At 66.8% G+C, this 221780-nt stretch carries 228 protein-coding genes, 1 tRNA gene, 1 pseudogene and 1 riboswitch (1 of these 231 running past the window's edge); of the genes and pseudogenes, 101 read left to right on the top strand and 129 right to left on the bottom strand.

From position 1 onward, the window contains the following. From GGR46_RS01150 to rplO, 3 genes are all read right to left on the bottom strand, one after another. Positions 1–359, bottom strand: partial view of an adenylate kinase gene (locus GGR46_RS01150; RefSeq protein WP_183993773.1) — the 5' portion only. The gene continues 295 nt to the left of window position 1, outside the view; 359 of the gene's 654 nt are visible here — the first part of the coding sequence; it begins with the start codon at positions 357–359; the stop codon falls past the left edge of the window. A gap of 33 nt (positions 360–392) precedes the next feature. Continuing rightward, on the bottom strand, positions 393–1754 hold the full coding sequence (gene secY / locus GGR46_RS01145; RefSeq protein WP_183993771.1) for a preprotein translocase subunit SecY: 1362 nt from the start codon (positions 1752–1754) through the stop codon (positions 393–395). 165 nt (positions 1755–1919) lie between these two features. Next, on the bottom strand, positions 1920–2471 hold the full coding sequence (rplO, locus tag GGR46_RS01140) for a 50S ribosomal protein L15 (RefSeq protein ID WP_183993769.1): 552 nt from the start codon (positions 2469–2471) through the stop codon (positions 1920–1922). Positions 2472–2659: 188 nt separating this feature from the next. Here rplO and GGR46_RS01135 point away from each other — a divergent pair, with 188 nt between their 5' ends. After that, on the top strand, positions 2660–4351 hold the full coding sequence (locus GGR46_RS01135) for a sensor histidine kinase (protein ID WP_183993767.1): 1692 nt from the start codon (positions 2660–2662) through the stop codon (positions 4349–4351). A gap of 30 nt (positions 4352–4381) precedes the next feature. Here GGR46_RS01135 and GGR46_RS01130 read toward each other — a convergent pair whose 3' ends face one another. From GGR46_RS01130 to rpsJ, 21 genes are all read right to left on the bottom strand, one after another. Beyond that, on the bottom strand, positions 4382–4768 hold the full coding sequence (locus GGR46_RS01130; protein WP_183993765.1) for a hypothetical protein: 387 nt from the start codon (positions 4766–4768) through the stop codon (positions 4382–4384). A 107-nt stretch (positions 4769–4875) separates the two neighbouring features. Further along, the gene (gene rpmD, locus GGR46_RS01125; protein WP_044333362.1) at positions 4876–5055 is read right to left on the bottom strand and encodes a 50S ribosomal protein L30; all 180 of its coding nucleotides are present in this window, start codon (positions 5053–5055) and stop codon (positions 4876–4878) included. Positions 5056–5061: 6 nt separating this feature from the next. Next, positions 5062–5796: a 30S ribosomal protein S5 gene (rpsE, locus tag GGR46_RS01120; RefSeq protein ID WP_246425864.1), complete on the bottom strand. Its 735-nt coding sequence runs from the start codon at positions 5794–5796 to the stop codon at positions 5062–5064. A 2-nt stretch (positions 5797–5798) separates the two neighbouring features. Then, entirely contained in the window at positions 5799–6158 is a 360-nt protein-coding gene (gene rplR / locus GGR46_RS01115; RefSeq protein ID WP_183996625.1) for a 50S ribosomal protein L18, read from the bottom strand. Further along, positions 6158–6691, bottom strand: coding sequence for a 50S ribosomal protein L6 (rplF, locus tag GGR46_RS01110; RefSeq protein ID WP_183993763.1), 534 nt, complete (start codon positions 6689–6691; stop codon positions 6158–6160). The genes rplR and rplF overlap by 1 nt, the downstream gene beginning before the upstream one ends. Beyond that, a complete protein-coding gene (rpsH, locus tag GGR46_RS01105) occupies positions 6691–7086 on the bottom strand; it encodes a 30S ribosomal protein S8 (RefSeq protein ID WP_086128654.1) in 396 nt (131 codons plus the stop codon). The genes rplF and rpsH overlap by 1 nt, the downstream gene beginning before the upstream one ends. Before the next feature lie 11 nt (positions 7087–7097). Beyond that, the gene (rpsN, locus tag GGR46_RS01100) at positions 7098–7403 is read right to left on the bottom strand and encodes a 30S ribosomal protein S14 (RefSeq protein WP_137861460.1); all 306 of its coding nucleotides are present in this window, start codon (positions 7401–7403) and stop codon (positions 7098–7100) included. Positions 7404–7422: 19 nt separating this feature from the next. Next, positions 7423–8004, bottom strand: a complete 582-nt coding sequence (gene rplE, locus GGR46_RS01095; RefSeq protein WP_183993761.1) for a 50S ribosomal protein L5 — start codon at positions 8002–8004, stop codon at positions 7423–7425. Next, complete coding sequence (rplX, locus tag GGR46_RS01090) at positions 7997–8314, bottom strand: 50S ribosomal protein L24 (protein WP_183993759.1); 318 nt, start codon at positions 8312–8314, stop codon at positions 7997–7999. Before rplX ends, rplE begins: the two co-directional genes overlap by 8 nt. Next, positions 8314–8682: a 50S ribosomal protein L14 gene (gene rplN, locus GGR46_RS01085; protein WP_086128650.1), complete on the bottom strand. Its 369-nt coding sequence runs from the start codon at positions 8680–8682 to the stop codon at positions 8314–8316. The genes rplX and rplN overlap by 1 nt, the downstream gene beginning before the upstream one ends. 62 nt (positions 8683–8744) lie before the next feature. Beyond that, a complete protein-coding gene (gene rpsQ, locus GGR46_RS01080) occupies positions 8745–9017 on the bottom strand; it encodes a 30S ribosomal protein S17 (RefSeq protein WP_183993757.1) in 273 nt (90 codons plus the stop codon). Positions 9018–9028: 11 nt separating this feature from the next. Beyond that, entirely contained in the window at positions 9029–9232 is a 204-nt protein-coding gene (rpmC, locus tag GGR46_RS01075) for a 50S ribosomal protein L29 (protein WP_183993755.1), read from the bottom strand. Positions 9233–9236: 4 nt separating this feature from the next. Then, positions 9237–9668 (bottom strand): 50S ribosomal protein L16, encoded by a 432-nt coding sequence (gene rplP, locus GGR46_RS01070; protein ID WP_086128647.1) that lies wholly within the window; start codon positions 9666–9668, stop codon positions 9237–9239. Positions 9669–9684: 16 nt separating this feature from the next. Next, positions 9685–10395: a 30S ribosomal protein S3 gene (gene rpsC, locus GGR46_RS01065; protein WP_183993753.1), complete on the bottom strand. Its 711-nt coding sequence runs from the start codon at positions 10393–10395 to the stop codon at positions 9685–9687. Then, a complete protein-coding gene (rplV, locus tag GGR46_RS01060) occupies positions 10395–10772 on the bottom strand; it encodes a 50S ribosomal protein L22 (RefSeq protein ID WP_116838638.1) in 378 nt (125 codons plus the stop codon). Before rplV ends, rpsC begins: the two co-directional genes overlap by 1 nt. After that, entirely contained in the window at positions 10772–11050 is a 279-nt protein-coding gene (rpsS, locus tag GGR46_RS01055; protein WP_086128644.1) for a 30S ribosomal protein S19, read from the bottom strand. The genes rplV and rpsS overlap by 1 nt, the downstream gene beginning before the upstream one ends. 3 nt (positions 11051–11053) lie before the next feature. Beyond that, positions 11054–11905 carry a 50S ribosomal protein L2 gene (gene rplB / locus GGR46_RS01050; protein ID WP_183993751.1) on the bottom strand — a complete coding sequence of 284 codons (852 nt, stop codon included), beginning with the start codon at positions 11903–11905 and terminating at the stop codon, positions 11054–11056. Beyond that, positions 11905–12225, bottom strand: a complete 321-nt coding sequence (locus GGR46_RS01045; RefSeq protein ID WP_183993750.1) for a 50S ribosomal protein L23 — start codon at positions 12223–12225, stop codon at positions 11905–11907. The genes rplB and GGR46_RS01045 overlap by 1 nt, the downstream gene beginning before the upstream one ends. Further along, a complete protein-coding gene (gene rplD, locus GGR46_RS01040) occupies positions 12218–12832 on the bottom strand; it encodes a 50S ribosomal protein L4 (RefSeq protein WP_183993748.1) in 615 nt (204 codons plus the stop codon). Before rplD ends, GGR46_RS01045 begins: the two co-directional genes overlap by 8 nt. After that, positions 12833–13591 (bottom strand): 50S ribosomal protein L3, encoded by a 759-nt coding sequence (gene rplC / locus GGR46_RS01035; protein WP_183993746.1) that lies wholly within the window; start codon positions 13589–13591, stop codon positions 12833–12835. A gap of 387 nt (positions 13592–13978) precedes the next feature. Then, complete coding sequence (gene rpsJ / locus GGR46_RS01030) at positions 13979–14290, bottom strand: 30S ribosomal protein S10 (protein ID WP_029936463.1); 312 nt, start codon at positions 14288–14290, stop codon at positions 13979–13981. A gap of 176 nt (positions 14291–14466) precedes the next feature. Between rpsJ and GGR46_RS01025 the strand changes: the two genes are divergently transcribed. Then, positions 14467–15414 carry a DUF4238 domain-containing protein gene (locus GGR46_RS01025; RefSeq protein ID WP_183993744.1) on the top strand — a complete coding sequence of 316 codons (948 nt, stop codon included), beginning with the start codon at positions 14467–14469 and terminating at the stop codon, positions 15412–15414. Positions 15415–15486: 72 nt separating this feature from the next. Here the strand turns inward: GGR46_RS01025 and tuf are convergent, their stop codons facing one another. The 4 genes from tuf to rpsL form a co-directional block, all read right to left on the bottom strand. After that, a complete protein-coding gene (gene tuf / locus GGR46_RS01020) occupies positions 15487–16683 on the bottom strand; it encodes an elongation factor Tu (protein WP_183993742.1) in 1197 nt (398 codons plus the stop codon). Positions 16684–16789: 106 nt separating this feature from the next. Then, positions 16790–18883 carry an elongation factor G gene (gene fusA, locus GGR46_RS01015; RefSeq protein WP_183993740.1) on the bottom strand — a complete coding sequence of 698 codons (2094 nt, stop codon included), beginning with the start codon at positions 18881–18883 and terminating at the stop codon, positions 16790–16792. Positions 18884–18984: 101 nt separating this feature from the next. Then, positions 18985–19455, bottom strand: a complete 471-nt coding sequence (rpsG, locus tag GGR46_RS01010) for a 30S ribosomal protein S7 (RefSeq protein ID WP_116838647.1) — start codon at positions 19453–19455, stop codon at positions 18985–18987. A 63-nt stretch (positions 19456–19518) separates the two neighbouring features. Next, positions 19519–19890: a 30S ribosomal protein S12 gene (rpsL, locus tag GGR46_RS01005; RefSeq protein WP_029936467.1), complete on the bottom strand. Its 372-nt coding sequence runs from the start codon at positions 19888–19890 to the stop codon at positions 19519–19521. Between the two features lie 268 nt (positions 19891–20158). Between rpsL and GGR46_RS01000 the strand changes: the two genes are divergently transcribed. Continuing rightward, positions 20159–20725 carry a hypothetical protein gene (locus GGR46_RS01000; RefSeq protein WP_183993738.1) on the top strand — a complete coding sequence of 189 codons (567 nt, stop codon included), beginning with the start codon at positions 20159–20161 and terminating at the stop codon, positions 20723–20725. Between the two features lie 5 nt (positions 20726–20730). Beyond that, positions 20731–21219 carry a bactofilin family protein gene (locus GGR46_RS00995; RefSeq protein ID WP_183993735.1) on the top strand — a complete coding sequence of 163 codons (489 nt, stop codon included), beginning with the start codon at positions 20731–20733 and terminating at the stop codon, positions 21217–21219. An 88-nt stretch (positions 21220–21307) separates the two neighbouring features. Here GGR46_RS00995 and GGR46_RS00990 read toward each other — a convergent pair whose 3' ends face one another. Then, the gene (locus tag GGR46_RS00990; protein WP_183993733.1) at positions 21308–21910 is read right to left on the bottom strand and encodes a DUF4142 domain-containing protein; all 603 of its coding nucleotides are present in this window, start codon (positions 21908–21910) and stop codon (positions 21308–21310) included. 101 nt (positions 21911–22011) lie between these two features. Between GGR46_RS00990 and GGR46_RS00985 the strand changes: the two genes are divergently transcribed. Then, positions 22012–22467: a GFA family protein gene (locus GGR46_RS00985; RefSeq protein WP_183993731.1), complete on the top strand. Its 456-nt coding sequence runs from the start codon at positions 22012–22014 to the stop codon at positions 22465–22467. On the opposite strand, the gene GGR46_RS00980 is transcribed toward GGR46_RS00985, so the two are convergent. The 8 genes from GGR46_RS00980 to GGR46_RS00945 form a co-directional block, all read right to left on the bottom strand. Then, positions 22464–23054, bottom strand: a complete 591-nt coding sequence (locus tag GGR46_RS00980; protein ID WP_183993729.1) for a hypothetical protein — start codon at positions 23052–23054, stop codon at positions 22464–22466. The two genes, GGR46_RS00985 and GGR46_RS00980, sit on opposite strands and share 4 nt — an antisense overlap. A 22-nt stretch (positions 23055–23076) precedes the next feature. Next, complete coding sequence (locus GGR46_RS00975) at positions 23077–23421, bottom strand: DUF3140 domain-containing protein (RefSeq protein ID WP_183993727.1); 345 nt, start codon at positions 23419–23421, stop codon at positions 23077–23079. Positions 23422–23463: 42 nt separating this feature from the next. Continuing rightward, positions 23464–24909, bottom strand: a complete 1446-nt coding sequence (locus GGR46_RS00970) for a hypothetical protein (RefSeq protein WP_183993725.1) — start codon at positions 24907–24909, stop codon at positions 23464–23466. A 3-nt stretch (positions 24910–24912) separates the two neighbouring features. Continuing rightward, a complete protein-coding gene (locus GGR46_RS00965) occupies positions 24913–25305 on the bottom strand; it encodes a hypothetical protein (protein ID WP_183993723.1) in 393 nt (130 codons plus the stop codon). Between the two features lie 63 nt (positions 25306–25368). Next, positions 25369–26766, bottom strand: a complete 1398-nt coding sequence (gene lpdA / locus GGR46_RS00960) for a dihydrolipoyl dehydrogenase (protein ID WP_183993721.1) — start codon at positions 26764–26766, stop codon at positions 25369–25371. A 64-nt stretch (positions 26767–26830) separates the two neighbouring features. After that, positions 26831–27223 carry an acyl-CoA thioesterase gene (locus GGR46_RS00955; RefSeq protein ID WP_183996623.1) on the bottom strand — a complete coding sequence of 131 codons (393 nt, stop codon included), beginning with the start codon at positions 27221–27223 and terminating at the stop codon, positions 26831–26833. Then, positions 27216–27440 (bottom strand): hypothetical protein, encoded by a 225-nt coding sequence (locus tag GGR46_RS00950; RefSeq protein ID WP_183993719.1) that lies wholly within the window; start codon positions 27438–27440, stop codon positions 27216–27218. The genes GGR46_RS00955 and GGR46_RS00950 overlap by 8 nt, the downstream gene beginning before the upstream one ends. 17 nt (positions 27441–27457) lie before the next feature. Next, positions 27458–28765: a pyruvate dehydrogenase complex dihydrolipoamide acetyltransferase gene (locus GGR46_RS00945; protein WP_183993717.1), complete on the bottom strand. Its 1308-nt coding sequence runs from the start codon at positions 28763–28765 to the stop codon at positions 27458–27460. A gap of 130 nt (positions 28766–28895) precedes the next feature. Here GGR46_RS00945 and GGR46_RS00940 point away from each other — a divergent pair, with 130 nt between their 5' ends. Together GGR46_RS00940 and GGR46_RS00935 are read left to right on the top strand one after the other, a co-directional pair. Further along, on the top strand, positions 28896–29351 hold the full coding sequence (locus GGR46_RS00940) for a universal stress protein (protein ID WP_183993715.1): 456 nt from the start codon (positions 28896–28898) through the stop codon (positions 29349–29351). 198 nt (positions 29352–29549) lie between these two features. Continuing rightward, positions 29550–30818 carry a M20/M25/M40 family metallo-hydrolase gene (locus GGR46_RS00935; protein WP_183993713.1) on the top strand — a complete coding sequence of 423 codons (1269 nt, stop codon included), beginning with the start codon at positions 29550–29552 and terminating at the stop codon, positions 30816–30818. A 286-nt stretch (positions 30819–31104) separates the two neighbouring features. Here the strand turns inward: GGR46_RS00935 and GGR46_RS00930 are convergent, their stop codons facing one another. The 3 genes from GGR46_RS00930 to GGR46_RS00920 form a co-directional block, all read right to left on the bottom strand. Further along, on the bottom strand, positions 31105–32115 hold the full coding sequence (locus GGR46_RS00930) for an RcnB family protein (protein WP_183993711.1): 1011 nt from the start codon (positions 32113–32115) through the stop codon (positions 31105–31107). A 115-nt stretch (positions 32116–32230) separates the two neighbouring features. Beyond that, on the bottom strand, positions 32231–32716 hold the full coding sequence (locus GGR46_RS00925; protein WP_183996621.1) for a GAF domain-containing protein: 486 nt from the start codon (positions 32714–32716) through the stop codon (positions 32231–32233). 39 nt (positions 32717–32755) lie between these two features. Beyond that, positions 32756–33562: a DUF2306 domain-containing protein gene (locus tag GGR46_RS00920; RefSeq protein ID WP_183993709.1), complete on the bottom strand. Its 807-nt coding sequence runs from the start codon at positions 33560–33562 to the stop codon at positions 32756–32758. A 54-nt stretch (positions 33563–33616) separates the two neighbouring features. Between GGR46_RS00920 and GGR46_RS00915 the strand changes: the two genes are divergently transcribed. Continuing rightward, positions 33617–34672 (top strand): AraC family transcriptional regulator, encoded by a 1056-nt coding sequence (locus GGR46_RS00915; RefSeq protein ID WP_183993707.1) that lies wholly within the window; start codon positions 33617–33619, stop codon positions 34670–34672. Here GGR46_RS00915 and arfB read toward each other — a convergent pair. From arfB to GGR46_RS00890, 5 genes are all read right to left on the bottom strand, one after another. Next, positions 34669–35070, bottom strand: coding sequence for an alternative ribosome rescue aminoacyl-tRNA hydrolase ArfB (arfB, locus tag GGR46_RS00910; RefSeq protein ID WP_343057918.1), 402 nt, complete (start codon positions 35068–35070; stop codon positions 34669–34671). The genes GGR46_RS00915 and arfB overlap by 4 nt on opposite strands. Beyond that, positions 35063–35713, bottom strand: a complete 651-nt coding sequence (locus GGR46_RS00905; protein WP_183993703.1) for an RluA family pseudouridine synthase — start codon at positions 35711–35713, stop codon at positions 35063–35065. The genes arfB and GGR46_RS00905 overlap by 8 nt, the downstream gene beginning before the upstream one ends. A gap of 54 nt (positions 35714–35767) precedes the next feature. Then, positions 35768–36478 (bottom strand): mannan-binding protein, encoded by a 711-nt coding sequence (locus tag GGR46_RS00900; protein WP_183993700.1) that lies wholly within the window; start codon positions 36476–36478, stop codon positions 35768–35770. 196 nt (positions 36479–36674) lie between these two features. After that, the gene (gene wrbA, locus GGR46_RS00895; RefSeq protein ID WP_183993698.1) at positions 36675–37301 is read right to left on the bottom strand and encodes an NAD(P)H:quinone oxidoreductase; all 627 of its coding nucleotides are present in this window, start codon (positions 37299–37301) and stop codon (positions 36675–36677) included. Positions 37302–37318: 17 nt separating this feature from the next. After that, positions 37319–38017 carry a pirin family protein gene (locus GGR46_RS00890; RefSeq protein WP_183993696.1) on the bottom strand — a complete coding sequence of 233 codons (699 nt, stop codon included), beginning with the start codon at positions 38015–38017 and terminating at the stop codon, positions 37319–37321. Between the two features lie 99 nt (positions 38018–38116). Here GGR46_RS00890 and GGR46_RS00885 point away from each other — a divergent pair, with 99 nt between their 5' ends. Further along, positions 38117–39031, top strand: a complete 915-nt coding sequence (locus GGR46_RS00885) for a LysR family transcriptional regulator (RefSeq protein WP_183993694.1) — start codon at positions 38117–38119, stop codon at positions 39029–39031. Positions 39032–39207: 176 nt separating this feature from the next. Then, the gene (ctrA, locus tag GGR46_RS00880; RefSeq protein WP_183993692.1) at positions 39208–39921 is read left to right on the top strand and encodes a response regulator transcription factor CtrA; all 714 of its coding nucleotides are present in this window, start codon (positions 39208–39210) and stop codon (positions 39919–39921) included. Positions 39922–39980: 59 nt separating this feature from the next. Here ctrA and GGR46_RS00875 read toward each other — a convergent pair whose 3' ends face one another. After that, a complete protein-coding gene (locus tag GGR46_RS00875; RefSeq protein WP_183993690.1) occupies positions 39981–40646 on the bottom strand; it encodes an HPP family protein in 666 nt (221 codons plus the stop codon). Between the two features lies 1 nt (position 40647). After that, complete coding sequence (locus GGR46_RS00870; protein ID WP_183993688.1) at positions 40648–42303, bottom strand: amidohydrolase; 1656 nt, start codon at positions 42301–42303, stop codon at positions 40648–40650. A gap of 126 nt (positions 42304–42429) precedes the next feature. Here GGR46_RS00870 and GGR46_RS00865 point away from each other — a divergent pair, with 126 nt between their 5' ends. Then, positions 42430–43674: a threonine ammonia-lyase gene (locus GGR46_RS00865; protein ID WP_183993686.1), complete on the top strand. Its 1245-nt coding sequence runs from the start codon at positions 42430–42432 to the stop codon at positions 43672–43674. Between the two features lie 611 nt (positions 43675–44285). After that, entirely contained in the window at positions 44286–45071 is a 786-nt protein-coding gene (locus tag GGR46_RS00860; protein WP_183993684.1) for an arginyltransferase, read from the top strand. A 24-nt stretch (positions 45072–45095) separates the two neighbouring features. Here GGR46_RS00860 and GGR46_RS00855 read toward each other — a convergent pair whose 3' ends face one another. From GGR46_RS00855 to GGR46_RS00845, 3 genes are read right to left on the bottom strand one after another with little or no spacing between them, the layout of a single operon-like run. Then, a complete protein-coding gene (locus GGR46_RS00855; RefSeq protein WP_183993682.1) occupies positions 45096–45449 on the bottom strand; it encodes a hypothetical protein in 354 nt (117 codons plus the stop codon). Continuing rightward, positions 45446–46060 carry a redoxin domain-containing protein gene (locus GGR46_RS00850; RefSeq protein WP_183993680.1) on the bottom strand — a complete coding sequence of 205 codons (615 nt, stop codon included), beginning with the start codon at positions 46058–46060 and terminating at the stop codon, positions 45446–45448. Before GGR46_RS00850 ends, GGR46_RS00855 begins: the two co-directional genes overlap by 4 nt. A gap of 14 nt (positions 46061–46074) precedes the next feature. Next, entirely contained in the window at positions 46075–48078 is a 2004-nt protein-coding gene (locus GGR46_RS00845; protein WP_246425863.1) for a protein-disulfide reductase DsbD family protein, read from the bottom strand. Between the two features lie 104 nt (positions 48079–48182). Between GGR46_RS00845 and GGR46_RS00840 the strand changes: the two genes are divergently transcribed. Continuing rightward, positions 48183–49838, top strand: a complete 1656-nt coding sequence (locus GGR46_RS00840) for an alkaline phosphatase family protein (protein WP_183993676.1) — start codon at positions 48183–48185, stop codon at positions 49836–49838. Further along, positions 49838–50188: a VOC family protein gene (locus GGR46_RS00835; protein ID WP_183993674.1), complete on the top strand. Its 351-nt coding sequence runs from the start codon at positions 49838–49840 to the stop codon at positions 50186–50188. Before GGR46_RS00840 ends, GGR46_RS00835 begins: the two co-directional genes overlap by 1 nt. Positions 50189–50340: 152 nt before the next feature. Here GGR46_RS00835 and GGR46_RS00830 read toward each other — a convergent pair whose 3' ends face one another. From GGR46_RS00830 to GGR46_RS00815, 4 genes are all read right to left on the bottom strand, one after another. Continuing rightward, positions 50341–51273, bottom strand: coding sequence for a right-handed parallel beta-helix repeat-containing protein (locus GGR46_RS00830; RefSeq protein WP_183993672.1), 933 nt, complete (start codon positions 51271–51273; stop codon positions 50341–50343). Positions 51274–51441: 168 nt separating this feature from the next. Continuing rightward, a complete protein-coding gene (gene mmsB, locus GGR46_RS00825) occupies positions 51442–52317 on the bottom strand; it encodes a 3-hydroxyisobutyrate dehydrogenase (protein WP_183993670.1) in 876 nt (291 codons plus the stop codon). A gap of 143 nt (positions 52318–52460) precedes the next feature. Beyond that, on the bottom strand, positions 52461–53234 hold the full coding sequence (locus tag GGR46_RS00820; RefSeq protein ID WP_183993668.1) for an enoyl-CoA hydratase: 774 nt from the start codon (positions 53232–53234) through the stop codon (positions 52461–52463). A gap of 10 nt (positions 53235–53244) precedes the next feature. Continuing rightward, on the bottom strand, positions 53245–54288 hold the full coding sequence (locus GGR46_RS00815) for an enoyl-CoA hydratase/isomerase family protein (protein WP_183993666.1): 1044 nt from the start codon (positions 54286–54288) through the stop codon (positions 53245–53247). Between the two features lie 73 nt (positions 54289–54361). On the opposite strand from GGR46_RS00815, the gene GGR46_RS00810 reads away from it, so the two are divergent. Continuing rightward, positions 54362–54568 (top strand): cold-shock protein, encoded by a 207-nt coding sequence (locus tag GGR46_RS00810; protein ID WP_183996619.1) that lies wholly within the window; start codon positions 54362–54364, stop codon positions 54566–54568. A gap of 8 nt (positions 54569–54576) precedes the next feature. Here GGR46_RS00810 and GGR46_RS00805 read toward each other — a convergent pair whose 3' ends face one another. The 5 genes from GGR46_RS00805 to GGR46_RS00785 all read right to left on the bottom strand — a co-directional run bounded on the left by GGR46_RS00805 (position 54577) and on the right by GGR46_RS00785 (position 59430). Continuing rightward, the gene (locus GGR46_RS00805; RefSeq protein WP_183993664.1) at positions 54577–55719 is read right to left on the bottom strand and encodes an acyl-CoA dehydrogenase family protein; all 1143 of its coding nucleotides are present in this window, start codon (positions 55717–55719) and stop codon (positions 54577–54579) included. Then, the gene (locus GGR46_RS00800) at positions 55716–56150 is read right to left on the bottom strand and encodes a hypothetical protein (RefSeq protein WP_183993662.1); all 435 of its coding nucleotides are present in this window, start codon (positions 56148–56150) and stop codon (positions 55716–55718) included. Before GGR46_RS00800 ends, GGR46_RS00805 begins: the two co-directional genes overlap by 4 nt. Next, the gene (locus tag GGR46_RS00795; protein ID WP_183993660.1) at positions 56147–57118 is read right to left on the bottom strand and encodes a polysaccharide deacetylase family protein; all 972 of its coding nucleotides are present in this window, start codon (positions 57116–57118) and stop codon (positions 56147–56149) included. The genes GGR46_RS00800 and GGR46_RS00795 overlap by 4 nt, the downstream gene beginning before the upstream one ends. 98 nt (positions 57119–57216) lie before the next feature. After that, entirely contained in the window at positions 57217–58713 is a 1497-nt protein-coding gene (locus GGR46_RS00790; protein ID WP_183993658.1) for a CoA-acylating methylmalonate-semialdehyde dehydrogenase, read from the bottom strand. Between the two features lie 102 nt (positions 58714–58815). Then, a complete protein-coding gene (locus GGR46_RS00785) occupies positions 58816–59430 on the bottom strand; it encodes an ATP-binding cassette domain-containing protein (RefSeq protein ID WP_183993657.1) in 615 nt (204 codons plus the stop codon). A 159-nt stretch (positions 59431–59589) separates the two neighbouring features. Here GGR46_RS00785 and GGR46_RS00780 point away from each other — a divergent pair, with 159 nt between their 5' ends. Then, positions 59590–60897 (top strand): methyl-accepting chemotaxis protein, encoded by a 1308-nt coding sequence (locus GGR46_RS00780; RefSeq protein ID WP_183993655.1) that lies wholly within the window; start codon positions 59590–59592, stop codon positions 60895–60897. A gap of 42 nt (positions 60898–60939) precedes the next feature. Here the strand turns inward: GGR46_RS00780 and GGR46_RS00775 are convergent, their stop codons facing one another. Beyond that, positions 60940–63954, bottom strand: a complete 3015-nt coding sequence (locus GGR46_RS00775; RefSeq protein ID WP_183993653.1) for a TonB-dependent receptor domain-containing protein — start codon at positions 63952–63954, stop codon at positions 60940–60942. A 471-nt stretch (positions 63955–64425) separates the two neighbouring features. Here GGR46_RS00775 and GGR46_RS00770 point away from each other — a divergent pair, with 471 nt between their 5' ends. The 3 genes from GGR46_RS00770 to GGR46_RS00760 all read left to right on the top strand — a co-directional run bounded on the left by GGR46_RS00770 (position 64426) and on the right by GGR46_RS00760 (position 73599). Then, positions 64426–67224: a TonB-dependent receptor gene (locus GGR46_RS00770; protein ID WP_183993651.1), complete on the top strand. Its 2799-nt coding sequence runs from the start codon at positions 64426–64428 to the stop codon at positions 67222–67224. Positions 67225–67449: 225 nt separating this feature from the next. Further along, the gene (locus GGR46_RS00765) at positions 67450–70413 is read left to right on the top strand and encodes a TonB-dependent receptor domain-containing protein (protein ID WP_183993649.1); all 2964 of its coding nucleotides are present in this window, start codon (positions 67450–67452) and stop codon (positions 70411–70413) included. Between the two features lie 93 nt (positions 70414–70506). After that, complete coding sequence (locus tag GGR46_RS00760; protein ID WP_246425862.1) at positions 70507–73599, top strand: glycoside hydrolase family 2 TIM barrel-domain containing protein; 3093 nt, start codon at positions 70507–70509, stop codon at positions 73597–73599. A 15-nt stretch (positions 73600–73614) separates the two neighbouring features. Here GGR46_RS00760 and GGR46_RS00755 read toward each other — a convergent pair whose 3' ends face one another. The 5 genes from GGR46_RS00755 to GGR46_RS00735 are packed head-to-tail and all read right to left on the bottom strand — an operon-like array spanning position 73615 to position 79220. After that, a complete protein-coding gene (locus GGR46_RS00755) occupies positions 73615–75126 on the bottom strand; it encodes a glycoside hydrolase family 27 protein (protein WP_183993645.1) in 1512 nt (503 codons plus the stop codon). A gap of 25 nt (positions 75127–75151) precedes the next feature. Further along, positions 75152–76564 (bottom strand): amino acid permease, encoded by a 1413-nt coding sequence (locus tag GGR46_RS00750; protein ID WP_183993643.1) that lies wholly within the window; start codon positions 76562–76564, stop codon positions 75152–75154. Positions 76565–76595: 31 nt separating this feature from the next. Further along, positions 76596–77294, bottom strand: coding sequence for a GntR family transcriptional regulator (locus GGR46_RS00745; protein ID WP_183993641.1), 699 nt, complete (start codon positions 77292–77294; stop codon positions 76596–76598). A 5-nt stretch (positions 77295–77299) separates the two neighbouring features. Then, positions 77300–78298, bottom strand: a complete 999-nt coding sequence (locus GGR46_RS00740; RefSeq protein WP_183993639.1) for a 4-hydroxyproline epimerase — start codon at positions 78296–78298, stop codon at positions 77300–77302. Between the two features lie 7 nt (positions 78299–78305). Then, positions 78306–79220 carry a dihydrodipicolinate synthase family protein gene (locus GGR46_RS00735; RefSeq protein ID WP_183996617.1) on the bottom strand — a complete coding sequence of 305 codons (915 nt, stop codon included), beginning with the start codon at positions 79218–79220 and terminating at the stop codon, positions 78306–78308. Between the two features lie 68 nt (positions 79221–79288). Here GGR46_RS00735 and GGR46_RS00730 point away from each other — a divergent pair, with 68 nt between their 5' ends. Together GGR46_RS00730 and GGR46_RS00725 are read left to right on the top strand one after the other, a co-directional pair. After that, positions 79289–80518 carry an NAD(P)/FAD-dependent oxidoreductase gene (locus GGR46_RS00730; RefSeq protein ID WP_343057913.1) on the top strand — a complete coding sequence of 410 codons (1230 nt, stop codon included), beginning with the start codon at positions 79289–79291 and terminating at the stop codon, positions 80516–80518. Then, a complete protein-coding gene (locus GGR46_RS00725) occupies positions 80515–81693 on the top strand; it encodes a M24 family metallopeptidase (RefSeq protein WP_183993635.1) in 1179 nt (392 codons plus the stop codon). The genes GGR46_RS00730 and GGR46_RS00725 overlap by 4 nt, the downstream gene beginning before the upstream one ends. A 48-nt stretch (positions 81694–81741) precedes the next feature. Here the strand turns inward: GGR46_RS00725 and GGR46_RS00720 are convergent, their stop codons facing one another. The 6 genes from GGR46_RS00720 to GGR46_RS00695 all read right to left on the bottom strand — a co-directional run bounded on the left by GGR46_RS00720 (position 81742) and on the right by GGR46_RS00695 (position 90993). Beyond that, positions 81742–83298 (bottom strand): family 43 glycosylhydrolase, encoded by a 1557-nt coding sequence (locus GGR46_RS00720; protein WP_183993633.1) that lies wholly within the window; start codon positions 83296–83298, stop codon positions 81742–81744. Between the two features lie 4 nt (positions 83299–83302). After that, on the bottom strand, positions 83303–85021 hold the full coding sequence (locus GGR46_RS00715) for a DUF885 domain-containing protein (protein WP_246425941.1): 1719 nt from the start codon (positions 85019–85021) through the stop codon (positions 83303–83305). Positions 85022–85071: 50 nt separating this feature from the next. Further along, the gene (locus tag GGR46_RS00710) at positions 85072–86067 is read right to left on the bottom strand and encodes an Ldh family oxidoreductase (protein ID WP_183996613.1); all 996 of its coding nucleotides are present in this window, start codon (positions 86065–86067) and stop codon (positions 85072–85074) included. Positions 86068–86090: 23 nt separating this feature from the next. After that, positions 86091–88439 carry a glycoside hydrolase family 127 protein gene (locus GGR46_RS00705; protein ID WP_183993631.1) on the bottom strand — a complete coding sequence of 783 codons (2349 nt, stop codon included), beginning with the start codon at positions 88437–88439 and terminating at the stop codon, positions 86091–86093. Between the two features lie 129 nt (positions 88440–88568). Next, positions 88569–90149 (bottom strand): aldehyde dehydrogenase (NADP(+)), encoded by a 1581-nt coding sequence (locus tag GGR46_RS00700; RefSeq protein ID WP_425506500.1) that lies wholly within the window; start codon positions 90147–90149, stop codon positions 88569–88571. A 124-nt stretch (positions 90150–90273) separates the two neighbouring features. Further along, positions 90274–90993 (bottom strand): FadR/GntR family transcriptional regulator, encoded by a 720-nt coding sequence (locus GGR46_RS00695; protein ID WP_183996609.1) that lies wholly within the window; start codon positions 90991–90993, stop codon positions 90274–90276. A 169-nt stretch (positions 90994–91162) separates the two neighbouring features. Between GGR46_RS00695 and GGR46_RS00690 the strand changes: the two genes are divergently transcribed. From GGR46_RS00690 to GGR46_RS00665, 6 genes are all read left to right on the top strand, one after another. Then, a complete protein-coding gene (locus GGR46_RS00690; RefSeq protein WP_183993629.1) occupies positions 91163–93535 on the top strand; it encodes a S9 family peptidase in 2373 nt (790 codons plus the stop codon). Positions 93536–93543: 8 nt separating this feature from the next. Beyond that, a complete protein-coding gene (locus GGR46_RS00685) occupies positions 93544–96273 on the top strand; it encodes a DUF5695 domain-containing protein (protein WP_183993627.1) in 2730 nt (909 codons plus the stop codon). A gap of 76 nt (positions 96274–96349) precedes the next feature. Beyond that, entirely contained in the window at positions 96350–98323 is a 1974-nt protein-coding gene (locus GGR46_RS00680; protein ID WP_343057910.1) for a glycoside hydrolase family 97 protein, read from the top strand. A 17-nt stretch (positions 98324–98340) separates the two neighbouring features. Then, positions 98341–99705 (top strand): peptide MFS transporter, encoded by a 1365-nt coding sequence (locus GGR46_RS00675; RefSeq protein ID WP_183993625.1) that lies wholly within the window; start codon positions 98341–98343, stop codon positions 99703–99705. A 5-nt stretch (positions 99706–99710) separates the two neighbouring features. After that, positions 99711–100607, top strand: coding sequence for a glycoside hydrolase (locus tag GGR46_RS00670; RefSeq protein WP_246425861.1), 897 nt, complete (start codon positions 99711–99713; stop codon positions 100605–100607). Between the two features lie 84 nt (positions 100608–100691). Next, on the top strand, positions 100692–101360 hold the full coding sequence (locus GGR46_RS00665) for an FCD domain-containing protein (RefSeq protein WP_183993622.1): 669 nt from the start codon (positions 100692–100694) through the stop codon (positions 101358–101360). Positions 101361–101609: 249 nt separating this feature from the next. Here the strand turns inward: GGR46_RS00665 and GGR46_RS00660 are convergent. Further along, positions 101610–101684: transfer RNA gene (locus tag GGR46_RS00660), tRNA-Val, on the bottom strand. A 100-nt stretch (positions 101685–101784) separates the two neighbouring features. Continuing rightward, positions 101785–102159, bottom strand: coding sequence for a cell cycle two-component system response regulator CpdR (cpdR, locus tag GGR46_RS00655; RefSeq protein WP_183993620.1), 375 nt, complete (start codon positions 102157–102159; stop codon positions 101785–101787). A gap of 74 nt (positions 102160–102233) precedes the next feature. Here cpdR and GGR46_RS00650 point away from each other — a divergent pair, with 74 nt between their 5' ends. Beyond that, positions 102234–103118 carry an N-formylglutamate amidohydrolase gene (locus tag GGR46_RS00650; RefSeq protein WP_183993617.1) on the top strand — a complete coding sequence of 295 codons (885 nt, stop codon included), beginning with the start codon at positions 102234–102236 and terminating at the stop codon, positions 103116–103118. 6 nt (positions 103119–103124) lie between these two features. On the opposite strand, the gene GGR46_RS00645 is transcribed toward GGR46_RS00650, so the two are convergent. The 4 genes from GGR46_RS00645 to GGR46_RS00630 all read right to left on the bottom strand — a co-directional run bounded on the left by GGR46_RS00645 (position 103125) and on the right by GGR46_RS00630 (position 106527). Next, positions 103125–103505, bottom strand: a complete 381-nt coding sequence (locus GGR46_RS00645) for a hypothetical protein (RefSeq protein ID WP_183993615.1) — start codon at positions 103503–103505, stop codon at positions 103125–103127. A 193-nt stretch (positions 103506–103698) separates the two neighbouring features. Further along, on the bottom strand, positions 103699–104244 hold the full coding sequence (locus tag GGR46_RS00640) for a cytochrome b (protein ID WP_343057907.1): 546 nt from the start codon (positions 104242–104244) through the stop codon (positions 103699–103701). Between the two features lie 2 nt (positions 104245–104246). Beyond that, positions 104247–105026 carry a SapC family protein gene (locus tag GGR46_RS00635; RefSeq protein WP_183993613.1) on the bottom strand — a complete coding sequence of 260 codons (780 nt, stop codon included), beginning with the start codon at positions 105024–105026 and terminating at the stop codon, positions 104247–104249. A 52-nt stretch (positions 105027–105078) separates the two neighbouring features. Next, entirely contained in the window at positions 105079–106527 is a 1449-nt protein-coding gene (locus GGR46_RS00630) for an FAD-binding oxidoreductase (RefSeq protein ID WP_183993611.1), read from the bottom strand. 73 nt (positions 106528–106600) lie between these two features. On the opposite strand from GGR46_RS00630, the gene GGR46_RS00625 reads away from it, so the two are divergent. From GGR46_RS00625 to GGR46_RS00605, 5 genes are all read left to right on the top strand, one after another. Then, a complete protein-coding gene (locus GGR46_RS00625) occupies positions 106601–107074 on the top strand; it encodes a hypothetical protein (RefSeq protein WP_183993609.1) in 474 nt (157 codons plus the stop codon). A 180-nt stretch (positions 107075–107254) separates the two neighbouring features. After that, a complete protein-coding gene (locus GGR46_RS00620; RefSeq protein WP_183993607.1) occupies positions 107255–108694 on the top strand; it encodes a DEAD/DEAH box helicase in 1440 nt (479 codons plus the stop codon). After that, positions 108691–109206 (top strand): thioredoxin family protein, encoded by a 516-nt coding sequence (locus GGR46_RS00615; RefSeq protein WP_183993605.1) that lies wholly within the window; start codon positions 108691–108693, stop codon positions 109204–109206. Before GGR46_RS00620 ends, GGR46_RS00615 begins: the two co-directional genes overlap by 4 nt. Then, on the top strand, positions 109203–109391 hold the full coding sequence (locus GGR46_RS00610) for a DUF1289 domain-containing protein (protein WP_183993603.1): 189 nt from the start codon (positions 109203–109205) through the stop codon (positions 109389–109391). The genes GGR46_RS00615 and GGR46_RS00610 overlap by 4 nt, the downstream gene beginning before the upstream one ends. Positions 109392–109517: 126 nt before the next feature. Further along, positions 109518–110471, top strand: coding sequence for an amidohydrolase family protein (locus tag GGR46_RS00605; protein ID WP_183993601.1), 954 nt, complete (start codon positions 109518–109520; stop codon positions 110469–110471). Positions 110472–110477: 6 nt separating this feature from the next. Here the strand turns inward: GGR46_RS00605 and GGR46_RS00600 are convergent, their stop codons facing one another. Next, a complete protein-coding gene (locus GGR46_RS00600) occupies positions 110478–111116 on the bottom strand; it encodes a glutathione S-transferase family protein (protein WP_183993599.1) in 639 nt (212 codons plus the stop codon). A gap of 163 nt (positions 111117–111279) precedes the next feature. Then, positions 111280–112125: a dienelactone hydrolase family protein gene (locus tag GGR46_RS00595; RefSeq protein ID WP_183993597.1), complete on the bottom strand. Its 846-nt coding sequence runs from the start codon at positions 112123–112125 to the stop codon at positions 111280–111282. A gap of 138 nt (positions 112126–112263) precedes the next feature. Between GGR46_RS00595 and GGR46_RS00590 the strand changes: the two genes are divergently transcribed. Beyond that, positions 112264–113073, top strand: coding sequence for an arylamine N-acetyltransferase family protein (locus tag GGR46_RS00590; RefSeq protein ID WP_183993595.1), 810 nt, complete (start codon positions 112264–112266; stop codon positions 113071–113073). Here GGR46_RS00590 and GGR46_RS00585 read toward each other — a convergent pair. The 4 genes from GGR46_RS00585 to GGR46_RS00570 all read right to left on the bottom strand — a co-directional run bounded on the left by GGR46_RS00585 (position 113070) and on the right by GGR46_RS00570 (position 116597). Further along, complete coding sequence (locus GGR46_RS00585) at positions 113070–113765, bottom strand: DUF1013 domain-containing protein (RefSeq protein ID WP_343057906.1); 696 nt, start codon at positions 113763–113765, stop codon at positions 113070–113072. The genes GGR46_RS00590 and GGR46_RS00585 overlap by 4 nt on opposite strands. A gap of 147 nt (positions 113766–113912) precedes the next feature. Beyond that, positions 113913–114935 (bottom strand): glycosyltransferase, encoded by a 1023-nt coding sequence (locus GGR46_RS00580; RefSeq protein WP_183993593.1) that lies wholly within the window; start codon positions 114933–114935, stop codon positions 113913–113915. Between the two features lie 20 nt (positions 114936–114955). Then, positions 114956–115834, bottom strand: a complete 879-nt coding sequence (locus GGR46_RS00575) for a UDP-2,3-diacylglucosamine diphosphatase (RefSeq protein WP_183993591.1) — start codon at positions 115832–115834, stop codon at positions 114956–114958. Between the two features lie 142 nt (positions 115835–115976). Then, positions 115977–116597 (bottom strand): glutathione S-transferase family protein, encoded by a 621-nt coding sequence (locus GGR46_RS00570; RefSeq protein ID WP_183993589.1) that lies wholly within the window; start codon positions 116595–116597, stop codon positions 115977–115979. A gap of 171 nt (positions 116598–116768) precedes the next feature. Between GGR46_RS00570 and GGR46_RS00565 the strand changes: the two genes are divergently transcribed. After that, positions 116769–117227: a hypothetical protein gene (locus tag GGR46_RS00565; RefSeq protein ID WP_183993587.1), complete on the top strand. Its 459-nt coding sequence runs from the start codon at positions 116769–116771 to the stop codon at positions 117225–117227. Here the strand turns inward: GGR46_RS00565 and GGR46_RS00560 are convergent. The 4 genes from GGR46_RS00560 to GGR46_RS00545 form a co-directional block, all read right to left on the bottom strand. After that, positions 117220–117810 (bottom strand): hypothetical protein, encoded by a 591-nt coding sequence (locus tag GGR46_RS00560; protein ID WP_183993585.1) that lies wholly within the window; start codon positions 117808–117810, stop codon positions 117220–117222. The genes GGR46_RS00565 and GGR46_RS00560 overlap by 8 nt on opposite strands. A gap of 50 nt (positions 117811–117860) precedes the next feature. Continuing rightward, entirely contained in the window at positions 117861–119567 is a 1707-nt protein-coding gene (locus GGR46_RS00555) for a flotillin family protein (protein WP_246425860.1), read from the bottom strand. A gap of 37 nt (positions 119568–119604) precedes the next feature. Beyond that, entirely contained in the window at positions 119605–120171 is a 567-nt protein-coding gene (locus GGR46_RS00550; RefSeq protein WP_221262604.1) for a YqiJ family protein, read from the bottom strand. A gap of 150 nt (positions 120172–120321) precedes the next feature. Next, a complete protein-coding gene (locus GGR46_RS00545; RefSeq protein WP_246425859.1) occupies positions 120322–121320 on the bottom strand; it encodes an NAD(P)H-quinone oxidoreductase in 999 nt (332 codons plus the stop codon). Positions 121321–121324: 4 nt separating this feature from the next. Here GGR46_RS00545 and GGR46_RS00540 point away from each other — a divergent pair, with 4 nt between their 5' ends. The 7 genes from GGR46_RS00540 to GGR46_RS00510 all read left to right on the top strand — a co-directional run bounded on the left by GGR46_RS00540 (position 121325) and on the right by GGR46_RS00510 (position 129723). Next, complete coding sequence (locus GGR46_RS00540; protein WP_425506496.1) at positions 121325–121594, top strand: DUF1192 domain-containing protein; 270 nt, start codon at positions 121325–121327, stop codon at positions 121592–121594. Between the two features lie 140 nt (positions 121595–121734). Beyond that, complete coding sequence (clpA, locus tag GGR46_RS00535; RefSeq protein ID WP_183993579.1) at positions 121735–124059, top strand: ATP-dependent Clp protease ATP-binding subunit ClpA; 2325 nt, start codon at positions 121735–121737, stop codon at positions 124057–124059. 321 nt (positions 124060–124380) lie between these two features. Then, a complete protein-coding gene (locus GGR46_RS00530) occupies positions 124381–125562 on the top strand; it encodes a hypothetical protein (protein WP_246425858.1) in 1182 nt (393 codons plus the stop codon). Positions 125563–125701: 139 nt separating this feature from the next. Next, the gene (locus tag GGR46_RS00525) at positions 125702–127387 is read left to right on the top strand and encodes a GGDEF domain-containing protein (protein ID WP_183993577.1); all 1686 of its coding nucleotides are present in this window, start codon (positions 125702–125704) and stop codon (positions 127385–127387) included. A gap of 41 nt (positions 127388–127428) precedes the next feature. Then, positions 127429–127635, top strand: a complete 207-nt coding sequence (locus tag GGR46_RS00520; RefSeq protein WP_183993575.1) for a hypothetical protein — start codon at positions 127429–127431, stop codon at positions 127633–127635. 31 nt (positions 127636–127666) lie between these two features. Beyond that, positions 127667–129364 carry a long-chain-fatty-acid--CoA ligase gene (locus GGR46_RS00515; RefSeq protein WP_183993573.1) on the top strand — a complete coding sequence of 566 codons (1698 nt, stop codon included), beginning with the start codon at positions 127667–127669 and terminating at the stop codon, positions 129362–129364. Beyond that, on the top strand, positions 129361–129723 hold the full coding sequence (locus GGR46_RS00510) for a plastocyanin/azurin family copper-binding protein (RefSeq protein WP_183993571.1): 363 nt from the start codon (positions 129361–129363) through the stop codon (positions 129721–129723). The genes GGR46_RS00515 and GGR46_RS00510 overlap by 4 nt, the downstream gene beginning before the upstream one ends. Before the next feature lie 147 nt (positions 129724–129870). Here GGR46_RS00510 and GGR46_RS00505 read toward each other — a convergent pair whose 3' ends face one another. Continuing rightward, positions 129871–131253 carry an NAD-dependent succinate-semialdehyde dehydrogenase gene (locus GGR46_RS00505; RefSeq protein WP_183993569.1) on the bottom strand — a complete coding sequence of 461 codons (1383 nt, stop codon included), beginning with the start codon at positions 131251–131253 and terminating at the stop codon, positions 129871–129873. A gap of 111 nt (positions 131254–131364) precedes the next feature. Between GGR46_RS00505 and GGR46_RS00500 the strand changes: the two genes are divergently transcribed. Together GGR46_RS00500 and GGR46_RS00495 are read left to right on the top strand one after the other, a co-directional pair. Continuing rightward, the gene (locus GGR46_RS00500; protein ID WP_086128559.1) at positions 131365–131610 is read left to right on the top strand and encodes an exodeoxyribonuclease VII small subunit; all 246 of its coding nucleotides are present in this window, start codon (positions 131365–131367) and stop codon (positions 131608–131610) included. A gap of 8 nt (positions 131611–131618) precedes the next feature. Continuing rightward, complete coding sequence (locus tag GGR46_RS00495) at positions 131619–132518, top strand: polyprenyl synthetase family protein (RefSeq protein ID WP_183993567.1); 900 nt, start codon at positions 131619–131621, stop codon at positions 132516–132518. A gap of 138 nt (positions 132519–132656) precedes the next feature. Here the strand turns inward: GGR46_RS00495 and GGR46_RS00490 are convergent, their stop codons facing one another. Further along, the gene (locus tag GGR46_RS00490; RefSeq protein WP_183993565.1) at positions 132657–133415 is read right to left on the bottom strand and encodes a hypothetical protein; all 759 of its coding nucleotides are present in this window, start codon (positions 133413–133415) and stop codon (positions 132657–132659) included. A gap of 107 nt (positions 133416–133522) precedes the next feature. Between GGR46_RS00490 and coaD the strand changes: the two genes are divergently transcribed. The 3 genes from coaD (at position 133523) to queA (ending at position 135866) form a co-directional block, all read left to right on the top strand. After that, complete coding sequence (gene coaD, locus GGR46_RS00485) at positions 133523–134032, top strand: pantetheine-phosphate adenylyltransferase (RefSeq protein WP_183993563.1); 510 nt, start codon at positions 133523–133525, stop codon at positions 134030–134032. Between the two features lie 93 nt (positions 134033–134125). Continuing rightward, entirely contained in the window at positions 134126–134833 is a 708-nt protein-coding gene (locus tag GGR46_RS00480) for a peptidylprolyl isomerase (protein WP_246425856.1), read from the top strand. A 4-nt stretch (positions 134834–134837) separates the two neighbouring features. Then, positions 134838–135866, top strand: a complete 1029-nt coding sequence (queA, locus tag GGR46_RS00475) for a tRNA preQ1(34) S-adenosylmethionine ribosyltransferase-isomerase QueA (RefSeq protein WP_183993559.1) — start codon at positions 134838–134840, stop codon at positions 135864–135866. A gap of 158 nt (positions 135867–136024) precedes the next feature. On the opposite strand, the gene GGR46_RS00470 is transcribed toward queA, so the two are convergent. Continuing rightward, positions 136025–136282 (bottom strand): RHS repeat domain-containing protein, encoded by a 258-nt coding sequence (locus tag GGR46_RS00470; protein ID WP_183993557.1) that lies wholly within the window; start codon positions 136280–136282, stop codon positions 136025–136027. A 172-nt stretch (positions 136283–136454) separates the two neighbouring features. Between GGR46_RS00470 and GGR46_RS00465 the strand changes: the two genes are divergently transcribed. From GGR46_RS00465 to GGR46_RS00430, 8 genes are all read left to right on the top strand, one after another. After that, positions 136455–136790, top strand: coding sequence for a hypothetical protein (locus GGR46_RS00465; protein WP_183993555.1), 336 nt, complete (start codon positions 136455–136457; stop codon positions 136788–136790). A gap of 109 nt (positions 136791–136899) precedes the next feature. Next, positions 136900–137979, top strand: coding sequence for an RHS repeat domain-containing protein (locus GGR46_RS25250; protein WP_246425855.1), 1080 nt, complete (start codon positions 136900–136902; stop codon positions 137977–137979). 94 nt (positions 137980–138073) lie between these two features. Beyond that, entirely contained in the window at positions 138074–138232 is a 159-nt protein-coding gene (locus tag GGR46_RS00455) for a hypothetical protein (protein ID WP_183993553.1), read from the top strand. Positions 138233–138336: 104 nt separating this feature from the next. Then, positions 138337–138858 (top strand): EF-hand domain-containing protein, encoded by a 522-nt coding sequence (locus GGR46_RS00450; RefSeq protein WP_183993551.1) that lies wholly within the window; start codon positions 138337–138339, stop codon positions 138856–138858. A 43-nt stretch (positions 138859–138901) separates the two neighbouring features. Then, positions 138902–139849: a cation diffusion facilitator family transporter gene (locus tag GGR46_RS00445; protein WP_183993549.1), complete on the top strand. Its 948-nt coding sequence runs from the start codon at positions 138902–138904 to the stop codon at positions 139847–139849. Continuing rightward, positions 139842–140489: an HAD hydrolase-like protein gene (locus GGR46_RS00440; protein ID WP_246425854.1), complete on the top strand. Its 648-nt coding sequence runs from the start codon at positions 139842–139844 to the stop codon at positions 140487–140489. Before GGR46_RS00445 ends, GGR46_RS00440 begins: the two co-directional genes overlap by 8 nt. A 59-nt stretch (positions 140490–140548) precedes the next feature. Continuing rightward, positions 140549–141619, top strand: coding sequence for a calcium:cation antiporter (locus tag GGR46_RS00435; protein WP_183993545.1), 1071 nt, complete (start codon positions 140549–140551; stop codon positions 141617–141619). 82 nt (positions 141620–141701) lie between these two features. Next, on the top strand, positions 141702–142634 hold the full coding sequence (locus GGR46_RS00430) for a bifunctional helix-turn-helix transcriptional regulator/GNAT family N-acetyltransferase (protein WP_183993543.1): 933 nt from the start codon (positions 141702–141704) through the stop codon (positions 142632–142634). Here the strand turns inward: GGR46_RS00430 and GGR46_RS00425 are convergent. Further along, positions 142603–142920, bottom strand: coding sequence for a cupin domain-containing protein (locus GGR46_RS00425; protein WP_183993541.1), 318 nt, complete (start codon positions 142918–142920; stop codon positions 142603–142605). The genes GGR46_RS00430 and GGR46_RS00425 overlap by 32 nt on opposite strands. A gap of 184 nt (positions 142921–143104) precedes the next feature. Between GGR46_RS00425 and tgt the strand changes: the two genes are divergently transcribed. The 3 genes from tgt to GGR46_RS00410 all read left to right on the top strand — a co-directional run bounded on the left by tgt (position 143105) and on the right by GGR46_RS00410 (position 146045). Then, on the top strand, positions 143105–144235 hold the full coding sequence (gene tgt, locus GGR46_RS00420; RefSeq protein ID WP_183993539.1) for a tRNA guanosine(34) transglycosylase Tgt: 1131 nt from the start codon (positions 143105–143107) through the stop codon (positions 144233–144235). Positions 144236–144256: 21 nt separating this feature from the next. Next, on the top strand, positions 144257–144886 hold the full coding sequence (locus GGR46_RS00415; RefSeq protein WP_183993537.1) for a cation efflux transmembrane domain-containing protein: 630 nt from the start codon (positions 144257–144259) through the stop codon (positions 144884–144886). 115 nt (positions 144887–145001) lie between these two features. Then, positions 145002–146045, top strand: a complete 1044-nt coding sequence (locus tag GGR46_RS00410; protein ID WP_246425853.1) for a cell wall hydrolase — start codon at positions 145002–145004, stop codon at positions 146043–146045. 149 nt (positions 146046–146194) lie between these two features. On the opposite strand, the gene GGR46_RS00405 is transcribed toward GGR46_RS00410, so the two are convergent. Next, a complete protein-coding gene (locus GGR46_RS00405) occupies positions 146195–146569 on the bottom strand; it encodes a hypothetical protein (protein ID WP_183993535.1) in 375 nt (124 codons plus the stop codon). Between the two features lie 261 nt (positions 146570–146830). Between GGR46_RS00405 and GGR46_RS00400 the strand changes: the two genes are divergently transcribed. Further along, a complete protein-coding gene (locus GGR46_RS00400) occupies positions 146831–147112 on the top strand; it encodes a TM2 domain-containing protein (protein WP_183993532.1) in 282 nt (93 codons plus the stop codon). A 64-nt stretch (positions 147113–147176) separates the two neighbouring features. Then, positions 147177–147989: a hypothetical protein gene (locus tag GGR46_RS00395; protein WP_183993530.1), complete on the top strand. Its 813-nt coding sequence runs from the start codon at positions 147177–147179 to the stop codon at positions 147987–147989. Positions 147990–148016: 27 nt separating this feature from the next. Here the strand turns inward: GGR46_RS00395 and recN are convergent, their stop codons facing one another. Together recN and GGR46_RS00385 are read right to left on the bottom strand one after the other, a co-directional pair. Next, positions 148017–149678 (bottom strand): DNA repair protein RecN, encoded by a 1662-nt coding sequence (gene recN, locus GGR46_RS00390; protein WP_183993528.1) that lies wholly within the window; start codon positions 149676–149678, stop codon positions 148017–148019. Positions 149679–149728: 50 nt separating this feature from the next. Next, the gene (locus GGR46_RS00385; protein WP_183993526.1) at positions 149729–150544 is read right to left on the bottom strand and encodes an outer membrane protein assembly factor BamD; all 816 of its coding nucleotides are present in this window, start codon (positions 150542–150544) and stop codon (positions 149729–149731) included. A gap of 242 nt (positions 150545–150786) precedes the next feature. On the opposite strand from GGR46_RS00385, the gene GGR46_RS00380 reads away from it, so the two are divergent. Next, positions 150787–151611 (top strand): cupin domain-containing protein, encoded by an 825-nt coding sequence (locus GGR46_RS00380; RefSeq protein ID WP_183993524.1) that lies wholly within the window; start codon positions 150787–150789, stop codon positions 151609–151611. 93 nt (positions 151612–151704) lie between these two features. Then, positions 151705–152226 carry a glycine zipper 2TM domain-containing protein gene (locus GGR46_RS00375; protein ID WP_183993522.1) on the top strand — a complete coding sequence of 174 codons (522 nt, stop codon included), beginning with the start codon at positions 151705–151707 and terminating at the stop codon, positions 152224–152226. A 73-nt stretch (positions 152227–152299) separates the two neighbouring features. Here GGR46_RS00375 and GGR46_RS00370 read toward each other — a convergent pair whose 3' ends face one another. Further along, positions 152300–152539, bottom strand: a complete 240-nt coding sequence (locus GGR46_RS00370) for a hypothetical protein (RefSeq protein ID WP_425506495.1) — start codon at positions 152537–152539, stop codon at positions 152300–152302. Between the two features lie 27 nt (positions 152540–152566). After that, the gene (locus tag GGR46_RS00365; protein ID WP_183993520.1) at positions 152567–153160 is read right to left on the bottom strand and encodes an SOUL family heme-binding protein; all 594 of its coding nucleotides are present in this window, start codon (positions 153158–153160) and stop codon (positions 152567–152569) included. Between the two features lie 147 nt (positions 153161–153307). On the opposite strand from GGR46_RS00365, the gene GGR46_RS00360 reads away from it, so the two are divergent. From GGR46_RS00360 to GGR46_RS00330, 7 genes are all read left to right on the top strand, one after another. Further along, positions 153308–154039 (top strand): hypothetical protein, encoded by a 732-nt coding sequence (locus tag GGR46_RS00360; RefSeq protein ID WP_183993518.1) that lies wholly within the window; start codon positions 153308–153310, stop codon positions 154037–154039. Between the two features lie 71 nt (positions 154040–154110). Then, complete coding sequence (crcB, locus tag GGR46_RS00355; protein ID WP_183993516.1) at positions 154111–154488, top strand: fluoride efflux transporter CrcB; 378 nt, start codon at positions 154111–154113, stop codon at positions 154486–154488. Continuing rightward, positions 154485–155819: an RluA family pseudouridine synthase gene (locus GGR46_RS00350; protein ID WP_183993513.1), complete on the top strand. Its 1335-nt coding sequence runs from the start codon at positions 154485–154487 to the stop codon at positions 155817–155819. The genes crcB and GGR46_RS00350 overlap by 4 nt, the downstream gene beginning before the upstream one ends. Beyond that, positions 155819–156421: an FMN-binding negative transcriptional regulator gene (locus GGR46_RS00345; protein WP_183993511.1), complete on the top strand. Its 603-nt coding sequence runs from the start codon at positions 155819–155821 to the stop codon at positions 156419–156421. The genes GGR46_RS00350 and GGR46_RS00345 overlap by 1 nt, the downstream gene beginning before the upstream one ends. Before the next feature lie 166 nt (positions 156422–156587). Beyond that, positions 156588–157247, top strand: coding sequence for an HAD-IA family hydrolase (locus tag GGR46_RS00340; protein WP_183993509.1), 660 nt, complete (start codon positions 156588–156590; stop codon positions 157245–157247). Further along, positions 157244–157477 carry a hypothetical protein gene (locus GGR46_RS00335; RefSeq protein ID WP_183993507.1) on the top strand — a complete coding sequence of 78 codons (234 nt, stop codon included), beginning with the start codon at positions 157244–157246 and terminating at the stop codon, positions 157475–157477. Before GGR46_RS00340 ends, GGR46_RS00335 begins: the two co-directional genes overlap by 4 nt. Further along, complete coding sequence (locus GGR46_RS00330; RefSeq protein WP_183993505.1) at positions 157474–158151, top strand: ATP12 family chaperone protein; 678 nt, start codon at positions 157474–157476, stop codon at positions 158149–158151. The genes GGR46_RS00335 and GGR46_RS00330 overlap by 4 nt, the downstream gene beginning before the upstream one ends. Before the next feature lie 153 nt (positions 158152–158304). Here the strand turns inward: GGR46_RS00330 and GGR46_RS00325 are convergent, their stop codons facing one another. The 5 genes from GGR46_RS00325 to fumC form a co-directional block, all read right to left on the bottom strand. Continuing rightward, the gene (locus GGR46_RS00325) at positions 158305–158643 is read right to left on the bottom strand and encodes a DUF1428 domain-containing protein (protein ID WP_183993503.1); all 339 of its coding nucleotides are present in this window, start codon (positions 158641–158643) and stop codon (positions 158305–158307) included. A gap of 2 nt (positions 158644–158645) precedes the next feature. Continuing rightward, positions 158646–159206: a hypothetical protein gene (locus GGR46_RS00320; protein WP_183993501.1), complete on the bottom strand. Its 561-nt coding sequence runs from the start codon at positions 159204–159206 to the stop codon at positions 158646–158648. A 23-nt stretch (positions 159207–159229) separates the two neighbouring features. Continuing rightward, positions 159230–159880, bottom strand: coding sequence for a guanylate kinase (gene gmk / locus GGR46_RS00315; RefSeq protein ID WP_183993499.1), 651 nt, complete (start codon positions 159878–159880; stop codon positions 159230–159232). Positions 159881–159962: 82 nt separating this feature from the next. After that, positions 159963–160157 carry a hypothetical protein gene (locus tag GGR46_RS00310; RefSeq protein ID WP_183993497.1) on the bottom strand — a complete coding sequence of 65 codons (195 nt, stop codon included), beginning with the start codon at positions 160155–160157 and terminating at the stop codon, positions 159963–159965. A gap of 205 nt (positions 160158–160362) precedes the next feature. Further along, positions 160363–161751, bottom strand: a complete 1389-nt coding sequence (gene fumC / locus GGR46_RS00305; protein ID WP_183993495.1) for a class II fumarate hydratase — start codon at positions 161749–161751, stop codon at positions 160363–160365. Positions 161752–161908: 157 nt separating this feature from the next. Between fumC and GGR46_RS00300 the strand changes: the two genes are divergently transcribed. Together GGR46_RS00300 and GGR46_RS00295 are read left to right on the top strand one after the other, a co-directional pair. Next, positions 161909–162589: a PilZ domain-containing protein gene (locus GGR46_RS00300; RefSeq protein WP_183993493.1), complete on the top strand. Its 681-nt coding sequence runs from the start codon at positions 161909–161911 to the stop codon at positions 162587–162589. A gap of 157 nt (positions 162590–162746) precedes the next feature. Beyond that, positions 162747–163016, top strand: a complete 270-nt coding sequence (locus GGR46_RS00295) for a hypothetical protein (protein ID WP_183993491.1) — start codon at positions 162747–162749, stop codon at positions 163014–163016. 36 nt (positions 163017–163052) lie between these two features. Here GGR46_RS00295 and GGR46_RS00290 read toward each other — a convergent pair whose 3' ends face one another. Further along, on the bottom strand, positions 163053–163538 hold the full coding sequence (locus GGR46_RS00290; protein ID WP_183993489.1) for an SspB family protein: 486 nt from the start codon (positions 163536–163538) through the stop codon (positions 163053–163055). Positions 163539–163611: 73 nt separating this feature from the next. Here GGR46_RS00290 and hisB point away from each other — a divergent pair, with 73 nt between their 5' ends. The 13 genes from hisB (at position 163612) to GGR46_RS00225 (ending at position 172103) form a co-directional block, all read left to right on the top strand. Beyond that, positions 163612–164199: an imidazoleglycerol-phosphate dehydratase HisB gene (hisB, locus tag GGR46_RS00285; protein WP_116838751.1), complete on the top strand. Its 588-nt coding sequence runs from the start codon at positions 163612–163614 to the stop codon at positions 164197–164199. A gap of 13 nt (positions 164200–164212) precedes the next feature. Further along, positions 164213–164815 carry an imidazole glycerol phosphate synthase subunit HisH gene (gene hisH, locus GGR46_RS00280; RefSeq protein ID WP_183993486.1) on the top strand — a complete coding sequence of 201 codons (603 nt, stop codon included), beginning with the start codon at positions 164213–164215 and terminating at the stop codon, positions 164813–164815. Positions 164816–164823: 8 nt separating this feature from the next. Then, entirely contained in the window at positions 164824–165552 is a 729-nt protein-coding gene (gene hisA / locus GGR46_RS00275) for a 1-(5-phosphoribosyl)-5-[(5-phosphoribosylamino)methylideneamino]imidazole-4-carboxamide isomerase (protein WP_183996586.1), read from the top strand. After that, complete coding sequence (gene hisF / locus GGR46_RS00270; RefSeq protein ID WP_183993484.1) at positions 165549–166307, top strand: imidazole glycerol phosphate synthase subunit HisF; 759 nt, start codon at positions 165549–165551, stop codon at positions 166305–166307. The genes hisA and hisF overlap by 4 nt, the downstream gene beginning before the upstream one ends. A 60-nt stretch (positions 166308–166367) precedes the next feature. Then, positions 166368–166766 (top strand): hypothetical protein, encoded by a 399-nt coding sequence (locus tag GGR46_RS00265; protein WP_221262517.1) that lies wholly within the window; start codon positions 166368–166370, stop codon positions 166764–166766. Beyond that, positions 166766–167755: a L,D-transpeptidase gene (locus GGR46_RS00260; protein WP_183993480.1), complete on the top strand. Its 990-nt coding sequence runs from the start codon at positions 166766–166768 to the stop codon at positions 167753–167755. Before GGR46_RS00265 ends, GGR46_RS00260 begins: the two co-directional genes overlap by 1 nt. A 134-nt stretch (positions 167756–167889) precedes the next feature. Continuing rightward, positions 167890–168141, top strand: coding sequence for a PEP-CTERM sorting domain-containing protein (locus GGR46_RS00255; RefSeq protein WP_183993478.1), 252 nt, complete (start codon positions 167890–167892; stop codon positions 168139–168141). Positions 168142–168177: 36 nt separating this feature from the next. Continuing rightward, complete coding sequence (locus tag GGR46_RS00250) at positions 168178–168381, top strand: hypothetical protein (protein WP_183993476.1); 204 nt, start codon at positions 168178–168180, stop codon at positions 168379–168381. A gap of 31 nt (positions 168382–168412) precedes the next feature. Beyond that, the gene (locus tag GGR46_RS00245; RefSeq protein ID WP_183993474.1) at positions 168413–168730 is read left to right on the top strand and encodes a phosphoribosyl-ATP diphosphatase; all 318 of its coding nucleotides are present in this window, start codon (positions 168413–168415) and stop codon (positions 168728–168730) included. A 125-nt stretch (positions 168731–168855) separates the two neighbouring features. Then, positions 168856–169233 (top strand): histidine triad nucleotide-binding protein, encoded by a 378-nt coding sequence (locus tag GGR46_RS00240; protein WP_183993472.1) that lies wholly within the window; start codon positions 168856–168858, stop codon positions 169231–169233. A gap of 26 nt (positions 169234–169259) precedes the next feature. Then, positions 169260–169976, top strand: coding sequence for an MgtC/SapB family protein (locus tag GGR46_RS00235; protein WP_183993470.1), 717 nt, complete (start codon positions 169260–169262; stop codon positions 169974–169976). Positions 169977–170029: 53 nt separating this feature from the next. Then, positions 170030–170359, top strand: coding sequence for an SMR family transporter (locus GGR46_RS00230; RefSeq protein WP_183993468.1), 330 nt, complete (start codon positions 170030–170032; stop codon positions 170357–170359). Between the two features lie 202 nt (positions 170360–170561). After that, positions 170562–172103, top strand: coding sequence for an amino acid permease (locus GGR46_RS00225; protein WP_183993466.1), 1542 nt, complete (start codon positions 170562–170564; stop codon positions 172101–172103). A gap of 105 nt (positions 172104–172208) precedes the next feature. Here the strand turns inward: GGR46_RS00225 and GGR46_RS00220 are convergent, their stop codons facing one another. Then, entirely contained in the window at positions 172209–173207 is a 999-nt protein-coding gene (locus tag GGR46_RS00220; protein ID WP_183993463.1) for an adenosine kinase, read from the bottom strand. Between the two features lie 56 nt (positions 173208–173263). Between GGR46_RS00220 and GGR46_RS00215 the strand changes: the two genes are divergently transcribed. From GGR46_RS00215 to GGR46_RS00205, 3 genes are read left to right on the top strand one after another with little or no spacing between them, the layout of a single operon-like run. Next, positions 173264–173959 carry an EI24 domain-containing protein gene (locus tag GGR46_RS00215; RefSeq protein WP_183993461.1) on the top strand — a complete coding sequence of 232 codons (696 nt, stop codon included), beginning with the start codon at positions 173264–173266 and terminating at the stop codon, positions 173957–173959. Continuing rightward, positions 173956–174363, top strand: a complete 408-nt coding sequence (locus GGR46_RS00210; RefSeq protein ID WP_183993459.1) for a hypothetical protein — start codon at positions 173956–173958, stop codon at positions 174361–174363. Before GGR46_RS00215 ends, GGR46_RS00210 begins: the two co-directional genes overlap by 4 nt. After that, positions 174360–175133, top strand: a complete 774-nt coding sequence (locus GGR46_RS00205) for a methyltransferase domain-containing protein (protein ID WP_183993457.1) — start codon at positions 174360–174362, stop codon at positions 175131–175133. The genes GGR46_RS00210 and GGR46_RS00205 overlap by 4 nt, the downstream gene beginning before the upstream one ends. Here the strand turns inward: GGR46_RS00205 and queG are convergent. Continuing rightward, positions 175130–176179 carry a tRNA epoxyqueuosine(34) reductase QueG gene (queG, locus tag GGR46_RS00200; RefSeq protein ID WP_343057899.1) on the bottom strand — a complete coding sequence of 350 codons (1050 nt, stop codon included), beginning with the start codon at positions 176177–176179 and terminating at the stop codon, positions 175130–175132. The two genes, GGR46_RS00205 and queG, sit on opposite strands and share 4 nt — an antisense overlap. A gap of 131 nt (positions 176180–176310) precedes the next feature. Between queG and GGR46_RS00195 the strand changes: the two genes are divergently transcribed. From GGR46_RS00195 to msrB, 4 genes are all read left to right on the top strand, one after another. Then, the gene (locus GGR46_RS00195) at positions 176311–177261 is read left to right on the top strand and encodes an ABC transporter ATP-binding protein (RefSeq protein ID WP_183993455.1); all 951 of its coding nucleotides are present in this window, start codon (positions 176311–176313) and stop codon (positions 177259–177261) included. Then, a complete protein-coding gene (locus GGR46_RS00190; protein WP_183993453.1) occupies positions 177258–178490 on the top strand; it encodes an ABC transporter permease in 1233 nt (410 codons plus the stop codon). Before GGR46_RS00195 ends, GGR46_RS00190 begins: the two co-directional genes overlap by 4 nt. Positions 178491–178731: 241 nt before the next feature. After that, positions 178732–179973 (top strand): cytochrome P450, encoded by a 1242-nt coding sequence (locus tag GGR46_RS00185; protein ID WP_183993451.1) that lies wholly within the window; start codon positions 178732–178734, stop codon positions 179971–179973. Positions 179974–180085: 112 nt separating this feature from the next. Continuing rightward, positions 180086–180568, top strand: coding sequence for a peptide-methionine (R)-S-oxide reductase MsrB (gene msrB / locus GGR46_RS00180; protein WP_183993449.1), 483 nt, complete (start codon positions 180086–180088; stop codon positions 180566–180568). A 59-nt stretch (positions 180569–180627) separates the two neighbouring features. Here the strand turns inward: msrB and GGR46_RS00175 are convergent, their stop codons facing one another. Next, positions 180628–181197: a CHAP domain-containing protein gene (locus tag GGR46_RS00175; RefSeq protein ID WP_183993447.1), complete on the bottom strand. Its 570-nt coding sequence runs from the start codon at positions 181195–181197 to the stop codon at positions 180628–180630. Positions 181198–181620: 423 nt separating this feature from the next. Here GGR46_RS00175 and GGR46_RS00170 point away from each other — a divergent pair, with 423 nt between their 5' ends. Next, positions 181621–182172, top strand: a complete 552-nt coding sequence (locus tag GGR46_RS00170) for a hypothetical protein (protein WP_183993445.1) — start codon at positions 181621–181623, stop codon at positions 182170–182172. A gap of 41 nt (positions 182173–182213) precedes the next feature. On the opposite strand, the gene GGR46_RS00165 is transcribed toward GGR46_RS00170, so the two are convergent. The 16 genes from GGR46_RS00165 to GGR46_RS00090 all read right to left on the bottom strand — a co-directional run bounded on the left by GGR46_RS00165 (position 182214) and on the right by GGR46_RS00090 (position 199496). Then, positions 182214–182948 carry an extensin-like domain-containing protein gene (locus GGR46_RS00165; protein ID WP_183993443.1) on the bottom strand — a complete coding sequence of 245 codons (735 nt, stop codon included), beginning with the start codon at positions 182946–182948 and terminating at the stop codon, positions 182214–182216. Further along, the gene (locus GGR46_RS00160; RefSeq protein WP_183993441.1) at positions 182945–183691 is read right to left on the bottom strand and encodes an NUDIX hydrolase; all 747 of its coding nucleotides are present in this window, start codon (positions 183689–183691) and stop codon (positions 182945–182947) included. Before GGR46_RS00160 ends, GGR46_RS00165 begins: the two co-directional genes overlap by 4 nt. A gap of 193 nt (positions 183692–183884) precedes the next feature. Further along, positions 183885–184931: an SMP-30/gluconolactonase/LRE family protein gene (locus tag GGR46_RS00155; RefSeq protein ID WP_246425852.1), complete on the bottom strand. Its 1047-nt coding sequence runs from the start codon at positions 184929–184931 to the stop codon at positions 183885–183887. A 28-nt stretch (positions 184932–184959) separates the two neighbouring features. Further along, positions 184960–186063, bottom strand: a complete 1104-nt coding sequence (locus GGR46_RS00150; protein WP_183993439.1) for a Gfo/Idh/MocA family protein — start codon at positions 186061–186063, stop codon at positions 184960–184962. Between the two features lie 193 nt (positions 186064–186256). After that, the gene (locus tag GGR46_RS00145; RefSeq protein ID WP_183993437.1) at positions 186257–187282 is read right to left on the bottom strand and encodes a sulfotransferase; all 1026 of its coding nucleotides are present in this window, start codon (positions 187280–187282) and stop codon (positions 186257–186259) included. After that, entirely contained in the window at positions 187266–187640 is a 375-nt protein-coding gene (locus tag GGR46_RS00140) for a hypothetical protein (protein WP_183993435.1), read from the bottom strand. The genes GGR46_RS00145 and GGR46_RS00140 overlap by 17 nt, the downstream gene beginning before the upstream one ends. Then, positions 187637–187843 (bottom strand): hypothetical protein, encoded by a 207-nt coding sequence (locus GGR46_RS00135; RefSeq protein ID WP_183993433.1) that lies wholly within the window; start codon positions 187841–187843, stop codon positions 187637–187639. The genes GGR46_RS00140 and GGR46_RS00135 overlap by 4 nt, the downstream gene beginning before the upstream one ends. Then, on the bottom strand, positions 187834–189204 hold the full coding sequence (locus GGR46_RS00130; protein ID WP_183993431.1) for an arylsulfotransferase family protein: 1371 nt from the start codon (positions 189202–189204) through the stop codon (positions 187834–187836). The genes GGR46_RS00135 and GGR46_RS00130 overlap by 10 nt, the downstream gene beginning before the upstream one ends. 88 nt (positions 189205–189292) lie before the next feature. Continuing rightward, positions 189293–190624: an ATP-binding protein gene (locus GGR46_RS00125; RefSeq protein WP_343057898.1), complete on the bottom strand. Its 1332-nt coding sequence runs from the start codon at positions 190622–190624 to the stop codon at positions 189293–189295. Then, positions 190621–191349 carry a response regulator gene (locus tag GGR46_RS00120; RefSeq protein WP_183993429.1) on the bottom strand — a complete coding sequence of 243 codons (729 nt, stop codon included), beginning with the start codon at positions 191347–191349 and terminating at the stop codon, positions 190621–190623. Before GGR46_RS00120 ends, GGR46_RS00125 begins: the two co-directional genes overlap by 4 nt. A 56-nt stretch (positions 191350–191405) precedes the next feature. Beyond that, positions 191406–191792, bottom strand: coding sequence for an OsmC family protein (locus GGR46_RS00115; protein ID WP_183993427.1), 387 nt, complete (start codon positions 191790–191792; stop codon positions 191406–191408). A 185-nt stretch (positions 191793–191977) separates the two neighbouring features. Next, positions 191978–193381, bottom strand: coding sequence for an efflux transporter outer membrane subunit (locus tag GGR46_RS00110; protein ID WP_425506494.1), 1404 nt, complete (start codon positions 193379–193381; stop codon positions 191978–191980). A 117-nt stretch (positions 193382–193498) separates the two neighbouring features. Next, entirely contained in the window at positions 193499–196693 is a 3195-nt protein-coding gene (locus GGR46_RS00105; protein ID WP_183993423.1) for an efflux RND transporter permease subunit, read from the bottom strand. A gap of 74 nt (positions 196694–196767) precedes the next feature. Continuing rightward, positions 196768–198042, bottom strand: coding sequence for an efflux RND transporter periplasmic adaptor subunit (locus GGR46_RS00100; RefSeq protein ID WP_183993420.1), 1275 nt, complete (start codon positions 198040–198042; stop codon positions 196768–196770). Then, a complete protein-coding gene (locus GGR46_RS00095; RefSeq protein ID WP_183993418.1) occupies positions 198039–198428 on the bottom strand; it encodes a hypothetical protein in 390 nt (129 codons plus the stop codon). The genes GGR46_RS00100 and GGR46_RS00095 overlap by 4 nt, the downstream gene beginning before the upstream one ends. Positions 198429–198884: 456 nt before the next feature. Continuing rightward, positions 198885–199496, bottom strand: a complete 612-nt coding sequence (locus GGR46_RS00090; RefSeq protein WP_183993415.1) for a TetR/AcrR family transcriptional regulator — start codon at positions 199494–199496, stop codon at positions 198885–198887. A gap of 239 nt (positions 199497–199735) precedes the next feature. Here GGR46_RS00090 and GGR46_RS00085 point away from each other — a divergent pair, with 239 nt between their 5' ends. Continuing rightward, on the top strand, positions 199736–201214 hold the full coding sequence (locus tag GGR46_RS00085) for a sensor histidine kinase (RefSeq protein ID WP_183993413.1): 1479 nt from the start codon (positions 199736–199738) through the stop codon (positions 201212–201214). Further along, positions 201211–201825 (top strand): response regulator transcription factor, encoded by a 615-nt coding sequence (locus GGR46_RS00080; protein ID WP_183993411.1) that lies wholly within the window; start codon positions 201211–201213, stop codon positions 201823–201825. The genes GGR46_RS00085 and GGR46_RS00080 overlap by 4 nt, the downstream gene beginning before the upstream one ends. On the opposite strand, the gene GGR46_RS00075 is transcribed toward GGR46_RS00080, so the two are convergent. Together GGR46_RS00075 and GGR46_RS00070 are read right to left on the bottom strand one after the other, a co-directional pair. After that, complete coding sequence (locus tag GGR46_RS00075; protein WP_246425851.1) at positions 201822–202394, bottom strand: TMEM165/GDT1 family protein; 573 nt, start codon at positions 202392–202394, stop codon at positions 201822–201824. The genes GGR46_RS00080 and GGR46_RS00075 overlap by 4 nt on opposite strands. A 10-nt stretch (positions 202395–202404) precedes the next feature. Beyond that, positions 202405–202587, bottom strand: a riboswitch (yybP-ykoY riboswitch). Positions 202588–202651: 64 nt separating this feature from the next. After that, positions 202652–203182, bottom strand: a complete 531-nt coding sequence (locus GGR46_RS00070; RefSeq protein WP_183993407.1) for an alpha/beta hydrolase — start codon at positions 203180–203182, stop codon at positions 202652–202654. Between the two features lie 230 nt (positions 203183–203412). Between GGR46_RS00070 and GGR46_RS00065 the strand changes: the two genes are divergently transcribed. The 6 genes from GGR46_RS00065 (at position 203413) to GGR46_RS00040 (ending at position 209748) form a co-directional block, all read left to right on the top strand. Continuing rightward, the gene (locus tag GGR46_RS00065; RefSeq protein WP_183993405.1) at positions 203413–203619 is read left to right on the top strand and encodes a hypothetical protein; all 207 of its coding nucleotides are present in this window, start codon (positions 203413–203415) and stop codon (positions 203617–203619) included. 373 nt (positions 203620–203992) lie between these two features. Further along, a complete protein-coding gene (locus tag GGR46_RS00060; protein WP_183993403.1) occupies positions 203993–207085 on the top strand; it encodes a TonB-dependent receptor plug domain-containing protein in 3093 nt (1030 codons plus the stop codon). 158 nt (positions 207086–207243) lie between these two features. Next, a complete protein-coding gene (locus tag GGR46_RS00055; protein ID WP_183993401.1) occupies positions 207244–207639 on the top strand; it encodes a TonB-dependent receptor plug domain-containing protein in 396 nt (131 codons plus the stop codon). A gap of 14 nt (positions 207640–207653) precedes the next feature. Further along, positions 207654–207956, top strand: coding sequence for a DUF3649 domain-containing protein (locus tag GGR46_RS00050; protein ID WP_183993399.1), 303 nt, complete (start codon positions 207654–207656; stop codon positions 207954–207956). Positions 207957–207988: 32 nt separating this feature from the next. After that, positions 207989–209428, top strand: a complete 1440-nt coding sequence (locus tag GGR46_RS00045) for a PepSY-associated TM helix domain-containing protein (RefSeq protein ID WP_183996578.1) — start codon at positions 207989–207991, stop codon at positions 209426–209428. Continuing rightward, positions 209425–209748 carry a DUF3325 family protein gene (locus tag GGR46_RS00040; RefSeq protein WP_183993397.1) on the top strand — a complete coding sequence of 108 codons (324 nt, stop codon included), beginning with the start codon at positions 209425–209427 and terminating at the stop codon, positions 209746–209748. The genes GGR46_RS00045 and GGR46_RS00040 overlap by 4 nt, the downstream gene beginning before the upstream one ends. On the opposite strand, the gene GGR46_RS00035 is transcribed toward GGR46_RS00040, so the two are convergent. From GGR46_RS00035 to GGR46_RS00025, 3 genes are read right to left on the bottom strand one after another with little or no spacing between them, the layout of a single operon-like run. Beyond that, positions 209745–211565 (bottom strand): response regulator, encoded by a 1821-nt coding sequence (locus GGR46_RS00035; protein WP_183993395.1) that lies wholly within the window; start codon positions 211563–211565, stop codon positions 209745–209747. The genes GGR46_RS00040 and GGR46_RS00035 overlap by 4 nt on opposite strands. After that, positions 211552–212427: a CheR family methyltransferase gene (locus tag GGR46_RS00030; RefSeq protein ID WP_183993393.1), complete on the bottom strand. Its 876-nt coding sequence runs from the start codon at positions 212425–212427 to the stop codon at positions 211552–211554. Before GGR46_RS00030 ends, GGR46_RS00035 begins: the two co-directional genes overlap by 14 nt. Next, positions 212424–215516 (bottom strand): response regulator, encoded by a 3093-nt coding sequence (locus GGR46_RS00025; protein WP_425506493.1) that lies wholly within the window; start codon positions 215514–215516, stop codon positions 212424–212426. The genes GGR46_RS00030 and GGR46_RS00025 overlap by 4 nt, the downstream gene beginning before the upstream one ends. 407 nt (positions 215517–215923) lie before the next feature. On the opposite strand from GGR46_RS00025, the gene GGR46_RS00020 reads away from it, so the two are divergent. After that, the gene (locus tag GGR46_RS00020) at positions 215924–217078 is read left to right on the top strand and encodes a tyrosine-type recombinase/integrase (protein WP_183993392.1); all 1155 of its coding nucleotides are present in this window, start codon (positions 215924–215926) and stop codon (positions 217076–217078) included. A 301-nt stretch (positions 217079–217379) separates the two neighbouring features. Here the strand turns inward: GGR46_RS00020 and GGR46_RS00015 are convergent, their stop codons facing one another. From GGR46_RS00015 to GGR46_RS00005, 3 genes and pseudogenes are all read right to left on the bottom strand, one after another. Next, entirely contained in the window at positions 217380–217814 is a 435-nt protein-coding gene (locus tag GGR46_RS00015; RefSeq protein ID WP_183993390.1) for a hypothetical protein, read from the bottom strand. 2 nt (positions 217815–217816) lie between these two features. Further along, entirely contained in the window at positions 217817–220498 is a 2682-nt protein-coding gene (locus tag GGR46_RS00010) for an RHS repeat domain-containing protein (RefSeq protein ID WP_183993387.1), read from the bottom strand. An 11-nt stretch (positions 220499–220509) separates the two neighbouring features. Further along, positions 220510–221780: pseudogene (locus GGR46_RS00005) on the bottom strand (hypothetical protein); the annotation flags it as partial.

Raw genomic sequence — 221780 nt, 5'->3', positions numbered from 1 at the left:
AGCGCATCTTCGTTCACTTCGAGCTCGATCACGAAATCGAGCTGGCGGCCGCGCTCGCTCAGCAGCACGTCGAGCGATTCCGCCTGGGCGGCGGTACGCGGATAGCCGTCGAAGATCGCGCCCTTCAGCGTGTCTTCCATGTCTAGCCGCTCGCCGATGATTCCCGAGACGATCGCGTCCGAGACCAGCTCACCGGCATCCATCACGGCCTTGGCCTGGATGCCCGTGGGCGTGCCCGCCTTGACTGCGGCGCGCAGCATGTCGCCCGTCGAGAGCTGGACCATGCCCCGCTCTTGCTCGAGGCGCTTGGCCTGGGTGCCCTTGCCGGCTCCCGGCGGGCCCAACAGGATGATGTTCACTAAGCCTGTCCCCTCTTAGGCTCTGGGCCGCGCTTAACGCGCGCGACCCTTCAGCTTGGCCTTCTTGATCAGGTCGCCATACTGGTGCGCCAGCAGGTGCGACTGGATCTGCGTCACCGTGTCCATCGTCACGTTGACGACGATGAGCAGGCTGGTGCCGCCCATCAGGAACGGAATGCTCATCGACGAGAACACCGCTTCGGGAACGAGGCAGATGATCGTCAGATAGGCAGCGCCGATCACGGTGATGCGGGTGAGCACGTAATCAAAGTACAGCTCGGTGTTCTTGCCCGGACGGATGCCCGGGATGAACCCGCCATAGCGCTTCAGATTCTCGGCGGTCTCCTCCGGGTTGAACACAACCGCGGTGTAGAAGAACGAGAAGAACACGATGCCGAGGCCGTACAGCGTCATGTAGATCGGCGAACCGTGGCGCAGCCACGTGTTCAAGTTGATGATCAGGTCGCTGTACCAGTTCTCGCCCGCGGTCATGTTGCCGGCGAACTGCGTGACGGTCAGCGGCAGCAGCAGCAGCGACGAGGCGAAGATCGGCGGGATCACGCCGGCGGTGTTCAGCTTGAGCGGCAGGTGGCTGCGCTCGGCCTGGACGCCGCGGGCGGTCTGGCGCTTCGGATACTGGATCAGGATGCGGCGCTGGGCACGCTCCATGAAGCAGATGAAGAGCACCAGGATGGCGACACCGAGGATGATCGTGATCAGGCGCAGCGGATCGATCGATCCGGTACGGCCGCTCTCGAACAGCTGGACGAGCGTGGTGGGCAGGCGGGCGACGATGCCCGCCATGATGATCAGCGAGATGCCGTTGCCGATGCCGCGATTGGTGATCTGCTCACCGATCCACATCAGGAACATGGTGCCGCCGACGAGGCTGATCACCGCGCCGATGCGGAAGATCATGCCCGGCTCCACCACGGGCTGCAGGCCCTGGCTGGCGCCGAAGGTCTCGAGGCCGACGGCGATGAAATAGCCCTGCACCGCGGTCAGCGCCACCGTGCCGTAGCGGGTGTACTGGTTGAGGCGCTTGCGGCCGCTCTCGCCTTCCTTCTTGATCGCGTTCAGCGTCGGCGACAGCGAGGTCGCCAGCTGCACCACGATCGAGGCGGTGATGTAGGGCATCACGCCGAGCGCGACGATCGACATGCGGTTGAGCGCGCCGCCGGTGAAGTTGTTGAAGAAATCGAGCACGCCACCCTGGGTCTGCTGCGCGAGCAGGTTCAGCTGGGTGGGATCGACGCCCGGCAGGGGCACGTAGCTCAGCATGCGGAAGACGATCAGCGCGCCGAGGGTGAACCACAGGCGCTTCTTGAGATCGGTAGCCTTGGCGAACTTCGCCAGGTTGATGCTGGAAGCAAGTTGATCGGAGGCGGAGGCCATATCGTATTAGGTCCCGGAAACAGAAACGGCGGATGAGCGTTTCCGCCCCCCGCCGTTCATATAGGGTGTCCAACCCTTAGGGCAATCTGTCCCCGGCGAGACGCTGGGGACAAGTCGCCGAACGGCGTCATGCTTGCCCCGGCGCAAGGCCGGGGACCGGCATGCTTACGCCTTGGCGGCGGCCTTCTTGGCTTCCTTGTCGGCCGCACGCGCCTTCTGGACGACGCGGTGCTTGGCCTTGGCCTTCTCGGCGGCCGGAACGATCTCGGGGATCGTCACGGTGCCACCGGCCTTCTCGATCGCCTCGCGGGCGGTCTTCGACACGCCGGCGACGGTGAAGTTCAGCTTGGCCGAGAACTCGCCCTTGGCGAGAACGCGAACGCCGTCCTTGCCGCCACGGGTCAGGCCCGCCGCGTTCAGCTCGGCCTGGGTGATGTCGGTCGCGGTCAGCTTGCCCGAATCGACAGCCTTCTGGATCGCGCCCAGGTTCACCTCGGCATAGTCCTTGGCGAAGATGTTGTTGAAGCCGCGCTTCGGGATGCGCATGTGGAGCGGCATCTGGCCGCCCTCGAACCCGTTGATCGACACGCCTTCACGGCTCTTCTGGCCCTTCACGCCGCGGCCGCCGGTCTTGCCCTTGCCCGAGCCGATGCCGCGTCCGACGCGGATCTTGCGGTGGCGGGCGCCCTGGTTGTCGGTGAGTTCGTTAAGCTTCATGATCGTGCACTCGCTTTCGCTTTTGTCGCGCGTTAAAAGGAAGCGGGGCCCATAGCGGGGTGGTGGCGCTTTGTCACCCCCCGTTTTCGCCGACAGCGCGTCAACCTTAACCCGTGCCGATCCCGGCCATACCATTCGTAGAAGATCGAACTGTCGCGCTTCCAACGGAGGAGTAACAGTCGAAGGCGATGAAGAGCATCCTGGCCATCCTGCGTCTGCCGTCGGCACGGATCGTCGTGGCCGGCGCGCTGTTCTTCGTCTTCATCGCCTGGGTGGCGGTGATCTGGCAGATCCGGGCGGATCACAGCATCGCCATGCAATCGGCGCTGCGGGAGAACCGCAGCCGCGTGGTCGCCTTCGAGCAATATGTGCGCCGCACGCTTGAGATGGCCGACCTCGCCACCCAGTACCTGGGCGAGCGCTATGGCGGGCAGATCGACCAGGGCGACAGCAGCGAACCCAGGCTCATCACCCTGCCCAGCTATTTCAGCCCGATGATCACCGGTGCGGAGATCGCCGACCGGAACGGCAATATCCGCTTCACCACCAAGCAGCGCGGGCCGGTCAATGTCCGCGACAAGCGCGTGTTCCGCGAGCTGCACGACGCCCCCGGGGTCGCCCGCGCCATCTCCAATCCCAGCGAACCGGAAGGATCGCAGGTTGCCGTGCTGCTGATCGCGCGCTCCTGGCGCGATGCGCGGGGCGATTTTGCCGGCGCCCTGGCGGTCGACATCCCGACGGACCGGTTCGTCGATTTCAATGCCGGCCTGCAATACCGGCCCGACGACCTGATCTCGATCATCTCGCTGCGGGGCATGACCCTGGCCCGGCGCGAGGGCCAGACGGTGAGCTGGGGACAGGACCTGAAGGGCAAGGCGGTGATGCTGCAGCAATTCGCCCATCCCAACGGCGAATATTGGGCACCGAGCGCGATCGACGGCAAGCGCCGGCTGTTCAGCCATGAGCGGCTCAGCACCTATCCGATCTTCGTCACCTCCGGCATCGGCGAGGACGATATCTTCGGACCGGCGCGGCAACGCGCGACCTGGTTCCTGTCCCTGGCGAGCGCATTGACCCTGGTGGTGGCAGCACTGCTCGCGCTCTATTTCCGTCACGTCCATAATTATCAGCAGGCGCAACACCGCTTCGACGTGATCCGCGACGAGTTCGCCCATAGCGCCCGAGTCGCTTCGCTCAGCGAAATGGCGGGCGGGCTGGCGCACGAGCTCAACCAGCCCCTGGCCGCGGCGTCCAACTTCCTCACCGTGGGCGAGTTCATGCTGAAGAACGATGGTCCGCGCGAGACCATCCAGGTGCAGCTCCACCAGGCCCGCAGCCAGATCACCCGCGCCGGCGAGATCATCCGCAGGATCCGCGACTATCTGGCGAAAGGCGATGCCGACCTGCGCATCGAGCCGATCGACGACGTCATCGACGACGCGATCGAGCTGGCGCGTGGTGCCAAGGTCGCCCCCTCGGCGCGTATCACCTATTCCGGCGTGCAGCCCCCTGCCCACGCGCTGATCGACCGCGTCCAGATCCAGCAGGTGCTGGTCAACCTGATCCGCAATGCCGAGGATGCGATGGCATCGCTACCGCCCGATCAGCGATCGATCCGGATCACCTGTTCGGTCGCGTCCGAGGATTTTCTGCGCATCTCGATCGAGGATAGCGGCCCGGGCATTCCCGATGCGGTGTTCGACAAGTTCAACATGCCCTTCATCTCGACCAAGGCGGCGCAGGGCCTGGGCATCGGCCTGTCGATCTGCCGCAGCATCATCGAAGTGCATGGCGGCGAGCTGAAGGCGGAGAATCTGCGGCGCGGCGCGCTGGTCAGCTTCACCATACCGCGCGATCCCACGCTGCGCGCGGTGGCTTGAGCTTCAATCCATTGCCCGTGGAGCCGTTCCTCAGCCGACCCAGTGCAGTTGTTCGAGAAAGGTTCTGAAACGGGGAAGGACCGCCTCGGGCGGCACCTCGCGGTGCCATTGCCGCTCGGGGACTGCCGTGTCGATGTAGCGAAACTCCACGCACCCTGTGGAGACCGGACGAACCCGGAGATAAGGCCCAGAAGCGGGAGCGGTGTCCGTCTGCTGGATGCAGAGATCGAACATCGAGGTCCAGCCGAAGAGCGCCGAGGATAGCGGCCCATTGGCAATCTCAGTCGCCAATATCTCCAGCCCTTCGAGTGCGCCCGCAAGGGCACCGTCATGCCCCTTGTCCCGATGCGTACGGTAGCGATCCACGATCGCTGGCCATGGCAGGCTGCCAGACGACGAGACTTCCTCGTTTTTCATTCCGCCAGGCTGGACCAGCGGTCGAAGCCCGGCAAGCGGCCAAACGAAAAGGGGCGACAGTCACCTGTCGCCCCTTCCCTGTTTGTCGCTGGTAGCGATCGAAAGCCTTAGCCCTCGAGCACCTTCACCATGTGCGGCAGCTTGCGGATCATACCCCGAACTTCGGGGGAGTCCTCGAGCTCCGAAACCTTGTGCATCTTGTTGAGGCCAAGGCCGATCAGCGTTGCGCGCTGATCCTTGGTGCGGCGGATCGGCGAGCCGATCTGCTGGATCTTGATCTTCGCCATGATCGATTACTCCGCGATAGCCGCAGCATCCGCCTCGGCGGTCTGCGAACCGCCGCGGCCGAGCAGGTCGGCGATCTTCTTGCCGCGCCGCTGGGCAACCGACTTCGGCGAAGTCTGCTCCACCAGCGCTTCGAACGTAGCGCGGATCATGTTGTAGGGGTTCGACGTGCCGACCGACTTGGTCACCACATCGGCCACACCGAGGCTCTCGAAGATGGCGCGCATCGGGCCACCCGCGATGATGCCGGTGCCCTGCGGCGCCGAGCGGAGCGTCACGCGGCCGGCACCGAAGTGGCCGTTGCCGTCATGATGCAGGGTGCGGCCTTCCTTGAGCGGAACGCGGACCATCGTCTTCTTGGCAGCGGCGGTCGCCTTCGAGATGGCTTCCGGCACTTCGCGTGCCTTGCCATGACCGAAGCCGACACGGCCCTTGCCGTCGCCCACGACGACCAGCGCAGCGAAGCCGAAGCGCTTACCGCCCTTGACCGTCTTCGAGACGCGGTTGATGTGGACCAGCTTCTCGATCAGCTCTTCGCCACCGTCCTCGGCGTTCTGGCCACGGCGGTCGTCGCGACGACCACGGTTGCCGTCACGGCCGCCACGGCCACGATCACCACCGCCACCGGGGCCACCACGGCCACGGCCGCGGCCACGACCCTGCTGCTCCTGGGGAGCTGCAGCGCCGGCGTCCTGGGCTTCGAAGCCCGCGCCTTCCGGCGCCTGGTTGTTTTCGTCAGCCATTCTCAGAACTCCAGCCCGCTCTCACGAGCGGCATCGGCCAGCGCCTTGACGCGACCATGATAGAGGAAGCCACCGCGGTCGAAGACGACCTGGGTGATGCCGGCGGCCTTGGCGGCCTCGGCAACACGCTTGCCGACTTCCTGTGCGGCCTCGATGGTCGCGCCGGTCTTGCCGCGCACGTCCTTCTCGAGGGTGGAAGCCGAAGCCACGGTCTTGCCGGCGACATCGTCGATCACCTGGGCATAGATGTGCTTGCCCGAGCGATGGACCGAAAGACGCGGACGACCACCGGCACGCGCACGAAGCGCAGTACGGTTGCGGCGACGACGCTTCGCGAAAAGCGAGAGACCCTTGGTGCTGATCACTTCTTCTTCCCTTCCTTACGGAAGATGAACTCGCCGTCGTACTTGATGCCCTTGCCCTTGTACGGCTCGGGCTTGCGCCAGCGGCGAATCTCGGCCGCAATCTGGCCGACCTTCTGCTTGTCGATCCCCGAGATCTCGACCGTGGTCTGATCGGGGGTCTTGATCTCGATGCCTTCCGGCACGTCGATGTTCACGTCGTGCGAATAGCCGAGCTGGAGCTTGAGCACCTTGCCCTGCGACGCAGCGCGATAGCCGACGCCGGTGATCAGGAGCTTCTTCGAGAAGCCCTCGGTCACGCCGGTGACGAGGTTCTGGACCAGCGTGCGCTGCATGCCCCAGAAGGCACGCGCCTGCTTGGTCTCGTTCGCCGGCTTCACGATGATGCCGCCGTCCTCGACGGTGTAGCTGATCTCGTCACGCAGGTTGAGCGACAGGGTGCCCTTCGGGCCCTTCACGCTCAGCACGCGGCCTTCGATCGAGGCGGTAACGCCTGCCGGCACGGTGACCGGCTTCTTGCCGATGCGGCTCATCAGAACACCTCCGCCAGCACTTCGCCACCAACGTTCTGCTCACGCGCTTCCGCGTCCGAGAGAACGCCACGCGGCGTCGAGACGATCGTGATGCCGAGGCCATTGCGCACGCGGGGAAGCTCCTGGCTGCCCGAGTAGACGCGGCGACCCGGCTTCGAGATGCGCGCGACGTGCTTGATCGCCGGCTGGCCCTCGAAATACTTCAGCTCGATGCGGATGCCGGCCGCGGGGCCCATCTGCTCTTCGCTGTAGCCACGGATATAACCCTCGCGCTGAAGAACGTCGAGGACGCGCGCACGCAGCTTGCTCGCCGGCGTAAGGACGGAGTCCTTGCGGGCGCGCTGGCCGTTGCGGATGCGGGTGAGCATATCACCCAGGGGATCGGTCACTGCCATCTTCGTGATCCTTACCAGCTCGACTTGGTAACGCCGGGGATGAGGCCCTTGTTGGCCAGATCACGCAGCATCACACGAGCGAGACGGAACTTGCGGTAGTAACCGCGGGGGCGACCGGTGAGCTCGCACCGGTTGCGAATGCGGGTCGGGTTGCCGTTGCGCGGCAGCTCGGCCATCTTGAGACGCGCGATGAGACGCTCGGTCTCATCGAGGCTCTCGTCATTCGCGATCGCCTTCAGCTTCGCATACTTGCCGGCGTACTTCTTCACCAGCAGCTTGCGACGCTCATTCTTGTTCACGGAACTCAGTTTCGCCATGACTTAAGTTCTCTTTCCTTTACGCGGCCTTGGCTTCGCCGTCCGCATCCTGCGGGAACGGGAAACCGAAGAGACGGAGAAGCTCGCGAGCTTCCTCGTCGGTCTTCGCGGTGGTGGTCACAATCACGTCCATGCCGCGGATGTTGTCGACCTTATCGTAGCTGATCTCCGGGAAGATCAGCTGCTCCTTGAGGCCGCAGGCATAGTTGCCACGGCCGTCGAACGACTTCGGGTTCAGACCACGGAAGTCGCGAACGCGCGGCAGCGCGATCGTGATGAAGCGGTCGAGGAACTCGTACATGCGCTCGCGGCGAAGGGTCACCTTCGCGCCGATCGGCATGCCCTCGCGCAGCTTGAACTGCGCGATCGACTTCTTCGCCTTGGTGATCACCGGCTTCTGGCCCGCGATCAGCTCCATTTCAGAAGCGGCCTGCTCGACCTTCTTCTTGTCCTGGGTCGCTTCGCCGACGCCCATGTTGAGCACGATCTTCTCGATCTTCGGCACTTCCATGACGTTCTTGTAACCGAACTTCTCGGTCATCGCCTTGGCGATGGTCTCGTCATAGAGCTTGCGCATGCGCGGCGTGTAGGAATCAGCCATTGATGACCTCCCCGGTCTTGACGGCGACGCGGACCTTCTTGCCGTCGCGCTCCTCGAAGCGGACGCGGGTCGGCTTGCCGTCCTTGGTCACGTGCGCGACCTTGGAGATCGCCAGCGGCGCTTCCGAACGCTCCAGGCCACCCTGCGGGTTGGTCTGGCTCGGCTTGCGGTGACGCACGGCGACGTTGACGCCCGAAACGACGACCTTGCCGTCCTTGGGCAGCGACTTGACGACTTCACCGGTCCGTCCCTTGTCCTTGCCGGACAGGACGATGACCTGGTCGCCCTTCTTGATCTTGGCAGCAGCCATCACAGCACCTCGGGGGCGAGCGAAATGATCTTCATGAAGCCCTTCGAGCGCAGCTCGCGGACCACCGGGCCAAAGATACGGGTGCCGATCGGCTCCTCGTTCTTGTTGACCAGGACGGCAGCGTTGCCGTCGAAGCGAATGACCGAGCCATCGGCGCGGCGGACGTCCTTGGCGGTGCGGACGATGACGGCGCGGTGCACGTCACCCTTCTTCACCTTGCCGCGGGGAGCAGCTTCCTTGATGCTGACGACGATGACGTCGCCCACGGACGCGAAGCGACGCTTCGATCCGCCCAGCACCTTGATGCACTGCACCCGCTTCGCGCCGCTGTTGTCTGCGACGTCGAGATTGGACTGCATCTGGATCATTGATCCGGTTCCTTCTCGTTAGGCCTACCGGGACAGGCGCCCGGCGGTTCCAGTTGAAAAATTTAGGCGGCGGCGTCCGACTTGGTCGGGGTCGCGTGGGTGTTCACCCGCTCGATCACCTTCCAGGTCTTGAGCTTGGAGATCGGCGCAGTCTCTTCGATGCGCACGGTCTCGCCGGCCTTGTACTCGTTCGCCTCGTCATGGGCGTGATACTTCTTCGAGCGGCGGATGATCTTGCCGTAGAGCGGGTGCTTCACCTTGCGCTCCACCAGCACGACCACGGTCTTGTCGCCCTTGTCGGAAACCACGTTCCCGGTCAGCACGCGCTTCGGCATGGTTTCGTCCTTTACTTGGCAGTCGAGCGCGAGCGCTCGTTCTGCAGCGTCTTGATGCGGGCGATGTCGCGACGGACCTCACGAACGCGGCTCGGCTTCTCGAGCTGGCTGGTCGCGGCCTGGAAGCGAAGGTTGAACGCCTCGCGCTTCAGGTTGCCGAGCTCTTCGCCCAGCTGGTCCTCGGTCTTCGCACGAAGATCGGTAGCCTTGGTCATTCTATCAACCCTCCAGGTGCGAGGTATCGCCGAGGCGAGCCACGACCTTGACCTTGATCGGCAGCTTCATCGCCGCACGCTCGAAAGCTTCAGCAGCGAGCGGGCCCGGCACGCCGTCCAGCTCGAACAGGATGCGGCCCGGCTTGACGCGGGCGACCCAGAATTCCGGCGAACCCTTGCCCGAGCCCATGCGGACTTCAGCAGGCTTCGACGAAACCGGCACGTCCGGGAAGATGCGGATCCAGAGACGGCCCTGGCGCTTGATGTGACGGGTGATCGCGCGGCGAGCCGCCTCGATCTGACGGGCGGTGATCCGCTCCGGCTCCATCGCCTTCAGGCCATACGACCCGAAGTTCAGCGCAGTGCCACCCTTGGCGTCGCCGTGGATGCGGCCCTTGAAGGCCTTGCGGAACTTGGTGCGCTTCGGTTGCAGCATTTCTCTGTCCTAACCCTTAGCGGCGGTGGTCGTCGCGCGCCGGGCGAACGCCCGTCGTCTGCGACTCCAGGTTGAGGCGATCGGTCGCCATCGGATCGTGACCCAGGATCTCACCCTTGAAGATCCAGACCTTCACGCCGCAGACGCCATAGGCGGTGTGCGCTTCGGCAGTGGCGTGATCGATGTTCGCGCGCAGCGTGTGCAGCGGAACGCGACCCTCGCGATACCATTCCGAGCGGGCGATCTCGGCGCCGCCGAGACGGCCGCCGCAGTTGATCCGGATGCCCTCGGCGCCGAGACGCATCGCCGACTGCACCGCGCGCTTCATGGCGCGGCGGAAGGCGATACGACGCTCGAGCTGATCGGCGATGCCCTGGGCGACGAGCTTGGCGTCGACTTCCGGCTTGCGGATCTCGACGATGTTCAGGCTCACGTCCGAGCTGGTCATCGCGCTCAGCGTCTTGCGCAGCTTCTCGATGTCGGTGCCCTTCTTGCCGATGATCACGCCGGGGCGCGCAGCATAGATGGACACGCGGCACAGCTTGGCCGGACGCTCGATCACCACCTTCGAGATCGCGGCCTGGGGCAGCGTCTTGATGATGTACTGGCGGATCTTGAGATCCTCCATGAGGAGCCGGCCATAGTCGGCGCCCTCGGCGAACCAGCGGCTGTCCCAGGTGCGGTTGACCTGGAGACGCAGGCCGATCGGGTTGCTCTTGTGACCCATTATGCTTCTTCCTGCTCGCGGACGACGATGCGAAGACGGCTGAACGGCTTCAGGATGCGGGTGGACTTGCCACGGCCGCGGGTCGCGAAGCGCTTCATCGTGATCGACTTGCCGACCGAAGCCTCGGCGACGACGAGCGCGTCGACGTCGAGGTTGTGGTTGTTCTCCGCATTGGCGATCGCCGAAGCGAGAACCTTGCGGGCGTCCACGGCCATCGCCTTGGTCGAGAACTGAAGGATGTTCAGCGCATCGCCGGCCTTCTTGCCGCGGATGAGGCCCGCGACCAGGTTCAGCTTCTGGGCCGAACCGCGGATCTGCGTGGCGACGGCAAGGGCTTCCTTGTCGCCAACCTTGCGGGGGGCTGCCTGCTTAGACATTAGCGCTTACCCTTCTTGTCGGCTGCGTGGCCGGGGAAGAAGCGGGTCGGCGCGAACTCGCCGAGCTTCATGCCAACCATGTCCTCGTTGACCGAGACCGGCACGAACTTGCGGCCATTGTAGACGCTGAACGTCAGGCCGACGAAATCCGGCAGGATCGTCGAGCGGCGCGACCAGGTCTTGATCGGACCGGCGCGGGTGCCCTGCTCCTGCGCGGTCTGCGCCTTCTTGAGCAGGTGGAGGTCCACGAACGGACCCTTCCAAACGGAGCGAGCCATGGGTTAGCCCTTCTTCTTCGCGTGACGGCTGCGGATGATCATCTTGTCCGTCGCCTTGTTGTGGCGGGTGCGCGCACCCTTGGTCGGCTTGCCCCACGGGGTGACCGGGTGACGGCCGCCCGAGGTACGGCCTTCACCACCGCCGTGCGGGTGGTCGACCGGGTTCTTCGCGACACCGCGGGTCAGCGGGCGGATGCCCTTCCAGCGGTTGCGGCCGGCCTTGCCGAGGTTGGTGTTCTGGTTGTCCGGGTTGGACACCGCACCGACCGTCGCCATGCAGTTGCCGTGGATGTAGCGCTGCTCGCCCGAGTTGAGGCGGACGATGACCATGCCGCGGTCACGACCGACGACCTGGACATAGGTGCCTGCCGAACGGGCGATCTGGCCGCCCTTGCCCGGCTTCATCTCCACATTGTGGACGATGGTGCCGACCGGCATCGACGAAAGCTCCATGGCGTTGCCCGGCTTCACGTCGGTCTTCTTGCCGGCGATCACCTTGTCGCCGACGGCGAGGCGCTGCGGCGCGATGATGTAGGCGACGCGATCCTTGCCGGCCTCGTCGGCGCCGTAGTTCACGAGCGCGATGAAGGCGGTGCGGTTCGGGTCATACTCGATCCGCTCGACGGTGCCCTCGACGTCCCACAGGCGGCGCTTGAAATCGATGATACGATAGCGCTGCTTGTGACCGCCGGCGATGCCGCGCGAGGTCACATGGCCCTTGTTGTTGCGGCCGCCGGTCTTGGTCTTGCCCTCGGTCAGAGCCTTGACCGGACGACCCTTGTACAGGGCCGAACGGTCGATCAGGATCAGGCCGCGGACGCCAGGCGACGTCGGATTATAATTCTTGAGTGCCATTACGAATTGACCCCCGAGGTCACGTCGATCTGCTCACCGTCGGCGAGGGTCACGATAGCCTTCTTCACGTCAGAGCGCTTGTAGGGGGCGCCCTTCCACTTCTTGGTCTTGCCCTTCTGGACGATCGTGTTGACGCCGGTGACCTTGACCTTCCAGATCGCCTCGACGGCGGCCTTGATCTCGGGCTTGGTGGCGTCGCCGGCGACCTTGAACACAACGGCGTTGTGCTCGGAGACGAGCGTCGACTTTTCGGTGATGTGCGGCGCGACAATCACGTCGTAATGACGGTTGTCGATCGCGGCTGCCTGCTTCTTAGCCATTGAAGCGCGCCTCCAGCTTCTCGACGGCAGCGCGGGTCAGGACCAGCGTGTCGTGCTTCAGGATGTCGTACACGTTGGCGCCCACCGCGGGGAGGACGTTCACGCCGATCAGGTTGCGGGCCGCGAGGAAGCCGTTGCCGGCCTCGCCGTCGATCACCAGCGCGGTCTTGCCGGTGCCGAGCTTGGCGAACTGCGCCTTGAGCTCTGCGGTCTTGGCGGTGCCGAAGGCGTCGAGGACGATCAGCGAGCCGGCCTTGGCGTGGCTGCTGAGGGCCATCTTCAGGCCGAGCGCGCGGATCTTCTTGTTCAGCGACGGATTGAAGTCGCGAACGCGAGCGCCGTGCGCCTTACCACCGCCGATGAACACCGGAGCGCGGCGATCGCCGTGACGGGCGGTACCGCCGCCCTTCTGGCGACCGAACTTCTTGCCCGAGCGGGCGACGTCAGCACGCTCGCGAGTGCCGCGCGCGGTAGCGCGACGCTTCTCGAGCTGCCAGGTGACGACGCGGTGCAGGATGTCGGCGCGCGGCTCGACAGCGAAGACGCCGTCGTTGAGCTCGATGTCGCCCGAAGCCTTGGCGTCGAGGGTTTGAACCTTGACCTTCACTTAGCCCTCCTGGCCTTCGGTCGCCTCGGGAGCCTCGGTCACTTCGGCCGGAGTCTCCGCGGGGGCGGTGTCGTTGTTGTTGGCGACCGACTTGATGCCGGCCGGGAACGGCGCGGTGTCGGGACGGGCGACCTTGACGGCGTCCTTGACGAACAGCCAGCCACCCTTCGAGCCAGGGACCGAGCCCTTGACGAAGATCAGGCCGCGCTCGACGTCGGTGCCGACGATCTCGAGATTCTGCTGGGTGCGGTACTTGTCACCCATGTGGCCGGCCATCTTCTTGTTCTTGAAGACCTTGCCCGGATCCTGGCGCTGACCGGTCGAACCGAGCGAGCGGTGCGAGACCGAGACGCCGTGGGTGGCGCGCAGACCGCCGAAGCCCCAACGCTTCATGCCGCCGGCAAAGCCCTTACCCTGGGTACGACCCTGGATGTCGACGAACTGGCCGGCAACATAGTGGTCGGCCGAGATCTCGGCGCCCACTTCGAGCAGGCCGTCCGCGTCGACGCGGAATTCATGGACGACAGCCTTGGGCTCGACTTCGGCCTTGCCGAAGTGGCCGCGCTGCGGCTTGGCGACATTCTTGCTCTTCGCCGTGCCGGCGCCGAGCTGGACGGCCGTATAGCCGTCACGATCCTTTTCGCGGACGGAGACGACCTGCACGCCTTCGAGAGCCAGGACGGTGACGGGCACGTGGCGGCCGTCGTCCTGGAACAGGCGGGTCATCCCCAACTTCTTCGCGATCACGCCAGTGCGCATGACCAGTTGCTCCTATGCATAGGCACCCGAGGGGGAATTCCCACAGGTGCGTGCTTCAGCCCGAAAATATGATGCGAGCCCCCGTCCGGGCTGAACCCCTTCCCGAAGGAAGAGGCGACGGGGGACGCAGTCCCGGTTCTCCGAAGAGGCCGGCGGTATCCCTATCGCGATGCGAGTGCGCCCGTGGCGCCCTCCGGTTCCTTGCGTTGGATCGGGATCGATCCGGTGGAGGAACCTGGCGAATCCCCCATGAGGGAATCGCGAATCTCGTGTGGAGGCGCGCCTTTACGTCAGCAGCGCTTCCCTGTCCACCCCCACACCTGCATTCCTGCGAAGTATGCGGCAGGACGAGAAAGACCCCCGCTTTCGCAGGGGCCTTCAACTGGCTCAGGCCAGCTTGATCTCGACGTCGACGCCGGCAGCGAGGTCGAGCTTCATCAGCGCGTCCACGGTCTGCGGAGTCGGCTGCACGATGTCGAGCATGCGCTTGTAGGTGCGCACCTCGAACTGCTCGCGCGACTTCTTGTCGATGTGGGGACCACGGTTGACCGTGAACTTCTCGATCTTCGTCGGAAGCGGAATCGGGCCACGGATGAGAGCGCCAGTGCGGCGCGCAGTGTCGGCGATGTCGCCGGTCGCCTGGTCGAGCACTCGATGATCGAACGCCTTCAGGCGAATACGGATATTCTGCGTTTCCATGTCCCTACCAATGCGAAAGAGCGGAGCCCGTTGCCGGGCTTCTATGCTGTGTTTGAACCGAAGGGGCGGCCCTTATAGACAGATGCGATTCGGATCAAGGGGCAGCAGAGAAGGAACTTCCTTTTATGCGGTCCGGATGCGTAATCTCTGGCAGCCTTTAGATCCCATGAGGCCATATGCCAGCCCCTCGCAAGCATCACTACCTCCCGCAGTTCTTTATCAAGCGCTGGGCGAATGCGGACGGGCGCGTGGTGGAGTATCGTCGGCCGCGGGACGATCTGATCCGAAAGCTCCGGTATCCGGCGGAGACAGGATACCTGATCGACTTATACGCGAATGAAGCTGAAGCAGACCCAGTTCGACGCCAGGCACTGGAGACCCTCTTCATGCAAAGGGTCGACGACGGAGCCGCCGAAGCGCTCCGCGAGATGTCACAGACGCAGAAGAAGCCCACCGACCCCGCCCTTCGAGATGCATGGTCGCGTTTCCTGATGTCGCTGATCCACCGCTCACCAAGGCGGGTTGAGTATCTGACCCAAAGAGTCAGGCAGTACGAAGAGGGCGAGCTCAATCCGAATTTGCGCGCCGAGTACACGGCACTCCGGGGGCCGGATGACCCCGAGGATTTCGACCAGTGGCTAGCCGAGCAAGGACCTCTGGCGCCAGAACTTCGCGTGCGCCTTATCAGACTGCTGATTGATAGCCCGCGCATCGGCGGAGCCCTGAATGCGATGCACTGGCGCATGCATAGCCTTGAGCATCCACGCTTCGGCTTGCTCAGCAGCGATCAGCCGCTCCTGCTGAGCAACGGACTGGGCCATGGTCAGAGCTTTGCCGTCCTGGCCACCTCCCCCACGCAGGTGTTTCTCGCCGCACGAGACCAGCGCGTGATCGATGGCTTTAGACGGCAACGTCCAAGTGCGCTTGAGACAGGCCTCAACGATGCCTGCGTACGACAGGCAGCCGAGATGGTTGTTGCCCATTCGGACACGCAACGCACCTTTGTGGATCGACGACTTCTAAAGACCGACCTGGCCCTGGATCCCAACACCGGCTTGCCGTCGTGGAACCCGCCAATCATCGATCTCCACGCGGCCGCTCCGCAACAGATCGTCCGGATTTGATAATCCCAAACGAAAAGGCCCGGCCTCCTTGCGGAGACCGGGCCCTTCGAACTCTACCCTAAAGGGTGAAGCTTACTTCTGGATCTCGGCGACGACGCCGGCACCCACGGTGCGGCCGCCTTCGCGGATCGTGAAGCGCTGGCCGACGTCCATGGCGATCGGCGCGATCAGCTTGATGCCGAGAGCGACGTTGTCGCCCGGCATCACCATCTCGGTGCCTTCCGGCAGCTCGATCGTGCCGGTCACGTCCGTGGTACGGAAGTAGAACTGCGGGCGATAGTTGGCGAAGAACGGCGTGTGACGGCCACCCTCGTCCTTCGACAGCACGTACACTTCCGACTTGAAGTCGGTGTGCGGCTTGATCGAACCCGGCTTGGCCAGAACCTGGCCACGCTCGACTTCGTCACGGCCAACGCCGCGGATCAGCGCGCCGATGTTGTCGCCTGCACGGCCTTCGTCGAGCAGCTTGCGGAACATTTCCACGCCGGTGACGGTGGTCTTGCGGACGTTCTCCTGGATGCCGACGATCTCGACTTCCTCGCCAACCTTGACGATGCCGGTCTCGACGCGGCCGGTCACCACGGTGCCGCGGCCCGAGATCGAGAACACGTCTTCGATCGGCATCATGAAGGGCTGATCGACCGGACGCTCCGGCTGCGGGATCGACTCGTCGACAGCGGCCATGAGGGCCAGGATCGCGTCCTTGCCGAGCTTCTCGTCGCTGTTGTTCAGAGCGGCGGTAGCCGAACCACGGATGATCGGAATGTTGTCGCCGTCGAACTCACGACGCGACAGCTCTTCGCGGATTTCCATTTCGACGAGCTCGAGGATTTCCTCGTCCTCGACCAGGTCGACCTTGTTCAGGAAGACGACCATGGTCGGCACGCCGACCTGGCGAGCGAGCAGGATGTGCTCCTTGGTCTGCGGCATCGGGCCGTCGGTGGCGGCGACCACGAGGATCGCGCCGTCCATCTGGGCAGCACCGGTGATCATGTTCTTCACATAGTCGGCGTGGCCCGGGCAATCGACGTGCGCGTAGTGACGCTTGTCGGTCTCGTACTCGACGTGCGCGGTCGAGATGGTGATGCCGCGCTCGCGCTCTTCCGGAGCCTTGTCGATGTTGGCGAAGTCGACGGCGGCGTTACCCGCAACGTTCTCTGCCAGAATCTTGGTGATAGCGGCCGTCAGCGAGGTCTTGCCGTGGTCGACGTGACCGATGGTGCCGATGTTGAGGTGCGGCTTGTTCCGCTCAAACTTTGCCTTCGCCATTGTTTTCCTACCTTCTGATCTCTGATTCCGCGCCGCCAGGGGATTCGCCGGAAGGCGGCCCCATAGCGGCTGTTTTCAAGTTATGCCAGCCCAAGCGCTATGCGCGTCAGGCGAGCTTCGCCTTCACTTCGTCTGCCACGTTCGGCGGCACTTCGTCATAGTGCGAGAACTGCATCGAGTACTGCGCACGACCCTGGGTGAACGAGCGGAGCGAGTTCACATAGCCGAACATGTTCGCCAGCGGCACCATGGCCTCGACCGTCTGCGCGTTGCCGCGCGAGTCGGTGCCCTGGATCTGGCCACGGCGGCTGTTGATGTCGCCGATGACGTCGCCGAGATAATCCTCGGGGGTCACGACTTCGACCTTCATGATCGGCTCGAGCAGCTTGATGCCCGACTTCTGGGCCGCTTCGCGCATCGCTGCACGAGCAGTGATTTCGAAGGCCAGGGCCGACGAGTCGACGTCGTGGTACGCACCGTCATACAGCAGCACTTCGAAGTCGATGATCGGGAAGCCGACCAGCGAACCCGTCATTGCGGTCTCGCGGAAGCCCTTCTCGATCGCCGGGATATATTCCTTCGGAATGTTGCCGCCCTTGACTTCGTCCTTGAAGACGAAGCCCGAACCGCGCTCGCCCGGGGTCAGCTTGACCTTGACGCGGCCGAACTGGCCGGTGCCGCCCGACTGCTTCTTGTGCGTGTAGTCGATGTCCACCGGCTTCGCGAGATACTCGCGATACGCCACCTGCGGCGCACCGACGTTCGCCTCGACCTTGAACTCGCGCTTCATGCGGTCGACCAGAATCTCGAGATGGAGCTCGCCCATGCCCTTGATGATGGTCTGGCCCGACTCGTGGTCGGTCGAAACGCGGAACGAGGGATCCTCGGCAGCCAGGCGGTTCAGGGCGATGCCCATCTTCTCCTGGTCGGCCTTGGTCTTCGGCTCCACCGACAGCTCGATGACCGGCTCCGGGAACTCCATGCGCTCCAGGATGATCGGGTTCGCGGTGTCGCACAGCGTGTCACCGGTCGTGGTCTCCTTCAGGCCCGCGATGGCGACGATGTCGCCGGCGCGTGCTTCTTCGATGTCCTCACGCGAGTTCGCGTGCATCAGGAGCATACGGCCGATCTTCTCCTTCTTGTCCTTCACCGAGTTCAGATACTGACCCTTGGTGAGGGTGCCCGAATAGATGCGGGCGAAGGTGAGCGAGCCGACGAACGGATCGTTCATGATCTTGAACGCGAGCAGCGACAGCGGCGCGGTGTCCGAGGCCGGACGCGAGTCCGGAGTCTCGCCGTCGAGCTTCACGCCCTGCACGTCCGGAATGTCCAGCGGCGAAGGCAGATAGTCGACAACGGCGTCGAGCAGCGGCTGCACGCCCTTGTTCTTGAACGCCGAGCCGCAAAGGATCGGCACGAACGACATGGCGAGCGTGCCCTTGCGGATCAGCTTCTTCAGGTCGGCAGTCGAGGGCTCGTTGCCTTCGAGATACGCTTCCATCAGCGCGTCGTCCTGCTCGACGGCCATCTCGATCAGGTCGCTGCGATACTTCGCGGCCTTTTCCTTCAGGTCGTCGGGGATCTCGGCATATTCGAACTTCGCGCCCAGCGACTCTTCGAGCCAGATGATCGCGCGGTTCTCGACCAGGTCGACCAGGCCCTTGAAGCCGCCTTCCTCGCCGATCGGCAGATACAGCACCGCCGGACGCGCGCCGAGGCGATCGACGATCGTATCGACGCAGAAATAGAAGTTCGCACCGGTGCGGTCGAGCTTGTTGACGAAGCACATGCGCGGCACGCCGTACTTGTCGGCCTGACGCCACACGGTCTCCGACTGCGGCTCCACGCCGGCAACGCCGTCGAAGCAGGCAACCGCACCGTCGAGCACGCGCAGCGAACGCTCGACTTCGATGGTGAAGTCGACGTGGCCGGGGGTGTCGATGATGTTGATCAGGTGCTCTTCACCCTTGCCCTCTTCAGCCTTCCACTTGCAGGTGGTCGCTGCGGACGTGATGGTGATGCCACGCTCCTGCTCCTGCTCCATCCAGTCCATCGTCGCGGTGCCTTCATGCACTTCGCCGATCTTGTAGGACTTGCCGGTGTAGTAGAGGATGCGCTCGGTCGTCGTCGTCTTGCCGGCGTCGATGTGCGCCATGATGCCGATATTGCGATAACGCTCGAGCGGATGGCTGCGGGCCATGACCTGGTTTCCTTAAGGATGTGGGGAGCCGGACGATCCAGCTCCCCGATATGTAGGAACGAAAATTTCCAGCGCCAGACGAGCCGGCGCTGGAGAAAGACTTACCAGCGGTAGTGGCTGAAGGCGCGGTTCGCCTCGGCCATACGGTGGGTGTCTTCACGCTTCTTCACCGCGTTGCCGCGGTTGTTCGAAGCGTCGAGCAGCTCGCCCGAGAGGCGCGCCGACATGGTGTTCTCGCTGCGGTTGCGCGCAGACGTGATCAGCCAGCGGATCGCGAGCGCCTGGGCACGCTCCGGACGGACTTCGACCGGAACCTGGTAGGTCGCACCGCCGACGCGGCGGCTGCGGACTTCGATGCCCGGCTTGATGTTGTTCAGCGCGTCATGGAACACACCGATCGGATCGCGCTTGGCGCGCGCTTCGACGGTTTCCATGGCCGAATAGACGATGCCCTCGGCAACGGACTTCTTACCGTCCAGCATGACCGAGTTCATGAACTTCGAAAGGACGATATCACCGAACTTGGGATCCGGCAGGATTTCGCGCTTTTCTGGGCGACGACGACGAGCCATCTTGAATTTCCTTCTAAACCTTCAGCGTGTCCGGAACCCGTCCGGGGCTTACTATGGCTGTGATTACTTCGGACGCTTGGCGCCGTACTTCGAACGCGACTGGCGACGATCCTTGACGCCCTGCGTATCGAGCACGCCGCGCAGGACGTGGTAGCGAACGCCGGGAAGATCGCGGACACGGCCGCCGCGGATCAGAACAACCGAGTGCTCCTGAAGGTTGTGACCTTCGCCCGGGATGTAGCTGATGACTTCGCGCTGGTTGGTCAGGCGGACCTTCGCAACCTTGCGGAGCGCCGAGTTCGGCTTCTTCGGAGTCGTCGTGTAGACGCGGGTGCAAACACCGCGCTTCTGCGGGTTCTGCTCCATCGCAGGGACCTTCGACTTGGCCTTCTGCGGTTCGCGGCCCTTGCGGACCAGCTGGTTAATCGTCGGCATGAAGCCCTTCACCTTTATGTTACCGGCTGGGCCGGCGGTTACTTTGCTGGAACCCTGTGTTTGAGAATACGAAAAGGCCCCGGGTGTACTCGACCCCCCGGGCCATTGCGTCTCCAGCAACGTTCAGCTCTTGCCCCAAAAGGAATCGCGACCGGACGTGCCGGTCCCTTGTGGGACGGGGGCGCCTATAGCGAGGGGGGCTTGGCGGGTCAACTGACTCGCCGGCGGGATAAGAGAGCGTCAACCAACGCCGGGCTAGAACGAATAGATGGTTCGTTACGCCCCCCGATTCAAGCCGCTCGCCGCGGCGCTGGCCGCACTCGCGGCAACCCTGCTGCTCGGCGCCTTCGGCCCGGCCCTGTCCGGCCCCGCCACGCTGCTCGGCTGGGAGGCGTTCGGGCTGGCGATCGTCGCCGGCGCCGGCTTCCTCGCCTGGCACTTCGCCCAGCTCACCGCCCTGCCCGCCGGGTCGCCGGCCAAGGCAGCGCTGCCGGCCGCGCTGATCCCGCTGATCGTCTTTCCGCACATCGGCACCGCCGCGCTGCTGGTGCCGACCACCCTCGCCGTCGCGCTGCTCCCGCGCGAGCGATTCGCCGCGCTGCCGGCACTCATCGGCGCACTCGCCGCGCTGGGTGCGGGGCCGGTGGCGGCGGGAGTCGCTGGCGGAACGATGCTCGCCGCCGCGTGGTTCTGCCGCGCCCGCAGCCCCGCAGCGAACGACAATCCCTCTCTGGAACGCATGCCGCGCTTTTGGCCCCGCTTTTGGTCGGTGCCCGTTTCCCTGCGTTATGCTAGGGATATCCCAAGGGATTCGGGTTCCGAATTTGGGGAGTAGCGTGAATGTTCAACGGTAATAATCGTGGTCGCGATCGTGACGAGCGTCCGGCAATGCCGCCGGCTCCGCCGCAGCAGGCCGGCAATGGCGGCAAGCGCGGCATGTTTTCGGTGATCGGTCCGGACGTGACCGTGACCGGCAATATCACGGCCAGCGCCGACCTCCACATCGACGGCCGTATCGAAGGCGACGTCAATTGCGGCAGCCTCGCCCAGGGCGCCGACAGCCAGGTGTTCGGCAACGTCACTGCCGAGACGGCCCGCCTCGCCGGCGCGATCGAGGGCACGGTGCGCGTCCGCCAGCTCACCATCGAGCGCTCGGCCAAGATCACCGGCGACGTCGAGTACGAGAACATCACCATCGAGAATGGTGGCCATATCGACGGCCGCCTGAAGCACATGAGCACCGTTCCGGCCGCGGCCCCGGTCGCACCCTCGGGCCCGCGCGCGGTCGAGGCGGCCCCCTCGCCCTTCGCGACGGCGGCGAACGAATAGGCTCCCGCCTTTTCGGCAAAACAGGAAGGGCGCGCTCTCCCACGAGAGCGTGCCCTTTCCTTATCCTCCCCCGCCAGGGGGAAGCGTTCTACAGCCCCCGGATCTTGTCCAGGTGCGACTGCACCACCGGCGCCACCTCGGCCGCGAAGGCCTTGAACTCGGGCACCGTGCCGCTCGCCGCATAGTCCTTCACCGCCGCCAGCGCCTTTTCGTGCGCGACGACCTGCTGGGCCTTGTAGGCGGTGTCGAAATCCGATCCCGTCGCCTGGCGCAGCGTGGCGAGGTTCGCTTCCTGCTCGGCGCTGAGCCTGGAATCCGGCTTGATCGCCGGCGTCGCCTTGCCGCCCGCCACCTTGAGCCTGGCGGTCGATCCGGCGTGGGCGGTCACCATCATCCCGCCAAAGTCCTTGAGCGCCTGCACGGTCGCCTTTTGCTGGGCCAGCTTGCCCGCCTCGATCTCATAGACGTCGCTCGCCCCAACGGTGTCGGCGAAGATCTGCCCGGTCATCGTCACCGCACCCGAAGTCATGTTGACGTCGGTGCCGCTCGCCGCATTGGCGTCGATGCTGTTCTCGGGAATGATCGTGTCGGTGGCGACGATATTGTCGACCGTGGTCACGGGCTCGCTGCCCCCGCAGGCGCTGAGCGCCACCGCCGGGCCGAGCCCGAGCGCGAAGAAGTATTTGTGCATGCAGCTATTCCCTCTCCTGTTTTGCAGAAAGGAACGCGGGCATAGGGGCACCGTTCCGGCCCATGCGGCAGGATGCGGCGAAACGAAGAGGGAGATGGGTGATGACCGACTGGACCGAAGCGCATGAGGGCGGATGCCGCTGCGGCGCACTGCGCTTCCGGCTGAACGGCGCGCCGATGCTCAGCAGCGCCTGCCACTGCACCGGCTGCCAGAAGATGAGCGGCAGCGCCTTCTCGCTGACGCTGACCGTGCCGGCGGATGCCTTCGCCCTGCTGCAGGGCGAGCCGGTGATCGGCGGCCTGCACGGCCCGGTCGCGCACCATTATCACTGCGACCATTGCAAGAGCTGGGTCTTCACCCGCGCCGAAGGGATCGACTGGTTCGTCAACATTCGCACGACCGCGCTCGACACCCCCGACGATCTGCCGCCCTTTCTCGAGACCTGGGCCAGCGAGAAGCTCCCCTGGGTCGAGACCCGGGCCACCCGCAGCTATCCGGGCGATCCGGACTGGAACGACTGGGAGACGCTGACGACGGAATATGCGGCGCAGGGCTAAACGCGTCCCTCACGGTGCAGCACGAGCGTGCGGCGAAGGGTACCTGCGAAACGATGGGCACCGCGATGACCTCCGCGCAGGTCGCGGCTCCATATCCGCACGGGTTTCGCATCGGGCACGGCGTTATGATGGACGACCAGATAGAAGCTGGTCGGCTTTCGGTGGACACGGAACGCGAAGCGATGACGTGCCTCGCGACGCTCGGTCTGCACCCGAACGATCTGATCATAGCGCAATAGCGCGTGCCGACTGACGGCCCGGCTGATCTCTATCCCCGAAGCCGTCATGGCGATGGCCGGGCGCCACGTCGCAAGGATGAACAGGGCGCGGACAGCATAGCCTAGCGCCAATGCCCCGAGCACCAGACCGAGCAGGAAGCCCGCCATGCCGTGGCCCACCCCCAGCCACGCGCTGCGCCCGGACAGCAACTGATCCGGATGAAGGTGGAAACTCCAGGCCATGTAGAAGCCGATGGCGGCGCAAATCGCGAAGAAGACCGCGCTGACGCTGGCTCTCGGCACCGAAAACCACAGCACCGTGACTGGCTGCCGCAGGCCCGTCGCCTTCAGCCTGCTCTCGATATCCATTCCGCCCCCATCGGCCCGTCGCTCAATCCTTGAGCGGATCATGCCCCCAGTTCATCAGCGAATAGCGCCAGCGCGAGGTGGGGATGCGATACTCCTCGTGCGGCCCCTGGGCACGGTGGCGGGCGACGAAGCCGATCACCTTGCGCATATGGGCATAGTCGCCGCCGTCGAGATCTTCCTTCCTGGTCCGCAATATCCCGACGATCCGCCGGCCCGACGCATGGCCGATGCTCTCTCCGCCGTCCCGCTTGAAGCCCACCTTGCGGCTCTCGTTCGTCTCCAGCCAATCCTCGATTTCCGCCGGCGCCATGTTCACCACCTGGTGGAACTTGCGCCATATCTCCTCATGGTCGTCGCGCTGCGGCAAGCCGTATCTCCGTTATCTTCATGGTTACCCATGCGTAACGGTTCAATCGCCAATGAGGTCCTCGTAATTATCGCCAATTGACGGAAGCAATATCCTGCCTCCAAGCGAAGTCACGCCGACCAGCAATATGAGCGCCAGAGCGATTCTCGCCGGCCGGCGCGGCACCGGGCGGGTAAGCAATAGTATCGCAGCCAGCCAGGCGGCCAGCATCGACCAGAGATGATAGCGCCAGTCGCTCGAGATGCTGACGACGAGGAAGCTCAGCTCCATCGCGGTCGCCGAGAGTGCCAGTGGCACGGCGAGCGCATGGGCCGGGCTCGCGGCGGGCCGGGCCAGCGCCAGCACGGCAAGCGCCGTCGCCAGCGCCAGGATCGGCGCGCCGAGCGGGCTGTCGATCAGCTCTCCGGCCAGCGCATCATAGGGCTCGACGATCCGCGCGGGCGAACCGAGGCCGAAATCATTGGGCTCCGATCCGGCCTCGGGCCGGGCCAGCGGAAGGTGCCAGGGCACCAGCCAGCGCATCGTCATGTTCCAGTGCGCGAGCCGGTGCGACGCATAGGCGCCGGGATGGGCGCGGATCGCCCCCGTCCAGCCCATGAATATCTCGCGAGTCGGGCGCCCGTCCAGATCGTCCTGGATGAAGCCGCAGCGCCGGCCGCTGGCGAAGACGTCCCAGAATACCGGCGTATAGCAGCGTTCGGCGTCCACCTTCTGCCAGGTACCGCGCGACAGCAGTGGCACCGCATCGGGGCCGGCGCGGTGCGCGATGCCCGCCATGTCGAAGATCGGCTGGGTCGCCTCCACACCACTGGCGTCGGCGCCGAGCAGGCCATGGTTGATCCGCGGCGCCATCGCCAGCACCGCCAGCGTGCCGACGGCGATGAGCGCGAACCGCGTCGGCCAGCGCCGCCACTCCCACGGGGCGAGCAGGCCGACCGCGAGGGGCGCCACCGCGAAGATTGCATTGGCACGGACCAGCACCGCATAGCCGAGCAGCAGGATCACTGCCGCCCGGTCGATCCCGCGCAGCTCCTGCCCCGTCAGCCGCCGCCATCCCACCAGCCCGGTCGCGGCCAGCATCGCGCTGGCCATCTGCCCGTCCTTGAGCACCGCGGCGTCCCAGGCGAGGAAGGGCGGCCACAGACCCAGCGCCAACGCCGCGATGGCGGATTTCCACGCGCCGACCCTCGCCAGCGCCGCGGCGATCAGCCCCAGTCCGCCCCAGTAGAGCAGCAGCTGCAGCGCGAACATCGGCGACTGGCCGTGCCAGCCCGCGCCACGGAACAGCGACCAGAGGCGGGCCATGATCGGCGGGTGCCAGTCATGATAGGAACCCGAGACGACCTGCTGATATTGCGAGACGCTGTCGTACAGCGCGACGCCCGGCCAGAAGAATGCCAGGCTGAGGATGCAGAGCAGCGCCGCGCCAAGCCCGAACCGGGCCGCGGGGGAGAGTCGCCGGAGCGCCGTTGCGCCCGGCTCAACCATGGGTCATCCGATCTTGCGACCGAACACCGGGCGCGGCTGGCCGTCGCCTTGCGGGAAGCTCGCCTGGGAGGGATCGGGCATTGGCTCGCCCGCGGCGGCCTTGCGCGCAAGATAGCGGGCGAGCGCGGCATCCGCATCGAAACTCGATTCCGCCGCTTCCTCCAGGTCGCCGCCCTTCGATTCGGACGGGCCGCGCGGCGTGATCGCCAGCTTGAGCAGCCGGAAGATCAGCGGAATGCAGAGGAGCAGCCCGACCGCGGCCAGGCCCAGCACCGTCGGCCCCAGCCCGGACGCCAGCACACCGTCGTTCCAGCCGTTGAAGCCGGTGAAATAGAAAAGCAGGCCGCCGACATAGACCAGCGGCAACAGCGACAGGACCAGCTTGAACATACGCACGCCGAATCTCCCACCAGTTCCGCGGAACATGGCAGGAGATCGGCAACAAAGGGTGAATGGCCCTTAGATGTGCAGCGCGCGGCCATAGGCGCCGAGCACGGCTTCGTGCATCGTCTCGCTGATCGTCGGGTGCGGGAACACCGTCTCCATCAGCTCGGCCTCGGTGGTCTCCAGCGTCTTGCCGATCGTGTAGCCCTGGATCATCTCGGTCACTTCCGCGCCGATCATGTGTGCGCCGAGCAGCTCGCCGGTCTTGGCGTCGAACACCGTCTTCACGAAGCCTTCCGCCTCGCCCAGCGCAATGGCCTTGCCGTTGCCGATGAAGGGGAAGTTGCCGACCTTCACTTCATAGCCGGCTTCCTTCGCCTTCGCCTCGGTGAGGCCGACCGACGCGATCTGCGGGTGGCAATAGGTGCAGCCCGGGATGTTGCGTACGTCCATCGCGTGCGGATGCTTGCCGGCAATCGCCTCGACCGCGATCACGCCCTCATGGCTCGCCTTGTGCGCGAGGAACGGCGGCGCGGTGACGTCGCCGATCGCATAGAGGCCCGGGATGTTGGTCTTGCACGCCGCGTCGGTGACGATGTGGCCGCGCTCGGTCTTCACGCCCAGCGTCTCCAGCCCGATATTCTCGGTGTTCGGCACGATGCCGACCGCGACGATGACGTGGCTGAACTCCTCGACGGTAACCTTGCCGTCCTTGCCCTTGATCGATGCCTTCACGCCCGAGCCGGTCACGTCGATCTTCTCGACGCCTGTCGCGGTGCGGATGTCCATGCCCTGCTTCTTGAACTGCTTCTCGAGGTGCGCGGAGACGTCCTTGTCCTCCACCGGCACGATCCGGTCGAGCATCTCGACGATGGTCACCTTGGCGCCCATGTCGTTGTAGAAGCTGGCGAACTCGACGCCGATCGCGCCCGAGCCGATGACCAGCAGCTTGGTCGGCATCTCCGGCGGGGTCATCGCCGTCCGGTACGTCCAGATGCGCTTGCCGTCGGCCTTGGCGAACGGCAGGTCGCGGGCGCGGGCGCCGGTGGCGACGATGATGTTCTTCGCCTCCAGGTCGGTCTTCTTGCCGTCCTCGGCGGTCACGGTCAGCTTGCCCGGCGCGGTCAGCACGCCGGTGCCCATGTGCACCGTGATCTTGTTCTTCTTCATCAGGTGCGTGACGCCCTGATTGAGCTGCTTGGCGACGCCGCGCGAGCGCTTCACCACCGCGTCCAGGTCGGCGCTGATCTTCTCGGCGACCAGGCCATAGTCCTTGGCGTGCTGCATATAGTGGAAGATCTCGGACGAGCGGAGCAGCGCCTTGGTGGGGATGCAGCCCCAGTTGAGGCAGATGCCGCCCAGCAGCTCGCGCTCGACGATCGCCGTCTTGAGGCCCAGCTGCGCGGCGCGGATCGCCGCCACATAACCGCCGGGGCCCGAACCGAGCACGATCACGTCATAGGAGTCAGCCAAGGGGGGAATCCTTCAATTGGAATGATGCGGATATAGGGCGTCAGCCCGGAATTTCATCGAGCGCCTAAATTGTATCAACAGGGCGCGGCCGCTTGTGCTCGTCCACCGCGACGAACACGAACTGGGCCTGGGTGACCAGGCAGCTCTCTTCGGAATGGCGGGCGCGGCGCCAGGACTGGACTTCGATCGTCATCGAGGTGCGGCCGACCTTGACGATGTCGGCGAACACCGAGACTTCGTCGCCCACCGCCACCGGCGCGTGGAACTTCATGCCCTCGACCGCGACAGTCACGGCCCGCCCGCGCGAATGCCGCGCGGCGACGAGGCCGGCGGCAAGGTCCATCTGGCCCATCAGCCAGCCGCCGAAGATGTCGCCATAGGCATTGGCATCTGCCGGCATCGTGCTCACGCGGATCGCCGGCTGCTGCTGCGGAGGAGTGGAGCCGCCCTCAACCATCGGCACGCGGCTCCGTACCAGCCAGCCTGGCCTTGTCCGCGGCGAAGGCCTTGCGGACCGGGCCGATGCCCATGATCACCACCGCGATCATGCAGGCATAGCCGACCAGCCAGATGTCACCGGTCGCGCGCGGATAGGACCAGGCTGCCGCCGCGGAGATCAACGCCGCGGCGACCAGCCCGATCGCGATATGCACCACTTCGATCAGCACGCGCATCGGCGCAGCCCTCCGGTTCAGGCGATCATCCCGAAGGGATTCTCGACCAGCTCCTTGAAGATCTTCATCATCTCGGCGCCGTCGGCACCGTCGATCGCACGGTGATCGAAGCTGCCGGTGGCCGACATCACGGTGGCGACGCCCAGCGCGTCATCGACGATGTACGGACGCTTCTCGCCCGCGCCGATCGCCATGATCATGCCCTGCGGCGGATTGATCACCGCTTCGAACTGCTTGATGCCGAACATGCCCATGTTCGAGAGCGACGCGGTGCCGCCCTGATATTCTTCCGGCTTCAGCTTGCCCTCGCGGGCACGGCCGGCAAGGTCCTTCATCTCCGCCGAGATCGCCGAGACCGCCTTGTTCGCCGCATCGCGGATGATCGGAGTGATCAGGCCGGTCGGCGTCGAGACCGCGACCGACACGTCGGCGCGGCTGTACTTGATCAGCTGCTCGCCGGTGTAGGTGACGTTGCACTTCGGCGCCTGGGCCAACGCCACGCCGAGCGCCTTGATCAGCAGGTCGTTGACCGACAGCTTCACGCCGCGCGCCTCGAGCGCCTTGTTGAGGTCGCCGCGCAGCTTGAGCAGCGCATCGAGGCGGATATCGACCGTGAGGTAGATGTGCGGGACGGTCTGCTTCGACTCGGTGAGGCGGCGGGCGATCGTCTTGCGGATGTTCGAGAGCTTCTCGGCCTCGTGCGGGATCGATTCGTCCCACCAGACCGGCTTGTGCTCGGCCGGGGCGGCAGCAGCGGCCGGAGCCGAAGCAGCGGGCGCGGCAGACGCGGCGGGAGCAGCGGCAGCCGGCGCGGCACCGGGCTTGGCGCCTTCCACATCGACCTTGACGATGCGGCCGTTCGGACCCGAGCCGGTCACGCCGGTCAGGTCGACGCCCTTCTCGGCGGCGATGCGCTTGGCGAGCGGGCTCGCCTTGACGCGGTCACCCGAAGCCGCAGCGGCCTGGGCGGGAGCCGGTGCCGGAGTCGGCGCAGGCGCGGCCTGAGTCGGGGCGGGAGCGGCTGTCGCGGGGGCAGCTGCCGGAGTCGGGGCCGGCGACGCAGCGGCGGTCGAGGCATCCTCGCCCTCGCCCGCGATGATCGCGATCACGGTGCCGACCTTCACATTGTCGGTGCCCTCGGCGACGAGGATCTTGGCGATCACGCCCTCGTCCACCGCCTCGAATTCCATGGTCGCCTTGTCGGTCTCGATCTCGGCCATGAGGTCGCCGGACTTTACCGTGTCGCCCTCCTTCACGAGCCACTTGGCGAGGGTACCCTCTTCCATGGTGGGGGAAAGCGCAGGCATCTTGATTTCGATCGACATGAAGGTTCCCGTCATTGGAGCCCGGAACAGGTTCGGGCCCTCTTTGCGCCGCCCCCGCCCCGGGTCAAGAGACGCGCTTGCAGGAAATGACGCTACGGGGCACGTAACGCACGACCAAGAGGACCAATCCATGCGCACCTATCTGGTGGTGATCGACGAGAGCCCCGAGGCCGAGATCGCACTCCGCTTCGCCGCGCGGCGCGCCGTGAAGACCGGCGGAAACGTCGAAATTCTCGCGCTGATTCCCAAGCCGGACTTCGTCCAGTGGGGCGGCGTGATGGCCACGATCGAGGAGGAAGCGCGCGAACGGGCCGAGGCGCTGGTCGCCCGTGCGGCCGGCACCCTGTTCACCGAGTCGGGCCTCCAGCCCTCGATCACGGTGCGCGAGGGCGACGGCCCGAAGATCGTCCGCGAGATGCTCGCCGCCAATCGCGAGATCGCCGCCCTGGTGCTCGGCGCCGCCGCCAGCGGCCCGCCGGGCCCGCTGGTGACGCACTTCGCCGGATCGGACGCCGGCAACCTGCCGGTACCCCTGATGATCATCCCCGGCGCGCTCGACATGGACGCGATCGACCGGCTGAGCTGACCTTTAATTCCTCCCCCAGCTTGACTGGGGGAGGGAGACCGCCGCCGAAGGCGGTGGTGGAGGGGCGGCGGTGCAGCCGCCGACTTCGCTGGCGGCCCCTCCACCATTCGCTGCGCGAATGGTCCCCCTCCCCGAGACAAGCTCGGGGAGGAATTGAGTTGGATTGACCCACCGCCCCTCCCCCGCCACTCTTCCCCCATGCGCATCCTCGCCCTAGCTCCGCTCGCCCTGCTCCTCCCCGTCGCCGCCCAGGCCCAGGAAAAGCCCGACCCCGCCCGGCTCAAGGCAGACGTCGAGAAGCTGGTGAGCTTCGGCACCCGGCACACGCTTTCCGATCCGGACAACCCCACCCGCGGCATCGGCGCCGCACGCCGCTGGTTCGGTGCCGAGCTCTCCAGGATCGGCGACCAGTGCAACTGCATCGAAGTCGCCAACATCGCCCGCACCTTCACCGGTGATCGCGCCCCGAACGGCGTGCAGATCGTCGACGTGCTCGGCTTCCAGGCCGGCACCGACCCCAAGCGCGTCGTCATCGTGATGGGCCATATCGACAGCCGCGTGACCGATGTGATGAACGCCACTTCGGACGCGCCCGGCGCCAATGACGACGGCTCGGGCACCGCACTGGTGCTCGAGGCCGCGCGGATCCTGTCGAAGGAGAAGTTCAGGGCGACGATCGTCTATGCCGCGCTGTCGGGCGAGGAGCAGGGCCTGTACGGCGGCCAGCTGCTCGCCGAGACCGCGAAGGAGCGCGGCTGGACGGTGACCGCCGTCCTCAACAACGACATCGTCGGCAACACCGTCGGCACCAATGGCCAGAAGGTCGCGGATCGGGTGCGCATCTTCTCCGAGACGTTCGGCGAGAATGACGAGCCCAAGGCGCTCAAGGGCCTGCGTGCCGATGGGGGCGAGGATGACGGCCCCTCGCGCGCGCTCGCCAAGGCGATCGACCAGGTCGCCGGCACCATCCCCGCCGGACTCGACGCCTTCCTCGTCCGCCGGCCCGATCGCTTCGGCCGTGGCGGCGATCACACGCCCTTCCTCAAGCTCGGCTATCCGGCGGTGCGCTTCTCGGTCGGCGTCGAGAATTACGACGCCCAGCACCAGGACCTCGTCCCGGGCAAGGGCGACACGGTCGACAAGATGGACTTCCCCTATCTCGCCAAGGTGACCGCGCTCAACGTCGCGACGATCCGCCGGCTCGCCTCGGCACCGGCGGCACCGGACAAGGTGACGATCGGCGGCGCGCTCGCCGCGGATACCTCGGTGAAGTGGTCCGCGGTGCCCGGCGCGGTGAAGTACCGCATCCACTGGCGCCGCGCCGACGCGCAGAACTGGACCGGCCAGCGCGACGTCACCGGCACCGAGACCAGCCTCAAGGGCGTGGTGGTCGACGACAGCTTCGTCGGCGTATCGGCGATCGGCGCAGATGGCAGCGAGAGCCTGGTGACCTTCGGCCGGCGCTGACGCTCGCTTCCTTCTTCTTTCCCCGGCGAAGGCCGGGGGCCAGACTAAGCGTGCGCGGCGAAGAAGCGCCAAGGCACGTGACTTTCAGGACTGGGCCCCGGCCTTCGCCGGGGAAAACCGATTGAAATGTAGGATTTCGCCTGCTCCACACTGATGGATGCAAGCCTTGCGCACCTCACACGTCCAGCGCCTTCGCCAAGTGCGCCCGTGCGGGAGGGAGAATCGGGGCCCCCGTATCGTATGTTTCGTAAACTTCCGCGCGGCGTTCAGCCGCGCGAATCGGCCCTTACCGGCAGCCGCAGACGCAGCACTTCACCACCGGCGCGCGGTAGCGCCGCACCGGTGCCTTGCGCACCACGCGGCGCGGGGCCGTGCGGACATAGGTGGCGCGGCTCTCGATCACTTCCTCGGTCACCGTGGTGGTGGTCGTGGTGACGCCGGGGACGACGATCACGGTCGTGCCGACCGGCGCACCGTAATAGGCCGCGCCCGCCTGATAGCTGCCGCCGCCATAATAGGCCTGGCCCGAGCCGTAATAGCCCTGGACCATTGCCGCCGGCGGTGCACCGATCGCACCGGCCGGCGGCAGACTCCCCCTGGAGTAACCGTCATAATAGTCGTTCGGGTCGACGGACTGGATCGGCTCACCATAGCCGGCGCCCGCGTTCGAATAGCTGTACGAACTGGAATAGCCGCCGCTCGAATCGGCCCAGGCATCGGCATCGGACCAGCCGATCCCGCTCACCGAATCCCACACGTCGCCGCCGTCATCGACGAGCACGGCGTCGTCATAATAGCGGACCCAGAAATAGCCCATCGGCGGCGCGGCAAGGCCCCAGCTCAGATAGTCGGGAATGCGGAAGCCGCTGCCCATCCAGTAATTGGGCAGGTGATGGCCGCGGCCGAGCCGCCGATAGCTGCCCCAGCCGCCTGGCGCCTGGGCCCCGGCATACCAGCGGCCATTGACCATCCCGCCCCAGCGATTGCCGTCATGCCGGGCAACCTGACCATGGCCACGCGGCGGCAGCGCCATCCAGCGGCCATTCTGCCAGACGCGCGGGCCGGCGGTCGGCACGCCCGCGACGGGCGGCGGGCCGGGGATGTGCGGATTATTGGGCGAAACGCGCGGAGGCATCGGCATCGGCACGTTGCGGCCACCGCCATAGGTGCCGCCGGGCGCCGGAATCGGGCCGCGGCTGCCGCCCCATGCGGGGCCGGGCGACGTCACCTGTGCGGCCGCCGGCAGGGTTGCCAGCAGCGCCGTGGCCATCAGGGCCGGCTTGATCAGGTGACGCATCGTTACACTCCTTCGCCATGTCGGAGCTCGCGTTGCTCCGATGGTTGACGAAGAATTAAACCCCGTGCGGCGCCGGCGCCACTTTTGCCTATGCTTAACGGAGTCCCAATCCGGGTCAGCCGACCAGACGGGGACCCAGGATCCGCATCAGCGCCTCGCAGCCCGCCGCGTCGCCGGCATCGAATCGTGCCGGATTGGGGCTGTCGAGGTCGAGCACCCCGATCAGCGCGCCCTGGACGACGATCGGCACGACCAGCTCGGAACGGCTGGCCGCATCGCATGCGATATGGCCCGGAAAGGCGTGGACGTCCTCGACCAGCTGGGTCTCTCGGGTCGTGGCGGCAGCACCACACACGCCCTTGCCGAACGGGATGCGGATGCAGGCGGCCTTGCCCTGGAACGGCCCGAGGACGAGCTCGTCGTTCAAATTGCGATAGAAACCGGCCCAGTTGAGATCAGGCAGATACTGCCAGATCAGCGCCGAGACATTGGCCATGTTGGCGATCGCGTCAGGCTCGTCGGCGGTGAGCGAATCGAGCGCGGCGGCGAGGTCGCGATAGAGCTCGGTCTTGTCGGTGGTTTCGATGTCGAAGGCGTACATGACCGCCATGTAGGCGATCCCGGGCCCGAGCGGGAGGGGTCAGTGCAGCATGCGGGGCAGCCACATCGCCATCACTGCGCCGAAGATGCCGACTCCGGCCGCGAGCGTCAGCGACCCGAACCCCACGGCGGTGGCGAAACGCGAGAGCGGCCCGCGCCGCTCGGCGGCAAGATAGAGCTCGAGCATGGCGAGCGGGGCGAGGTAGCAGCCGAACGCCCAGGCGCGAACGAAAGGACCGTCGAAATCCGGCCCGATGCCCACAGGTCCGCGATTGGCGAGGATCCAGAACATCAGGCCGACGCGGAAGAACCATACGCCGCTCGCCAGCACGAAGGTGCGCAGCGCCCAGCGGCGATGCTCGGCGAAGCGGCGGAGCCGGGCGAAGCGCCAGGCGATGATCGCCGCGCCGACGATCAGCAGCCCGTTCAGGCTGATCCCGATCCGCAGCGACGGCCCACCCGCCGTGCCGCGGGTCCACACCATGTAGAGCCCGCCCAGGCTGATCAGCAGCGCAGTCAGCATGTAGATTCGGCCGTTCCAGCGGTGCAGGCGCGGATGATGGCGGCGGATCCACGGCAGGAGCTGCGCCGGCCCGCCCAGCGTGATGACCGCAGCGAGCAACAGGTGCGCGGCGAGGACGATGTTGCCCGCCAGTCCGCCGGGGACATAGCCGCCGACCAGCACCTTGTTCCATCGCTCGAAATCGCCCGCCATCGCCGCGCGACCATAGAAGCCGGCGATATAGGCGACGAAGGCGAGCTGGCCGATCGTGGCGACCGCGAACCAGAAGATGACGGAACCCCTGAGCGCTTTCACGCTCCAAGCGGCGACTGTCTTATCGGCCATCTTCCCTCCCGGACTTGCCAGCGCAGGCCTACTCCGGCGAGACTGGCCGCGGACATGACCGCGCCGACCCGAAAGCATGATCCTGCGCGCCAGCCGGCACCGACCGTCTCGGCGGGCTATGCCGGCTATCTGTGGCGTTTCGCCGTGACGCGGGGTGCCGACGAAACCGAACTTGCGCTTCGATCGGGGATCGATGCGGCGGAACTCGCCGATCCCGACACCCGGGTGCCCTTCGCCCGCTACCAGGCACTGATGCGCGCGGCGAAGGAACAGTGCCGCATGCCAGCGCTCGCACTGCACCTTGGCGCCGGCAACGACTTCCGCGAATTCTCGGTGGTCGGGCTGATCTGCTACGCCGCCCCGACGATGGGCGAGGCACTGGCCGAGCTCAACCGCTATGGCCGGCTGGTCGCCGAGGTCGATCTGGCGATGGCGGGGCCGCGCTTCCGGATCGAGCAGCGTGACGGCGGCATGTGGCTCACCGATACCCGCGCCGATCCCGATGCCTTCCCGGAGATGACCGAGGCAACCTGGGCGCGCTTCATCGGCGAGACGCGCCGCCACTTCCCCGACGCCCCCTTCGCGCTGGCGGTCCATGTCACGCACGCGGCGCCCGCACATGCCGCCGAGTACGAGGCCGTGCTCGGCGCACCGGTGGTCTTCGGCAGCGCATACAACGCAATCCGGATCGATCCGTCCTGGCTCGGCATCGAACTGCACAATCCCAGCGTCTACGCCTTCGGTGTGCTGAGCGAGCGGGCCGACCGGCTGATGCGCGAGCTGGAGAGCGCGAAATCGATGCGCGGCCGGGTCGAGGCGGTGCTGATCCCGATGCTCCACAAGGGCGATGTGGCGATGGAGACGGTCGCCCGGAAGCTCGGGCTGAGCCAGCGCTCGCTCCAGCGCCGGCTGAAGGAGGAGGATGCGGGCTATGAGGCGCTGCTCGATGCGCTGCGCCACCGCATGGCGCTGAACTATCTGAGTGGCGGCAGGACTTCGGTGAACGAGACCGCTTATCTGATCGGCTTCTCCGACCCCAGCGCCTTCTCCCGCGCGTTCAAGCGCTGGACGGGCACCAGCCCGCGCAGCTGGATGGAGCGGGCAGATTAGTCCAGCCGCACCTTGCCGCGCCCGGCCTTGACCTGGCTCCGGCCCTTCTTCTCGTCCACCCGCCGGGCCTTGGCGGCCTTGCTCGGCTTGGTCTTGATGCGCCGGGCGTCGCGCTCATGCGCCTTCTCGATCAGCTCGATCACCCGCTCCCGGGCGTCGGCGCGATTGGCTTCCTGGGTGCGGAACTTGCGGGCGGTGATCACCAGCTCGCCGCCGCTGGTCAGCTTGGTGCCGGCCAGCGTCTTGAACTTCTGATAGGCATAGGGAGCGAGGCCGAGCTTGAACACGTCGATGCGCAACTGGACGGCGGTCGCCACCTTGTTGACGTTCTGCCCGCCGGGCCCGGTCGAGGCGAGGAACTTCTCCTCCACGATCGCCTCGTCGGGCAGCTCAGCCACGGCCGAAGCCCGCATTGTGAAAGCGCACCGGCAGCGGCGCGGTGGCGTGGATGTCGGGCTTGCCTTCGCGCGGCACGGTCAGCTCGACGGCGTGGAGCATCATCGCCGGGCCGCCGCGGCCATAGACCGGGTCGCCCAGCACCGGCAAACCCAGCCCCTCGGCGGCATGGACGCGGATCTGATGGGTACGGCCGGTCTCGGGATAGAAGGCGACCAGGCTCTTGCCGTCCTTGCGCTCCATCACCTTGTAGCGGGTGACCGAGGGCTTGCCCTTCGGATCGCCGGTCATTCGCCAGCCTTCCTCGCGAGTCGAGACCTTGGCGAGCGGCAGGTCGATGGTGCCGCTCTCCTGCTCGGGCACCCCGTCGAGGATGGCGAGGTAGCGCTTGGTGACGGCGCCCGCCTCGAAGGCCTGGGCGAAGCGCTTCATCGCCTTGGGATTGCGGGCGAGCAGCAGGCAGCCGCTGGTGTCGCGGTCGAGCCGGTGGACCGGCAGCGGCAGGCGCTGGAAGCCGAAGGTCAGTTGGTCGAGCAGGTCCTCGACGCTTTCGGTACGGTCCCGCGGCCGATCGACCGGCAGCCCCGCGGGCTTGTCGATAATCAGAGCTTCGCCATCGATGAAGAGCACGCGATCCTTGAACATCGCCCGCCCATGCCACCGCCGGCGCCGAAGCGCCAGCGGTGGTGGGTTTTCAGCTCAGCGCTGGAAGCGGATCGAGCAGACCGACTGACGGCCCTGCTCGGTGGTGTGCCAGTTGCCGGTCCATTCGGCGCGCATGTCGCGGGCCTTGTTGCGGCACTTGGTCTCGGCGTCGCGCTGGTTCCAGATCGGGCCGACCTCGATGTCGCGGATCACGCCGCCCGAGCCCCAGCCGCCACCGTCACCGGGACGGCCGCCGCCGGGACGATCCCAGCCACCGTCACCGGGACGACCACCGCCGGGACGATCCCAGCCGCCGCCACCCGGACGACCACCGCCCGGACGCCCCCAGCCGCCTTCGCCCCAGCCGCCGCTGTCGCCCCAGCCGTTCGAACGGCGCGGATCGACATCGGTGATGCGATAGAGCAGGCGCGGGCCGCCGGTGCGCGGAATGCCCGAGATCACGCCGCCGCGGATATCGAGGCGCACCCGGGCGCCGCGCGACGGATCATAGAGGTTGACCGCGTCGCGATTGCGGTTGGTCTCGTCGAAGCGGTGGATCAGCGTGCCGTCGTCGGCGAACTCGACCCAGCGGCCGGGACGCGTCTCGACAAAGGCGCCACCGCCCGAGTGGCGGACGCGGCCGGCATTGTTGCCGTCCACCCGCTGCATGGCGGCGGGCGCAACGGGATTCGGTGCCGGAGCGGCCGAGGCGGTGGCGCCCATCAGCGCGGCGGACAAGGCGATACAGGAAATTCGTGCGAGCATGGTTCATTCTCCCCTGGCTGCAACTCCGGGCCTTTTGACCCGATCGACACAGCTGCGCAACGATTCAGCAATGCGCATGGTTGCGTTGGGGCTTTCCGCTTGAACGGCTTTTGAACGCTCGGTTCAGCCAAACGAAAACGGCGGCCTGACCCGAAGGTCGGCCGCCGTCCCTGGAAACCGCGCCAGGAGGGGGAGTTTACGCGGTCTCGGTTTCGCGGTTGGGGACCGCGATCTTGTTGGCCAGCTCGGCAACCTTGCGGCCCTGATAGCGGGCGCCTTCCAGCTCGACTTCGCTCGGCTGACGGCTGCCGTCACCATCGGCGATGGTCGTCGCGCCATAGGGCGAACCGCCCTTCACTTCGTTGACGCCGCCCTGGCCCTGGAAGCCATAGTCGAGGCCCACAACGGTCAGGCCGAAGTGCAGCAGGTTGGTGATGATCGAGAAGAGCGTCGTCTCCTGGCCGCCATGCTGGGTGGCAGTCGAGGTGAAGGCGCCGCCGACCTTGCCGTTCAGCAGGCCCTGGTACCAGACGCCACCGGCGCGATCCCAGAAGCTCGCCATCTGGCTCGACATGCGACCGAAGCGGGTCGGCGAACCCACGAGGATGCCGTCATAATTGGCGAGCTCGTTGACGTCCTCGAGCACCGGATGGCTGTGATCGGCGACGAAACCGGCAGCCTGGGCGACTTCGAACGGCGCCGTTTCGGGAACGCGGCGGACATCCACCACGGCACCGGTGCTGCGGGCACCCTCGGCGACGGCATCGGCCATCTTCGCGAGGTGGCCATAGGACGAGTAATAGAGAACGAGGATCTTGGACATGGTAACTCCCTTCCGTGTTATTCGCTGTCGACCAGGACGATCTCTGCGTCCTCGATCGCGGTGATGGTGTAGGTCTTGCCACTGGTCAGCGCGGCGCCGTCGCGTGCGTCGACACGCTCGCCGTCGATCTCGATCGTGCCGACCGCGGGGACCAGATAGGCGTGGCGATTGGCGCCCACTTCATGGGTGACGCTCTCGCCGGCCTTCAGCGTCGCGCCGAGCACCCGGGCATCGGCCCGTATCGGCAGCGCGTCATTGTCGTCCGCGAAGCCGCTCGCCAGGGTAACGAACTTGCCCGAGCGATCGCCCTTGGGGAAAGGCTTGGCACCCCAGCTCGGCTGGCCACCCCGCTCGCGCGGCATGATCCAGATCTGGAAGAGCGTCGTCGTCTCCGGCTCGAGATTGTACTCGGCATGGCGCACGCCGCTGCCCGCGCTCATCACCTGAACGTCGCCGGCCCCGGTGCGGCCCTTGTTGCCCATCGAGTCCTGGTGCGTGATCGCACCCTGGCGGACATAGGTGATGATCTCCATGTCCTGGTGCGGATGCGGCGGAAAGCCGGCCCCGCCGGCGATCTCGTCGTCGTTCCAGACGCGGAGCGCGCCCCAGTTCATGCGGTTCGGGTCGTAATAGTCGGCGAAGCTGAAATGGTGCCGCGCGTTGAGCCAGCCATGATCCGCATGGCCGAGGCTCGCAAAGGGTCGTTTGTCGATCATGGGGTCTGAACCTCCTGTGTTGAGCAGGAAAATAGGGCGGCAGATCGCACCGTAAATGGAAACGTTGGAAACCGATCGTTTCCGTGTTACGCATCCGGCATGAAGCTACCGGATTTCGAGGCCTGGGCCGTCTTCGCCGCGGTGGTCGAGCACCGCTCCTTCTCTGGCGCAGCCGATGCGCTGGCGGTTTCCAAGGCGACCGTTTCCAAGGCGATCACCCGGCTCGAGGGCCGGCTGGGCACCACGCTGTTCCACCGCACCTCGCGCCGCCTCACGCTCACCGATAGCGGCCGCAGCCTGGCGGACCACGCCCAGCGCATCCTGAACGAAGGCACCGCCGCAGAGGAAGCCGCGTTCGAATCCGCGAGCGCGCCCGCGGGATTGGTGCGCGTGGCGGCACCGCTAACCTTCGGCATTCAGGCGGTGGCGCCGGCGCTGGCCGACTTCATGAAGCTCTATCCGGGGATCAAGGTGGAGCTGCGCCTGTCCGACGCGTTCGTCGACATCGTCGGCGAAGGGATCGACATCGCGCTGCGCATAGCCGAGCTGCCGGACAGCTCTCTGCGCGCGCGCCGGCTTGGCCCCGTGGTGTCGCACATCGTCGGTGCGCCCGACTATTTCGACAAGCACGGCCGCCCGCGCCATCCCGCCGACCTCGCCCATCATGCCTGCTTCGCCTACACCAACACCGCCAATCCGGACGTCTGGCGCTTCCGCAAGGCAGGCGGCGAGGAAGCGGCGGTACGCATTGACGGGCCGATCCGCACCGACAGCGGCGACGCGATGATCCCCGCCCTGTGTGCCGGGCTGGGCGTTGCCCGGCTGCCGGACTTCCTGATCGGGCAGGAACTCGCAAATGGTAAATTGGAAGCCGTGCTGGAGGACTGGTCGGTCAGTGCCGCCGGCCTGCATCTGTTAACCCCTCCGGGCACCTTGCGCCCGGCGCGGGTCGAGGCGCTGATCGAATTCCTCTCCGACCGCCTGCGCAAGACATGCGGAGAATTCCACCGATAGGACTCGACTCCGTAACGGTTCTGAGTCCCCGCATAGGTAGATTCCCTACGACTCGTGGATATAGGCCGGTTAGGAAGAAATTAACCTTTTGCCTTCAGACACGCTTAGGTTAATGAATCGTCCGAGGCATGCCTTTCATTGGGGCAAGGCAGCCTGCGGGCAAGGGGACTTTGACGATGCGCGTGCTGCTGATCGAAGACGAGCCGAGCACTGCCAAGGCGATCGAGCTGATGCTCACGACCGAGGGGTTCAACGTCTATACGACGGACCTCGGCGAGGAGGGCTTGGACCTGGCCAAGCTCTATGATTACGATATCATCCTGCTCGACCTGAACCTGCCCGACATGCACGGGTACGACGTTCTGAAGAAGGTCCGGGTCGCCCGCGTGCAGACGCCGGTGCTGATCCTGTCGGGCATCAACGAGATGGACTCCAAGGTGCGTTCGTTCGGCTTCGGTGCCGACGACTACGTGACCAAGCCCTTCCACCGCGAAGAGCTGATCGCGCGCATCCATGCGGTCGTCCGCCGTTCGAAGGGCCACAGCCAGTCGGTCATCCGCACCGGCAAGCTGGCGGTGAACCTCGACGCCAAGACGGTCGAGGTCGACGGTGCCCGCGTGCACCTGACCGGCAAGGAATATGCGATGCTGGAGCTGCTCTCGCTCCGCAAGGGCACGACGCTCACCAAGGAAATGTTCCTCAACCACCTTTATGGCGGCATGGACGAGCCCGAGCTCAAGATCATCGACGTGTTCATCTGCAAGCTGCGCAAGAAGCTGAGCATGGCCTGCGAGGGCGACAATTACATCGAGACCGTCTGGGGCCGCGGCTATGTGCTGCGCGAGCCGGACGGCGTCGAAGCGCACGAGCCGGTTTCGGCCGTCGCCTGACGCGACACGTTCTACGGGGGTAGAAGAGGCCGCGGTCCGCAAGGATCGCGGCCTTTCCTTTATCGGCGCCCCCGCCGCGCGATCGCATGCCGCTCCGCGGACTCGAGCAGCGCCGCCAGATCCTCGGGGCTGACGTCGAAGCTTTCATGCGCTTCCGCCAGCGCCGCATCGATATCCTCCGCCAGGATGCGGGGATGCGCCGGTGCCGGCACCGGGCGGTGCGGATAGCTGTGCCCCGAGAAGCGGTGGAAGGCGATGCCGGCCAGCACGAGCAGCAGCGCATTGAGCCCCATCGGCACCAGCGCGAAGCCGATCCCCTGGTCCAGCACCGCCGAGCCCAGCACGGCGAGCAGCGCGCAGGCGCCCCCGGGCGGGTGCAGGCAGCGCAGCAGCGACATCAGCACGATCGCCAGGCCGACCGCCAGTCCCGCAGCGATCGCGCCGTGCCCGAGCAGAGCGGCGACACCGAACCCGACCAGGGTCGAGATCGCACAGCCGCCGACCACCGGCCAAGGCTGGGCGAGCGGGCTAGCGGGCACGGCGAAGACCAGCACCGCCGAGGCGCCGATCGGGGCGGCGAGCAGCAAGGCGGCGTGGCTGCCGACCGATAGCGCCGCGACCGCGCCGGTAAGGCCTATACCCAGCGTCGCGCCGAGCGCGGCGACCAGCCGCTCACGCCAATTGGCCCCTGCGAGGAGGCGGAGCTTCAGCAAGGCAGCGGTCATCCTACTTCTTCACATAGACCCGCGCGCCGCCGACCCAGGTTTCGAGCACCTGGGTGCGGCGCAGATCGGCGGGCGCGGCGAGCAGCGGGTCGCGGTCGATAATGATGAAATCGGCACGCATGCCCGGTGCCAGGCGGCCGATCAGGGTCTCGGCGAAGCCCGCCCAGGCGGCACCGGTGGTGAAGCCCGCCCAGCCCTGCTCGCGGGTTACCGCCTCCTCGATCCGCCAGCCGCCGAAGGGCTGGCCGTTGGCGTCGGTGCGGGTGAAGCTCACGGCCCAGCCGGCCCAGGGATCGGGGCTCTCTACCGGATAGTCCGAACCGAAGGCGATGTGGGTGCCGTCCTTGAGCATCGTCTTCCAGGCATAGGCGCCGGCGAGCCGGTCCTTGCCCAGTCGCGCCTCAGCCATGTTCATGTCGCTGGTCTGGTGGACCGGCTGCATCGAGGCAATCACGCCGAGCTTGGCGAAGCGCGGCAGGTCCTTGGGATCGACGATCTGGGCATGCTCGATCCGCCAGCGGCGATCCTCCTTGTAGGTGTCCGACAGCACCTCGACCGCGTCGAGTACCTGCTGGTTCGCGCGGTCGCCGATCGCGTGGACGGCGATCTGGAAATTGTCCATCGCGCCCCGCGCCATCAGGTTGAGCAGCTGGTCGTCGGTGAGGAAGCCCAGGCCCTTGTTCCCCGGCGCGTCGCTATACTCGGCCTTGAGCCAGGCGCCGCGGCTGCCCAGCGCGCCATCGGCATAGAGCTTGATCCCGCCCATGCGCAGCTTGTCGCCATAGAGCCAGGGCGTCGGCCCCTGCCCCGCCACCTGCAGCGCGGTCTCGACGCCGTGCGCGTAGCTCATGATCCGCATGCGGAGCTGGCCGATATCGGCGATGCGGCGATAGGTGAGCCAGTCGTCGGTGGTGGTGCCCATGTCGGCGCTGGCGGTGATGCCGAGCGAGAGCAGCTTGTCCTGCGCGGCGAGGAAGGCGGCGTTCCTCTCCCGGGGCGTGGGCTTGGGGATGAACTTGTCGACCAGCCCCATGGCGCCGTCGACGAACACACCTGCCGGCGCGCCCTTGGCATCGCGCTCGATACGGCCGCCATTGGTGTCCTTGTTCGCGGCGGTGACGCCGGCGATCTGGATCGCGCGGCTGTTCGCCCAGGCGGCATGGCCGTCGACCCGCTCGAGCCAGACCGGGCGATCGCTCACTACCTTGTCGAGATCCGCAGCGGTCGGGAAGCGGCCGAGCTTCCACGTCTCCTGGTTCCAGCCGCCGCCGAGGATCCACTTGGTCGGATTGGCATCCGCATACGCCTTGATCTTCGCCAGCGCCTCGTCGAGCGAGGTGGTGGCCGACAGATCGAGCAGCATCAGCTGCGAACCCAGCCCCATGACATGGCCGTGCGCGTCGATCATGCCCGGCAACAGCGTCTTGCCGCCCATGTCGAGCTTCCACTCGACCTTTTTGGGCCGCTTGTCCTCACGCGTGAGGATCTGGGTGATCTTGCCGTCGCGGTTGAACAGGATGCCGGTGAAGCGGACCACGTCGCCCTTCTCGTCCAGCGTCATGCCGTTGACGTTGTCGATCAGCCCGTCCGCCAGCGCGGCCATGGGAGCGAGGAGGAGGGCGAGCGCGGCGACCGGCCGCAGGAGGCGCTTCAGCATGGCCGCAGGGCATAGGGCCTGTTCCCGCCGCACGCCAGATGGCGCGCCTTCATGCCCAACGAACATGGCTTTCCCCGCAGAAGCGTGGTTTCCCCTCGCCGCCAGATGGTCTAGGCGAACGGAATCATGGCCACCAAGACCCTCCCGGCGAACACGCCGCTCGCCGTTTCGATCGATGACGTTCGTGCCGCGCAGGCGCGCATTTCGGGTCAGATCGTGCGGACGCCGACGCTGGTGAGCAAGACGCTGTCGAACCTGACCGGCGCCACGGTGTATCTCAAGTTCGAGAACCTGCAGTTCACCGCCGCCTACAAGGAGCGCGGCGCGCTCAACACCTTGCTCCAGCTCGACGAGACGGCGCGCAGCAAGGGCGTGATCGCGGCATCGGCCGGCAACCACGCCCAGGGCCTCGCCTATCACGCCAATCGCCTCGGCATCCCCAGCACGATCGTGATGCCCAAGAACACGCCGATCGTGAAGGTGACGCAGACCGAGGGGCATGGCGCGCACGTGATCCTCGAAGGCGAGACCTTCGACGCAGCCTATGCGCACAGCCGCAAGCTGGAGGCCGAGCAGGGCTTCACCTTCGTCCATCCGTTCGACGATCCCCGCGTGATCGCCGGCCAGGGCACGGTCGCGCTCGAGATGCTCGAGGACGTGCCGGAGATCGACACGCTGGTGATCCCGATCGGCGGCGGCGGCCTGATCTCGGGCTGCGCGACGGTCGCCAAGTCCGAGGGACGCGACATCGAGGTGATCGGCGTGCAGGCCGAGCTCTACCCGTCGATGTACAACCGCGTGCACCACACCGAGATGCCCTGCGCCGGCGACACGCTGGCCGAGGGCATCGCGGTGAAGGAGCCCGGCGGCGTCACCTCCAAGCTGGTCGAGGCGCTGGTCGACGACATCGTGCTGGTCAGCGAACGCCGGCTGGAAGAGGCGGTGAGCCTGCTGCTCCAGATCGAGAAGACCGTGGTTGAAGGCGCCGGCGCCGCCGGCCTGGCCGCGCTGCTCTCCGAGCCCCAGCGCTTCAAGGGCAAGACCGTCGGCATCATCCTGTGCGGCGGCAATATCGACCCGCGCCTGCTCGCCTATGTGCTGCTGCGCGACCTCGCCCGCTCGGGCCGGATGGCACGCCTGCGCATCCGCCTGCAGGACCGGCCGGGCGCGCTCTACAAGGTGGCGCAGATCTTCGACCAGCTCTCGGTCAACATCCTCGAGCTGTCGCACCAGCGCATCTTCACCAACCTGCCGGCCAAGGGCCTGAGCCTGGACGTGGAGTGCGAGACGCGCGACCGCGACCATCTCGACCGGCTGATGACCGCGCTGCGCCGCGCCCAGTACGAGGTGCAGCTGGTCGAGCTGGCGTAGGACGATTTCCGGCGGCGCACGGCCGCGGAAGTTTACGAAGCATACGATACGGGGGGCTGTCTTCCCCTCCCATGCGGGTGCCCACGATAGGTGCGGAGCGCGCGCGAGGAAGGAATGGCCTGCATCCGCCAGTATGGAGCAGGCGAAATCCTACATTGCAACTCCCACCGCTCGTCACCCCGGCCTTGTGCCTGGTCCACCGGGAGGCAGTGCCGGATAAGAGCCTCAAGGACAGCCAGCGCGGCACAGTGGCCCCCGACACAAGGCCGGGGTGACAGGTTGGGTTGAGCGGGCCGCCATTCTTCCAAAACAGGGCGACTCGGCAGGAGTCCGCGAGTCGCGACAAACCGACGAAACGAATCGCACGTGCGACGAACCGAGTCGTCGCCGGATTCACACGATTCACCGCCTTCGATATGATCGACGCACCAGGCAAATCTCGCTTTATCGGCGGCGCATCGCGCGGCCCGATGGTTAACGCCCGTCCTCTCCGAGGAAGTGGTGAATCGTTAACTCTCTTTCATGGTAAAGCAGCTTTTCATCGTTCGAGAACCGCAGCATAGTCAGCCTCGTCAGGCCATGGGTACGGCCGGAGCAAAGGGGCATTTGGGGTGACTGCACTTTCCCGTTTTCCGCGGTTCTTCGTCACCAGCCCATCGCCCTGCCCCTATCTGCCGGGCCGCCAGGAGCGGAAGATCTTCACCGAGCTTTCGGGGCTGCACGCAGGCGAGCTGAACGACGCGCTGGGCCGCATCGGCTTTCGCCGCAGCCAGTCGGTCGCGTATAGGCCGAGTTGCGCGGGCTGCACCGCCTGCGTCTCGGTCCGGGTAGTCGCCGACGAGTTCAAGCCCAATGCCAGCCAGCGCAAGCTGCTGCGCCGCCATTCGGACCTGGAAATCACCGCCTGCAAGCCCTGGGCGACCGAGGAGCAGTTCGCCCTGCTCCATCGCTATCTGAGCGCCCGCCACCCGGGCGGCGGCATGGCGGCGATGGACGAGAGCGACTATGCCGACATGGTCGAGCAGTCGCCGGTCAGCTCCTATGTGATCGAATATCGCGAGCCGTCGGTGAACGGCGAGCGCGGCCGGCTGGTCGGCGCGTGCATCACCGACCAGCAGGCCGACGGCCTGTCGATGATCTACAGCTTCTTCCTGGCCGATGAGGAAAGCCGCCCGGGCCTGGGCAATTTCATCATCATGGAGCACATCCTGCGCAGCCAGGCCGCCGGCCTGCCCTATGTCTATCTGGGCTATTGGGTGAAGGGCAGCGAGCGGATGGCGTACAAGACGCGCTATCGCCCGATGGAAGCGCTCGGCCCCAATGGCTGGGCACTGCTGGAAGACGAGGACATGGCTGTTTCCATGCCGGTACCGCAGAGCGCCGCGGCCTTCGCCTGAGGGCGGCCTTTCAACGCGTCGCCGTCACCAGGTATCGCGGATGCAGTTGAAGATGCGGGCCGCACCCTCCCTGTCTACGGGTGCGCCCAGCTTCTGCTGGCACGCAGTCCGCAGGCGGGCGAGCTTGGCCGGATCCTGCCTAGCATAGCCCTGCAGCGCATCGATCATCCACTTGTTATCGGCGATCGCGCGGTCGTTCTCGGCCAGCAGCTTCCCGGGATCGACGGCCTGCTGAGCGTCCCCGGCAGCGAGCAGCGGAACCGATCGGGCAGCGACGTTCGACTGCGCCTGCGACGCGTGCCCATCACGCGCCGCAGGCTGGCAGGCGGCCAGGAAGGCGAAGCAGGCCAGGCCCGCGGCACGCGCGAGCGGGATCAACCGGCGTATTTCACGCTGCAGCCATAGGGGCGCGTCTCGGGCACCGAGACCGGCTTGCCGGCACGCATCTCGGCCAGCGCGGCGAGAACATGATTGCGGGCGCCGGCGATGTCCGCCGTGTCGGCGGTCGGCTTGTCGTCGATCCCGCCCTTGTAGGCGAGCTGGCCCTTGCCATCGATGATGTACAGGTGCGGCGTCGTCTTGGCGCCATAGCCCTTGCCGACCAGCCCCTTGGGATCGAGCAGATAGGCAGTGGGCTTCGCCTTGGCGCCAGCGACGAACTTCTGCGCCTCGGGCCCGGTCATATGGCCTTGCAGGCCGGGCGCGCCCGAGTTGATCGTCAGCCACACCACACCCTGCGCGGTGGCAGCCGCCTGGGTCTTCTGCATGTTGCCACTGCCATAATGCTTCTTCACGAAGGGGCAGCCGGGGTTGTTCCATTCGAGCACCACCGTCTTGCCGCGATAGGCGGAGAGATCGATGACCTTGCCGGTCATGTCGAAGGCGCGGAAATTGGGGACGTTGGCGGCGAGTTCCGGTTCGGCCATCAGCGGCGCGGCGGCGAGGCCGGCCGCGATGACCGCGGCGCCGACCAGCATGCGATGAATCATCTTCGCTCTCCTCTTCAGCCCCCGCTGGCGAGGCTCCGCAACATGTCCTGCGTGAGGATCTGGGGCAGGACCCGCGGCTCGGCCTCGCCGGGCTTGTACCACAGATAGAGCGGCACGCCCGCACGGTTGTGCTTCTCGATGAAGCGGCCGAGCTGCGGATCGCCATTGGTCCAGTCGCCGACCAGCACCGTGACCTTGCCATCGGCCAGAGCCTTCGCAACCGCATCGGTCTCGATCACCGCCTTCTCGTTGACCTTGCAGGTGAGGCACCAGTCGGCGGTGAAATAGGCGAAGACCGGCTTGCCCTGGGCGGTCAGCTCGGCGAGGCGGGCTTCGCTGAACGGCTCGGCGCCGGCCACCGCCTTGGCCTCGGCACCCGCCGGCGCGGCGCTGACAAAGGCGATTCCGCTGATAGCGATTAGCAATAGCGGCGCCGCGGGCAACCAGGCGAGCGCCTTGCCGCGGCGCTGCCGCAGGCCCGTCCACCACAGGCCGAGCGTGGCGAGCAGCGCGGCGGCGAGGCCGATCGTCATGCCGGCGACGCCTGCTTGCTTGCCCAGCACCCAGGCGAGCGCGAGCGCGGTGAGGAACATCGGCACCGAGAGGATGCGACGCAGCGTCTCCATCCAGGCGCCGGGCTTGGGCAGCAGGCGGCGGAAGGCGGGCACGAAGCCGAGCAGCAGGAAGGGCAGCGCGATGCCCAGGCCGAGGCCGCCGAACACGGCGAGCGCCGCCGGCCAGGGCAGCACCAGGGCCGCGCCGAGCGCCGCGCCCATGAACGGGCCGGTGCAGGGGGTCGCGACAAAGGCAGCGAGCGCGCCAGTGGCGAAGGCACCGCCGGTGCCCTTGGACGCGGCACGGTTGACGAAACCCGGCGCCGATAGCTCGAACAGGCCGGCAAGGTTGAACGAGATGCCGGTGACGAGCAGCAGCAGCACCAGGATCACGCGGGGATCCTGAAGCTGGAACGCCCAGCCGAGCGTCGCGCCGCCGGCCCGCAGCGCCAGCAGCCCGCCGCCGAGCGCGAGGCAGACCAGCACCACGCCGGCGGTATAGGCCAGTGCCTCGGCGCGGGGGCTGCCGCCCTCGGCATTGGCCTTGGCCAGGCTGAGCGCCTTGAGGCTGAGGATCGGGAAGACGCAGGGCATGATGTTGAGGATCAACCCGCCGAGCACCGCGCCGAGAAAGGCCAGGATCGCCCCGCTCCACGGCACCTGGGCCGGTGCCGCCGCGCTGGCCGCCGGCACGGTGCCGGACACGGCGCGGACCCAGAAGCCCTGCTTGCCGAACGCCAGCAGCCCCTCGACCGGCCCGGCCGCCTTGAGGCCCGTGGTGTCGACCAGCACGCGATCGCCGTCACGCGTCACCTTCTGGGGCGCGGCATAGTCGAACACGCCGTGCGTGGCGGGGAAGAAATAGCCCTCGCCTTCCGCCTTTGCGGCGGCGGGGAAAGGAACGGACAGGCGCAGCGCCTTGCCCTGGAGCTGGTACTTGCCCTCGGCGCCGAGCGGCCGGGGCAGCGCGGCACGCCAGGCATCGAACTGGGCGCGGCGATCGGAAGCGACGCTGCCGTCGCCGATCTGCAGCGTCGTCGACAGGTCGGCCTTGCCCGGCACGCAGATCGCATCGGTGCAGACGAGATAGCTGAGCTTGAGCCGGATCGGCAGGCTGCCGCTGGCATCCGCCGGGATCTTCAGCGTCACCAGCGGGGCGAAGGGGCCTTCATAGACATAGTTCATCAGTCCGGCGATCGTCAGCCGCTGCGGCACCGGATAGCGGAACTCGCCCACCGTGGCGCCCCTGGGCAGCGTCCATTCGGCGCGGGCCGGCAGGCCGGCATCGCCGGGATTGAGCCAATAGGCGTGCCAGCCCTTTTCGGGGATCGAGGCGAGCGCGAGAATCACCTCGCCGCCCGGGGCCGGGTGGTCGCTCTCGGCTATGAGACTGATCTGGACATGCTGTTGTCCGGGCGCCTGTGCAAAGGCGACTCCGGCAAACAACCAAAACATCAACGCCATCAATCCGAAACGAACCGCCGCCATGGAGCGTCCTTGCCGAGGAAGAGCTGTTGGCCCAATAGCATCCCGGCAGGATTTGCACACGCCGGAGGTCTCTTACCGCCATGAAACTGTTCCGCCCGCTTGCAGCCGCCGCTGCGCTGCTCGCTACCACCCCACTTTCGGCCCAGCAGGCGGCCCCCGCGCAGACCGTACCGTCGGATGCGCCGCGCGCCGCGCCCTCGCTGGTGGTGGTGATCTCGGTCGACCAGTTCTCGGCCGATCTGTTCGCGGAATATCGCGCCCAGTTCAGCTCGGGCTTCGCGCGGCTGATGACCGGCGCGGTCTTCCCCTCGGGCTATCAGAGCCATGCCGCGACCGAGACCTGCCCCGGCCACTCGACGATCCTGACCGGCGACCACCCGGCCAAGACCGGCATCATCGCCAATGACTGGACCGATTTCAGCGCCCCGCGCGAAGACAAGACCGTCTATTGCGCCGAGGACGAGAGCGTGCCCGGCAGCAATTCGAACAGCTACACCGTGTCGGACAAGCATCTGAAGGTGCCGACGCTTGGCGAGTGGATGAAGCTGGCCGATCCCGCCAGCCGCGTCGTCTCGGTAGCCGGCAAGGACCGCGCCGCGGTGATGATGGGCGGCCACAAGACCGACGAGATCTGGTGGTGGAACGGCAAGGCGTTCGTCTCCTATGCCGGCCGCGCCGAGCCGGCGATGGTCACGCGGATGAACGCGAACGTGACCCAGCGCATCGGCGAGGCACAGGAGCCGCTCGAGCTGCCGCCCTTCTGCCAGGCGCGCAGCCGCGCCTTCCAGCTCAACCCCAGTCGCAGCGTGGGCGCCGGCCGCTTCGCGCGTGCCGCGGGCAACAGCATCGCCTTCCGCGCCTCGCCCGAGTTCGACGAGGCGATCGTGGCGACCGCGGCAGGCCTGGCGACCGACATGAAGCTCGGCCAGTCGGGCCATACTGACCTGCTGATCGTCGGCGCCTCGGCCACCGACTATGTCGGCCACACGCTGGGCACCGAGGGCAGCGAGATGTGCCTGCAGCTGCTCTCGCTCGACCAGACGCTGGGCAAGCTGTTCGCGGTGCTCGACAAGACCGGTATCGACTATGCCGTGGTGCTGACCGCCGACCATGGCGGCCATGACTTCCCCGAGCGCAACCGCGAGCACGCCGCGCCGATGGCCGCGCGCGTCGCCAAGGAACTCAGCGCGAAGGCGATCGGCAAGGACATCGGCTCGGCGCTGAACCTCAAGGGTCCGGTGCTGGTCGGCGGCAATTCGGGCGACGTCTATTTCGCCCCCGAACTGAGCAAGGCGGACCGCGTCCGCGTGCAGGCCGAGGCGATCAAGCGCTACATGGCCAATCCGCAGGTCGAGGCGGTGTTCACCCGCGCCCAGATCGAGGCGACGCCGATCGTGCACACTCCGCCCGAGACCTGGACCCTGCTCGAGCGCGCCCGCGCCTCGTACGACAAGCAGCGTTCGGGCGACCTGGTGATCGCGCTCAAGCCGCGTGTCACCCCGATCGCCGGCACCGAGGGCGGCTCGATCGCCACCCATGGCAGCTTCTGGGACTATGACCGCCGCGTGCCGATCCTGTTCTGGCGCAAGGGCATGACCGGCTTCGAGCAGCCGCTGTCGGTGGAGACGGTGGACATCGCCCCGACGCTGGCCGCGATGATCCATGTGCCGGTGCCGGTCGAGATCGACGGCCGCTGCCTCGACCTGGATGCCGGCCAGGGCGACAGCTGCAAGTGATGCGGCTCGAAGTCCGCCGGATCATCGTCTTCACGACGAGCTTCGCCGCGATGCGCGATTTCTATCGCGACGTTCTGGGGCTGACGCTCGTCGAGGAGGAAGATGGCTGGGCGGATTTCGACGCGGGCCCGATCCGGCTGGCGATCCACGCCGGCCGGGGCGGCGGCAACGATGGCGGCGATGCGGGGCCGCACAAGGTGACCTTCTTCGCCGCGGACGTGGAGGCGGTGCGTGCCGAACTGATCGCGCGCGGCGTTGCCATGGGCAAGGTCAACCGGTTCGACCAGACCGCGATCTGCGACGGGCACGACCCGGACGGCAATCGCTTCCAGATTTCGAACAGGGGCTAAACTCCTTCTCCCCTTGTGGGAGAAGGAATGGGCCCGCTCGCGAAGCGAGTGGGAAGGATGAGGGGGAGTAGGACCAACACCCCTGTCCCCCTCACCCTTCCGCCGACTACGTCGGCTCCCTCCCTCTCCCACAAGGGAAGAGGGAAATGAGATTACCGCCGCCGTTCGAAGATGCGGATGCCGGGACCGAGGTCGTTCTGGCCGAGCGTGCCGATCTGGCCGGTGAAGTCCGCGACGAAGGCCGGGCTCGGCGGTGCGCCGGGGGCCAAGGTGGCGGTGTTGCCTTCGATGCGCAGGCCGGTCGACGGATAGGTCCGGCCCTCGGCCGCGACCACGATCAGGCCCGAGCTGTTCTCCTTGCGCGGGCCCTGGACGAAGGTGTTGCCGGTGATCGAACCGGTCCCGCCCTCGGACAGGTCGATCATGTAGTTGGTCTTGTTGCCCTTGGAATCGTCGAAGCTGGTGCCGGTGATCGTCACCCGGCGTGCGCGCAGCTTGACGTAATGGCCGCCGGTGCCGCGCTCGAAGCGCGAATTGCTGACGATCACGTCGCCGTCCACCGCCAGATAGATCGAGTGGCTGCAATTCTCGGTCTCGCACTGGCCGAGGCCGGCGAAGGTCGTGTGATCGATGGTGATGCGGCGCACCGTCTCGTGGCCGCCGCCGAGAATGCCTTCCTGGCTGTCGAGGAACATCGAATTGGTGACGGTCAGGTCACCCATCTCGATGCGGATGCCGGCACCGTTGCCGTCGGGCACCGCGAAGCCACGGAAGACGATGCCATCCACCGCCGAGCCGCGGCCGCGCAGCACGAAGGCGGCCTTTTCCTCGCAAACCTGGTTCTCGAAGATCGCGGTGCCGGGCTGAACCGCCTTGAAGGTGATCTTACCGCCGGTCTGCACGGTGCATTCGCGATAGGTGCCCGGCGCGATCAGGATGGTGGCTGTGCCGTCCCGGACGGCGTTCACCGCATCGTCCAGGTGCGCGAAGCCCTGGCCGGTCTCGGCAATGACAAAGGGCGCGGTCCGCTGCGCCGTGGCGGGCGCGGCGATGAGGGCGAGGGCGACAAGGATCGGCAGGCGCATGCGGAGGGTATGCGCGCGGAGGCGTTAAATCTCCCCTTACCGTCGTCCCGGCCCTACAGCCGTCATCCCGACGCCCCATCACCGTCATCCCGGCGAAAGCCGGGATCTCAGGCGACGGCGCAGGACAGGAGCCGCATGAGATCCCGGCTTTCGCCGGGATGACGGCTACTATTTGAACGTCTTGATGATGCCCGAGAAGTCGAGCCCCGCGCCTTCGCCGTCGACGAAGGCCTGGTAGAGTTCCTCCGCCCGCGTGCCCATCGGCACCTGCGCGCCGACGCTCGCCGCCGCTTCCAGTGCGAGCTTCAGGTCCTTGAGCATCAGCGGCGCCGCGAACCCGCCCTGATAGTCGCGGTCGGCCGGGCTTTCGGGGCCGACGCCGGGGACCGGGCAATAGCTCGTCATCGACCAGCTCTGACCCGAGCTGACCGAGGCGATGTCGTAGAAGCGCTGGGCGTCGAGGCCGAGCTTCTCGGCGAGCGCGAAGGCCTCGCAGGTAGCGACCATCGTCGCGCCGAGGATCATGTTGTTGCAGATCTTCGCCCCCTGCCCCGCGCCGCTGGCGCCGGCGTGGATCACCGCCTTGCCCATGTCGGCGAGGAACGGCTCGGCCCGGCCGAACCCCTGCTCGGTGCCGCCGACCATGAAGGTGAGCGTGCCGGCATTGGCCGCGGCGATGCCGCCCGAAACCGGCGCATCGACCGCGATGAGACCCCGCTCGGTGGCGGCCTGGGCGACGCGGCGGGCGGTGTCGACGTCGATCGTCGAGCAATCGATCAGGATCGCGCCGGGCGCGGCGTGATCGAGCAGCACGTCGGTATAGGTCGCTTCGACATGCCGGCCGGCGGGCAGCATGGTGATCACCGCCTCGGCGCCGTCCACGGCTTCCACCGCACTGGCCGCCGGCAGGCAACCCGCGGCCCTGGCCTTGTCGAGCGCATCCTGGCTCAGGTCGAAGGCGCGGACGTCATGCCCCTTCTTCGCCAGGTTCGCGGCCATGCCACCGCCCATATTGCCCAGGCCGATAAATGCTATGCGTGCCACGTTCCGTAATCCTCTCTTCTATCGTCACCCCGGCCCTTGTCGTCATCCCGGCGAAAGCCGGGGTCTCAGGCCGTATCGCGCCACCGCCTGAGATCCCGGCTTTCGCCGGGATGACGGTTGTGCCTTCGGATGACGTTATTGCTTCACTTCCCCGTCCAGTTCCCCGGGCGCTTCTCGACGAATGCCGTCATGCCTTCCTTCTGGTCCGCCGTGCCGAACAGCGCGTGGAAGAGCCGGCGCTCGAAGGCGACGCCCTGAGCCAGGCTGGTTTCGAAGGCGGCGTTGACCATCTCCTTGTTGGCCAGCACTGCAAGCGGCGCCATGCCGGCGATCGCCTGTGCTGTCTTCACCGCTTCCTCGACCAGCTCGCCGGCGGGCAGGATGCGGCTGACGAGGCCAGCGCGCTCGGCCTCCTGGGCGTCCATCATCCGGCCGGTGAGGCACATCTCCATCGCCTTGGCCTTGCCGACCGCGCGGGTGAGCCGCTGCGAGCCGCCCATGCCGGGCGAGACCGCGAGCTTGATCTCGGGCTGGCCGAACTTGGCATTGTCGCCCGCCAGGATGAAGTCGCACATCATCGCCAGCTCGCAGCCGCCGCCCAGCGCATAGCCGGACACCGCGGCGATGATCGGCTTGCGGGTGCGGGTGAACACGTCCCAGCCGGCGAAGAAGTCATGGCCGTACATGTCGGCAAAGCCCTGGGCCTGCATCTCCTTGATGTCGGCCCCGGCGGCGAACGCCTTCTCGCTGCCGGTGATCACCGCGCAGCCCTGCGACGGATCGGCGTCGAACGCCTTCATCGCGTCGAGCAGCTCGGAGAGGATCTGGCTGTTGAGCGCGTTGAGCGCCTGGGGGCGGTTCAGCGTGACGAGCGTCGCGGCGCCGCGCTGTTCGACTAGGATGGTTTCGTAGCTCATGGGCTTCCTTTCAGGCCGGGGTCCATGCCTCGCCAGCGGGCAGAGGCGCGAAAATCTGGGCGATGCTCTCTTCGCTGACGCCTTCGAGCGTAGCGGGGTTCCATTGCGGGGCGTTGTCCTTGTCGACGATCAGCGCGCGGACGCCCTCGATGAAGTCATGGCTCTGCGCGACACGGGCGCCGATGGCGAATTCCTGTGCCATCTCCTCGGCGAAGCTGGCCCTGGCGCGGCCTTCGCGGACCAGGCGAAGCGAGATCTTCATCGACTGGGGCGACTTGGTGCGCAGCGTGGCGAGCTGGGCGGCGGCCCATTCGCCGCCATCGGCTTCGAGCGCGGCGAACACGCCCTCGACGGTGTCGGCGGCGAAGAGACGGTCGATATCGGCACGGTGCTCTGCGATGCGCGGCTCCGGTGCCGTGCCCGATAGCTCGGCGAGAATTGCTTCGACCGATGCCGGATCGGCCAGAATGCGCGCCTTGACGTCTCCCAGCGCCTCGGCCGGGAGATAGTGGCTGGCGAGACCGAGCGCGAGACACTCGGCACCGTCGAGCCGATGCCCGGTGAGCGCGAGATACTCGCCCATCCGGCCAGGCAGGCGCGAGAGGTACCAGCCGCCGCCGACATCGGGGAACAGGCCGATGCCGGTTTCGGGCATGGCGAACTTGGTGTTCTCGGTCGCGATCCGGTATTTCGCGGGCTGCGAGATGCCGACGCCGCCGCCCATGGTGATGCCGTCCATGAACGCCACCACGGGCTTGGCACAGGTGAACAGCGCGTGGTTGAGCTGATACTCGACGCGGAAGAAGTCCCGTGCCTCCTGGCCGTCGCCGGCACCGCTCTCGGCGATCATGCGGATGTCGCCGCCGGCGCAGAAGCCCCTGCCCTCGGCATGATCGATCAGCACGATCTCGACGGCGGGATCGGCGTGCCATGCCGCCAGCGCGTCGAGCATCGCCCGGCACATGCCGGTGTTGAGCGCATGGATCGCCTTGGGCCGATTGAGGCGGATGCGACCGGCCTTGCCTTGCACCTGGATGATGACGTCAGCGTCCATTTCCGTCCTTCATTCGATTGCCCGCCCGGATGCGGGGCCATAGCGTGGCCGCCACACGAGGGAGATGGATGCCATGACGGGTACCGGCACGACGAAATGGTACAATGTGCACAAGGGCATCGGCTTCATCCGCCCCGACGGGAGCGACGAGGACGTCATCGTCAGTGCCTCGACCCTGCGCGCCGCGGGCCTCGCGACGCTCGCCGAGGGCCAGCGCCTCGAATTCGATGCCCAGATGGGCAATCGCGGGCTGGAGGCCTTTTCGATCAGGCTGGCCTGATAGCGGCATCACTGGCGGGTAAGCTCCCGGCCGACGATCATCCGCATGACCTGGTTGGTGCCCTCGAGGATCGAGTGGACGCGCAGGTCGCGCCAGAAGCGCTCGATCGGATAGTCCATCAGATAACCATAACCGCCGTGCAGCTGGAGCGCACGATCGACCACCGAGCTGCCGGTGTCGGTGGCGAAGCGCTTGGCCATGGCGGCAAACTTGGTCTTGTCGGGTGCGCCGGCGGTGACCTTGGCTGCGGCGAGATAGAGCAGCGCGCGGGCGGCCTCCAGCTCGGTCGCCATGTCGGCGAGAACGAACTGGGTGTTCTGGAAGTCCGCGATCGGCTTGCCGAACTGCTGGCGATCCTTGGTGTACTTCACCGCCTCGTCGAGGCAGCGCTGGGCGCCGCCGAGCGAGCAGGCGCCGATGTTGAGGCGGCCGCCGTCGAGGCCCATCATCGCGAAGCGGAAGCCCTCGCCTTCGCCGCCGACGCGATTTTCGACCGGCACGCGGACATTGTCGAAGGTCACCTGACGGGTAGGCTGCGAGTGCCAGCCCAGCTTGCGCTCATTGGCGCCGAACGAAACGCCCGGCATGTCCTTCTCGATCACCAGGCAGGAGATGCCCTTGGGGCTTTCCTCGCCGGTGCGGACCATCGTGACGTAGATCTCGTTCTCGCCGGCGCCCGAGATGAACTGCTTCGAGCCGTTGACGACATAATGGTCGCCGTCCAGCACCGCGCGGGTCTTGAGCGCGGCGGCGTCCGAGCCCGAGCTGGGCTCGGTGAGGCAGTAGCTGGCGATCCGCTCCATCGTGATCAGCGAGGGGAGATACTTGTCCTTCACCGCCTGCGACCCGAAGCTGTCGATCATCCAGCTCGCCATGTTGTGGATCGAGATAAAGGCGCTGGTCGACGGGCAGCCATAGGCCATCGCCTCCATGATCAGCGCCGCCTCGAGCCGGCCGAGGCCGATGCCGCCGCTCTCCTCGGACACGTAGATCGAGGCGAAGCCGAGTTCGGCCGCCGCGCGGATCGTGTCGCGCGGGAAGATATGCTTCTCGTCCCACTCGGCCGCGTGCGGGGTGATCGCATCGGCGGTGAACTGGCGCGCCATCTCCTGGATCTGGAGCTGCTCGTCGGTGAGATCGAACTGGGTCATTGAACGGGATGCCTCTCACATTTTTGCTTGCCCGACGCGCCAAAATCCACGCGCCGGAAGAAGGCGAGATCGCCTAGATTGCCCTTGAAAACGGGTCCGAAGAAATGGTTCTGCCGATGGCCTCGGTCCTCCGCGACATAGCCCGCGAACTGACCGTTCTGGCTGATCCGATCGACCTGCACGCCATCGCGCTCGAACAGCCGCTCGCGGCCATTGCCGGTCTGGGCGAACATGCCGCTATACACGCCCCAGCGCTCGCTCGGGCCGCGATAGCGATAGACGGTGAAGTCCGGCCCCCATTCGGCGATCACGTCACCATCGAGCCCGACATCGACCCAGGCGATGCCCGCGCAGAAGCCGCCGTCCGCGAGCTTGACCGGCCGCTCCGGATTCTGCGCCAGCAGGAGGGCCAGGATGGTCGGCAGAATCACTTCCCCGCCCCCTCGTGCAGCACCCGTTCGGCGAAGAGCGGGTCGGCGATCTTGAGGTCGTTGCGGTCGTAATAGCGCGGCGCGGGGAGCTTCTTCTCCCAGGCCATTTGCTCGCTGAGCGTGCCGTTGGTCCAGGGCACGTCGGGCAGGCTCAGGTAGATCGGATCGGCATAGGCCAAGTCTGGGGTGATTATCTCCCACCCGTCGCGGCGCAGCGCGTCGATCAGGTCGCCGATGAACAGGGCGGCGATGTCGGTCTCATGGAGCAGCATGACGTGCGCCGGCGAGCGACCGATCGTCTTCACCGCGAGCTGGTCGGCGAAATCGGCGGCCTGGACATGGCTTTCGACATAGAGGTCGCGCAGGCCCTGCATGTCCATCGGCTTGCCCGCCTTCTTCGCGGCGATGGTGAGGCCCTCGATGTGCCAGTCCGACGCCTCGGCGGTGACATGGCCGTTGCGGATGCCGCGCGCGGCGAGCCCGGCACGGACGGCGGCGACCTTGGCCTTGTCCGGCCCGCCCTCGTCGAGGAAGGGGAAGCGCAGCCAGGCGCGGTGGCCGGGCTGCCGGGCCAGCCAGGCCTCGGCCTTGTCGACCTGATCGAGGAATTCCTCGGCGGTGACCTTGGAGAGGTGCGGGTGCAGCCAGGTGTGGTTGGCGAGGACGTTGCCCGCGGCGACATAGGCGCGGATGCGGCGCATCGCGGCCTTGCCGGCGGCGCCATTGTCGATCCGGCCGGGATTGAGGAACAGCGCGACTTGGCTGACCCCGCGCGAGCGCAGCACCGCGATCAGCTTGGCCGTGCGCTCGTCCTCGCTGAGGAAGGCGCCGGCACCGCGCGGCACGTCGTCGAAGCTGAAGGCGATGCGCTTGGCCGCGGCCTGGACCGGTGCCGCTCCGGCGTTCGACACGGGATCGGCGCGCACGACGAGCATCAAGGCGGCGATGAAGAGCAGCAGCCGGATCATCCCTGTTCCCCCATTTGCGGACGCGCCAACCTAGCCGATCCGAGGCCCGCTTGTCCCGCCATCTGGTGCGGTGCGGGCGTCCCGGATCGGCGCGTTGCTCAGCCCATCGTCGGGATGACGAAGGCGCTGTCGCCGGTGCCGCCGCCATCGGGCCAGCGCTGGGTGACGGTCTTCACCTTGGTCCAGAACTTCACGCCTTCCATGCCGTGCTGGTTGGTGTCACCGAAGGCCGAGCGCTTCCAGCCGCCGAAGGTGTGATAGGCGACCGGCACCGGGATCGGCACGTTGATGCCGACCATGCCGACATTGACGCGCGCCGCGAACTCGCGGGCTGCGTGACCATTACGCGTGAAGATGGCGACGCCGTTGCCATACTGGTGATCGCTCGGCAGCTTGAGCGCGGTCTCGAAGTCCGGCGCGCGGACGATCTGGAGGACCGGGCCGAAAATCTCTTCCTTGTACGCCTGCATGTCCGGCGTGACGCGGTCGAACAGCGACGGCCCGATGAAGAAGCCCTGCTCGTGGCCCTGGAGCTGGAAGCCGCGGCCATCGACGACCAGCTCGGCGCCTTCATCGACGCCGGTCTGGATCCAGTTCTCGACGCGCTGCTTGTGCGCGGCGTTCACGACCGGGCCGTAATGCGCATCGGCATCGGTGGAGACGCCGACCCGGAGCGCCTCGATCGCCGGGATCAGCTTTTCGCGCAGGGCGTCGGCGGTCTTGTCGCCGACGGGGACGACCACGGGGAGCGCCATGCAGCGCTCGCCCGCCGAGCCGAAAGCGGCGCCCGAGAGATCGGCGACGACCTGGTCGAGATCGGCATCGGGCATGACGATGCCGTGATTCTTGGCGCCGCCCATCGCCTGGACGCGCTTCCCGGCCTCGACGCCGCGGCGATAGACATAGTGCGCGATATCGGACGAACCGACGAAGCTGACAGCCGAAATCGCCGGGTGATCGAGGATCGCGTCGACCATCTCCTTGTCGCCGTGCACGACCTGGAGGATCCCTTCGGGCGCGCCGGCTTCGAGCATCAGCTCGGCAAGACGCACCGGCACGCTGGGGTCGCGCTCGGACGGCTTGAGGATGAACGCATTGCCACAGGCGATGGCGACGCCGAACATCCACATCGGGATCATCGCCGGGAAGTTGAACGGGGTAATGCCCGCGCCGATGCCGAGCGGCTGGCGCATCGAATAGACGTCAATGCCGGGGCCGGCGCCCTGGGTGTACTCGCCCTTGAGGACGTGCGGGATGCCGCAGGCGAACTCGATCACCTCGAGGCCGCGCTGAATGTCGCCCTTGGCATCGGCGATCACCTTGCCGTGCTCGGAGCTGAGCAGATGGGCCAGCTCGTCCATGTTCTTCTCGACCAGCGCCTTGAAGGCGAACATCACGCGGGCGCGGCGCTGCGGGTTGGTCGCGGCCCAGCCGGGCTGGGCGGCCTGGGCGGCGGCGATCGCCTTGTCGAGATCGGCCTGGGTGCCGAGCTGGACCTGGGCCTGGACCTGGCCGGTGTTCGGGTTGAACACTTCGCCCTGGCGGGCACCGGCGCCGCCCGAATGGCCGACGATGACATGGTCGATGTTACGCATATCGCTCTCCTGCCGCGGACTCTGCGGCCCGACTCACTGTGTAATTTAATTACGCACTGACACAAGAAACGGTCGCTGTCACGCGCCGCTCGTCAGGCTTTGTCAGGCCTTGGCGAAGCCGATCGGCACGGGGAGCAGACGACCACTATCATCACCGATCACCATTACCTCGACGCCGAACGCATCGCGCAGCTTCTGGTGCCCTAGCGCTTCGCGCGCGGGTCCGAAGGCGAGCATGCGGCCCTGGCCGAGCAGGATCACATCATCGGCGGTGCGGGCGGCGAGGACGGGGTCGGCCAGGGTGAGGATGACGCCCATCCCCTGCCCCGCGGCGGCGCGCAGTTGGGCGATACGGGCGAACTGGGTGGCCGGATCGAGACCGCTCAGCGGGTCTTCGACGAGCAGCCAGTCCGGGCCGGCGGCGATCGCGGCGGCGAGGTCCGGAGCCTTTGCGAACAGGCCGCGCCGAGGCTCGACCAATGCGACAGCCTTGCTGCGCTCGGCCTTGGTGAACCGGCCGATCAGCCGGCCGCCCAGGCGAACCTGCCCGGCATCGGCGTCCGCCTGGCCGGCGAGCGCGCGCAGCAGCAGCGCCTTGCCCGATCCGCCGGCACCGAGAATCGCGATCACCCTACCCGGTTCGAGCTTCGCCTCGACACCCTCCACGACCCGGCGATTGCCGGTGCCGAGGGCCAGATTGTCGATGCCGAACTTCATCCCCCAGCCCTAGGCATCGCCATGTGACAGGGCGGTGACAGCCGGAAGCGCGATTTTAGCCAACAATCGTGCGTAACCCGCGAAAAAATGCGCTTTGTCTCGGTACTGTAACGCTGGGCTAAGCGCGCATTTACCAAGTGCATCCTATCCGGCGTGGCAATGTCCCCTGCCGATCCCCCGCTTGCCCCGCGCGGCACCTGGCTCACCGAGCGCGAGCTCGATCCGCCGCTGTTGACGCTCACCGACACGATGTGGCGGGCCGCGGAGATGTTCGGCGGCGATCCGGAACTGCGGCTGGTCGCGATCGTCGACGAGAAGCAGCGCCCGCTCGGCGCGATCTTCGAGAAGGACGTGCGTCGGCTGCTGCTCAACCCCTTCGGCCACGCGCTGATGCGCAACCCCAGCTATGGCGCGGCGGTGTCACGCTATGTCCGCACCTGTCCCGTCGCCGAGCTGACCGACGACCTCGGCCGGCTGATGGAGGCCTATCGTGCGTCGGGCGGCAGCGAGGGGATGATCCTGACGCGGGGCGGCCGGGTGCAGGCGACGGTGAACAACCGCCGGCTGGTCCATCTCGCCGCCGAGCGCGAAGTCGCGACGGCACGCGCCCAGGTGGAGCGGGCGGCGCGGATCGAGGCGGCGAGCAAGCGGTTCGAGGCGCAGGTCGAAGCGCTGTCGCGCGACATGGGCGAGCTCTCGACCGAACTCGAGACCGGCGCGGTGGCGACGGCGGACCGGGCGAGTGGCCTGGGCGACCGCGCGATCGCAGTTGCGACGGCGGCCTCGCAGACCACAGACAACATGGCCGAGATCGCCGCACGCGGACGCGAACTGGCCGGCGCTCTCTCGGGCATCGCCCACAACACCAGCGATGCGCGCCAGGCGGCGGCCGCGGTCTCCCAGCTGGTCGAGACCGGCAGCGAGCGCACGCGCGACCTGCTCTATTCGGCCCAGTCGATCGATTCGGTGATCGGGCTGATCAGCGACATCGCCCGGCAGGTGAATTTGCTCGCCCTCAACGCGACGATCGAGGCGGCGCGCGCCGGCGAGGCCGGCCGCGGCTTCACCGTGGTGGCGAACGAAGTGAAGCAGCTCTCGACCCAGACCGGCATCGCGGCGAACAAGATCACCGCGCATGTCCGCGAGATCCGCGGCGGGATCGACGAGGTGGCCGCCGGGCACAACCGGGTGGAGCTGGCGATCGGCGCGATGGCGACGCTGGCCGATGCGGTGGAAAGCGCGGTGGCCCGGCAGGAAGAAGCGACGCGAACGATCGCCCGCAATGTCGACGAGGCAGTGCATGCCAGCACCGGCATCCAGCGCGACGTGGAGGCGATCGGCGGCACTTCGCGCGACGCATCGGCCCAGGCGCGGGCGATGCGCGAAGTGGCGGGCCGGCTCCATCACGGCGCCGACGCGCTGTCCGACCAGGTCCATGCGTTCCTGGCCGAACTGCGGGTCGCCTGATAGACGGACTTCGATCCTCCCCCGGCAGGGGGAGGATTTTAGTCAGCGCGTGAAGCGCAGGTTGATGAAGCCGGTGCGGCCCATCACGTCATAGACGCCGGCCTGCCAGCCCTCGTCCCCGAAATAGGCACCGCCCGCCTCGGCACCCGGATAGCGCGGCGGCTGGGTGTTGAAGATGTTGCTGAAGCCGCCGCCGATCGAGATGTTCTTCCGGAGCTGATAGGATACGCTCAGATCGTGGTAGAAGATCGCGGGCGTCTTGTACGGCCGATAGAGCTCCTCGGTGATCGTGGTGGTCTGCTTCATCCCCGAGAAGTAGCGCGCGGTCCAGCCGACCCACAGCTTGTCCTTGGCATAGGTGAGCGAGGCCCGGCCCTTGAGCTCGGGGAAGCCGAACACGCCGAAGGTGTCGGTGACGTTGTCGGGATTCTCCGGGTCCGGTGTGTACTTGTTCTCGATCAGGCGGGAGAAGACGCTGTTGATGCCTACCCGGCCGCTGCCGAGACCGAGATCCGCCAGATCGAAGGAGTAATCCACCTCCACGTCGACGCCGCTGGTGCGGCGCTGCGACAGGTTGATGTTCTGCTTCACCACCGAGAGGAGGTTGTGCGTCACCGGATCGCGAACGACGAGCGCGCAATAGGGGTTGTTGAGCGTCGGTGCGTCCATGCACTTGTTGATGATCGTCTGCGGCTCGACCGACGAGATCACGTCGCGCATCCGGATGCGGTAATAGTCCACCGTCAGCGTGAAGTTCTTGAGGAAGGTCGGCTGGAACACGGCGCCCAGCGTGAGCGTCTTCGCCTTCTCGACGTTCAGCTCGGGATTGCCCTTCTTGATGACGTCCAGATAGAGCCAGTAATCGTTCTTGTTCACCGGCATCACCGCGGCGCAATTGGCGGCGGTGTACTGGGTTTTGTCCGCACGGTTCGGCAGGTTGTAATAGTTGCACGGATCGCTGAGCCACTGGCCGCTGATCGACGAGGCGGTGAACACCTCGCTGATGTTCGGCGCGCGCACCGCGGTGCCATAGGTCGCGCGGAAGCGCAGGTCCGGCACGGGCGCCCATTGCACGCCGTACTTCTCCGCCGTGGTCTTGCCCGCGGTGGAATAGTCCGCGATCCGCACCGCGCTCTCCACCGACAGGCGGTGGATAAGCGGCAGGTCCTTGAGCAACGGCACGCTCAGCTCGCCGAAGATCTCGCTGACGTCGATCCGGCCCTTGAGCGGGTTCTCGACCACGCCGTAATCCGCCACGTAGGCGGGGTTGTTCGGGTCATATTCGGCCCGCGCACCGATATTGTTGGCCTCGCTGCGATATTCCGCGCCGAGCGCCACCTGGACCTCGCCGCCGGGCAGGTTGAACAGGCCGCCGGTGACGTAACCCGACACCACATATTGCTCGAGCGAGGTCGAGGACTTGCTGGTGTCGTACTGGAGATAGTTCTTCACCGCACTGGTGAGCGGCTTGAACGGATTGAGCGCCACGCAGCGCGGATCGTCGTTGGTCGGATCGGCATCGGCATTGACCGCGCAGATCGGCGCGCCGCCCGGGCCCGCCACCGCGTCGAGCGCGCGCATGTAGCGCTCGTTCGAGGTGTTGTTGCGATCCTGGATCGTCTCGGTGGTCTTGCCATAGGAGAAATGCGTCTCCCACGACCAGTCATGCCCGAAGAACAGGCCCGGCAGCTCGCCTTCGAAGCCGGTGACGACCTGGTACATCTTGCGCTGATAATCGGAGCGCGACTTGCCCAGTTCGGGATATTGGCGGACGAACGTCAGTCCGTTGGCGCCGAAGGGCTGGCCGCCATTGGCCGCGATCATCTCCGCCGTGATGAACGGGTTGCCGTCCCAGATCTTGTTGCCGCCGCCTTCGTACCACAGGCCGTATTCGCCGTGCGACTTGTTGGTCGCATAGTCCGCCTCGAGGAAGAAGCGGATGCCGTCGGTGAGCTGGTAGCCGAAGGTGCCATGGGTGATGAACCGCTCGTTCGGCACCGACAGCAGCCAATTGTCGTACCGGCCGCCGAACTCAGATCCGCTGTTGGTCTCCAGGCTGCCGACGACCGAGTTCAGCGTGAGGTCGAGCGAGTTGGGCAGGATGCCCGCCGAGCCCAGCCGCGGCGCGCGCATCGTGCCGTCGTCGTTGAACACATAGGGCTTCGAGCCGAGCAGCACGACCGCGCGGGGCGAATAGCTGAAGCTGTGCCGGTCATCGAGGATCGTGTTGATCCTGGTGCCGGCCGGGCGATACCACCAGGGATTGCCGTAGCGGGTCGAGGGACGGTCCTGGCCGCCGACGACGCCGTTCGACTGGCCGTAATAGGCGAACAGGGTGACGTTGCCCCGGTTCTCGTTGAAGTTGGTGCCCCACAGGACGTCCGCGTCATAGCCCGGCGTGTCGCCATAGGTGGAGTTGGTGTAGCTCACCTTGGCCTCGAGGCCCTTGAAGTCCTTCTTCAGGATGAAGTTGGCGACGCCGGCAACCGCGTCCGCGCCATATTGGGCCGAAGCGCCGCCGGTGATGATCTCGACGCGCTCGACCAGGCCGTTGGGGATGGTGCTGATGTCGACGCCCGACGTGCCCGGCGCGCCCGGCACGTGGCGGCGGCCATTGATCAGCACGAGCGTGCGCTTGCTGCCCAGGCCGCGCAGATCGAGCAGGTTGAGCCCGGGATGGCCGCTGTCGAGCGAATCCTTGTCGCGATTGGCGTTAGAGGTCTGGTCGCTCTGGCTGATCACCAGCGCCGGCATCTGGTTGACGAGATCGGCGATCTGCCGGCTGCCCGAATTGCGGATCGTCTCGGCCGAGATCACCGTGGTCGGCGTGGCACTCGCGGCACCCTTGTGGCGGATGCGCGTGCCGGTGACGACGATACCCTTGTCCTCGCGGGCCTCTTCCTCGGCCGCAGCCGACTGCCCTTCCTGGTCCTGCGCGACGGCCGCTCCCGTATCGGCCGAAGCTCCGGTCTGCGCCGAAGCGGCAGGGATGCTCGCGCTTGCCAGGACGAAAGCAAGCGCGCTTACACCGGATAATGAATTGAACTTCTGGATCATATCGTCCCCCTCCAATGCATATCGCCACCGTTGTGGTATACGATATACGGAATAGACTATCACCAGCGGACGGGCTGTCTAGAGGCTTTAGCCATCGCGCCTGGCCGGGATGGCCCGCGGAAGAAGCGGCTCGCGCTTCGCGCGTGTCGCAGGCGCAAGGGATCGCCGGACCGGGACAGCCCAGGCGGCATCTGGACGGTAGCGATACGAGGCTCCGGCGCTGGCGCCCGAATGCGCCCTGCCCGCTTTTCAACCGCACGCCCGGCAGCCCTTCGACATCAAACCGATTCGGTGCTTCGCCTGGGCCTTCGCCGCGAATTGCTGCACTGCACACGCGACGAACCGTGCCTGCCGGGCCGCAAGCCGTTAAAACCGATATGTTTCTTTTCCTTGACAGGCTGGTCCGTCTAGATACCGTATACGATCATACAGTGAGGTGTTCGAACAAGGCACGATCTGGGGGGAGTAACCATGGGACTGAAAACACGTAAGACCTGCTTCACCGCCGCCAAGGCAATCGCCTTCGCAACCGTTTCCCTGACTGCCCTGGGCGCGACCCAGGCATGGGCTCAGGAGGCCGAGCAGCAGGAGAAGCAATCGGCCGAGAAGGCCGATCAAATCATCGTCACCGGCATTCGCGGCAGCGTCAATTCCGCCAACAACAAGAAGCGCAAGTCGAAGCAGATCGTGGACGCGGTCGTGGCCGAGGACGTCGGCAAGCTGCCCGACAACAACGTGCCCGAAGCGCTGGCCCGCGTTCCCGGCGTCCAGATCGACCGCGCGCACGGCGAAGGCTCGTCCGTCACGATCCGCGGCCTGTCCGACGTCCAGACCACGATCAACGGCACCGAGGCGAGCTCGGCAGGATCGCGCTCGCTCAACCTCTCGGACATTCCGGCCGAGCTGCTCAAGTCGGTCGAAGTCTACAAGACGCGCAGCGCCGACCAGATCGAGGGCGGCATCGCCGGCACCGTCAATGTCGAGCTTCGCCGCCCGTTGGACCTCCAGAAGGGCCTGACCGTCGCCGGCAGCTTCCGCGAGACCTTCTCGGATCTCGGCGACACCAAGAGCCCCTATGCCAGCCTGTTGCTGGCGGCGCGCTTCGATACCGGCATCGGCGAGATGGGCTTCCTGCTCAACGGGTCGTACACGAAGAACAACTATTTCGAGAATTACGTCGTCAGCGAATCGCCGCAGCAGATCGGCTTCTTCCTGGGTAGCCCCTCGAACCTGGCACTCCCCGTCGACAAGCGGAACACGATCATCCCCTACGCCATCAACTATGGCGTCGAAGAGGGATCGATCGAGCGGCCGTCGCTGAACGCCTCGTGGCAGTGGCGCGCGAACGAGCATCTCGATTTCGTGCTCGAAGGCTCGTACCTCGGCGCCAAGTCGATCGATGAGCGGAACAATCTGCGCATCCAGACCAACAACGATCAGGGCACGTTCACCAACCTGGTCACCAACTCGGACGGGACGATCCGTTCGGTGACGATCAACAACACCGGCGCCCAGGGCGTACCGGGCGGACCGCTCAACCTCTACATCAAGGCGGATTCCGACACCTACAACACCAATTTCGAGACACACTGGCGCTCGGACAAGGTGCAGATCAATTTCGGCGCCCAGTACAACTGGACCAACCGGCACGAATATTTCACCCAGAGCCAGTATCGCTTCTCGGGCGGCACCGTGGCGAATGTCGATTTCAACTCGCCCAACATCCCCGGCGGCGGCCCCTTCGTCACCTTCCCCGGGGTCAACATGAACGACCCGGCCGCCTACAAGCTCTACCAGGTCCACGACCAGCGCGGCGACAACAACGACACGCTGTTCGCGTCGAACGTCGACATCACGGTGGAGACCAGCACCACGGGCCTGCTGCGTTCCGCCCAGTTCGGTACGCGCTTCACCAAGCGTACGGCGTATCGCGACTATGGCTATCGTGACGCCTTCTTCTTCACCACCGCGACGGCGCCGACGATGAACGCGGTGGGCGCGGCGACCGGGATCGGCGTCGATTCCACCACCCCGGAAATCTCGGGCGCGCCGACCTGGTATCATCTCGGCGGTGCCAGCCTGTACGATAACTTCGATGCGATGCGGAAGTATCTCATCGGCAACGGCGCCGACCTCACGGGCCGCAACTGGACCACGCCCGAGCCGGTCACCACCGATCCTGGCGAGAGCTTCGCGGAGACGGAGCGCACCTTCGCGGCCTATGGCCAGCTCAACTACGCCTTCGACCTGTCCTTCCCGATCGATGGCACGATCGGCCTGCGCTATGTGAACACCTGGGGTTCGGCGGTGAGCCAGCGCTCCAGCTGGAAGGCCTTCCTGCCCAACGGTACGCCCGACTACGGCCAGGGGGTCGCCTATTCGCCGACCGGCAGCAAGGCGAACTATACCGACCTGTTGCCCAGCGCCACGGCGATCCTGCACTTCACGCCGAAGCTCCAGCTGCGCCTATCCTACACGCACAACGTCTCGCGCCCGCAGTTCTACGACATGCGCTCGGCGATCAACATCCTCGACGCGACGACTTCGGGCCGGATCTATGCGGGCAATCCCGACCTCAAGCCTGTCCAGGAAGACAATTACGACGCCTCGCTCGAATATTATTTCGGCAAGGGCGGCCTGATCTCGCTGGGCACGTTCCTGAAGAACCAGACCGGCTTCATGTACTATACCGAGCTGCGTGAGGCGGTTCCCGGGCTGGCCCCCAATCCGCTCGCCGCCGACGGCCTGTACATCGTCGGCAAGCCGCGCAACGCGGGCCCCGGCAAGATCTTCGGCATCGAGGCCCAGGCGAACACCTTCTTCGATTTCCTGCCCGGCTTCGCGAAGCATTTCGGCATGAACGTGAACTTCACCTACATCCCGGAGGGCCGGCTCGAGCTCTACAAGGACGGCAGCACCCCCGATGTGCCGGGCGTCTTCGACGCGCCGTACACCTCGAAATATTCGGGGAACGTCGCTCTCTACTACGACACGCCGGTGTTCAGCGCCCGCGTGGCCTACAATTATCGCTCGAAGTACAAGACCTACGCCGACTATGTGAACCCGGCCTATTCGGTCTACATGCGCGAAACCTCGCGGCTCGATGCGGCGATCAACTACACGCCGTTCAAGTTCGTCACGTTCAGCGTCGAGGCGACCAACCTGCTGCACAACAACGCCAACACCTATTTCGGCGCCTTCCAGTCGTTCCCGACCGGTGTTCGCCAGCAGGCACGCACCATCCAGACGAGCGCACGCTTCCGCTTCTAAAATCCCTTCCTGGGGTCAACTTCGACGGGTCGCGGCCATGCCGCGGCCCGTTTTCTTTTGCGGGCAGCCCCCCCCCCCCGTGACACGCCGCTCTCCCTCCCCGAGTGCGGCAGCAAGGACACAGGTTTCCACGATCGGATTTAATATAGTATATTATATTTGACAGCGCGGCCGACGCATGTTGCAATCCAGACACAAATTAAAACTCTGACTGGAGAGACGGCCATGACGACTCGTGCACATCGCAGGAGCGGCAGTCGGTTGGCATTGAGCGCGCTGCTCGGATCGCTGCTGTCGACCACCGCTTACGCCCAGGTTGCCACCACCCCGGACGCCGCGGCGCCGGAGACCACCGAAACCACCGCGCCGGACAGCGCGATCACGGTGACCGGCACGCGCATCCGCCGCCCCGACCTGCAGAGCAACAGCCCGCTGACGATGGTGGGCAGTGAAGAAATCAGGAACCAGGGCGCGACTGCGGTCGAGAGCGTGCTCAACCGGCTTCCGCAGTTCACTGCCGACGCCAACGACAATGTCTCGAACGGTTCGGACGGCACCGCGAACATCAACCTGCGCAACCTCGGCTCGAACCGGGTGCTGACCCTGATCAACGGCCAGCGCATGCTGCCGTCGCAGGCGGTCGACATCAACTTCGTGCCGTCCGCGCTGATCGAGCGGATCGACGTGGTGACCGGCGGCGCCTCGGCGGTCTATGGCTCGGACGCGCTCTCGGGCGTCGTCAACTTCATCCTGCGCGACCATCTCGACGGCTTCCGCCTCGATGCCCAGACCGGCTTCACCCAGCACAACAACAACAATCGCGACGTCCGCTCGATCATCGCGAACCAGAAGTACAATGTGCCGCCGACCAGCGTGGTCGATGGCGGCAAGCAGGACATCAACGCGGCGTTCGGCAAGAACTTCGCCGGCGGTCGCGGCAACATCACCGTCTATGGCGGCTATCGCCACGCCGATCCCGTGCTCCAGTCGAGCCGCGACGTCTCGGCCTGCGCGCTGCAGGCCGCCGATGCGCGCGGCACCCGGCTGAACTGCGGCGGATCGAGCAACACGCCGTTCGGCAGCTTCACTCCGCTGGGCGGCCCCAACCAGGGCGTGAGCCTGACCAATTCGCGCGACGGCACCAAGACCTGGGTGCCCTATGACTCGACCTATGCGTACAATTACGCGCCGACCAACTATTTCCAGCGCTCGGACGAACGCTACACCGCCGGCGCCTTCGCCAAGTTCAAGTTCGCGCCCGAAGCCGAGCTCTATGGCAGCTTCATGTACATGAACGACCATACCTTCTCGCAGGCGGCGCCTTCGGCACTGTTCCTCGGGACGCCGTTCACGCTGCCGTGCAACCAGCCGCTGATGAGCGCGAGCCAGCTGGCGGCGCTATGCGGCACGGCGGCCGGCACCGCGGCGACGCAGGACACGCTGATCGGCTACCGCCTGGGCGGCAACGGCACGCTGCCGCGCCGCGACGACCTGCGCCACAAGGACTATCGCTACACCGCTGGCCTGCGCGGCGATATCGGCCACGGCTTCAGCTACGACGCGACCTTTGTCCGCTCGCTCGTCCGCTACGACGAGACCTATATGAACAACGTGGACAACGCCAAGGCGCAGCGCGCGCTCGACGTCGTCCTCGTCAACGGCACGCCGACCTGCCGCTCGGTGGTCAACGGCACCGATCCGGACTGCAAGCCGATCAACGTGTTCCAGGCCAACGGCCTGACCGGCGACCAGGCCTCCTATCTCTACAGCCCGAGCAAGACCGGCGCCCGCAACACCCAGACGATCTACAATGTGAGCGTCAACGGCGATCTTGGTACCTTCGGCATCCGCAGCCCCTGGGCGGAGAACGGCGCTGCGGTCGCGTTCGGCTTCGAGCATCGCAAGGAAACGCTGCGCTTCACCGCCGACGATATCGCGGAACAGGGCGGCGCGACGGACTCCGACGGCACGATCAGCGTCGTCGAAGGGTTCGGCGAGCTCGAAGTGCCGCTGCTCCAGAACCTGCCCTTCGCGCACGCACTGACGCTGAACGGCGGCGCGCGCTACTCGTCCTATACCAACAAGCAGAACTCGACCGGGCTCGGCTCGAAGTACAACGCCTTCACCTACAAGGGCGAGCTGACCTGGGCGCCGATCCGCGACGTGCGCCTGCGCGCCAGCTACAACCACGCGATCCGCGCGCCCAATATCGGCGAGCTGTTCGCCTCGCGCTCGATCGGCAACGTCGCGGCGCAGGATCCCTGCTCCGGCGCGACCCCGACCGCAACCGCGGCCGTCTGCGCGCTCACCGGCGTGACGGCGGCGCAATATGGCCGGATCATCGCCTGCCCGTCGGACGTCTGCTCGGCACAGGGCGGCGGCAATCTCGCGCTGAAGCCGGAACAGGGCGACACCTGGACGCTCGGCATGGTCATCACGCCGCGGATCGTCCGCAACCTCTCGCTGTCGGTCGATTACTACAACATCAAGGTGAAGAACTACATCTCCACCGTCGATCCGTCGCTGACGATCAGCCAGTGCGTCGCCACCAGCGATCCCTATTATTGCAGCCTGTTCAAGCGCGATCCGCGCTCGGGCGCGATCTTCGGCACCGACGGCTACGTCATCTCGACCACGCTCAACACTGGCTATCTGAAGACCTCGGGCATCGACGTCACCGCCGATTACACGCTGGGCATCGGTTCGCTCGGCAAGCTCAGCTTCAACATGGTAGGCACCTGGCTGGCCGAGCAGGTCTCCGAGCCGCTGCCGGGCCTCGGCAATTACGATTGCAAGGGCCAGTTCGGCTATACCTGCGGCCAGCCCTCGCCCGAATGGCGCCATGTGCTCCGCACGACCTGGCAGCTGCCGGAAAGCGCCTCGGTCTCGCTCGCCTGGCGCTATTATGGCGGCACGACGCTATCCAGCCTGTCGAGCAATTCGTTCCTGTCCGGAACGCCGAGCGTGGTGAACGCCAAGATCCCGGCCTATAACTATTTCGACCTCACCGTCGGCTTCTCGGTGACAGACCGGTTCCAGTTCCGGGCTGGCGTCAACAACCTGCTCGACAAGGATCCTCCCGCCATCGCCGCGGGCATCCTGTCCGCCTTCGGCAACGGCAATACCTATCCGGGCATCTACGACCCGCTCGGCCGGACGATTTTCTTCGGCACGACGATAAACTTCTGACGGGTTCGCCCCTAGGATCGCGGCTCCGGAACCCCTGGTTTCCGGAGCCGCATTGTTTTCCAAGCCACCGATATGACCGCCGGGAGCTACCGCATGATCCACCGCTCGCTCCTCTTCGCGTCCGTGGCGATGCTCGCCGCGCCGGCACCCGCCCAGACCGCCGCGCCCGCGGAGTGGGAACGGCCGGAGATCATCCGCGAAGGCGCGCGGCCGATGCACGCCACCTTCGCCGGGTTCGACACCCGCGCCGGCGCGCTGCGCGGCGATGTGCGCCGCTCGCGATACCATCTCTCGCTGGACGGCGCTTGGAAGCTCAAGCTGTCGCCGAACCCGGAAAGCCGGCCCGTCGGCTTCGAGCAGCCGGGCTTCGACGTCTCCGGCTGGGGAACGATGCAGGTGCCCGGCATCCTGCAGGCCAGCGGCCATGGCGGCCCGGTATTCGTCGGCAGCGGCTATCCCTTCCCGCGCAACCAGCCCTGGATCGATCACAGCTTCAACGAAGTGGCGTCGTACCGGCGCGACTTCGTCGTGCCCGCGCATTTCGCCGGGCGCCGGCTGCTGCTCAACATCGGCGCGGCGGGCGCGGCCTATTATCTCTGGGTCAACGGCAAGCGGATCGGCTATTCTGAGGACTCCAAGCTTCCCGCCGAGTTCGACATCACCGCCGCCGCCCGGCCGGGGCACAATGACATCGCCATCGAGCTCTATCGCTATGCCGATGGCAGCTATCTCGAGGACCAGGACTTCTGGCGGGTCAACGGGATCGAGCGGAGCGTGACGCTCTACGCGGCACCGCAGACGCATATCCGCGACCTCGACATCCGCGCCGGGCTGGATCGCAGCTATCGCGACGGCCTGCTCAACCTGGCGATCGCCACCGAAGGCACCGCGGCGGTCCGCACGCGCGTCACCCTGCTCGATCGCGGACGGACAGTGTTGACCCGCGAGGGGAGTCCGGATGGCGAAGGGGCCGTGCGGATCGAAGGGTCGGTCGCGAACGTGCGGCAATGGAGCGCGGAGGATCCCGCACTCTACACGCTGCTCGTCGAGCTGATCGATGCCAACGGCAAACTCCTCGAGGCGACCAGCAGCCGGATCGGCTTCCGCACGGTGGAGATCATCGAGGGCGAGCTGCGGGTGAACGGACGGCGGGTGATGATCCGCGGGGTCAACCGGCACGAGCATGATCCCCACACCGTCCGCATCGTCTCCGACGCGACATTGCGGCGCGACCTCGAGCTGATGAAGGCGGCCAACGTCAACGCCGTGCGCCTCTCGCACTATCCGAACGACGAGCGGATCTATGCGCTGGCGGACGAGATCGGCCTGTACCTGATGGACGAGGCCAATATCGAGAGCCATGGCTATCTCAGCCTGTCGCAGGAGCATGGCAACGCGTCGGAGTATCTGCTCGGCACCAAGCCCGAATGGCGCGCCGCGCATCTCGACCGGGTCAGCCGCATGGTGGAGCGCGACAAGAACCATCCGTCGATCATCTTCTGGTCGCTGGGCAACGAGACCGGGGTCGGGTCGAATTTCGAAGCCGCGGCGAAGTGGGTGAAGGCACGCGATCCCAGCCGGCTGGTGAGCTTCCTCGGCTGGAGCATGAGCGGCTGGCGCCACCCGGTGAACGCCTATGTCGATATCTTCGCGCCGATGTACGACGATATCGAGAAGCTGGTCGATTATGCCGAGCGGCCCGAATTCACCCAGCCGCTGATCCTGTGCGAATATGCCCATGCGATGGGCAACAGCCTGGGCAATTTCCAGGACTATTGGGACGTCATCCGCGCCCATCGCAAGCTGCAGGGCGGCTTCGTGTGGGACTGGGTCGACCAGACACTGATCCGCAAGGACGCCGAGGGACGCAGCTACTGGGCGCAGGGTCCCGATTTCGAGAACAAGGGCGGCGACGACAGCCCGGTCGGCGACGGCGTGATCCAGTCGGACCGCACGCCCGATCCCGAATATTTCGAGCTGGCCAAGGTCTATTCCCCGATCGTCTTCGAGCAGCAGCGGCCGGGCTTCGTCGTGGTCAATCGCCACGACCATATCGACCTGTCCCGCTTTACCCTCGATTGGCAGATGCTCGAGGACGGCGTGGAAGTGGCACATGGCGCGATCCCGACGCCGCAGGTCGGGCCCGGTGAACAGGCCTCACTCGAACTCAGGCTGCCTTCGGCACGCACGCCGGGCGCCGAGCGCATCCTGGTGCTGCGTGCCCGGGCCAAGGCGGGCGCCATTCCGCTGGTCCCGGCCGGGCAGGTGGTCGGCTGGGAGCAGTTCCCGCTATCCGAGCCGCGTGCCCTCCCCGCCCCCGCATCGCTCGTCGCGCCCACCGATAGCGGAGAGGTGCTACGCCTCGCCTCGGCCAATGCGGTGCTGGAGATCGACAAGGCGACCGGCCTGGTTCGCCGCTATGCGCGTGACGGGAAGACCCTGCTCAGCGGCGGCGCGCCCGATTTCTGGCGGGCACCAAACGACAACGACATCGGTATCGGCATCCCCAAGTCGCATGCCGCCTGGCAGCAGTTCAGCACCAGCCGCCGCCTCGATGCGCTCCGCGTCGACGGCAATGCCATCGTCGTCACGCACGACATGGGCGTGGGCTCGGTGAAGTTCGAGACACGCTGGACGATGGACGCCGGCGGCACGGTGCGGGTGGACGCCGCCTTCACGCCGCTGCGCGACGACCTGCCCGATCCGCCGCGCGTCGGCCTGGCCTTCCGAACCCCCGCGGCGCTCGACCATGTCCGCTGGTACGGTCGCGGGCCGCACGAGACCTATGCCGATCGCAAGACCAGCGGGCTGATCGCACGCTGGCAGGGCCTGCTCGCCGACCAGTATCACGACTATGCCCGGCCGCAGGAAAGCGGCACCAAGCAGGACGTCCGCTGGTTCGAGATCAACGACGCGCGCGGCGCCGGCCTGCGCCTGACCGGGGATCGGCCGCTGGCGATCAACGCGCTCGCCTTTCCCTATGCCGACCTGATGCCCAAGCCGCCGGGCAAGTCGCACAGCTCGGACATCCGCCCGCACGGCGAGGGTACGCTGTTGGTCGATGCCGCCCAGTCGGGCGTGGGCGGCGACACGGGCTGGAGCCTGGATGGCAGGCCGCACGTCAAATATCGCGTGCCGCTCGCGCCGATCCGCTGGACGTTCACGCTGGGACCGGCGGACCGATAGGGAGCCGGCGGCTCCCTACTTCCCCTCGACCCGCAGCATCACCACGCCGTGCGACGGCACGTCGAAGCCGAGTGCGTCGGCGGTGTGGGTGCCGCCCGTCCAGAGATTGCGCACGGCGCTGATCGCAGAGAACCCTGCATCGGCAGCCGTCGCGCTCATCCGCGCGGCGGCGTCACCGCGGTTGAACAGCGCCAGCGCGACCGAACCATCGGCGAGCGGCTTGGCCCAGATCTCGAGCGTGCCGTCCTTGCGGACCGCCTTGCCCTGGATGCCGCGCGCGTCCTGGTCGACCGCGATCACCTCGCGATTCTCCAGTAGCTTGAGCATCGCAGGCGGGGTCTGGCGCAGGTCGTGGCCCATCAGCAGCGGCGCGGCCGACATCGCCCACAACGTCATGTGCGTGCGATATTCGTCCTCGGACATGCCGCCATTGCCGATCTCCAGCATGTCCGGATCGTTGAAGCCGTTGGAGCCGGCATATTCGGCCTTGCCGTTCTTGTCGAAACCGATCTGGGCCATCGTCTTGTAGTCGTCGGTGATGTCGCCGGTGGTGCGCCACAGATGCCCGCCGACCAGCCGCCCCCAGCTGCCGACGTCGAACCGGCCATATTCGCACAGCGAGAAGATGATCGGGCGGCCGGTGGCCTCCAGCGCGGCGCCCATCTCGGCATAACTGCGCTTCACCGTGTCGGCGCTGTCGTAGAAATATTCGCCGGAGCACAGGTCGTACTTCAGATAATCGAAGCCCCAGTCGGCATAGCTCTGCGCATCCTGGCGGACATGGCCGTAGCTGCCTTCGTAGCCGGCGCAGGTGCGCGGCCCCTGCGAGCTGTAGATGCCGATCTTCAGCCCCTTGGCGTGCACATAGTCGGTGAGCGCCTTCATGTCGGGGAACTTGGCGTTCGGGCGGATGCGGCCGTCCGCATCCCGGGTGCCCTGCCAGCCATCGTCGATGTTGATGTAGCGATAGCCGGCGTCGCGCAGCCCGGTCGAGACCATCGCATCGGCCATGGCGCGGATCGTCGCGTCGTCGATCTTCTCGCCGAACTTGTTCCAGCTGCTCCAGCCCATCGGCGGAGTCGGCGCGAGCGGGAGCTGCGCCACTTCCTTCCAGGCCGGCAGCGCCTGGGCGCGGAAGGCGCGCGCCTCCGCCTCGCGGACCGTGCCGCGGCGGCCGCCTTCCGCGATGTCCGAGAACCACATCTTCCCGCCCAGTTGCACGCCCTTGGCCGTGCGGCGCAACGTCCAGGTCTGCACGGGATGCTCGCGATCGTTGAGGTTCTTCACTTCGAAGGTCAGCACGCCCTTGTCGAGCCGCGCATTCTGCATCGTCACCGGGCCGTACCACAAAGTGGTCACGGCGCCGGTGATCCGCGTGCCCTCGCTGGCCACCTGGACCATGGTCACGCCGGGCCGGGGATCGGCATGGTCGAAGATCCAGACCCCGTCATAGGGCGTCTTGGCCAGCGCCATGCCGGTGGGGGTCAGCGATGTCGCGAGGGCGAGCGCCCACAGCTTGCGGCTCATGATGCAGTTCCTTGTCGAGGGGCGCTCAGGCGGCCGCGTTGCGGCGCACGATGCTGGTACGCCGGCCAAAGGCGAAATAGACGATCAGCCCGATCGCGTTCCACAGCACGCAATAGGTCAGCGTCGAGCTCGGCAGGCTGAACAGCAGGTAGATGCAGCCCAGGATCGCCAGCGTGCCGACCACATAGGGCGCCGGGCAGCGGAACAGCCGCGGCATTTCCGGCGCGGTGCGCCGCAGCACCATCATCGATGCGCCGACCGCGATGAACGCGATCAGCGTGCCGGCATTGGCGAGCTCGGCGATCTTGTCGAGCGGGAACAGCCCGGCGACCACCGCGATGCCGACACCAGTCAGCAGGGTGATGAGCGTCGGCGCGCCGGTGCGCGGCGAGACCGCCGCCAGGCGGCGCGGCAGCAGCCCGTCGCGCGCCATCACGAAGAAGATGCGGCTCTGTCCGTACATCATCACCAGGATGACCGAGGGCAGCGCGATCACAGCGGCCAGGGCGATCAGGTGGCCGGCGAGCGGCTGGCCCAGGCTGCGCAGCACCAGCGCGAGCGGCTCGGGCGAGTTGGCGAGCTGCTGGAACGGCAGCGCGCCGACTGCGGCGATCGCCACCGCCATGTAGATCACGGTGCACACCAGCATCGAACCGACGATGCCGATGGTCAGGTCGCGGCCGGGGCGCTTGGCTTCCTCGGCCGAAGTCGCGACGGCATCGAAGCCGTAGAAGGCGAAGAACACGATCGCGGCAGCGGCCATCACCCCACGCTTCTCGCCGCCGAGCTCCGTGGAGCCGAAGCCATAAGGCATGAACGGATGGAGATTGTCGGCGTTGAACGCCGGCAGCGCGAAAGTGACGAAGACGCCTAGCGCGACGAGCTTGATGATCACCAGGATGATGTTGAGCGTGGCGCTCTCGCGCGTGCCGGCGATCAGCATGCCCATGACGGTCAGCGCCACCGCGACGGCGGGCAGGTTGACGATGCCGCCGCCATGTGGACCGACGAGCAGAGCCGCTGGCAGGTGTATTCCCGCCGACTGTATCCAGCCGACCAGATAGCCCGACCAGCCGACCGCGACGGTGGAGCAGGCGAGCGAATATTCGAGGACGAGGCTCCAGCCGACGATCCAGGCGATGGTCTCGCCCAGCGCGGCATAGCTGAAGGTATAGGCGCTACCGGCAGCCGGGATCATCGTCGCCAGCTCGGCATAGGCAAGCGCGGCGCAGGCGCAGACCGCACCCGCGATGGCAAAGGCGAGGATTACGGCCGGGCCGGCCCGTTCCGCGCCCACGCCGGTCAGCGTGTAGATGCCGGTGCCGACGATCGCGCCGACCCCCAGCGCGATCAGGTGCGGCCAGCTCAGCGTCTTGGCCAGTGCGTGGCCCTCCGCATGCTGCGTGACGGATGCTAGCGACTTGCGTGGGCCAAACATGGCGATTCCCCCTCGTTCTATCGTTATCGTGTCATGCCCCCGAGCCGAACTGCAGCCGCAGATCGTCGAGCGTGCGTTGAAGATGCTCGGTCAACATCGACACGAGCTTGTCGGTATCGCGGGCGATCCAGGCATCGAGCAGCTCGCGATGCTCCGCATGGGCGCGCGTCTCGCGGCCGGCGGGCTGGAGATGCGCGATGACGTAGCGCTCGGCCAGGATGGACAGGCGCTCGATCAGCTGGGTGGTCAGCAGCCGCCCGCCCGGGCGCACCAGCGCGGTGTGGAAGTCGCGGTTGCAGACCGCCACTTCGGCGAGATTGGTCGCGGCGGCGCCGTCGAGCCGCTGGAATGCCTCGACGACCATTTCGTGGTCCGCCTCGGTCGCGCGCTCGGCGGCAAAGGCGGCGGCGCGGGGCTCGATGCTGATCCGCAGCGCATAGATTTCCTCCACGCGGTCGGCGGACATCGGCTGGACGAAATAGCCGCGATTGGCGTGGCTGGTCAGCAGGCCTTCGTGCTCGAGACGCGCCAGCGCCTCACGCAGCGGGATCTTGCTGACCCCCAGTTCGGTGGCGAGTGCGTCCTGACGGATCGGCGCATTGTCGACCATGCGGCCGGTGACGATCTGCTCGCGCACGATCTCGAACACCCGTTCCGCCAGCGTGCGCACGACGATGCCGCTCGTTCCCCGCCCCTGGCGCGCGCCTGCTTCGCCGGGAAACGAACTCATCCGCGTCACTTTACCTGGAAACCTTCCCAGAACGGGTCCGCGCGATCGATCCAGATCGTGTTGAAGCCGGTGGCGATGGCCGAACCCTCGATCGAAGGAACGATCGCCTTCTGCTCGCCGAGCGCCGTCTCCGCCTCGACCCGGCCGATGAAGCGGCTGCCGATATAGCTTTCGTGGACGAAGCGGTCGCCGACCTTGAGCACGCCCTTGTCGAACAGATGGGCCAGGCGCGCCGAGGTGCCGGTGCCGCACGGACTGCGGTCGATCGCCTTGTCGCCATAGAACACCGCGTTGCGGCCATCGGCGCCCTCACCCTTCGGCTTGTCGGCCCAGAGGATGTGGCTGACGCCGCGAATGGTCGAATCGAGCGGGTGGACCGGCTCGAACTTCGCCCGCACCGCTTCGCGGACACGGCCGCTCAGATCGATGATCCGCGACGCACCGAGATCGTCCAGGCCGGTGTAGCGACCCTGCGGCTCAATGATCGCATAGTAATTTCCGCCATAGGAGACGTCGATCGACAGCGGGCCGATGCCCTCGACATCGACTTCGATCCCCTTGGCCGCGACATAGGCCGGAACATTGACGATCCGGACTGCGGTAACCTTGTCGCCTTCCTGCGTGTACGCGATGTCGATCACGCCGGCGGGCACTTCGACCTTGAGCTTGCCGGGGACGGCAGGCTGGATCAGGCCATGTTCGAGCCCGAAGGTGATGATGCCGATCGTGCCGTGCCCGCACATCGGCAGGCAGCCCGAGGTCTCGATGAACAGGATGCCGATGTCGCAATCCGCCTGTGTCGGCGGATACAGGAACCCGCCGGACATCATGTCGTGCCCGCGGGGCTCGAAGCACAGTCCGGTGCGGATCCAGTCGAAACGGGCCAGGAAATCCTGGCGCCGTTCCGACATTGATCCTCCCTTTAGCAGCGGGGCGCCGCCGGCGACCAGGCGGACCGGGTTACCAGCGGTGTGCCCGTCGATGCAGAAGAAGGTGTGGCGCATCCTGGGCTCAGGCCGCCTTTGCGACGCCGAGCGTCGGGCGGGTGGCGGCGGCCTTCTCGACCATCGCGATCACTTCCGCACGGCGTGCGCCTTCGAGCGGGTAGCGCGGCGGCAGCACGCGCTCGGAACCGCGGCCCATCACCTGCTCGGCGAGCTTGATCGACTGGACCAGGTCATGCTCCGCATCGAGGTGGAGGAGCGGCATGAACCAGCGATAGATTTCGAGCGCCTTGGCATAGTCGCCACGCTCGAACGCCGCGACCAGCTCGACCGACTCCTTCGGGAAGGCGTTGGTGAGGCCCGAGACCCAGCCCTGCGCGCCGAGGAACAGCCCCTCCAGCGCCACGTCGTCCAGGCCGGCGAACAGCACGTAGCGATCGCCGAACGCATTGCGGAAATCGGTGAAGCGGCGCGTGTCCGGAGCCGATTCCTTGACCGCGACGATGTTCTCGACGCCGCGGAGCGCCTCGAGCACTTCCTGGTCGATCACGGTGCGATAGGCCGGCGGGTTGTTGTAGAGCATGATCGGCAGCGCCGTCTTCTCGGCCACGCCCTTGAAGTGCGCGACCAGCTCGGCGGCCTTGGGCACATAGACCATCGGCGGCAGCAGCATCAGGCCGTCGGCCCCGGCCTTCTCGGCAGCCTGCGCATAGCGCGCCGCGCGGCGCGTGTCGTATTCCGAAACGCCGGTGATCACCGGCACGCGGCCATCCACGACCTCGACGATCGCCGAGAGCACGCTGACCTTCTCTTCATATTCGAGCGAATTATTCTCGCCCACCGTACCGAGTGCGATTACTCCGGTAACGCCGTCGCGGACCAGATCGTCCACAACCCGCTGCGTGTCGGCGAGATCAATCGAGAGATCCTCGCGCAGCTGCGTCGTCACCGCAGGAAAAACACCCTTCCATCCGATCGTCATCACTTACCCCAATCCTTGAAGTCGGATAACGTATACGATACTGGTTTGTGCGTTGCAAGAGGTTGAGCGTGAAGAGCATTACTATCATCGGGGGCGGAATCGTCGGGCTCTCCTGTGCTTCGGCACTGTTGCGGGCCGGGCATCGGGTGGTGGTGCTCGAGGCATCACATGCCCGCAATGCGGCATCCTGGGGCAATGCCGGCCACATCGCGACCGAGCAGGTGGCGCCGCTCGCGTCGATCGCGTCGCTGAAATCCGCCTGGCGCCGGCGCTTTGCCGCGGGCGGCGCGCTCGACCTGCCGCTCACCGCGATCGGCGAATGGCTGCCCTTCGCTATACGCTTCATGTCAGCCGCCCGACCCAGCCGGTTCGAAGCAGGTAGTGCTGCGCTGCGTGCCCTGCTCGGCGAAGCGATACCCGCCTGGCAGCGCGCGCCCTGGGCCAGCCCGGACCTGGTGAAGGCCGATGGGCATCTCGTCGCCTGGGAGACGGACGCGTCCGCCGCAGCGGGCAAGCGATCCTGGACCGGCAGCGACACCGGCACCGCGCGGCTCCACGATGCCGGATCACAGGACCTGGCCGCGCTGCGTGCGCTGAGCCGCGCGCCCATAGCGGGTGCAGTGCAGTTCGAGGGCACGGGGCAGGTCACCGATCTCGACCGGCTCGCGCAGGCGCTCGAGGAAGAGATATTGGCACTGGGCGGCGTGATCGTACACGAGCCCGGCGCACTCACCGTCCGCGATGGAAAGGCAGAGGTCCCGGGGCATGACGGCGACCTGGTGCTCGTCGCCGCCGGCGCGCGCAGCCGGGCGCTGGTCGAGCCCGCCGGCCACCGCGCCCCGATCATCGCCGAGCGCGGTTATCATATCCGCGCGCAGGTGCAGGATTGGCCGATCCCGGTGCCGGTGGTGTTCGAGGACCGCTCGATGATCGTCACGCCCTATGGCGATACCGTGCAGGCGGCGAGCTTCGTCGAGCTGGGCGAGATCGATGCGCCCGCCGACCCGCGCAAATGGGAGCGACTCGAGGCGCATGTCGCCGAACTCGGCCTGCCGATGCAGGGCCCGTACACGCGCTGGATGGGCGCGCGCCCCACCTTGCCGGACTATCTCCCGGCGATCGGGCGGTCGCGCCGGGCATCCAATCTGCTCTATGCCTTCGGCCACCAGCATCTGGGGCTGACCCTGGCGCCGATCACCGCCGAGCTGGTGACGGCCCTGGCCGGCGAGGCCGAACCCCATATCGACATCACGCCGTTCGACCTCGAGCGATTCGGCGGCAAAGGAGGACGCAAATGACCATCGGTGGATCGACGATCGAAGCGGAGCTCGCCTCGCTCGCGGCCTGGGCCGCGCCGGCGCCGCGCATCACCGTCGAGGAGCGGCTGGGCCGCATAGAGCGCGCCCGCGAGCGGCTCGACGCGATCGGCGCCGACGCGGTGCTGGTGAACGCCGGCCCGAGCCTGCGCTATTTCACCGGCGTCGCCTGGTCGCCGACCGAGCGGCTGGTGGCCTTGCTGCTGCCCCGGAACGGCCGCCCGCTGGTGATCTGCCCGGCGTTCGAGCGCGGCTCGCTGGAGGCCGAGCTGGTCGTGGATGCCGACCTGCTGCTCTGGCAGGAGGACGAAAATCCGATCGACCTGATCGTGGATGCCCTGCCGCGCGATTCGGTGCTCGCGATCGATCCGCTGCTCCCCTTCCTCTGGTCCGAGCAGCTTCGCGCAGCGTTCCGCCCCGTTTCCGGCGCGCCGGTGATCGACGCGCTGCGCATGATCAAGTCGCCGACCGAGCTCGCCTTGATGCAGCAGGCCAAGTCGATGACGCTGGAGGTGCACCGCCGCGCCGCGCGCATCCTGGCGCCGGGGATGCACGCCAGCACGGTCAAGGACTTCATCAACAAGGCGCACCGTGCGCTGGGCGCCGCCGGTTCGACCTTCTGCGCGGTCCAGTTCGGCACCGCGACCGCCTATCCGCACGGCCTGCCCTTCGATCAGGCGCTCGAAGAAGACCAGCTCGTGCTGATCGATACCGGCTGCACGGTCGACGGCTATCATTCGGACATCACCCGCACCTATGGCTTCGGCCGGGTCGATGACGAAGTCCGCGCGACCTGGGATCTGGAGAAGGAAGCCCAGGCCGCCGCGTTCGACGCGTGCCGGCCGGGCGAGTCGTGCGAGAGCGTGGACTATGCCGCCCGCGCGGTGCTCGAGCGGGGTGGCCTGGGCCCGGACTATCGCCTGCCCGGCCTGCCGCACCGCACCGGCCACGGCATCGGCCTGGCGATCCACGAGCCCGCCTATCTGGTGCGCGGCGACCGCACCCCGCTGGCGCCGGGCATGTGCTTCTCGAACGAGCCGATGATCGTCGTGCCCGAGCGCTACGGCATCCGCCTGGAGGATCACATGTACGTCACCGAGACCGGCTCCGCCTGGTTCACCGAGCCGCAGGTGGCGATCGACCGGCCCTTCGCCTGATCGAACAACGCGCACCGTCGGCGATCGGGCCGACGGTGCGCCTTTTCGTTACTTGCCGCAGTCCGCCGGAGCGCCGGCCGGCGCGGAGACGGGCTTCCGGGCACCCGGCGCCAGCGCTTCCCATTCCTGCACGCCGACCCCGGCATAGGTGCCGCCCGCACTGGATGCATCGAACACCGCGCGCAGGCAGCGCGTGGTCACCGGGGCGAAGCGGACGTCCTGGAACGCGCCCGGCGTCGTGCCATAGCCGCTCGCGCCCGGCACCGGCTTCCAGCCGCCGCTCCAATATTCGAGGTGCCAGGCCGCTGGCGGCGCCACGCCGACGCCCGATCCCGCCGGCTGGTCGGCAAAGAAATAGATGCGCGATCCGTTGAGCGTCACCGGCTTGTCCCAGCGATACTCGATCCAGGGCTGTTTCGGGTTGTTGCCGTTCCAAGTGCCCCACATCTCGGGCGGCAGCGGATTGGCGCGCACCTTGCCGTCGTTGATCGCGGCGATCCAATATTGCAGCGGCACCTGGTTCGACGACGACGCCCAGGCCGATCTCGCCACATTGCGCGTCGCCACGGGCGCGGGCTGCGGCGCGCGGGTCGGCACCACCGGCCGCATCGCCGCGGGCGAGACGCTGTCGTCCCATTCGACCGGGTCGATCGCGACGCTGCGCCGGAAATGCCCGCCGCCCACCGCATCGGCGGTGTGGTAGGCCATGTACCACTTGCCCTTGAACTCGACGATTCCGGCATGCGAGGTGGTCGAGGAGACCGGACGCAGCGCGACGCCGCGATAGGTCCAGGGTCCGAGCGGCGAGGTCGCCGTGCCCCAGGCCTGGCAGGCATGATAGACCGCCGGGGTGCAGGCGCTGTCGGGGCCCGCCTTGTTGCCCGCATAGAGCATGTAATAGATGCCCTTGCGCTTGAAGATCCACGGCGCCTCGAAGAAGCCGGTCAACCCCTGGATCCGCGTCTCGGGACCCTTGGGCGTGATCATGTCGCGCTCCAGCTCCATGCCGCGCATCTGCCCGAACGTGCCCCAATAGAGGTAGACCCGCCCGTCATCGTCGACCAGCACCGTGGGATCGATGTTCTGGATGTCGTTCGGAACCGGGATCTTCTGCGAGACGATCGGCCCGGCGGGGTGTGCGTCCTTCCAGGGTCCGTTCACGCTGTCCGCCACCGCGACGCCGATCGCGAACCGGTCCTTCGCGTCGCTGTCGCGCTCGAGCACCGGCGCGTAGAAATAGAAGCGCCCGTCCGGCCCCTTCACGATCTGCCCGGCATAGGCCCGCGCCGGCTCGGCCCAGGCGAACACGTTCTCGGGCCGGATGAAGCCCGGCTTATGCTGCCAGACGTGCGAAGCCGGGTCGCGCGTCGACAGCAGCTGCCATTCGGGCATGATGAAGTCGTTGACCTCCGGATCGGCCACGTCCCGTCCGGTGAGGATGTAGAGCGTGTCGCCATCGACCAGAGGCGCCGGATCGGTGGTGTAATAGCGCCCGTCCGCAAGGATCGGATTGCCCTTCGAGGTCACCGTCTCCGGCGCCTCCACGCCTTGCGCGCAGGCAGCACCGGGCAGCGCCAGCAGCGCGGCGAAAGCCATCATTCGCATCAGGTCATTCCTCGTCGGGATAGGGGCCCTTGCCGCCGTCGGCGATGAGCTTGTCGATACGCCGGTCGATCTCGGGAACCGGCACCGATCCGAGCGCGAGCACGGCGTCGTGGAAGGCACGCAGGTTGAACTTCCCGCCCAGCGCCTTCTCGGCGCGCGTCCGGGCGTTCAGGATCGCCAGTTCGCCGGTGTAATAGCTCAGCGCCTGGCCGGGCCAGGCGATGTAGCGATCCACCTCGGTCTCGATCTCGTGATCGGCCAGCGCGGTGTTGTCGTGCAGATATTGCTGCGCCTGCTCGCGGGTCCAGCCCTGGGCGTGGATGCCGGTGTCGACCACCAGCCGCGCCGCGCGCCACATCTGGTAGCTGAGCATGCCGAACAGCTCGTAGGGCGTTTCGTACATCCCCATTTCTTCGCCCAGCGCCTCCGAATAGAGCGCCCAGCCCTCGCCATAGACCGAGAGATAGGTGTCGCGGCGGAACGCCGGCAGGTCCTTGTTCTCGGCGGCGAGCGGCATCTGGAAGGCGTGGCCCGGCGCGCTTTCGTGCAGCGTCAGGGCCGGGAGCGAATAGAGCGCCCGCGCCGGCAGGTTGTAGGTGTTGATCAGGTAGACGCCCGGCCCGCCCCGGCCGCTGGTGTAGAAGGGGGCGATGTCGTCCGGCACTGGGATGATCGCGAAGCGGCTGCGCGGCAGCCGGCCGAAATATTTGGACGCCTTGCCGTCGAACTTCTTGGCGATCCACGCACCGCGATCGAGCAGGTCCTGCGGCGTCTTGGCGTAGAATTGCGGATCGGTGCGCAGGAACTTGAGGAAGGCGGGGAAATCGCCCTTGAACCCGACCTGCTGCATCACGTCGTGCATGCGGGCGCGGATCTTGGCGACCTCGGCCAGGCCGATCGCATGGACCTGCTCGGGCGTCTGGTCGAGCGTCGTATATTCGGCGACCTTCGAGCGATAATAGGCGTGCCCGTCCGGCAGGTCATAGGCGGCGAGAACGGTGCGTGCGCCCGGGATATATTCCTCGCGCAGGAAGCGCAGCAGCTTGGCATGGGCCGGCACCACGGCATCGCGGATTGCCGCTTCGCCCTCAACCCGCAGCTTCGCCTGGACGTCCGCCGGCATCCCCGCGGGGAATTTGGTGAAGGGTGTGAAGAAGGGCGAGTCGGCGGGAGTCTTCGCGTCGACGACCTTGGCGACCCCGGCGTCGCGCCCCTTCAGGGTGATCTGCGGCGGCGTGAACCCGCGCTTGAGGCCCGCACGCATGTTCTCGATCTGCTGGTCGAAATAGCGCGGCATGTCGCGCAGCGTCGCCAGGTAGCGGCGATAATCCGCCTCGCGCACGAAGTCGCCGCGTCCGGCTTCTACAAGGTCGCCCCAGAAGCTGCTGTCCGCGTTGAGCGGCTTTTCATAGTCGCGGAACTTCTGCTCGTTGAGCAGCGCCTCGATCTGGCCCTTGTAGACCGCGTAGTTGACCTGCTCGGCCGGCGAGAGGGTGGCGGGCTTGATCCGGTTCAGCGCGGCCAGCGTCGCGGTCCAGCGTGCCAGCCGTGCCGCCTGTGCGGCGGGGCCGACATCGGGCAGGCCCGGCTTGTCGTTCTTCGGGCTGTCCTCGCTCGGCCCCTGCTGGCGCTGCCGCCAGGCATATTCCTCGGTGTAGAGCTTGCGGAACTGGGCATCGGCGGCGCCCTTGGGGATGCCTGCATCCGCCGCCGTCGTCGCCATCACCGCCACACCCGCCAGCATCCAAGCCGCGCTACGCCATCCCGCCACGATCACTCTCCGATTGCCATGATGTCCGCATATAGTCCCGCGGGGATGGTGACACCCTCGCTCAGGCTGCGCGCCCGCGCGGCATAGCGCCGCTGCGAGGGCAGCCGGGCGCCCTGCCCCTCGATTGCAGCGAACATCGCTTCCGCACGCTCGAGATGCGCCTGCACCGCCTCGCCGAGAAAGCCCGCGGGGTCGATCGCCAGGATCAGCTCGCCCCCGATCGGCGATCCGCCGCGCCCCTGGTCGGCCGCGATCGATTCGGCGCTGGTCATGTCCGCGATCAGCGGCCCGGCGAGCAGCTCGACCATCGCTGCCAGGGCCGAGCCCTTGTGCCCGCCGAACGTGCGCATCGCACCGTTCAGCACCGCCTCGGCATCGGTGGTCCCGCGTCCCTCCGCGTCATAGCCCCAGTCCTCGGGAACCGCCCGGCCCTCGCGGCGGTGCAGCTCGATCTCGCCGCGCGCGACGGCGCTGGTGGCGAAGTCGAACACGAACGGATCGCGCCCCGGCCGGGGCCAGCCGAATGCGATCGGATTGGTCCCGAACACCGGCTTCGTCCCGCCCGCCGGCGCCACCCAGGCATGGCTGGGGGTGAAGGCCAGGGCGACCAGCCCCTGCTCCGCCAGCATCTCCACCTCGGGCCACAGCGCCGCGAAGTGCACGACATGGTTCAGCGCCAGCGCGGCGATGCCATTGGCGCGCGCCTTCTCGACCAGAAGCGGCATGCCGCGTTCGAAGGCGAGCTGGGCAAAGCCGCCGCCGCCGTCCACGCGCACCAGCCCGGCCTTGGGTTCGCTCACCTGCGGCACCGCATCGGGCACCACCACGCCGGCGCGGATGCTGCGATCGGCGACGAGCAGCCGATAGATGCCGTGGCTGGCGCAGCCGTCACGCTCGCCCGAGACCATCGTCTCGGCAACCGCATCGGCATGATCGCCGGCCAGCCCCGCCGCGCGCAGCTTGGCGCGGGCGAGTTCCCGCAAGCTGTCGAGCGTCATCGCGACGCCGGCCGGCGCCTCGCTCAATTCGCCGCCGCCGGCTTGGCGGTGAACAGCCGCACCCCGAAGATCGGGCCCGCGGTGCTGCGGTCCTTGGGCACGATCCGCACGCGCACCTTCTGCTTGCCGCGGGTCAGCGCCTCCGGAACCGCATATTCGACGTCGAAGAACTTGCCCGGCGCGTCATGGTCGAGCTTCTGCGTCGCCACCTTGGTGTTGTCGATCAGGATGTCGAACGTCCGCCCGCGCTCGTCACCCCAATAGCTGGCCTGCAGCATCAACGGTCCCGGCTTCACCGCCATGTCGAACTCGAGGAAACCGCCCGAGCGCACGTCGCGGCCCTGGCGGCCGCGATAGGTGACCGGCCAGGACATTTCGGAGGTCAGGCTGTGGTCGCGCTCCGGCTGCATCTCGCCCAGGTGCATGACGTCGACCGAACGCGCCGCGATGTCGCGCAGGCGGGCCTGCTCGGCATTGTAGGCGGCCTCCTCGACCTTCCACGCCGCCTCGCTGAAGCGCTTGAAATAGACGGCGCTGCGGCGGTTGTACTGGCGATAGAAAGGCACGAAGTCGAGGTTCGACGGCCGCACCACGCCCTTGGTCGCATAGCGTCCCGCGGCGGCATCCGTGGGGACGAAACCGGCGATCAGGTCGGCGCCGACCAGCGCCGGATCGGCCTGCTCCCACTTGGTCTCGCGCGATCCCAGATCGGCGGCGAGCACCATCGGGCCGCGCAGCACCGCGATCGTGCTGTCGTCGCCCGGCGCCGCTTCGATCCGCAGGTCGAGCGGCAGGGTGATCTGCACAGTGTCGCCGGGCTGCCAGCGGCGATCGACGATCGCATAGCCGCGCGCGAACACCGGGGTGACCGGCTTGCCGTTGACGGTGACTTCCGCCTTGCCGTTTGCCCAGCCCGGCACGCGCAGCGACAGCGGGAACTTGCCGGCCTTGATCTTGGCGAAGCTCAGTGTCGAAGTCGGCGTGAAGGGATAGCTGGTCTCGAGCTTCACCGATCCGCCGCGCTTCGCCAGGCGCGCCTCGGCGGGGATGTAGAGATTGACGATCAGGCCGCCGGCATCGTCTTCCCAGAAGATCGACTCGCCGTGCTTGGCATGGCTCTCCATGCCCGAGCCGACGCAGCACCAGAAGGCGTCGTCGTCGGTGCTCGAAAAGCCGCGCTCGGCGCCACTCATCAGCGGGGTCATATAGGTGAAGCCGCCGGTCGCCGGGTCCTGCGCCGACATCACGTGGTTGAGATGCGCGCGCTCATAATAGTCGAACAGCGCGCCGTCCTGGTCCCACGCATAGAGGTGCCGGGTGAGCTTGAGCATGTTGTAGGTGTTGCAATGCTCGCAGGTCACTTCGGTGATGTGCTGCGACGTGGTGTCCGGCTCGAAGAAATACTCGCGATCGGCATTGCCGCCGATGACGTAGCTGTGGTGGTGCACCACGCGATCCCAGAAGAAGGTCGCCGCGGTCCGCCGCTTCTCGTTGCCGGTGATGTCGTAGAGCCGCGCCAGGCCGATCAGCTTGGGCACCTGGGTGTTGGCGTGGAAATTGGCGAGCTTGTCCTCGCGGTTGGAAAGCGGATCGAGCACGCGGTTGTCGTAGATCAGCTCGGCCATCTTGAGCCAGCGCGGGTTGCCGGTGCGCTGGTGCATCTCGGCATAGCTCTCGTTGAGCCCGCCATATTCGCAGCCCAGCACTTCCTGCACCTGCGCCGGGGTCAGCGCCAGGAATACGCGCTCGAAATAGCCGCCCAGCCCTTCGACGACGACGAGCGCCTTCTTGTTGCCCCAGGCGCCGTGGACGTCGAGCAGGCCCGCGAACAGCTTGTGTACCGTGTAGAGCGGCGACCACGAGCCGTTGAGATCGAATCCCCCCGACTTGATCTCGCCCTTGGTCAGCTCGGCGAAGATCTCCTCGCCATCGACGACGGTGCCGTCCTTCCGCTTGCGGCCGAGCGCGCCGACATAGCCGGTGCCGCGCTTCGCCTGCGCCTCGGCGAGTTCGTCGACGATATAGTCGGCGCGACGGCGCATCTCGGCGTCGCCGGTCTGCTGCCACATCAGCACCAGCGCGGTGAGGTAGTGGCCCAGCGTATGGCCGGCGATCGTGTCGCTCTCCCACCCCCCATAGATCGCCGCCTTGGGCTCGAGGCCGGCATATTTGCGGAAATTGTGGAGGAACCGGTCCGGGCTCAGCCGGAGCAGATATTTGTGGTTGACCTCGACCGCGGTCGCGAAATCCGACGGAAGCAGGCGCACGTCGCCCAGCGGCAGCGGCTGCACCTTGGCCGGCGCGCGCACCGCGGCGGCAACCGCCCGTGCGGCCGAGCCGGCGCCGAAGCTCAGCGCCGCGGCGCCGATCATGAGTTCCCGTCGCGAGGTTGAAATCGACCGCATCACGCTCTCCAATGGATATGGTATACGATTACGCCTGGTAATCGGGGGCGTCAATCCTCGCGGCAGGCTGTCCGGGTCTGCCGCGAGGAAAGCGCCTCAGGCCTTGGTCATCGCGCCGTCGACACGACGCGCGACCTTGTAGGGATTGTCTTGCCGCAGGGCGTCCGGCAGCAGCCGGTCCGGCAGGTTCTGGTAGCACACGGGCCGCAGGAACCGGTCGATCGCCAGCGCACCGACCGAGGTGGTCCGGCTGTCGCTGGTCGCCGGGAAGGGCCCGCCATGCACCATCGCGTGGCTCACCTCGACGCCGGTCGGCCAGCCATTGGCGAGGATGCGCCCGGCCTTGCCGGCGAGCAGCGGGATCAGCGGCGCGACCAGTGCCTCGTCCGCCTCGTCGAACAGCAAGGTAGCGGTCAGCTGGCCCTCCAGCCCCGCGATCAGCCCCGCGATCTCCGCAGCATCCTTGATCCGCACGATAATCGACGAAGAACCGAACACTTCATGCGAAAGCGCTCTGTCCGCTTCGAACGCATCCGCGTCGGCGACGAACAATGCACCCTGCGCCTGGTTGACACCCTCGCCCACCAGGCCGCGCGCGACCATCTTCACCGCCGAATGCGACGCGAGTGCATCGACGCCCTTGCGGAAATTGGCGTGGATTGCCGGGCTCAGCATCTGCTGGGCGGGGCTGGCGCCCAGTGCGGTTGCCGCCGAGGCGATGAAGGCGTCGAGGTCGCTGCCTTCGAAGGCGATGACCAGCCCGGGATTGGTGCAGAACTGCCCGGCGCCCATCGTCAGCGACTGGATGAAGGCCGCGCCCAGCGTCTCGCCGCGCGAACGGGCGGCCTCGGGGAACAGGATCACCGGGTTGATGCTGGACATCTCCGCATAGACCGGAATCGGCTCCTCGCGCCCCGCCGCGATGCGCACGAGCGCGAGCCCGCCGCCGCGCGAGCCGGTGAATCCCACCGCCTTGATCCGCGGGTCCGCCACCAGTGCGCCGCCGAGTTCGTTGGTCGTGCCCGGCAGATAGGAGAAGACGCCGGGATGCAGCCCGCAGGCCTTCACCGCCTGCTGGATCGCCCGCGCGACCAGCTCGCCGGTGCCCGGATGCGCCGGATGGCCCTTGACCACGACCGGGCACCCCGCCGCGAAGGCCGAGGCCGTGTCGCCACCCGCCACCGAGAAGGCGAGCGGGAAATTCGAAGCGCCGAACACCGCGACCGGCCCCAGCGCGACATTGCGGCGGCGCAGATCGGGGCGCGGGATCGCGCGTTCCGGAAGCGCGGTGTCGATGGTCACGTCGAGCCAGGCGCCTTCGCGCACCACGCTCGCGAACAGCCTGAGCTGGCCGATCGTGCGCCCGCGCTCGCCTTCCAGCCGCGGACGCGGCAGGCCGGTCTCCGCCATCGCACGATCGGTCAGGGCGTCGCCGATCGCGGCGATGCCGTCGGCGACCGCGTCGAGGAACTGGGCGCGGGCCTCGGGCGCCAGCTCGCTGAAGCTGTCAAAGGCCTGGGCCGCGAGCGCGCATGCCGCATCAACATCAGCCGGCCCGGCCTCGGCAAAGGCGGGGGCGATCGTCTCGCCGGTCGCCGGATTCACCGCATCGAAGGTGCCGCCACTCGCCGGATGCGCATCCGCCCCGATCAAAATGGCTCCGGTAATCTCGACCACAATACTCTCCTTAGCCCGACCGTATACGATTCTTATCTTTGCAATAGGACCCCGACACCGTCAACCCGCTCGTTGGAAGCTTGGCGTGCAACCGGAAGAATACAGCACTGGCCAGAGCGGACGATCAGTCGCCCTCGCCACCCCGCAGCGAAACCTCGGTATCGGCGAGGGCAAGCCGGACCAACTCGGTCATCGCGCCGCGCGACCCCGCAACGTCACGCGCGGCGATCGCATCCAGCAAGGAGCGATGGTCGGGGATGGGGTCGCGCGGCAACTCGCGATCACGCTGCTTGTAGATCGTCGTCCAGGCGATCGCCGCCATGATCGAGCTCGCCAGCGCGATCATTGCATCATTCTGCGTCGCCTCGAGCATGATCATGTGGAAACGCTGGTCGGCGAAGCGCCCCTTCTCGGTCGCGAGTCCGTGCAGCGCCATCTCCGCGAGCGCGGTGCGCATTTCCACCACCTGCGCATCCGATCGCCGCTCCGCCGCGAACGACGCCGCAGTGGGCTCCACCACCATGCGCAGTTCGAAGAGATCGCGGACGAACTTCAGGCTCGGCTCCGACTCGAACTGCCAGGCGAGGAGGTCGGGATCGAGCAGACTCCATTGCCTTCGCGGCGCAACGCGCGTGCCTGCCTTGGGCCAGCTTTCCACCAGCCCCTTGGCCGCGAGCATGCGCAGCGCCTCGCGCAGGGCCGAGCGGGAGATGCCGATCTGGTCGGCATATTGGATCTCGCTGGGGAAGACATGCCCCTCCGGCAGCACGCCCGAGAGAATCTGGACCGCAAGCTGCTGGGCGAGGGACCCCTTGAACCGCTGCGCGCTCTTGCTCTGTATCAGCGCGCCGGTCCGGATGTGCGAGTGGGATGGTGGCGAAGCCACGTCTTTGCTCTCCTTGGTCGGGAAACCTATCCCAACCCGGAATGATTGCAAGCGTCGTACATTATACGGTATAATTTTTGTTGAGGCAGCCGACCATGCTGGTTATGCATCGGGTCCGGGAGGCGACATGCATAACAGACAATTTGCTGCACGATTGCTGGCGGGGACGCTGCTGGCCATCACGGTCACGGCGAACGCGGACCCTACACCGAATCCGACTCCGAGCCCCGCGCCGGCCGTCACCGAACGCTATGCGCGCGCGGATCGCTATCTGCGGCCGCAGATCGACAAGCTGATCGTGAACGCGAACCTGGACGCCGGCTTCACCCAGGACGGATCGGGCATCCTTTACCGGCTCGGCAACCAGGGCAAGCGCGACATCATCTATCGCAACCTCGCCACCGGCGAAGTGCGCAGCGTCGTCAATGAAGCGAAGCTCGCCCAGCTGCTCGCCGCGGCCACCGGCAAGGAAGTCGATTCCGCCGCGCTGTGGCTGCAGGGGCTCGACTACAACACCAAGGACTCCACGCTCAGCTTCGGCCTGGCCGACAAGCGCTGGACCCTCACCACCGCCCAGACGCTGGTCGAGGCCGCCAAGGGCGACCCCGAAGGCGAAGGCGCCGTGTCGCCAGATGGCCGGTTCGAAGTCATCGCCCGCGACTTCAACCTGTTCGCGCGCGACCGCAAATCGGGCCGCGAGACCGCGCTGACCACGGACGGCACCCGCGAACAGCCCTATGGCCGCAGCATCCCGCAGCTCGCCGACATATTGAAGGCCGGCACCGAGGAGCCGGACATGCCGGTATCGGTGAGCTGGTCCCCCGACAGCCGCCAGATCCTCACCTGGCGGCTCGACACACGCGGGGTCGAGAAGCTCTCGATCACCCAGGAGAACCCGCCGGGCAGCTTCTATCCGCGCAGCTTCAAATATGTGTATCCGCTCGCCGGCGCGGCCAAGCTGCCCCAGGCGACACGGCTCGCGATTGATGTCGAGGCGGCGATCCGCGACGGCAAGGCCAAGCCCGTGCCGCTGGACATCCCGTCGGAATCGATCCTCTACCCTTCGCCGCCGGATCTCGGCTGGTCGGGCAACAAGGCCCGCGTGCAGTGGACCGAGCGTGGCTATGGCCAGCTTGTCGTCTACGAGGCCGATCCGAAGACCGGCAAGGCGGTGGTCACCGCGCGCGAGGCGGTGAAGCCGCTCGTCACCGTGACGTCGAGCTTCCTGCGTTCGGCGCCCGAACTCGGCGGCGAGCTCAGCGTGTCCGAACGTACCGGCTGGGCGCAGCTCTATCTCGTCCGCCCCCAGGATCCGGATGGCGGCATCGCGATCACCCGCGGCGAATGGGAAGTGCTGGGCGTCGACCATATCGACGGCGCGCAGAAGACCATGCTCATCACCGGCGTAGGCCGCGAGCATGACCGCAATCCCTATTACCAGTCGCTGTACCGCATCGCGATGGACGGGACGCCGGCGAAGCTGCTGACGCCGGAACCGCTGGACCATCAGGTCCAGGTCTCGCCCGACGGCAAATGGTTCCTCGACGCGATGTCGAGCCCGACCGTGCCGACCCGCACCGTGCTGCGCGACGCGACGGACGGCCGGATCGTCGCCGAGCTCGCCCGCGCCGATGCCAGCGCGCTGTTCGCGACCGGTTATACCGCGCCCGAACCCTTCCAGGGCGTCGCCGCCGACGGCAAGACCCCGCTCTACGGCATGATCTGGCGCCCGGCGAACTTCGATCCGAAGCGCAGCTATCCGATCATCGACGCGGTCTATACCGGCCCGACGACGACCAACGTGCCCACCGACTGGCGCGGCACGCTCACCGCCGGTGCCGGCAGCGTCGCGCAGATCGGCGCGATCGTGGTCAGCATCGACGGCACCGGCACCTCGCGCCGCGGCCAGGCCTTCCGCCTGCCCGCCTACCAGAATCTCGGCGAAGTCGGCCTGGATGATCACATCGCGATGATCCGTCAGATCGCGGCGAAGTATCCGTACGTCGATGCCACCCGTGTGGGCGTCTATGGCGGATCGGCCGGCGGCTATGACGCCGCGCGCTTCGTCCTGCGCCGCCCCAACTTCTTCAAGGTCGCCGTCGCCTCGTCGGGCAATCACGACCTGCGGCTCGACAAGGCCTGGTGGCCCGAAGTCTCGATGGGCAATCCCGATCCGGCAGTGTGGGAGCGCAACTCCAACATGTCGGTGGCGAAGAACCTCACCGGCAAGCTGCTGCTCATCCATGGCGACATCGACGACAATGTCCCCGTCACCGAGAGCCTGCGCCTGGCCAATGCGCTGATCACCGAAGGGCGCGACGTCGACCTGGTGATCCTGCCCAATACCACCCACCGCGTCGCCCAGCCCTTCTTCTGGCGCAAGCTTCGCGACTATTTCACCCGCAACCTTCTGGACGAGAAGCCGCCGGTGCTGCCACTGCCTGAACCGGCGCCGGCACCCGCCCCTGCCACGCCGGCGATCGGCGCAGCCACGAAATGAGACCCGCCATGCCCAAGATCCGCACCCTTGCGCCCGCCGCGCTCCTCCTCGCCGGCCTGTCCTCCACTGCGCTGATCGCGCAGGAGCAGCCCAAGCCGGTCTATGCGCCGATCCAGAAGACCGCCCACAAGGTCGGCAGCTTCGAAGTCGAGCTGCGCGCCGACACCCAGACGCTGGCGCGCCTCTCGCCCGCCGCGGAGCCGGCCTTCAGCTTCGTGCCCACCGCACGCGAGCCCGAGCGCGCCGGTGACGGCTACAACCATATCGGCGACCTCAACCTGCGCGTTCGCGCGCCTGGTGGCGAATGGCGCGACTTCGCCTCGGCCCATGCCCGCAAGCCGATCCGCCTGCTGCCGGCATCGGGCAAGGTGATCGCCGCGGCGGACATCACTGCGAGCATGGGCGCCGACGCGCCGTTCAGGGTCGAGCGCCGCTGGGTGAACGAGGCCGGCCTGCTCGGCCTGCGCTTCCGGATCACCAACACCAGCAAGGCACCGCTCGAGATCGGCGCGCTCGGCCTGCCGATGGTGTTCGACAACATCATCACCGATCGCAACCTCGACCAGGCGCATGCCGAGGCGAGCTTCGTCGATCCCTATATCGGCCGCGACGCCGGCTATCTGCAGGTCACCCGCCTCAACGGCGCCGGCCCGGCCCTGCTGGTGCTCCCCGAGCAGGGCAGCCCGCTCGAGGCCTATGCCCCGCTCAAGAACCCGCGCGAGGCCAAGGGCTCGATCTTCACCGACAAGAGCCAGCGCGGCCAGACCTCCGAGGGCTTTTACGACTGGACGATCCACACCATCGGCTATGCTGATCGCGAGTGGAAGGATGCGGGCGAGCAGTGGAACGCTCCCACCGGCCGCACCCTGGCGCCCGGCCAGACCATCGAGGTCGGCGTCCGCATGACCCAGTCTCCCTCGATCCGCGCGATCGAGGACACGCTGGTCGCCAACAAGCGCCCGGTCGCCATCGGCATCCCCGGCTATGTCGTGCCGCAGGACCAGACCGCGACCCTGTTCGTCAAGGCGCCGAGCGCGATCCGCAAGATCGAGAGCTGGCCCGCCGGCGCGGTCGAGGCCATCCCGGCCGGCACCCAGAAGGGCTGGGCCCGCCTCAGCGTCCACGGCAAGCAATGGGGTCAGGCGCGCCTGACCCTCACCTATGCCGACGGCCAGGTGCAGACGGTCAGCTATTTCGTCACCAAGCCGCTCGAGCAGACCATGGCGGATCTCGGTCGCTTCTCGACCACCAAGCAGTGGTTCGAGGGCAAGGGCGATCCGTTCGGCCGCTCGCCGGCGATCCTGACCTATGACAACGAGACCAAGAAGATCGTCGACGAGGATCCGCGCGTCTGGGTCGCCGGGATGAGCGACGAGGGCGGCGGCGGCTCCTGGGTCGCGGCGATGTCGAAGCAGATCGACAATCCCGATCCCGCCGAGATCGCCAAGCTCGAGCAGCTGGTCAACGAGACCGTGGTCGGCAACCTCCAGGTCGCCGACGGTCCCCAGGCAGGCGCGGTCAAGAAGAGCCTGTTCTATTACGACCCGGTCAAGTTCCCGAACCTCTACAAGGACCGGGAGAAGTGGCAGTCCTGGACCTCGTGGAAGGAGAAGGACGCCAACGACCTCGGCCGTGCCTACAACTACCCGCACGTCGCGATCGGCCATTGGGTACTCTACCGCACCGCCCGCAACCATCCGGGAATGGTCACCCGCCACGACTGGCGCTGGTATCTCGACAAGGCGTACGTCACCACCGTCGCCATGATGCGCGACGCGCCCTATTATGCCGAATTCGGCCTGATGGAGGGCGATGTGTTCGTCGACATCCTCAAGGACCTGAAGAGCGAGGGCCTGACCGCCGAGGCGACCGAGATGGAGCGGCTGATGAAGCAGCGCGCCGATCACTGGCGCTCGCTCAAATATCCGTTCGGGTCGGAAATGCCGTGGGATTCCACCGGCCAGCCCGAAGTTTATGCCTGGATGCGCTATTTCGGCTACCAGCCCCAGGCCGACGTCACCAAGGAAGTGATCCTCGGCTATGACCCGACGATCCCGAGCTGGGGCTATAACGGCAATGCCCGCCGCTATTGGGACTTCCTCTATGGCGGGAAATATTCGCGGATCGAGCGGCAGATCCACCATTACGGATCGACGCTCAACGCCGTGCCGCTGTTCGCCGCCTATCGCCAGAACCCCAAGGACCTGCACCTGCTGCGCGTCGCCTATGGCGGCATGATGGGCGGGGTCACCAACATCGCCCAGGACGGGTTCAGCTCGGCTGCCTTCCACTCCTGGCCCGACATGATGAAGTGGGATCCGATCAGCGGCGACTACGGCATGGGCTTCTACGGCCATGCCGTCACCGCGGGCACCTATCTGGTCAACGATCCCACCCTGGGCTGGCTCGGCTTCGGCGGCGACCTGACGCTGGGCAAGGACGGCGTGCAGATCGCGCCCAAGGACGGTGCGCGATCGCGGCTGTTCGTCGCCCCGGCCGGCGCCTGGATCACGCTCGATGCGGGCAAGATCGCCAACGTCACCTACACGCCGGTCAGCGGCGCGATCAACGTGACGCTCGATCCGGCGACGCCGACCACGCCAGCCGCACGCCTGCGGATCGAGACCACCACCACCGGCGCCCGTCCGCTCGTGCCCTCCACCGGTACGCTCGAGCGTGACGCCTATACGATCCCGCTCGGCACCGCGCCGACGATCGTCAAGCTCAGCCCGCGCTGAGCCCGTGCATGGCCGTGTTCCCGCTCTCGTCCGGGGAACACGGCCATGCCGGCCAAAATCCTGGGGAACCGAGAGCGTGAACAACTGGATCATGACTGCGGCGACGTGCCTGCCGATCGCGCTGTGCACACCGGCCATGGCGAGCGACGCCGTCACCCTGTCCTCGCCGGACAGCCGCAATACCGTGACCGTCACGCTCGATGCGCAGGGTCGCCCGACCTATAGCGTGACGCGCGACGGCAAGCCGATCCTCGCTCCCTCGCCCATCGGCCTGAGGCTGGACAGCGGCCTGGTCGGCATCGGGATGGCGATCACCGGCGAGGAGCGCGCGACCGCCGATAGCCGCTATCCGCTGGTCGCGGGCAAGGCCGCTGAGGCCCGCGACCACTACAACGCGCTGACCCTGCATCTCGCCGAGACCACGGGTGCGAAGCGCAGGATGGACCTGGTCCTGCGCGCCTATGACGACGGCGTGGCGTTCCGCACCGTACTGCCGGTCCAGGACGCGACCGCCGCCGCGCTGGTCCGCGGCGAGGAGACCGAGTTCCGCTTCCCCAAGGCGTTCAAATGCTGGGGCTTCAACGTCGGCCGCTTCGACAGCGCGCACGAGGGCGAGTACGACCCGGTCGACACGACGAAGATCCGCCCGCACAACCTGTTCGATCTGCCCTTCCTCTGCGAGACCGGCGCCGCGGCCTTCGCGCTGACCGAGGCCGATCTCCTCGACTTCTCGGGCATGTACCTGACTGCGCGGGCGGATGCCGGCCTCGGCCTTCGCGCCAAGCTCTCGCCGGTGCTGGACGACAAGCGGGTGGCGGTGCGCACCCATGTCGGCGCGCCGATCGTCACGCCGTGGCGCGTGGTGATGCTCGCCGACCGCGCGGGCACGCTCAACGAGTCGACGCTGGTCACCAATCTCGCGGCGCCCTCGCGCGTGGCGGACACCAGCTGGATCCGCCCGGGCAAGTCGACCTGGGACTGGTGGAACGGCCCGACCGTCGCCGCCGTCGAGAGGCCGGGAAGCAACACCGCCACGGCGCGCGCCTTCATCGATCTCGCCGCCGCAAACGGGCTCGAATATGCCACGATCGACGAGGGCTGGTATGCCGGCGCGGGCGGGGGCGGTCTCGTCCGGCCCGGCGCCGACGTCACCCGTCCGGGCAAGGAATTCGATCTCGAGCAGGTCGTCGCCTATGCCCGCGAGAAGGGCGTCCGCCTCTGGCTCTGGGTGAACTGGCAGGCACTCGACGCGCAAATGGAAGAGGCGCTCGCGCTCTATTCCCGCCTGGGCATCGCCGGCATCAAGGTCGACTTCATGGACCGGGACGATCAGGGCATCGTCAACTGGTACGCCAAGCTGCTGGACGCTGCGGCGCGCCACAAGCTGATGGTCAATCTGCACGGCGCCTATGTCCCGCGCGGACTCAACCGCACCTATCCCAATTTCATCACCCAGGAAGGCGTGCTCGGGGCCGAGTACAACAAATGGACCTACCGCATCACCGCGGGGCACAATGTGATGCTGGCCTATACGCGCAACCTGCTCGGGCCGATGGACTATACGCCGGGCGGCTTCCGCAACGTCTCGCCCGCCGATTTCCAGATCCGCAACGAGCTGCCCTTCGTGCAGACCACCCGTGCACACGGGCTCGCCCTGTACGTGGTCTATGAGAGCCCGCTGGCGGAAGTATCGGACAGCCCCGACACCTATGCGGCCAATGGCCAGGGCCTCGACTTCATCCGCGAAGTGCCGACGCGCTGGGACGAGACCCGGTTCCTCGCCGGCGAGGTGGGCGAGTACATCGCGATCGCACGCCGCAAGGGGGAGCGCTGGTATGTCGGCGTGCTCAACGGCGATGCCGCGCATAAGGTGACGCTGCCGCTCGCCCAGCTGGGCGGGACGCACTACCGTGCCCGTATCTGGGCAGACGGCGCGAAGCCGGACGCGGTCGCCTTCTCCGAGCGGCAGGTCGGCGGCAGCCTGACCCTGCAGCTGCCCGCCACCGGCGGCGCCACGCTGACGCTCGACCCCGCGCCGGCGAAGCGCTGACACCTGGAGACGCACGAATGACGAATGAAGCGCAGGCGCGGAAGAGCGGGATCGCCGCGCACCCCAGGGGGCTCGCCTATCTGGCCTTCACCGAGCTGTGGGAGCGCTTCTCCTATTACGGCATGACCGCGCTGCTCGCGCTGTACCTGGCCAAGCAACTGCTGCTGCCGGGCCATGCCGAGAATGTCCTCGGCCTGGCTGCGCTCCGCGAGCTGTTCGAGGTGCACGGGCCGATCTCGAACCAGGCTTTCGCGTCGCTCATCTATGGCTGGTACGCGGGCCTCGTCTATTTCACACCGATCCTGGGCGGCTTCATCGCCGATCGCTGGCTCGGCGCACGCCGCACCGTGATCCTCGGCGCGCTGCTGATGAGCGCGGGCCATCTCGCCATGTCGTTCGACGCGAGCTTCCTGATCGCGCTGGTGCTGCTGATCTTCGGCTCGGGCTGCCTCAAGGGCAACATCTCCGCCCAGGTCGGCGCGCTCTATCCCAAGGAAGCGGAATCGCAGCGGGCACGCGGCTTCACCGTCTTCTCGACTGCGATCAACATAGGCTCGGTGCTCGGCCCGCTAACCACCGGCGGCGTCGCGGCGCTCTATGGCTGGCACGCCGGCTTCGCCCTGGCCGCCGGGCTGATGCTGCTCGCGCTCGGCATCTATCTGGCCGGCCAGCGTCATCTTCCGCAGCCGACCGCGCCCAAGGCGAAGCGCGAGCCCCTGCCCCCGCTGACCGCCGAGGAGCGCGGCCGCACCTGGACGCTGATCGGCCTGGTCGCGCTCACCATCCCGGCGAACATCGCCTATCCGATGATCTGGAACATCGGCATCGTCTGGATCGACCAGCATGTCGACCTGGCCTCGCCCTTCGGCGCCGTGCCCGCCAGCTGGTTCAACTCGATCGACGCCTTTGCCAGCATCGTCGTGGCCGCCCCGCTGGTCGCCCTCTGGGCCTGGCAGGCGAAGCGCGGCACCGAGCCCAACAGCATCACCAAGATCGGGATCGGATCGGCGATCGTCGGCGCATCGGCGCTGCTGCTCGCCATCGGCTGCCTGTTCGCCGACCCGCAGGGCCGGGTGAGCGTTCTCTGGGTCCTTGCCGGCTATTTCGGAATGGGCATCGCCTTCATGTGGTTCTGGCCGATCCTGCTCGGCCTGATCTCCCAGGCCGCTCCTCCCAAGGTGAACGCCACGCTGATGGGCGGCGCCTTCCTGTCGCTGTTCGTCGGCACGGTGACGATGGGCTGGGTCGGCAGCTTCTACGACCAGATGAGCAACCTGAGCTTCTGGCTGCTCGACGCCGCGATCGGCTTTGCCGGCGCAGCGGCCATCCTCCTGCTGCGCCGGCCGATCGCCCGCCTGCTCACGCCCCGGCCCCAGGACTGAAAGAGATGATGCGTCCACCTTTCGCCCGTGCGAAGGCGATCCTCGCCCCGCTCGCCGCCGCAGCAACCCTGGCGGCCTGCGCAACGACGCCGCACATCGGCCCGCCCCCGCCCACGCTCAAGCTCGATCCCTTCTATGTGAAGAACGTGAATGCCGACGGCATTCCCATCTCGGCCTCCGCGGCGGTTCCGGACGAGGCGATGCAGGTCGCGCGGCGGATGATGGTCGCGATGCTCGAGCGGCGCCCCGACCTCGCCCGCGCGCTCGTCCAGTCCGGGCAGCGCGTGATGATCATGGGCGTGAACGAGCAGACCCTCGACGTGCCGGAGCAGCGCGACTGGAAGAAGCCCGACCGCGACGATCCCCGCCTCACCCGCTGCGAGCGCAAGCTCTATGACGACCGCATCGGCCGGCTGAGCGACCGTGAATATTGGGCGCGCCGCGCCCGCGGCATGGGCGGCCTGCTCACCAGCGCCGCGACCGAGAATCTGCTCGCCATCCCGGGCACCAAATATTTCGGCGAGACGATCCTCGTCCACGAATTCTCGCACGCGATCCTCTCCGCCGCCGAGACCGCCGACCCCGCCTTCTACGCCCAGGTCGAGGCTGCCTATGCCGCCGCGAAGGAGAAGGGCCTGTGGACCGGCGAATATGGCGCGACCACGGTGCAGGAATATTGGGCCGAGGGCACCCAGTTCTGGTTCAATTCGAACAAATTGGCGGTCATCGACGGCAAGATGATCCTGTCCGATGCCGACCTGAGCGCCCATGATCCCACGCTCGCGAAACTGCTGCGGGCAGTCTATGGCGACCGGCATCATCTGCCCGGCGACCCCTTCTACAAGCATCCCGCACGCGTACCGCCGGGACCGCTACCGAAGAGTACCGCAGAAGTCTGTTGATGGCCGGCCAACGGGCCTTCGCGGCCTATCGCGATAAACTATAATATACGCTATCGGGAAGGTTCGCCCTCGTGGAGAAGCCTGGTGACCATTGTCGTTCGAACCCTTTCGCAGCGTATTTTCGACGTGATCCGCGAGCGGATCATCGCGGGAGCGCTGGCGGAACGCGAACCGGTTCGCCAGGACGCGCTGGCCGCCGAGCTCGGCGTCAGCAAGATTCCGCTGCGCGAGGCGCTGGCCCGTCTCGAGCATGAGGGCCTGCTGACTGGCGAGGCCAATCGCGGCTGGTTCGTCCGCCCGATGTCCGCCGACCAGGCCGAGGAAATCTACCAGCTGCGGCTCTCGATCGAGCCTGCCGCCGCCGCCTATGCATGCAAATACGCCGACGAGGCCGACAAGCAGGCGGCGATCAAGGCGTTCGAGCTGCTGGACGCGGCCGCGCACGAAGATCCCAGCAATGTCGCCGTGCGGAACCGGGAATTCCACGTCGCGCTGGTGCGCCCGGGCGGGCGGCTGCTGACGACGCAGCTCGTCGAGCGGCTCGAAGTGCTGGCCGAGCGCTATGTGCTCGCGCATCTCCAGCCCGCAGGCCGCGGAGATCGTGCGCATCTGGAGCACAAGGCACTGCTCGATACCTGGCTGGCCGGCGACGGAAAGCAGCTCAAGGTCCTGCTCAAGAGCCACATCTCCAGCACGCTGTCGGACCTGCGCACCTATTTCGCGTCCGTGGATCCCAACCGCCCGACGAAATGAACCCAGCGGGCCTCTCCTGACGTTATTGCCCGATCCCGCCTCCGACGGTGCCACGGATCGATTTTGCGCCTCTGAGGCCCTTCCAGGCCGAAATTTCGGAGCCGCCCGATCGTCACCCGATCCCATGCTCGCATGCGCCCTCACATGCGGTGCCGCGGGCTGCCTAGCGCGCGGAATCTGCATCGGCCGGCGCTTGCCACCCGGACAACAAAAAAGCCGCCAAGTCACTGACCTGGCGGCTTTTCTATATGGTGGGCGCGGCAAGGATTGAACTTGCGACCCCTGCGATGTCAACACAGTGCTCTACCACTGAGCTACGCGCCCGTTGGCCTGTCGGCCGAAACGGGAAGCGGGCCTCTAGCGGGACTTTTCGAACCGCGCAAGCACGCTTCTTCAGTTTTTTGCGGTACCGCCAGCAAAGCCCTCAATTAAATCCGGCATTCTCCGCTTCGAACAGCCGGTCGACCTCCAGAACCAGGTCGCGCAGATGGAATGGCTTGGAGAGAACCTTCGCCTGCGGCACCTGCTTGCCGGCCTTGAGCGTGACCGCCGCGAAGCCGGTGATGAACATCACCCGCATGTCCGGCGCGATCTCGCTTGCCTTCTGGGCCAGCTCGATGCCGTCCATCTCGGGCATCACGATGTCGGTGAGCAGCAGGTCGAAGCGCTCGTTCTCGAGCAGCGGCATAGCCGCGGTCCCGCGATCGACCGCGCTGACCGCATAGCCCGACCGCTCGAGCGCCCGCGTAAGGTATTCCCGCATCACGCGGTCATCCTCGGCCAGCAGAATTCGGATCATGTTTCCCCACTCGAAATCGACAGGCCTATTCCTATACCGAAAGGCCTTAAGATTTTCCGTTCCTATCCTATCCCATGGCATTGCGGCGCCGCAATGGCCGCCTTAGTCATGACGTCGTGCCCGGAGAATCCTTCGTCCGCCATGGCCCCTTGGAGCCACTGAGCCCGGTAGTGCTTTCCGTGCCGCATGCCGGGCGCGATTATTCGCCGGCGCTGCAGGCGCTGCTCCGCGTGCCGCTGGATGCCCTGCGCGGGCTCGAGGACCGACATGCCGATGCCATCGCCCTCGCCGCCCGGCGCGACGAGACCCTGTTCGTCGCCACCCGCCCGCGGGCCTGGATCGATCTCAACCGCGCCGAGCAGGATCGCGACCCCCGGCTCGACGACGGCGCCTGGATGCACGGCGCCCCGCTCTCGGCCAAGATCCGCTCGGGACTGGGGCTGGTACCGCGCCGGGTGAGCAATGCCGGCGACATCTGGAAGCGCAGGCTGGGCGCCGACGAGGTGCAGCAACGCATCCTTGCCGATCACCGCCCCTGGCACGCGGCGATCGGCGCGGCGCTGGCGGCGGCACGGGCGCGATTCGGCGTGGCCGTGCTGCTCGACGTCCATTCCATGCCACCGCTGGGCAGCCCGGAGACGGCGGCGCGGCTAGTGCCCGGCGACCGGTTCGGCAAAGCGTCCGCGGCACGCTTCCTGGGCCGGATCGAAGGCGTGGCGCGTGCCCATGGCATCCGCACCGCCGCCAACACCCCCTATTCGGGCGGACATATCCTGGAACGCCACGGCGAGCCGCGCCGCGGCGTGCACGCGATCCAGCTCGAGTTCGACCGGTCGCTCTATCTCGATTCGGCGCTCGACCAGCGCGGGCCGGGCCTGGCGATCGCAGTACGCCTGCTGCGCGACATCATCGACGCGGTGGCCGACGAGGCGCTGCCGGGGGCCATCGCGGCGGAATAGCTCGATCTAGGCCTTGCCTGCTCGCCGCGTCAGAATCTGCTCGATGAACACCGGAATGGCGATGTTGTGGGCACGACCGATCCGGACAATGCTTTCCTCCAGCGCCTGGGGCGAGGCGTGGAGAACCTCTTCGAGCAGCGCTTCGAACATCGCCTGCGTGACCTTGGTGCTGCCTGGCAGCATGGACTGCTGGAGCAACGTATGCGCGATGACCTCCAGCGCTGCCCGTCGATAGGGATCGGCCAGCAGGACATCCAAGTCTTCCTGGCGGATCACGAAGGAGAAATCAGCGCTGACGAAACCGGAATCGACGGGCAGCGAATATAGCAGCGCCTCCGCCAGCGTATCGACATGCGGCTCATATCCGTCACCCAGCAACCGGCTCATGCACACTCCCTCGACGGCACATAAAAAAACCACCTCGTGGTTACCCACGAGGTGGCCAAGGTTCAGGGAGGAGACACGCCCGAGGGCGTGCCGTACAGCCTCACGAAAGGGGGGACATGAAGCCGTACAAGGCAGATATAAGTGAGGGGCCAGATAGTTCAAGGGGCTGCGTGAAACCGTTTTCCACGCGCGATCAGCCGTTGCGGCGAAGCCCCGGGAGCATGCGCACGAGCACCTTGTCGCGCAGCAGGAAATGGTGGCGCAGCGCCGCTGCGATATGGATCAGCACCAGCGCGGTCATCAGATAGCCGAGCAGTTCGTGCGCCTCATGCGCATTGTGCGCGATCGTGGGCGTGGCGGGCAGCACCGGGATCTCGAACAGGCCGAACCAGTTGATCGGCCGCGGGCGCTCGGGATTGGAGGAAAGCAGCCAGCCGCTCACCGGCAGGATCAGCAGCAGCGCATAGAGGATGAGGTGGACCGTGTGGGCGGTCGCCTTCTCCCAGGCCGACAGCAGCTCGGGCAGATGCGGCGGCTTGTGGGTCAGCCGCCAGGCGATGCGGCCAAGCGTGAGCACCAGCACGGCGATGCCCAGCGATTTGTGGATCGGCATCACGCCCCACGCCCGCGGTATCGCGTCGTGGAACAGGCCGATGATCAGGTTGAGGAGGACGAGCGCGGCGATCGACCAGTGGAAGGCGATCGCCCCCCGGCTGTACCGATCGCCGCGCTCGATCACATTCAGGCGTTCGACACGAGCTGCGGCTCGGGCATCTTGCCCTGGCGCAGCTGGCGACCGAAGATGTCGCGCATCAGGCCCAGCGAGAAGAGGTGGGCGTAGATGAGCGGCAGCATGCCGTTCTGGACGATCTTGCGCAGCTGGTCGCCACGCAGCTCGTTGAGCTTGTTCTCGTCGATCATCATGAAGCCGCGATAGACGAAGGGCTGCGCCGAGCCTTCCGGCTGGATCGTGACTTCACCGTCGATCAGCAGGTCGAGCTCCTTGAGCTCCTTCATGAACTGCGCGGTGCGGGCGCCGGCCTGCTCGAACTGCTCGTTGAACTGCAGGATGTTCTTGGTGGTCTCGCTCGGCTCGCCATTGACGAACAGGGCATCGCCCTCGTCGAACGCGCCGATCGTCTCCGAGGTCGGATCGAAGCAGAGCGACAGCTCGTCCGTGTCCGGGCGCAGGCGCGCCAGCAGGTACGGATAGCGGCGGATATAGGCCGGAACGTAGAAGTTCGGCTCGTTGAGCGTGCCGTCCTCGTCGAAGAAGGTGTTCACGCCTTCGTTCAGCGCCATCAGCGCCAGCGGAACCGGCTCTTCGCCCTGCGAGAAGACGATCGGCAGGTAACGCTGCACCAGCGGGAATTCCTCCACGGTGACCGGCACCGCGTGCTGCTTGGCGAGGAACGGCGCCTTGTCGGCGGCGCGGATCTTGAATTCGGCGTGCTGCTGGCTCGAGAGCGGCAGAAGCTCATTGTAAAACAGAGGCAGCGACTGCTGCGGGGCGGAAGCCATCCTAAATCTCCTGGGAACAAAATGCTGATGTCTGGAATCCCGGGGCGAGGGTCTATGGGGTGTCAGCCTCCGGCGCAAGGCTTACAAGCTTGCCGGGATTGAGGATTCCACGAGGATCCAGTGCCATTTTGATCGCCTTTAGTGCCGCGATGCGCGACGGCGGGCTCAGCCGTTCCAGTTCGGCACGCTTCATCTGGCCAATTCCATGCTCGGCGGAGATCGATCCGCCCTCGGCCACCACCAGGTCATAGACGAAATAGCTGATCTCGGGCCCGTCGCCGGCATACCAGCTGTCGCGGTCCGCCCCGTCGGGCGCGCGGACGTGGAAATGGACATTGCCGTCGCCGAGATGCCCGAAGGCCGTGGCGGTGGTGCCGGGGAAGCGCCGCTCGGCCGCCGCCGCCGCCTCGATCATGAAGCGCGGCATCTTGTCGACCGGCACCGAGATGTCGTGCTGCATCGCCGGCCCCAGCGCCCGCTCGGTCTCGGAGATCGAATCACGGATCTTCCAGAAGCTCTCGACCTGCGCCTCGCTGGTGGAGATCACCGCATCCTGGGCCAGTCCCGCCTCGAACACCGGTACGAGCAGCCGCTCCAGCAGCGCCGCAGGCGCCTCGGCACCGGGCTCGGTCGCGACCGATTCGATCAGCACCTGCCAGGCATGTTCTCCCGCCAGCGGCGCCCGGATGCCGGGAATGTGCGCGACGACATGGCCGACGATCTCGCCCGGGATGATCTCGAAGCTTTCGATGCTGATGGTGCGCGCTTCCATCATCCGCAGGATCTTCAGCGCATCCTCGGGGTTCGCCACACCAACCCAGGCCGCGGCGCGTTCCAGGATCGCGGGGTAGAGCCGCAGCGTCGCGGCGGTGACGATGCCGATCGTCCCCTCGGCGCCGATCATCAGCTGGGTGAGGTCGTAGCCGCGATTGTCCTTCTTGAGCGGCGACAGCCCGTCATGGACCGAGCCGTCGGGCAGCACCACTTCCACCCCCGCGACGAGATGGCGCATATTGCCGAAGCGCAGAACCTGGGTGCCGCCCGCATTGGTGGAGACCAGCCCGCCGATCGTCGCACTTCCCTTGGCGCCCAGCGTCAGTGGGAAGCGGCGCCCGTGCTCGCCCGCGGCCTCGTGGAGATTGGCCAGGATCACCCCCGCCTCCACCACGGCGAGATTGGCGGCCGGATCGATCGAGCGGATGCGGTTCATCCGGCGGGTGGAGAGCAGCAGGGCCGATCCGTCGGCCGGCGGGGTGGCACCGCCGACCATGCCGGTGTTGCCGCCCTGGGGCACGATCTTCACGCCAAGCTCGCCGGCCAGCCGAACGATCTCCGCCACCTCCGCGGTCGATCCCGGCGAAAGGAGCGCCGGCGCGCTGCCGTGGTAACGGCCCCGCCAGTCCGATTCCCAGGGTGCGATTTCCTGGGGGTCCGTGGTGACCGCCTTGGAACCGAAGCGCTCCAAAACGGTATCGACGAGCTTCTGCTGTGCTGGTGTCATGGTATTTTTGGGCTAGCACGCAGGCCGCCAGTTCATCCACTGTTCAAACCTGGGTCGTACATAACCGCAAGAAATGCCGAATCCGTTCCTGGTAACCTCCAGCCTGTTGCTCCTCGCCGCCGCGCCTGCCGCGGCGCCCGTTGGCGCGCCCGACTGGACCGGAGCGCGCTTCATGCTGCAGGACCAGCAACAGCAGCAGCGCGTGGTGATTCAGGTGCCGCGCGTCACCATCACCAGCAGCGCCACGATCATCGTCCGCCGCGCCCCCCATCTGGTCGAGAAGAAAGCCAAGGACTGCGTGAAGGTGCAGGACATCTCCGGCTTCGCGGGCGTGAACACGCAGGACAGCGTCGACCTTGTGCTGCGCGACGGATCGCTGCTGCGCGCCAAGCTGGGCCGCAAGTGCCAGGCGCTGGGCTTCTACAACGGCTTCTATGTGAAGATGAACAAGGACCAGAAGATCTGCGCCGGGCGCGACTCGATCCGCACCCGCGCCGGCCGCTCCTGCGACGTCGAGGACTTCAGGAAGCTCGCGGTGGAGCGCTGAGGCGCACGCCCCAAAATGCGCAGAAACCGGCTTTCCAAAGCCATCCCACGCATTTCCCTGTCCGATTCCCGGGCACAAGCTGCGCACAGACACGCCTCCAAGCTTGACTTTCCCCGATAAATCCGCAAGCGCGTGAAGGCTTCGGCGTGGGTCTGCCACGCCGATTTTCCGGAAAATTGCATGAGCTTTGCCGATCTCGGCCTTTCTGACGAACTTCTGCGTGCAGTGACCGATGCGGGCTATACCGAGCCCACACCGATCCAGCAGCAGTCGATCCCCCCCGTGCTGATGGGCAAGGACCTTATCGGCATCGCCCAGACGGGCACGGGCAAGACCGCCGCCTTCGTCCTCCCGATGATCGACATTCTCGGCGAAGGGCGCACCCGCGCGCTGATGCCGCGCTCGCTCATCCTCGAGCCGACCCGCGAGCTCGCCGCCCAGGTGGCCGAGAATTTCGAGAAGTACGGCACCCACCACAAGCTCTCCATGGCCCTGCTGATCGGCGGCGTGCAGATGGGCGACCAGGTGAAGGCGCTGGAAAAGGGCGTCGACGTGCTGATCGCCACGCCGGGCCGGCTGATGGACCTGTTCGGCCGCGGCAAGATCCTGCTGAACGGCTGCAGCCTGCTCGTCATCGACGAGGCGGACCGGATGCTCGACATGGGGTTCATCCCCGACATCGAGGAAATCTGCACCAAGCTGCCCAAGGAGCGGCAGACGCTGCTCTTCTCGGCGACGATGCCCCCGGTGATCAAGAAGCTGGCGGACAAGTTCCTCAACGATCCCAAGCGCGTGGAAGTCGCCCGCCCGGCGACGACCAACACCAACATCACGCAGTTCCTCATCGAGACTTCGACGATGAAGAAGCGCGAAGTGCTGCGTGCCCTGATCGAGGCCGAGAACGTCCAGACCGGCATCATCTTCTGCAACCGCAAGACCACGGTGCGCGAGCTCAACAAGAGCCTGCAGCGCCACGGCATCCGCTCGGCCGAGATCCATGGCGACATGGACCAGCCGGCGCGCATCGCCGAGCTCGAGCGGTTCAAGCGGGGCGATGTGAACATCCTCGTCGCCTCCGACGTCGCCGCGCGCGGGCTCGACATCAAGGGCGTCAGCCACGTCTATAATTTCGACGCTCCCTGGCATCCGGACGACTATGTCCACCGCATCGGCCGCACCGGCCGCGCGGGCGCCAAGGGCACCGCCTATACGCTGGTGACCAAGGAAGACGCCGAGAACATCGCGAACATCGAGAAGCTCACCGGCCACAAGATCAACCGGGTGAAGCTGAAGGGCGCGCCCACCGCGTCCGAGGACGAGCACGAGGAAGCGCCCCGCGGCCGCAAGCGCAAGGCCGACGAGGACAAGGGTGCGGAGCGCCCCGAGCGCAGCCCGCGCGGCAAGGCCAGGAAGGCCGAGCCGGAGCGGGACGAGGATCGCCGCGAGGAGCCGTTCCGCGAACCGCGTGGCCGTGAGGAGCCGTATCGCGAGACCCGCCGCGACGAGCAGCCGCGCCGCGATCGTGGCAGCCGCCGTCGCGACGAGCGGGACGACGGTCCGGATGTGGGCTGGAACGGCCCGATCCCCGACTTCCTGAACTACACGCTCGCCGCCGAATGATCCGCCGCACCGGGCTGGCTCTGGCGCTGATGGCGGCCATGCTGCCCGGTGCCGCGCTGGCCCAGCAGGCAGCACCCCGGCTCAAGGCACGCACGCTCGGCCAGCTCTCGCTGCCCTTGCCCGCGCCCTATGACTCGAGCCGCGACGCCCGCAAGGACGTGGACGCCGCGCTCTCTCAGGCGAAGAAGGCGGGCAAGCCGCTGCTGATCGACTTCGGCGCCAACTGGTGCGTCGATTGCCGCGTGTTGGCCGGCGTGCTCGAGCTGCCCGACATGCGTGACTGGGTCGCGCGCAACTTCGTGCTGGTCCAGGTCGATATCGGCCAGTTCGATCGCAATCTCGACCTGCCCCGCCGCTTCGGCGGCCCCAGGCTCGAAGCAGTGCCGGCGATCCTGGTGGTCGATCCGCGCACGGGCAAGCTGCGCAACGGCAAGGACATACTCGGCCTGGGCGACGCCCGGATCATGCAGCCGCAGGAAATGGCCGACTGGCTCGCCCGCTGGACGCGATGATCGAGTACGTCCCCATTATCGAGAGCCCCTGCGTCAGCATCTGCGTGATGGACGAGGCGACCGGCTGGTGCATCGGCTGCGGCCGTACCCTTGATGAGATCGCCCGCTGGGGCGAAACGAACCAGGCCGACCGCGACGCGGTGACGGCCCTGCTGCCGGCGCGGATGGAAAAGCTCGGGCAGTAGCCAGTCCGGGCACCGAATTGTGACGAACGCGCCGCCAGCGGGACCAGTGACATGGACAGCGGCCCGCCTGGATTGCGATCCCGAAAGCGGCTCCGGCGGACACGGAGCGCTCAGGGAGGACTCGTCATGCGTATCGGCCGCAGGGAATTCATCAAGCTCGGCGGAGCCAGCGCCGCCTATGTCCTGGCGGGCGGCGCCGTCGCCGCGCCGACCGGGCGCGCGATCATCGACGTCCATATGCACGCCTATCCGGCGACGATGCAGCTCTCCACTCCGGTCACCAATCCGATCACCGGCGCGGTAAGCCCGATCCGCACCGGCGCGGACCATCTCGCCGCCTGTATCGCCGAGATGAAGAAGCACAATGTCGTGAAGGGCGTGGTCAGCGGCGGCGACGGCGACCGGATTCAGGCCGCGATCGACTGGCACGATCGTGCCCCGGACCGGTTCGTCGCCGGCGCAGGCATCCGCGGCTCGGCGGACACGCCGCTGCCGCCGCTCGACCAGCTCCGCAAGGCGTTTGCGGACGGCAAGCTCAAGGTGCTCGGCGAGATTACCTCGCAATATGCCGGCTTCTCGCTCAGCGATCCCCGGTACGAGCCCTATCTGGCGCTGGCCGAGGAATTCGACGCGCCGGTCGCGCTCCACACCGGCACCATGCCCGCGGGGACCAGCTTCGATCCCTGCTGCACTACTGCGCGGGCGCGCCTCGGCAATCCCGAGCTGGTCGAGGAAGCGCTCAACCGCCATCCCAAGCTGCGCCTCAACATCATGCATGGCGGCTGGCCGTATCTCGACGACACGATCGCGATGCTGATGCTCTATCCGAACGTGAACATCGATACCGGCGCGGTCGACTGGCTGCTGCCCCGCCCCGCCTTCCATGCCTGGCTGCGCACCCTGGTCGAATCGGGTTTCTCAAAGCGCATCATGTTCGGGTCGGATCATATGTACTGGCCCGACGCGATCGGCCTCGCCATCGACGGGATCGAGAGCGCCGGCTTCCTCACCGAAACGCAGAAGCAGGACATTCTGCACGACAACGCCATGCGCTTCTACAAGCTGGCGCCGGGCGGGTAGCAGCAGTCAGGCCGGGGCCTTGGCCGCTTCCAGTTCCGCCGCCAGCGCGTCGTCCTTCGCGCCCGCACGCTGGAACGCCTCGCGGCTGCTCAGCCGGCCGAAATAGTCGAGGAACGCCGGGCGCTTCGGCAAGGTGCCGAACATCGTGCCCCAGCCGATCGCCGAGCCGACATAGATGTCCGCCGCGGTGAAGCGGTCGCCGGCGATGTACGGATGCGCCGACACGGCCTTCTCCAGCACGTCGACCGCCAGGTCGTAATTGCCATAGCCGAACATCCGGCCCTGATCGGCCGAGGGCTCGAACTTGGCGAAATTGTTGGTCACCGCCTGCTCGACCGGTCCCGCCGCGAAGAACAGCCAGCGATAATAGTCGGCGCGCTCCCCGGCGGTCGGCGCCAGATCGGCCTCGGGAAAGGCCTCCGCCAGATAGGCGCAGATCGCTGCGCATTCGGTGACGACCCGGCCGTCATGGACGATCGCCGGCACCTTCCCCATCGGATTGATGCCGAGATAGTCCTCGCCCTTCATCGTCGTGCCGTACTCGACGACACGCGTCTCATAGGATGCGCCCGCTTCCTCCAGCGCCCAGCGGGCGATCCGCCCGCGCGACTGGGGATGGGTGTAGAAGATCAGTTCGTTTGCCATGGCCTGCCTCCGAATCGACGGAACATAAAGTGAACTTCATGCCCCGCGCCGTCAAGCTCCCCCAATCGTCACCTCGGCGAAAGCCGGGGTCTCAGGCGAAGGCGCGGGCGGCGGGACAAGAGCCGCACGAGATCCCGGCTTTCGCCGGGATGACGGTTGCAGGTCAGAGCACCTTGAACGTCGCCAGCAGCCGGTCCCAGGCACGATTGGCCTCCGCGGCATTGTAGACTTGGCTGTCCGGCGGGCACCATCCGTGCATCGTGCCCTTGTAGACTTCGATCTCGGCCGACTGCCTGCTCGCGGCAAAGGCGGCCTTGAGCTTGTCCTTGTCGTCCGGCGAGCGACTGTCGTCATTCTCGGCGATCGCGATCAGCCAGTGCGCCTTCATCGTCGGCACCAGCGCGAGCAGCCCCTCGGCCGCGAGCCCGCCGCCATGGAAAGTCGCGCCGCCATGCACGCGCGCGGGCGCCGCCGCGGCGGTGTACATTACCATCGGCCCGCCCATGCAATAGCCGGTGCTGCCGATGCCGCGCTTCCTGTCGACTTCCTTCTGGTCGTCGATCCAGGCGATGAACGCCTTGGCGTCGCGCGTGGTGGCGTCCGGCGTCAGCAACGCGCGCCACGGCCCGACCTTGGCCTTGAGCGCATCGTCGAAGCCCTGGCCGGGCGTGACGAAGGGTGTCTTGGTCGAGCGGTAGAACTGGTTGACGGTCAGCACCGCATAACCCGACTGGGCGAGCCGGTCGGCCATCTGGCGGAAGGCGGGGCGCAGGCCGAAGATGTCGGGCCAGACGATGACCGCCGGATGCTTGCCCTTGGCCGGCGCGACGAAATAGGCGTCGCAGCTGCCGTCCGGCGTGGTGATGGTGACGTCGTGTCCCTTGATCTCCGCCGCATTGGCCGGAACCGGCAGCAACGCCAGCGCGCCCGCCGCAGCGGCCCCCGCGCCGAACTCGCGCCGTGTCATCAGGAAGCTCTCGTTATCGGCGGCGGTCAGCTCGTCACACATGGGATCCCTCCACGTTTGCGCACGCGCCCGGGTTCCCGAGTCGCGGTCAGGAAGCTACACGCCCTGCCCCATCCTGCCGAGGGTCTCGACATCACCCCTCACGATCCCCATTCCTCTCTCGTCGAGAGGGGGCGTTGCATGGATCTACAGGCCTATTTCACGCGGATCGGCCATGACGGCGCACTGGCGCCCGACCGCGCGACGCTGACCGCACTGATGCGCGCGCATCTCGCGGCGATGCCTTTCGAGAATCTCGACGTGCAGCTCGGCCGCCCGGTCTCGCTCGATCCCGACGCGATCTTCGACAAGCTGGTGACCCGGCGCCGCGGCGGCTGGTGCTATGAGCAGAACGGGCTGTTCGGACGGGTGCTCGCCGCGCTCGGCTATGACGTGCGCCGGATCTCGGCCGGCGTGATGCGGCACGTGATCGGCGAGGCGTCGCTCGGCAACCATCTCGCGCTGCTGGTAACGCTGGAAGGCCGGTCCTGGCTGGTCGATGTCGGCTTTGGCGGCACCCAGGCCGGGCCGCTTCCGCTCGCGCCGGGCGAGGATGCACAGGCGCCCTATGTCGTCGCGGTACGGGAAACCGAGGGCTGGTGGCGCTTCGAGGAGCGCTATGGCGAGGGGAAGCCGTTCAGCTACGACTTCACCACCGCCCCCGCCGACGAGGCGTTGTTCGCCCGGCGCTGTGCCGAGCTCCAGGCTGATCCCGAATCGCCCTTCGTCCAGAACCTCGTCGTCCAGCAGCGCCGCGGCGACACGCACCGCACCCTGCGCGGACGGGTCCTGATCACGCGCGGGCCCGCGGGCGAGACACGCGAACTCCTCCAGAACGCAGAAGCGCTGATCGAGCGGCTCGACCAGCGCTTCGGTTTGACGGTGCCAGAGGCGGCAGGGCTATGGGACGCGATCTGCGCCCGCCACGCCGCACTGTTCCCCGACGATTAGTCGTTGCTGGGGGTGCTGGTGCGGAACAGCGTTTCCGCGGTGTGCTCCACCGGTGCGGCAGGTGCGTCCTCGCCCGCATCGGCCTCACGGCTCGCGGCCAGACGCTCGGCGCGCAGCTGCTCGATCAGCGCCTCACGATCGCCTTCCAGGCGCGTGTCTGTCGGTGCTTCAATGCCGGCGGCCTTGGCGGCCTTGGCGACCAGCGCATCGAGCTCGCGCTGCGAAGTGAGGCCCAGCGTCACCGGGTCCTTCGGCACGATGTTGGCGATGTTCCAGTGGCTGCGGTCGCGAATCGCGGCAATGGTGGTACGGGTGGTGCCGATCAGCTTGCCGATCGCGCCGTCCGAGATCTCCGGATGGTTGCGCAGGATCCAGGCGATGCCGTCCGGCTTGTCCTGGCGCTTCGAGACCGGCGTGTAGCGCGGGCCCTTGGTGCGCCGGACCTGCTCGGGACCCTTGAGCATCTTCAGGACGTAGTTCGGGTTGGCCTGACCCTTCTCGATCTCGTCCATCGTCAGCTCGTGCGCACGGACCGGATCGCGGCCGGTGAGCTTGGTCGCGGCGGTGTCGTCGGCGATCGCCTGGACCTCGAGGATGTGCAGACCACAGAACTCAGCGATCTGGTCGAACGAGAGCGAAGTGTTGTCGACCAGCCAGGAAGCGGTCGCATGCGGCATCAGCGGCTGGGCCACTTTCAGTCTCCAGAAATAGAAAGGGCCACCCTTCACGGGTGGCCTGTCACGGGCTCGACTTAATGCGATGCGGGACGAAGAGCAAGAAAAAGGGGTCGGTGATCCGGCGAAACAACCACCATATCCGTCATCCCGCCCCGCGGCGGGTCACGCCGCCGCCCGATCCCCGTACAGCGGATAGAGCGCGTTGAGGAACTGGCGTGCGCTCGCCTCCCAAGTGAAGGTACGCCCATAGGCGGCGCAGGCGCTGCGATCCTTGGTCAGCGCCTCGCCGATCGCCTTGGTCAGGTCCTCGTCGGTCGCACCGGTTTCCGGCGTGAGCACGTCGATCGGACCGGTGACCGGATAGCCGGCGACGGGCACGCCGCAGGCCAGGGCCTCGATCATCACCAGGCCGAACGTGTCGGTCTTGCTCGGGAAGACGAAGACGTCCGCCGCGGCATAGGCGGAGGCGAGCTCGGGTCCGAACATCGGCCCGAGGAACCGGGCTTCCGGGAAGCGCGCCTTGAGTGAGGCACGGGCCGGGCCGTCCCCCACCACCACCTTGGTGCCCGAGTGGCCGGACTTCAGGAACGCCTCGATATTCTTCTCGATCGCGACGCGGCCGACATAGAGCTGCACGGGACCTTCCAGGTCCTGCATCGCCGGATGCGGGGCGATGCCGGGATGGAAATTGGTCAGGTCCACGCCGCGGCCCCAATGCTTCACATGGGACAGGCCATGATCGGTCAGCGACTGGCGAATCGAGGGGGTGGAGGCCAGGATCGCCTGGCTCGGGGCATGAAACCACTTGATGTAACGCCAGATCCACTCGGCCGGCACACCCGAGCGCGCCGATACATAATCCGGGAACTGCGTGTGGTAGGCCGTGGTGAAAGGCATGTCGTTGCGGATGCACCAGCGCCGCGCGGCGACACAGAGCGGCCCCTCGGTGGCGAGGTGGATCGCGGTCGGCCCGAATTCCTCGAGCATCGCGCCGACGCTGGCGACGCGGGCCAGCGCCAGCCGGATCTCCGGATAGGTCGGGCACGGCAGCGAATAGAACAGGTCGGGCGAGATCACCTTGACCAGATGGCCCTGTTTTTCGAGCACGTTGCGCACCGATTGCAGGGTACGCACGACTCCATTCACCTGGGGCTCCCAGGCGTCCGTCACGATAGCTATCCGCACCGGTCCGACCTCCGTTGCCGTCACGCAGCCGCCAGTCTGACCCCGGACGCTAGTTCGCTTTCGCGCTTCGCCATCTCTTCGGCCCAATGGAGAATTTCCATCGTACCGTCGTAATGCTCAACGAGCGCGGTGCAACCCTCCACCCAGTCGCCGTCATTGTAATAGGCGATGCCTTCGATGTCGCGCATCTCGGCCGTGTGGATATGTCCGGCGATCACGCCGTCGACTCCCCGCGCACCGGCTTCGTGCGCGACGATCTCTTCGAACTTCGAGATGAACTCGACGGCGTTCTTCACCTTGGCCTTGGCGTATTTGCTCAGCGACCAATAGGGCATGTCCATCCAGCGGCGGACGCGGTTCACCAGCCGGTTCAGGCCCATCATCATCTCGTAGGCGGCATCGCCCAGATGCGCGAGCCAGCGGTGCGACATGGTGATCGCGTCGAACTCGTCGCCATGCAGCACCAGCAGACGGCGGCCATCGGCGGTGGTGTGGATCGCCTGGCGGCGGATATGGACGCCACCGAAGTTCAGGCCGGAGAACTGGCGGAACATCTCGTCGTGATTGCCCGGGATGTAGATGATCTCGGTGCCGCGCTTGGCGCGCTTGAGGAAACGCCAGACGATGTCGTTGTGCGAATCGGGCCAGTAGAAGCGCTTCTTCAGCGCCCAGCCGTCCAGGATGTCGCCGACCAGGTACATCAGGTCGCAATCGACATGGTCGAGGAAGTCGATCAGCATCTCGGCATTGCAGCCGCGCGTGCCGAGATGGACGTCTGAGATCCACACGGTGCGATAGCGCTTGCGCTCCGTGACCGCCTTTTCGGGGATCGACGGAGTCGATGCGTGGAAGTCCGCGACATGCTGCGCGTCGAACGGAAGCCTCGTGATCGTGGCCATTTAACCAGCCCTGCAACTGCCCTTGCCTGGCTCGGCTAAATGGCCGCGTAATGTGACATTTCGAATCGTTTCCGCTTCACGCGGATGTCACAGAAATATGCATAATAGGGCGCTTCCCCCTGACGAATCAGGTGGTTAGCTTTCATGCGGTGATCGGAATATGTCCCGGCTGGGCCGCCACCCGGTCGATCCAGGCGCGAACGGCCGGATAGGGATTCAGACTGAACCCGCCATCCTCGGCGACATGGGTATAAGCGTAGAGTGCGATGTCGGCGAGCGTCAGCCGATCGATCACGAACCAGTCGCGCTTCTCGAGATGCTCGTCCATCAGCGCCAGCGCAGCCTCGCCGGCCGCCTGCTTGCCCGGCAGGTTGGCGCGCTGGACCGGGTTCAGATTGTCGAGGCCGAACCATTTCGCCCAGAAACGCAGCGTCGCGACATTGGGCTCGTGGTTGTACTGTTCCCAGAACAGCCAGCGCAGCATGTCGGCCCGCTCGAACCGGTCGTGCGGGATCAGGTCGCTGCCATCGGCCAGATAGAAGCAGGCCGCATTGCTCTCGGGCAGGAAGTCGTCGGTGCCCACCTGCAGCGTCGGGATCCGGCCATTGGCGTTGACCTGGGAGAGGAACTCCGGCGTGCGCGTCTCGCCCTTCATGATGTCGTATTCGCGCCGCTCGAGCTTCAGCCCCAGATGCGCGGCGGTCAGCCGGATCTTGTAGCAATTGCCCGAGGCGGCATATTCGTGAAGCACCAGCGCGGCCATTCGTCCCTCCCTGATCGATGCGCCCATTCGGTCGGCGATGCGGCCGGGGTCAAACAAATAGCGCGACCCTATCCATAAGTACACCTTATCGATGTCCGGCAATCCGGCCACGCATCGGCCCTCAGCCGGCCGCCGCCTCTATAAGCAAGATGGGAACAACGGAGACCCCGCGTGCACGATCTCGACATCCTCCATCAGGAACATCGCGAGCTGCTTCGGCTCACCGAGGCCGTGATGGAGGCCGCCGGCGAGATCACGCCCAGCTTCGACAAGATCGCCGCCGCGCGCCATGCGCTCGGCCAGGCCGGCAGCCGGCACGTGATGAGCAAGCTGGCCATCGTCACCCGTACGCTGCAGGACAGCGCCGATCCCCGGCATCGCGCGCTCGGCCGGCGCTTCACCGACGAGCTGATGGCACTGCGCCAGAGCGCTAGCGAGCATTACGGCACCTGGACCATGGCACGCGTGAAGGAAGACCCGCGCGAGTTCCGCATGGCGGTGCGCAGCCAGTATCGCGCCCTGAAGGCGCGGATTCTGTGGGAAGAGAAGGAAGTGCTCCCGGTCGTCGGGACGCTGCTCGCCGCGGCCGCACCGGGCGCCGCACCGGGGCACGCCGCCGGGATCAGATGAACCCGTTCTCCGCCCGCCAGCGGACCGTGCGGCGGTGCCAGAGCCAGATCGCCAGCCCCACGCCGGCCAGGAACAGCCAGCCCCAGAGATGCTTCCACCAGGGGATCATGCTGGTCGCGCGCAGGTCTCGCCCATTGGCCTTGTCGAGCGCGGCATGGCCGATATCGTTGAGCGGCGCGGCGACCACGCCCCAATCCGAGCTGAAGAACAGCACATGGCCATATTCGGCCGTGTACCAGAAGGGCATGCCCAGGAAGGTGGTCTCGCGCACCGAATAGCCGAATTTGGGCGCGCTCATATTGGCATAGGAAGGGGCAGGCTGCCCCAGCCCGTACTGAGCGCGCTTCATCGCGATATATTGCTCGGCCTTGTTCGGCACGCGCTGGATATGGACGCCGTAATCGTCGATCGCCGCGATCATGTCGCCCAGTTCCGGCGGCACCTTCACTTCGGCCAGCTCGTCGACCGTCGGGCGGCTGGCGGCCACCCAATAGCGATCCGAGAATATCAGCGCGCCGAGCAGCGCCAGCGCGAGCGCACCACACACGAGCGCGAGCGCCCATTCCTTCCGCAGAACTTCCATCGTCTCCCCCCCCCAAAGGTGACTGCGCGCCGGCCCGATCCGGTTGGGCCTTAGCGTGCCTTTCGTTGCGCCGCGCCCGACGGCTTGTCGTCGCCGTCGTCATCCTGAACCGGCGCCGCGGCGATGCCCTTGGTGCCGAGATCGGCCGCCCCCGCGACCAGCCCGTCCAGCGTGCCGCCATCGAAGCCCAACTCGCGCATCAGCCCGTCGATCACCGGCGCCTGGGCACGGTAGCGCAGCGCCGCGGCGACCGCCGAATTGGCGAGGTTGCGATCCCCCTCCCCGCCGTCATTGGCGACCCCGCCCGCGCCGCCGCCGCGCCCTGTGAGCCCATCGACCTGCACGATCTTGATCGAATCGATCGCCTCGAGCGGCTTGGACGCCTCGCGGATCACTTCCGGCAGCACCTTGAGCAGTGCCAGCTTGGTCTGCAGCGACATGGTCTCGGACGAGAGCAGGTTCGCCGCCTCGTTGATCGCGCGCTGGCCGGCGGCTTCCACTTCGAAGCGCACCCGGTCGGCTTCGGCCTTGAGCTTGGCGGCCTCCGCCTCGCCCTCGGCCTGCAGACGCGCGGCCTCGGCGCGGTCGGACGCGGCCTGCTTCTCGGCATCGGCCTGCACCTTGATGCCGATCGCGGCGCGCTCGGCCTCACGGGAGGCATCGATCAGTTCGATCCGCTTCTGGCGCTCGGCGACCTCGGCTTCGCGCGCGGTGCCGACGCGTTCCTCGGCGACCACCGCCTCGGCACGCGCCTTGTCCGCCTCGGCCCGGGCCTGGCTTTCCTCGCGGCTCTTGTTCTGGACCGCGATCTGCTGCTCCTGGCGGGCGAGCTCGAGCGCCTGGTCCTGCGCGATCTTGGCCTCCTGCACCGCGCGATCGGCCTCGATCTGCTGGCTGTCGACCAGCTTCTTGGCCTCGATCTTCGCCTGCTCGGCTTCCTGCTGGCGCAGCGACTGCTCGCGCGCCACTTCGGCGCCCTGCACGGCACGGCGCATCTCGACTTCGCGCTCCTGTTCCAGCCGGGCGAACTCGGTGTCGCGGCTGATCAGGAACGACGCGCGCTGCGCTTCGAGATTCTTGGTCTCGATCTGCACGCGAGTATCCTGCTCGATGTCGTTGCGCGCCTTCTTGCGCAGCTCGATCTGCTCGGTGAGCTTGGTCAGGCCCTCGGCGTCGAACGCGTTGTTGGCGTTGAAATGCTCGATCGAGGTCTGGTCGAGACCGGTGAGCGAGACCGATTCCAGCTCCAACCCGTTCATCGCCAGGTCGACCGACGAGACCTGCTGCACCTTCTGGACGAAATCGGCGCGCTGCTCGTGGAGCTGGGCCATCGTCATGCCGGCGGCGACCGATCGTAGCGCGTCGACGAACTTGCCTTCGACCAGCTCCTTGAGCGCATCGGGATTCATCGTGCGCATGCCGAGCGTCTGCGCGGCGATCGCAATCGCCTGGGCGTCGGGACGGACGCGGACATAGAACTCCGCCTTCACGTCGATGCGCAGCCGGTCGAGCGTGATCAGCGCGTCCATGTTCTTGCGTTCCACCGCGAGGCGGACCGTGTTCATGTTCACCGGCATCGTCTCATGGAACACCGGCAGCACCAGCGCGCCGCCGTTGATCACCACCTTCTCGCCGCCGAAACCCGTGCGCACGAAGCCGATCTCCTTGGAGGCGCGCTTGTAGAGCCGCGCGAGGGTGAGGCCGAGGATCAGCAGCGCGATCAGCGCGATGCCCGAATAGACGAGATAGGGGATCATCGACGTCGCTCCTTGGGGCACAATCTCGTTCATCGGTTCAGCCATCCAGTCGGGGTAAATGGAAATCGCCGCGCGAGATCGCGCGGAAGCACTCGCCCTCGCGGCGGACGAGCAGCACGCGCTCGCCTTCCTCGAAGACCTGGCCGGCATTGTCGGGCTCGACCATGATGTAGTGGACCTGGCCGTGGTGATCCTCGGCCCGGGCGCGCGCCGGCGAGCCGATGCTGGCCCGGCCGGTGACGATGCGCGCGGTGGTGCCGACCAGCACCTCGAGCGGCACGGCGGTGGTGAAGTCGCGCGGCAGGATCGGCGCGAGCAGCCGCGCGGCGAGCCCGGTGACCGGCAGTGCGGCGATGCCGACCGCCGGCACCGCGGCCAGCGTCGGAAGCGGCCCGGCGGCCCAGTCGCGCAGCAGCTGCTGGAGCGCGAGCCCGCCGATCCCGAAGATCGCCAGGAAGATCACGATCAGCATCAGCAGCGGCAGGCGGCCGACGCCGAGCCAGGACAGGAAATCGAAATGGAGGTCGCCGTGGAGGTCGGCATGAAGATCCGCGTCCATGTCATGTCCGACGCCGACAGCCTGCACGATGCCGATGAGCAACATCAGCACCACAGCTACGACGAACGCGAAATTCCCCTCTGCGAGAAGGAACGCTAGCACCCTGGATCCCCCGATTCGAGGCGGGAGCCTAAATGCTGGGCATCCGTTCCACTAGCGAAATCGGAATCTTTTCAGGGAGCTGCGGTGCGGCACTCAGTCGATCGTCAGCACGATCTTCCCGACATGCTCGCCCGATTCCATCCGGGCATGCGCGCCCGCCGCGTCGGCGAGCGGGAAGGTCGCGTCGATCACCGGTTTCAGCTTCCCCTCGGCCACCAGCGGCCACACCGTCCGGTGCAGCTCGTCGGCGAGGAGCGACTTGAACTCCAGCGAGCGCGGGCGGAGCGTCGAGCCGGTGAGGACCAGCCGCTTGCGCATGATCTCGAAGATCGGGATCGTCGCCTGCATGCCGCGCTGGACGGCGATCGAGACGTGACGCCCCTCCTCGGCCAGGCACTGGAGGTTGCGCGGCACATAGTCGCCGCCGACCATGTCGAGCACGATGTTCACGCCCTTGCCCGCGGTGATCTCCATCACCCGGGCTACGAAATCCTCGGTCTTGTAGTTGATCGCGTGATCCGCGCCGATCCGCTTCGCAGCCTCGCACTTGTCGTCCGATCCGGCGGTGACGATGATCGTCAGCCCGAACAGGTTTGCGAGGTGAATCGCCATCGTGCCGATGCCCGAAGTGCCGCCATGGACCAGGATCGATTCGCCTTCCATCGCATAGGCGCGCTCGAACACGTTGCTCCATACGGTGAACAGCGTCTCGGGGATCGCCGCCGCCTCGATCATCGTGATCGCCGGCGGCACCGGCAGGCACTGGCCATAGGGCGCGACCGCATATTCGGCATAGGCCCCGCCCGCGATCAGCGCGCAGACCGGCGTGCCCAGCGCCTCACGCGGGACGTCCTCGCCCACCGCGACGACCTTGCCGGCGATCTCCATGCCGAGGATCGAGGGCGCGCCCGGCGGCGGCGGATACTGCCCCTTGCGCTGCATCACCTCGGGCCGGTTCACGCCGGCGGCGGCAACCTTGACCAGCACCTCGCCCCGGCCCGGCTTCGGCACGGGGCGCGAGACCGGCACCAGCACCTCGGGCCCGCCAGGTGCCTCGGGATCGATTGCCAGCATCGTTTCCGGAAGACCCATCGCCATGTCGCTTTCGAACGCAGGAGAAACCGGTGGCCTTATTGACATCGGCCCTGCCAGGGTCAACGCTGCCCCGATGGACGCCGACGAAAATCTTCCGCGTCGCAAGGACGACCTTGTCGCCCAGCTGGCGAAGCAGGACCTCGATCCCCTTTCGGTTGAGGAACTTACCGAACGAATCGCATTGCTCGAGGCCGAGATAGATCGGACTCGAAGCAAAATTTCACGGTCCATTAATCACCGCGCAAGCGCAGACGCTCTATTTAAGAAATGAGCGTTACGGCACCGGAGATGGGGCGCAACGCCATTCTACTCCGGTGCGGGGCCGCGGCGCTTGATGCGGGGCCCATGCCTCCCGACATAAGGGGAGACAGGGGCCGTGTATCCTTTCCGGCCCACAGGAGTTGTACCTGAATGCCTAGTTTCGCCTCCGCCCTGGAATCGACGCTGCACAAGGCTCTCGAAGCAGCAAGCTCGCGTCGCCACGAATATGCCACCCTCGAGCATCTGCTGCTCGCACTCGTCGACGACGAGCATGCCAGCAAGGTGATGAGCGCGTGCGGCGTGGATCTGGGCGAACTCAAGAATACCGTGGCGCATTATCTCGACACCGAGCTCGAGGCGCTGAAGGTCGAGCAGGCCACCGATCCGTCGCCGACCAGCGGCTTCCAGCGCGTCGTCCAGCGCGCCATCCTCCACGTCCAGTCCTCGGGCCGCGACGAAGTGACCGGCGCGAACGTGCTCGTCGCCCTGTTCAGCGAGCGCGAGAGCTACGCCGTCTATTTCCTGCAGCAGCAGGACATGAGCCGTCTCGACGCGGTGAGCTACATTTCGCACGGCGTCGGCAAGGGCGGCACCGGCAGCACCGAATCGACCACGCCGAAGGGCGCGGCCGACGAGGACAAGGCAGCCAAGCAGGAGCCCAAGTCGGGCAAGGGCGAGAGCGCGCTCAAGCAGTTCACCGTCGACCTCAACGAGAAGGCCAAGGCCGGCAAGGTCGACCCGCTGATCGGCCGCGCCGCCGAAGTCGATCGCACGATCCAGATCCTGTGCCGCCGCTCGAAGAACAACCCGCTCTATGTGGGCGATCCGGGCGTGGGCAAGACCGCCATTGCCGAGGGCCTGGCCCGCAAGATCGTCGAGGGCGAAGTGCCCGACGTGCTCAAGGAAGCGGTGATCTACTCGCTCGACATGGGCGCGCTGCTCGCCGGCACCCGCTATCGCGGTGACTTCGAGGAGCGCCTCAAGCAGGTCGTCAACGAGCTCGAGAAGCTGCCCCACGCAGTCCTTTTCATCGACGAGATCCACACCGTGATCGGTGCCGGCGCTACCAGCGGCGGCGCGATGGACGCGTCGAACCTGCTCAAGCCGGCGCTGTCGGGCGGCTCGATCCGCTGCATCGGCTCGACCACCTACAAGGAGTTCCGCAACCACTTCGAGAAGGACCGGGCGCTGCTCCGTCGCTTCCAGAAGATCGACGTGAACGAGCCGACGGTCGAGGACACGATCAAGATCATCACCGGCCTGCGCACCGCGTTCGAGGAGCATCACCACCTCAAATACACCCCCGACGCGATCAAGTCGGCGGTGGAGCTGTCGGCGCGCTACATCAACGACCGCAAGCTGCCGGACAAGGCGATCGACGTGATCGACGAGGCCGGCGCGATGCAGATGCTGGTGCCGCCGTCGAAGCGGAAGAAGACGATCACGGTCAAGGAGATCGAGGCGGTCATCGCGACGATGGCGCGCATCCCTCCGAAGAGCGTGTCGACCGACGACACCAAGACGCTCGCCAATCTCGAAACCGATCTCAAGCGGGTCGTGTTCGGCCAGGACAAGGCGATCGAGGTGCTCAGCTCGGCGATCAAGCTCAGCCGTGCGGGCCTGCGCGATCCGGACAAGCCGATCGGCAACTATCTGTTCTCCGGCCCGACCGGCGTCGGCAAGACCGAGGTGGCGAAGCAGCTTTCCGAGCTGCTCGGCATCCCGCTCCAGCGCTTCGACATGTCGGAATATATGGAGCGTCACTCGGTCAGCCGTCTGATCGGTGCCCCTCCGGGCTATGTCGGCTATGATCAGGGCGGGCTCCTGACGGACGCGGTCGACCAGCAGCCGCATTCGGTGCTCCTGCTCGACGAGATCGAGAAGGCGCATCCGGACCTGTTCAACATCCTCCTGCAGGTGATGGACAACGGCAAGCTGACCGATCACCACGGCAAGACGGTCGATTTCAGGAACGTGATCCTGATCATGACCACCAATGCCGGCGCGTCGGACATGACCAAGGAGTCGATCGGCTTCGGCGAGATCAGCCGCGACGACGTCCAGGAAGAAGCGGTGAAGAAGCTCTTCACCCCCGAATTCCGCAACCGTCTCGATGCGATCGTGCCGTTCGATTACCTGCCCACGCAGGTGGTCAGCCGGGTGGTGGACAAGTTCATCCTCCAGCTCGAGCTGCAGCTGGCGGACCGCGGCGTCCACATCCAGCTCGACGAGGCGGCCAAGGCCTGGCTCACCGAGAAGGGGTACGACAAGCTCTATGGCGCGCGTCCGATGGGCCGCCTGATCCAGGAGAAGGTCAAGCAGCCGCTCGCCGAGGAGCTCCTGTTCGGCAAGCTCGTCCATGGCGGCGAGGTCAATGTGAAGCTCAAGGACAATGCCCTGAACTTCCAGATCACGCCGGCCGCGCCCAAGCCCAAGAAGGGCAAGAAGACGGAAGCCGCCAAGGCCTCCAAGTAAGGCGCGTCAGCCCTGAACAACCGATCGGGCCGGGAGGAAACTCCCGGCCCGTTTCGTTTGCGCCGCAGCCCCGCGCCGTCGCGCGCTTCGCCCTTGGTCGCCGCGACGACGGGCTTCGTCGTGCAGCGGATGATCCCCTCCCGCCATCCATTTAGCGCGCTCCTGCCGTCATGCCGGCGGGTCGGGCCAGCCGAACCGGGAGCATGGCGGCGGCCATGACTATGTGTTATATGCAAATAACACACCCTTGCAATTTCGTTCCGATGTCGTAAAGGGACGCTCGCTTCGGGTCGCAGCCATGGTTTTCCAGGGAGAATCCGAATGCGACCGATGAAGAAGATACTGGGTGCGGGAACGGCGCTGGCGGGCATGCTCGCAGCCGGCCTGGTCGTCGCGCAGACCAGCAACGATACCGCGCCCGAGGCGCGCTATGTGATGGACGTCGGCACCCATGCCGGAATGATGGGCCAGGGCGATCGGCGCGAAGTGATGCTGCGCCTCGGCTCGCGCCTGCCCGCCACCGGCGGTGCGCCCAAGGCCGATCACTTCCTGCCCGAGGGCATGCGCATGGGCGCGTCGGTGCCGCTGATCACGCCCGAGGCGAGCAAGGGCGGAACCGATACCCAGCCGTTCGAGCGGCCCAAGGGCCGGTTGCTGATCTTCTGGGGCTGCGGGGCGCATGCCGGCCCGGGCCAGCCGGTGATCATCGACTTCGCCAAGGTCGCCAAGGGCCAGGTGCCGCCCGACCTGTTCTCCGCGAGCATCGCCTCCGAGGTCGGCCCGCGCCAGTCCAACAGCCGCACCTATGGCGACTGGCCGAACGGCAAGTCGAACGCGCAGGTGCGCGACAATTCCTCGCTGATCGGCCAGCACCGCATCGCCGGCAACTACAGCCCGGAGATCAGCTTCGCGATCAACCAGGACTTCATGGCGGCGCCCCGGGTGAAGGCCGGCAGCGCCGGCGACGGCTCGATCCCGCTCAACTGGGGCGCGGTGCCGGCGGCGACCGGCTATTATGCCTGGGCGATGGGCAGTGGCGATCGCGGCGGGAATGGCGACATCGTCTGGTGGGCCTCGTCCGCTTCGCGCCAGTTCGGCGGCGATCTGTGGAACTGGCTCTCGCCGGGCGCGGTCAGCCGGCTGATCGGCCAGAAGGTGGTGATGCCGCCGAGCCAGACCAGCTGCGCCATACCCGCCGAGGCGAAGGCCGCCGCGGGCGAGATGATGATGGGCTTCCTCACCGCCTATGGCCCCGAGGCGAACTATGCCTTCCCCGAACGGCCCAAGGATCCGAAGGTCGCCTGGCACCCGAAATGGACCGCCAAGGTCCGCTACCGGTCGCAGGGCACCTTCATGCCCGGCATGCCCGACATGGGCGATGCGATGCGCGGCCAGCTGCCGGGCACCGAGGGGGATCGACCCGAGCAGCCCAAGCCCAAGCCCTGCAAGCCCAAGCTGGGCGGTCTTCTCAAGCGTGCCGCGGGTCTGGGCAGCGGCTGCTGAACCGGAATAGTATCGAAGGGGCGGCGGCGTTCTTGCCGCCCCTTCATTTTGCGCGATAAGCCGCTGGCGCACTTCATAAAGCCGATCCGATCGGGGTTATCTTTACGGGTTGTTTGTCATGTTGGCGTAGGCCTGCTGCATGCTGGCGTTGCGTCTCCTGCGGCTGTCCGTCCTCATCGGTGCGTTGATCGCGCTGCTGGGCACCGCCATGCCCGCGCAAGCCCAGGGCAATGTCGGACGCGAACTGCCCGTCTGCGTGCTGCGCGACACGGGCGGGATGAACCCGGCCGAACTGATCGGCCACCCCGAGCGCTTCGATTGCACCACCCGGCAATACAAGCTCGGCCCCGGTGATTTCTGGGTCATCTCCCGGGACATCGACCAGAGCTCCCGCCCCGGCAGCCGGCTGTTCGTGCGCTTCGCCAGCCTGTGGCAGCAGGGCATGGCGATGCACACCCTCTATGCTGACGGGCTGATCTTCACCCAGCGCACCGACGCGCGCGGCATCACCCCCTGGATCCAGCTCGGCGCGATCGGCGAGATCCAGATCGAGCGGCGCGAGGCGCGGGTCGAGCGCCTGCTCTGGCACGTCCAGGGTTCGGCCAACATGCGCGGTGTCATGCTCGGCACGCGGCTGGTCACCGGCACGGAGAGCCAGCGCGCCACCATCGCGCTCACCGCGCTCTATGCGGCGTTCGGGGGACTGTGCCTCGGGCTGCTCGTCTACAATCTCGCGCTATGGGGGGCGCTGCGCCACCGGTTCCAGCTCTATTATTGCATCATGGCACTGGGCCTGCTCGGCTATGTCTTCTCCTCCTCGGGCGCACTCGCCTGGGCCTTTCCGGACATCGCCAACAACGATCGCCTGCGCATCAACTATCTCCTGCTCGGCTGCACCGGCGCGAGCGCGCTGATCTTCGCCCGCAGCTTCTTCGAGGAGCAGGTGTTCGCCGGCTGGCTCGGCCGCTTCACCTATGTCGTCGCCGGCGCGCTGGTCGGCGTCGGGCTGCTGGTCTTCTGCTTCGCCCCGCTCAACGTCCAGATCGTCGACGCCGCCTTCAGCACCGTCTTCCTGCTGCTGGGTGCGGTGGTCGGGCCGACGCTGTGGCGCGCCTGGCGGGTGCGCTCCAACTATCTCTGGCTGTTCGCGATCGGCTGGGGCGCGCCGATCCTCACCTCGCTGCTGCGGACGCTGGCCAATTTCCACCTCATCGAGTGGAACTTCTGGCTCGACAATTCGACCCTGCTCTCGATGGCGCTCGAGGCGCTGATGTCGAGCCTGGCCATCGCCTATCGCATCAAGCTGCTGCGCGACGAGCGTGACGACGCGATCGCCAGCGAAGTGATGGCGCGCCGCCTGGCCGACACCGATCCGCTCACCGGCCTGCTCAACCGCCGCGCCTTCCTCGCCCAGGCGATCGGCCGGCCCGGCGAGCAGCAACTGCTCATCGCCGACATCGACCATTTCAAGCGGGTCAACGAGACGCTCGGCCATGACGGCGGCGACGAGGTGCTGCGCCTGTTCGCCCGCACCCTGCGCCACGCCGCCCCTCCCGGCACGCTGGTCGCGCGGATGGGCGGCGAGGAATTCGCGATCCTGGCCTCGGTCGATGCCGCCCCGGAGCCCGAGCAGTTGCTGGCCAAGCTGCGCGCCACGCGCATGCCCTTCGACCTCAAGGTCACCGCCAGCATCGGCGCCTGCACCGGCCCGCTGACCAGCGAGATCGACTGGAAGTCGCTCTACCGCGGCGCCGACATCGCGCTGTTCGAAGCCAAGTCCGCCGGCCGCGACCGCGCGCGCTCGGCGCATCGCGAAGCCGCCTGATCCGCTTGCCCGGCGGCCCGGCAGGGCCTATGGGATTCACCATGTCGGGACGAGCGAAGAAGATTGCCTTCGGGGCGCTTGCGGCACTCGCGCTGCTCGCCTTCGCCTCCCCCAATCGCCGCGCCGACATCGCCGTCCACATGCACCGCGTCGACGATCTCACCCCACAGCGGATCGAGGCTGTCGTCGATATCGGCGTCTTCGCGATTTCCGTGCTCGTCACCTGGAGCAAGCGGCTTACGACTTGACCCCCGAAAAGGCTTGCTTACACCAGTGTCAATGACTGACCCCGAACAGATCTGGCGTACCGCGTACAATCATCCCGGCGCCTGGGACACCGAGTTCCCGCCCGAATCCATGGTCGATCTGTTCGAGGCGAGCGCCCGCGCCCACCCCCAGGCGCCGCTGCTCGATTTCATGGGCCGGCACTACAGCTATGGTGAGACACTGGACGGCGCCAACCGCGTGGCCTGCGGCCTCAAGGCTTTGGGCTATGGCCCTGGCGACCGGATCGGGCTCTTCCTGCCCAACGTGCCGCACTATGTCGCCGCCTATTATGGCATTCTCAAGCTCGGCGCGACGGTGGTCAATTTCTCGCCGCTCTACACAGTCGAGGAGCTGAGCCACCAGGTCGAGGATTCGGGCACCCGCGCACTGTTCACCATCTCGGCCACGGCGCTGCTGCCCACCGCGCTGAAAGTGCTCGACCAGAGCGGGCTCGAGCGGCTCGTGGTCGGCTCGGTCGCCGGTGCGCTGCCCGCCGCCAAGTCCTTCTTCTACCGCCTGTTCAAGAGCTCGGAAGTCACCGAGCGCCCGCAGGACGAACGCATCCTCGCCTTCTCGAAGCTGATCGCCAACAACGGCCTGTGCGACGCACCGAAGATCGATCCCGAAAAGGACGTCGCGCTGATCCAGTATACCGGGGGCACCACCGGGACGCCCAAGGGTGCGGTGCTGACCCACCAGAATCTCTCGGCCAATGCCCGCCAGGTCGCCCGGCTCGATCCCGAGGTGGCGACCGCGAAGGACCGTGTGCTGGGCGTCCTCCCCTTCTTCCACGTCTTCGCCAATACCTGCGTGCTCAACCGCACCGTGGTGACCGGCGGCGAGATCGTGATGCTGCCGCGCTTCAACGCCAAGCAGGCGCTCGCCGAGCTCCGCCGCACCCAGCCGCGCGCCCTGCCCGGCGTGCCGACCATGTACCAGGCGCTGCTCGACGCGCCGGGCATGAAGCCGTCCGACTTCGCCTCGCTGCGCTACTGCATCTCTGGCGGCGCCCCCCTTCCCGCTCAGCTCAAGGAGGAATGGGAGAAGATCACCGGCGCGCGCGTGATCGAAGGCTATGGCCTGTCGGAAAGCTCGGGCGTGGTGTGCACCAATCCCTATGTCGGGCTGAACAAGCCCGGCACGATCGGCCAGCCGCTCCAGGGCACCCGCGTGAAGCTGGTCGACAAGGAAGACCCCACCCGTCCCCCGCCCGAGGGCGAGCCCGGCGAGATCGTCGTCCATGGCCCGCAGATCATGCAGGGCTACTGGAACCGTCCCGATGCCGATGCCGAGGTGTTCGTCACCGTCGAGGGCGAGCCGCACTGGCTGCGCACCGGCGATGTCGGGCTGATCGACGAGGACGGCTACATCAAGATCGTCGACCGGCTGAAGGACATGATCGCGGTCGGCGGCTTCAAGGTCTTCCCGAGCCAGATCGAGGCGGTGCTCTACCAGCATCCGGCGGTGAAGGAGGCGCTCGTGATCGGCCTGCCCGACGCCTATCATGGCGAGCTGCCCCACGCCTATGTCACGCTCGACGAAGGATCGCAGGCCAGCGGCCCCGAGATCTGCGCCTGGCTCAACGGCAAGCTCGGCAAGCACGAGCGCGTGTCCGAAGTCGTGGTCCGTGACAGCCTGCCCAAGACGATGATCGGCAAGCTCAGCCGCAAGGACCTGATCAACGAAGTGATGGCGGAGCGTCAGGGGTGAAGGCGCTGCTCGCCCTCGCCCTTCTCGCGGCCGCACCGGCAGCGCCCGAGCAGCGGATCGACGTCGCGCTCTCCAACTTCAAGTTCACCCCCTCGACGATCGCGCTGGTCCATGGCCAGAGCTATGTGCTGCACCTGACCAGCAGCGGCGGCCACAGCTTCGCGGCGAAGGACTTCTTCGCGGCGGCCACGATGCCGGCGGCCGACCGGGCCAAGCTCAAGGACGGCAAGATCGAGCTGGACGGCGAGTCGGCCGTCGACCTCCACTTCACCGCGCCCAGGGCGGGCAGCTACCCGATCAAATGCACCCACCTGCTCCATGCGAGCTTCGGGATGACGGGGAAGTTCGTGGTTTCGTAACAGTGAAATCCTCCCCCGGAGGGGGAGGGGGACCAGCGAAGCTGGTGGAGGGGGCCTGCCGCAGGCGATTCGCTTGCGGCTCTCCCTCTCCACCACGACGCTGCGCGTCGCGGTCCCCCTCTCCCTCCGGGAGAGGATTGGGAAGCATCAATCCCCCGCCACCACGTCCTTGCCGAACATCACCGCCTTCAGGTTCATGAACTCGTGCATGCCCCATGGCCCCAGCTCGCGGCCATGACCCGACAGCTTCACGCCGCCGAACGGCGCCTCGGGCGTCGAGGCGAGCAGCGAATTGACCGCGGTCATGCCGGCCTGGATGTCGCGCGCGAACCGCTCGATCTCGGCCTCGTCCGTCGTCCAGACCGCCGAGCCGAGTCCGTAGGGCACGTCATTGGCCAGCGCGATCGCCGCATCGATATCGGCGACCTTGTAGACCGCCGCGACGGGTCCGAAGACCTCTTCCTTGGCGACGTCGCTCTCCGGATCCATGTCAGTCAGCACGCCCGGCGTCATCCAGGCGCCCTCGCGCTCGATCTTCTCGGCACCGAAACGCAGCGTCGCGCCCTCGCTGACGGCACGCGCCACCTGCTCCAGCACCGTGTCGCGCTGGGCGACGCTGGAGAGCGGGCCCATGCCGGTCTCCTTGTCCATCGGGTCGCCGACCTTCAGCGCCTTCATCCCTGCCTCGAACTTCTCGAGGAACGCGTCATAGACGTCGGCATGGACGATCATCCGCTTGGCGCAGATGCAGCTCTGCCCGGCATTCTGGGTACGTGCGGTCACCGCGGTCTTCGCTGCCAGGTCGAGATCGGCCGAAGGCATCACGATCAGCGGGTCCGAGCCGCCCAGTTCGAGCACCACCTTCTTGAGCGCCCGCCCCGCGGCCTGGGCGACCTGCGCGCCGGCGCCTTCGCTGCCGGTCAGCGTCACCGCCACGACCCGCTTGTCGGCGATGATCGCCGAGACCTTGTCGGACTTGATCGCCAGGTTCTGGAACAGCCCGTCGGGTGCGCCGGCGGCACCCATCATCTGCTGGATCAGCGCCGCGCAGCCCTGCACGTTCGAGGCGTGCTTCAGCAGCGCGACATTGCCCGCCATGATCGTCGGCGCGAGGAAGCGGACGACCTGCCAATAGGGGAAATTCCACGGCATCACCGCCAGTACCGGCCCCATCGGCAGCCAGCGCGCCACGGCATGGCCGCTCGCGGTCTGCACGGTCGTCGCCTCCAGATAGGACGGGCCGGCCTTGGCATAGTGGCGGAAGCCGCTGATGCACTTCTCGACCTCGGCAATCGCGCTCGCCAGCGTCTTGCCCATCTCCTTCGTCGCGGTCTCGGCAAGGTGCTGCTTGTTGGCCTCCCAGGCGTCGGCGATCTTCGTCAGCAGCTCGGTGCGGCGCTCCAGCGACGAATCGCGCCACGAGCGGAAACAGACCTCGGCGCGGGCCAGCGCCATCTCGATCCCGTCGGCGTCCAGTTCCGGATAGGTGGCGACCGTCTCTCCGGTGGCGGGATTGATGCTGGTGAACATGCGCGTGTCTCCTTCGACCGAGATAACGCGCAGCTAGGAAGCGCGATGCCCGGTTGCAATCATACCATGGCAGGTTGCCTTCCGGCCCAACCCCGGCGCATAGCGACACGCATGGCAGAAGAAGCGGACGTCACCGCGCTTTCCTTCGAGGAAGCGCTCAAGGAACTGGAGCGCATCGTCGCGCGGCTGGAGAGCGGCGAGGCCCAGCTCCAGGAAGCAATCGACCTGTACGAGCGCGGCGACCGGCTGCGCCGGCAATGTGCCGCGCGGCTCGACGCGGCGCAGGCGCGCATCGAGGCGATCCGCACCGATGCCGAGGGCCGCGCCGCCGGCACCGCCCCCTTCGCCGCCGGCTGAGTTCCGACATGGCGCAAGCCTCCCTCGCGCTGCAGGCGGCGCTCAAGCAGGTCTCGGCGGAGATGGACCGCCAGTTCGACCTGTTGCTCGCCGTGCCCAGCGATCCCCGCAAGGGGTTGTACGAGGCGATGCGCCACGCCGCGATCGGCGGAGGCAAGCGGCTGCGGCCGTTGCTCGTCTCCGCCACGGCCCAGCTGTTCGGCGTCGATCGCACCTGCATCGCCCGCACCGCGCTCGCGCTCGAATGCATCCATGTCTATTCGCTGATTCACGACGACTTGCCGGCGATGGATGATGACGACATGCGCCGCGGCAAGCCGACGGTGCACAGGGCGTTCGACGAGGCGACGGCGATCCTGGCCGGCGATTGCCTGCACGCGCTCGCCTTCGAAGTGATCGCCGACGAGCGGACCCATCCCGATCCCTTCGTGCGTATCGAACTGTCCGGCACGCTCGCCCAGGCCGCCGGTCCCGCCGGCATGGCGGGCGGGCAGATGATGGACCTGGAAGCCGAGAAGGCGAGCTTCGACCTCGCCACCGTCACCCGCCTTCAGGCGATGAAGACCGGCGCGCTGATCAGCTGCGCGGTGGAGAGCGGCGCGATCCTCGGCCGCATCCCGCTGGAAGGGCGCACCGGCCTGCGCGGCTATGCCCGCGACGTCGGCCTCGCCTTCCAGATCGCCGACGACATCCTCGATACCGAGGGCGACGAGGCGCTGGTCGGCAAGAAGCTCCACAAGGACGGCGAGGCAGGCAAGGAGACCTTCCTCTCGCTGCTCGGCGTCGAGCGCGCGAAGGAACAGGCGCGGATGCTGGTCGACCAGGCGATCACCCATCTCAAGCCCTATGGCATCGAGGCCGACCTCCTCCGCGACATCGCCCGCTACACGCTGGAACGCGATCGCTAGAACCTGCCGGCGCAATCCCGCCCCAAATCGTCATCCCGACGCAAGTCGGGATCTCAGGCGAAGGCGCGGGACAGGAGTCGCACGAAATCCCGGCTTTCGTCGGGATGACGGGAAGGTATGAGATGCCGGCTGCCTTCGCTAACCCCGCTCCATCCGCCGCACCCGGAACGCCGTGGGATTGCCGCCTTCCCGCACGATCGTGCCTGCAGCCGTGTAGCTCTGCGCCTCGGCCAGCTTCTCCAGCGCCACGCTGCCTTGTGCGACCGGCAGCATCACGCCCTGAAACCCCGCCGGCCGCGCATACCAGGCGCCGGCGATGTTGAGCAGGGTCGCGCTGGTCTCCTCCGGCGCGGGCAGGTTCGCCCTCGCCTCCTGCGCCTTCTCCACATAGATGGGTCCAAACCCGCCCCCGCCCCGCACCCGCCGCGGCGCGTCGAACAGCTGGTCGATCCGCTCGGCCTGCAGGGTCTCGATATAGATGATCGTGTTGTTGTCGCCCTGCACCGAGAGCCTGGCGTGCGAGGCCTGCTTGCGCACGATCGGCCCGGCGAGCGAGACGAGGAAGCTGCGCACCGAGGCGGAGATCTGCCCCACATTGCCGCCGCTGGCATTCATCACCGTCTCCAGCGCCACCGCCACGGTCTGCAGGAACCCACCCAGCAGTGCGCGCTGCTCGTACAGGTCGAGCATGGTCTTGCCGAGGTCGAACCAGGCATGGAGGCTGGCGATCTCGACGCGGACCAGCTCCAAGCCATAGCGGCTCTGCCCCGCCCGGGTCTCCTGGGCAAAGGCATTGGCCAGCCGCTCGATCGCGGTGCCCGAAGTCCTTGCATCGGCCGCATCGAAATAGCCGATCTCGAGCACCAGCACCGCGTTGTTGCGCACATCGTCGATCATGCCCGCAGGCTGGCCGAAAGCCTGTCGTGCCGCAAGCGCGCAGCGCCACCCTTGACTTGGCTTCGCACCCGCAGCACGTCCGGGGAGATCTTGCGACGAGGTACAGAATGACCACCCGCACCGGCGTCTATCCCGGCACCTTCGATCCCATCACGCTTGGCCATATGGACATCATCCGCCGCGGCGCGAAGCTGTGCGACCGGCTGGTGATCGGCGTGACCACCAACCCTTCCAAGAACCCGATGTTCACCGTCGAGGAACGGATGGAGATGGTGAAACGCGAAGTCGAGGGGATCGCGGGCGAGATCCATGTCGTCAGCTTCGATTCGCTGCTGATGGACTTTGCCGAGCGCGAGGGCGCCAGCATGATCGTCCGCGGCCTGCGCGCCGTCGCCGACTTCGAGTACGAATATCAGATGGCGGGGATGAACCAGCAGCTGAACGACCGGATCGAGACGGTCTTCCTGATGGCCGATGTCTCGCTCCAGCCGATCGCCAGCCGGCTGGTCAAGGAGATCGCCCTCTATGGCGGCGACATCCGCAAGTTCGTCTCGCCGGCGGTCAATGACGAGATGGTCGCCCGCATCGCCACGATCGGTCGCAAAGGGAGTGGTTGACGCCCCGCTATTGGGCTAGACGGTCCGATCGAGGGTGTATTCCGAGTGGGGAATTTGATGCGTTTGCTTGCCGCTGTGGCCGCTTCGGCCTTGATGATGATTGCTACCCCCGCGCTGGCCCAGGGTGGTGGCGGAAAGGCTCCCAAGCCGGCTGCCGAGCCGCTCAAGGGCGTGAGCGCGGCCGATGTGAACAGCATCTACCCCGCCGTGGTCCCCGCCGATCCGGCCGAGACCTGGGTGCTCGACCTGTCGACCGGCGGCCGGGTGCTGATTCGCCTGCGCCCCGATGCCGCGCCCAAGATGGTCGAGCGCATCAAGACGCTCACCCGCCGCCATTTCTATGACGGCCTGAGCTTCCACCGCGTGGTCGACGATCCCTATTACATGGCGCAGGGCGGCGACCCCAAGGGTGACGGCACCGGCGATTCGGACCTGCCCAACGTGCCGGCAGAGTTCAACAACCTGCCCCACACCCGTGGCACCGTCGCCGCCGCCCGCCGCGGCGCGCCCGACAATGCCACGCCGGCGCAGAAGGCCGATGCCGAGAACAGCGCGAACAGCCAGTTCTACATCATGATGATGCCGAAGCTGGCCTTCGACCACGACTATACCGTGTTCGGCCGCGTCGTCGGCGGCATGGAGTGGGTCGACAAGATCCAGCGCGGCGAGCCGCCGGCGAACCCGACGCGGATCGTCCACGCCTATATCCAGTCCGACAATCCCCCGCCCTATTCGAACCTGCCGGCCGCCGCTCCCAAGGCGCTGCCGCCGGGCGAGGTGAAGGCGACGCTGCCGCAATAATCCGGTGAACGTCGACCTTTTCGATTTCGAGCTGCCGAACGACCGGATCGCGCTGCGCCCTGCGGCCCCGCGCGATTCGGCCCGTTTGCTCGTGCTCGACGGCCCCGAGGCCACGCGCGACCTCCATGTCCGCGACCTGCCCGGCCAGCTGCGCGCCGGCGATTGCCTGGTGTTCAACGACACCCGCGTGATCCCCGCCCAGCTAGAGGGCGTGCGCGGAGAGGCGAAGATCGGGGCCACGCTCCACAAGCGCGAGGGGCCGCGCCGCTGGCGCGCCTTCATCCGCAACGCCAAGCGGCTGCGCGACGGCGACACGATCGATTTCGGCCAGAGCGTGACGGCCATCGCCGGCGACCGGGCCGAGGACGGCAGCTTCGCGCTCGACTTCCAGGGCGACGAGCCGGTCGAGCTGCTGCTCGAGCGCTGCGGCCGCATGCCGCTGCCGCCCTATATCGCCTCCAAGCGCCCGACCGACGCGCGCGACGCGGACGATTACCAGACGATGTTCGCGAACGAGCCCGGCGCCGTCGCCGCGCCCACCGCAGCGCTGCACTTCACGCCGGAACTGCTGGCGGCGCTCGACGCGGCCGGCGTGGCCCACACCACGCTGACGCTCCATGTCGGCGCGGGCACCTTCCTGCCGGTCAAGGCCGAGGACACGGCGGACCACAAGATGCACGCCGAATGGGGCCGCATCGACCAGGCCACCGCCGACCGCCTCAACGCCGTCCGCGCCGCCGGCGGCCGGGTAATCGCAGTGGGCACCACCAGCCTGCGCCTGATCGAAAGCGCTGCAGGCGAAGACAAGATCATCCGCCCCTTCGAGGGCGACACCGCGATCTTCATCACCCCGGGCTATCGCTTCAAGGGGATCGACGGGCTGGTCACCAACTTCCACCTGCCGCGCTCGACGCTGTTCATGCTGGTGTCGGCGCTGATGGGGCTCGACCGGATGCAAGCGGCGTATGCGCATGCGATCGCCGAGGGGTATCGGTTCTATTCCTACGGGGATGGCTCGCTGCTTCTGCCGTGAAAGTGGCTTGCGCCCATGGGACGCCATCGAGATCCGTACCCGCCATTACCGCTTCACCTATGCGAAGGTCGACAAGATCGGCCTCTCTTGCACGCCCGTTACCGGATTCAGGCGGGGTGCCAGGGGCATCACCAAGGCCGGAGCCGCGAAGAGGCGGACTAGCGAAGCGGGATTACGGTCAAGCCCTTGAGCGGCACGACAATCGCGATCGGATGGCTCTCTACCGTCACATTCTGGCGATTCCCTGCCGGATCATAGCGATAGTCGGACTTTGTCTTGAGCCTCGCATCTTCCTGGACAGTCACCTTCACCAGGCGACCCAACACATCATACTCGTAGACGGTCTTTTCCTCGACCGATTGAGCATGAACCGCTGCCGGCAAAAGACACAAGGCCATCGACAATGAGAATTTCATGGCCACCTCCGATTCCGCCCAACGCATTGCGAGCCCGCACACGCTATCACACTCTACCCGGGGAACAATTCATCCCGCAGAGTGTCAAATATTTCTTTTACGAAACGATTTTTCATACCCCTGTCGCATTCGCTTTGCTAGCATCGAAGGAACAGACAACGAGGACGGCGAGATGAAGAAAACCCTGCTGAACGCCGCCGCCGCGGCCCTACTCCTTCTCCCGCTTGGGACTGCAACCGCCTCCGATCAAAAGCCGGGAAAGGTGACATCTGTGCAGCAGACACTGAACCGCTTTTTCTTCTACACAAATGGAACGCGGACGGCTCGGCCTTCTTGCGATTGCTGCGGCAGATGGGAGATTGACGCCAATACAGCAGCTGGGCAGGCTCAAATCTCGATCGTGCTCACAGCCTATGCGACGCAGCGCACCCTGGAGGTTGCAGGCACGGGCAGTTGCGTAGGCGGCGCAAACGACACCGAAGGCGTGAACATTTTGATTGCGACCTAGGGTAACGCCAGCGGCCCGCTACATCGCACAGCGCCCCATCCAGCGCGCCGACCGCAGAGAGCTTCGAGGAGCGGTTCACCGAAAGGGAACCGCCCCCAGAGAGACGATCATGACCAGGATACTGATATACGCGGCTGCGTTGGCTTTGGGTCTTTGCTCGATATTGTCGCAGCCCGCCAAGGCCGCGACCGTCAACGCAACGTCGGTACAGCCAACGCTGATCGGGGCAGTCGTGGCAGGCAAGGCCTATCGCATCACTGCCAGCGGCATCGCGAACCTGTGCACCGGCTGCAACGGCGGGCAGGGCCTCACCTTTGCCGCCAATGGCAGGCCAACGGGACCGTTTGCCGCGCCCTATGCCCCCTTCTACCCCAATGGTCTCGACTATGATCCCTCCCAGGGATCGACTGCATATGGCATTGGCGGCCCACAGAAACTCTACGGCGCGCTTCTCGGAACGTTCAATGCCGGCGCGTCAGGCCCCGGCGACTATTTCACCATTGGGGCTTCATTTGCTTTCGTCGCGAGCACATCCGGCAATCTATATGCGAAGATCAATGATTGCTGTGATGGAGATAATGCGGGCGGTTATACTGTAACGATCAAGGAAATAGTCAGCGTCAGCGGATCGACCGCGCCGACATTTCTCGGAAACGTCGTGGCCGGAAGAGCGTACCGCATCACCGCCAGCGGCGTCGCGAACCTCTGCGTGAGTTGCAACGGCGGGCAGGGCCTGACCTTCATTGCCGACGGAAGGCCGACCGCTCCCTTCGCAGCCCCCTATGCGCCATTTTATCCTAACGGCCTGGATTATGACCCGTCCCAAGGGCCAGCGGCCTACGGCGTTGGCGGACCGCAAAGGCTCTACGGCCTGCTGCTGGGGACGTTTACTCCGAGCCCCCAAAGCTATGCCGATTATTTTCCGATCAGTGACAGCTATTTGTTCACGGCAAGCACGTCCGGCCCCCTTTACGGCATGATCAACGATTGCTGTTACGGAGACAATTCGGGCGCATATGCAGTCGAACTCGTCGAATCCGGTGAAACGACTTCATTTACCTATGACGCCCTCGGCCGTCTTGTTCAGACAAGTCATTCCGGGGGAAGTCCGAATGGCGTCACCAGCATCTACAGCTTCGACAAGGCGGGCAACCGAACTCACGTAACCGTCACCGGGCCCCAGCCGTAGAGCGCGCGTGTTGTCAGCGCCCGCCGCCTGGGGCGTCGCGCCCGCGGATTCGACGCGGTAACGCCCCGCCTGGGGCCGCCGCCTGCTGCATACGATGCCCAATACCCGCTTCGTCGAGATACTCGGCCAGGGCCATGGCACGATGTTCAATCGCTGCAGCGGCATGCTGGCGATGGCCTTCCCCCACGATCCGGCCGCGCCGCTCGATCTGGATTGCACGACAAAGGCGACCGGACCGATCTTCCGGGAATAGACGTGGCGAAGATCGGACATGCGGCGCCGCACCTTCGCCACAGATTGCAGCTTGGGTGACGGCGCGGTAGCGGTCCTCTTCACTGCCGAGTCGGAAGGATTTCCATGCGTTTGCTGCTTGCCCTTGCGACGTTGATCGCGACGCCCGCCTTTGCGCAGGGCCAGCTCTCGATACCGACGCCGCAACAGGATGGTGCGCAGATCGGCGTCAGCACCCGCCAGCAGCCCGCCTTCACCGTGATCGTCGAGCCGGCCGCGATGATGATCGCCGCGTTCGACGCGGACGGCGACGGCAAGGTCACCCGCGCCGAGTTCGATGCCGGGCTCAGGCGCAGCTTCGACGCGATCGATACCCGGCACCAGGGCTGGCTCGGCTATATCGCCTATTCGGACTGGCAGGAGCGCTGGATGGGTGACCGCAACACCGTGCCCAGCCCGTTCGAAGTGGACCGCGACGGCGACAACAAGATCAGCTTCGCCGAGATCGCGGAGCGCTTCGACCTGCTCTTCACCCGCTTCGATGCCGACAAGAACGGCGTGCTCGAGCGCAAGGAGCTCGTCACCATCCGTCCGCAGGTGAGCGGCCCGGGCACGGGCAAGGGCAAGAAGGGCCGCCGCCCGAATTGATGTCCTAGCATCACATGCCGCGACCCGGCTAAGAGCGGAAACGATGGCCGCGCATCACGACCATAATCACAGCCACCATGGCCACGGCCATCACGGCCACAGCCACGCGCCCGCGGACTTCGGGCGCGCCTTTGCCATTGGCACCGCGCTGAACCTGGCGTTCGTCGCGATCGAGGGCGCGGCGGGCTTCCTCACCCATTCGATGGCGCTGCTGGCGGATGCGGGGCACAACCTCTCCGACGTGCTCGGGCTGTTGATCGCCTGGGGCGGCGCCGAGTTGGCCAAGCGCCCGGCCTCGCCGCGCTTCACCTATGGCCTGCGCGGCTCCTCGATCCTCGCCGCGCTGGCCAATGCCGTGCTGCTGTTCGTCGCGGTGGGCGCGATCCTGCTCGAGACGATCCAGCGCCTCCAGGAGCCGCGCGACGTACCGGGCATGACGGTGATGCTGGTCGCCGGCGCCGGCATCGTCGTCAACCTGTCGACCGCCCTGCTCTTCGCCCGTGGGCGCAAGGGCGACGTCAACATCCGCGGCGCCTATCTCCACATGGCGGCGGACGCGGCGGTCTCGGCCGGCGTGGTGATCGGCGGCGGGCTGATCCTGCTCACGGGCGCCGACTGGATCGATCCGGTGATCAGCCTGCTCATCGTTGCCGTGATCCTGTGGAGCAGCTGGGGACTGTTCACCGAATCGCTGACCATGGCGCTGCAGGCGGTGCCGAAGGGAATCGATTCGGAAGCGGTGGAGGCCGCGCTCGCCGCACTGCCCGGCGTCAGTCGCGTCCATGATCTCCATATCTGGCCGATGAGCACCACCGAGGCGGCGCTCACCGCGCATCTGGTCATGCCGGGCGGCCATCCGGGCGATGCTTTCCTCATCGCGCTGCAACATCGGCTGGCGCACGACTTCAGGATCGATCATACGACCGTCCAGATCGAATTGGGGGACGGGGCCGAATGTCGGATGCATGGGAATGGACACGCGCATGACTAGTGCGTCGCCCATCCGCCTGGTTATCTTCGATTTCGACGGCACGCTCAGCGACAGCGGCGACTGGTTCCTGTCGGTCGTCGACGAGTTGGCGCGCAAGTTCCGGTTCCGCACCGTCCGGCCGGACGAAGTCGACATGCTGCGCCACAAGAGCTCGCGCGAAGTGATCGAGTTCCTCGGCATCTCGAAGTGGAAGCTGCCGCTGATCGCGCGCTATCTGCGCCGGCTGGTCGGCCGCAACGCGCACGAGATCGAGCTGTTTCCCGGCACCCCGGACCTGCTCGAGCAGATCGCCGCGACCGGCGTGAAGATCGCGCTGGTCACCTCCAACGCCGAGGACAACGCGCGCAAGATCCTGGGCCCGGTGCACGCCGCGCGGATCGACTGCTTCGCCTGCGGCTCCTCGCTGTTCGGCAAGGCGCCCAAGTTCCGCCGCGTGCTCAAGAAGATGGGCGTGAGGCCCCACGAGGTGCTGGCGATCGGCGACGAGACCCGCGACGTCGATGCGGCGCGCGAAGTCGGCATGCGCGCCGGATCGGTGCTGTGGGGCTATGCGGCCGAGGAACTGCTCACCGCGATGCAGCCCGACGTGATGTTCCGCACGCCGCAGGACATCATCGAGTATGTCGCCGCGCATCGATAGGGCATCGCGCGGACCAAGCGAGCGTTGAACTCGCCTGCCCGACCTGTAGAGTGACGGGCATGGAGCGATTGCGTTGGACCTGGATCTGGCTTCCCCCCTTTGCGGGCGCGGCCAGCCTGTTGTTCGGAGGCGCGGCCTCCATTCCGACATTGCTGCTCGGCATCGTCCTGATCGTCACCGTGCTCGCCGCGGTCCATCATGCCGAGCTGATCGCGCACAAGGTGGGCGAGCCATTCGGCACCTTCCTGCTCGCGCTCGCCGTGACGGTGATCGAGGTCGGGCTGATCCTCACGCTGATGCTGCAGGGCAAGGCGGGCGCCGAGACGCTGGCGCGCGACACGGTCTTCTCCGCGGTGATGATCATCCTCAACGGGCTGCTCGGCGCGTTCATCCTGGTCGGCGCGCTGCGCCATCATGAGCAGAGCTTCCAGCAGGTCGGCGTCAGCGCCTCGCTCGCTACGCTCTGCACCCTCACCGTGCTGACCCTGGTCCTGCCCAATTTCGCGGCGGCCGAGCGCGGCCCCTATTATGCGCCGTCGCAACTCGCCTTCGTCGCGATCGTGTCGCTGCTGCTCTACCTGACCTTCGTGATGGTCCAGACGGTGCGGCACCGCGGCTATTTCCTCCCGCCAGGCGGGGAAGCCGCCGAGGAGGAACATGCCGCACCGCCGACGAACCGCCAGACGCTGATCTCGGGCGTGCTGCTAATCGCCTGCCTGGTCGAAGTGGTGCTGCTCGCCAAGGCGCTGGCGCCGGCGATCGAGGATGGCGTCGCCGGTGCGGGCCTGCCGCATGCGGTGGTCGGCGTGGTGATCGCGGCCCTGGTACTGCTGCCCGAGAGCGTCGCGGCAGTGCGCGCGGCGATGGCCAACCGGCTCCAGACCAGCCTGAACCTGGCCCTCGGCTCGGCGCTGGCGACGATCGGCCTGACCATTCCGGCAGTGGCGATGCTCTCGCTGGTCCAGGGCCTGCCGCTGGCGCTCGGCCTCGATTCCAAGGGCATCGTGCTGCTGTCGCTGACCCTGCTGGTCACCACCCAGTCGCTCGCCACCGCGCGGACGACGGTGCTGCAGGGCGTGGTCCATCTCGTCATCTTCGGGGTGTTCGTCTTCATCACTCTGGTCCCCTAAGCTCGCTAAGGTGGCGCCGGCGAATGCTTCATCGCACCGATATACTTGACTCAATCAACTATATCGGTGCACCTTCCTGCCCATGGAACATGCCGTCGATCAATTCCGCGCCTTCAACCGGGCGCATACGCGCTTCGCCGCGGTGCTCGCTCCACACTATATGGACTCGGAAATGGGCGTCGCCGAAGCACGGCTGCTCTACGAGATCGCCCGGCGCCAGCCCGTGCTGGCGAGCGAACTTCAGGAGACACTCGGACTGGATGCCGGCTATGTCAGCCGGGCGGCCAAGCGCTTCGAGGATCGCGGCTGGATCGCCCGCGAGCGCGACGCGCAGGACGCCCGCCAGCGCCCGATCGCCCTGCTTCCCGCCGGCCAGGCGACCTTCGACGCGCTCGACGAGGCGACCCGTGCGCACAGCCGCCGCCAGCTCGAATCGCTCGGCCCGGGCGGCGGCGCGCTGCTCGGTCACTATCTCGAATCGGCGCGGGCACTGATCGAGGGCGGCGCGGATGCCTGGTCGATCCGCACGCTACGCCCCGGCGACATGGGCGCGATCGCGAGCCGCCAGTCGATCCTCTATGCCGAGCATTTCGGCTGGGGCCGGCCCATGGAGCTGCTCCTCAACGACGTCACCACTCGCTTCCTGCGCGACTTCCAGCCGGAGCGCGAGCAATGCTGGGTCGCCGAGCGCGGCGGCGAGATGCTCGGATCGGTGATGCTCGCCGATGGTGGCGACCGCGTCGCCAAGCTGCGCCTGCTCTATGTCGAGTCCTGGGCGCGCGGGCTGGGCATCGGCGAGGCGCTGGTCCAGCATTGCATCCAATTCGCCCGTGAGGCCGGCTATCAGCGGCTCGAGTTGTGGACGCACACCATATTGACGAGCGCGCGGCGGATCTATGCGGCGCATGGCTTCGAGCTGGTCTCGACCGAGGAGCATGACCGGTTCGGCGAGCCGATCATGGGGGAGACCTGGTCGCTCGATCTCAATCCAGATGCACCGCCAGCCACACCGTAGGACGATCCTTCGCCGTCCAGGTGACCCAGTGCTTCCGGCCCTTCTCGATCAGCAGGTGATCGCCGGGGCGTAGCTCGACCTCGGCCGAGCCCTCGACCCGCAGCCCCGCCGCGCCCTCCACCAGCAGCACCCATTCATCCCAGTCCTGCACCATCGGTTCGTCCTCGGGCGTTACCTGACCCTGAGAGACGATGCGCTCGATGCGGATGCCGGGGCGATGCAGCAGCTCGGTGAAGACTTCGCCCGCGCTGGCATCGGGCAGGTCGGCGAGGAGATTGGCGGTCATTCCTGTTCCTAATTTCCCTCTCCCGTTGGGAGAGGGAGGGAGCCGACGCAGTCGGCGGAAGGGTGAGGATCGAGAGGCAGAGCCACCCTCACCCTTCCCACTCGCTACGCTCGCGGGCCCCTTCCCTCTCCCAATGGGAGAGGGAGAGTGGACTTCGCGCCTCTCTCGCGCCAAGGCAACTCCCATGCCCCGCTTCGAGTTCACCATCCACGCCACCGACGGCAAGGCGCGCCTCGGCACCATCGCCATGCAGCGCGGCGAGATCCGCACGCCCGCCTTCATGCCCGTCGGCACCGCCGCCACCGTCAAGGCGATGAAGCCGCAGGACGTCCGTGCCGCCGGCGCCGACATCATCCTCGGCAACACCTATCACCTGATGCTGCGCCCCGGCGCCGAGCGCGTCGCCCGGCTCGGCGGCCTGCACAAGTTCATGGGCTGGGATCGCCCGATCCTGACCGATTCGGGCGGCTACCAGGTGATGAGTCTGGCCGACCTGACCACGCGCAGCGAGGAAGGCGTCGCTTTCAAGTCGCACCTCGACGGCTCGCGCCACATGCTGAGCCCCGAGCGCTCGATCGAGATCCAGCGCCTGCTCGGCAGCTCGATCACCATGGCGTTCGACGAGCTCGTCCCCACCACCTCGACCCGCGAGGTCCAGGCCGCAGCGATGGAGCGATCGATGCGCTGGGCGAAGCGCAGCCGCGACGCCTTCTTCGCCGCCGAGGAGCATGCCGCGCACAACGCGATCTTCGGCATCCAGCAGGGTGCGCTCGACGAAGGGCTGCGCAAGGCCAGCGCCGACGCACTGCTCGACGTCGGCTTCGACGGCTATGCCGTGGGCGGCCTGGCGGTCGGCGAAGGCCAGGAAGCGATGTTCGGGGTGCTCGACTTCGCACCGGGCCAGCTCGATCCCGCCAAGCCGCGCTACCTGATGGGCGTGGGCAAGCCCGACGACATCGTCGGTGCGGTGGAGCGTGGCATCGACATGTTCGATTGCGTGCTGCCCACCCGCAGCGGGCGCACCGGCCAGGCCTTTACCCGCACTGGCCCGATCAACATCCGCAACGCCAGGTTCGCCGAGGACCAGGGCCCGCTCGACCCGGCCTGCCCCTGCCCGACCTGCGCCAACTGGAGCCGTGCCTATCTCCACCATCTCGTCCGTGCCGGCGAGATCCTGGGCGCGATGCTGATGACCGAGCATAATATCTGGTTCTACCAGGTGCTGATGCAGGACCTGCGCGACGCCATCGCCGCGGGCCGGCTGACCGAATTCGCGAACGGCTTCCGCGCTTCCTATTACAGCACGAAGGCCTAGGCTGGCCGCAGGAGGTTCGAGATGGCCGAACATTGCTGCTCCGCCAAGAGCAAGGAACTCGAGCGGCTCGCCGTCCAGGCCGAGCAACGCCGCGTGCTCACCATCGTTCTGGTGATCAACGCCGCGATGTTCTTCCTCGAATTCGGGGCAGGCGTGATCGCCGGCTCCGCGGCGCTGATGGCCGATGCGGTCGACATGCTCGGCGACGCGCTGGTCTATGGGCTCAGCCTCTATGCGCTGGCGCGCAGTGATCGGTGGAAGGGCGGCGCGGCGCTGGCCAAGGGTGTGTTCATCCTTGCCTTCGGGATAGGCATCCTGATCGACATCGCGATCAAGCTGCAAAGCGGCATTCCGCCTTCCTCCACGCTGATGCTCGGTTTCGGCACGCTTGCGCTGGCCGCCAATCTGCTCTGCCTACGCCTGTTGTGGCGCTTCCGCGCGCAGGATGTGAACATGGCCAGCACCTTCGAATGTTCGCGCAACGACGTGGTGTCGAACATCGGCGTGCTCGTGGCGGCGGGCGGCGTGGCGCTGTTCGCATCGCCCTGGCCCGATATTCTGGTGGGCGCCGCCATCGCTGCCCTGTTCCTGCGCTCGGCATTCAGCGTGATCCGCAGCGCATTGCCCGCGCTGCGCACCGCTCAGGGTTAAAATTACCTTTACCATCAAGTGTTTCGCTGCGGGACACGGTGGAATCCGGGGGCGAAGCTCGTCCTGAAATACGCTATGCCGCGCACGGGCAAGGGGCCCATGGGGTGGCGTAACTTTGTTCTGGCGGCGTTTCTCGAAGATGCAGGCGCGGGGGTTCGCCGCGGCGATCGTCGCGTCGCTGATCGGCGCCGGCTTCTCCGCACAGGCACTCGCCCCCGCCCAGCCGCGCAAGGCCGAGCCGAAACCGGTCGCGGTCGGCTATGAGGCCGAGGATCATTTCCCCGGTGCCGCCTTCTACTATGCCGTCGATGACGATGCCGCGGTCGGCGCCGGCACGACCGGCACCACCACCCTGCCCGATCTGCCGATTCCCGCCGATGCGGTCGACACGGTGGACGGATCGATCCAGCCGGCCCAGCCCTTCCGCCTCGCCGGCACCGGGCTCGACAAGTCGCGCGCGCTCCAGTGCCTGACCACGGCGATCTATTACGAGGCGGCGAACGAGCCGACCGACGGGCAGCGCGCGGTGGCGCAGGTGATCCTCAACCGCGTGCGCCATCCCGCCTTTCCCGCAACGGTATGTGGAGTCGTGTTCCAGGGATCGGAGAAGCGCGGCTGCCAGTTCAGCTTCGCCTGTGACGGCGCGATGGCGCGCGCGCCGATGCGCTCGGCCTGGGACCGCGCCGCGAAGGTCGCCGCCGCCGCGCTTTCGGGCCAGGTGTTCGGCGCGGTGGGCGAGGCCACGCACTATCACACCTATGCCGTCACCCCGTCCTGGAACCGCAGCCTGGTGATGACCGGCGTGTTCGGCGCGCATTTCTTCCATCGCTGGAAGGGCTGGTGGGGCACCGCCGCCGCCTTCCGCCAGGCCTATCGCGGCGGCGAGCCGCTGCCCGAGCCGCATGCACGGGTGGACCTGGCCGAGCTGGCCGCACCGGTGGTGCCGATGCCGGTGCCGATGCCCGCGCCGGTGGCCGTCCCCGGCAAGAGCGCCGCACCCATCGCCACCCCGCGCGAGACCATCCAGCCGGCCTATGCCCAGAGCGGCACGCCGATCGGCGGCTATGTGCCCAGGGCCGCGCCGAGCGCCTCGCCGATGGACCAGGGCGAATCGCAGATCCTCGACAAGTGGAAGGACAGCGGCAAACCGCTGCGGTGAGGGGCTGGCCGTATCGATCCTCCCCGCCAGGGGGAGGATTCTCGAATGCCGCTACACCTCCCCCAGACAGCAACGGGCCCCGCATTGCGGCGGGGCCCGTCCTGGTCAGGTTCCCCAAAGGGGGCGGAAAGGGAACCCGTCAGCTTGTCTTACCAGCGACCGGGACGGCCAGGGCGATTGTCGCGATCGTGCTTCTCGACGCGGACCCGTGCCGACAGGGCATCGAAGCGGCGATCCAGGTCACGGCGCTCGGCGAGCGTCAGGCCCGGACGCGAGCGGCGATACTGGGCCTCGAGCCGCGACAGGCTGTTGAGATCGGCACGGAGGCGCGCCGCCTCGCCCCGGGTCAGCGCGCCCGAGCGGACGCCCTGGTCGATCCGGAGATCGAGATTGGCCTGGCGCGAATTGATGCTCTGCCATGCCTGGAAGGCGGGCGCCGGGTGCGGCGCGGCCATCGCGGCGGTCATCGGAACGGCCGAGACGGCGATGCCAAGTCCGGCGAGCATCAGGGTGAACTTCTTCATGTCTACGCTCCTCTTCAAAAAACCGGGCCGTCCCTGCGGCCTGAACCCGGTTATGGGCATGGCCTGTCGCAGCCTTGTCCCCGGACCCGTGCTTTTGTGTCGCAAGCTGTGACGACGCGGAGAGTTCCGTTCATCTTCGAGGGATGGAGTCCCCCATGCGATGACCCGAAGCGGCGCAATTGGCCGGCAACGGGCCGGGGGAATCGATTGACGGGCGCGCGGCGGCCCCTAGATTCCGGGGACGAAACGAAGAGGACCATGATGACGATCTCGGTTGCCGAAATGAGCCTGGTCGAGCAGCGCGTGGCCAATGACGGGCCGAACATCGTGGTGGCCTATCTGTTCTGGTTCTTCCTGTGGTTCGTCAGCGCGCACCGTTTCTATCTGGGCCGCCCGGTTTCGGCGATCCTGCAGATCCTGTCCTATTTCATCCTGATCGGCTTCGTCTGGGTGTTGATCGACATCTTCCTGATCCCCGGCATGATCCGCGAGAAGCAGAACGAGATCCGCGACAACATGATGCGCGTCCTGACCAAGGGCTGACCTCGCCGCGTTGACTGCGCGATTACCTGCGATATTCTGCAGATGACCAAGGGGGAGCAGTCGCATGCCGTATCGTCACGCACACTGGTTCCTGCTCGCGATATTCCCGCTCGCCGCGCTCGCCTTCTGGCCCGGCTATCTCGCCACGATCGGCACCGCTCCGCTGCAGATGCACGCGCACGGCGTGACCGCGACGCTGTGGCTGCTGCTCCTGATCGCGCAGAGCTGGACGATCCATACGGGCCACAATGCGCTGCACCGCGCGCTCGGGGCTTGGAGCCTGGCGCTGTTCCCGCTGTTCCTTGCCGGGGGATCGATGATCTTCCTCGGCATGGCGCAACGCTATGTCGAGGCGCCGTCGCCCTTCTATCCGATGTACGCGCCGGGCCTGGCCTGGATCGATATCCTCTCGGTCGCCGCCTTCGCCTGGTGCTATTATGCGGCGCTGCGCACGCGGCGGCAGGTCCAGCTCCATGCGCGCTACATGCTGGCGACGGTGCTCTTCCTGCTGCCCCCGATCCTCGGCCGGCTCGCCCCGATCCTGCCGCCGCTGGGCATCGGCGGGCCGGAGGATTTCTGGAAGCTCGGCATCGGCTTCCAGCTCGGCAATGCGATCACCGCGGCGATCGCCTTCGGCCTGGCGCTGCGCAGCGGACGCCATGGCCGCCCGTTCTTCCTTGCCGGTGCGGCGATCGTGCTCGGCGGGTTGCTCTTCCAGTTTCTCGGGCCGCTTCCGGCATGGCGGCAGCTGTTCGCCCAGTTCGCCGGGCTGCCACCGATGCCGCTTGCCCTGGCGGCGGGGCTGGCCGGCGCGGGGATCGGCTATGCCGGCTGGATTGGCGGGCGCCGCCCGATCGCACGTGAGATGGCCGCCTAGCTTCCATTCCCATTCAAGGGAGGGCGTTCAGGCCGCGATCAGCCGCTCGGCCTGGGCCCTTGCCTCGTCGGTGATCTCGGCGCCCGAGAGCATGCGGGCGATCTCCTCGCGGCGCTGGGCGGCATCGAGCGGGGTGACGCCGGTGCGGGTTACCGTGCCGTCATGGCTCTTGGCGATGAGCAGGTGCTGCGCGCCCCGCGCCGCGACCTGCGGGCTGTGCGTCACCACCAGCAGCTGCGCGCTGTCCGCCAGCCGGGCGAGCCGCTCGCCGATCGCGCTGGCGACCGCGCCGCCGACGCCGCGATCGATCTCGTCGAAGATCAGCGTACGCGCCCCACCCTCTTCTGCCAGCGCCACCTTCATCGCCAGGATGAAGCGCGACAGCTCGCCGCCCGAGGCGATCTTGACCAGCGGCGCGAAGGGCGCACCGGGATTGGTCGAGACTTCGAACTCGACCCGGTCCATGCCGAAGCTCGACCAGTTCGCTTCTTCCTGCGGATCCACCACCGTGCGGAAACGCGCGGCGTCCAGCTTGAGCGGCTTCAATTCGGTCGCCACCGCCGCATCCAGCCGGGCCGCGGCCAGGGTGCGGTTCGCGGAAAGGGTCTTCGCGGCTTCGGCATAGACGCGGTGCGTCTCCACCACCGCCGCTTCGAGCCTGGCGATCCCTGCCCCGCCGCTCTGGACCCGTTCCAGCCGGCCCGAAAGTTCCTCGAGCAGCGCGGGCAGTTCGTCGGGCTGGACGCGATGCTTGCGGGCGATGCCGCGCAGCTCGAACAGCCGCGCCTCGTCCGCCTCCAGCGCGGCGGGATCGAAGGCGAGCGCCTCGGCCGCACTGTCGACCTTGTCCTGCGCCTCGGCCGCCTCGGTGATCGCACGGTCGATCGCGGCGAGCGCCTCGGCCAGCGCCTCGTGATCCTCGGCGATGCGCTCGAGCACCCGCGCCGCCTGGCGGAGCTGGCTCAGCCCGCCTTCCGAACCGTCGAGCAGCTCGGCGATGCCCTGCAGCTCGCTGGCGATCTTCTCGCCGCGCTGCATGCTCGCCCGGCGCTCTGCCAGCGCTTCCTCCTCGCCGGCCTCGGGCGCGAGCGCGCGCAGCTCGGCGACGGCATGTTCCAGCCATTCGCGGTCGCGCTCGGCAACGTCCTGCTCGGCCCGCGCCACCGCCAGCGCCGCCTCGGCATCGCGCCACGCCCGGTGCGCGATCGCCACCGGCCCCGGATCGCAGCGCCCGAACGCGTCGAGCAGCGCCCGGTGGCCGCGCGAATTGAGCATGCCGCGATCGTCGTGCTGGCCGTGGATCTCGACCAGATGGGGCGCCAGCTCGCGCAGCAGGCCTGCCGAGGCCGGCTGGTCGTTGAGGAAGGCGCGGCTGCCGCCATCGGCCTTGACGATGCGCCGCACGATCAGCGGCTCGCCCGGCTCCAGCTCGAGCCCGTTCTGGTGGAAGATATTGGCGATCTCGCTGTCCCGCGCCGGCGGCTCGAAGCTGGCGGTGACCACCGCCTGCGTGGCGCCATTGCGGACCAGCCCGGTCTCGCCCCGCGCGCCGAGCGCCAGGCCGAGCGCGTCGAGCAGGATCGACTTGCCCGCTCCGGTCTCGCCGGTGAGCACGCCCAGACCGGCGCCGAACTCCAGGTCCAGCGCCTCGATCAGGACAACGTCGCGTATGGCCAGCGCGGTCAGCATGCGCCGCCTCTATCGCAGGAACTTAACGGGAACGAAAGCCCGGACGAGCATCAGCTCGCGGGCTTGGCCGCCGTCTGGGCCTGCTGGAGCTTGCCCTTGTTCTCCTGCATCAGCTTGTAGGCGTGCTCGTACCAGTCGGTGCCGGGATAGTTGGCGCCGAGCACCGCCGCGGCCTTGTTCGCTTCCTCGGGCACGCCGAGCGCGAGATAGGCTTCGGTCAGGCGCATCAGCGCCTCGGGCGCGTGGGTGGTGGTCTGGTACTGGTCGACCACCGTGCGGAAGCGCAGCGTCGCCGCCAGCCACTGGCCGCGGGTCTCGTAGAAGCGGCCGATCTCCATTTCCTTGCCGGCGAGGTGATCGCGGACAAGGTCGATCTTCAGGCGCGCATCGGCGGCGTACTTGGTGTTCGGATAGCGGCGGGTGAGCTCGCCCAGCGAATCGAGCGCCTGCTGGGTGATCTTCTGGTCGCGCTGCACGTCGCTGATCTGCTCGTAATAGCTCAGGCCGATCAGGTAATAGGCATAGGGCGCGTCGCGGTTGCCCGGGTGGACGGCGAGGAAGCGCTGCGCCGACGAGATGGATTCGGTGTAGTCGCGGTTCAGATAATAGCTGAACGCGCCCATCAGCTGCGCGCGGCGCGCCCAGACCGAATAGGGGTGCTGGCGCTCGACTTCGTCGAACAGCGCCGCGGCCAGCTTGTACTGGTGCTGGTCGAGCTTCTGCTTGGCAGTGGAATAGAGCGTGCCGACGTCGCGCGCGACATAGGGAAGGTCCTTGCCACCGCTCTTCTTGGCGCAACCGGCCATCGAGAGGGCGAGGACCGGAAGCAGGGAGAGCGCGAGCGCGCGAGTGGTGGAAGTACGCATGGGCGGGGGTCTTAGCGCGGTCGCGTGGCTTCAAACAATCCTTTTCGCGGCCTCTTTGTGTCATTGCCGCACCAGCCCGCTCCCCCACCCGGCCTCCCACAAGATACTGCCGATGGGAGGCCGGGTGGGGGAGCGGGCTGGTGCGGCCAATCAACAAGAACGCACCGCCAATCAGCAATTGCGGCGGGAGCCACGAGGGGGCATGCGCGTTTGACCCCCGAACCGTTTTCACGAGGTATTTTGTGACCGCTACCCTGCTTGCCACCCACCGCGTCGAGAAGCCCTGGGGCCGTCACACCCTGTGGCCGGGCTTTGCCGATCCCGCCGCCGATGGCGAGCCGGTGGGCGAGATCTGGTTCCAGACGCCGGGCAACAGCACCCCCGACCTGCTGATCAAATATCTCTTCACCAGCGAGAAGCTGTCGGTGCAGGTCCACCCGACCGACGAGCAGGCGCATGCCGCCGGGCTGCCGCGCGGCAAGGACGAATGCTGGGTGATCCTGGCGGCCGAACCCGATTCGACGATCGCGCTGGGCACCAAGGAACCCACGGATCGCGAGACCCTGCGCGCCGCCGCGCTCGACGGCTCGATCGAGCATCTGCTCGACTGGAAGCCGGTCAAGGCCGGCGACTTCTTCTATTCGGGCTCGGGCACGATCCACGCGATCGGCGCGGGGATCACCCTGGTCGAAGTGCAGCAGAACAGCGAGACCACCTATCGCCTCTATGACTATGGCCGCCCGCGCGAGCTGCACCTCGATGCCGGCATCGAGGTGTCCGAGCCGGTGCCCTATGTGCCGCACCCGATGCCGGGCCGCGTCGCCGACGACCGGGTGATCCTGGTCGAAGGCCCGAAGTTCGTGCTCGAGCGCTGGGAAGGCGGCAAGCGCAACCTGACCGTGCCCGCGGGCGTCACCGGCTGGCTGATCCCGCTGCGCGGCGAAGGCGTGGTCGACGGCGTCGCCTTCCAGGCCGGCGAATGCGTGACGATCGAGGGCAGCGCCGAGCTGCATGCCGAGGCGGGCAGCGACCTGCTCTTCGCCTATCCCGGCGACACGCGCATCTGACGCATGGCTGGTGCGTGAACGGGAGGTAGTTTTCCGTTCACGCAACCCGTCCCGTTCCGGTACGTTGGTCTTCTGGAAACAAGGAGAGACTCCATGCGTATCCTTCTAGCCGCAGTCATCGCCAGCGCCGGCCTCGCCGCCGTTCCGGCCGTCGCCGCCTCCGGCGCGCCGCTCGCGATCGCGGCCACCAGCGCGGGTGTGACGCAGGACTGGCGCGATCGTGACCGCCACGACCGCCGCGACCGCTATGATCGCCGCGATCAGCGCAACGACCGCGAGTGGCGCCGCGATTATCGCCGCTATCGCAACTACGACTATAACCGCCTGCCCCCGGGCGAGCGTTACTACAACCCGTCGGACTATTATCGCGACGGCCGCTATTATCGCGAGCGCCGCCTGAGCCGGAACGACCGCGTCTATCGCGGCAATGACGGCCGCTATTATTGCCGCCGCTCGGACGGCACGACCGGCCTGATCGTGGGCGGCGTCGCCGGCGGCCTGCTCGGCAATTCGCTGTCGAACGGTCGCAACGCCACGCTCGGCACGCTGCTCGGCGCGGCCGCAGGTGCGGCGATCGGCTCGTCGGTCGACCGCGGCGACGTCCGCTGCCGCTAAGGGCTCACGCCCAAAAGCTTGCCACGCAGGCAGAGAGGGGCCCGGTGGAAACGCCGGGCCCTTTTCGTTGGGATCAGAAGATGAAGCCGCCCAGCCACAGGCGGAGGAAGCCGACGCCGGCCACGACGATGTTGAGGTTGCGCCCGGCATTCGAGTCCGAAAGCGCACCCAGCGCCAGCCCGACCACGGCGATCGGGATCACCAGATAGTTGAGCCACCCGAGCAGGGGGATCAGCGCGATCAGCATGAGCGGCAGGGCGATGATCCCGACAAGGATCGAGAGCAGGTTCAGCATGCCGTCGTCATATCCCATCGTAAGTGTGTTATCAACATATAACAGTCAGGCGGCGAGCGGGATCATCACCTCGGTGCGGCGCAGGCGCGCGGGCGTGAAGGGCGAGTTGTAGAAGGCATGCTCCACCGGCCCCGCGGCGCGCAGGCCGTGGGCGCCGATCCAGGCGCGCAGCTCCGCCTCATAGGCGTCGAGCGCGCCTTCGCTGTCCACGCCGTTGAAGCGCAGCGCGGCGATCCGGCGAGCGGGCAGCGAACGCAGGCGGACGCCGTCGCGCGGATCGGGCAAGGTATCGATACTCGCATGCGGCGGCATCACGAAGCGGGTGCGCCAGCCGCGCCCGTCCTCATCGCCGTCGGACAGCACCGGCACGGTCATCGGCAGGCGCCCGCCGGCGCGGTCCTTGCCGAAGACATAATCGGCGAGCCGGGTGAAGCCGACCGAGAGCGCCGCCTGGCGCAGCCCCGGCACTACCGCTTCGGCGACGAGCAGCCGCGGATAATCGCGCACGCTGAACGCGCCGTCGCGCGCCACCGTATCGAATTCCGCTTCGTCCTCGGGCTTGAAGAGCAGGGCATATCCGATGCCCGCGGCAATGGCGACAGCGACGCCGGCACCGACCAACTTCCCGTTCAGATGCATGCCTACCCCTTTACTCCACGAGGCAATACGCACCGATCCGTCCGGGGTTCCGTTCATGGTTAACGCGGGAACGGGCGGGAATCCACCCTTTCCCAAAGCCTTCCTTAACCTTCCTCGGGCATGAGAAAGCGCCAAAGGAGCGTGTGAATGGCCCGCAATTACTTCCTGATGCTTGCCCTGCCCCTCGCACTCGCGGGATGCGGCAGCCGTGGCAGCCTGGGGGACGTCGCCGACACGGAGAGCGGCAACGCCGCCGATCCGGCGCTGGCCAGCGCGCTGCAGGACCAGATCATGGTCGACCCCCAGCTCGGCCGCCAGGCCAATGGCGACGCGATCCGTCCCCCCGGCCAGCCCTATTCGGGCGGCGTGCCGAACGACAATGTCGCGGCGAATGGCAGCAAGGTCGACAATGGCCAGCTGCTCAAGACCCCGGCCCCGACCCAGACGACCAAGGAGTGCACCCAGTGCGCCGCGGCGCGCGAGTCCGTGACGCTGGGCGGCCTCGCCGCGCGCCAGAAGGATCCGAAGAGCAACCAGTGCGCCGCCTCGCTGCAATATGCCGCGGGCTGGGCGCAGCGCCTGCCCAGGGACCTGCCGCTCTATCCCCAGGCCCGCGTCACCGAAGCCGCGGGCAGCACCGCCGGCGCCTGCCAGCTGCGCGTGGTGAGCTTCTCCTCGCCCCAGCCGATGCAGGTGATGCTCGACTGGTACTACACCAGGGCGGTCCGCGCCGGGTACACCGGCGAGCACCAGGTCGACGGCAAGGAGCATATCCTCGGCGGCACCCGCGACAAGGATGGCGGGGCGTACGTCCTGTTCCTGACCGCCCGCTCCGACGGCGGGACCGACATCGACATGGTCGCGAACAACGGGATCTAAACTCCTCCCCGTTCCGAGGAGGAATTAACGAGAAGGTTCCCCTCTCCCCGATTCCGCGCTAACCGCTCGGGATGCCAGCCCTTCTCCTCGTCATGCTCGGCGGCGCCTTCGGTTCCGCGGCGCGCTACCTGACCGGCAAGCTCACGCTCGCCTGGTTCGGGCCCGACTATCCCTGGGGTACGCTCGCCGTGAACCTGATCGGCGGCTTCCTGATGGGCATGCTCGCGGGCACCCTCGCCAGGATCGGCCAGGGCGGCGAGCCATGGCGCCTGCTGATCGGCGTCGGCGTGCTCGGCGGCTACACCACTTTCTCCGCCTTCACCCTCGACCTGATGAACATGGTCGAGCGGGGCGACTGGGGCCTCGGCCTCGGCTATATCTTCGCTTCGGTCCTCGGTTCGGCGCTCGCGCTGTTCGCGGGCCTCAGCCTATTGCGAGCAATTCCATGACCCCCCCGAAAGCCCAGGACGCCGTCCGCCAGTTCACCGTAAAGCCCGATGACGACGGCATCCGGCTGGATCGCTGGTTCAAGCGGCATCTGCCCGACACCAGCTTCAACCTGGTCTCGCGCTGGGCGCGCACCGGCCAGCTTCGCGTCGACGGCGCGCGCGCCAAGCCCGGCGACCATGTCAGCGAGGGTCAGGTGATCCGCGTGCCCCCGGCCGAGGCGCCGTCGCCCGACAAGCCCGCCCGTCCGAAGCGCGTGCGCGTCGTCAATCTGAGCGCGGAGCAGATCGATTTCGCCCGCTCGATGGTGATCCACCAGGACGATGCGGCATTCGTGCTCAACAAGCCCCCGGGCCTGGCGACGCAGGGCGGCACCAAGACCACCGAGCATGTCGACGAGCTGCTCGACGCGCTCCAGTACGACATGGAGAGCCGTCCCAAGCTGGTCCACCGGCTCGACAAGGATACGTCGGGCGCGCTGCTCATCGCCCGCACCGCCCGCGCGGCAGCCGCCTTCTCGAAGAGCTTCTCGAGCCGCACCGCGCGCAAGGTCTATTGGGCGCTGGTCGTCGGCATGCCGAGCATCGAGGACGGCATGATCGAGCTGCCGATCGGCAAGCAGCCGGGCACCGGCGGCGAGAAGATGCAGGTCGACGAGAAGGAGGGCTCGCCCGCCCGCACCCGCTACCGGGTGATCGCCCGCGCCGGCAATCACGCCGCCTGGGTTGAGCTCCAACCTTTCACCGGGCGCACCCACCAGCTGCGCGTCCACATGGCGGCGATCGGCTTCCCGATCGTCGGCGACGGGAAGTATGGCGGGCCCGAAGCCTTTCTGACCGGCGGCATCAGTCGCAAGATGCACCTCCACGCCCGCCGCCTCCGCGTCGATCATCCCGATGGCGATCGGATCGACGTACGCGCGGCGCTGCCGCACCATTTCGCCGAATCGCTGCGCACGCTCGGCTTCGAAGAGGCTGAGGGCGACGCGCTTCCGCTCGACGACGGTCCCCCGCCGATGACCAAGGAGCAGCTCAAGGCCAATGCCCGCGCGCATGCCAAGTCGGTGCGCAAGGAGCGCCGCGGCGAACGGCGCGGTCGCGGCGAAGGCCCGATCGGCGACAAGCCCGCACCGCGCAGCGGTGGCAAGCCGAGCACGCGCAAGGCGCCGGCAACCGCCGCCGCCAAGCCCGGTGCCCGCAAGCCCGTCGGTGCCAAACCGGGCGGCGCGCGGCCCGGCACCGCGAAGCCCGGCGGCAAGCCGGCGCCGCGCGGCGCTGCCCGTCCCGGCCCGCGCACCGGCGGAGACAAGCCCCGCGCGCCCCGGGGCCGCTGATGCACCCGCATCCGGCCTTCCGCTGGGAGGACCGCCCGGCGATCCGCGATCTCGTGCGTGAGACCGGCTTCGGCGCGCTGTTTGCCGCGACGCCCGACGGGCCACGCGTCGCGCACGTGCCCGTGGTGTGGCTGGACGACGACACGCTCGGCTTCCACCTCGCCCGCGGCAACGGCCTCGCCCGGCACCTCGACGGCGCCACCGGCCTGTTCAACCTGCAGGGGCCGGACGCCTATGTCAGCCCCGACTGGTACGGCACCGGCCCGGACGAAGTACCGACCTGGAACTATGTCGCGGTCGAGCTCGAGGGCCGGGTGAGCCGCACCGACGAGGCCGGGCTGGTCGCGATCCTCGATGCGATCAGCCACGAGCAGGAACGTCGCCTCGCCCCCAAGCCCGAATGGACGCTGGGCAAGGTCGATCCCGCCAAGACAGCGAAGCTGCTGACTGCGATCATCGGCTTCCGGCTCGATATCCAGGCCTGGCGCGGTACGCTCAAGCTCGGCCAGAACAAGCCTGACGCCGCGCGCCTCTCCGCGGCCGACGCGCTGGAGACGCAGGGCCGCCGCGCGATGGCCGCGCTGATGCGGGGGGCGAAATGAACGCACCCCGTCAAGTTCCTCCCCGAGCTTGTCTCGGGGAGGGGGACCATTCGCGCAGCGAATGGTGGAGGGGCCGCCGCAATGCGGCGGTAACCCGCCGCGCCCCTCCACCACCGCCTTCGGCGGCGGTCCCCCTCCCCCAGCAAGCTGTGGGAGGAATTTGAGCATGAACCGCCTCGCCGTATTCGATTGCGATGGCACGCTCGTCGATTCGCAGATCAACATCTGCCGCGCGATGGAGGCGACCTTCGATGCGCACCGCCTCGCCCCGCCCGACCGCAATGCCATCCGCCGGATCGTCGGGCTCAGTCTCGTCCCCGCGATCGCGCGGCTGCTGCCCGAGGCCGAGCCTGCGCTGCACGAAGCGATGGCGGAGGAGTACAAGCGCGCCTTCCACGCGATGCGCGCCTCCGCCGCGCTCGATCCCGAACCGCTCTATGACGGCATCATCGAGACGATCGAGGCGCTCGACGCTGCCGGCTGGCTGCTCGGCGTCGCCACCGGCAAGTCCGATCGCGGGCTTCGCCTGATCCTCGAGCATCACGGCCTGCACAGCCGCTTCGTCACGCTGCAGACCGCCGATCGCCACCCCTCCAAGCCCCACCCCGCGATGCTCGAGCTCGCCATTGCCGAGGCCGGCGCCGCGCCCGAGACCACCGCGATGATCGGCGACACCAGCTTCGACATGGCGATGGCGCGGGCCGCTGGCACCCATGCCGTTGGTGTGCTATGGGGATACCACACGTCCGAGGAGCTGCTCGGCGCCGGCGCCCACCATGTCGCCGATCATGCCAGCCAGCTCTTCGCGCATCTGGAGCGGATATGACCGAGGCCGAACAGCTGGCACGCAAGCGCTATTACATCATCGTCGCGGTCAACATGCTCGGCACCGCCGGCGCCGTGCTCGGCCTGCTCGTCGCGGGACGCGCACCGAATTACGGCGTCACCGTCTTCGGGGGTGCCATCCTGCTCGCATCGCTCTATTTCATGGCGGTGGTGCCGCGCTTCCTCGCCCGGCGCTGGAAGACCCCCGTGGAGGCCACACCCGAAGCATGAAGCGTTTCTGGAAGGAAGTCAGCGTCGAGAACGGCCAGGTGGCGCTCGACGGCAAGCCGGTGCGTACCCCCGATCGGGCGCCGCTCGCCCTGCCCACCCCCGCGCTGGCCGAGGGGGTGGCGGAAGAATGGCGCGCCGTGGGCGAGACGCTCGATCCACGCGCGATGAAGCTCACCGGGCTCGCCAATGCCGCGATCGACAAGATTTCTGCCGATCCCGCACCCTTCGCCCAGGGCCTGGCCGCCTATGGCGAAAGCGATCTGCTCTATTATCGCGCCGAGGATCCCGAGCCGCTGGTGCTGCGCCAGGCCGAGGCCTGGGACCCGCTGCTCGACTGGGCACGCAGCCGCTACGACGTGCATTTCGAGACCGCGACCGGCGTGATCCACAAGGCCCAGCCCGAGGCGACGATCGCCCGGCTGGCCGAGGCGGTGCACGCGCTCGACCCCTTCCACATCGCGGGCCTCTCCCCGGTGGTGACGATCAGCGGCTCGCTGGTCGGCGCGCTGGCGCTGCTGGAGGGCGCGATTCCCGCAGAGGGGCTGTGGCAGGCCGCGCATGTCGACGAGCTGTGGCAGGCCGAGCAATGGGGCGAGGACGAGCTTGCCCTGGCCGCACGGGACAATCGCCGGACGGACTTCCTGGCGGGGGTCAGATTCCTGGGGCTGCTGTAATTAATTCCTCCCCGAGCTTGTCTCGGGGAGGGGGACCATTCGCGCAGCGAATGGTGGAGGGGCCGCCGCAATGCGGCGGTAACCCGCCGCGCCCCTCCACCACCGCCTTCGGCGGCGGTCCCCCTCCCCCAGCAAGCTGGGGGAGGAACTAAGTTAAAGCGGCGCGAAACACCCCAGAATCAGCCGCTTCGCATCGAAGGGAATCTCCCCCTCCACCTCCAGGCTGCCATCGACATGCATCGCCGCCTCCGCGGCATCGAGCGTCGCCTTGTCGGGCCAGACCTGCCAGGAGATAACGATCTTCTCCCCCGGCTCAGCCGCCACCGCCTTGCGGAAGTCGGTCACCGAGCCATCGGGCACGAAATCCTCCCAGGCCTCGGTGATTTCCAGACAGCCATGCGCCTTGAAGATCGCCGCACCCCGCTCGGCCCATGCCCGATAGGCATCGCGCTTCGCCTCCGGCACCGGGATCACCAGCGCGCAGATGTACATGGTCAGATCCGCGTCACGATCGGCCGCGGCAATGCCCAGGCGAGCACCGCGCCCGCCGCGATCCAGCTCGCCACGTCGCTCAGCCACAAATAGAAGAAATAGCCGAACGGCGCGTGGTTGAAGATCGGCTGGCCGAGATCGGAATAGGCGGTCACCGCCACGGCCGTGATCGCCACCAGCTTCAGCCGGTCGGCAAAGCCGAGGGTGGCCGCCACCATGCGCAGCGCGAAGCCGGCGACCAACACACAGACGATGGCGAGGATCAGGCCACCGACCAGCGCGCTCGCATCGAACGCCGCGAAGCCGTGCTGGTTGAACAGGATCATCGCCACCGGCCCCTGGCCGTAGAGCGCGGTGCCCGCCGGCGTATAGGGCCAGGGCACCGGATAGGCGCCGCTGCCGAGAGGGCCGAGATGCTGGGCCAGCGCCGCGTGCAGCGCCGCGCTGGCGGCATCGTCGGTCTTGGAAAGCGCGAGCAGGCTGAGCGGCGTGCCCCAGAAGATGAAGCCCACCAACCACATGGCGAGCCCACCGAGCGCGCCGCCGAGGAACAGTCTAGCCATCATAACCCTCCCCTTTGGGAAGGTTACTTCATCAACCCGCGGATGAATCCGATCAAGCCCGTCTGGCGCGAGCGCTTGAGCCGCTCGGCGTTCAGGATCGTGTGGACCGAGCGATAGCATTGCTCGACATCGTCGTTGACCAGCACATAGTCATAGCCATCCCAGTGGCTGACCTCCGCCGCCGCGCGGCTCATGCGCGCGTCGATCACTTCGATCGAATCGGTGTTGCGGTTGACCAGGCGCTGGCGCAGCTCGACGAAGGACGGCGGCAGGATGAAGACGCGGACCACGTCGCCGCCGGCGAGCTGGAACAGTTGCTGCGCGCCCTGCCAGTCGATGTCGAACAGCACGTCGCGGCCCGAATCGAGGATTTCCTCCACCGTCGAGCGCAGCGTGCCGTAGCGATGGTTGAACACGTGCGCCCATTCCAGGAACTCGTGGTTGTTCGCGATCTCGCGGAAGCGCTCCAGGTCGACGAAGTGATAGTCGACGCCGTCCACTTCGCCCGGGCGCATCGGCCGGGTGGTGACGGAAACGGACATCTGGAGGTGCTCGTCGGCGGCCAGCAGCTTGCGCGCGATCGTCGACTTGCCGGCGCCCGAAGGCGAGGAAAGCACGAACAGCACGCCTCTGCGCTTGAAGCCGTGCGGATCGGTCTCGGTGGAATGGGGCATGGGTGCCTTTGGCGTGGGAGTCCCCTCCCCGTCAAGCTAGGACCGGCACCCAATGCCCTTCCGTTTCGGGAATCCGTGGCGCTCAGGCCGCGGTTTCACGTCCACGGGTGAAATGATGATAGGCATAAGCCGCGCCGCCGATCACGATCGCGGCGGGCACGATCTTCTTCGCCGCCTTCCAGGTCAGCACCCCGGCGATTGCGCCGAGCGCCCCGCCCTCACCGTCCGCACGGTCGATGCGATTGCCGATCCAGCCTGCGATTGCGTCCCCGATCATGGTTGCTCCTGCGTAAGTGGTTACGAAGGAAGAAAGATCGGGAAGCCCCTAAGTTCCTCCCCGAGCTTGTCTCGGGGAGGGGGACCGCCGCCGAAGGCGGTGGTGGAGGGGCAGATACGAAAAGACCGTCGCTTTCGCGACGGCCCCTCCACCACTCGCTGCGCGAGCGGTCCCCCTCCCCCAGCGAGCTGGGGGAGGAATTTGTTTACCGCCCGATCATCGTCTCGGGGCGAACATACTGGTCGAACGTCGCCTCATCGACCAGGCCCAGCGCCAGCCCGCTCTCCTTGAGCGTCAGGCCCTTTTCGTGCGCGTTCTTGGCGATCTTGGCGGCATTGTCATAGCCGATCGCCGGCGCCAGCGCGGTCACCAGCATCAGCGAGCGGTCGACCAGCGCCTTGATCTGGCTCTCGTTCGCCTCGATCCCGTCGACGCAGCGCTCGGCGAAGCTCGTCATGCCGATGGACAGCAGCGAGATCGAGCGCAGCACGTTCGCGCCGATCAGCGGCATGAACACGTTGAGCTCGAAATGGCCCTGCATGCCGCCGACGGTCACCGCCTGGTTGTTGCCGATCACCTGCGCCGCGACCATCGTCAGCGATTCGCACTGGGTCGGGTTGACCTTGCCCGGCATGATCGAGCTGCCCGGCTCGTTCGCCGGCAGCGACAGTTCGCCCAGGCCCGAGCGCGGGCCCGAACCGAGGAAGCGGATGTCGTTGGCGATCTTGTTGAGCGCCACCGCCAGCGTGTTCAGCGCGCCCGAGAAGAAGACCAGCCCGTCCTTGGCGGCCAGCTGCTCGAACTTGTTCGGCGCCGGCTCGAACTGGGTGCCGGCAATGTCGGTGATCGCCGCCGACATGTCCTCGGCCCAGCCTTCCGGCGCGTTGAGCCCGGTGCCGACCGCGGTGCCGCCGATCGCCAGCTTGCGCAGGTTGCCGTTCAGCGCGCCTTCGATCCGGGCCTTGCAGCTGATCAGCTGCGCCGCATAGCCGCCGAATTCCTGGCCGAGCGTCAGCGGCGTCGCGTCCTGGGTGTGCGTGCGGCCGATCTTGATGATGTGATCCCAGGCCTCGGCCTTGGCGGTCAGCGAGGCGGTCAGCTGGTCGAGCGCCGGGATCAGCGTCTTGTACGTCGCGATCACTGCCGCGACGTGCAGCGCGGTCGGGAAGCTGTCGTTCGACGACTGGCTCATGTTGACGTGGTCGTTCGGGTGGACCGGCGACTTGCCGCCCTTGGTGCCCGCCAGCACGAAGTTCGCGCGGCCGGCGATCACTTCGTTGACGTTCATGTTGGTCTGGGTACCCGAGCCGGTCTGCCAGATCACCAGCGGGAACTGGTCGTCGAGGTCGCCAGCGACGATTTCCTGCGCCGCCGCCTCGATCGCATCAGCGATTTTCGAATCCATCCCATGCTTCCGGTTCACCCGCGCCGCCGCCTGCTTCACGATCGCCTGGGCATGGACGATGCCGAGCGGCATGCGCTCCATCGCGCCGAACGGGAAATTCTCGATCGAACGCTGGGTCTGGGCGCCCCAATAGGCGTCGGCGGGAACTTCGATCGCGCCGATCGAATCGGTTTCGGTCCGGGTGGTCACATCAGGCCTTTCATTCTGGATCCGCCTCTCGCGGAGTCGGGGCGGCTCTACCGCCTTGCCCCCCGCGATTCCAGCACCCCTGCGCAGGTGTCTGGCAAGGTGAGAATTTTGAGCGGCGTTAACCAACTATGCGTGCCTGGCTTCTTACAATGGAATCATGCACGCCGGCGCACATCTTCCATCTTCCAGCGGATCGCAGGAGCGCGCGCCGCGCAAGAACCTGTTCCTGGCGGCTGCGATCGAAGCCGATGCGCTGAAGGTGCCGGTGCGCATCCGCAACCTTTCCGAAGGCGGCGCGATGCTCGACGGCTCCGTGCTGCCGCGTACCGGCACCCCGCTGATACTGCGCCGTGCCGAGATCGAAGTCCCCGCCCGAGTCGTCTGGCAGGGCGAGGGCCGCTGCGGCGTCGCCTTCGATCACAGCGCCGTTACCGTCGACGAATGGATTTCGGGCAACCGCATCGCGACCTTCGACGGCTATCGCGGCCAGGCCCGGGTCGATGCGATCCAGGAAGCCGTGCGCGGCGGCGCGGCGCTCCCCGCCGAACCTGCCCCGCACCCGGCGGCACCGGCCATGGCCGATCTCGGCGAGCGGCTCGTCGAGGAGGTGTTCCTCGTCCGCGAGCTGCTGAACAGCCTGGGCGAACGGCTGGTCGAGGACCCCCACGTCATCGCCCGGCATCTCGAAGCGTTGCAGAATCTCGACCGCGCCAGCCAGATCCTCGAGCATCTCGGCTCGATCCTCGGCGCCGAGGATCCCGGCGCCGCGGCCCAGGCCGTCGTGATGCAGGACCTGCGCGCCCGCCTGCTCCGCCCGTCCAGCGCCAACGACGGCTAGGCAATCCCCCTCCCGATACTATCGGCAGGCATCCCCGTTTCGGGGCTAAATCTCCTCCGCGCGCGATTGCCCGGACCGGCATCGCCAACTTAGTCTGCCCGCACGGAAACAAGGGTCGCATCCGTCGGAGAATACAGGCTTTTCGAGGAGAACCGTCATGTCCAGACTCTCGATGCGTCGCACGCTGATCGCGATGGCGGCCACTGCCGCGCTGCCCGCTCTCGCTGCCGCGGCGCCGGGCGGCGAGACCATCTACGTCCACCAATATTTCAGCGACGACAGCTATACCGAACAGGTCGGCCGCGAGCTCGACCGATGCACGCAGCAGGGCGTGCAGGCCGGTACACTGTTCGGCACCTGGACACCCTATGTGATCGACACGCCCACGGCGATCTGCCGCGACGGCAACAAATATCCGCTCGAATGAGGCATTGGGGGCGGTGCGCCGGCACGGCGCGCCGCCTCACTTCTTCCGCTTGAAATCCACCGAGACGACGTTCGAGCCGTCCTCGACCGGCTTTGCCGCCGGCCCGTCATTCTCCGCTTCCTCGTGCTGCGGATCGGGCTCGTCGCCATTCTCGGCCGCCTGGAAGCGCAGTTCGAAGTTCACCGCCGGATCGTGGAAGCCGGTGATCGCCGAGAAGGGGATGTGGAGCATCGCCGGGATCTGGTTGAAGCTCAGCCCCACCGAGAACATCGCCTCGTCGACCTTCAGGTCCCAGAATCGGTGCTGCAGGACGATCGTCATCTCGTCCGGGAACCGGTCGATCAGGCGCTGCGGGATGTCGACCCCGGGCGCATGCGTCTTGAAGGTGATGTAGAAATGATGCCCGCCGGGCAGGTTGCCCGTCTCGGCAACCGAGCCGAGCACGCGGCCGACGACTGCGCGCAGGGCCTCCTGCACGATCTCGTCATAGGGAATCAAGCTATCGGGCACGTTGCCAGTCATGCCCCTTGGGTAGCGCACGGAGCCGCACGGTCAAGATTGCATGCGCGGCAACCATCGCTATTGGGGAGCGATCATGCGCACCGCCACCGTAAGCCGCAAGACGAGCGAGACCGCCGTCGACGTCACCGTCAACCTGGACGGCACCGGCGCCTATTCCGTTTCGACCGGGATCGGCTTCTTCGATCACATGCTCGAGCAGCTCAGCCGCCATTCGCTGATCGACATGGACGTGAAGACGGTGGGCGACCTCCATATCGACCAGCACCATACGGTGGAGGACACCGGCCTGGCGATCGGCGAGGCGATCCTCAAGGCGCTCGGCGACAAGAAGGGCATCCGCCGCTACGCCGACGCCCTGTCGCCGATGGACGAGACGCTCACCCGCGTCGCGATCGACATCTCCGGCCGTCCCTATCTCGTCTGGAAGACCGAGTTCTCACAGAAGCGCCTGGGCGAGATGGACACCGAGATGTTCGAGCACTGGTTCCACAGCTTCGCGCAGACCGCGGGCGTGACGCTCCACATCGAGACGCTCTACGGCACCAACAACCACCATATCGCCGAGGCGGCGTTCAAGGGCCTGGCCCGGGCGCTGCGCGAGGCGGTCGAGATCGACCCGCGCAAGGCGGACGTGGTGCCGAGCACCAAGGGCGTGCTGTGACCACGGTGCGGCAATGACCATCGCCCTGATCGATTACGGCGCCGGCAACCTCTACTCGGTCCACAACGCCCTGAAGGCCGCCGGCGCGACCGGCATCGCCGTCACCGCCGATCCGGAAGCCGTCCTCAAGGCCGACCGCATCGTCCTGCCTGGCGTCGGTGCGTTCGGCGCCTGTGCCGCGGGCCTGCGCGCCATCCCGGGCATGGTCGAGGCGCTGAACAGCCGCGTCCGCCAGCAGGCCGCGCCCTTTCTCGGAGTCTGTGTCGGCATGCAGCTGATGGCCGATGCCGGCGAGGAAATGGGCACGCACCCCGGCCTGGGCTGGATCCCCGGCACCGTCCGCGCGATCGCGCCGGCTCCCGGCGTCCACGTCCCGCACATGGGCTGGAACGACGTGATCCCCGTCCAGCCCCACCCGCTGATCGAAACCGGGGAAGCCTATTTCCTGCACAGCTTCGCCTTCACCGGCGAGCATGTGCTGGCCACCACCGACCATGGCGGCCCGATCACCGCGGCGATCGGCCGCGACACCATGATCGGCGTCCAGTTCCACCCCGAAAAGAGCCAGCGCTACGGCATCGCGCTGGTCGAAAGGTTCCTCCAGTGGCGTCCGTAGACAATGGCCTGATCATCTTCCCCGCGATCGACCTCAAGGGCGGCCAGGTCGTCCGGCTGGCCGAAGGCGACATGGACCGCGCCACCGTCTATGGCGACAACCCCGCTGCCCAGGCCGAGCTGTTCGCCAATGCCGGCGCCGAATGGCTGCACGTGGTCGACCTGGACGGCGCGTTTGCCGGCGAATCGGTCAACGGCGCGGCGGTCGCCGCGATCCTCGAGAGCGGCTTTGGCGGGCACATCCAGCTCGGCGGCGGCATCCGGAACCGCGAATCGATCGACCGCTGGCTCGATCTCGGCGTGCAGCGCGTGGTGATCGGCACCGCTGCGCTCGAGAATCCGGACTTGGTCCGCGAAGCCGCCCGCGACAATCCCGGCCGCATCGTCGTCGCCGTCGACGCGCGCGACGGCCTGGTCGCCACCCGCGGCTGGGCCGATGTGTCCGACGTCGCGGTGGTCGACCTCGCCCGCCGCTTCGAGGATGCGGGCGTCGCCGCGCTGCTGTTCACCGATGTCGGCCGTGACGGGCTTTTGAAGGGCTGCAACGTCGAGGCGACCGTCGCCCTCGCCCGCGCCGTCGCGATCCCGGTCATCGCGAGCGGCGGCGTGACCGACATCGCCGACATCCATGCGCTCCGCCCGCATGTCGAGGACGGCGTCGAAGGCGTGATCACCGGCCGCGCGCTGTACGACGGCCGTCTCGACCTCGCCTGGGCGATCGAGGTGGGCCGGGCATGACCGTCCGCGCCCGCGTCATCCCCTGCCTCGACGTCGCCAATGGCCGCGTGGTCAAGGGCGTCAACTTCGTCGACCTGATCGATGCCGGCGATCCCGTCGAGCAGGCCCGCGCCTATGACGCCGCCGGCGCCGACGAGCTCTGCTTCCTCGACATCACCGCCAGCCACGAGGCGCGCGGCACCATCCTCGACGTGGTGCGCCGCACCGCCGAGGTCTGCTTCATGCCGCTAACCGTCGGCGGCGGCGTGCGCAGCGTCGAGGATGCCCGCGCGCTCCTGCTCGCCGGCGCGGACAAGGTCGCGGTCAACTCCGCCGCCGTCTCGCGCCCCGAAGTCGTCGCCGAGATCGCCGAGAAGATGGGCAGCCAGTGCGTCGTCGCCTCGGTCGATGCGCGCCGCACCGCCAATGGCTGGGAAGTCTTCACCCATGGCGGCCGCAAGCCGACCGGCATCGACGCGGTCACCCACGCCATCGCCCTCGCCCATCTCGGCGCCGGCGAACTGCTCATCACCTCGATGGACCGCGACGGCACCAAGGACGGCTATGACCTCGAGCTGATCCGCACGATCGCCGACCAGGTGACCGTGCCCGTGGTCGCCTCGGGCGGCGTCGGCAATCTCCAGCATCTGGTCGACGGCATCACCCAGGGCCATGCCAGCGCCGTGCTCGCTGCCTCGATCTTCCATTTCGGCGAGGCGAGCATCGCCGACGCGCATGCCGCGCTGGCAGCGGCGGGGATACCGGTCCGGTCTTAATTCGTTAGCATTCCCGGCTACACTCGTGCCGCCCGCCACGGGCGCATGAGGAGAAGCCGCTTGCTCAAGCCCCTGTTGCTCACCGCCGCCGCCCTGGCCCTGGTCGCACCCGCCATCGCCCAGAGAGGCCCTCGCACCGAGCGCGTGGAGTTCGCGCCGCGTCACTCGTTCAAGATAATCACCGGTACCATCAAGGGGCATGACGCCGTGCGCTACCTTCTCGCCGCGCGCGGCGGGCAGAAGCTGAAGGTCAGGCTTCAGACCGGCAACCCCTCCAACTATTTCAACGTCACCGCGCCCGGTGCCCAGGCCGCGGTGTTCGTCGGCTCGAGCAGCGGCAACAGCTTCACCTTCACCATCCCCTCCAAAGGCGACTATGCGATCGACGTCTATCTGATGCGCGACGCCGCGCGACGGCTTGAAAACGCCCATTACACGCTGACCGTAGAGCTGTTCTGATGCGGGCAACCCTGCTTGTCGCCCTGATCGCGCTTGGCTGGACAGGTCCCGCCTTGGCCCAGGGTTCCAAGGCCAGCTCGGCCGTCGAGCTCGCCCGCGACATCGACCGGCTCAAGCCCGGCGAGTGGGTCTGGGCACCCGAAGTCGCGCCGGCCGGGCCGATCCTGGTCTATGTCGACCTCTCCGCTCAGCGTGCCACCGTGTACCGCAACGGCGTGCGCATCGCGGCGAGCACCGTCTCCTCGGGCAAGGCGGGGCACGAGACACCCACCGGCGTGTTCACCGTGCTCCAGAAGGACGCCAAGCACCGCTCGAGCAAATACAACAACGCGCCGATGCCCTTCACCCAGCGGCTCACCTGGGACGGGATCGCGCTCCATGCCGGCGGGCTTCCCGGCTATCCGGAGAGCCATGGCTGCGTGCACCTGCCCTATGACTTCGCCAGGGCGCTGTTCGCCGCGACCAGCCTGGGCGTGACGGTGGTGGTGCAGGGCAATGCCGCCGATCACATCGACACCACCGAGGCCAGCCTGCTCGCCCCGCTCGATGCCAAGGGCCGGCCGACCAATGTCGAGCCGCTCGACAGCGAGGAATATCGCTGGCGGCCGGAGCTTTCGCGCGACGGGCCGCTCACCATCATCGTCTCGAAGGGCGACCAGCGCATCGTCGTGCTGCGCGGCGGGGTCGAGATCGGCCGCAGCGCCGCGCATATCGCCGATGACGATCCCGGATCACACGTCATCACCCTCACCCGCGGCGCGGACGGCAGGGACAATTGGATCTATGTCGGCCTGCCCGGGCACAGCGAGGATGCCGGCCGCACGCTCGACGAGGCGACACGCAACCGCGTGCGCGTGCCGCGTGCCTTCTACGAGGCGGTGAAGGCCACGCTCCAGCCCGGCGCCACCATCCTCGTCACCCAATCCTCGGTCGGCGCCGCGCCGGGGAAGAAGATCACGATCCTGGACGCGATCACGCCGGCTCCGTAACGAGTCGGCGGGTTTTACAGCCGTCGCCTTTGCGCGCGCCCGTTTAACCATCGCAAGGCGCCGAATTCTGCCGGTTTCGGCATATCGGCCAGCACCTTGCTTAACCCTCTGTCACCATAAAGAGGGAAATTGTCATGATCCGTAGCTTTGTCCTTCCCGTGGCATTGAGCCTTGCCGCGGTCTCCGCCGTCCCCGCCTTTGCGATGGACACGCCGCCCGCCGATCCCGGCACGCCCGGCGGCACCAGCAGTGGCGGCAGCACCGCCAGCAGCAGCGGTGGCGGCTCGGGCAGCCCGACCTCGATTCCCGAGCCGGGCATGATCGGCCTGTTCGCGCTCGGCACGATGGGGGTGATCGCCGCCCGCCGCATGCGTCGCCGCAATTAACGATTTGTCGGGGCGTTGCGGATAAGCTCCCGGGCCATGCGCAACGCCCTGCTTCCTCTGCTGCTGCTCGCCGCAGTCCCGGCCCTCGCCGCCGACGAGCCGCCGCACACCGGCCGCGCGGGCAGCCGCTCGATGCCCGAGCTTTCGGACCTGGCGCTCGCCGCCTGCGCCGCCGGCGGCATCTGGTTCGTCCGCCGCCAGCTGCGCGCCCGCTTCCGCAAGTCCGCACCCAAGGATTGACAGGCGGGCCCGGCGCCTGCAGCCGGAAACCATGGCCGATCCGCTCGACATCCTCGAACAGACGATCCGCGCCCGCCGCACGGCGAGCCCGGACAGCTCCTATGTCGCCAAGCTGACGCATCGCGGCCGGGCCAAGATCGCGCAGAAGCTGGGCGAGGAAGCAACCGAGACGGTGATCGCCGCGATCCAGGACGATCGCGAGGAACTGACCAAGGAAGCTGCCGACCTGGTCTTCCACCTGCTCGTGCTGCTCGCCGATGCCGGCCTGGGGCTGGACGACGTCCGCGCCGAACTCGCCCGCCGCGAGGGGGTGTCGGGCATCGAGGAAAAGGCGAGCCGCCCCTCCTGACCGTCATCCCGGCGCCCCCGGGCCTGATCCGGGGCGGGATCTCAGGCCGTATCGCATCCCCGCACGAGATCCCGGCTTCCGCCAGGAGGACGGTTTGCTATTTGGGTCGGGAAAAGGAGCCGCGCATGCCCATCGACGCCACTCAGCCGTACGACGACCAGAACATCTTCGCGAAGATCCTGCGCGGCGAGATCCCGTCGAAGAAGGTGTTCGAGGACGAGTTCGCCCTCGCCTTCCACGACATCAATCCGCAGGCGCCGCACCATATCCTGGTGATCCCCAAGGGAGCCTATGTCTCGTGGGACGATTTCTCGGCCAGGGCGAGCGAGGCGGAGATCGCCGGCTTCGTCCGTGCCGTAGGGCATGTAGCCCGCGAGTCCGGCTTCGTCGCGCCGGGCTACCGCCTGCTCGCCAATACCGGCATGGACGCGCACCAGGAGGTGCCGCACCTCCATGTCCACATCTTCGCCGGCCGTCCGCTCGGCCCGATGCTGGCGCGCTAGCCCAAGTCTCCGGTCCGGGGGCCGTCATGCATTTCCTGCACACTTTCCACCTGGCGTCCTATCTCGACACGCTGGTCAGCTATGCGCTGGCCCTCGTGCTGGGCGCGCTGATCGGTGCCGAACGCCAATATCGCCAGCGTACCGCCGGCCTGCGCACCAATGCGCTGGTCGCCCTGGGTGCCGCGGCGTTCGTCGATCTCGCCCAGCGGCTGGCCGGCGATGTCGAGGCGGTCCGGGTGATCTCCTACACGGTCTCCGGCATCGGCTTCCTCGGTGCGGGCGTGATCATGAAGGAGGGCATGAACGTCCGCGGCCTCAACACCGCGGCGACGCTCTGGTGTTCGGCCGCGGTGGGCGCCTGTGCCGGCACCGACATGGCCGCCGAAGCCGCGACGCTGACCATCTTCGTGGTGGTCGGCAACACGCTGCTTCGGCCCATCGTCAACGCGATCAATCGCATCCCGCTGGCTGGCGGCGCGCTGGAGGCGACCTATTCGGTCACCCTCACCGCGAATCCTGCCAACGCGCCCGCCTTGCGCGACACGCTCGTCGATCACCTGGAACTGATGCGCTATCCCGTCGCCGATACCGAGATCGTCGAGCGTGCGGAAGACCTAGTGGAGATTCGGGCGACACTGGTCAGCACCGGCGCGGTCGATGCCGATCTCGACGCGATCGTGGCGCATCTCGCGAAGACCCGCACGGTGGTGCATGCGAGCTGGGAAGTGCAGACACACGACTGACGGCCGGCCCGACGCGCTTGCAAAATGCCCCGTGGCCTGCTTGCCGCAATGGCATGCGCTATCTCAACCTCGCCATCGCGATCGTCGCCGAGGTCACCGCGACCTCGTTCATGAAGCAGTCCGAGGGATTCACCCGGCTGGTCCCCTCGGCGATCACGATCCTCGGCTATGCGATCGCCTTCTATTTCCTCTCGCTCACCCTGCGCGAGATACCGACCGGCATCGCCTATGCGATCTGGTCGGGCGTCGGCATCGTGCTGATCGCGACGATCGCCTGGCTGTTCCAGGGCCAGAAGCTCGACCTGCCCGCCATGCTGGGCATGGCGCTGATCATCGCCGGGGTGCTGGTGATGAACCTCTTCTCCAGGGCCGCCGCGCACTGATCCCCCGGGGCCGTGCAGGAAAGCGGCCATGGCGCCCCGGCCAGGTACGTTTCCACGCGCAGGAGCCCCACGGCTCGACGCATTCATGCGCTAAAGCCACGCTTGGGGCCACTAAAGCATTGCCTCCCCCGGTTTTGCGGCTAGGCTCCGCGCTTTCATCCAAACGGGGCGGCGGGAAAAACCGCCGTAGAGGGGACCTTCAATGATCTTCGGGCGCGTAAAGCCACTCGATGCCATCCTCGCCACCGCCGAAAAGAAATCGCTCCACCGTTCGCTGGGGGCTTTTCAGCTCACCATGCTCGGCATCGGCGCGGTGATCGGCACCGGCATTTTCGTTCTCACCGCCGAAGCCGCGCAAAAGGCCGGGCCGGGCATGATGATCTCGTTCATCATCGCCGGCGTCGTCTGCGCCTTCGCGGCACTCTGCTACGCCGAAATGGCGTCGATGGTCCCGGTCTCGGGTTCCGCCTACACCTATAGCTATGCCGTGATGGGCGAGTTGATCGCCTGGATGGTCGGCTGGGCCCTCATCCTCGAATATGCCGTGGCCGCGGGAGCGGTCTCGGTGGGCTGGTCCGGCTATGTGATCGGCCTGATCGAGCACAGCTTCGGCCTCAACATACCGGATACGCTGGTGGCAGGCCCCTTTGACGGCGGCCTGATCAACCTGCCCGCGATGCTGATCGCCGGCCTCGTCACCTGGCTGCTGGTCATCGGCACCAAGGAGAGCGCCACGGTCAACGCGATCCTGGTCACGATCAAGATCGCCGCGCTCACCCTGTTCATCGTGCTGGCCGTGCCGGTGATGAACGGCGCGCAGTTCTCGCCCTTCGCGCCCACCGGCTTTGTCGGCATCTCGATGGCAGCAGCATCGATCTTCTTCGCCTATGTCGGCTTCGACGCGGTCTCGACCGCGGCCGAGGAGACCAAGAACCCGCAGCGCAACATGCCGATCGGCCTGATCGGCTCGCTCGCCATCTGCACCATCTTCTACCTGCTCGTCGCCGCTGGCGTGATCGGCGCCCCGGGCCTCAGCACCCAGCCGGTGATGGACGCCGCCGGCCATGCCCTCGAGCCGGGCAGCCGCGAACTCGCCGCCCAGTGCGCCACTCGCGCCGCCGAAGGCTTCAAGGACGTGGTCTGCTCGAAGGAAGCACTCGCCTTCACCCTGCGTGAAATCGGCTGGCCGCAGATCGGCAGCCTGCTCGGCCTCGCCGCCGGCCTGGCGCTGCCCTCGGTCATCCTGATGATGATGTTCGGCCAGACCCGCATCTTCTTCGTGATGAGCCGCGACGGCCTGCTCCCCGCCGCCTTCTCGAAGATCCACCCGCAGTACAACACGCCGCACGTGATCACGATCATCACCGGTGTGGCGGTGGCGCTGTTCGCGGCGTTCTTCCCGGTCGGCCAGCTCGCCAACATCTCCAACTCGGGCACGCTGTTCGCATTCGCCGCGGTGTCGATCGCTGTGATGGTGATCCGCAAGACCGACCCGACCCGCAAGCGCCCGTTCAAGACGCCTTTGGTGTTCATCACCGCGCCAATCGCGATCCTGGGCTGCCTCTATCTGTTCATCAGCCTCGATCACAAGAGCATCATCCTCTTCCTGATCTGGGCAGTGATCGGCCTGCTGGTGTATTTCGGCTACAGCCGCTCGCGCAGCCATGTCGGCCGCGGCATCGTCGATGTGCCCGAGCACCAGGCCTATGAGGAACTGGACCCGCCGGTCCCCGGCACCCATTAAGGGCGCCGGTTTCCAGGCAAGGAAAAAGGGCCGGGGGAGCGATCCCCCGGCCCTTTTTCTATCTCAAATCCTCCCCGAACTTTGCTCGGGGAGGAATTATAAGATTCAGCCCAGCTTCTCTGCCGCCAGCGCCTTGAGGTCCACCTCGGCGCGCGCGCCGTAATGCTGGATGATCTCGGCGGCGCACAGCGCGCCCAGGCGCAGCGAGTCCTTCACCGAGCGGCCCTGGGCCTGGCCGTGCAGGAAGCCCGCGGCGAAGCTGTCGCCCGCGCCGGTGGTGTCGACCAGCTTGGCGATCGGCTCGGCCGGAACCTCGACGCGCTCATCGCCGACCAGCGCCATCGCGCCCTGCTCGCTGCGGGTGACGACCAGTACCGGCACCTGGCCATGGACGTGCTGCACCGCCGTCTCGAAATCCTCCTTGCCGCACAGGGCAAGCAGCTCATTCTCGTTGGCGAACAGGATGTCGATCAGCCCGTCCGCGATCAGCTTGCGGAAATCGTCGCCGTGGCGCGAGATGCAGAACACGTCCGAGAGGGTGAAGGCGACCTTGCGGCCATTCGCCCGGGCGATCTCGATCGCCTTGCGCATCGCGGCGCGCGGCTCTTCCGGATCCCACAGATAGCCTTCGAGATACAGGATCGCGCCGCTGGCGATCAGCGTCTCGTCGAGCGCCGAGGCCGGCAGGAACTGCGAGGCACCGAGGAAGGTGTTCATCGTGCGCTGGCCGTCCGGCGTCACGAAGATCAGGCAGCGCGCGGTGGTCGGCTGGCCGGGGCGCACTTCGGTGTCGAAATGGACGCCGGCGGCGCGCAGGTCGTGTGCGAAAACTTCGCCGAGCTGGTCGTCGGCGACCTGGCCGATGAAGGCGGTCTTGCTGCCGAGCGCGGCGAGGCCGGCGACGGTGTTGCTCGCCGAGCCGCCCGAAACCTCGCGGCCCGGGCCCATCTTGGCATAGAGCGCATCGGCTTCCTCGGGCGAGAACATCAGCTGCATGGAGCCCTTGGCGACGCCGATCTCCTCGATGAAGCTGTCCTCGGCCTGGGCGAGGATGTCGACGATCGCATTGCCGATGGCGACGACGTCATAGGTCGGGCTGGTCAAATTCGTAGCTCCAATAGGTTGCGCGCACGCCGTAGAGACGGGCAATAGAGGATGCAATGATTCAGGCCTTCTTCCTGTCGCTGGGGCAGCTGTTCGACCGGCCGATACTCGCCGTCTTCGTCAAATCCGTCCTGCTCACCCTGGTGCTGTTCGCCGCCGCCAGTGTCGGCCTGTGGTTCGGCATGCATGCGCTCGCCGACCGGACCTCCGCCTGGCTCGGCGGCTGGAGCGGATCAGAGGCGTTCGCCGACATCACCACGATACTGATCGTCATCCTCTTCCACTGGCTGATGTTCCGCGCGATCGCCGTCGCGGTGATCGGCATCTTCGCCGACGAAGTCGTCGCCGCGGTGGAGAAGAAACATTATCCCGCCGCCCATGCCCAGGCGATCGACGTGCCGCTCGGTCGCTCGATCGCGATGGGCCTGGGCTCGGCGGTGCGGCTGATCGCGATCAACCTGCTGTTGTCGCCGCTCTACCTGATCCTGCTGGTCACCGGCGTCGGCACCGCCCTCGCCTTCTTCCTGGTCAACGCCTGGCTGCTCGGCCGTGACCTTGGCGACATGGTCGCCGCCCGCCACATGCCGCGCGGAGACCTGCGCGGCTGGCGCCGGCGGACCAGCATCGGCCGCTTCACGCTCGGCGCCGTCGGCACCGGGCTTCTGCTCGTCCCGCTCCTGAACCTGGTCGCCCCGGTGCTGGGAGCCGCAATGGCCACCCATGTATTTCACCGCGGGAGGCGGGCATCATGAAGAAACTCATCCTTATAAGCACCCTGGCGCTGGGCGCCTGTGGCGAGGGCGGCGTGATCCCGCCGCCGCGCGCCGGCTATGTGCCGGTGCCGAGCGCACGGCCCACGCCGAGCGCCCGTCCCACGCCGGGTCCCGCCACCCCGCTGCCCGGCGGCCTCGCCGCGGTGCAGGGCGCCACCGCCCCGCGCCTGATCGCGCGCTTCGGCAAGCCCCAGCTCGACGTCAGCGAGGGCACGGCGCGCAAGCTGCAATTCTCCGGCCCGATCTGCGTGCTCGACACCTATCTCTATCCGCAGAGCCGCGGCGAGGCGGTGGTCACCCATGTCGACGCCCGCCAGCGCGACGGCCGGCCGATCGACGAGGCGAGCTGCGTGGCGTCGCTCAGCGGGGCACGGGCGCGGTGAGCGACGCCGTGCACCCGGCCGCCGTGGCTGGTTACACGGCTTCCGCTGATACCTATGTCTCCGGCCGGCCCGGCTATCCCGCCGAGGTAGGCGACTGGCTACGCGAGACGCTGGCACTGGGTCCCGGCCGCACCGCGCTCGAGGTGGGCGCCGGCACCGGCAAATTCCTCCCCCGCCTGGTCGAAACCAACGCGCGCGTGATCGCGCTGGAGCCAGTCGATGCGATGCGCGCCGCGCTAGCCCAACGCAATCCGGAGGTGACCGCGATCGCCGGCACTGCGCAGGAGATCCCCCTCGCCGATGCCAGCGTCGATTCGGTGATCTGCGCCCAGGCCTTCCACTGGTTCGCCACCACCGCCGCGCTCGCCGAGATGCGCCGCGTGCTCCGCATCGGCGGCACGCTCGGCCTGATCTGGAATGTGCGGGACGAAAGCATGCCGTGGATGGCCGCGCTGGAGGCCCTGGTCGAACCCTATGCCGGCGATGCCCCCCGCTATCGCAGCGGTGCCTGGCGTGCGGTGTTCCCCGCCCCCGGTTTCGAGCCGCTGCCCGAACGGCGCGTGCCGCACCCCCATGTCGGCGACCCCGAGAAGGTGATCGTCGATCGCACCCTCTCGGTCAGTTTCGTCGCCGCCCTGCCGCCCGCCGAGCAGCAGCGGATCGCCGCCAGAGTCCGCGCCCTGATCGCCGCCACGCCCGAACTCGTCGGCCGCGACACCATCAGCTTCCCCTATGAGACGCGGATGTACGCCTGGCGCCGGACCAGCTAGCCGTCCGCCAGCCTCCCCAGCGCCCATCCCGCCGCTTCGCGCACCGTCTCGTCCGGATCCTCCAGCAGCGCCCGCACCGGCGCCACCAGGGCGGGGTCCCCACTGTTCCCCGCCGCGATCAGGCAATTGCGCATCATCCGGTCGCGCCCGATCCGCTTGATCGGCGAGCCCGAGAACACCTCGCGGAACCCCGCATCGTCCAGGGCCAGCAGGTCGGCCAGCGCCGGCGCGGTCAGCTCAGCGCGCGGCACGAACGCCAGGTTCGCCTGGGCCGCATGGGCGAACTTGTTCCACGGGCACACCGCCAGGCAATCGTCGCAGCCATAGATGCGGTTGCCGATGCCTTCGCGGAACTCCTCCGGGATCGGCCCCTTGTGCTCGATCGTCAGGTACGAGATGCAGCGCCGCGCATCGAGCTGGTACGGCGCCGGGAAGGCATCGGTCGGGCATGCCGTCTGGCACGCGTCGCAGCTGCCGCAAGTGGTGCGCACCCGCGCATCGGGCACCAGCTCCGCCGTCGTGTAGATCGCCGCGAGGAACAGCCAGCTGCCATGGCTGCGGCTCACCAGGTTGGTGTGCTTGCCCTGCCAGCCCAGCCCCGCCGCCTCGGCGAGCGGCTTCTCCATCACCGGCGCGGTATCGACGAACACCTTCAGGTCGGTCCCCGGCGCTTCGGCGACCAGCCAGCGCGCCAGCTCCTTCAGTCGCCGCTTGACGACATCGTGATAGTCCTGGCCCTGGGCATAGGTGGAGATCCGCCCGATCTCGCCATGCCCGGCCAGCGCCAGCGGGTCGCGCGCCGGCGCATAGCTCATCCCCAGCGAGATCACCGACTTCACTTCGGGCCACAGCCCCGCCGGGCTCTCGCGGTGATGCGCCCGCTCCTCCATCCACAGCATCGAGCCGTGGCGCCCGTCCTCCAGCCATTGCCGCAGTCGCTCGGCGGTCTTCGGCGCCGCATCCGCGCGCGCGATCCCGCACGCCCCGAACCCGATTTCGGCGGCTTTGGCCTTTATTAGTGCTTCCAGTGGCTTGTGCTGTTCCACGCAGGCCCGCTACCACGTTATTCGGTTCGCGGCACCAGCCCGCTCCCCCACCCGGCCTCCCAACGGCATTATTCTGTGGGAGGCCGGGTGGGGGAGCGGGCTGGTGCCGTCCTCGGCGCAGCCGAGGCACCATGAAAGGGGATTCTCATTTGACGAGCGAATTGGCCGTAAGCGCCCGGGGGCTGGTCAAATATTTCGGGGACAGGCGGGTGGTCGACGGCGTCGACATCGCCGTGCCCAAGGGTCTCGTCTATGGCGTGCTCGGCCCCAACGGCGCCGGCAAGACCACGACGTTGCGCATGCTGCTCGGCATCATCGAGCCGGACGAAGGCGACCGGAACATGCTCGGCCATGCCCATCCGCGCGACGCCAGCGACCTGGTCGGCTATCTGCCCGAGGAGCGCGGCCTCTATCCCAACATGAAGTGTCGCGAGGCGATCGCCTTCATGGGTGCGCTCCGCGGCCTGCCCTGGTCGGTCGGGCGCAAGCGCGCCGACACGCTGATGGACAATGCCGGCCTCGGCCACGCCAAGGACGAGAAGATCCGCAAGCTTTCCAAGGGCATGGCGCAGCTCGTCCAGCTGCTAGGCTCGGTGGTGCACCAGCCGCAATTGCTGGTGCTCGACGAACCCTTTTCCGGCCTCGATCCGGTCAACCAGGAGAAGCTCGAGAAGCTGATCCGGGCCGAGCGCGATCGCGGCGCCACCATCCTCTTCTCCACGCACGTCATGGCGCATGCGGAGCGCCTCTGCGATCACCTGTCGATCATCGCGGGCGGCAAGGTCCGCTTCGAAGGCACGGTGAACCAGGCCCGCGCGCTGCTGCCGATGAAGGCGCACTACACGCCGCACCACAATGTCGAGGGCGCCGTCAGCCTGCTTCCCGCCGACGCCGTCCGCGAAGGCGATGGCTGGCGCTTCACTTTGCCGGCAAACGGCATCGAGGCGCTGCTCGTGAAGCTGATCGACGGCGGCTACGGCGTCTCCGGCCTGTCGATCGAGCGGCCCGGCCTGCACGACGCGTTCGTCAAGATCGTCGGCGCCGATGCCCTGAAGGACCAGGAAACGGAGGAAGCGGCATGAGCAAGTTCGCGCGCATGCTGCGCCAGGCGCTGACCGTCGCCCGCCGCGACTTCACCGCCACCGTCTTCACCCCCACCTTCCTGCTCTTCCTGCTCGCGCCGGTGCTGATGATCGGCTTCGGAGCGGTCGGCGGGATCGGCGCCCAGTCGATCGTCGGCGACGATTCGCAGATGAAGATGGTGGTGATCGCCCCGCCCGAACAGGCACCGACCCTGATCGAGACCGACAAGCAGCTGCGCCAGCTCTTCCCCCGGAAGAGCGAGATCATGCCGCCGCCGCTCACCATCGAAGCACCGACCGGCGATCCGGCAGCGCAGGCCCGTGCCTATTTCGACAGCGACAAGTTCGATGCCGCCGCCGTGCTCTACGGCCCGCTCGACAAGCCCGAGGTCCTCTATGCCCGCCGCGGCTGGACCGAGGCGCAGTTCCTCACCCAGCTCGCCGAGCAGAGCCTGCGCGCCCAGAAGCTGGGCAAGGCCGAACCGCTCGCCACCGTCACCCAGACGGTGGTGCGTCGCGGCCAGGGCTCGCCCACCGGGCGCGGCCAGGCCGCCTCGATCGGCGTGTTCGCGATCTTCTTCCTCACCCTGTTCCTTTCGGGGCAGGCCGTCGGCACCATGGCCGAGGAGCGCTCGAACAAGGTGATCGAGATCCTCGCCGCCGCCGTCCCGCTGGAAAGCGTGTTCTTCGGCAAGCTGATCGGCATGTTCGGCGCCGCGGTGCTGTTCGTGCTGTTCTGGGCGACGATCATCATCAACGCGACCCGGCTGCTGCCGCCTGAAATCGCCGGCAGCTTCCCCAGCCTCGTCGCGGCGATGGGGGCGCCCACCTATGCGCTGCTGTTCATCGCCTATTTCACCATGTCCTACATGCTGCTCGGCGCGATGTTCCTCAGCATCGGCGCGCTGACTTCCACCCAGCGCGAGCTGCAGATGCTCTCGCTGCCGATCACCATCTTCCAGATGATGATGTTCGGCCTGGCGCTGGGCGCAGCGAATCGCTCCGGCACCTGGGTCGAGACGGTGGCGCAGGTCTTCCCGTTCAGCTCGCCCTTCGCGATGATCGGGCTGGCGGGCAGCTCGCCGGCGATCTGGCCGCATCTGCTCGCGCTCGCCTGGCAGGTGCTGTGGGTGGCGATCATCATCACCGTCGGCGCCCGGGTGTTCCGCCGCGGCGTACTCAAGTCCGGCAGCCCCAAGCGCCGCGCGAAGATCGAGGCGACTCAATAAATCCTCCCCCGGAGGGGGAGGGGAACCAGCCGCAGGCTGGTGGAGGGGTATTCTCCACGGGCTATGTCGCTTGTGGCGCGCTACCCCTCCACCACCGGCTTCGCCGGCGGTCCCCCTCCCCCTCCGGGGGAGGATTTTGGAGAGATGCGTCCGACACCACCGGGAAGCCCCCTATCACCTCTCACTATTGACACGACTGTCAATTAGGTATTCCCTCCCCGCAGAATACAGGAGAGGCAGCATGGCTACGCTTGCGACCGAAACCGCGGCATCCGGCAGCTTGAGCGTCGATCCGCTCGACGTCAGCCGTCCCGAGCTCTACCGCGACGACACTTGGCACGAGCCCTTCCGCGAGCTGCGCGCCCGTGGCGGTATCCACTATACCGAGAACAGCGCCTTCGGCCCCTTCTGGTCGATCACCACCTACAAGCCGCTCGTCCAGGTCGAGTCGCTGCCCGAGATCTTCTCGTCCGAAGCCGGCGGCATCACCATCGCCGACATGGCGGAGGGCGACATCAAGATGCCGATGTTCATCGCGATGGACCGGCCCAAGCACACCGATCAGCGCCGCACCGTCGCCCCCGCCTTCACGCCCAGCGAGATGGTGCGGATGAGCGACAATATCCGGATGCGCACCGCCGAGATCCTCGATTCGCTGCCGGTCGGCCAGGAGTTCGACTGGGTCGACCAGGTCTCGATCGAGCTGACCACCCAGATGCTGGCGCTGCTGTTCGACTTTCCCTGGGAAGAGCGCCGCAAGCTCACCTATTGGTCCGACTGGGCCGGCGACATCGAGATCGCCAAGGACCCGGTCCGCAAGGAGGAGCGCCGCCAGATCCTGTTCGAGTGCGCCGCCTATTTCGGCAATCTCTGGCAGGGCAAGGTCGGCAAGGAGCCGACGCCCGACCTGATCTCGATGATGATCCATTCGGATGCGATGAGCCACATGGACCAGATGGAGTTCCTCGGGAACCTCATCCTCCTCATCGTCGGCGGCAACGATACCACCCGCAATTCGATGAGCGCCTATGCCTGGGGGCTCAACCAGTTCCCCGACGAACGCGCCAAGCTCGAGGCCAATCCCGGGCTGATCCACAATGCCACGCAGGAGATCATCCGCTGGCAGACCCCGCTCTCGCACATGCGCCGCACCGCGACCCAGGATACCGAGCTGGACGGCCACAAGATCCGCGAGGGCGACAAGCTCGGCCTCTGGTACATCTCGGCGAACCGCGACGAGAGCGTCTTCCAGGATGCCGACAGCATCATCGTCGATCGCGAGAATGCGCGGCGGCATCTCGCCTTCGGCCACGGCATCCACCGCTGCGTCGGCGCCCGCCTCGCCGAGCTGCAGATCGGCGTGCTGATGGAGGAAATGGCCAAGCGCCGGCTGCGCGTGAACGTCACCGGCGAACCCGAGCGCGTCGCCGCCTGCTTCGTCCATGGCTACAAGAAGCTCCCGGTCGAGCTGAGCCACTATTGAGCTCCCACTCCCATACCCGTCATCCCCGCGCAGGCGGGAATGGCGAAGTAAGGGAGCCCCACCCTACCAACGGATACTGGACGGTCGCCCCGTCCCTCCCCACATCCCACCCATGGAAACCAACCGCCGCAGCTTCCTCACGATCGCCGGTCTCGGCGCCCTTACCGCCGCATGCGGGGGCGCGCCTGCCGAGGCCGCGCAGAAATTCCCCTTCGCGCTCAGCGATGCCGAGTGGCGCAAGCGGCTCAGCCCCGCCGCCTATCGCGTGCTGCGCCAAGGCGCGACCGAGTACGCGTTCTCGAGTCCGCTCAACAAGGAGCACCGCGCCGGCACCTTCACCTGCGCCGGCTGCGCGCTGCCTTTGTTCAGCTCGACCACCAAGTTCGACAGCGGCACCGGCTGGCCGAGCTTCTGGCAGCCCTTGCCCAGTGCCGTGGCCACCGATGCGGATAACTCGCTCGGCATGAGCCGCACCGAAGTCCGCTGCCGCCGCTGCGGCGGGCATCTCGGCCATGTCTTCGACGACGGCCCCCGCCCCACCGGCAAGCGCTATTGCATGAACGGCGTGGCACTGGCGTTCGTGCCCAAGGCCTAGACGCGAAAAGGCCCGGCAAAACCGGGCCTTTCCAAATCCAGTCCTGACCGTCGAACCGATCAGCCCGCGTCGGGCGTCTCGTTCTTGGCTTCGGCCATCAGGTCGCTGAGGTCGAGGTCGAGCGACGGCTTGAAATCGTCTTCGCTGAAGTCGCGCGGTGCGCCGCCCGAATAGATGAAGCCGTTGACCGGATAGACCGAGGTGCCGAGGCCACCGACCGGTGCGAACCACACCTTCACTTCGCTCCAGTCGCCGTTCGGCGACACGTCGATGGCGCGGACGTTGCGCTCGATGCCGCCGGCGCGCGACCAGTTGGCGTGGGTGAGCAGCACTTCGCGGTCGCTGACGACCTGGCTGACCATCGCGACGTGACCGAGCGGCATCTTCGAGGTGCGCTGGAACGACATGACGGCGCCGATCTTCGGGGCCTCGCCGCGCTGGTAGCGACCGGCGGCCTGGTTCCACCAGGTCCAGGCATTGCCATGGATGTTCACGCCGGAGATCTCACGAGCGTAAGGCGCGCACTGCCAGAAGGTACGGCCCTTGGCCGAAGCCGCCTGGGGAGCGGCCATCATCAGCGTGCAAACAGCCATCAGCGCGAAACGCGCTGCAAAAACGCGGAAATTCATGGACCCCCCGGTCAGGAAGCAGTCAGGTGTTGAGTGCGACTGACCAAACTATAGGCGTGAAGTACACCCCCGCGGCTCGCCGATCCGACGAACCGTTGCGACGAGCCGATGACCTGCAAAAAACCCCGCTGCCTGGGGAACCTTTGCCCGGAAACTACGTACGCCCCGGCCCGGAAACCCCTTCCGTTCCTCCGGAGTAACCCGGACCCGGACACGCCACGAATGGGCAATATCCCTCCCCAAGCCCATCACCCGCCAAGGTTTTCCACAGAAGGGACTTCGGTTCATCGCAACCATGTTGCGCCGCGGAATCACATAAGTTCCTATGATGAACGGGGAACGACGACAGGTTAAGCAACCCGTTAACCATATGGGCGCAGTATCTGTCCCGGAGGGTAATTATTGGGGTGGGAGTATTGAGCCATGGGAGCAAGAGCTAAGCCGGCCGAAGGCGCGATGACGCTGGCAGAAATGAAGGAATTCGCGGGATTCACCGCAGCGACCCAGCGCTATGTGCGCCGCTCGCTCGATATCGGCCTGGAGCGGGACGACGCCATGGTGCGCTGGTCGCGCGACGTAGTCGAGGCCGCCAGCATCCGCGCCCAGGCGCATATCTACGAGCGCCTCGAGGAAGTCCGCGCCCTGATGCCCGACGACAGCGACCTCGACTCGATCGAGCCGTTCATGGCCCCGCTCGTCGCCATCGCCGCCTTCGACCTCAGCCAGGGCCGCCTGACCAGCTTCTCGGCCTTCCGCTTCCTCTACGAGCGGCTGATCGGCGCCGAAGTGCGCCCGTGGCTCCCCTCGGCCTTCTGCGCCGCGGCCGCGCTGCCGCACCTCCATCCCGAGCTGCGCCGCAAGCTGCTCCAGTCGATCAGCGAAGCCGCGGCGACCGCCTCGGGCTGGTCGAACCGCCAGCCGAGCTTCTACCCGGCCTGGGTGGAAAAGGTCGACTCGGCCGCCCTGCCGAACTGACGACTAGAACTCCTCCCTCGCGAAGCGGGGGAGGGGACCCCTCACCTACACGCCCGCCACCCCATCTCGCCCCGCTCCGCTTCGTCGAGGTGCAGGTGATCGCGGTGCGCTGCATTGTAGTCCGGCGAGAGCACGGTCGAGAACAGCCGGCATGCGCCGCCGCGCACCTCGCGCAGGAACGCGGCCTTCTCCCCGCCCTCACCCCAGTCCTTGAGCACGCTGATCCGCGTCCCATCGGCCAGGCGGAACCCCGCCACGTCTATCGCGTCCGCCGTCGCATGCTCGCTCCAGTCCCCGGCGCTGCGCCCGTACATCCGCCGGCACGAATAGCTGCCGAGATGCTCGATCTGCGTCACCGCCGCCCCGAAATGCTTCCGCGCCGCCGGCTGGACCACCTCCCATTCCCATAGCGACAGCGCCGCCGCCACCGGGCAGGACGTGCCCAGGTTCACCGGGCTGAACCCGATCCCCCGCGATCCGCCCGGCGCGAGCCGCACGCCATCGGCATAGCCGCACTGCGCATCCTCGCCCGCCACCCTGGCCAGCACCGTGTAGCGCACCCCCGCCGAGCGAAGCAGCGCGCGGCACTCGGCGAAATCGTCGGTCAGGCCGGCGAGCTTGCGCCCGGTGAAGAGGCCGATCGGCTGGCCCAGGTCGAGCCGCGTCCAGGGCAAATCCTGCGGCCACCCGCGCAGCGCCGCCCAGGCCAGCAACCCCGCGCCGAGCAGCACCGCGAACAGGACCGTCGCCAGGATCGCCCGGCGCAGGTCCTTCACGCGCGGATCGCCTCGTCGAGCCGCTGCGAGGTGACCGGATAGCCGAGATCGTCGGGGATGCAGAGATGCCGCTCGCCGCCCCGCTCCTCGATCCACGGCGTGATGGTGCGCACCGGGTGTGCGCGGGCATCCGCCACCACATCCTCGAACGAACCGAACAGCGCCAGCCGCTCGAGGTTGCGCCGGGTCGGGAAGATGATGTGCGCCTCGCCCCGGTCCGCCGCCTCGAGCACCGCCCGCGCGCTCGCCCAGAACACGCGGACATTCTCGTTGCCGTCCACCAGCGGCTCGGCCCCCTCGGGCGCGCGGACCAGGTAGAAGCGCGTGTCGAACACCTTGTGGTGCACCCCCGCCGGCAGCCAGCGCGCGAACGGCACCAGCGCGTCGAGCGCGAGCGCGGCGCCCGCCTCTTCGAGCAGTTCCCCCATCGGCTCGCCGGCATAGAGCCGATCGCGCAGCGCGGTCATCGCGCCGGCCGGATCGAGCCCGACTGCGACTCCCGCTTCCTCCAGCGTCTCGCGGATCGCCGCGATCCGCGCCGCCTGTTCCTCGGTCTCGCCGCCGCCGTGCAGCCCGGCCAACACGAAGTCGCCGGGATCGACGCGCCCGCCCGGAAACACCAGCGCCCCGCCCGCGAACGACATCGCCGCGGCACGCTCGACCATCAGCAGTTCGGGTGCCCCGCCGGGCACGTCGCGGATCACGATCACGGTCGCGGCGGGAATCGCGGGTTCGTCGGTCATGGAACGGGTGTAGGTGGTGCGCCGAGCGATGGCCAAATCAATTCCTCCCCGAGCTTGTCTCGGGGAGGGGGACCGCCGCCGAAGGCGGTGGTGGAGGGGCGGCGCGGCACGCGCCGGTGCCTGGCGCGCCCCTCCACCATTCGCTGTGCGAATGGTCCCCCTCCCCCAGCAAGCGGGGGGAGGAATTAGGGTGCTACCACCCGGAAACCTTCAGCCGCAGCTTCACCACCATGTCCGACGAGGTGACGAACAGCGTCTTCCCGTCCTCGCCGAAGCAGCAGTTCGCCGCCGCCTTGCCGGTACCGATCACGCCCAGCTTCTTGCCCGCCGGCGAAATCACCCAGATCCCGCCCGGCCCGCTGGCGAACAGATGCCCGCTCTTTGCCACCTTCATCCCGTCGGGCAGGCCCGGCAGCTTTTGCGCCACCTCGGCCGAGAAATCGACGAACGGCACCAGCTCCGAACTCGCGGACCCGTCCGCCGCCAGCTCGCAGATGAAAATCTTCGCATTGTCGGGATCGGACTGGCTGACATAGAGCCGGTCGAACCCCGGCGAGATACCGATCCCGTTCGGCCGCTTCAGGCTCTTGTCGATCAGCGACACGTCGCTGCCATCGGCATTCACCCGGTACACCCCGTTGAAGGGAAGCTGCTTGAGCGGCGATTCATCGCCCTCGCTCAGGCCGTAAGGCGGATCGGTGAAGTAGATGATCCCGCCCCGCCCGACCACCAGGTCGTTGCAGCTGCTGAACTTCTTGCCCTCATATTCGCCGACGACGATCGTCTTCTTCTTCGTCGCCAGGTTCACCCGCGCGATTGCCCGGGTGCCCGAATCCGCCATCAGCAGGTCGCCCTTCGCATCGACGAGCATCCCGTTGGATCCCGCCTCGCGCACCCCGGCCGGGATCGGCCCGGCCAGGCCCGAAGGCACCAGGAACGGCTTCGCCCCCTCGCCCGCCTTCCAGCGATAGGCGATGTTCTCCGGCACGTCGGAGAAGAGCAGATAGCCGCCCTTCTTCGCCCAGGCCGGCCCCTCGGCCCATTTGAAGCCGCGAGCGATCACTTCGATCGGGCTCTTCGCATCGATCAGCGCGTCGAGCGCGGGATCGAGCCGGGTGATGCCCCCCACCGTCTCGCCAAGCGCCACGCCGGGCAGGAAGGGCAGCGCCGCCATGCCGCCCAGCAATGCGCGGCGGGTCGTCTCGATCATGTGCAGTTTCTCCGTGGAGCGCGGGGTCATGGCAGCGTCATCGCGAATAACCCGGCGATCATGCAAGCTTGATCGTCCGCCCCTCGCGCGCCGAGCGATAGATCGCCTCGATCAGCCGCATGTCGCGCAGTCCCTCCTCGCCCGAAGCGCGCAGCGGGATGCCGGTTTGCACGACCTCGGCGAGGTGATCGAGCTGGGCGACGAACTGGTTCTTGGCCGGCGGGGGCAGCGTCACTTGCTCGGTGCTGCCGCCCTGGCGCGTCCACATCTGGTGCCCGGTATAGTTGGTGGCCGGCTCCATCCCCACCCAGCCCTTGGTGCCCGTCACGCGGAAGGCATTGTGGTTGGAGGAATAGCTCGACACGCAATTGGCGATCACGCCCGAGGGGAAGCGCATCTGCCAGTCGATCCGGTCCTCGACCGTCTTGAACCGCGGATCGCTCTTGTCGGTATATTCCATCGCGCTGACCGCGACCGGTTCCTCGCCCGCCAGGTAGCGCGCGGCGTTCAGGCTGTAGATGCCGATGTCCATCATCGATCCGCCGCCGGAGAAGGGCCGGTCGAGCCGCCACTGGTTGGGCTGGGCATAGAAGCCATGCTCGGACGTGATCAAAGTCGGGCGGCCGATGAACCCGGTTTTCACCAGCTCGACCGCGTGGAGATTGTGCTGCTCGAAATGGCAGCGATAGCCGATCATCAGCTTGCGATTGGCCTTCTTCGCCGCCGCGATCATCGCCTCGCATTCGGCGACGGAGGTCGCCATCGGCTTCTCGCACAGCACGTGCTTGCCGGCCTGGCTGGCGCGAATCGCATATTCGGCATGCATGCTGTTGGGCAGCACGACATAGACCAGGTCGATGTCGGGATTGTCCCTGATCCGGTCGTAATTCTTGTAGTTGTACCAGTGGGTCTTCGGGATGCCGTATTCGGCGCCGAACTTCTCCAGCTTGGCAGGGGTGCCGCTCACCAGCGCCTTGAGCTCGGCGAACTCGCAATCCTTGATCCGCGGCATGATCTGGTTGGTCGCATAGCTGCCCAGCCCGACGATCGCATAGCCCAGCTTGCGCTTGCCCTGCGCGCAGGCCGGCAGGCCGATCGCGCCGGTGACCAGCCCCGCGCCGATCGTGCCCAGCACGTCGCGCCGCGTTCCGATGATCTTCATTGCCCGGTTCCCTCTCCGACTGGCGCCGGCGCGTATCCCGCCGCTCGACGCGTTAGCGCTATCATGGATGGGGTGGGCCGACTAGGCAGCTACGACTTTGGTCTAACCTACTCCCTCTCCCCTTCAGGGGAGAGGGGCATGAGGGAAAGCGCATCTTACGCCCCTCTCCCCGCAAGCGGAGAGAGGGAGAATTTCAATCGAACGCCCCCCGGAACCGCGCCTGCAGCCGCGCATGCGTCTCCGCCGTCAGCCCCAGCAACGCCGGATCGGCCTCTGCCTGCCGCGCATCCGGCGCCCGCAGCGCCGCTGCATCGATCGGCGCCTCGGCCAGCGCCGCCAGCCGGGGCGCGTAGTGGCGTGGCCGGGCGCACAGTGCGTCATAGTCGAGGAACAGCTGGCGCGCCTGCACCCCGGCCGGCGCGGCGAGCAGTGCGCGGTGGACGCTGTCCCACAGCTTCAGCCAGTAATCGACCCGCGTCGCGTCCTCGCCCGGCCCCGGCGCGCCTTCGAACAGGAAGGGCCGTTGGTCGGCGCCGAACTCGTGATGGCCGAGCCAGGTCATGAAGCGGCGGCGAAACGGGTCGTCGCTCGCCAGCGCCACCGCGCGGCGGTGCTGCGACAGGAGCGACAGCGCCTGCTGCAAGGGATCGCGGAATGGATGTATCAGAAGCGCGTCCGGAAAGCTCGCCGCCAGCTCCGCCAGGCGCAGGATATTGTTATTGTTCTTCGATAGATAGCGGGTTCCACCGTGGCGGATCAGCACCAGGCACACATAGTCGCGGAAGTTGGCGAGCGTCTCCGGATCGGGTGCCACGGGCGCCAGTCCGTCGCGGCGCAGGTAGCGATTTCCCTCCATTGCGCGCCAGAAAACCTCCTCGATCGCCTCCGGACTGTCGAGATCATGGGTCAAACCGTCGGCATGGCCACGTTCGCGCGCCTCGACATGCCTCTTGCCGCCCAGCCGCGCCCAGCTGTTAGGCGCAAGTGGAAACGGAAGGTCGCGGTAGGATGGTGCGGCGAAATCGCCGCTCGCGTGCAGCAGCCGGGTGAGGATCGAGGTGCCCGCCCGCGCCAGCCCGGCGATGAACACCGGGCGCCGGATTTCCGTCTCCGCGATCCTCCTGCGCTGGGCGGCACGCTCGATGTCGAAGGTCGCTTCGAGCAGCGCGGGGGAACCCAAAGCGATGCGATGGAGGAGCTTGTCAGCCCCGCTGTACACGCGGGATCACCTGCCAGCGCAGCACGGCATAGCCGAGCGTGAACGGCATCAGTGCCAACTTCGCCGTCCACTCCGTCCGGATGGAGACAATTTCCGGCCACCAGGCGTCCACTGCCAGCACCACGAGCAGCGGCGAAGCGGTCGCGACGAGCAGCCCCCCCGCCCGCATGCTCCGCGCGAACATCCGCCCCGAAAGGATCCGCAGCGCCCGCTCCTTCCCCCAGTCGGACACGCCCTTGCGGGCGAGCAGCCGCATGGCGTGCTGGCCGCAGGCGGCAAGCTCCTGGAAAGCCGGGACAAGCGGCAGCGCGCGGGCCAGCTCGAGCACCGCGATGATCGCCAGGAAGGTCAGGATCACCGGGCGCGCCCGCGGATGCGGCGGACCAGTCGCTTGACCGGGTACCAGACGACCGAGACGATCGCGAGCAGGATGGACCCAATCAGCCCGAAGGCGACGCCGACCGCACCGAGGCCAAGCCCCGGCCCGGTATAGGCCTGGGCGGCGAGCGGTGCCGAGAGCGCGAGGACAAGCGACAGGAATCGAAGGATTTTCACAGGCATTTTGCGTTCACCGTAGCTTGAATGGCCGGGCCATCGGTGGTGGTGGGATCGAGATAGCGTGCCCAGCTAAGGGCCATGCGCCGCTCGGCGGAATCGGCGGAGATGTAGCGCCAGCGCACCGCGCCTTCGGGCGACATGCGGAGGAGACGCCCCTGCTCGGTCTCCTCGATCATCGCGTCGCCCCCTGGCAGCGGGGTGCCGCGGCCCTGGGCGCGGGTAGCGATCTTGTTGACAGCGAAGCCCTTCTCCCAGGGCGAGCCGGTCTCGCCGCTGGAAAGATCGTGGACGAGCAGGCGGTTGTGCCCGTTCACCCGTTCGTCGGGATAGCCCATCAGCGTGTTGTTATCGAACACCGAGATACGGTGGTCGTCGAGGATGCTGACGTCGTGCTGGAAGCGCCACGGGCCGATCTTCCACCACAGGATCCTGCCCGTGGCCGGCCGGTAGAGCGCGATCAGCGAGAGGTTGCGAATGCTGAGGAACAGATCGCCCTTCTTCCACATCTTCCCATCCGCCATCGCCGGCTGGATGTCGTTGAGATGGAAGGGATCCTGCACATAGGGCCGCCCCCGCCACAGCCGGGCGAGGCCGTTGCGCTCGAGGATCTCGGCGATGCGGTCGACCTTGAGCAGCTGCCCCTCGGGCGAGACCTGGGCCACGGCATCGTCCCAGAAATCGGCCTTCACCCCCGGCTCGCGCGGGACCGGGTAGCGATAGGGCACCCAGATATTCCCGTCGGGGCCGAGCTCGGTCGAGTGGCTGAAGATGCCGTCGACGGTCCAGAGCAGCTTGCCGCAGGCGTCGTAGCGCGCGAGCGGCGAGCTGTCGTGCAGCACCAGACTGCCGTCGCCGAGCAGCAGCGGATGCATCAGCCGGTTGCGCGCGGCGCTCTTGTCGCGGTGCACATCGGTCAGCGCCGAGGCGAATTGGGAGCGCGCATTGGCTGCGTCCACATCGGGCACGAACAGGTGCACCACCGCCCCGTCCGAGAGGCGGACGAGCTGGACGACCGAGCGCTTGCGCTTCGGATCGAAGGGCGAGATCAGTGCATAGCCGCTGTCGGTGAAGCTGCCGTCGCGGGTGAATCCGCCGGGCAGCTTCTCGTACCCGCCGCCGAAATAGGGCGCGTTGCTGCGGAACAGATGCTGGATCGTGTCGGGCACCCGCGCCAGCGCGATCGCGGCGCGGCCGACGGCGCCGGACTTCTCCCAGCCATCGACGACCGCCCCGGTGCCGATCGCGGTGAGGGGTACCAGCAGCAGCACCAGGGCAAGGCTCCACAGCGGCACCGGTCGCGCGAGCACCCGCTCGAACGCACTGCCTTCCCGGTCTTCGCTGTCGATAATCCCGTCTCGCTGCATGCATCCTCACTGAAGATGCAGAGTTCGACGGGATGAATGTCGGCGGGATTTCGGTTCGTAGCCGGGAGGTTTCCGCTTTGTGGCCGTACTAGACGGGCAAGGTCACAAGTGCGGAGAGTCCGCCCTCTTCCCGGTTGCGGATGACGAGATCTCCGCCATGTGCCCGCGCGACTGCCCGAGCACTGGCCAACCCCAGTCCAATCCCGCCGGTATCGCGGTTGCGGGAGCGTTCTCCGCGGAAGAAGGGTTCGAAAACCCGGTCGAGATCTTCCGGAGGAACGCCTGGACCGTCGTCCCGCACCTCGATAAGCGCCTGTCCGTCGGCTTCGGCGAGCGAGACCTCGGCGCTGCCGGCATATTTGATCGCGTTGAGGATCAGGTTGTTGAGCATCGCCTTGAGCGCCGGCGAATTGCCCTCGACCACCACCGCCCCCCCGGGCGCCAGCGTGACCGGCTCGCCATGGTCGCTCATGTCGTCGGTCACCGTCTCGGCGAGCGAGCGCAGGTCGAGCGGCTTGCGCACGCCCTGCTTGGTAGTGTCGCGCAGATAGCTGAGCGTCGCGGAGATCATCGCCTCCATGTCGCGGATATCGCCCTCGCAGGCCTGGCGCAGGTCGTCGGGTGCCGCCTCGAGCCGCAGCCCCAGCCGCATCAGCGGCGTGCGCAGGTCGTGCGCCACCGCCCCGACCACGGTGGCCCGATCGTCGACATAGCGGTTGAGCCGCGCCTGCATCCGGTTGAACGCGGCGGCGGCATCGGCGATCTCGGACGGTCCCTCGATCGCGATCGGCGCGGCCCGCGGATCGCGGCCCAGCCGCTCGGCCGCCTCGGCAAAGGCACCGATCGGCTTGGCGATCCGGCGCGCCAGCGCCCAGGCGAAGGGCGCCACCGCCGCCGCCGAGACGATCAGCCACCACAGCACGAACCACCGCCACGGCTCGAAGCCGGTCACGGTGGTGACGATGACCCATCGGCCGTCATCGGCGCGATAGGCGGCGGTGAAGTCGCCGGTAATGATCACGTCGCGCGCCGCCTGCACGCTGGCAGGCGACATCGGCCGCGGCACGCTGGCGCGGTCGTAGCTCTTCTCGCGGGTCAGGAAGGGCGTGGGGAAGGTGATCAGCACCCGCTCGACCGGCACGCCCATCGCCTTGGCCATCGCGATCTCGGTACGCTCGCCGCGCGGGTTCCAGGGCTGTTCGGTGAAATGCTCCTCGCGGCTGACCGAGAAATCGTCGTCGCCGGGCTTGCCGCGCAGCGCATCGACCGCCTGCCCCACCGTGTAGAGCTTGGCGGTCGGGGTCTGGACCGCGATCAGCAGCGCGAAGTTCATCAGCTGCGTCACCGCGACGCAGACGACCATCAGCGCGAAGACGCGCAGGAACAGGGGAGACCCGGCTCCCCCGCGGCGGAATGTCACGCCCGCACGACCTTGGGAACGAACAGATAGCCTTCGTTGCGCACGGTGCGGATGATCTCGTCCCCGCCCGAGCGCAACTTGCGGCGCAGGCGGCTGACCTGCACGTCGATCGCGCGGTCATAGGCATCCGAATCCGGCCCGCGGGCGGCGGCGAGCAGCGCCTCGCGGCTCAGCACGCGGCGCGGCCGCTCGATGAACACGCGCAGCACCGCGAACTCGCCGTCGGTGAGCCCGACCAGCACGCCATTCGGATCGAACAGCTCATGGCTGCCCAGATCGATCCGCCAGCCCTCGAAGGTGTAGACGTCGCCACTCTCGCTGGTGGCCGCCACAGCGCCGCGCTTGCGCAGCGCCGCGCGCACCGTGGCGAGGATCTCGCGCGGGCTGCAAGGCTTGGGAAGATAATGGCCGGCGCCGACCTCGAGGCCCAGGATGCGATCCTGCTCCTCGCCCAGCGCGCTCAGGAAGATGATCTCCGGCCCATCGGTGCGCGCGATGCGGCGGCAGGCGGAAAGACCGTCCTCGCCAGGCATCATGATGTCCATGATCACCAGATCGACGGGCGTGCGCGACAGGATCTGGTCCATGTCGCGCGTGTTCGATGCAGTCTCGACCTTGTAGCCGCGCGAACCCAGGCTGTTGGCCAGGAGCATGCGGATGTCACGGTCGTCGTCTACGACGAGCAAGGTCGCCGAATCGTCCTGCGGAGTCGCGGAAGCAAGCATATTTCAGCTTCTACGCCAAATTGCGTCTGCAGTGTTGCTTTAGTTTGTAACAAAACTCACCCGAGCCGAGTCTCGATCGGGACTCCGCGCTTCAGGGTGAGCGTGACCGGCGTCTTTTCGGCGATTTCGGCGAGGCGGGCATTCTGCTCGGCGTCGGTGCCGCTGATCGTCAGGATACGTTCGATGTTGAGCGTTTCGCCCTGGCCGTGGAGGAACAGCGCGACTTCGATAGTCTCGACCGCCCATTGCTTGCGCTCGGCATACATCCGCAGCGTGATCGCGGTGCACGAGCCGAGCGAAGCCAGCAGCAGCTCATAGGGTGCCGGCCCGGTATCGCCGCCGCCGCGCTCGGCGGGTTCGTCGGCGACGAGCTGGTTCGTGCCGAAATCGATCTGGGTGGCATAGGGGGCGTCGCGCCCGATCCTGGCGATGGCTTTGGTCATGCCCCGGAGACTAGCCGCTCCGCCGAACCTCGCCCAGTGCCCATTTGGGTGATCCCCTCACCTCTCATCATGCTGACGTCATCCCCGCGCAGGCGGGGATCCAGTGTCACAGGCGCTGTCCTTCCTGGCTCTGGATCCCCGCCTGCGCGGAGATGACGAAGACGTGAGATAGTTGAGTGAGAATCTCAGCTCTTCTGCCAGCCGCCGCCCAGCGCGCGGAACAGGTCGACCTGCGTCTCCGCGATGAAGGCGTCCGCCCGGGCCAGGTCGGCCTCGGCATCGGCGAAGGTCCGCTCGGCATCGAGCAGCGCCAGCGAGTCGATATCGCCTTCGCGCTGACGGGCGCGGGCGATGTTGACCGCCGCCTCCGCCTCGTTGCGCGCTGCCTGGAGCGCGGTGCGCCGTTCGAGCGCGTGGCCATAGGCGGAAAGCGCGGTCTCGGTTTCCTGCAGCGCGTTGAGCACGGTGCCGTCGAACGTGGCGAGCGCGCCCTTGGTATCCGCTTCGGCGCCGGCAACGCGGGCGCGGGCCGGACCCGGGTTCACCGCCCAGTTGAGCAGCCCGCCGACCAGCCAGCGCAGCGGCCCGGCGCCGAACACGTCCCCGAAATCGGTGCCGGTCGAGCCGCCCGAAGCGCCGAGCGTAATGCGCGGATAGAGGTCCGCGGTCGCCACGCCGATCCGCGCGGTGGCGGCGGCAAGCCGGCGCTCGGCCGCGCGGATGTCCGGCCGGCGGGCGAGCAATGCGGCACCATCGCCGACCGGGATCGGCTGGCTGAGGCGCAGCGTCGTGTTGCGCTCGCCCACCACCGCCGGCAGCTCGGCCGGGGTGCGGCCGGTGAGCGTGGCGAGGCGGAACAACGCGGCGTCACGCGCCGCCTTGAGTGTCGGCACATCGGCTTCGCGCTGGTTGCGCAGCGCACCGATGCGGGCGGTGTCGAGCCGGGTGGCGAGACCGACGCCGCGGCGGCGCTCGGTCAGCTCGATCGACTGGTCGAGCAGCTTGACGATATGCTCGGCCACGCCCAGCCGCTCGGCCGAGGAAGTGGCATCGGCATAGGCGCGCGCCGTCTCGGCGGCGACGATCACGCGGACCGCGTCCGCATCGGCTTCCGCCGCGCCGACATCGCCGCGTGCGGCTTCGGTGCCGCGGCTCAGCCGGCCGAACAGGTCGGCCTCGTAGCTGACGCTCAGCCCGGCATCGATCTGCCAGTCGTTCAGCGGCATGCTGGGCTGGCGCTGCCCCTCCGGCAGGCGGCCATAGTTCGCGCCGGCACCCAGGGTCGCCTGGGGCTGCTGGTTGGCCTTGGCGCCGCGCAGGGTGGCGCGGGCCTTCTCGATCCGCGCCACGGCGACGCGGATATCGGTGTTGGCGGCGAGCGCGTCGGAGACGAGCTGGTCGAGCACCGGATCATTGTAGAGCCGCCACCAGTCGCCCTGCACTGGCTCGGCGGTGACCGCCGGGTTGGCGGCGACGAAATTGCCGGCCGCGGTCTGCGGCGGGGTCGGCGCGATATATTTCGGACCGGCGGCGCAGGCGGCGAGCGCCAGGGCCGAAGCGGTTGCGAGGAAAATACGCATCTCGTGCATTCCTTTCTGACGACCCTCACCCTTCCCACCGCCTGCGGCGGCGGGCCCCTTCCCTCTCCCGACGGGAGAGGGAGGGAGGCGCCGAAGGCGCCGGAAGGGTGAGGGCGACGTCATTGGTTATTCAGCCGGCACCAGCTCGGGTGCATGACCATCTTCGTCATGCGCCTTCCGGTTGCCGCGCATCTTGGCGATGCGGTCCCCGAGTGCGCGGCACACGACGTAGAAGGTCGGCGTGAAGAGCAGGCCGAAGGCAGTCACGCCCATCATCCCGAAGAACACCGCGGTACCGAGCGCCTGGCGGAGCTCCGCACCCGCGCCGCTCGCGATCAGCAGCGGCACGGCGCCGAGGATGAAGGCGAACGAGGTCATCAGGATCGGACGCAGACGGTCCTGCGCGGCACGTACCGCAGCCTCGATCGGCGACAGTCCGTCCTGCTCCTCGGCCTGCTTGGCGAACTCGACCACGAGGATCGCGTTCTTCGCTGCCAGTGCAATCAGCACGACCAGGCCGATCTGGGTGAGGACGTTGTTGTCCATGCCCCTGAGGTTCACGCCGGCCATCGCCGCGAGCAGACACATCGGCACGATCAGGATGATCGCCAGCGGCATGGTCAGGCTCTCATATTGCGCCGCCAGCACCAGGAAGACGAACACCACGGCCAGGGCGAAGACGAGACCCGCGGTGCTGCCGGCCATCTTCTGCTGGAAGGCAATGCCGGTCCATTCGGCGTCATAGCCCGGAGGCAGCTCGCTCGCGAGCTTCTCCATCGTGTCGAGCGAAGCGCCCGAGCTGTAGCCCGGAGCCGTATCGCCATCCACTTCGACCGCCGGGAACAGGTTGTAGCGCGTCACGCGGTACGGACCGGTCTTGTTCTCGAAGGTCGACACCGAACCGATCGGCACCATCGCGCCGCTGTTCGAGCGGGTCTTGAGGTTGGCGATATCCGCCTCGGTCGAACGGAACGGCGCGTCAGCCTGCGCAGTCACACGATAGGTGCGGCCGAGCATGTTGAAGTCGTTCACGAAGGCCGAGCCGAGATAGACGTTCAGCGCCTCGAACACCCGCTCCGGCGGCACGCCCAGCATGTCCGCCTTGCGACGGTCGATATCGGCGAACACGCGCGGCGTGGCAGTGTTGTAGAAGGTGTAGATCTGCTTCAGGCTGGGGGTCTGGTTGGCCTTGCCGATCAAGCCGAACGCGGTCTTGCCCAGCTCGTCATAGCCATGCTCGGCGCGGTCCTCGACCATCATCCGATAGCCACCGGCCGAACCGATGCCCTGGATAACGGGCGGCGGGACGACGAGCAGCATCGCTTCGTTGATATCGGCGGTGCGCTTGCGTGCCTCGTTCATGATGTCGGCGATGTTGACGCCGAGCTTCTTGCGCTCCTCGAAGGAGAGCAGCGGCACGTACGCTGCGGCCGAGTTCGGAGCGAGCGTCTGCGACGGGCCGTCGAAGCCGGCGAGCATCACAGAGCCGCGCACACCCGGGATCGGCAGGATGCGGGCGACGACCTTGCGCATCACTTCGTCCGTCCGTTCGAGCGACGAGCCCGGCGGCAGCTGGATGACGGTGAGGAAGTAGCCCTGGTCCTGCTGCGGGATGAAGCCGACCGGCGTCACCCAGAACATGCCTACGGTGGCGGCGATCAGGCCGACATAGGTGAGCATCATCCGCTTCGGACGGGTGACGAGGACATGGGTGAGCTTGGCATAGCCGACGCTCATCCGCTCGAAGCCGGTGTTGAACGCATCGGCACCGCGCTTGAACAGGCGGCCGATCGGCCCCTTGGCCTCACCCTCGTGATGCTTGAGCAGCACCGCCGCCATTGCCGGCGACAGGGTGAGCGAGACGAGCAGCGAGATCGCGGTCGCGGCCGAAATCGTCACCGCGAACTGCTTGTAGAAGGCGCCCGACAGACCGTTGAGGAACAGGGTCGGCAGGAACACCGCGAGCAGCACCAGCACGATCGCCACGAGCGCGCCGGACACTTCGTCCATCGAGGTTTGCGCCGCCTTGAGCGGGGTCATGCCCCGCGCCAGGTTGCGCTCGACATTCTCGACCACGACGATCGCGTCGTCGACGACGATACCGATCGCCAGCACCAGGCCGAACAGCGAGAGGTTGTTGAGCGAGTAGCCGAGCGGCAGCAGCACTGCCATCGTGCCGATCAGCGAGACCGGGATGGCGAGCACCGGGATGATCGCCGCGCGCCACTTCTGGAGGAAGACGATGACCACCAGCACGACGAGCAGGATCGCCTCGCCGAGCGTGTGATAGACCGCGTCGATCGACTGGGCGATAAACTCGGTCGGGTTGTAGATGACGCGATATTCCAGTCCCTTGGGGAAGTTCTTGGACATCAGCTTCAGCTGGTCCTGCACCGCATTGGCAGCGGCAAGGGCGTTCGAGCCCGGGCGCTGGAAGACGGCGAGGATCACGGTCGGCTTGTTCGAGAGATAGGTGTTGGACGAATAGTCCGCCGCACCCAGCTCGACGCGCGCCACGTCGCTCACGCGCACCTGGTGCCCATCGGCATCGGTACGGATGACGACCTGGCCGAACTGCGCCGGGTCCTTCAGGCGGCCCTGCGTCTCGATGTTGAGCTGGAAGGCGTTGCCGGTGGGCGTGCTGCCCGGCTGGCCGAGCGTGCCGGCGGCAACCTGGACGTTCTGCGCACGCAGCGCCTGGACGATGTCGCCCGCGGTCAGGTTGAGCGCGGCGGCGCGGCCCGGATCGATCCACACGCGCATCGCATAGTCGCGCGCACCGAACATGCGCACGTCACCCACGCCTTCGACACGGGCGAGGCGGTCCTTCACCTGGGTCAGCGCGTAGTTGGAGATGTATTCGCGATCGACCGAGTTGTCGGGCGAGATCAGGTTGACCACCAACAGGAAGTCCGGCGTGGTCTTGCGCGTCACGACGCCCAGGCGCTGCACCTCTTCGGGCAAGCGCGGAATGGCGACCGCAACGCGGTTCTGCACCAGCACCTGCGCGGCATCGAGATTGGTGCCGGACTTGAAGGTGACGGTGATGGTGACGTTGCCGTCACCGGTCGACTGCGACGACTGGTAGAGCATGTCGTCGACGCCGTTGATCTCCTGCTCGATCGGCGCGGCCACGGTTTCCGCGACCGTCTCTGCCGAGGCGCCCGGATAGGAAGCGGTGACCGTCACCGTCGGCGGGACGATGTCGGGATATTGGGAAATCGGCAGCGCCAGATAGGCGATCGCGCCGATGATCGTGATGATCACCGCGATCACAGCCGCGAAGATCGGGCGCGTGATGAAGAACCGTGAGAGGCGCATCGGGCCACTCCTCGTGAATTGAGTTCGGAAAAGGGTTCAGCCGCCGGCCCCTGGGGAGAGCCGGCGGCTGATGGTCAACGGGCGAAAGTTGCCTCGCCCGTGACCGGCGCCGTGAGGGCCGGCGCCTGACTGGTTGCGGTTGGCTCGATCTTGCCGGCCTTCGGGGTCACCTTGCCGCCCGGCTGGGCGAACTGGGTGCCGGAGATCACGACCTTGTCCTGGGCGGTGAGGCCGGTGCGGACGATGCGCAGGCCGTCGACCACGGGGCCGAGCGTGACCGGCTTCGGTGCGACCGAACCGTCCTTGCCGACGACCAGGACCAGCTTGCGTGCCTGGTCGGTCTGGATCGCGGCATCGGGCACCATCAGCGCCTGGGCGGTGCCGCCGGCCGAGAGGCGCATGTTGCCGAACATGCCGGGCGTCAGGAACATGCCCGGGTTGCTCAGCACCGCACGCCCGCGGATCGTGCCCGACTTGGGATCGAGGCTGTTGTCGGTGAAGTCGAGCTTGCCCTTCCACTTGTAGTCGGTCTCGTCCTGGAGACGGATCTCCACCGGCGATTCCTGGGCGCCCGCTTCCTTCGCACGCTTGGTCTTGAGGAACAGCGCCTCCGAACCGTCGAAGGTGAAGTAGATCGGGTCGAGCGCGTTGATCGTGGTCAGCAGCGAACCGCCCTGCCCTTCGCCCGCGGCGACCAGGTTGCCCGGATCGACGCGGCGGTCCGAGATGCGGCCGGCGATCGGCGCGCGGACCTGGGTGAACTCCATGTCGAGCGCGCGGCTGCGGACGCGAGCCTGGGCGGCCGACACCGCGGCACCGGCGGCACGAACGCGGGCCTGGAGCCGCTCGACATCGCTCTTCGACACCGCCTCGACCGAGACCAGTCGCTCGGCGCGGCCCAGGTCGGAACGGGCAAGCGCGAGATCGCTCTCGGCGCTGGCCAGCCCGGCGCGGGCTTCGGCAAGCGCGGCGGCGAAGGGACGCTGGTCGATCGAGAAGAGCAGCTGGCCCTTCTGGACGATCGCCCCGTCGGTGAAGTGCACGCCGGTGATCGCACCCGAGACGCGCGGACGCACCTCGACGGCACGGCTCGGCTCGAAGCGGCCGACATAGTCGTCCCATTCGTTGACGTCACGGACCAGCGGGGTGGCGACAGTCACCACCGGGGGCGGCGGGGCCGCCATTGCTGCAGGTGCGTCCTTGCTGGCGATGCCGAGACCGGCGGCGACCAGCACCACCGGCAGGGCGACCAGGCTACCGCGCTGCCACAACGGCATGCGGCGGATGCGGGCCGAGACGCCCGGCTTGTTGTCACCGGTCTCGGTTTCGATGCGCGAGATCATGTTCATTGGAATCGCTTCCCCTGATTGAGGGCTGCCCGGCCGCGGCTGATGCTCGCGAGCAGCGTTTCATATTGGTCGGGCGTGAAGCCCGCTTCGTGGAAGGCGCGGATCTCGTGACGCGGCACGGTGTAACCCTTGTGCCAGGCGAGCACCGACATGCGGCGCAGCGCCTCCAGCTTGAGGTCCGCAAGCTTGGGATTGGGGCTCTCACCCCCGAAGATCATGCCCAGTGCCACCGAGAGGCGGCCAGGTTTCTCGAGGCTCGCCAGCCGGTCGTGCTGGGCGATCGCGACGACCTGCCATTCGAGCGCGGAGAAGCCGGTCACGGGGAAGACGTCCGCGGGCGTCGCGACCGGGCTGCCATGGAGCTCGGAAAAGTTGAGATAAGCCATGATCGTCTCCTCCTGCTTGTTGCCCGGCGGAAGGCAAAAGCCTCCCCGTGCCGCGCGGAACCCATTTCCGCCGGCATTTCCGGTCATCCCCAACCGGCACGAGACGAGGCTTTCGCGCAGACACACGTGTCTGCGGCGCACCGTCCCGGTCCTGTAAAAATTCAGCGCTGCTGGAGTTTCGGAACGGGGCCCCAGCCCCTCATCCTCGCTTCGGCAACTTCCCTCACTTCTATACTGACTGGTATAGAAATCGTGCTGCGTTGCGTCAAGGGACTTTTTATACCGCTCGGTATTTTTTGTCGAGATGGGAGAGAAAAAACTTTCCGGCGCGTTCCATTCCTCCCCGAGCTTGCCTCGGGGAGGGGGACCGTCGCCGTCTTCGACGGCGGCCCCTCCACCACGCGACTGCGTCGCGCGGTCGCCCTCCCCCAGCGAGCTGGGGGAGGAATTAAAATGTCACTTGCTCGGCCAGCAGGACAGGCTGGTGTCGATCAGCGCCTTGAGGTCCGTGCACGACGTCCCCGATCCGGCCTGCAGCGCGATGCCCTGGAGCAAGGCGGTCAGATAGGCGGTGAGCCCGATCACATCGGTATCGCCGGGCAGATCGCCTTCGGTCTTCGCCCGCTCGAACCGGTCGATCAGCCCCTGCTTCACCAGCGCACCGCGCTGGAGCACTTCGGCGCGGATCGACTCGGCCTCGGTGCCGCAGGCGACCGAGTTGATCACGCCCATGCATCCCTTGGGATCGCACGAGCTCATCTGCATCTCGAGCGCGCCCGTCAGCAGCCGCTCGGCGACTCCGCGCGCGGTCGGCGCGTCGAGCGCCTTGCCCATGTAATCGAGCTTCTCGCGCTGATAGAGGTCGAGCGTCTTCTTGAAGAGCGCTTCCTTGTTGCCGAAAGCGGCATAAAGGCTGGGCCGGGTGATCCCCATCGCCTCGGTCAGATCGCTCAGCGAGGCGCCTTCATAACCCTTGGTCCAGAAGACGCGCAGCGCCGCGGTCAACGCCGAGTCGGTGTCGAATTCACGGGGGCGCCCCTTGGCGACGTGGCAGGCGGTGATTTCCATAATGACCGGTACATAATGTAGATGAGCCTGAAAGTCCAATGCCTTGCATCGGTTTTGCGTTCCAGCCCATTGATCACCGTATTTTCACGGGTGTGAACTTATCCATTCGCCGGATTACCCGGTAACCATGTTTACTGCTTTCCGACTCGGCAATTGGCCCGTGCATCCGACGCTTGCGATTCAAGTTGCGGATGGGTGTGCGCGCACTTGCGGCAGGTCGGGAGACACCACCGTCTGAGATGACAGTCGGGGCGTTCCAGAAGCGTTGGGGAGGAATTCTCCTCGCCTTGCTCGCGGCGACAGTCGCGGGCGCGCTGCGTGCCTTGCTCGATCCCTGGCTCGGGGACCGGCCGCAATATCTGATCTTCCTGCTCGCCGTGCTGGTGGCGGCGCTGCTCGGCGGTCTGCTTCCCGGCCTGATCGCAACGGTGTCCTCGATCGCGATCGAGAACCTGGCGACACCGCGCGGCATGCCGGGCAGCATCGTCGACCTCCTGCTCTTCCTCGCCGGCGCGGCGCTGGTCCTCCTGCTCGCCACCAGGGCGCATGCCGGCCAGATGGTTATCGCCAGCGACGCGCAGCAACAGGCCGAGCGGCAGCTCAGGGCGAGCCTCAACCAGTTCCGCTCGATCCTGGCCACCGTCCCCGATGCGATGGTCGTGATCGACGAGCATGCCCGGATCCTCTCGTTCAGCGCCGCCGCCGAGCGGCTGTTCGGCTTCACCGAGGCCGAGATGGTCGGCACCAATATCAGCCGGCTGATGCCGACCCAGGATCGCGGCCGGCACGACGACTATGTCGCCCGCTATCTCGCCACCGGCGATCGCCGGGTGATCGGGCGCGGCCGCGTGGTGGTCATCGCCCGGCGTCGCGACGGCTCCACCTTCCCGATGGAGCTTTCGGTCGGCGAGGCGCTCACCGACGGCGTCCGCGTGTTCACCGGCTTCATCCGCGACCTCACCGAGAAGCAGCGGGCCGAGGCACGGATCGAGCAGCTCCGCGCTGACCTGGTCCACGCCGCGCGCCTCAGCGCGATGGGCACCATGGCGTCGACTCTGGCGCACGAGCTCAACCAGCCGATCACCGCGGTGGTCAATTATGTCCGCGGCGCCGGCAATCTGATGCGCGTCGCCGAGCGTTCCAACCTTCCGATCATCCAGCACGCGCTGGACGAGGCCACCGCCGAGGCGATGCGCGCCGGCAGCATCGTGCGCCGGCTGCGCGAGTTCGTCGCGCGCGGCGACAGCGAGAAGAGCGTCGAGGATCTCGAAGCGCTGGTCGAGGAAGCATCGCAGCTCGCGCTGATCGGCGCACGCGAGAGCGGGGTCGAGACGCGCTTCCTGATCGATCGGGCAAGCGCGGAGGTGCTGGTCGACAAGATCCAGACACAGCAGGTGCTCATCAACCTGATGCGCAACGCCGTGGACGCCATGGCGGAATCCGCGGTCCGCCGCCTGACCGTCTCGAGCCAACCGGAAACCGGGGGCTATGTTCGCGTCACCGTGACGGATACGGGACCCGGGATCGACCCCGAAATCGCGGAGAATCTCTTCCGCGCCTTCAACAGCAGCAAGAAAGGCGGGATGGGACTGGGCCTCTCCATCTGCCGGACGATCGTAGAGGCCAATGGCGGAAAGATCTGGAGCGAAGCGCGACCCGAGGGGGGCACCGCATTCCATTTCACTCTCGTACGCATGGAAACGGAGCAGTCTGAATGAACGACCGGCGTCTGGTGCACATCATCGATGACGAGGAAAGCGTCCGGAACTCGATCGGGTTCATGCTGCAGACCACGGGCTATTCCGTGCGCACCTGGCCATCGGGCGCGGCGTTCCTGCGCGATCTTCGGAGCGCCGAGCCGGGCTGCATCCTGCTCGACATCCGCATGCCCGAAATGGACGGGCTGCAGGTGCAGCAACAGCTCACCGCGCGCGGCGTCACCATGCCGGTGATCGTGCTGACCGGGCATGGCGACGTCACCATCGCGGTGAAGGCGATGCGCAACGGCGCGGTCGACTTCCTCGAAAAGCCGTTCGAAGCGGAGCAGCTGCTCTGCGCGATCGAGACGGCGTTCGGCCGCGCCTGCGACGGGAACAGCGCGTCGCGCACCGAAGCCGCGCGCAGCCAGCTCGCCAGCCTGTCGATGCGCGAGCGCGAGGTGCTGGACGGGCTGGCCGCCGGCTTCCCCAACAAGACCATCGCCTATGATCTCGGCATCTCGCCGCGCACGGTCGAGGTGCACCGCGCCAACCTGATGCAGAAGCTCGGTGCGCGCAGCCTTTCCGAGGCGCTGCGCGTCACCTTCACGGCCGAGATGGGCGAGATCTAGAACCAGCCCGCCGTCTCGCCGAGCATCCAGACGCCCGCGGCCAGGAACAGCGCCGCGGCGATGCCGTGCACCAGCCTGAGCGGCACCCGCTGCAGCAGCGCGTTGCCCAGGAACACGGCTGGCACATTGGCGAGCATCATGCCGATCGTGGTGCCCGCCGTGACTGCCCAGACATTGTGGAACTTCGCGCCCAGCGCCACCGTGGCGAGCTGGGTCTTGTCGCCCATCTCGACCAGGAAGAAGGCGATCGCTGTGGTCAGGAAGGCGCCGAAGCGCGCCGGCTTGTCCTCGAGATCGTCGATCTTGTCCGGGATCAGCGTCCACAGGCCCATCGCGATGAACGACGCGGCGATCAGATAGCGGAACCAGGCGCCCGAAAGCAGCTCGGCCGCCGCGGAGCCGACCAGCGCGGCAAGGAAGTGATTGGCCAGCGTCGCGACGAGGATGCCGAGGATGATCGGCACCGGCTTCCTGAAACGGGTGGCGAGCAGGATGGCGAGCAGCTGGGTCTTGTCGCCGATCTCGGCTAGGGCAACCAGCGCGGTCGAGCTGAACAGGGCTTCGAGCAAGGGACACTCCGGGCCGGACGGAGACGAAATCCAACGACATCGCACCTCCCCGCCCGGCAAGGACGGAGATGCGACGCCATTGGTCTCGCCCGAACGGTGATCCCGTCCCTCCCGCGCCATGGCCTCTCGACCAAGTATGTTGACGCGGGAGCCCGCGCAGGTGCGCGGCTGGCTACTCCCCAAATAGCGAGGTGCCGCCCAAGGGCAGCGCAATGGCCCCTAGACCGCGAGGCTGCGGAAATCCAGTTGTTTGTACGTCAGCGCGCCAGGCTGAACGGGCTCCGCTCCGGCTCCGGCATATCGTCCGCATCGCCGCGCAGCGAGGCGAGCAGCTCGCCGATCGAGCGCAGCGGCGAGGATTCGAGGAAGCGGCTGCCCCAGTCCCGCGCCAGCGCCGCGGCATCCGCGCCGGTATCGGCCAGGATCGAGGGGAAGGCGATGCGCAGCCGCGGCCCGGCGAAGAGCTGCTCGGGCGAGGCGCCGACCACCGATCCCAGCGGCCGGACGAACACCGCCCCCGCCACCTTGTCGACATAGGAAGCCGGCGACAGCCGCGCCCACCAGGTCACGGCGAAGCAGCCGATGCCATGCGCGACCAGGATCACCGGGCGCTCGGTCAGGCGCACCGCCTCGTCGAGCCGCGCGGCCCAGAGGTTGCGCCCGCCGCCGCCTGCGCCGAGCTCGATGATCTGCCCGGCATGGGTCAGCAGATTGCGGGAAGGGCGATCGGCGCGATCATAGATCGTCAGGGTCGGAAGCGACGTATCGAAGAGGCCATTTTCGGGCATTCGCTTAACTCCCTCGAGCTGGGGAAAGCACGCTCAACGAGTCGCCAGCTTATTCCCAGTCACTCAGTGTGCAATCGCTCCTGCGCCAGGATGTTTTCCCCGTGCGCCGAAATAATAGAATCGCGCGGTGGGTATCGACACACCGAATATTGCCGAAAGTTCATGTTGCGGAGAACTCCGGGCCACCCGGCGAGGCGCAATTTCCAGGCTCCACAACGGAGAAGATGCCCATGTTCAGGAAGTTGATGATCGCCGGCGCCTCGCTCGCGATGCTCGCTGCGGCCTCGCCTTCGATCGCCGCGGCACCCTGCCGCGACGCGCACGGCAAGTTCGTGAAATGCGCGACCAAGCCCGCCGCTCCGGCCAAGGCGACTCGCTGCAAGGATGCCAAGGGCAAGTTCGTGAAGTGCGGCACCACGGGCGCCAAGCCGGCCTGATACTCTGACCCGATATCCGGAGCCCGGCCTCCCTTCCGGGCCCCGGATCAAATCGTCACCATCTCCTGATGCCGGCGCCAGCCCCGCCGGCATCTTTGCGTTCGGGCAGGTCCGGCTTCGTCGCAGGGGTCGCTGCCTTGGTCGCGTAACACAGGCAGCCCGCCCTTCTCCCCCGCAGCGTGCCCGCGTGCCTGTACTTCCAATCGGGAAGACGGCGCAGCGGGCGGGCTGCGGGCGATAGCCTGCGCGATCGGGCCAGCGGGATTCCCACGTGGAATCATCAGCCCCGCCCCGCGAGCAAAAGAGGGCGTGGGCCCGCCAGCGAGCATCGGCGTCGGGGTGCCGGAGCGGCCCACCAGAAAAAGGGCTGACAATGACAAATCGAACCAAGACCATGACCCGCCTGTTGCGGGGCACGACGGCGCTTTGCTGCGCGATCCTGTTCGCGACCCCGGCCGAAGCGCAGGAAGCCGCCCCGGCGCCGGATAGCGGCACCCCCGCGCCTGTCGCCGCTCCCGCGCAGGAAACCGCCGCCCCAGCCGCTACCGTCGCCCAGGAAGAACCCGGCGAATCGATCGTCGTCACCGGCTCGCTGTTCCGCCGCACCAATGCCGAGACGCCGTCGCCGGTGACCGTGCTTTCGGCCGAATCGCTCGAGCAGCGCGGCATCAACACCGTCGCCGAGGCACTGCAGCGCATCTCGGCGGGCAATGCGGGCACGATCACCCAGGGCTGGAACGCCGGCGGCAATTTCGCGGCGGGCGCCAACGCGGTCGCGCTGCGCGGCCTCACCGTCCAGGCGACGCTCACCATGTTCGATGGCCTGCGCATGGCCCCCTATCCGCTCGCCGATGACGGCCAGCGTAACTTCGTAGACCTCAACACCATTCCGAACGGGATCATCGAGCGCATCGACGTGCTGCGCGACGGCGCCTCGTCCACCTATGGCGCCGATGCGGTGGCGGGCGTGATCAACGTCATCACCAAGAAGGAGATCAGGGGCCTGCACGCCAATGTCTCGGCGGGCATCTCCCAGCATGGCGACGCCGGCGAGCGCCGCGCCGACCTGACCTGGGGCTATGGCGACCTGCGCGAGCAGGGCTTCAATTTCTACATCAACGGCGAATATCTGAAGCAGGACGCGCTCTGGGCGCGCGATCGCGGCTATCCGTTCAACACCACCGACTGGAGCCGGATCTGCAAGGCGGACGGCGCCTGCCTTCCCAACCTCAATTCGAACGGCGTCAGCCCCGACGGCAGCGCCAATGCGTTCCTGGGCGTGCCCGGCATTGCCGCGGTCCGTCCGGTCACCACGGCCGGCGGCGCGATCGGCAGCGGCCGCTTCTCCTATCTCAACCCGGCGCTCGGCTGCGGCCGCTGGACCCGCACGCAGCTGAGCGCGGCGCAGCTCGATCCCGCCCAGGGCGGCTCTTCCGCCGCGCCGGCAGATGGCAAGGTCTGCGAGGCGAACCTCACCGGCGCCTATGCGATGCTCCAGCCCGATGTGGAGCGCTTCGGCATCTCGTCGCGCTTCACCGCCAATATCGGCGAGTCGCACCAGCTCTATGTGCAGGGCAATTTCTACCAGACCGACACGACCGCATCGGGCGCGCCGCGCGCCTTCAACGAGCGGCCGACCACGCCGCGCAGCGGCGCGGTGGTCTACAACGTGATCGCCCCGGTCTATGTCTGCGCGACCGGCACCGGCACGCTCAATGGCCTGAACACCGGCTGCACCGCGGCCAACGGCACGCTCAACCCCTATAACCCCTATGCCGCCTCGGGGCAGACCGCGCAGATCCTGTTCGGCCCGGACCGTGCGACTTCCGACCACACTTCGGCGCGCTCGCTGCGCGGCGTGATCGGCCTGTCGGGCAAGATCTTCGGCGACTGGGACTATTCGACCAGCTTCGTCGCCTCGCGCGTCGAGCTCAAGCGCGACCAGAGCGGCTATCTGATCCCGCAGCGGATCATGGACGTCGTCGCGCGCGGCACGTTCAACTTCGCCAACCCCTCCGCAACGCCGGAAGACGTGTGGAACTACATCATGCCGACCAGCCGCACGGTGTCGGTGTCCAACCTGTGGCAGGCTTCGGCGAACGTCTCGAAATCCCTGTTCGAACTGCCCGGCGGCCCGCTCAACGCGGCGGCGGGCATCGCCTATCGCCACGAATCGATCGACGCGCCCAGCGCCAATCCCCAGAACGACGCGCATCCCTATGATCGCTACTACGCCATCAACGCCGTCGGCACTTCGGGCGCCCGCAACGTCTTCTCGGCATTCGGCGAGATCGAGGCCCCGATCGTCAAGCAGTTCGAGCTGAACCTCTCGGGCCGCTTCGACTCCTATTCGACCGGCCAGAAGAGCTTCTCGCCCAAGGTCGGCGCCAAGTTCACGCCGATCCCGCAGCTGGCCCTGCGCGGCACCTGGTCGAAGGGCTTCCGCATCCCGAGCTTCAACGAGGCGTTCGGCCTGCCCACCACGGGCTTCGTCTCGAACGGCGGCGGCACCTTCTGCACGACCTACGCCGCCTTCTGCGCGGCGCACAGCAACAATGCCTATGCCGCCCAGCCCTTCTCGGTCGGCCTCACCAATGTCGGCAATCCGGAACTGAAGCCGGAGCGGTCGCAGAACTTCACGCTCGGTGCGATCTTCGAGCCGATCCGCGGGATCAGCTTCACGGTCGACCTGTGGCGGATCAAGGTCCGCGACCAGATCGTCGGCGTCACCAATATCGGGCCGGTGCTCGACGCCTATTATCGCAACAACGGCGTGGTCAACATTCCGGGCTTCACGGTCACCCAGGGCACGCCCGACCAGGCGAACCCGAATGCCCTGCCGCACATCGGCACGATCCAGGCATCCTATGCCAATGCCAACCAGCAGCTGACCCAGGGCATCGACCTGGGCGTCAACGCGCGGATCAAGCTGGCCAAGGGGCTGCGCCTGACCAGCTCGTTCGAAGTCTCGTATCTCGACAAGAACCACCTGACCAACGTCGACCCGACCACCGGGGAGGCGCAGGAACCGCAGAAGTACGAAGGCACGCTCAGCCCCTGCAACATCACGTCCTGCTCGGGCTCGCCGCGCTGGCGCGCCAGCTGGCAGAACACGCTCGAGTTCGGCAACACCGCGGTAACCGCCACGGCCTATTACACCAGCGGTTACAAGTCGGCGCAGCTCGACGTGAACGCCGCCTCGCCGGACGATTGCAGCCATGCCGCCGCCTATGACGACGGCACGCCCTATCAGTGCCGCTCGAAGCCGGTGTGGAACCTCGACCTGACCGCATCGCACCGGATCAACGACCAGTTCTCGGTCTATGTGAACGCGCTCAACGTCCTGAACATCAAGCCGCCCTTCGATCCGGACGCCGCCTATGGCATCTTCGGCTTCAACCCGGCCTGGGCCGGCGCAAACATCACCGGCCGCTTCTTCCGCGTCGGCGCGAAGATCGACTTCTGAATTCTCCCGAGCGAAACCCCCTTGGGGAGCGGCCTGGCCGCTCCCCATTTTCCGTTCGCGAACACGGCGGAAACACCGCCTTCCCGCTAATGCGATTGACTCGCAATATGCCCTTCCCTACCAGCGCCCCGAACCGATCGCTTCAAAGGGAAACCGGGATGAAGGTCCTCCTCCGCAGCGCGCTGCTCGCCGGCGCCATGTTCCTGCCCCTGTCCGCCTGGGCTGCCGGACCGGAAGGAGACGAGGATCAGGACAAGAGCCGCGACGAGATCGTCGTCACCGGCCTGGCACCGACGCCCAGGGAAACCCCGCAGTCGATCACCATCTTCGATCGCACCCGGATCGACGATTTCGCGCTGACCAACGTCAACGACCAGATCGCCCAGCTGCCCGGCATCCATGTCGAGCGCGTCGAGACCGACCGCACCTATTTCAACTCGCGCGGCTTCGACGTGTCGAACTTCCAGGTCGACGGCATCGGCATGCCGCTGTTCCGGGGCATCGAGTTCGGCGATCTCGACAGCGCGACCGTCTCGCTTCGCTTTACCTACTGATCTACGGAGCGAACGTGGCCGGGGCAGCACAATCGAGACAGGGCTGGCGCTATCGCGCCAATGTCGCGGCGCGCGTCGTGGCGGGGACGATCGGCGCCTATGCGGTCGCCGCGCTCTTCGCCATGGCGCTCGCGCGCATCCTGCCGATGGGCCGGGCACAGGCAGTGGTTCCGGCAACCCTGCTGGCCTTCCTGATCGGGCCGGCGGTGACGATCTGGGCGTTCCTCGCCCGCGGCCCGTGGCGCGCCTGGGCCGGCGTGCTCCTGCTCGGCGGGCTCTTCGCCGCGATCGCCTGGGCCGTGGGAGCGCCGGCGTGAGCACCGCGATCCGCGAAGGCGTCCGCCAGGTCATGGCATGGCTGCACGGCTGGGTAGGCCTGCTGCTCGGCTGGGTGCTGTTCGTCATGTGCCTCGCCGGCACACTCAGCGTGTTCAAGCCCGAGATCGGCCAGTGGATGCGCCCGGAGACCGTCGCCACGGCCGACCCGGCCGACGCGGTGCAGGCCGCGACCGACTGGCTGGCCCGGAACAGCAAGGGCTCGACCGGCTGGTACCTCACCGCCCCGAACGCGCGGACCAACACGGTCGAGGCGGCCTATGACAGCGACGGCGCCTTCCTCTATCGCGCGCTCGATCCGGTGAGCGGTGCGGCGGCCCCGCGCGAGACCCTGGGCGGCGAGTTCTTCTACCGGCTGCATTTCGAGCTGGAGCTGCCCTATCCCTGGGGCCGGCTGCTCGCCTCGCTCGCGGCGATGTTCATGCTGGTCGCGCTGGTCACCGGGATCATCGCCCACCGCCGCATCTTCAAGGATTATTTCACCTTCCGCCCGGCCAAGGGCCAGCGCTCCTGGCTCGACGGGCACAATGCGCTGGGCGTGCTCGCCACGCCCTTCCATCTGATGATCACCTTCACCGGGCTGGTCACGCTCGCCTCGCTGTCGATGCCCTGGGGCATCACCGCGCTCTACGGCAGCGACCTGGCGAAATTCTACCAGGACTTCGCCCCCGGCTTCACCCAGCGCGCGCCGACCGGCGAGAAAGTGGCGCTCGCCCCGGTCGCGCCGATGCTGCGTGAGGCGCAGCGGCAGCTGGGCGGCACGATCGGCCGGGTCTATGTGCTCAACCCCGGCGACAAGGCCGCGATGGTCACCGTCTATCGCTCGGATGCCGACCAGATCGGCTTCAACCAGTCCCAGATCAGCTTCGACGGGGTAACCGGCAAGCCGCTCGGCACCTGGCGCGAGGATCGCGGCGCGATCCAGACCTACAATGTCGTCTACGGCCTGCACATGGCGCGCTTCGCCCCGCTCGCGACGCGCTGGCTCTATTTCCTCGGCGGCGCGATGCTCACGCTCGCGATCGCGACGGGCATGGTGCTCTGGATCGTGAAACGCCGCGAGCGCGCGCCGCTCTCGCTCGGAAATCATATCCTGGAACGCCTCAATGCCGGTTTCCTGGCCGGAGTCCCGCTCGGCTGCGCCGCCTATCTGCTCGCCAACCGCCTGTTGCCGCTCGGCATCGAGGGCCGTGCCGAGCTCGAGGTATCGACCGCGCTCTGGACCGCCGCCGCAGCGCTGGTGATCGGTGCCGCGCTCAAGCCGCGCTGGTCCTGGCCGCTGCTCACCGGCGCCACCGCCATCGCCTGCACGCTCGCCGCGCTGATCGGTCTGCCGATCAGCGCGATGTCGGCGGTGCTGCTCGTCACCGCCGCCAGCCTGGCACTGCTCGTCCGGAAGCAGCTGCGCGGCCCCGCGAAACGCCCCGAACGCAAGAGGCGCATGGCAGCATGACCCTAGCAATCACCGGCCTGCTCTATCTCGGCATGTTCGCGCTCGCCGCCGGCATGTCGCGCCACGCCCCACCGCTGCTCGCCGCGCAGGCGAAGCTTGCCGCGCTCCGCCATCCGGCACGCTGGGGCTGGGCATTGGTGGCGCTCTCGGCCCTGCTCGCGATCTTCGCGCACGACGGTGGCCAGGCGCTCGTCCTGTGGTTCGGCCTGGTCCCGCTGGTCAGCGCGATCCTCCTGCTCGGGCTGACCTACCGCCCGGCGGTGCCCCGCGCCGTGGTGCCCGTCGCCGCGCTGATGGTACTGCTCGCGCCCTTCGTCTAGGCGGGGACCGGCCGGCCGCGCAGCAGCGCCTCCGCCACCGCGATGATCTCGGCGGGGTTGAACGGCTTGCCGATCGCCGGAACCCCGGCAAAGCCATCGGGCAGATGGTCGCGGCCATAGCCGCTGACGAACGCGAACGGCACGCCGCGCGCATCGAGCGCCGATGCGATCGCCTCGACGCTGGCGCCCTGCAGGTTCCCGTCGAGCAGAGCGCCGTCGATCGCTCCGCCTTCGATGATCGCCCGGGCATGCTCGGCCGTCGCGGCGGGACCGACCACCTCGACCCCGGCATCCGCCAAGATCGATGCCAGCTCGAGCGCGACCAGCGGCTCGTCCTCGATGATCGCGAAGCGCTTGCCGGCGATCGATGCCACGGCGGCAGCGGCGCCGCTGGCCCAGCGCTCTTCCTCACCGGCCGCGCGCGGCGTGGACAGGCCCGCCGCGCCGCCGGCATGCGGAATGGTCAGGATCCAGCGGAGCCCCTCGGGCGAGAAGGTCGCCGTCGCCGATCCGCCCTCGGCCTTCAGGCTGCGCTCGATCAGCGCGGTGCCGAAGCCGCGCCGCTCCGGCTGCGCCACTTCGGGGCCGCCGCTCTCCGCCCATTCCAGCTCGAGCATCGTGCCGTTCAGCCGCCACTCCAGCCGCACCTGCCCGCGCTCGTTCGACAGCGCGCCATATTTGTTGGCGTTGGTGCCCAGCTCGTGGAGCACCAGCGCGAGGTGCAGCGCCGGTTCGGGCGACAGCTCGATCTCGGGCCCGGTGAAGCGCAGCCGCTGCGGATCGATCGTGCCGAGCTGGAGCTGGCCCTCGATCAGCTCGCGCAGCTTGGCGCCCTGCCAGGTCGTCGCACTGAGCAGCGAATGGGCGCGGGCGAGCGCATGGATGCGGCCGATGAAGGTCGGCGCGAACTCGGCCGGCCCGGCGGTGTGGCGCAGCGTCTGCGTCGCGATCGCCTGGACCGAGGCGAGCGTGTTCTTCACCCGGTGGTTGAGCTCGCCGATCAGCAGCCGCTGCGTCGCCTCGGCGCGCTTGCGCTCGGTCACGTCGAGGATCTGGACGCTGACCGAGACCGGCCGGCTGCCCTCGAACAGCGCCGAGCAATAGCATTCGCACTCGAGCAGATTGCCGCGCTTGTCGTTCGCGCTGAGCGTCTCGACCCGGCGCAGCTCGTGCCCCGCGATCATCTGGCCGAGCACCGTCTCCACCGCCTCGCCATTGGCGGGATCGAGCCAGTCGAGCTTCGCGGCGCGCCGGCCCAGTACTTCCGCGGCGCTCCAGCCGAACAGCCGCTCGGCGCCGTTCGACCAGCCGATCACGCGCAGCTCGGCGTCGAACTCGACGATGGCGAGCGGGCTGTTGTCGCTATGCGCCTGGATGCGGCCCAGCGCCGCGGCGAGCTGGTCGCGCTGGCGGGCGATCTCGAGCCGCTGGCGGGCAAGCTCGACGAAGATGTCGACCTTGTTGCGCACGATCTGCGGATCGACCGGCTTGAACAGATAGTCGACCGCCCCGGCCTCATAGCCGCGGAACCGCCGCCGCTCGTCGGTGGCAACTGCCGTCACGAAGATGATCGGAACCCGCCGGGTGCGCTCGGTCCCGCGCATCAGCTCGGCCAGCTCATACCCGTCCATGCCGGGCATCTGCACATCGAGCAGCGCCAGCGCGACATCATGCCGGAGCAGCAGCTCGAGCGCTGCGGGGCCGGAGGGCGCCTGCAATATCTCCACCCCATCGCGACGCAGCAGCGCGTCCATCGCGATCAGGTTCTTCTCGACATCGTCAACGACGAGGATCTTGACGGTTTCAGGCAAGGACATGGGCAGGCCCCGTCGCTGCTATCGGCATGATGTTGCGGCGGTATATCTTCTCGGCCGGGTCGAAGTCGGCAAAGGCGTCGCTATAGGCCGAGAAGCGCAGATTCTCCTTCGATCCCAGCCCCAGGAAGCCGCCGCGCACGAGGCTCTGCCCGAACAGGCCGAGCGCGCGGTCCTGCAGGTCGCGGTCGAAATAGATCAGCACGTTGCGGCTGGAGACCAGATGCGCCTCGGCGAACACCTGGTCGCTGGCGAGGTTGTGCTCGGCGAACACCGCCCGGGCGCGCAGGCTCTTGTCGAACACCACCCGGCCATAGCCGGCGGTGTAATGGTCGGAGAGCGAGCCCTTGCCGCCCGACGCACGGTGGTTCTCGGTGAACAGCGCGATCCGGTCGAGATCATAGACCCCCGCCTCCGCCCGTTCGAGCGCCGCCGGGCTGATGTCGGTGCAATAGAAGATCGTCCGCTCCTCCAGCCCCTCTTCGCGGAACAGGATGGCCAGCGAATAGAACTCCTCGCCATTGGCGCAGCCCGCGATCCACACCTTGAGCGAGGGGAAAGTGCGCAGATGCGGCACCACCTGCTCGCGGATGGCGCGGAAATAGGCGGGATCGCGGAACATCTCGCTCACCTGGATGGTGAGGAAGCCCATCAGTTCGCCGAACAGCACCGGATCGCGCAGCACCCGCCCCTGCAGCTCGGACAGGCTCGCACAACCGAAGCGCGATTGCGCCCGATCGAGCCGCCGCCGCAGCGATCCGCGCGAATAGCCGCGAAAGTCGTAGTGATAGCGCCGCCACACCGCCTCGAGCATCAGCTCCAGCTCGATCTCCACGACCGGATCCAGCACCTCCGCCTCGCTCATCGCGGCATCCACACGCGGACCAGGCTGAGCAGCTTGTCGACGTCGAGTGGCTTGGCGAGATAGTCGTTGGCGCCCGCCGCGATGCAATCCTGCTGGTCGCGCGCCATCGCCTTGGCCGTCAGCGCAATCACCGGCAGGCTGCGCCATTCCGGCCGCCCGCGGATCTCGCGCGTGGCGGCGAGCCCGTCCATCTCGGGCATCATCACGTCCATCAGCACCAGCTCCACGGGCGTGCCGCCGTCCCTCGCCTTGTCGAGCGCCGACAGCGCCTCGATACCGTTGCGGGCGATCTGCACCTGCGCGCCGTGCGGCTCGAAGATCGAAGTGAGCGCATAGACGTTGCGGATATCGTCCTCGACCACGAGGATGTGCCGCCCGTCGAGCGCCGCATCGCGCTTCAGCGCCTGGCTCAGCATCGCCTGCTGCTGCTCGGGCAGGTCGGACACCACCTGGTGGAGGAACAGGGTCACCTCATCCAGCAGCCGCTCGGGCGACTTCACGCCCTTGACGATGATCGACTTGGAATAGCGGCGCAGGCGCAGCTCCTCGTCCGCCGACAGGTCGCGCCCGGTATAGACGATCACCGGCGGGAAGCCGACGCTCTCGTCCAGGCTCAGCTTCTCGAGCAGGTCGAGCCCGGCCATGTCGGGCAGGTTGAGATCGAGCACCATGCAGTCGAACGTCTCGCTGCCGAGCTTCTCCAGCGCTTCCTTCGCACTGTGCGCATCGACCGTCTCGACATCGCGCGAGGCGAGCAGCAGCCGCACGCTCTCCGCCTGCTGCGCATCGTCCTCGACCACCAGCACCCGGCGCAGGCGCTGCGTCATGTGCGCCTCCAGCCCCTCGAGCAGGCCGACCAGCTGGTCGCGGCGGACCGGCTTGAGCATGTAGCCGATCGCGCCATTGGCCAGCGCGGTCTGGCTGTTGTCGTCCACCGAGACGACATGGACCGGGATGTGGCGCGTGCGCGGATCCCGCTTGATCCGGTCGAGCACCGACAGGCCGGTATGGTCGGGCAGCCCCATGTCGAGGATCACCGCATTTGGCACGTACTGCCGCGCCATCAGCGCACCTTCGTCGGCGGTGCCGGCGACCAGGCAGTCGAAACCCAGCTCGTGCGCGAGGTCGTAGAGGATACGCGCGAAGGCCGGATCGTCCTCCACGACGAGCAGGACCCGGCTATCGCCGCTCAGTTGCTCGCGATCGTCGAGCACCGCGGCGCGGCGCGGCTGGCGCCGGGGCTGCGGCTGGGGCTCGACCGTGAGCAGCGGCGCCTCGACGGGAACCGGGGCCTCGATCAGGCTGGGGTCGTAAGTCTCGGGCAACAGCAGGGTGAAGATGCTGCCCTCCCCCGCGCCGCTCTCCAGCTGGATCTCGCCGCCGAGCAGTCGCGCCAGCTCGCGGGAGATCGACAGGCCGAGCCCGGTACCGCCATATTTCCGGCTGATCGTGCCATCGGCCTGGCGGAACGCCTCGAAGATCAGCTTCTGCTGCTCGGGTGGCACCCCCACGCCGGTATCGCGCACCGCAAAGCTCAGCCGGCCGTCGCTCGCCCGCCCGACGCTGAGGACCACTTCGCCCTTCTCGGTGAACTTGACCGCATTGGAGAGGAAGTTGCGCAGCACCTGCTCCACGCGCTGCGGATCGGTCTCCACTTCACCGGGCGTGCCGGGCAGCAGCTCGCAGCGCAGCGCGAGCCCCTTCGTCTCGGCGGCCGGCGCGAAGCCCTGGCGGAGCTTGTCCAGCATCGGCGCGATCCGGATGCTGCGCGGCTGCAGCTCCAGCTTGCCGGCCTCGATCTTCGAGATGTCGAGCACGTCGTTGATCAGCGCGAGCAGGTCGTTGCCCGAAGTCTCGATCGTCTCCGCATGGCGGACCTGCTCGGCGTTCATGTTGCCCGCCCGGTTCTCGGCGAGCAGCCTGGCCATGATCAGCAGCGAGTTGAGCGGCGTGCGCAGCTCGTGGCTCATGTTCGCCAGGAATTCGGACTTGTAGCGGCTGGCCTGCTCCAGCTCGCGCGCCTGGCCGGCGAGCGAGGTCTGGGCACGCGACAGGTCGTCGCGCTGCGCCTCCAGCGCCTGGGTCTGTTCCTCGAGCTGGGCGTTGCTTTCCTCCAGCTCGGCCTGCTGCACCTCCAGCCGTGACTGGGATTCCTGCAGCGCGCTCGCCTGCGCCTCCAACTCCTCGTTGCTCGACCGCAGCTCCTCGCTCTGGACCTGCAGCTCCTCGGCCTGGGCCTGGGTTTCCTCGAGCAGCGCCTGCAGCTGGGCGCGGTATTTGGCCGAGCGCACTGCGATGCCCAACTGCTCGGCGAGGCGGTCGAGCAAGGGCTTGGCGTCCACCGGCATCGCCCCGATGAAACCCAGCTCGATCACCGTGTTGACCTCGCCATCGATGAGCGCCGGCGCGATCAGCAGCTGGCCTGGCTTGGCCTGGCCCAGCGCCGAGCCGAGATAGAGATAGCCGTCGGGCACCGTCTCGAGCGTGAAGCCGCGCCGGTCCGCGATCGCCTGGCCGAGCAGCCCGTCGCCCGGCGTCACCCGCTCGGGCACCGCCGCGCCGGTGGGCACACCATAGCTGGCCCGGCGCAGATAGCCGTCGCCGTTGCGGATGAAGATCGCGCCGGCGCTGGCGCCCAGATATTCGGCGAGGAAGCGGAGCGCATTGCCGCCGAGCTTGTCGACCGGCTGGTCGCCGGCGATCGCCTCGCCCAGCCCGACCTGCCCCGACTGCAGCCATTCCTCGCGGCGGATCGCGAGCTTGTTGCGGATGAACAGAACACCGACGATCGCCAGGATCCAGCCGGTGAACATGCCGAGCGTGCGGTTCATCTGCGAGATGCTGGGATCGACGCCGCCCGGAGGCGAAAGCTTGAAGCCCACGATGGTGAGTATCGTCGCGAGCATCGCCACGGCTGCCGGCGCCGCCGGGCGCGGGGCGAGATAGGCGAAGACGATCGGCAGCAGGTAGATCACCCACACCGAGGTGCCGAGCGGGATGGCGAGATCCGCCAGGAACGGGACTGCGAGGAAGACGGCGAGCACGCCGTAGAGCAGCATTTCGTACTTCGCGCCGGACCGCTGGATCATCAAACCCCGTCTTCTAAGGCAAGCCCATGAAATTGCCGCGTTATTCCAACAGCTTCCGGGGATCGCAACACAGATCGGCGCCGAACGACGCCGCCCGGCGCAACGCGCAGGGAAAGCTTTGGTTCCAGGAAATTGCGTAATTTGGGACGGCCGCCCGAATCGGGACGGCGATATCCGGGCGCAAAATGGCGCGGCTCAGCGATGGCTGGTCGGTTCAGTCTGTCGGGGGAAAAGGGCGGCTGGTGGAGCTGAGGTCTGTAAATAGTACGTCTCGGGAAAAGCCAGAACATCCCTAACCCTTTGAATTAAAAAGATTGTGATCCATTCTCAATTTCTGGCTGCTCCATCCAGTCCCACATCTTCCAATGCGAAATGTGGGACGAAATGTGGGACGGAAGGATCAAAGAATGTCTGGCTTAACAGCGCTTCAGGTTAAAAATGCCAGGCCCGGCCGCCATGCCGATGGCCGCGGGCTTTATCTCGTCGTCAGAGATAGCGGATCCCGTGCATGGGTGCTTCGAGCCCAGGTTGAGGGCAAGCGCCAAGATTTCGGATTGGGAGCCGCTGACAAGGTGTCCTTGTCGCAGGCTCGTGCGAAGGCGTCGGAATTTCGAGCCAAGCTCAAGAGTGGAGAGAGTGTCAGGACGGCCAAGGCGGCTGCAAAGACGGTACCCACTTTCAGTGAGACAGCCCGTTCGTGCCACATGGCCATCAAAGGCGGGTGGGCGAACAAGCGCCACAGCGACTCATGGCTTGCGTCCCTCGATCGGCACATCTTCCCATGGATCGGGGACAGAAGGGTCGATGAAATTACGAGCGTGATGGTGCGAGATGCCCTCGCGCCGATCTGGATGAAAACCCCCGAAACCGCGCGCAGAGCGTTGCAGCGCATCGGGACCGTGCTGGATTACGCCCATATTGAGGGGTGGTGCCCACATGAAGCAGCGCTGCGCTCGGTAACAAAGGGATTGCCCAAGCAACCTGCGGATGAAGGGCATTTTGAAGCCATGCCCTACGCAGATGTTCCGGCATTCTATGCGCGCCTCCAAGCCTTGCCAGAAACGCCGGGACGCGATGCATTAATGTTCACCATCTTCACAGCCGCCCGGTCAGGAGAAACGCGCCATGCGACATGGCCGGAGTTCGATCTCCAAGCTGCAACCTGGTCAATCCCGCCGGCCCGAATGAAAATGAAGAAATTGCACGTGGTTCCTCTGACACCGCCAGTAATAGAGCTATTGAGGCGGCGCTGGAGGTTACGGTCGGAAGACCATGGGCTGGCATTTTCGACGGACGGACTTCGCCCGCTCAGCGACATGACGATGACCAAGGTTCTCCGAGACTTTGGTCTGGAAAAGATCACAGTTCACGGGTTCCGTAGCAGCTTCACCGACTGGGCCGCCGAGAAGACGAAGGTCCCTAAAGAGGTGGTCGACAAGGCTTTGGCTCACAAGTTGATCGATCGAGTGGAGGCAGCCTACCGGCGTACCGATTTCTTCGAAAGACGGCGCCGGTTGATGGAATCATGGGCCAAGTATGTGAAAGGAGCGGCGAAGATTTGACCGCACCACGCCTCCAACGCCTTCTTGATTGGTGGCATTGTGGGGAATTAGCGGTGGGAAGATAGCCAAGCGCAGCGCCCAACCATGACCCGCAGCGTCTGGCTCCACCCAAATGCCGATCAGGGACGATCCTAGTCGCTACGAGCGCTCGCCACAATTAAGCCGACAACGAGCAACGCCCCCACAGACCTCCAGAATATCCCTAATATAAGATGGCATGCTATTGCCTGAAAGGATTTTACTTCAATAAATTATAGTCGTATGGCGCGCATAATTACCTTAGCAATATTTAAACCTTCGCTCATGAATCAACTTCTTCTATGAATTTTTTATCATTACACTTGAATTTTTCTTTCATATCATTCCATTCTTGAATTTTAATTTTATCTTTTATATCCTCATACTCAGAAATCTTCGCAAGTATTGATCGACAACTACCTCTTCTTGCCGCCATGTCTAGCCACTTCGCCGCGCTATCGCTTTGATCAATAGATGTATAATATGCGTACAAATAGAATGCTGCCTTGTTGTCCCCCCTAAAGGCCTTTTTTTCCATATCGGCTACGCTCTCAGTCGACATGCGACTGCCATCGCAACGGAATGAGCCCGCTGGGCCTGCGCATCCTGCCTTAGTGTGATCGCGATTTTCACTGCCTCTAATGGCAAAAAGAACGCCAAAAAAAATAATAGATGACGCGACAAATAACATTAAATATTTTCTTAATTTCACCTCCATTATTACTCGTCCTTCTTCGTGGAAGTAGCTGTTGCCGTTTCCGTTGTAGCTATCCTAGATCCAGTACGAACATAAGAGTATGATAAGGTGGCCTCTCCGGTTTTTGTGTTATAAGTCATCGAACCATTCACCTTTGCCCTGGAAGGGATATTGAAACCAAAATCAGCAAAGCTACCACGGAAAACTTTCCATTCTTCGCCACTACTTGGTGTTATTACAATTATATTCGATCCAGTTTCTCGGCTCCAATGATTCAAGCCAGTCGAAGCCATTACCGCTCGATGGGTTATCGCAGCCAGTGCCGCCGCATAACTACCCTTACCTCCAAGCGCCGCCCAGCATGCCATCAAAGCAATAGGCTGCCTGCTTCCCCCAGAAGCCTGCATTATGCCAGCCGCTAGGGTGCCAACTCTTACCGGAATTCCAGTGGTGGGCGAAATTTGCTTGTTTACCCCCCAAGCACCGTGGCCATCATTTCCGCCATGCGCAACAACGGAGAAGACTCCGGGGAGGTCGAAAGCACGTGCCAGCCTCTTCTCGGCCTCGGTTGACTCCGAATTTCTAGACAATAAATCAAGATCACTTAACCCGCTTGGGTCATTCTTATTCAGTGGATCATTAGAAACATATGCATATAGATTAACCTGATCGTCATACCCGATCGGGTCGGTCTGCAGGAAGCGGCCTAACGTCGGCGAGTAGATGCGGGCCTTGTAGTAGTACATGCCCAGCTCGGGGATCCATGCTTGGCCGGTGTACTGGAAGCGGCCTGTCTGGTTGGCGCCAGGGATGCCATATTCATCATAGCGATAGATTGCGGTGGCGTTGCCGGCGGCATCCGCGATCGACACGACCGAGCCCTGGTGATCGACCTGCATGCTGCGTTGGTCCGCGAGCGTTGCACCCTCCCACCAGAGCATGGGATCGTCCTCGCCCGTACCGTGGAGGTAGCGTCGGAGCAGATTGCCCGCTCCGTCATATTCGACAGTGAGCTGGTCGCCATCGTAGAGGAAGCGGGTATCGCTGACGCCGCCCCGGTAGACCTGGTACAGGCGGCCAAGCGGATCATAGACCAGGGCTACGCCCGCTGACGTCGCCACAAGCCGGTTCTCGGCATCATAGGCATAGCTGGTGCCGGTATCGGCAATCAGGTTGCCGTTGGCGTCATAGGTGAAGCTGCTCCCGGCCACGGCTGCATATTGATTGAGGCCGTTCGGGGTATAGGGCCGGTCGACATTCACATAACTTGTGAATGCGTAACTGTCATTCGTACGGGCCTTGCTGACGATCTGACTTGCCGGATTGTAACTGAAGTTCGTCGTGACATCGTACGACGAGCCCGCCAGATTATGGTTGATGCTCGCCAGCCGTGAGATCTGATCGAAGCCGTAGGAAGAAAAGACCGTACCTCGCCACTCACCCCACCGGCGTCCCTGACTGTCCCAATCGAAGTGCAGCCGCTGGTATATCCCACTCTCGTAAGCGTCGCTTGGTCGATCCAGGCCGTCATAGGCGTAGGTGAAGTAGTTGCCGTCAGGGTGGGTGATACGCGCCCGATTGCCACCGGCGTCATATTGGTAGCCCAGGCTCCGGCTCACCCCCACCATGCTAGTTGTGCTGGAAGTGATGCGTCCGAACCCGTCATAGCCGTTGGTCACGGCGTCCGCACCGCTCGCGCTGTCAAAGCGCGCTGCGGTCTGCAGCCCTCGCAAGTCATAGCTGTAATAGACATCGCGCGTCGCGCTGGAATTCACGCTGGTGCAGGCATAGCCAGCGACACAGGCGTCCGGCACGATCTTCGATGTCACCCGGTCGAGCGCGTCATAGCCATAGGTGAAGACCCGCGCGTCGCGCTTGCGGAAGCTCGTCCGGTTGCCATTGGCGTCATAGCCATAGGCTTCATAGTCGTTCGTATTGACCGCACCCGACGTCGCCAGCGCATTGGCCGGGGTCGAGCCCTCATAGCTGCCCGGCGCGCTGGACGAGGGGAACTGCCACTGCACCTTGCGATCATAGCCGTCATAGGTCAGCCGCGCCTTGTTGCCATTGGCATCGACGACATATTCCTGCTTGCCGTTCGTCGTATAGCTGTAGGTGACATAGGCCTGCTCCCGGCCCGTACCCACTGCCTTGCGCACCTGCAGCAGCTGGCCGGCGGCATCGTAGATGTTGCGCGTGATCCGGTCCGCACCCTGGCTACCCTGTGTCCCTAGCGTACAGGCGCTCGCGGGCAGCGAGCCGAATGCCGCCGGGTTCATCCGCACCGCCGTGCATTCCAGCCGGCCAAATGCGTCATAGCTGTACTGCGTCAGCTGATAGATCGTCCCCGCCGCGCCTTCGCGAACCTGTTCGACCAGCTTGCGGTCCATTGCGTCATAGATCGTCTCTGCCGTTTGCTGGATCGTGAAGCCCGTCCAGTTCTTGGGCTCGACATCTTCCGACTGCCAGCTCGCGAGTTCACCCTTCTCGGCTTTGGTCAAACGGCCGGCTGGGTCGTAGCTGTTACGCACGGCAAGATGATGTAGCGACCCTGAGCCGTCCGGGTCCGGCGCAATCGTGCCGGTTACCCGCCCGTCCGCGTCATAGCGTGTTGCGCTGGTGAAATCGGATGGCGAAGCCTGTGCAAACGCCGTAGCCGGCACCAGAGTCAAAGAGGCGAGCAGCCCCAGCAAAATGCGGTTCATGCCATCCCCCTTCAGTAGCAGGCCGACAGCCCGGCGCGCGGGCTCGTTTCCCATATTTTGCGGCCATTCCGATCATAGCCGTAGCAGGTACGCAGGCTGCGGATAACGCCGTCTGAGTCCTGTGCGGTGACGGTCTTCCCGCGAAGCAGGAGGTTGTTGCCGACCGAGCCGGTATTGGGGCCATAATCGTAGGCGACGATCACTTCGTCCGCCGCGCCGCCGGCACACGCATTGCCCACCGTCGCCGTCGCTCGGCAGCTACGCTCCTCGCTCAGCAGCCACACCGGGCTCGCCGCCTGGGAGAAGCCGCCGCTCGCATTCTTGATCCAGGCATAACGCTGCGCATAGGCGTAGCGCTTGACCGCCTGGATCCCGTTCGCATCCGCCGGCGCCGTCTCGGTCAACACCCCGCCATGCGTCGCGTCATAGGTATAGCTGGTCGCGTTCGACCGCGGATCGGTCACGCTCGTCGGCTTGTTGCAGGTCAGGGCATTGCCGCAGTTGCCCGGATAGTTCGCGCTGGTCACCAGGTCGGACAGGCCGGAGTTCGGCTTGGGCTTGACGGTCTTCGAGGTCAGGTTGCCGCGATTGTCATAGTCGTAGGTTTCGCCATTTCCTTCCGCCGCGGACACACCGACAACGGTGGAATCCGGAAGCGATGGCCCCCAATCCCCTCCATTGAATTTGAGGCTGATATGAGTGACCCGATTCAGGGGATCGGCAATGGCGACTGGCAGCCCGCTTATGTCCAGCACGAATGAACTGGAAGCCGAGCCATTCTCGGTCAGCATGGTCGTCGACTGCTGGAAAGGTCGATAATCCGGATCGGTATCGTGCTGCCATTTGGGGCAACCAACCGAATAAACTCCGGTCGCGGAATAGGTGAACGCATAGGTCTTTCCGCTAGCGTCGACCTGGTTCGTCACATAGTCGTGCAGATGCAGGTCCCGCTGCCCGCCCGAAACCGTCGGATCGTTGGCGCACTCCGCATAGGTGGTCTGCAGTTTGCAGACCGACTGGCCGGGCTCCTTGATGCAGTTCAGATGGTCCTTGCTATTGTAGAAATAGCTGGTCGTCTGACCACTTTTGGTAACCGAGGTGAGCAGCGGTCCGGAATAGACGCCCGCCGTGGTCCCATAGGTGACGGTCTGCGCGTCAGTGGGGCAGGATGACGTCGCTGTAACATGGGACCTCGCCATGTTGACCGCGCAGACTTTGGTTGCGCTCTCGAAGAGGATTGCCCAGCCGCGGTTGCTGATTATCGCCCGAGGCGAGAAACCGT

The organism is Sphingomonas kyeonggiensis (assembly GCF_014196745.1).
GTDB classification, from domain to species: domain Bacteria; phylum Pseudomonadota; class Alphaproteobacteria; order Sphingomonadales; family Sphingomonadaceae; genus Sphingomonas; species Sphingomonas kyeonggiensis.
The sequence above is the reverse complement of the archived record's forward strand: the minus strand, read 5'-3'. Positions and strand labels throughout refer to the sequence as shown.

What these genes read in the sequence shown, in the direction of transcription:
- secY (WP_183993771.1), bottom strand. Translation starts at nt 1,754, where the DNA reads ATGGCCTCCGCCTCCGATCAACTTGCTTCCAGCATCAACCTGGCGAAG.
- rplO (WP_183993769.1), bottom strand. Translation starts at nt 2,471, where the DNA reads ATGAAGCTTAACGAACTCACCGACAACCAGGGCGCCCGCCACCGCAAG.
- GGR46_RS01135 (WP_183993767.1), top strand. Translation starts at nt 2,660, where the DNA reads ATGAAGAGCATCCTGGCCATCCTGCGTCTGCCGTCGGCACGGATCGTC.
- GGR46_RS01130 (WP_183993765.1), bottom strand. Translation starts at nt 4,768, where the DNA reads ATGAAAAACGAGGAAGTCTCGTCGTCTGGCAGCCTGCCATGGCCAGCG.
- rpmD (WP_044333362.1), bottom strand. Translation starts at nt 5,055, where the DNA reads ATGGCGAAGATCAAGATCCAGCAGATCGGCTCGCCGATCCGCCGCACC.
- rpsE (WP_246425864.1), bottom strand. Translation starts at nt 5,796, where the DNA reads ATGGCTGACGAAAACAACCAGGCGCCGGAAGGCGCGGGCTTCGAAGCC.
- rplF (WP_183993763.1), bottom strand. Translation starts at nt 6,691, where the DNA reads ATGAGCCGCATCGGCAAGAAGCCGGTCACCGTGCCGGCAGGCGTTACC.
- rpsH (WP_086128654.1), bottom strand. Translation starts at nt 7,086, where the DNA reads ATGGCAGTGACCGATCCCCTGGGTGATATGCTCACCCGCATCCGCAAC.
- rpsN (WP_137861460.1), bottom strand. Translation starts at nt 7,403, where the DNA reads ATGGCGAAACTGAGTTCCGTGAACAAGAATGAGCGTCGCAAGCTGCTG.
- rplE (WP_183993761.1), bottom strand. Translation starts at nt 8,004, where the DNA reads ATGGCTGATTCCTACACGCCGCGCATGCGCAAGCTCTATGACGAGACC.
- rplX (WP_183993759.1), bottom strand. Translation starts at nt 8,314, where the DNA reads ATGGCTGCTGCCAAGATCAAGAAGGGCGACCAGGTCATCGTCCTGTCC.
- rplN (WP_086128650.1), bottom strand. Translation starts at nt 8,682, where the DNA reads ATGATCCAGATGCAGTCCAATCTCGACGTCGCAGACAACAGCGGCGCG.
- rpsQ (WP_183993757.1), bottom strand. Translation starts at nt 9,017, where the DNA reads ATGCCGAAGCGCGTGCTGACCGGGAACGTGGTTTCCGACAAGGGCGAC.
- rpmC (WP_183993755.1), bottom strand. Translation starts at nt 9,232, where the DNA reads ATGACCAAGGCTACCGATCTTCGTGCGAAGACCGAGGACCAGCTGGGC.
- rplP (WP_086128647.1), bottom strand. Translation starts at nt 9,668, where the DNA reads ATGCTGCAACCGAAGCGCACCAAGTTCCGCAAGGCCTTCAAGGGCCGC.
- rpsC (WP_183993753.1), bottom strand. Translation starts at nt 10,395, where the DNA reads ATGGGTCACAAGAGCAACCCGATCGGCCTGCGTCTCCAGGTCAACCGC.
- rplV (WP_116838638.1), bottom strand. Translation starts at nt 10,772, where the DNA reads ATGTCTAAGCAGGCAGCCCCCCGCAAGGTTGGCGACAAGGAAGCCCTT.
- rpsS (WP_086128644.1), bottom strand. Translation starts at nt 11,050, where the DNA reads ATGGCTCGCTCCGTTTGGAAGGGTCCGTTCGTGGACCTCCACCTGCTC.
- rplB (WP_183993751.1), bottom strand. Translation starts at nt 11,905, where the DNA reads ATGGCACTCAAGAATTATAATCCGACGTCGCCTGGCGTCCGCGGCCTG.
- GGR46_RS01045 (WP_183993750.1), bottom strand. Translation starts at nt 12,225, where the DNA reads ATGGCTAAGAAGCAGGCAGCCGCGATCGACAACCGTCATTACGACGTG.
- rplC (WP_183993746.1), bottom strand. Translation starts at nt 13,591, where the DNA reads ATGCGCACTGGCGTGATCGCGAAGAAGTTGGGGATGACCCGCCTGTTC.
- rpsJ (WP_029936463.1), bottom strand. Translation starts at nt 14,290, where the DNA reads ATGGAAACGCAGAATATCCGTATTCGCCTGAAGGCGTTCGATCATCGA.
- GGR46_RS01025 (WP_183993744.1), top strand. Translation starts at nt 14,467, where the DNA reads ATGCCAGCCCCTCGCAAGCATCACTACCTCCCGCAGTTCTTTATCAAG.
- tuf (WP_183993742.1), bottom strand. Translation starts at nt 16,683, where the DNA reads ATGGCGAAGGCAAAGTTTGAGCGGAACAAGCCGCACCTCAACATCGGC.
- fusA (WP_183993740.1), bottom strand. Translation starts at nt 18,883, where the DNA reads ATGGCCCGCAGCCATCCGCTCGAGCGTTATCGCAATATCGGCATCATG.
- rpsG (WP_116838647.1), bottom strand. Translation starts at nt 19,455, where the DNA reads ATGGCTCGTCGTCGTCGCCCAGAAAAGCGCGAAATCCTGCCGGATCCC.
- rpsL (WP_029936467.1), bottom strand. Translation starts at nt 19,890, where the DNA reads ATGCCGACGATTAACCAGCTGGTCCGCAAGGGCCGCGAACCGCAGAAG.
- GGR46_RS01000 (WP_183993738.1), top strand. Translation starts at nt 20,159, where the DNA reads ATGGTTCGTTACGCCCCCCGATTCAAGCCGCTCGCCGCGGCGCTGGCC.
- GGR46_RS00995 (WP_183993735.1), top strand. Translation starts at nt 20,731, where the DNA reads ATGTTCAACGGTAATAATCGTGGTCGCGATCGTGACGAGCGTCCGGCA.
- GGR46_RS00990 (WP_183993733.1), bottom strand. Translation starts at nt 21,910, where the DNA reads ATGCACAAATACTTCTTCGCGCTCGGGCTCGGCCCGGCGGTGGCGCTC.
- GGR46_RS00985 (WP_183993731.1), top strand. Translation starts at nt 22,012, where the DNA reads ATGACCGACTGGACCGAAGCGCATGAGGGCGGATGCCGCTGCGGCGCA.
- GGR46_RS00980 (WP_183993729.1), bottom strand. Translation starts at nt 23,054, where the DNA reads ATGGATATCGAGAGCAGGCTGAAGGCGACGGGCCTGCGGCAGCCAGTC.
- GGR46_RS00970 (WP_183993725.1), bottom strand. Translation starts at nt 24,909, where the DNA reads ATGGTTGAGCCGGGCGCAACGGCGCTCCGGCGACTCTCCCCCGCGGCC.
- GGR46_RS00955 (WP_183996623.1), bottom strand. Translation starts at nt 27,223, where the DNA reads ATGGTTGAGGGCGGCTCCACTCCTCCGCAGCAGCAGCCGGCGATCCGC.
- GGR46_RS00950 (WP_183993719.1), bottom strand. Translation starts at nt 27,440, where the DNA reads ATGCGCGTGCTGATCGAAGTGGTGCATATCGCGATCGGGCTGGTCGCC.
- GGR46_RS00945 (WP_183993717.1), bottom strand. Translation starts at nt 28,765, where the DNA reads ATGTCGATCGAAATCAAGATGCCTGCGCTTTCCCCCACCATGGAAGAG.
- GGR46_RS00940 (WP_183993715.1), top strand. Translation starts at nt 28,896, where the DNA reads ATGCGCACCTATCTGGTGGTGATCGACGAGAGCCCCGAGGCCGAGATC.
- GGR46_RS00935 (WP_183993713.1), top strand. Translation starts at nt 29,550, where the DNA reads ATGCGCATCCTCGCCCTAGCTCCGCTCGCCCTGCTCCTCCCCGTCGCC.
- GGR46_RS00930 (WP_183993711.1), bottom strand. Translation starts at nt 32,115, where the DNA reads ATGCGTCACCTGATCAAGCCGGCCCTGATGGCCACGGCGCTGCTGGCA.
- GGR46_RS00925 (WP_183996621.1), bottom strand. Translation starts at nt 32,716, where the DNA reads ATGTACGCCTTCGACATCGAAACCACCGACAAGACCGAGCTCTATCGC.
- GGR46_RS00920 (WP_183993709.1), bottom strand. Translation starts at nt 33,562, where the DNA reads ATGGCCGATAAGACAGTCGCCGCTTGGAGCGTGAAAGCGCTCAGGGGT.
- GGR46_RS00915 (WP_183993707.1), top strand. Translation starts at nt 33,617, where the DNA reads ATGACCGCGCCGACCCGAAAGCATGATCCTGCGCGCCAGCCGGCACCG.
- GGR46_RS00905 (WP_183993703.1), bottom strand. Translation starts at nt 35,713, where the DNA reads ATGTTCAAGGATCGCGTGCTCTTCATCGATGGCGAAGCTCTGATTATC.
- GGR46_RS00900 (WP_183993700.1), bottom strand. Translation starts at nt 36,478, where the DNA reads ATGCTCGCACGAATTTCCTGTATCGCCTTGTCCGCCGCGCTGATGGGC.
- wrbA (WP_183993698.1), bottom strand. Translation starts at nt 37,301, where the DNA reads ATGTCCAAGATCCTCGTTCTCTATTACTCGTCCTATGGCCACCTCGCG.
- GGR46_RS00890 (WP_183993696.1), bottom strand. Translation starts at nt 38,017, where the DNA reads ATGATCGACAAACGACCCTTTGCGAGCCTCGGCCATGCGGATCATGGC.
- GGR46_RS00885 (WP_183993694.1), top strand. Translation starts at nt 38,117, where the DNA reads ATGAAGCTACCGGATTTCGAGGCCTGGGCCGTCTTCGCCGCGGTGGTC.
- ctrA (WP_183993692.1), top strand. Translation starts at nt 39,208, where the DNA reads ATGCGCGTGCTGCTGATCGAAGACGAGCCGAGCACTGCCAAGGCGATC.
- GGR46_RS00875 (WP_183993690.1), bottom strand. Translation starts at nt 40,646, where the DNA reads ATGACCGCTGCCTTGCTGAAGCTCCGCCTCCTCGCAGGGGCCAATTGG.
- GGR46_RS00870 (WP_183993688.1), bottom strand. Translation starts at nt 42,303, where the DNA reads ATGCTGAAGCGCCTCCTGCGGCCGGTCGCCGCGCTCGCCCTCCTCCTC.
- GGR46_RS00865 (WP_183993686.1), top strand. Translation starts at nt 42,430, where the DNA reads ATGGCCACCAAGACCCTCCCGGCGAACACGCCGCTCGCCGTTTCGATC.
- GGR46_RS00850 (WP_183993680.1), bottom strand. Translation starts at nt 46,060, where the DNA reads ATGATTCATCGCATGCTGGTCGGCGCCGCGGTCATCGCGGCCGGCCTC.
- GGR46_RS00845 (WP_246425863.1), bottom strand. Translation starts at nt 48,078, where the DNA reads ATGGCGTTGATGTTTTGGTTGTTTGCCGGAGTCGCCTTTGCACAGGCG.
- GGR46_RS00840 (WP_183993676.1), top strand. Translation starts at nt 48,183, where the DNA reads ATGAAACTGTTCCGCCCGCTTGCAGCCGCCGCTGCGCTGCTCGCTACC.
- GGR46_RS00835 (WP_183993674.1), top strand. Translation starts at nt 49,838, where the DNA reads ATGCGGCTCGAAGTCCGCCGGATCATCGTCTTCACGACGAGCTTCGCC.
- GGR46_RS00830 (WP_183993672.1), bottom strand. Translation starts at nt 51,273, where the DNA reads ATGCGCCTGCCGATCCTTGTCGCCCTCGCCCTCATCGCCGCGCCCGCC.
- GGR46_RS00820 (WP_183993668.1), bottom strand. Translation starts at nt 53,234, where the DNA reads ATGAGCTACGAAACCATCCTAGTCGAACAGCGCGGCGCCGCGACGCTC.
- GGR46_RS00815 (WP_183993666.1), bottom strand. Translation starts at nt 54,288, where the DNA reads ATGGACGCTGACGTCATCATCCAGGTGCAAGGCAAGGCCGGTCGCATC.
- GGR46_RS00810 (WP_183996619.1), top strand. Translation starts at nt 54,362, where the DNA reads ATGACGGGTACCGGCACGACGAAATGGTACAATGTGCACAAGGGCATC.
- GGR46_RS00805 (WP_183993664.1), bottom strand. Translation starts at nt 55,719, where the DNA reads ATGACCCAGTTCGATCTCACCGACGAGCAGCTCCAGATCCAGGAGATG.
- GGR46_RS00795 (WP_183993660.1), bottom strand. Translation starts at nt 57,118, where the DNA reads ATGATCCGGCTGCTGCTCTTCATCGCCGCCTTGATGCTCGTCGTGCGC.
- GGR46_RS00790 (WP_183993658.1), bottom strand. Translation starts at nt 58,713, where the DNA reads ATGCGTAACATCGACCATGTCATCGTCGGCCATTCGGGCGGCGCCGGT.
- GGR46_RS00785 (WP_183993657.1), bottom strand. Translation starts at nt 59,430, where the DNA reads ATGAAGTTCGGCATCGACAATCTGGCCCTCGGCACCGGCAATCGCCGG.
- GGR46_RS00780 (WP_183993655.1), top strand. Translation starts at nt 59,590, where the DNA reads ATGTCCCCTGCCGATCCCCCGCTTGCCCCGCGCGGCACCTGGCTCACC.
- GGR46_RS00775 (WP_183993653.1), bottom strand. Translation starts at nt 63,954, where the DNA reads ATGATCCAGAAGTTCAATTCATTATCCGGTGTAAGCGCGCTTGCTTTC.
- GGR46_RS00770 (WP_183993651.1), top strand. Translation starts at nt 64,426, where the DNA reads ATGGGACTGAAAACACGTAAGACCTGCTTCACCGCCGCCAAGGCAATC.
- GGR46_RS00765 (WP_183993649.1), top strand. Translation starts at nt 67,450, where the DNA reads ATGACGACTCGTGCACATCGCAGGAGCGGCAGTCGGTTGGCATTGAGC.
- GGR46_RS00760 (WP_246425862.1), top strand. Translation starts at nt 70,507, where the DNA reads ATGATCCACCGCTCGCTCCTCTTCGCGTCCGTGGCGATGCTCGCCGCG.
- GGR46_RS00755 (WP_183993645.1), bottom strand. Translation starts at nt 75,126, where the DNA reads ATGAGCCGCAAGCTGTGGGCGCTCGCCCTCGCGACATCGCTGACCCCC.
- GGR46_RS00750 (WP_183993643.1), bottom strand. Translation starts at nt 76,564, where the DNA reads ATGTTTGGCCCACGCAAGTCGCTAGCATCCGTCACGCAGCATGCGGAG.
- GGR46_RS00745 (WP_183993641.1), bottom strand. Translation starts at nt 77,294, where the DNA reads ATGAGTTCGTTTCCCGGCGAAGCAGGCGCGCGCCAGGGGCGGGGAACG.
- GGR46_RS00740 (WP_183993639.1), bottom strand. Translation starts at nt 78,298, where the DNA reads ATGCGCCACACCTTCTTCTGCATCGACGGGCACACCGCTGGTAACCCG.
- GGR46_RS00735 (WP_183996617.1), bottom strand. Translation starts at nt 79,220, where the DNA reads ATGACGATCGGATGGAAGGGTGTTTTTCCTGCGGTGACGACGCAGCTG.
- GGR46_RS00725 (WP_183993635.1), top strand. Translation starts at nt 80,515, where the DNA reads ATGACCATCGGTGGATCGACGATCGAAGCGGAGCTCGCCTCGCTCGCG.
- GGR46_RS00720 (WP_183993633.1), bottom strand. Translation starts at nt 83,298, where the DNA reads ATGCGAATGATGGCTTTCGCCGCGCTGCTGGCGCTGCCCGGTGCTGCC.
- GGR46_RS00715 (WP_246425941.1), bottom strand. Translation starts at nt 85,021, where the DNA reads ATGGCGACGACGGCGGCGGATGCAGGCATCCCCAAGGGCGCCGCCGAT.
- GGR46_RS00710 (WP_183996613.1), bottom strand. Translation starts at nt 86,067, where the DNA reads ATGACGCTCGACAGCTTGCGGGAACTCGCCCGCGCCAAGCTGCGCGCG.
- GGR46_RS00705 (WP_183993631.1), bottom strand. Translation starts at nt 88,439, where the DNA reads ATGATCGGCGCCGCGGCGCTGAGCTTCGGCGCCGGCTCGGCCGCACGG.
- GGR46_RS00690 (WP_183993629.1), top strand. Translation starts at nt 91,163, where the DNA reads ATGCATAACAGACAATTTGCTGCACGATTGCTGGCGGGGACGCTGCTG.
- GGR46_RS00685 (WP_183993627.1), top strand. Translation starts at nt 93,544, where the DNA reads ATGCCCAAGATCCGCACCCTTGCGCCCGCCGCGCTCCTCCTCGCCGGC.
- GGR46_RS00675 (WP_183993625.1), top strand. Translation starts at nt 98,341, where the DNA reads ATGACGAATGAAGCGCAGGCGCGGAAGAGCGGGATCGCCGCGCACCCC.
- GGR46_RS00670 (WP_246425861.1), top strand. Translation starts at nt 99,711, where the DNA reads ATGATGCGTCCACCTTTCGCCCGTGCGAAGGCGATCCTCGCCCCGCTC.
- cpdR (WP_183993620.1), bottom strand. Translation starts at nt 102,159, where the DNA reads ATGATCCGAATTCTGCTGGCCGAGGATGACCGCGTGATGCGGGAATAC.
- GGR46_RS00650 (WP_183993617.1), top strand. Translation starts at nt 102,234, where the DNA reads ATGGCATTGCGGCGCCGCAATGGCCGCCTTAGTCATGACGTCGTGCCC.
- GGR46_RS00645 (WP_183993615.1), bottom strand. Translation starts at nt 103,505, where the DNA reads ATGAGCCGGTTGCTGGGTGACGGATATGAGCCGCATGTCGATACGCTG.
- GGR46_RS00635 (WP_183993613.1), bottom strand. Translation starts at nt 105,026, where the DNA reads ATGGCTTCCGCCCCGCAGCAGTCGCTGCCTCTGTTTTACAATGAGCTT.
- GGR46_RS00630 (WP_183993611.1), bottom strand. Translation starts at nt 106,527, where the DNA reads ATGACACCAGCACAGCAGAAGCTCGTCGATACCGTTTTGGAGCGCTTC.
- GGR46_RS00625 (WP_183993609.1), top strand. Translation starts at nt 106,601, where the DNA reads ATGCCGAATCCGTTCCTGGTAACCTCCAGCCTGTTGCTCCTCGCCGCC.
- GGR46_RS00620 (WP_183993607.1), top strand. Translation starts at nt 107,255, where the DNA reads ATGAGCTTTGCCGATCTCGGCCTTTCTGACGAACTTCTGCGTGCAGTG.
- GGR46_RS00615 (WP_183993605.1), top strand. Translation starts at nt 108,691, where the DNA reads ATGATCCGCCGCACCGGGCTGGCTCTGGCGCTGATGGCGGCCATGCTG.
- GGR46_RS00610 (WP_183993603.1), top strand. Translation starts at nt 109,203, where the DNA reads ATGATCGAGTACGTCCCCATTATCGAGAGCCCCTGCGTCAGCATCTGC.
- GGR46_RS00605 (WP_183993601.1), top strand. Translation starts at nt 109,518, where the DNA reads ATGCGTATCGGCCGCAGGGAATTCATCAAGCTCGGCGGAGCCAGCGCC.
- GGR46_RS00600 (WP_183993599.1), bottom strand. Translation starts at nt 111,116, where the DNA reads ATGGCAAACGAACTGATCTTCTACACCCATCCCCAGTCGCGCGGGCGG.
- GGR46_RS00595 (WP_183993597.1), bottom strand. Translation starts at nt 112,125, where the DNA reads ATGTGTGACGAGCTGACCGCCGCCGATAACGAGAGCTTCCTGATGACA.
- GGR46_RS00590 (WP_183993595.1), top strand. Translation starts at nt 112,264, where the DNA reads ATGGATCTACAGGCCTATTTCACGCGGATCGGCCATGACGGCGCACTG.
- GGR46_RS00575 (WP_183993591.1), bottom strand. Translation starts at nt 115,834, where the DNA reads ATGGCCACGATCACGAGGCTTCCGTTCGACGCGCAGCATGTCGCGGAC.
- GGR46_RS00570 (WP_183993589.1), bottom strand. Translation starts at nt 116,597, where the DNA reads ATGGCCGCGCTGGTGCTTCACGAATATGCCGCCTCGGGCAATTGCTAC.
- GGR46_RS00560 (WP_183993585.1), bottom strand. Translation starts at nt 117,810, where the DNA reads ATGGAAGTTCTGCGGAAGGAATGGGCGCTCGCGCTCGTGTGTGGTGCG.
- GGR46_RS00555 (WP_246425860.1), bottom strand. Translation starts at nt 119,567, where the DNA reads ATGATCCCCTATCTCGTCTATTCGGGCATCGCGCTGATCGCGCTGCTG.
- GGR46_RS00550 (WP_221262604.1), bottom strand. Translation starts at nt 120,171, where the DNA reads ATGTTGCTCATCGGCATCGTGCAGGCTGTCGGCGTCGGACATGACATG.
- GGR46_RS00545 (WP_246425859.1), bottom strand. Translation starts at nt 121,320, where the DNA reads ATGGGTCTTCCGGAAACGATGCTGGCAATCGATCCCGAGGCACCTGGC.
- GGR46_RS00540 (WP_425506496.1), top strand. Translation starts at nt 121,325, where the DNA reads ATGTCGCTTTCGAACGCAGGAGAAACCGGTGGCCTTATTGACATCGGC.
- clpA (WP_183993579.1), top strand. Translation starts at nt 121,735, where the DNA reads ATGCCTAGTTTCGCCTCCGCCCTGGAATCGACGCTGCACAAGGCTCTC.
- GGR46_RS00530 (WP_246425858.1), top strand. Translation starts at nt 124,381, where the DNA reads ATGCGACCGATGAAGAAGATACTGGGTGCGGGAACGGCGCTGGCGGGC.
- GGR46_RS00525 (WP_183993577.1), top strand. Translation starts at nt 125,702, where the DNA reads ATGCTGGCGTTGCGTCTCCTGCGGCTGTCCGTCCTCATCGGTGCGTTG.
- GGR46_RS00520 (WP_183993575.1), top strand. Translation starts at nt 127,429, where the DNA reads ATGTCGGGACGAGCGAAGAAGATTGCCTTCGGGGCGCTTGCGGCACTC.
- GGR46_RS00515 (WP_183993573.1), top strand. Translation starts at nt 127,667, where the DNA reads ATGACTGACCCCGAACAGATCTGGCGTACCGCGTACAATCATCCCGGC.
- GGR46_RS00505 (WP_183993569.1), bottom strand. Translation starts at nt 131,253, where the DNA reads ATGTTCACCAGCATCAATCCCGCCACCGGAGAGACGGTCGCCACCTAT.
- GGR46_RS00500 (WP_086128559.1), top strand. Translation starts at nt 131,365, where the DNA reads ATGGCAGAAGAAGCGGACGTCACCGCGCTTTCCTTCGAGGAAGCGCTC.
- GGR46_RS00495 (WP_183993567.1), top strand. Translation starts at nt 131,619, where the DNA reads ATGGCGCAAGCCTCCCTCGCGCTGCAGGCGGCGCTCAAGCAGGTCTCG.
- GGR46_RS00490 (WP_183993565.1), bottom strand. Translation starts at nt 133,415, where the DNA reads ATGATCGACGATGTGCGCAACAACGCGGTGCTGGTGCTCGAGATCGGC.
- coaD (WP_183993563.1), top strand. Translation starts at nt 133,523, where the DNA reads ATGACCACCCGCACCGGCGTCTATCCCGGCACCTTCGATCCCATCACG.
- GGR46_RS00480 (WP_246425856.1), top strand. Translation starts at nt 134,126, where the DNA reads ATGATGATTGCTACCCCCGCGCTGGCCCAGGGTGGTGGCGGAAAGGCT.
- GGR46_RS00470 (WP_183993557.1), bottom strand. Translation starts at nt 136,282, where the DNA reads ATGAAATTCTCATTGTCGATGGCCTTGTGTCTTTTGCCGGCAGCGGTT.
- GGR46_RS00465 (WP_183993555.1), top strand. Translation starts at nt 136,455, where the DNA reads ATGAAGAAAACCCTGCTGAACGCCGCCGCCGCGGCCCTACTCCTTCTC.
- GGR46_RS25250 (WP_246425855.1), top strand. Translation starts at nt 136,900, where the DNA reads ATGACCAGGATACTGATATACGCGGCTGCGTTGGCTTTGGGTCTTTGC.
- GGR46_RS00455 (WP_183993553.1), top strand. Translation starts at nt 138,074, where the DNA reads ATGCCCAATACCCGCTTCGTCGAGATACTCGGCCAGGGCCATGGCACG.
- GGR46_RS00450 (WP_183993551.1), top strand. Translation starts at nt 138,337, where the DNA reads ATGCGTTTGCTGCTTGCCCTTGCGACGTTGATCGCGACGCCCGCCTTT.
- GGR46_RS00445 (WP_183993549.1), top strand. Translation starts at nt 138,902, where the DNA reads ATGGCCGCGCATCACGACCATAATCACAGCCACCATGGCCACGGCCAT.
- GGR46_RS00440 (WP_246425854.1), top strand. Translation starts at nt 139,842, where the DNA reads ATGACTAGTGCGTCGCCCATCCGCCTGGTTATCTTCGATTTCGACGGC.
- GGR46_RS00435 (WP_183993545.1), top strand. Translation starts at nt 140,549, where the DNA reads ATGGAGCGATTGCGTTGGACCTGGATCTGGCTTCCCCCCTTTGCGGGC.
- GGR46_RS00430 (WP_183993543.1), top strand. Translation starts at nt 141,702, where the DNA reads ATGGAACATGCCGTCGATCAATTCCGCGCCTTCAACCGGGCGCATACG.
- GGR46_RS00425 (WP_183993541.1), bottom strand. Translation starts at nt 142,920, where the DNA reads ATGACCGCCAATCTCCTCGCCGACCTGCCCGATGCCAGCGCGGGCGAA.
- tgt (WP_183993539.1), top strand. Translation starts at nt 143,105, where the DNA reads ATGCCCCGCTTCGAGTTCACCATCCACGCCACCGACGGCAAGGCGCGC.
- GGR46_RS00415 (WP_183993537.1), top strand. Translation starts at nt 144,257, where the DNA reads ATGGCCGAACATTGCTGCTCCGCCAAGAGCAAGGAACTCGAGCGGCTC.
- GGR46_RS00405 (WP_183993535.1), bottom strand. Translation starts at nt 146,569, where the DNA reads ATGAAGAAGTTCACCCTGATGCTCGCCGGACTTGGCATCGCCGTCTCG.
- GGR46_RS00400 (WP_183993532.1), top strand. Translation starts at nt 146,831, where the DNA reads ATGACGATCTCGGTTGCCGAAATGAGCCTGGTCGAGCAGCGCGTGGCC.
- GGR46_RS00395 (WP_183993530.1), top strand. Translation starts at nt 147,177, where the DNA reads ATGCCGTATCGTCACGCACACTGGTTCCTGCTCGCGATATTCCCGCTC.
- recN (WP_183993528.1), bottom strand. Translation starts at nt 149,678, where the DNA reads ATGCTGACCGCGCTGGCCATACGCGACGTTGTCCTGATCGAGGCGCTG.
- GGR46_RS00385 (WP_183993526.1), bottom strand. Translation starts at nt 150,544, where the DNA reads ATGCGTACTTCCACCACTCGCGCGCTCGCGCTCTCCCTGCTTCCGGTC.
- GGR46_RS00375 (WP_183993522.1), top strand. Translation starts at nt 151,705, where the DNA reads ATGCGTATCCTTCTAGCCGCAGTCATCGCCAGCGCCGGCCTCGCCGCC.
- GGR46_RS00370 (WP_425506495.1), bottom strand. Translation starts at nt 152,539, where the DNA reads ATGGGATATGACGACGGCATGCTGAACCTGCTCTCGATCCTTGTCGGG.
- GGR46_RS00365 (WP_183993520.1), bottom strand. Translation starts at nt 153,160, where the DNA reads ATGCATCTGAACGGGAAGTTGGTCGGTGCCGGCGTCGCTGTCGCCATT.
- GGR46_RS00360 (WP_183993518.1), top strand. Translation starts at nt 153,308, where the DNA reads ATGGCCCGCAATTACTTCCTGATGCTTGCCCTGCCCCTCGCACTCGCG.
- crcB (WP_183993516.1), top strand. Translation starts at nt 154,111, where the DNA reads ATGCCAGCCCTTCTCCTCGTCATGCTCGGCGGCGCCTTCGGTTCCGCG.
- GGR46_RS00350 (WP_183993513.1), top strand. Translation starts at nt 154,485, where the DNA reads ATGACCCCCCCGAAAGCCCAGGACGCCGTCCGCCAGTTCACCGTAAAG.
- GGR46_RS00345 (WP_183993511.1), top strand. Translation starts at nt 155,819, where the DNA reads ATGCACCCGCATCCGGCCTTCCGCTGGGAGGACCGCCCGGCGATCCGC.
- GGR46_RS00340 (WP_183993509.1), top strand. Translation starts at nt 156,588, where the DNA reads ATGAACCGCCTCGCCGTATTCGATTGCGATGGCACGCTCGTCGATTCG.
- GGR46_RS00335 (WP_183993507.1), top strand. Translation starts at nt 157,244, where the DNA reads ATGACCGAGGCCGAACAGCTGGCACGCAAGCGCTATTACATCATCGTC.
- GGR46_RS00330 (WP_183993505.1), top strand. Translation starts at nt 157,474, where the DNA reads ATGAAGCGTTTCTGGAAGGAAGTCAGCGTCGAGAACGGCCAGGTGGCG.
- GGR46_RS00325 (WP_183993503.1), bottom strand. Translation starts at nt 158,643, where the DNA reads ATGTACATCTGCGCGCTGGTGATCCCGGTGCCGGAGGCGAAGCGCGAT.
- GGR46_RS00320 (WP_183993501.1), bottom strand. Translation starts at nt 159,206, where the DNA reads ATGGCTAGACTGTTCCTCGGCGGCGCGCTCGGTGGGCTCGCCATGTGG.
- gmk (WP_183993499.1), bottom strand. Translation starts at nt 159,880, where the DNA reads ATGCCCCATTCCACCGAGACCGATCCGCACGGCTTCAAGCGCAGAGGC.
- GGR46_RS00310 (WP_183993497.1), bottom strand. Translation starts at nt 160,157, where the DNA reads ATGATCGGGGACGCAATCGCAGGCTGGATCGGCAATCGCATCGACCGT.
- GGR46_RS00300 (WP_183993493.1), top strand. Translation starts at nt 161,909, where the DNA reads ATGCACGCCGGCGCACATCTTCCATCTTCCAGCGGATCGCAGGAGCGC.
- GGR46_RS00295 (WP_183993491.1), top strand. Translation starts at nt 162,747, where the DNA reads ATGTCCAGACTCTCGATGCGTCGCACGCTGATCGCGATGGCGGCCACT.
- GGR46_RS00290 (WP_183993489.1), bottom strand. Translation starts at nt 163,538, where the DNA reads ATGACTGGCAACGTGCCCGATAGCTTGATTCCCTATGACGAGATCGTG.
- hisB (WP_116838751.1), top strand. Translation starts at nt 163,612, where the DNA reads ATGCGCACCGCCACCGTAAGCCGCAAGACGAGCGAGACCGCCGTCGAC.
- hisH (WP_183993486.1), top strand. Translation starts at nt 164,213, where the DNA reads ATGACCATCGCCCTGATCGATTACGGCGCCGGCAACCTCTACTCGGTC.
- hisF (WP_183993484.1), top strand. Translation starts at nt 165,549, where the DNA reads ATGACCGTCCGCGCCCGCGTCATCCCCTGCCTCGACGTCGCCAATGGC.
- GGR46_RS00260 (WP_183993480.1), top strand. Translation starts at nt 166,766, where the DNA reads ATGCGGGCAACCCTGCTTGTCGCCCTGATCGCGCTTGGCTGGACAGGT.
- GGR46_RS00255 (WP_183993478.1), top strand. Translation starts at nt 167,890, where the DNA reads ATGATCCGTAGCTTTGTCCTTCCCGTGGCATTGAGCCTTGCCGCGGTC.
- GGR46_RS00250 (WP_183993476.1), top strand. Translation starts at nt 168,178, where the DNA reads ATGCGCAACGCCCTGCTTCCTCTGCTGCTGCTCGCCGCAGTCCCGGCC.
- GGR46_RS00245 (WP_183993474.1), top strand. Translation starts at nt 168,413, where the DNA reads ATGGCCGATCCGCTCGACATCCTCGAACAGACGATCCGCGCCCGCCGC.
- GGR46_RS00240 (WP_183993472.1), top strand. Translation starts at nt 168,856, where the DNA reads ATGCCCATCGACGCCACTCAGCCGTACGACGACCAGAACATCTTCGCG.
- GGR46_RS00235 (WP_183993470.1), top strand. Translation starts at nt 169,260, where the DNA reads ATGCATTTCCTGCACACTTTCCACCTGGCGTCCTATCTCGACACGCTG.
- GGR46_RS00230 (WP_183993468.1), top strand. Translation starts at nt 170,030, where the DNA reads ATGCGCTATCTCAACCTCGCCATCGCGATCGTCGCCGAGGTCACCGCG.
- GGR46_RS00225 (WP_183993466.1), top strand. Translation starts at nt 170,562, where the DNA reads ATGATCTTCGGGCGCGTAAAGCCACTCGATGCCATCCTCGCCACCGCC.
- GGR46_RS00215 (WP_183993461.1), top strand. Translation starts at nt 173,264, where the DNA reads ATGATTCAGGCCTTCTTCCTGTCGCTGGGGCAGCTGTTCGACCGGCCG.
- GGR46_RS00210 (WP_183993459.1), top strand. Translation starts at nt 173,956, where the DNA reads ATGAAGAAACTCATCCTTATAAGCACCCTGGCGCTGGGCGCCTGTGGC.
- GGR46_RS00195 (WP_183993455.1), top strand. Translation starts at nt 176,311, where the DNA reads ATGAAAGGGGATTCTCATTTGACGAGCGAATTGGCCGTAAGCGCCCGG.
- GGR46_RS00190 (WP_183993453.1), top strand. Translation starts at nt 177,258, where the DNA reads ATGAGCAAGTTCGCGCGCATGCTGCGCCAGGCGCTGACCGTCGCCCGC.
- GGR46_RS00185 (WP_183993451.1), top strand. Translation starts at nt 178,732, where the DNA reads ATGGCTACGCTTGCGACCGAAACCGCGGCATCCGGCAGCTTGAGCGTC.
- msrB (WP_183993449.1), top strand. Translation starts at nt 180,086, where the DNA reads ATGGAAACCAACCGCCGCAGCTTCCTCACGATCGCCGGTCTCGGCGCC.
- GGR46_RS00175 (WP_183993447.1), bottom strand. Translation starts at nt 181,197, where the DNA reads ATGAATTTCCGCGTTTTTGCAGCGCGTTTCGCGCTGATGGCTGTTTGC.
- GGR46_RS00170 (WP_183993445.1), top strand. Translation starts at nt 181,621, where the DNA reads ATGGGAGCAAGAGCTAAGCCGGCCGAAGGCGCGATGACGCTGGCAGAA.
- GGR46_RS00160 (WP_183993441.1), bottom strand. Translation starts at nt 183,691, where the DNA reads ATGACCGACGAACCCGCGATTCCCGCCGCGACCGTGATCGTGATCCGC.
- GGR46_RS00155 (WP_246425852.1), bottom strand. Translation starts at nt 184,931, where the DNA reads ATGACCCCGCGCTCCACGGAGAAACTGCACATGATCGAGACGACCCGC.
- GGR46_RS00150 (WP_183993439.1), bottom strand. Translation starts at nt 186,063, where the DNA reads ATGAAGATCATCGGAACGCGGCGCGACGTGCTGGGCACGATCGGCGCG.
- GGR46_RS00135 (WP_183993433.1), bottom strand. Translation starts at nt 187,843, where the DNA reads ATGCCTGTGAAAATCCTTCGATTCCTGTCGCTTGTCCTCGCGCTCTCG.
- GGR46_RS00130 (WP_183993431.1), bottom strand. Translation starts at nt 189,204, where the DNA reads ATGCAGCGAGACGGGATTATCGACAGCGAAGACCGGGAAGGCAGTGCG.
- GGR46_RS00120 (WP_183993429.1), bottom strand. Translation starts at nt 191,349, where the DNA reads ATGCTTGCTTCCGCGACTCCGCAGGACGATTCGGCGACCTTGCTCGTC.
- GGR46_RS00115 (WP_183993427.1), bottom strand. Translation starts at nt 191,792, where the DNA reads ATGACCAAAGCCATCGCCAGGATCGGGCGCGACGCCCCCTATGCCACC.
- GGR46_RS00110 (WP_425506494.1), bottom strand. Translation starts at nt 193,381, where the DNA reads ATGCACGAGATGCGTATTTTCCTCGCAACCGCTTCGGCCCTGGCGCTC.
- GGR46_RS00105 (WP_183993423.1), bottom strand. Translation starts at nt 196,693, where the DNA reads ATGCGCCTCTCACGGTTCTTCATCACGCGCCCGATCTTCGCGGCTGTG.
- GGR46_RS00100 (WP_183993420.1), bottom strand. Translation starts at nt 198,042, where the DNA reads ATGAACATGATCTCGCGCATCGAAACCGAGACCGGTGACAACAAGCCG.
- GGR46_RS00095 (WP_183993418.1), bottom strand. Translation starts at nt 198,428, where the DNA reads ATGGCTTATCTCAACTTTTCCGAGCTCCATGGCAGCCCGGTCGCGACG.
- GGR46_RS00090 (WP_183993415.1), bottom strand. Translation starts at nt 199,496, where the DNA reads ATGGAAATCACCGCCTGCCACGTCGCCAAGGGGCGCCCCCGTGAATTC.
- GGR46_RS00085 (WP_183993413.1), top strand. Translation starts at nt 199,736, where the DNA reads ATGACAGTCGGGGCGTTCCAGAAGCGTTGGGGAGGAATTCTCCTCGCC.
- GGR46_RS00080 (WP_183993411.1), top strand. Translation starts at nt 201,211, where the DNA reads ATGAACGACCGGCGTCTGGTGCACATCATCGATGACGAGGAAAGCGTC.
- GGR46_RS00070 (WP_183993407.1), bottom strand. Translation starts at nt 203,182, where the DNA reads ATGCCCGAAAATGGCCTCTTCGATACGTCGCTTCCGACCCTGACGATC.
- GGR46_RS00065 (WP_183993405.1), top strand. Translation starts at nt 203,413, where the DNA reads ATGTTCAGGAAGTTGATGATCGCCGGCGCCTCGCTCGCGATGCTCGCT.
- GGR46_RS00060 (WP_183993403.1), top strand. Translation starts at nt 203,993, where the DNA reads ATGACAAATCGAACCAAGACCATGACCCGCCTGTTGCGGGGCACGACG.
- GGR46_RS00055 (WP_183993401.1), top strand. Translation starts at nt 207,244, where the DNA reads ATGAAGGTCCTCCTCCGCAGCGCGCTGCTCGCCGGCGCCATGTTCCTG.
- GGR46_RS00045 (WP_183996578.1), top strand. Translation starts at nt 207,989, where the DNA reads ATGGCATGGCTGCACGGCTGGGTAGGCCTGCTGCTCGGCTGGGTGCTG.
- GGR46_RS00040 (WP_183993397.1), top strand. Translation starts at nt 209,425, where the DNA reads ATGACCCTAGCAATCACCGGCCTGCTCTATCTCGGCATGTTCGCGCTC.
- GGR46_RS00035 (WP_183993395.1), bottom strand. Translation starts at nt 211,565, where the DNA reads ATGTCCTTGCCTGAAACCGTCAAGATCCTCGTCGTTGACGATGTCGAG.
- GGR46_RS00030 (WP_183993393.1), bottom strand. Translation starts at nt 212,427, where the DNA reads ATGAGCGAGGCGGAGGTGCTGGATCCGGTCGTGGAGATCGAGCTGGAG.
- GGR46_RS00025 (WP_425506493.1), bottom strand. Translation starts at nt 215,516, where the DNA reads ATGATCCAGCGGTCCGGCGCGAAGTACGAAATGCTGCTCTACGGCGTG.
- GGR46_RS00020 (WP_183993392.1), top strand. Translation starts at nt 215,924, where the DNA reads ATGTCTGGCTTAACAGCGCTTCAGGTTAAAAATGCCAGGCCCGGCCGC.
- GGR46_RS00015 (WP_183993390.1), bottom strand. Translation starts at nt 217,814, where the DNA reads ATGGAGGTGAAATTAAGAAAATATTTAATGTTATTTGTCGCGTCATCT.
- GGR46_RS00010 (WP_183993387.1), bottom strand. Translation starts at nt 220,498, where the DNA reads ATGAACCGCATTTTGCTGGGGCTGCTCGCCTCTTTGACTCTGGTGCCG.